Source organism: Mesorhizobium sp. M0189, from assembly GCF_040322135.1.
Classification (GTDB): domain Bacteria; phylum Pseudomonadota; class Alphaproteobacteria; order Rhizobiales; family Rhizobiaceae; genus Mesorhizobium.
This window is the reverse complement of sequence record NZ_JAMYSW010000001.1, coordinates 56,322-282,004: the sequence shown is the minus strand read 5'-3', so window position 1 is coordinate 282,004 and position 225,683 is coordinate 56,322. Positions and strand designations below refer to the sequence as shown.

The 225,683-nt window shown below is 62.7% G+C and carries 207 protein-coding genes, 4 tRNA genes, 2 pseudogenes and 1 riboswitch (1 of these 214 only partly in view); of the genes and pseudogenes, 104 read left to right on the top strand and 109 right to left on the bottom strand.

Annotated features, from left to right (window positions below; translation table 11 throughout):
• Window positions 1-252: 252 nt before the first annotated feature.
• Together NKJ09_RS01325 and NKJ09_RS01320 are read right to left on the bottom strand one after the other, a co-directional pair.
• A complete protein-coding gene (locus tag NKJ09_RS01325) occupies window positions 253-1,626 on the bottom strand; it encodes a PleD family two-component system response regulator (RefSeq protein WP_023720114.1) in 1,374 nt (457 codons plus the stop codon).
• Between the two features lie 33 nt (window positions 1,627-1,659).
• Window positions 1,660-2,076 (bottom strand): response regulator, encoded by a 417-nt coding sequence (locus NKJ09_RS01320; RefSeq protein WP_348625950.1) that lies wholly within the window; start codon window positions 2,074-2,076, stop codon window positions 1,660-1,662.
• A 172-nt stretch (window positions 2,077-2,248) separates the two neighbouring features.
• Here NKJ09_RS01320 and NKJ09_RS01315 point away from each other — a divergent pair, with 172 nt between their 5' ends.
• Entirely contained in the window at window positions 2,249-2,548 is a 300-nt protein-coding gene (locus tag NKJ09_RS01315) for a DUF3572 domain-containing protein (protein ID WP_023720115.1), read from the top strand.
• A gap of 66 nt (window positions 2,549-2,614) precedes the next feature.
• Here the strand turns inward: NKJ09_RS01315 and NKJ09_RS01310 are convergent, their stop codons facing one another.
• Both NKJ09_RS01310 and NKJ09_RS01305 read right to left on the bottom strand, forming a co-directional pair.
• On the bottom strand, window positions 2,615-4,099 hold the full coding sequence (locus NKJ09_RS01310; protein WP_352495355.1) for a hypothetical protein: 1,485 nt from the start codon (window positions 4,097-4,099) through the stop codon (window positions 2,615-2,617).
• 108 nt (window positions 4,100-4,207) lie between these two features.
• The gene (locus NKJ09_RS01305; protein ID WP_352495356.1) at window positions 4,208-4,783 is read right to left on the bottom strand and encodes a GNAT family N-acetyltransferase; all 576 of its coding nucleotides are present in this window, start codon (window positions 4,781-4,783) and stop codon (window positions 4,208-4,210) included.
• Between the two features lie 68 nt (window positions 4,784-4,851).
• On the opposite strand from NKJ09_RS01305, the gene NKJ09_RS01300 reads away from it, so the two are divergent.
• Complete coding sequence (locus NKJ09_RS01300) at window positions 4,852-6,180, top strand: DNA polymerase IV (protein WP_023720118.1); 1,329 nt, start codon at window positions 4,852-4,854, stop codon at window positions 6,178-6,180.
• Window positions 6,181-6,185: 5 nt separating this feature from the next.
• Here NKJ09_RS01300 and NKJ09_RS01295 read toward each other — a convergent pair whose 3' ends face one another.
• Window positions 6,186-6,692 carry a hypothetical protein gene (locus NKJ09_RS01295; RefSeq protein ID WP_352495357.1) on the bottom strand — a complete coding sequence of 169 codons (507 nt, stop codon included), beginning with the start codon at window positions 6,690-6,692 and terminating at the stop codon, window positions 6,186-6,188.
• 174 nt (window positions 6,693-6,866) lie between these two features.
• On the opposite strand from NKJ09_RS01295, the gene NKJ09_RS01290 reads away from it, so the two are divergent.
• Window positions 6,867-7,748 carry a DMT family transporter gene (locus NKJ09_RS01290; RefSeq protein WP_352495358.1) on the top strand — a complete coding sequence of 294 codons (882 nt, stop codon included), beginning with the start codon at window positions 6,867-6,869 and terminating at the stop codon, window positions 7,746-7,748.
• 9 nt (window positions 7,749-7,757) lie between these two features.
• On the opposite strand, the gene NKJ09_RS01285 is transcribed toward NKJ09_RS01290, so the two are convergent.
• From NKJ09_RS01285 to NKJ09_RS01275, 3 genes are all read right to left on the bottom strand, one after another.
• Window positions 7,758-8,561 carry an ion channel gene (locus NKJ09_RS01285; RefSeq protein WP_352482189.1) on the bottom strand — a complete coding sequence of 268 codons (804 nt, stop codon included), beginning with the start codon at window positions 8,559-8,561 and terminating at the stop codon, window positions 7,758-7,760.
• Window positions 8,562-8,619: 58 nt separating this feature from the next.
• Window positions 8,620-12,147, bottom strand: a complete 3,528-nt coding sequence (dnaE, locus tag NKJ09_RS01280; protein WP_352495359.1) for a DNA polymerase III subunit alpha — start codon at window positions 12,145-12,147, stop codon at window positions 8,620-8,622.
• Window positions 12,148-12,636: 489 nt separating this feature from the next.
• Window positions 12,637-14,649, bottom strand: a complete 2,013-nt coding sequence (locus tag NKJ09_RS01275) for an acetyl-CoA carboxylase biotin carboxylase subunit (RefSeq protein WP_352495360.1) — start codon at window positions 14,647-14,649, stop codon at window positions 12,637-12,639.
• Window positions 14,650-14,862: 213 nt separating this feature from the next.
• Here NKJ09_RS01275 and NKJ09_RS01270 point away from each other — a divergent pair, with 213 nt between their 5' ends.
• The 6 genes from NKJ09_RS01270 (at window position 14,863) to NKJ09_RS01245 (ending at window position 19,640) form a co-directional block, all read left to right on the top strand.
• Window positions 14,863-15,990 (top strand): S-(hydroxymethyl)glutathione dehydrogenase/class III alcohol dehydrogenase, encoded by a 1,128-nt coding sequence (locus NKJ09_RS01270; RefSeq protein ID WP_352495361.1) that lies wholly within the window; start codon window positions 14,863-14,865, stop codon window positions 15,988-15,990.
• Window positions 15,991-16,063: 73 nt separating this feature from the next.
• A complete protein-coding gene (gfa, locus tag NKJ09_RS01265) occupies window positions 16,064-16,633 on the top strand; it encodes an S-(hydroxymethyl)glutathione synthase (protein WP_352482184.1) in 570 nt (189 codons plus the stop codon).
• A gap of 66 nt (window positions 16,634-16,699) precedes the next feature.
• Window positions 16,700-17,167 carry a YaiI/YqxD family protein gene (locus tag NKJ09_RS01260; protein ID WP_352482183.1) on the top strand — a complete coding sequence of 156 codons (468 nt, stop codon included), beginning with the start codon at window positions 16,700-16,702 and terminating at the stop codon, window positions 17,165-17,167.
• Between the two features lie 4 nt (window positions 17,168-17,171).
• The gene (locus NKJ09_RS01255) at window positions 17,172-17,849 is read left to right on the top strand and encodes a DUF1345 domain-containing protein (RefSeq protein ID WP_352482182.1); all 678 of its coding nucleotides are present in this window, start codon (window positions 17,172-17,174) and stop codon (window positions 17,847-17,849) included.
• 101 nt (window positions 17,850-17,950) lie between these two features.
• Window positions 17,951-18,829, top strand: a complete 879-nt coding sequence (locus NKJ09_RS01250; protein WP_352495362.1) for a cytochrome b/b6 domain-containing protein — start codon at window positions 17,951-17,953, stop codon at window positions 18,827-18,829.
• Window position 18,830: 1 nt separating this feature from the next.
• On the top strand, window positions 18,831-19,640 hold the full coding sequence (locus tag NKJ09_RS01245) for a molybdopterin-binding protein (RefSeq protein WP_352495363.1): 810 nt from the start codon (window positions 18,831-18,833) through the stop codon (window positions 19,638-19,640).
• Between the two features lie 23 nt (window positions 19,641-19,663).
• On the opposite strand, the gene NKJ09_RS01240 is transcribed toward NKJ09_RS01245, so the two are convergent.
• Entirely contained in the window at window positions 19,664-20,266 is a 603-nt protein-coding gene (locus NKJ09_RS01240; protein WP_352495364.1) for a DUF3011 domain-containing protein, read from the bottom strand.
• An 86-nt stretch (window positions 20,267-20,352) separates the two neighbouring features.
• Between NKJ09_RS01240 and NKJ09_RS01235 the strand changes: the two genes are divergently transcribed.
• Window positions 20,353-21,183 carry a transporter substrate-binding domain-containing protein gene (locus NKJ09_RS01235; protein ID WP_352495365.1) on the top strand — a complete coding sequence of 277 codons (831 nt, stop codon included), beginning with the start codon at window positions 20,353-20,355 and terminating at the stop codon, window positions 21,181-21,183.
• A 12-nt stretch (window positions 21,184-21,195) separates the two neighbouring features.
• Here NKJ09_RS01235 and NKJ09_RS01230 read toward each other — a convergent pair whose 3' ends face one another.
• Window positions 21,196-22,194 (bottom strand): hypothetical protein, encoded by a 999-nt coding sequence (locus NKJ09_RS01230; protein WP_352495366.1) that lies wholly within the window; start codon window positions 22,192-22,194, stop codon window positions 21,196-21,198.
• Window positions 22,195-22,397: 203 nt separating this feature from the next.
• A riboswitch (glycine riboswitch) is annotated at window positions 22,398-22,484 on the top strand.
• A gap of 148 nt (window positions 22,485-22,632) precedes the next feature.
• Between NKJ09_RS01230 and gcvT the strand changes: the two genes are divergently transcribed.
• From gcvT to gcvP, 3 genes are read left to right on the top strand one after another with little or no spacing between them, the layout of a single operon-like run.
• Window positions 22,633-23,733 (top strand): glycine cleavage system aminomethyltransferase GcvT, encoded by a 1,101-nt coding sequence (gene gcvT / locus NKJ09_RS01225; protein WP_352495367.1) that lies wholly within the window; start codon window positions 22,633-22,635, stop codon window positions 23,731-23,733.
• Window positions 23,734-23,738: 5 nt separating this feature from the next.
• Window positions 23,739-24,107, top strand: a complete 369-nt coding sequence (gene gcvH / locus NKJ09_RS01220) for a glycine cleavage system protein GcvH (RefSeq protein WP_352482176.1) — start codon at window positions 23,739-23,741, stop codon at window positions 24,105-24,107.
• Between the two features lie 16 nt (window positions 24,108-24,123).
• On the top strand, window positions 24,124-26,934 hold the full coding sequence (gene gcvP / locus NKJ09_RS01215; protein WP_352495368.1) for an aminomethyl-transferring glycine dehydrogenase: 2,811 nt from the start codon (window positions 24,124-24,126) through the stop codon (window positions 26,932-26,934).
• Between the two features lie 71 nt (window positions 26,935-27,005).
• Here gcvP and NKJ09_RS01210 read toward each other — a convergent pair whose 3' ends face one another.
• Entirely contained in the window at window positions 27,006-28,175 is a 1,170-nt protein-coding gene (locus NKJ09_RS01210; protein ID WP_023720133.1) for a GGDEF domain-containing protein, read from the bottom strand.
• Window positions 28,176-28,448: 273 nt separating this feature from the next.
• Here NKJ09_RS01210 and parE point away from each other — a divergent pair, with 273 nt between their 5' ends.
• Window positions 28,449-30,497 carry a DNA topoisomerase IV subunit B gene (gene parE / locus NKJ09_RS01205; protein WP_352495369.1) on the top strand — a complete coding sequence of 683 codons (2,049 nt, stop codon included), beginning with the start codon at window positions 28,449-28,451 and terminating at the stop codon, window positions 30,495-30,497.
• Between the two features lie 176 nt (window positions 30,498-30,673).
• On the opposite strand, the gene NKJ09_RS01200 is transcribed toward parE, so the two are convergent.
• On the bottom strand, window positions 30,674-31,795 hold the full coding sequence (locus NKJ09_RS01200; protein ID WP_352515728.1) for a DUF2336 domain-containing protein: 1,122 nt from the start codon (window positions 31,793-31,795) through the stop codon (window positions 30,674-30,676).
• 152 nt (window positions 31,796-31,947) lie between these two features.
• On the opposite strand from NKJ09_RS01200, the gene NKJ09_RS01195 reads away from it, so the two are divergent.
• Together NKJ09_RS01195 and NKJ09_RS01190 are read left to right on the top strand one after the other, a co-directional pair.
• A complete protein-coding gene (locus NKJ09_RS01195) occupies window positions 31,948-32,397 on the top strand; it encodes a MaoC family dehydratase (RefSeq protein ID WP_352482171.1) in 450 nt (149 codons plus the stop codon).
• Window positions 32,398-32,400: 3 nt separating this feature from the next.
• Entirely contained in the window at window positions 32,401-33,282 is an 882-nt protein-coding gene (locus tag NKJ09_RS01190; protein WP_352495371.1) for an HpcH/HpaI aldolase/citrate lyase family protein, read from the top strand.
• Between the two features lie 21 nt (window positions 33,283-33,303).
• Here the strand turns inward: NKJ09_RS01190 and NKJ09_RS01185 are convergent, their stop codons facing one another.
• The gene (locus tag NKJ09_RS01185; protein ID WP_352495372.1) at window positions 33,304-33,888 is read right to left on the bottom strand and encodes a nitroreductase family protein; all 585 of its coding nucleotides are present in this window, start codon (window positions 33,886-33,888) and stop codon (window positions 33,304-33,306) included.
• Here NKJ09_RS01185 and NKJ09_RS01180 point away from each other — a divergent pair.
• Together NKJ09_RS01180 and NKJ09_RS01175 are read left to right on the top strand one after the other, a co-directional pair.
• The gene (locus tag NKJ09_RS01180; RefSeq protein ID WP_352495373.1) at window positions 33,872-34,054 is read left to right on the top strand and encodes a hypothetical protein; all 183 of its coding nucleotides are present in this window, start codon (window positions 33,872-33,874) and stop codon (window positions 34,052-34,054) included. The two genes, NKJ09_RS01185 and NKJ09_RS01180, sit on opposite strands and share 17 nt — an antisense overlap.
• The gene (locus NKJ09_RS01175; protein ID WP_023720140.1) at window positions 34,047-35,012 is read left to right on the top strand and encodes an RgsD C-terminal domain-containing protein; all 966 of its coding nucleotides are present in this window, start codon (window positions 34,047-34,049) and stop codon (window positions 35,010-35,012) included. The genes NKJ09_RS01180 and NKJ09_RS01175 overlap by 8 nt, the downstream gene beginning before the upstream one ends.
• Window positions 35,013-35,024: 12 nt before the next feature.
• Here the strand turns inward: NKJ09_RS01175 and NKJ09_RS01170 are convergent, their stop codons facing one another.
• From NKJ09_RS01170 to NKJ09_RS01150, 5 genes are all read right to left on the bottom strand, one after another.
• A complete protein-coding gene (locus tag NKJ09_RS01170) occupies window positions 35,025-35,963 on the bottom strand; it encodes a lysophospholipid acyltransferase family protein (RefSeq protein ID WP_352482168.1) in 939 nt (312 codons plus the stop codon).
• A gap of 84 nt (window positions 35,964-36,047) precedes the next feature.
• On the bottom strand, window positions 36,048-38,021 hold the full coding sequence (thrS, locus tag NKJ09_RS01165) for a threonine--tRNA ligase (protein WP_023720142.1): 1,974 nt from the start codon (window positions 38,019-38,021) through the stop codon (window positions 36,048-36,050).
• Window positions 38,022-38,189: 168 nt separating this feature from the next.
• The gene (gene blaOXA / locus NKJ09_RS01160) at window positions 38,190-39,005 is read right to left on the bottom strand and encodes a class D beta-lactamase (protein ID WP_352495374.1); all 816 of its coding nucleotides are present in this window, start codon (window positions 39,003-39,005) and stop codon (window positions 38,190-38,192) included.
• A gap of 146 nt (window positions 39,006-39,151) precedes the next feature.
• The gene (gene yidD, locus NKJ09_RS01155; protein ID WP_031194332.1) at window positions 39,152-39,526 is read right to left on the bottom strand and encodes a membrane protein insertion efficiency factor YidD; all 375 of its coding nucleotides are present in this window, start codon (window positions 39,524-39,526) and stop codon (window positions 39,152-39,154) included.
• A 79-nt stretch (window positions 39,527-39,605) separates the two neighbouring features.
• Entirely contained in the window at window positions 39,606-39,773 is a 168-nt protein-coding gene (locus NKJ09_RS01150; RefSeq protein ID WP_352482166.1) for a hypothetical protein, read from the bottom strand.
• Window positions 39,774-39,865: 92 nt separating this feature from the next.
• Here NKJ09_RS01150 and NKJ09_RS01145 point away from each other — a divergent pair, with 92 nt between their 5' ends.
• Window positions 39,866-40,780, top strand: coding sequence for a LysR substrate-binding domain-containing protein (locus NKJ09_RS01145; RefSeq protein WP_023720145.1), 915 nt, complete (start codon window positions 39,866-39,868; stop codon window positions 40,778-40,780).
• Here the strand turns inward: NKJ09_RS01145 and NKJ09_RS01140 are convergent.
• Window positions 40,777-41,223 (bottom strand): iron-sulfur cluster assembly scaffold protein, encoded by a 447-nt coding sequence (locus tag NKJ09_RS01140; RefSeq protein WP_023720146.1) that lies wholly within the window; start codon window positions 41,221-41,223, stop codon window positions 40,777-40,779. The genes NKJ09_RS01145 and NKJ09_RS01140 overlap by 4 nt on opposite strands.
• A gap of 240 nt (window positions 41,224-41,463) precedes the next feature.
• On the opposite strand from NKJ09_RS01140, the gene folE reads away from it, so the two are divergent.
• From folE to NKJ09_RS01125, 3 genes are all read left to right on the top strand, one after another.
• Window positions 41,464-42,126, top strand: a complete 663-nt coding sequence (folE, locus tag NKJ09_RS01135; RefSeq protein ID WP_352482163.1) for a GTP cyclohydrolase I FolE — start codon at window positions 41,464-41,466, stop codon at window positions 42,124-42,126.
• 10 nt (window positions 42,127-42,136) lie between these two features.
• On the top strand, window positions 42,137-42,607 hold the full coding sequence (hisI, locus tag NKJ09_RS01130; protein ID WP_352482161.1) for a phosphoribosyl-AMP cyclohydrolase: 471 nt from the start codon (window positions 42,137-42,139) through the stop codon (window positions 42,605-42,607).
• Between the two features lie 84 nt (window positions 42,608-42,691).
• Window positions 42,692-43,663 carry a patatin family protein gene (locus tag NKJ09_RS01125; RefSeq protein ID WP_352482159.1) on the top strand — a complete coding sequence of 324 codons (972 nt, stop codon included), beginning with the start codon at window positions 42,692-42,694 and terminating at the stop codon, window positions 43,661-43,663.
• 20 nt (window positions 43,664-43,683) lie between these two features.
• On the opposite strand, the gene recJ is transcribed toward NKJ09_RS01125, so the two are convergent.
• The 5 genes from recJ to NKJ09_RS01100 all read right to left on the bottom strand — a co-directional run bounded on the left by recJ (window position 43,684) and on the right by NKJ09_RS01100 (window position 49,657).
• Window positions 43,684-45,468: a single-stranded-DNA-specific exonuclease RecJ gene (recJ, locus tag NKJ09_RS01120; protein ID WP_352482157.1), complete on the bottom strand. Its 1,785-nt coding sequence runs from the start codon at window positions 45,466-45,468 to the stop codon at window positions 43,684-43,686.
• 60 nt (window positions 45,469-45,528) lie between these two features.
• The gene (glpX, locus tag NKJ09_RS01115) at window positions 45,529-46,512 is read right to left on the bottom strand and encodes a class II fructose-bisphosphatase (protein WP_023720150.1); all 984 of its coding nucleotides are present in this window, start codon (window positions 46,510-46,512) and stop codon (window positions 45,529-45,531) included.
• 199 nt (window positions 46,513-46,711) lie between these two features.
• The gene (locus NKJ09_RS01110) at window positions 46,712-48,025 is read right to left on the bottom strand and encodes a homoserine dehydrogenase (RefSeq protein ID WP_352482155.1); all 1,314 of its coding nucleotides are present in this window, start codon (window positions 48,023-48,025) and stop codon (window positions 46,712-46,714) included.
• 41 nt (window positions 48,026-48,066) lie between these two features.
• Window positions 48,067-49,284, bottom strand: coding sequence for an LL-diaminopimelate aminotransferase (locus NKJ09_RS01105; RefSeq protein WP_352466981.1), 1,218 nt, complete (start codon window positions 49,282-49,284; stop codon window positions 48,067-48,069).
• A gap of 40 nt (window positions 49,285-49,324) precedes the next feature.
• A complete protein-coding gene (locus NKJ09_RS01100; protein WP_352482154.1) occupies window positions 49,325-49,657 on the bottom strand; it encodes a hypothetical protein in 333 nt (110 codons plus the stop codon).
• A 151-nt stretch (window positions 49,658-49,808) separates the two neighbouring features.
• On the opposite strand from NKJ09_RS01100, the gene NKJ09_RS01095 reads away from it, so the two are divergent.
• The 3 genes from NKJ09_RS01095 to NKJ09_RS01085 all read left to right on the top strand — a co-directional run bounded on the left by NKJ09_RS01095 (window position 49,809) and on the right by NKJ09_RS01085 (window position 53,348).
• Window positions 49,809-51,644, top strand: coding sequence for a PHA/PHB synthase family protein (locus NKJ09_RS01095; RefSeq protein WP_352495375.1), 1,836 nt, complete (start codon window positions 49,809-49,811; stop codon window positions 51,642-51,644).
• A gap of 326 nt (window positions 51,645-51,970) precedes the next feature.
• Window positions 51,971-53,101, top strand: a complete 1,131-nt coding sequence (locus NKJ09_RS01090; RefSeq protein ID WP_352495410.1) for a YcbK family protein — start codon at window positions 51,971-51,973, stop codon at window positions 53,099-53,101.
• A gap of 172 nt (window positions 53,102-53,273) precedes the next feature.
• Window positions 53,274-53,348 (top strand) — tRNA-Glu (locus NKJ09_RS01085).
• A 121-nt stretch (window positions 53,349-53,469) separates the two neighbouring features.
• On the opposite strand, the gene NKJ09_RS01080 is transcribed toward NKJ09_RS01085, so the two are convergent.
• Window positions 53,470-53,766, bottom strand: coding sequence for a DUF982 domain-containing protein (locus tag NKJ09_RS01080; RefSeq protein WP_023678889.1), 297 nt, complete (start codon window positions 53,764-53,766; stop codon window positions 53,470-53,472).
• 299 nt (window positions 53,767-54,065) lie between these two features.
• Between NKJ09_RS01080 and map the strand changes: the two genes are divergently transcribed.
• The gene (gene map, locus NKJ09_RS01075) at window positions 54,066-54,893 is read left to right on the top strand and encodes a type I methionyl aminopeptidase (RefSeq protein WP_352495376.1); all 828 of its coding nucleotides are present in this window, start codon (window positions 54,066-54,068) and stop codon (window positions 54,891-54,893) included.
• 52 nt (window positions 54,894-54,945) lie between these two features.
• Window positions 54,946-55,692, top strand: coding sequence for a RadC family protein (radC, locus tag NKJ09_RS01070; RefSeq protein WP_023720155.1), 747 nt, complete (start codon window positions 54,946-54,948; stop codon window positions 55,690-55,692).
• An 86-nt stretch (window positions 55,693-55,778) separates the two neighbouring features.
• Here radC and NKJ09_RS01065 read toward each other — a convergent pair whose 3' ends face one another.
• Entirely contained in the window at window positions 55,779-58,358 is a 2,580-nt protein-coding gene (locus NKJ09_RS01065) for a bifunctional diguanylate cyclase/phosphodiesterase (RefSeq protein WP_036245080.1), read from the bottom strand.
• Between the two features lie 361 nt (window positions 58,359-58,719).
• Entirely contained in the window at window positions 58,720-59,586 is an 867-nt protein-coding gene (locus NKJ09_RS01060; RefSeq protein ID WP_352495377.1) for a class I SAM-dependent methyltransferase, read from the bottom strand.
• Window positions 59,587-59,610: 24 nt separating this feature from the next.
• Between NKJ09_RS01060 and NKJ09_RS01055 the strand changes: the two genes are divergently transcribed.
• From NKJ09_RS01055 to NKJ09_RS01010, 10 genes are all read left to right on the top strand, one after another.
• Window positions 59,611-59,853: a hypothetical protein gene (locus NKJ09_RS01055; protein ID WP_156948109.1), complete on the top strand. Its 243-nt coding sequence runs from the start codon at window positions 59,611-59,613 to the stop codon at window positions 59,851-59,853.
• Between the two features lie 205 nt (window positions 59,854-60,058).
• On the top strand, window positions 60,059-60,415 hold the full coding sequence (locus tag NKJ09_RS01050) for an SPW repeat protein (protein WP_051409696.1): 357 nt from the start codon (window positions 60,059-60,061) through the stop codon (window positions 60,413-60,415).
• Window positions 60,416-60,543: 128 nt separating this feature from the next.
• Complete coding sequence (locus tag NKJ09_RS01045; protein WP_023720160.1) at window positions 60,544-60,993, top strand: DUF2231 domain-containing protein; 450 nt, start codon at window positions 60,544-60,546, stop codon at window positions 60,991-60,993.
• A complete protein-coding gene (locus NKJ09_RS01040) occupies window positions 60,993-62,339 on the top strand; it encodes a PQQ-dependent sugar dehydrogenase (RefSeq protein WP_352495411.1) in 1,347 nt (448 codons plus the stop codon). Before NKJ09_RS01045 ends, NKJ09_RS01040 begins: the two co-directional genes overlap by 1 nt.
• A 308-nt stretch (window positions 62,340-62,647) precedes the next feature.
• Complete coding sequence (gene coxB, locus NKJ09_RS01035) at window positions 62,648-63,463, top strand: cytochrome c oxidase subunit II (RefSeq protein WP_023720162.1); 816 nt, start codon at window positions 62,648-62,650, stop codon at window positions 63,461-63,463.
• 91 nt (window positions 63,464-63,554) lie between these two features.
• On the top strand, window positions 63,555-65,324 hold the full coding sequence (gene ctaD, locus NKJ09_RS01030; protein ID WP_023720163.1) for a cytochrome c oxidase subunit I: 1,770 nt from the start codon (window positions 63,555-63,557) through the stop codon (window positions 65,322-65,324).
• The gene (locus tag NKJ09_RS01025; protein ID WP_352495380.1) at window positions 65,321-66,025 is read left to right on the top strand and encodes a cytochrome c oxidase subunit 3; all 705 of its coding nucleotides are present in this window, start codon (window positions 65,321-65,323) and stop codon (window positions 66,023-66,025) included. Before ctaD ends, NKJ09_RS01025 begins: the two co-directional genes overlap by 4 nt.
• 13 nt (window positions 66,026-66,038) lie before the next feature.
• Window positions 66,039-66,761 carry a heme-copper oxidase subunit III family protein gene (locus tag NKJ09_RS01020; RefSeq protein WP_352495381.1) on the top strand — a complete coding sequence of 241 codons (723 nt, stop codon included), beginning with the start codon at window positions 66,039-66,041 and terminating at the stop codon, window positions 66,759-66,761.
• 10 nt (window positions 66,762-66,771) lie between these two features.
• Window positions 66,772-67,176, top strand: coding sequence for a cytochrome C oxidase subunit IV family protein (locus tag NKJ09_RS01015; RefSeq protein ID WP_023720165.1), 405 nt, complete (start codon window positions 66,772-66,774; stop codon window positions 67,174-67,176).
• 144 nt (window positions 67,177-67,320) lie between these two features.
• Complete coding sequence (locus NKJ09_RS01010; RefSeq protein WP_023720166.1) at window positions 67,321-67,794, top strand: aminoacyl-tRNA deacylase; 474 nt, start codon at window positions 67,321-67,323, stop codon at window positions 67,792-67,794.
• Window positions 67,795-67,851: 57 nt separating this feature from the next.
• Here the strand turns inward: NKJ09_RS01010 and NKJ09_RS01005 are convergent, their stop codons facing one another.
• The 5 genes from NKJ09_RS01005 to tig form a co-directional block, all read right to left on the bottom strand.
• Window positions 67,852-68,664 carry a DUF2189 domain-containing protein gene (locus NKJ09_RS01005; RefSeq protein ID WP_352482145.1) on the bottom strand — a complete coding sequence of 271 codons (813 nt, stop codon included), beginning with the start codon at window positions 68,662-68,664 and terminating at the stop codon, window positions 67,852-67,854.
• A 317-nt stretch (window positions 68,665-68,981) separates the two neighbouring features.
• Complete coding sequence (locus tag NKJ09_RS01000) at window positions 68,982-69,914, bottom strand: heme o synthase (protein ID WP_352495382.1); 933 nt, start codon at window positions 69,912-69,914, stop codon at window positions 68,982-68,984.
• 147 nt (window positions 69,915-70,061) lie between these two features.
• On the bottom strand, window positions 70,062-70,415 hold the full coding sequence (locus NKJ09_RS00995) for a c-type cytochrome (RefSeq protein ID WP_502896297.1): 354 nt from the start codon (window positions 70,413-70,415) through the stop codon (window positions 70,062-70,064).
• Window positions 70,416-70,627: 212 nt separating this feature from the next.
• Window positions 70,628-71,152 (bottom strand): hypothetical protein, encoded by a 525-nt coding sequence (locus NKJ09_RS00990; protein ID WP_352482143.1) that lies wholly within the window; start codon window positions 71,150-71,152, stop codon window positions 70,628-70,630.
• Window positions 71,153-71,312: 160 nt separating this feature from the next.
• Window positions 71,313-72,788: a trigger factor gene (tig, locus tag NKJ09_RS00985; RefSeq protein WP_352495412.1), complete on the bottom strand. Its 1,476-nt coding sequence runs from the start codon at window positions 72,786-72,788 to the stop codon at window positions 71,313-71,315.
• A 343-nt stretch (window positions 72,789-73,131) separates the two neighbouring features.
• Between tig and NKJ09_RS00980 the strand changes: the two genes are divergently transcribed.
• A tRNA-Leu gene (locus tag NKJ09_RS00980) sits at window positions 73,132-73,216 on the top strand.
• A gap of 148 nt (window positions 73,217-73,364) precedes the next feature.
• Here NKJ09_RS00980 and NKJ09_RS00975 read toward each other — a convergent pair.
• Together NKJ09_RS00975 and NKJ09_RS00970 are read right to left on the bottom strand one after the other, a co-directional pair.
• A complete protein-coding gene (locus NKJ09_RS00975; protein WP_352495383.1) occupies window positions 73,365-73,946 on the bottom strand; it encodes a GDYXXLXY domain-containing protein in 582 nt (193 codons plus the stop codon).
• Window positions 73,943-75,055, bottom strand: a complete 1,113-nt coding sequence (locus NKJ09_RS00970) for a DUF2157 domain-containing protein (protein WP_352495384.1) — start codon at window positions 75,053-75,055, stop codon at window positions 73,943-73,945. The genes NKJ09_RS00975 and NKJ09_RS00970 overlap by 4 nt, the downstream gene beginning before the upstream one ends.
• Window positions 75,056-75,277: 222 nt before the next feature.
• On the opposite strand from NKJ09_RS00970, the gene NKJ09_RS00965 reads away from it, so the two are divergent.
• Together NKJ09_RS00965 and NKJ09_RS00960 are read left to right on the top strand one after the other, a co-directional pair.
• The gene (locus NKJ09_RS00965; RefSeq protein WP_023720174.1) at window positions 75,278-75,418 is read left to right on the top strand and encodes a DUF1127 domain-containing protein; all 141 of its coding nucleotides are present in this window, start codon (window positions 75,278-75,280) and stop codon (window positions 75,416-75,418) included.
• A 48-nt stretch (window positions 75,419-75,466) separates the two neighbouring features.
• A complete protein-coding gene (locus tag NKJ09_RS00960; RefSeq protein WP_023678914.1) occupies window positions 75,467-75,607 on the top strand; it encodes a DUF1127 domain-containing protein in 141 nt (46 codons plus the stop codon).
• A gap of 336 nt (window positions 75,608-75,943) precedes the next feature.
• On the opposite strand, the gene NKJ09_RS00955 is transcribed toward NKJ09_RS00960, so the two are convergent.
• Window positions 75,944-76,495: a hypothetical protein gene (locus NKJ09_RS00955; protein WP_245278626.1), complete on the bottom strand. Its 552-nt coding sequence runs from the start codon at window positions 76,493-76,495 to the stop codon at window positions 75,944-75,946.
• Between the two features lie 149 nt (window positions 76,496-76,644).
• Here NKJ09_RS00955 and trmFO point away from each other — a divergent pair, with 149 nt between their 5' ends.
• On the top strand, window positions 76,645-78,054 hold the full coding sequence (gene trmFO, locus NKJ09_RS00950; RefSeq protein WP_023720176.1) for a methylenetetrahydrofolate--tRNA-(uracil(54)-C(5))-methyltransferase (FADH(2)-oxidizing) TrmFO: 1,410 nt from the start codon (window positions 76,645-76,647) through the stop codon (window positions 78,052-78,054).
• Between the two features lie 26 nt (window positions 78,055-78,080).
• Here the strand turns inward: trmFO and NKJ09_RS00945 are convergent, their stop codons facing one another.
• Genes NKJ09_RS00945 through yajC form a run of 4 tightly spaced genes read right to left on the bottom strand, consistent with a single transcriptional unit; the run spans window position 78,081 to window position 82,284 of the window.
• A complete protein-coding gene (locus NKJ09_RS00945) occupies window positions 78,081-78,908 on the bottom strand; it encodes a phytoene/squalene synthase family protein (protein WP_023720177.1) in 828 nt (275 codons plus the stop codon).
• Window positions 78,909-78,933: 25 nt separating this feature from the next.
• Window positions 78,934-79,323, bottom strand: a complete 390-nt coding sequence (locus tag NKJ09_RS00940; protein ID WP_023720178.1) for an Mth938-like domain-containing protein — start codon at window positions 79,321-79,323, stop codon at window positions 78,934-78,936.
• Between the two features lie 15 nt (window positions 79,324-79,338).
• The gene (gene secDF / locus NKJ09_RS00935) at window positions 79,339-81,891 is read right to left on the bottom strand and encodes a protein translocase subunit SecDF (protein WP_352762215.1); all 2,553 of its coding nucleotides are present in this window, start codon (window positions 81,889-81,891) and stop codon (window positions 79,339-79,341) included.
• 51 nt (window positions 81,892-81,942) lie between these two features.
• The gene (gene yajC / locus NKJ09_RS00930) at window positions 81,943-82,284 is read right to left on the bottom strand and encodes a preprotein translocase subunit YajC (RefSeq protein WP_023678921.1); all 342 of its coding nucleotides are present in this window, start codon (window positions 82,282-82,284) and stop codon (window positions 81,943-81,945) included.
• Here yajC and NKJ09_RS00925 point away from each other — a divergent pair.
• Complete coding sequence (locus NKJ09_RS00925) at window positions 82,190-82,411, top strand: hypothetical protein (protein ID WP_210164500.1); 222 nt, start codon at window positions 82,190-82,192, stop codon at window positions 82,409-82,411. The two genes, yajC and NKJ09_RS00925, sit on opposite strands and share 95 nt — an antisense overlap.
• 160 nt (window positions 82,412-82,571) lie before the next feature.
• A complete protein-coding gene (locus tag NKJ09_RS00920) occupies window positions 82,572-83,447 on the top strand; it encodes an ATP-binding protein (protein ID WP_023720180.1) in 876 nt (291 codons plus the stop codon).
• A 96-nt stretch (window positions 83,448-83,543) separates the two neighbouring features.
• Here the strand turns inward: NKJ09_RS00920 and NKJ09_RS00915 are convergent, their stop codons facing one another.
• The 13 genes from NKJ09_RS00915 to NKJ09_RS00855 form a co-directional block, all read right to left on the bottom strand.
• Entirely contained in the window at window positions 83,544-85,076 is a 1,533-nt protein-coding gene (locus tag NKJ09_RS00915) for a peptidoglycan DD-metalloendopeptidase family protein (protein ID WP_352482134.1), read from the bottom strand.
• Window positions 85,077-85,428: 352 nt separating this feature from the next.
• Entirely contained in the window at window positions 85,429-86,094 is a 666-nt protein-coding gene (locus tag NKJ09_RS00910) for a protein-L-isoaspartate(D-aspartate) O-methyltransferase (protein ID WP_352762213.1), read from the bottom strand.
• Window positions 86,091-86,849 (bottom strand): 5'/3'-nucleotidase SurE, encoded by a 759-nt coding sequence (gene surE / locus NKJ09_RS00905; protein WP_023720063.1) that lies wholly within the window; start codon window positions 86,847-86,849, stop codon window positions 86,091-86,093. The genes NKJ09_RS00910 and surE overlap by 4 nt, the downstream gene beginning before the upstream one ends.
• Window positions 86,849-88,153 carry a serine--tRNA ligase gene (gene serS, locus NKJ09_RS00900; RefSeq protein WP_352495387.1) on the bottom strand — a complete coding sequence of 435 codons (1,305 nt, stop codon included), beginning with the start codon at window positions 88,151-88,153 and terminating at the stop codon, window positions 86,849-86,851. Before serS ends, surE begins: the two co-directional genes overlap by 1 nt.
• 462 nt (window positions 88,154-88,615) lie before the next feature.
• Window positions 88,616-89,479, bottom strand: coding sequence for a twin-arginine translocase subunit TatC (tatC, locus tag NKJ09_RS00895; protein ID WP_023720061.1), 864 nt, complete (start codon window positions 89,477-89,479; stop codon window positions 88,616-88,618).
• A complete protein-coding gene (gene tatB, locus NKJ09_RS00890) occupies window positions 89,476-90,180 on the bottom strand; it encodes a Sec-independent protein translocase protein TatB (RefSeq protein WP_023720060.1) in 705 nt (234 codons plus the stop codon). The genes tatC and tatB overlap by 4 nt, the downstream gene beginning before the upstream one ends.
• A gap of 62 nt (window positions 90,181-90,242) precedes the next feature.
• Window positions 90,243-90,464 carry a twin-arginine translocase TatA/TatE family subunit gene (locus tag NKJ09_RS00885; RefSeq protein ID WP_023678929.1) on the bottom strand — a complete coding sequence of 74 codons (222 nt, stop codon included), beginning with the start codon at window positions 90,462-90,464 and terminating at the stop codon, window positions 90,243-90,245.
• Between the two features lie 178 nt (window positions 90,465-90,642).
• Window positions 90,643-91,422, bottom strand: coding sequence for an SMC-Scp complex subunit ScpB (scpB, locus tag NKJ09_RS00880; RefSeq protein WP_023720059.1), 780 nt, complete (start codon window positions 91,420-91,422; stop codon window positions 90,643-90,645).
• Complete coding sequence (locus NKJ09_RS00875) at window positions 91,419-92,219, bottom strand: segregation and condensation protein A (protein ID WP_023720058.1); 801 nt, start codon at window positions 92,217-92,219, stop codon at window positions 91,419-91,421. Before NKJ09_RS00875 ends, scpB begins: the two co-directional genes overlap by 4 nt.
• A 58-nt stretch (window positions 92,220-92,277) precedes the next feature.
• The gene (nagZ, locus tag NKJ09_RS00870) at window positions 92,278-93,297 is read right to left on the bottom strand and encodes a beta-N-acetylhexosaminidase (RefSeq protein WP_352482125.1); all 1,020 of its coding nucleotides are present in this window, start codon (window positions 93,295-93,297) and stop codon (window positions 92,278-92,280) included.
• Between the two features lie 119 nt (window positions 93,298-93,416).
• The gene (locus NKJ09_RS00865) at window positions 93,417-97,076 is read right to left on the bottom strand and encodes an SPOR domain-containing protein (RefSeq protein WP_352495388.1); all 3,660 of its coding nucleotides are present in this window, start codon (window positions 97,074-97,076) and stop codon (window positions 93,417-93,419) included.
• Between the two features lie 103 nt (window positions 97,077-97,179).
• Window positions 97,180-98,937 (bottom strand): arginine--tRNA ligase, encoded by a 1,758-nt coding sequence (gene argS, locus NKJ09_RS00860; RefSeq protein ID WP_352495389.1) that lies wholly within the window; start codon window positions 98,935-98,937, stop codon window positions 97,180-97,182.
• Between the two features lie 61 nt (window positions 98,938-98,998).
• On the bottom strand, window positions 98,999-100,213 hold the full coding sequence (locus tag NKJ09_RS00855; protein ID WP_352495390.1) for a deoxyguanosinetriphosphate triphosphohydrolase: 1,215 nt from the start codon (window positions 100,211-100,213) through the stop codon (window positions 98,999-99,001).
• A gap of 73 nt (window positions 100,214-100,286) precedes the next feature.
• Between NKJ09_RS00855 and erpA the strand changes: the two genes are divergently transcribed.
• The 4 genes from erpA (at window position 100,287) to NKJ09_RS00835 (ending at window position 102,243) form a co-directional block, all read left to right on the top strand.
• On the top strand, window positions 100,287-100,634 hold the full coding sequence (gene erpA / locus NKJ09_RS00850) for an iron-sulfur cluster insertion protein ErpA (protein ID WP_352467016.1): 348 nt from the start codon (window positions 100,287-100,289) through the stop codon (window positions 100,632-100,634).
• Between the two features lie 2 nt (window positions 100,635-100,636).
• Window positions 100,637-101,026 carry a VOC family protein gene (locus NKJ09_RS00845; protein ID WP_352495391.1) on the top strand — a complete coding sequence of 130 codons (390 nt, stop codon included), beginning with the start codon at window positions 100,637-100,639 and terminating at the stop codon, window positions 101,024-101,026.
• A gap of 30 nt (window positions 101,027-101,056) precedes the next feature.
• On the top strand, window positions 101,057-101,851 hold the full coding sequence (gene xth / locus NKJ09_RS00840) for an exodeoxyribonuclease III (protein WP_023720052.1): 795 nt from the start codon (window positions 101,057-101,059) through the stop codon (window positions 101,849-101,851).
• A 77-nt stretch (window positions 101,852-101,928) separates the two neighbouring features.
• Window positions 101,929-102,243, top strand: a complete 315-nt coding sequence (locus NKJ09_RS00835) for a hypothetical protein (protein ID WP_023720051.1) — start codon at window positions 101,929-101,931, stop codon at window positions 102,241-102,243.
• Window positions 102,244-102,267: 24 nt separating this feature from the next.
• Here NKJ09_RS00835 and NKJ09_RS00830 read toward each other — a convergent pair whose 3' ends face one another.
• The 9 genes from NKJ09_RS00830 to NKJ09_RS00790 form a co-directional block, all read right to left on the bottom strand.
• A complete protein-coding gene (locus NKJ09_RS00830) occupies window positions 102,268-103,104 on the bottom strand; it encodes a tetratricopeptide repeat protein (protein WP_023678939.1) in 837 nt (278 codons plus the stop codon).
• Window positions 103,091-104,815 carry a dihydroxy-acid dehydratase gene (gene ilvD, locus NKJ09_RS00825; protein WP_352495392.1) on the bottom strand — a complete coding sequence of 575 codons (1,725 nt, stop codon included), beginning with the start codon at window positions 104,813-104,815 and terminating at the stop codon, window positions 103,091-103,093. Before ilvD ends, NKJ09_RS00830 begins: the two co-directional genes overlap by 14 nt.
• Window positions 104,816-105,092: 277 nt before the next feature.
• On the bottom strand, window positions 105,093-106,313 hold the full coding sequence (locus NKJ09_RS00820; protein ID WP_352482115.1) for an OmpP1/FadL family transporter: 1,221 nt from the start codon (window positions 106,311-106,313) through the stop codon (window positions 105,093-105,095).
• Between the two features lie 402 nt (window positions 106,314-106,715).
• The gene (locus tag NKJ09_RS00815) at window positions 106,716-109,499 is read right to left on the bottom strand and encodes a valine--tRNA ligase (protein WP_352495393.1); all 2,784 of its coding nucleotides are present in this window, start codon (window positions 109,497-109,499) and stop codon (window positions 106,716-106,718) included.
• Window positions 109,500-110,035: 536 nt separating this feature from the next.
• On the bottom strand, window positions 110,036-110,899 hold the full coding sequence (locus NKJ09_RS00810; protein WP_352495394.1) for a DUF2497 domain-containing protein: 864 nt from the start codon (window positions 110,897-110,899) through the stop codon (window positions 110,036-110,038).
• 198 nt (window positions 110,900-111,097) lie between these two features.
• A complete protein-coding gene (locus NKJ09_RS00805) occupies window positions 111,098-112,489 on the bottom strand; it encodes a TolC family outer membrane protein (RefSeq protein WP_352495395.1) in 1,392 nt (463 codons plus the stop codon).
• A 186-nt stretch (window positions 112,490-112,675) separates the two neighbouring features.
• Window positions 112,676-113,344 (bottom strand): protein-L-isoaspartate O-methyltransferase family protein, encoded by a 669-nt coding sequence (locus NKJ09_RS00800; protein WP_352762210.1) that lies wholly within the window; start codon window positions 113,342-113,344, stop codon window positions 112,676-112,678.
• Between the two features lie 89 nt (window positions 113,345-113,433).
• Window positions 113,434-113,507: transfer RNA gene (locus NKJ09_RS00795), tRNA-Cys, on the bottom strand.
• A 491-nt stretch (window positions 113,508-113,998) separates the two neighbouring features.
• On the bottom strand, window positions 113,999-114,259 hold the full coding sequence (locus NKJ09_RS00790) for a hypothetical protein (RefSeq protein WP_352495397.1): 261 nt from the start codon (window positions 114,257-114,259) through the stop codon (window positions 113,999-114,001).
• A gap of 220 nt (window positions 114,260-114,479) precedes the next feature.
• On the opposite strand from NKJ09_RS00790, the gene NKJ09_RS00785 reads away from it, so the two are divergent.
• Both NKJ09_RS00785 and NKJ09_RS00780 read left to right on the top strand, forming a co-directional pair.
• Window positions 114,480-114,554 (top strand) — tRNA-Asn (locus NKJ09_RS00785).
• A gap of 334 nt (window positions 114,555-114,888) precedes the next feature.
• A complete protein-coding gene (locus NKJ09_RS00780; protein ID WP_023720043.1) occupies window positions 114,889-115,530 on the top strand; it encodes a peroxiredoxin-like family protein in 642 nt (213 codons plus the stop codon).
• A 1,651-nt stretch (window positions 115,531-117,181) separates the two neighbouring features.
• Here the strand turns inward: NKJ09_RS00780 and NKJ09_RS00775 are convergent.
• The 5 genes and pseudogenes from NKJ09_RS00775 to NKJ09_RS00755 form a co-directional block, all read right to left on the bottom strand.
• On the bottom strand, window positions 117,182-117,472 hold the full coding sequence (locus NKJ09_RS00775; protein ID WP_023720041.1) for a DUF982 domain-containing protein: 291 nt from the start codon (window positions 117,470-117,472) through the stop codon (window positions 117,182-117,184).
• 209 nt (window positions 117,473-117,681) lie between these two features.
• Window positions 117,682-117,936, bottom strand: coding sequence for a DUF982 domain-containing protein (locus tag NKJ09_RS00770; protein WP_023720040.1), 255 nt, complete (start codon window positions 117,934-117,936; stop codon window positions 117,682-117,684).
• A 49-nt stretch (window positions 117,937-117,985) separates the two neighbouring features.
• The gene (locus tag NKJ09_RS00765; protein ID WP_280940424.1) at window positions 117,986-118,117 is read right to left on the bottom strand and encodes a hypothetical protein; all 132 of its coding nucleotides are present in this window, start codon (window positions 118,115-118,117) and stop codon (window positions 117,986-117,988) included.
• Between the two features lie 926 nt (window positions 118,118-119,043).
• Window positions 119,044-119,319: pseudogene (locus NKJ09_RS00760) on the bottom strand (AtaL-like protein); the annotation flags it as partial.
• Between the two features lie 37 nt (window positions 119,320-119,356).
• The gene (locus NKJ09_RS00755; protein ID WP_352495398.1) at window positions 119,357-120,220 is read right to left on the bottom strand and encodes an SDR family oxidoreductase; all 864 of its coding nucleotides are present in this window, start codon (window positions 120,218-120,220) and stop codon (window positions 119,357-119,359) included.
• A 103-nt stretch (window positions 120,221-120,323) separates the two neighbouring features.
• Between NKJ09_RS00755 and NKJ09_RS00750 the strand changes: the two genes are divergently transcribed.
• Window positions 120,324-121,214 (top strand): LysR family transcriptional regulator, encoded by an 891-nt coding sequence (locus tag NKJ09_RS00750; protein WP_023720038.1) that lies wholly within the window; start codon window positions 120,324-120,326, stop codon window positions 121,212-121,214.
• 597 nt (window positions 121,215-121,811) lie between these two features.
• Here the strand turns inward: NKJ09_RS00750 and NKJ09_RS00745 are convergent.
• The gene (locus NKJ09_RS00745; RefSeq protein WP_023720037.1) at window positions 121,812-122,237 is read right to left on the bottom strand and encodes a hypothetical protein; all 426 of its coding nucleotides are present in this window, start codon (window positions 122,235-122,237) and stop codon (window positions 121,812-121,814) included.
• Window positions 122,238-122,607: 370 nt separating this feature from the next.
• On the opposite strand from NKJ09_RS00745, the gene NKJ09_RS00740 reads away from it, so the two are divergent.
• The 4 genes from NKJ09_RS00740 to NKJ09_RS00725 all read left to right on the top strand — a co-directional run bounded on the left by NKJ09_RS00740 (window position 122,608) and on the right by NKJ09_RS00725 (window position 126,838).
• Entirely contained in the window at window positions 122,608-122,862 is a 255-nt protein-coding gene (locus NKJ09_RS00740) for a hypothetical protein (protein ID WP_352495399.1), read from the top strand.
• Between the two features lie 285 nt (window positions 122,863-123,147).
• The gene (locus NKJ09_RS00735; RefSeq protein WP_031194306.1) at window positions 123,148-123,633 is read left to right on the top strand and encodes a (2Fe-2S)-binding protein; all 486 of its coding nucleotides are present in this window, start codon (window positions 123,148-123,150) and stop codon (window positions 123,631-123,633) included.
• A complete protein-coding gene (locus NKJ09_RS00730) occupies window positions 123,630-124,619 on the top strand; it encodes an FAD binding domain-containing protein (protein ID WP_352495400.1) in 990 nt (329 codons plus the stop codon). The genes NKJ09_RS00735 and NKJ09_RS00730 overlap by 4 nt, the downstream gene beginning before the upstream one ends.
• A complete protein-coding gene (locus NKJ09_RS00725; RefSeq protein WP_352495401.1) occupies window positions 124,616-126,838 on the top strand; it encodes a xanthine dehydrogenase family protein molybdopterin-binding subunit in 2,223 nt (740 codons plus the stop codon). Before NKJ09_RS00730 ends, NKJ09_RS00725 begins: the two co-directional genes overlap by 4 nt.
• Before the next feature lie 113 nt (window positions 126,839-126,951).
• On the opposite strand, the gene NKJ09_RS00720 is transcribed toward NKJ09_RS00725, so the two are convergent.
• Window positions 126,952-128,139: an amidohydrolase gene (locus tag NKJ09_RS00720; protein ID WP_352495402.1), complete on the bottom strand. Its 1,188-nt coding sequence runs from the start codon at window positions 128,137-128,139 to the stop codon at window positions 126,952-126,954.
• A gap of 90 nt (window positions 128,140-128,229) precedes the next feature.
• On the opposite strand from NKJ09_RS00720, the gene NKJ09_RS00715 reads away from it, so the two are divergent.
• Entirely contained in the window at window positions 128,230-129,060 is an 831-nt protein-coding gene (locus tag NKJ09_RS00715; RefSeq protein WP_352484227.1) for an AraC family transcriptional regulator, read from the top strand.
• A gap of 70 nt (window positions 129,061-129,130) precedes the next feature.
• Complete coding sequence (locus tag NKJ09_RS00710) at window positions 129,131-129,562, top strand: cupin domain-containing protein (protein ID WP_352762207.1); 432 nt, start codon at window positions 129,131-129,133, stop codon at window positions 129,560-129,562.
• A 55-nt stretch (window positions 129,563-129,617) separates the two neighbouring features.
• Here the strand turns inward: NKJ09_RS00710 and NKJ09_RS00705 are convergent, their stop codons facing one another.
• The 4 genes from NKJ09_RS00705 to NKJ09_RS00690 form a co-directional block, all read right to left on the bottom strand.
• The gene (locus tag NKJ09_RS00705; RefSeq protein WP_352495403.1) at window positions 129,618-130,064 is read right to left on the bottom strand and encodes a nuclear transport factor 2 family protein; all 447 of its coding nucleotides are present in this window, start codon (window positions 130,062-130,064) and stop codon (window positions 129,618-129,620) included.
• Between the two features lie 129 nt (window positions 130,065-130,193).
• Window positions 130,194-130,748, bottom strand: coding sequence for a nuclear transport factor 2 family protein (locus tag NKJ09_RS00700; RefSeq protein ID WP_031194303.1), 555 nt, complete (start codon window positions 130,746-130,748; stop codon window positions 130,194-130,196).
• Complete coding sequence (locus tag NKJ09_RS00695) at window positions 130,745-131,728, bottom strand: alpha/beta hydrolase (RefSeq protein WP_023720027.1); 984 nt, start codon at window positions 131,726-131,728, stop codon at window positions 130,745-130,747. The genes NKJ09_RS00700 and NKJ09_RS00695 overlap by 4 nt, the downstream gene beginning before the upstream one ends.
• Before the next feature lie 59 nt (window positions 131,729-131,787).
• Window positions 131,788-132,291: a nuclear transport factor 2 family protein gene (locus NKJ09_RS00690; RefSeq protein WP_352495404.1), complete on the bottom strand. Its 504-nt coding sequence runs from the start codon at window positions 132,289-132,291 to the stop codon at window positions 131,788-131,790.
• Between the two features lie 128 nt (window positions 132,292-132,419).
• Between NKJ09_RS00690 and NKJ09_RS00685 the strand changes: the two genes are divergently transcribed.
• Window positions 132,420-133,328, top strand: a complete 909-nt coding sequence (locus tag NKJ09_RS00685; protein ID WP_352495405.1) for a LysR family transcriptional regulator — start codon at window positions 132,420-132,422, stop codon at window positions 133,326-133,328.
• Between the two features lie 27 nt (window positions 133,329-133,355).
• Here the strand turns inward: NKJ09_RS00685 and NKJ09_RS00680 are convergent, their stop codons facing one another.
• Window positions 133,356-133,811 carry a carboxymuconolactone decarboxylase family protein gene (locus NKJ09_RS00680; RefSeq protein WP_023720025.1) on the bottom strand — a complete coding sequence of 152 codons (456 nt, stop codon included), beginning with the start codon at window positions 133,809-133,811 and terminating at the stop codon, window positions 133,356-133,358.
• A 119-nt stretch (window positions 133,812-133,930) separates the two neighbouring features.
• Window positions 133,931-134,374 (bottom strand): SRPBCC family protein, encoded by a 444-nt coding sequence (locus NKJ09_RS00675; protein WP_023720024.1) that lies wholly within the window; start codon window positions 134,372-134,374, stop codon window positions 133,931-133,933.
• Window positions 134,375-134,600: 226 nt separating this feature from the next.
• Here NKJ09_RS00675 and NKJ09_RS00670 point away from each other — a divergent pair, with 226 nt between their 5' ends.
• Together NKJ09_RS00670 and NKJ09_RS00665 are read left to right on the top strand one after the other, a co-directional pair.
• Entirely contained in the window at window positions 134,601-135,365 is a 765-nt protein-coding gene (locus NKJ09_RS00670) for a copper homeostasis protein CutC (protein WP_352495406.1), read from the top strand.
• A gap of 23 nt (window positions 135,366-135,388) precedes the next feature.
• On the top strand, window positions 135,389-135,886 hold the full coding sequence (locus tag NKJ09_RS00665; RefSeq protein WP_023720022.1) for a GNAT family N-acetyltransferase: 498 nt from the start codon (window positions 135,389-135,391) through the stop codon (window positions 135,884-135,886).
• A 17-nt stretch (window positions 135,887-135,903) separates the two neighbouring features.
• Here the strand turns inward: NKJ09_RS00665 and NKJ09_RS00660 are convergent, their stop codons facing one another.
• Window positions 135,904-136,926: an acyltransferase family protein gene (locus NKJ09_RS00660; protein WP_023720021.1), complete on the bottom strand. Its 1,023-nt coding sequence runs from the start codon at window positions 136,924-136,926 to the stop codon at window positions 135,904-135,906.
• Between the two features lie 479 nt (window positions 136,927-137,405).
• On the opposite strand from NKJ09_RS00660, the gene NKJ09_RS00650 reads away from it, so the two are divergent.
• From NKJ09_RS00650 to NKJ09_RS00635, 4 genes are all read left to right on the top strand, one after another.
• Complete coding sequence (locus tag NKJ09_RS00650) at window positions 137,406-138,392, top strand: methyltransferase (RefSeq protein ID WP_352484221.1); 987 nt, start codon at window positions 137,406-137,408, stop codon at window positions 138,390-138,392.
• Between the two features lie 193 nt (window positions 138,393-138,585).
• Window positions 138,586-139,296 carry a fumarylacetoacetate hydrolase family protein gene (locus tag NKJ09_RS00645; RefSeq protein WP_352495986.1) on the top strand — a complete coding sequence of 237 codons (711 nt, stop codon included), beginning with the start codon at window positions 138,586-138,588 and terminating at the stop codon, window positions 139,294-139,296.
• Window positions 139,297-139,300: 4 nt separating this feature from the next.
• Entirely contained in the window at window positions 139,301-139,951 is a 651-nt protein-coding gene (gene maiA, locus NKJ09_RS00640) for a maleylacetoacetate isomerase (protein WP_352484220.1), read from the top strand.
• Between the two features lie 34 nt (window positions 139,952-139,985).
• A complete protein-coding gene (locus tag NKJ09_RS00635) occupies window positions 139,986-141,026 on the top strand; it encodes a zinc-dependent alcohol dehydrogenase family protein (protein ID WP_352495985.1) in 1,041 nt (346 codons plus the stop codon).
• Window positions 141,027-141,046: 20 nt separating this feature from the next.
• Here NKJ09_RS00635 and NKJ09_RS00630 read toward each other — a convergent pair whose 3' ends face one another.
• Window positions 141,047-141,940, bottom strand: coding sequence for a LysR family transcriptional regulator (locus tag NKJ09_RS00630; RefSeq protein WP_352495984.1), 894 nt, complete (start codon window positions 141,938-141,940; stop codon window positions 141,047-141,049).
• 208 nt (window positions 141,941-142,148) lie between these two features.
• Between NKJ09_RS00630 and NKJ09_RS00625 the strand changes: the two genes are divergently transcribed.
• Window positions 142,149-143,564, top strand: a complete 1,416-nt coding sequence (locus tag NKJ09_RS00625; RefSeq protein WP_352495990.1) for an MFS transporter — start codon at window positions 142,149-142,151, stop codon at window positions 143,562-143,564.
• Here NKJ09_RS00625 and NKJ09_RS00620 read toward each other — a convergent pair.
• On the bottom strand, window positions 143,533-144,390 hold the full coding sequence (locus tag NKJ09_RS00620; protein ID WP_023720016.1) for an alpha/beta fold hydrolase: 858 nt from the start codon (window positions 144,388-144,390) through the stop codon (window positions 143,533-143,535). The two genes, NKJ09_RS00625 and NKJ09_RS00620, sit on opposite strands and share 32 nt — an antisense overlap.
• A gap of 181 nt (window positions 144,391-144,571) precedes the next feature.
• The gene (locus NKJ09_RS00615; RefSeq protein WP_352484217.1) at window positions 144,572-145,480 is read right to left on the bottom strand and encodes a DMT family transporter; all 909 of its coding nucleotides are present in this window, start codon (window positions 145,478-145,480) and stop codon (window positions 144,572-144,574) included.
• A 104-nt stretch (window positions 145,481-145,584) separates the two neighbouring features.
• Here NKJ09_RS00615 and NKJ09_RS00610 point away from each other — a divergent pair, with 104 nt between their 5' ends.
• A complete protein-coding gene (locus NKJ09_RS00610) occupies window positions 145,585-146,988 on the top strand; it encodes an aminotransferase-like domain-containing protein (RefSeq protein ID WP_352495983.1) in 1,404 nt (467 codons plus the stop codon).
• Between the two features lie 245 nt (window positions 146,989-147,233).
• Here the strand turns inward: NKJ09_RS00610 and NKJ09_RS00605 are convergent, their stop codons facing one another.
• The 3 genes from NKJ09_RS00605 to NKJ09_RS00595 all read right to left on the bottom strand — a co-directional run bounded on the left by NKJ09_RS00605 (window position 147,234) and on the right by NKJ09_RS00595 (window position 149,687).
• Window positions 147,234-147,731, bottom strand: coding sequence for a MaoC family dehydratase (locus NKJ09_RS00605; RefSeq protein WP_023720013.1), 498 nt, complete (start codon window positions 147,729-147,731; stop codon window positions 147,234-147,236).
• Between the two features lie 138 nt (window positions 147,732-147,869).
• Window positions 147,870-148,298 carry a phasin family protein gene (locus tag NKJ09_RS00600; RefSeq protein WP_023720012.1) on the bottom strand — a complete coding sequence of 143 codons (429 nt, stop codon included), beginning with the start codon at window positions 148,296-148,298 and terminating at the stop codon, window positions 147,870-147,872.
• A gap of 84 nt (window positions 148,299-148,382) precedes the next feature.
• Window positions 148,383-149,687 (bottom strand): DUF445 domain-containing protein, encoded by a 1,305-nt coding sequence (locus tag NKJ09_RS00595; protein ID WP_023720011.1) that lies wholly within the window; start codon window positions 149,685-149,687, stop codon window positions 148,383-148,385.
• A gap of 191 nt (window positions 149,688-149,878) precedes the next feature.
• On the opposite strand from NKJ09_RS00595, the gene rirA reads away from it, so the two are divergent.
• Window positions 149,879-150,340 (top strand): iron-responsive transcriptional regulator RirA, encoded by a 462-nt coding sequence (gene rirA, locus NKJ09_RS00590; RefSeq protein ID WP_023720010.1) that lies wholly within the window; start codon window positions 149,879-149,881, stop codon window positions 150,338-150,340.
• Window positions 150,341-150,353: 13 nt separating this feature from the next.
• Here rirA and NKJ09_RS00585 read toward each other — a convergent pair whose 3' ends face one another.
• From NKJ09_RS00585 to hemP, 5 genes are read right to left on the bottom strand one after another with little or no spacing between them, the layout of a single operon-like run.
• The gene (locus tag NKJ09_RS00585) at window positions 150,354-151,142 is read right to left on the bottom strand and encodes a heme ABC transporter ATP-binding protein (RefSeq protein ID WP_352495981.1); all 789 of its coding nucleotides are present in this window, start codon (window positions 151,140-151,142) and stop codon (window positions 150,354-150,356) included.
• Between the two features lie 10 nt (window positions 151,143-151,152).
• Window positions 151,153-152,256 carry a FecCD family ABC transporter permease gene (locus NKJ09_RS00580; RefSeq protein ID WP_352495980.1) on the bottom strand — a complete coding sequence of 368 codons (1,104 nt, stop codon included), beginning with the start codon at window positions 152,254-152,256 and terminating at the stop codon, window positions 151,153-151,155.
• A 5-nt stretch (window positions 152,257-152,261) separates the two neighbouring features.
• Window positions 152,262-153,170: a heme/hemin ABC transporter substrate-binding protein gene (locus NKJ09_RS00575; protein WP_352495979.1), complete on the bottom strand. Its 909-nt coding sequence runs from the start codon at window positions 153,168-153,170 to the stop codon at window positions 152,262-152,264.
• Window positions 153,171-153,181: 11 nt separating this feature from the next.
• Complete coding sequence (locus tag NKJ09_RS00570; RefSeq protein WP_023720006.1) at window positions 153,182-154,243, bottom strand: hemin-degrading factor; 1,062 nt, start codon at window positions 154,241-154,243, stop codon at window positions 153,182-153,184.
• Window positions 154,244-154,252: 9 nt separating this feature from the next.
• The gene (gene hemP / locus NKJ09_RS00565; RefSeq protein ID WP_352495978.1) at window positions 154,253-154,459 is read right to left on the bottom strand and encodes a hemin uptake protein HemP; all 207 of its coding nucleotides are present in this window, start codon (window positions 154,457-154,459) and stop codon (window positions 154,253-154,255) included.
• Between the two features lie 288 nt (window positions 154,460-154,747).
• Between hemP and NKJ09_RS00560 the strand changes: the two genes are divergently transcribed.
• Genes NKJ09_RS00560 through NKJ09_RS00550 form a run of 3 tightly spaced genes read left to right on the top strand, consistent with a single transcriptional unit; the run spans window position 154,748 to window position 158,645 of the window.
• Window positions 154,748-156,895, top strand: a complete 2,148-nt coding sequence (locus tag NKJ09_RS00560) for a TonB-dependent hemoglobin/transferrin/lactoferrin family receptor (RefSeq protein ID WP_352495989.1) — start codon at window positions 154,748-154,750, stop codon at window positions 156,893-156,895.
• A gap of 2 nt (window positions 156,896-156,897) precedes the next feature.
• Window positions 156,898-157,311, top strand: coding sequence for a hypothetical protein (locus NKJ09_RS00555; RefSeq protein ID WP_352495977.1), 414 nt, complete (start codon window positions 156,898-156,900; stop codon window positions 157,309-157,311).
• A 47-nt stretch (window positions 157,312-157,358) separates the two neighbouring features.
• A complete protein-coding gene (locus NKJ09_RS00550) occupies window positions 157,359-158,645 on the top strand; it encodes an energy transducer TonB family protein (protein ID WP_352495976.1) in 1,287 nt (428 codons plus the stop codon).
• 61 nt (window positions 158,646-158,706) lie between these two features.
• On the opposite strand, the gene putA is transcribed toward NKJ09_RS00550, so the two are convergent.
• On the bottom strand, window positions 158,707-162,318 hold the full coding sequence (gene putA, locus NKJ09_RS00545) for a bifunctional proline dehydrogenase/L-glutamate gamma-semialdehyde dehydrogenase PutA (RefSeq protein WP_352762204.1): 3,612 nt from the start codon (window positions 162,316-162,318) through the stop codon (window positions 158,707-158,709).
• Between the two features lie 162 nt (window positions 162,319-162,480).
• Here putA and NKJ09_RS00540 point away from each other — a divergent pair, with 162 nt between their 5' ends.
• Window positions 162,481-162,933 (top strand): Lrp/AsnC family transcriptional regulator, encoded by a 453-nt coding sequence (locus NKJ09_RS00540; RefSeq protein WP_023720000.1) that lies wholly within the window; start codon window positions 162,481-162,483, stop codon window positions 162,931-162,933.
• A gap of 132 nt (window positions 162,934-163,065) precedes the next feature.
• Here the strand turns inward: NKJ09_RS00540 and NKJ09_RS00535 are convergent, their stop codons facing one another.
• From NKJ09_RS00535 to NKJ09_RS00525, 3 genes are all read right to left on the bottom strand, one after another.
• Window positions 163,066-163,266, bottom strand: a complete 201-nt coding sequence (locus tag NKJ09_RS00535; protein WP_031194293.1) for a hypothetical protein — start codon at window positions 163,264-163,266, stop codon at window positions 163,066-163,068.
• Window positions 163,267-163,394: 128 nt separating this feature from the next.
• On the bottom strand, window positions 163,395-164,594 hold the full coding sequence (locus tag NKJ09_RS00530; protein WP_352762203.1) for a cytochrome-c peroxidase: 1,200 nt from the start codon (window positions 164,592-164,594) through the stop codon (window positions 163,395-163,397).
• 7 nt (window positions 164,595-164,601) lie between these two features.
• The gene (locus NKJ09_RS00525) at window positions 164,602-165,048 is read right to left on the bottom strand and encodes a FixH family protein (RefSeq protein ID WP_023719997.1); all 447 of its coding nucleotides are present in this window, start codon (window positions 165,046-165,048) and stop codon (window positions 164,602-164,604) included.
• Between the two features lie 158 nt (window positions 165,049-165,206).
• On the opposite strand from NKJ09_RS00525, the gene NKJ09_RS00520 reads away from it, so the two are divergent.
• On the top strand, window positions 165,207-166,136 hold the full coding sequence (locus NKJ09_RS00520; protein WP_023719996.1) for a sugar kinase: 930 nt from the start codon (window positions 165,207-165,209) through the stop codon (window positions 166,134-166,136).
• Here the strand turns inward: NKJ09_RS00520 and NKJ09_RS00515 are convergent.
• From NKJ09_RS00515 to NKJ09_RS00505, 3 genes and pseudogenes are all read right to left on the bottom strand, one after another.
• A complete protein-coding gene (locus NKJ09_RS00515) occupies window positions 166,129-167,130 on the bottom strand; it encodes an NADP-dependent oxidoreductase (RefSeq protein ID WP_352495974.1) in 1,002 nt (333 codons plus the stop codon). The two genes, NKJ09_RS00520 and NKJ09_RS00515, sit on opposite strands and share 8 nt — an antisense overlap.
• Window positions 167,131-167,220: 90 nt before the next feature.
• Window positions 167,221-167,697: pseudogene (locus tag NKJ09_RS00510) on the bottom strand (alpha/beta fold hydrolase); the annotation flags it as partial.
• Window positions 167,698-167,759: 62 nt separating this feature from the next.
• Entirely contained in the window at window positions 167,760-168,575 is an 816-nt protein-coding gene (locus NKJ09_RS00505) for an oxidoreductase (RefSeq protein WP_352495973.1), read from the bottom strand.
• 105 nt (window positions 168,576-168,680) lie between these two features.
• On the opposite strand from NKJ09_RS00505, the gene NKJ09_RS00500 reads away from it, so the two are divergent.
• Window positions 168,681-169,265, top strand: a complete 585-nt coding sequence (locus tag NKJ09_RS00500) for a TetR/AcrR family transcriptional regulator (protein WP_023719992.1) — start codon at window positions 168,681-168,683, stop codon at window positions 169,263-169,265.
• A 12-nt stretch (window positions 169,266-169,277) separates the two neighbouring features.
• Here the strand turns inward: NKJ09_RS00500 and NKJ09_RS00495 are convergent, their stop codons facing one another.
• On the bottom strand, window positions 169,278-170,276 hold the full coding sequence (locus tag NKJ09_RS00495) for a LacI family DNA-binding transcriptional regulator (RefSeq protein ID WP_352762200.1): 999 nt from the start codon (window positions 170,274-170,276) through the stop codon (window positions 169,278-169,280).
• A 197-nt stretch (window positions 170,277-170,473) separates the two neighbouring features.
• On the opposite strand from NKJ09_RS00495, the gene NKJ09_RS00490 reads away from it, so the two are divergent.
• The 5 genes from NKJ09_RS00490 (at window position 170,474) to NKJ09_RS00470 (ending at window position 175,286) form a co-directional block, all read left to right on the top strand.
• Complete coding sequence (locus NKJ09_RS00490) at window positions 170,474-171,514, top strand: ABC transporter substrate-binding protein (RefSeq protein ID WP_023719990.1); 1,041 nt, start codon at window positions 170,474-170,476, stop codon at window positions 171,512-171,514.
• Between the two features lie 131 nt (window positions 171,515-171,645).
• Window positions 171,646-172,683 (top strand): ABC transporter ATP-binding protein, encoded by a 1,038-nt coding sequence (locus tag NKJ09_RS00485; protein WP_023719989.1) that lies wholly within the window; start codon window positions 171,646-171,648, stop codon window positions 172,681-172,683.
• Window positions 172,680-173,567, top strand: a complete 888-nt coding sequence (locus tag NKJ09_RS00480; RefSeq protein ID WP_023719988.1) for an ABC transporter permease — start codon at window positions 172,680-172,682, stop codon at window positions 173,565-173,567. The genes NKJ09_RS00485 and NKJ09_RS00480 overlap by 4 nt, the downstream gene beginning before the upstream one ends.
• Window positions 173,560-174,351, top strand: coding sequence for an ABC transporter permease (locus NKJ09_RS00475; protein ID WP_023719987.1), 792 nt, complete (start codon window positions 173,560-173,562; stop codon window positions 174,349-174,351). The genes NKJ09_RS00480 and NKJ09_RS00475 overlap by 8 nt, the downstream gene beginning before the upstream one ends.
• Before the next feature lie 14 nt (window positions 174,352-174,365).
• Window positions 174,366-175,286 (top strand): phosphorylase family protein, encoded by a 921-nt coding sequence (locus NKJ09_RS00470; RefSeq protein WP_023719986.1) that lies wholly within the window; start codon window positions 174,366-174,368, stop codon window positions 175,284-175,286.
• A gap of 499 nt (window positions 175,287-175,785) precedes the next feature.
• Here the strand turns inward: NKJ09_RS00470 and NKJ09_RS00465 are convergent, their stop codons facing one another.
• From NKJ09_RS00465 to NKJ09_RS00445, 5 genes are all read right to left on the bottom strand, one after another.
• A complete protein-coding gene (locus NKJ09_RS00465) occupies window positions 175,786-176,268 on the bottom strand; it encodes a GNAT family N-acetyltransferase (protein WP_245278622.1) in 483 nt (160 codons plus the stop codon).
• 187 nt (window positions 176,269-176,455) lie between these two features.
• On the bottom strand, window positions 176,456-178,192 hold the full coding sequence (locus NKJ09_RS00460; RefSeq protein ID WP_352495972.1) for an adenylate/guanylate cyclase domain-containing protein: 1,737 nt from the start codon (window positions 178,190-178,192) through the stop codon (window positions 176,456-176,458).
• A gap of 448 nt (window positions 178,193-178,640) precedes the next feature.
• Window positions 178,641-179,666 carry an aldose epimerase family protein gene (locus NKJ09_RS00455; protein WP_352495971.1) on the bottom strand — a complete coding sequence of 342 codons (1,026 nt, stop codon included), beginning with the start codon at window positions 179,664-179,666 and terminating at the stop codon, window positions 178,641-178,643.
• Window positions 179,667-179,751: 85 nt separating this feature from the next.
• Window positions 179,752-181,209, bottom strand: a complete 1,458-nt coding sequence (locus NKJ09_RS00450) for an NAD-dependent succinate-semialdehyde dehydrogenase (protein ID WP_352484202.1) — start codon at window positions 181,207-181,209, stop codon at window positions 179,752-179,754.
• 170 nt (window positions 181,210-181,379) lie between these two features.
• The gene (locus tag NKJ09_RS00445) at window positions 181,380-182,330 is read right to left on the bottom strand and encodes an AEC family transporter (protein WP_352495988.1); all 951 of its coding nucleotides are present in this window, start codon (window positions 182,328-182,330) and stop codon (window positions 181,380-181,382) included.
• Between the two features lie 149 nt (window positions 182,331-182,479).
• Between NKJ09_RS00445 and NKJ09_RS00440 the strand changes: the two genes are divergently transcribed.
• Together NKJ09_RS00440 and NKJ09_RS00435 are read left to right on the top strand one after the other, a co-directional pair.
• On the top strand, window positions 182,480-185,491 hold the full coding sequence (locus tag NKJ09_RS00440; RefSeq protein ID WP_023719980.1) for a caspase family protein: 3,012 nt from the start codon (window positions 182,480-182,482) through the stop codon (window positions 185,489-185,491).
• Window positions 185,492-185,596: 105 nt separating this feature from the next.
• A complete protein-coding gene (locus NKJ09_RS00435; protein ID WP_352495969.1) occupies window positions 185,597-186,145 on the top strand; it encodes a histidine phosphatase family protein in 549 nt (182 codons plus the stop codon).
• Between the two features lie 199 nt (window positions 186,146-186,344).
• Here the strand turns inward: NKJ09_RS00435 and NKJ09_RS00430 are convergent, their stop codons facing one another.
• Window positions 186,345-187,505, bottom strand: coding sequence for an epoxide hydrolase family protein (locus NKJ09_RS00430; RefSeq protein ID WP_352495987.1), 1,161 nt, complete (start codon window positions 187,503-187,505; stop codon window positions 186,345-186,347).
• Between the two features lie 711 nt (window positions 187,506-188,216).
• Here NKJ09_RS00430 and NKJ09_RS00425 point away from each other — a divergent pair.
• The 5 genes from NKJ09_RS00425 to NKJ09_RS00405 all read left to right on the top strand — a co-directional run bounded on the left by NKJ09_RS00425 (window position 188,217) and on the right by NKJ09_RS00405 (window position 193,181).
• Window positions 188,217-188,501, top strand: a complete 285-nt coding sequence (locus NKJ09_RS00425) for an acyl carrier protein (protein WP_023719977.1) — start codon at window positions 188,217-188,219, stop codon at window positions 188,499-188,501.
• Between the two features lie 38 nt (window positions 188,502-188,539).
• Window positions 188,540-189,727 (top strand): beta-ketoacyl-ACP synthase, encoded by a 1,188-nt coding sequence (locus NKJ09_RS00420; protein ID WP_352495968.1) that lies wholly within the window; start codon window positions 188,540-188,542, stop codon window positions 189,725-189,727.
• A gap of 74 nt (window positions 189,728-189,801) precedes the next feature.
• Window positions 189,802-191,073: a beta-ketoacyl-ACP synthase gene (locus NKJ09_RS00415; RefSeq protein ID WP_023719975.1), complete on the top strand. Its 1,272-nt coding sequence runs from the start codon at window positions 189,802-189,804 to the stop codon at window positions 191,071-191,073.
• 84 nt (window positions 191,074-191,157) lie between these two features.
• Entirely contained in the window at window positions 191,158-192,186 is a 1,029-nt protein-coding gene (locus tag NKJ09_RS00410) for a zinc-binding dehydrogenase (RefSeq protein ID WP_352484196.1), read from the top strand.
• A gap of 2 nt (window positions 192,187-192,188) precedes the next feature.
• Complete coding sequence (locus NKJ09_RS00405) at window positions 192,189-193,181, top strand: lipid A biosynthesis lauroyl acyltransferase (RefSeq protein ID WP_352484195.1); 993 nt, start codon at window positions 192,189-192,191, stop codon at window positions 193,179-193,181.
• A 150-nt stretch (window positions 193,182-193,331) separates the two neighbouring features.
• Here the strand turns inward: NKJ09_RS00405 and NKJ09_RS00400 are convergent, their stop codons facing one another.
• A complete protein-coding gene (locus NKJ09_RS00400; RefSeq protein ID WP_023719972.1) occupies window positions 193,332-193,760 on the bottom strand; it encodes a L,D-transpeptidase in 429 nt (142 codons plus the stop codon).
• A gap of 222 nt (window positions 193,761-193,982) precedes the next feature.
• Here NKJ09_RS00400 and NKJ09_RS00395 point away from each other — a divergent pair, with 222 nt between their 5' ends.
• The 6 genes from NKJ09_RS00395 to NKJ09_RS00370 all read left to right on the top strand — a co-directional run bounded on the left by NKJ09_RS00395 (window position 193,983) and on the right by NKJ09_RS00370 (window position 201,132).
• Complete coding sequence (locus NKJ09_RS00395) at window positions 193,983-195,272, top strand: acetylornithine deacetylase/succinyl-diaminopimelate desuccinylase family protein (RefSeq protein WP_352495967.1); 1,290 nt, start codon at window positions 193,983-193,985, stop codon at window positions 195,270-195,272.
• A gap of 130 nt (window positions 195,273-195,402) precedes the next feature.
• Window positions 195,403-196,881, top strand: coding sequence for an ABC transporter substrate-binding protein (locus NKJ09_RS00390; RefSeq protein ID WP_352495966.1), 1,479 nt, complete (start codon window positions 195,403-195,405; stop codon window positions 196,879-196,881).
• A gap of 255 nt (window positions 196,882-197,136) precedes the next feature.
• Window positions 197,137-198,084: an ABC transporter permease gene (locus tag NKJ09_RS00385; protein ID WP_352495965.1), complete on the top strand. Its 948-nt coding sequence runs from the start codon at window positions 197,137-197,139 to the stop codon at window positions 198,082-198,084.
• Complete coding sequence (locus NKJ09_RS00380; RefSeq protein WP_352495964.1) at window positions 198,081-198,950, top strand: ABC transporter permease; 870 nt, start codon at window positions 198,081-198,083, stop codon at window positions 198,948-198,950. Before NKJ09_RS00385 ends, NKJ09_RS00380 begins: the two co-directional genes overlap by 4 nt.
• Window positions 198,947-200,569, top strand: a complete 1,623-nt coding sequence (locus NKJ09_RS00375; RefSeq protein WP_352495963.1) for an ABC transporter ATP-binding protein — start codon at window positions 198,947-198,949, stop codon at window positions 200,567-200,569. Before NKJ09_RS00380 ends, NKJ09_RS00375 begins: the two co-directional genes overlap by 4 nt.
• 254 nt (window positions 200,570-200,823) lie before the next feature.
• Window positions 200,824-201,132, top strand: coding sequence for an immunity 53 family protein (locus NKJ09_RS00370; RefSeq protein WP_352495962.1), 309 nt, complete (start codon window positions 200,824-200,826; stop codon window positions 201,130-201,132).
• Window positions 201,133-201,309: 177 nt separating this feature from the next.
• Here NKJ09_RS00370 and NKJ09_RS00365 read toward each other — a convergent pair whose 3' ends face one another.
• The gene (locus tag NKJ09_RS00365; RefSeq protein ID WP_352495961.1) at window positions 201,310-201,741 is read right to left on the bottom strand and encodes a TerB family tellurite resistance protein; all 432 of its coding nucleotides are present in this window, start codon (window positions 201,739-201,741) and stop codon (window positions 201,310-201,312) included.
• Window positions 201,742-201,934: 193 nt separating this feature from the next.
• Here NKJ09_RS00365 and NKJ09_RS00360 point away from each other — a divergent pair, with 193 nt between their 5' ends.
• From NKJ09_RS00360 to NKJ09_RS00350, 3 genes are all read left to right on the top strand, one after another.
• Window positions 201,935-202,105, top strand: coding sequence for a hypothetical protein (locus tag NKJ09_RS00360; protein ID WP_023676480.1), 171 nt, complete (start codon window positions 201,935-201,937; stop codon window positions 202,103-202,105).
• Between the two features lie 109 nt (window positions 202,106-202,214).
• Window positions 202,215-203,042 carry a helix-turn-helix domain-containing protein gene (locus NKJ09_RS00355; RefSeq protein ID WP_031194284.1) on the top strand — a complete coding sequence of 276 codons (828 nt, stop codon included), beginning with the start codon at window positions 202,215-202,217 and terminating at the stop codon, window positions 203,040-203,042.
• Between the two features lie 73 nt (window positions 203,043-203,115).
• A complete protein-coding gene (locus NKJ09_RS00350) occupies window positions 203,116-203,538 on the top strand; it encodes a VOC family protein (protein ID WP_023719962.1) in 423 nt (140 codons plus the stop codon).
• Here NKJ09_RS00350 and NKJ09_RS00345 read toward each other — a convergent pair.
• Window positions 203,535-205,004, bottom strand: a complete 1,470-nt coding sequence (locus NKJ09_RS00345) for a cobyric acid synthase (protein WP_352495960.1) — start codon at window positions 205,002-205,004, stop codon at window positions 203,535-203,537. The genes NKJ09_RS00350 and NKJ09_RS00345 overlap by 4 nt on opposite strands.
• Before the next feature lies 1 nt (window position 205,005).
• The gene (locus tag NKJ09_RS00340; protein ID WP_352495959.1) at window positions 205,006-205,620 is read right to left on the bottom strand and encodes a dimethylsulfonioproprionate lyase family protein; all 615 of its coding nucleotides are present in this window, start codon (window positions 205,618-205,620) and stop codon (window positions 205,006-205,008) included.
• A 137-nt stretch (window positions 205,621-205,757) separates the two neighbouring features.
• Between NKJ09_RS00340 and NKJ09_RS00335 the strand changes: the two genes are divergently transcribed.
• The 4 genes from NKJ09_RS00335 (at window position 205,758) to NKJ09_RS00320 (ending at window position 209,219) form a co-directional block, all read left to right on the top strand.
• On the top strand, window positions 205,758-206,924 hold the full coding sequence (locus tag NKJ09_RS00335; protein WP_023719959.1) for an isobutyryl-CoA dehydrogenase: 1,167 nt from the start codon (window positions 205,758-205,760) through the stop codon (window positions 206,922-206,924).
• Window positions 206,925-207,003: 79 nt separating this feature from the next.
• On the top strand, window positions 207,004-207,372 hold the full coding sequence (locus NKJ09_RS00330; protein WP_023719958.1) for a four helix bundle protein: 369 nt from the start codon (window positions 207,004-207,006) through the stop codon (window positions 207,370-207,372).
• Between the two features lie 62 nt (window positions 207,373-207,434).
• Window positions 207,435-208,319, top strand: coding sequence for a 3-hydroxyisobutyrate dehydrogenase (gene mmsB, locus NKJ09_RS00325; protein ID WP_352484536.1), 885 nt, complete (start codon window positions 207,435-207,437; stop codon window positions 208,317-208,319).
• Between the two features lie 486 nt (window positions 208,320-208,805).
• Entirely contained in the window at window positions 208,806-209,219 is a 414-nt protein-coding gene (locus NKJ09_RS00320; RefSeq protein ID WP_352495958.1) for a VOC family protein, read from the top strand.
• Window positions 209,220-209,330: 111 nt separating this feature from the next.
• Here NKJ09_RS00320 and NKJ09_RS00315 read toward each other — a convergent pair whose 3' ends face one another.
• From NKJ09_RS00315 to NKJ09_RS00305, 3 genes are all read right to left on the bottom strand, one after another.
• Window positions 209,331-210,710 (bottom strand): aspartate aminotransferase family protein, encoded by a 1,380-nt coding sequence (locus NKJ09_RS00315; RefSeq protein ID WP_352484535.1) that lies wholly within the window; start codon window positions 210,708-210,710, stop codon window positions 209,331-209,333.
• A 240-nt stretch (window positions 210,711-210,950) separates the two neighbouring features.
• Window positions 210,951-213,020 carry a prolyl oligopeptidase family serine peptidase gene (locus NKJ09_RS00310; protein WP_352484534.1) on the bottom strand — a complete coding sequence of 690 codons (2,070 nt, stop codon included), beginning with the start codon at window positions 213,018-213,020 and terminating at the stop codon, window positions 210,951-210,953.
• A 94-nt stretch (window positions 213,021-213,114) separates the two neighbouring features.
• Window positions 213,115-214,275: an MFS transporter gene (locus tag NKJ09_RS00305; protein ID WP_352484533.1), complete on the bottom strand. Its 1,161-nt coding sequence runs from the start codon at window positions 214,273-214,275 to the stop codon at window positions 213,115-213,117.
• Window positions 214,276-214,485: 210 nt separating this feature from the next.
• Here NKJ09_RS00305 and NKJ09_RS00300 point away from each other — a divergent pair, with 210 nt between their 5' ends.
• The 5 genes from NKJ09_RS00300 (at window position 214,486) to NKJ09_RS00280 (ending at window position 222,243) form a co-directional block, all read left to right on the top strand.
• Entirely contained in the window at window positions 214,486-216,063 is a 1,578-nt protein-coding gene (locus NKJ09_RS00300; RefSeq protein WP_352484532.1) for a trimethylamine methyltransferase family protein, read from the top strand.
• A 130-nt stretch (window positions 216,064-216,193) separates the two neighbouring features.
• Complete coding sequence (locus NKJ09_RS00295) at window positions 216,194-216,664, top strand: endonuclease domain-containing protein (RefSeq protein WP_352495953.1); 471 nt, start codon at window positions 216,194-216,196, stop codon at window positions 216,662-216,664.
• Window positions 216,661-219,246 (top strand): GcvT family protein, encoded by a 2,586-nt coding sequence (locus NKJ09_RS00290; RefSeq protein WP_352495952.1) that lies wholly within the window; start codon window positions 216,661-216,663, stop codon window positions 219,244-219,246. Before NKJ09_RS00295 ends, NKJ09_RS00290 begins: the two co-directional genes overlap by 4 nt.
• Before the next feature lie 86 nt (window positions 219,247-219,332).
• Window positions 219,333-220,904, top strand: coding sequence for a glycosyltransferase family 39 protein (locus NKJ09_RS00285; protein WP_352495951.1), 1,572 nt, complete (start codon window positions 219,333-219,335; stop codon window positions 220,902-220,904).
• A 25-nt stretch (window positions 220,905-220,929) separates the two neighbouring features.
• A complete protein-coding gene (locus tag NKJ09_RS00280; protein WP_352495956.1) occupies window positions 220,930-222,243 on the top strand; it encodes a M24 family metallopeptidase in 1,314 nt (437 codons plus the stop codon).
• 109 nt (window positions 222,244-222,352) lie between these two features.
• On the opposite strand, the gene NKJ09_RS00275 is transcribed toward NKJ09_RS00280, so the two are convergent.
• The gene (locus NKJ09_RS00275) at window positions 222,353-223,153 is read right to left on the bottom strand and encodes a phosphate/phosphite/phosphonate ABC transporter substrate-binding protein (protein ID WP_023719947.1); all 801 of its coding nucleotides are present in this window, start codon (window positions 223,151-223,153) and stop codon (window positions 222,353-222,355) included.
• 83 nt (window positions 223,154-223,236) lie between these two features.
• Window positions 223,237-224,247: a fatty acid desaturase gene (locus tag NKJ09_RS00270; RefSeq protein ID WP_031194273.1), complete on the bottom strand. Its 1,011-nt coding sequence runs from the start codon at window positions 224,245-224,247 to the stop codon at window positions 223,237-223,239.
• A 228-nt stretch (window positions 224,248-224,475) separates the two neighbouring features.
• On the opposite strand from NKJ09_RS00270, the gene NKJ09_RS00265 reads away from it, so the two are divergent.
• Both NKJ09_RS00265 and bmt read left to right on the top strand, forming a co-directional pair.
• Entirely contained in the window at window positions 224,476-225,318 is an 843-nt protein-coding gene (locus NKJ09_RS00265) for a helix-turn-helix domain-containing protein (protein WP_023719945.1), read from the top strand.
• 88 nt (window positions 225,319-225,406) lie between these two features.
• Window positions 225,407-225,683: the start of a betaine--homocysteine S-methyltransferase gene (gene bmt, locus NKJ09_RS00260; RefSeq protein ID WP_023719944.1), read on the top strand. 740 nt of this gene lie beyond the right edge of the window; only the first 277 of its 1,017 coding nucleotides appear in the window; the start codon lies at window positions 225,407-225,409; its stop codon lies off the right edge, out of view.

Genomic DNA, 225,683 nt, shown 5'->3' with positions numbered 1-225,683 from the left:
GTACGAGGAGGCCACTATGTGCCAGCGCCGGCCGGCCGACCCCACGGACCCAGGAGATGCGGCGGACCTGAGCATCATGGGGTATTCTTCGGGTCGAACCGGCGATCTAGCCTCGTGCCGGTTACGTCTAAGGGCTGCACATTTGCGCACCAACTTATGAAAATCAACAGTTTCTTAACCAAGCCTCGCAAATCGCTTGGATTAAGGTAAATTCGTAACCTTGTCGCGTTGACTGGCTAATTGGTGTCCGGGCTATGCCGCCTTGGCGACGACGCGATTGCGGCCGCCGCTCTTGGCCTCGTAGAGCGCGAGGTCGGCGCGTTTCATCAGCGCAGCGACCGTATCCACCCCTTTCAGCACCGACGACACGCCGACGCTGACGGTGACTTCGATCGCTTTGCCCTCGCTGCCAACGGCAAACGGCAGTTGGGCGATTTCGGCGCGAATGCGCTCGGCTACCTTTTCGGCTACCGCGCCGTCCGTGTCCGGCATCACCACCACGAACTCCTCGCCACCGAAGCGGCAGGCCAGGTCGATGCCGCGCACATTCTTGCGCAGCCGCCGCGCGAATTCGCGCAGCACGTCGTCGCCGCCGTCATGGCCATGCGTATCGTTGATGGTCTTGAAGCGGTCCAGATCGGTGATCATCACCGACAGCGGCCGGCGCCGTGCCACGGCGCGGTCGAACAGCGTCTGCAGATGGCTGTCGAGATAGCGGCGGTTGTGCAGGCCGGTCAGGGCATCGGTCACCGCCATCTCGATGGTCTGGGTGACGCTGGCGCGAAGCTGGTCGTTGTAGCGCTTGCGGCGCACCTGCGTGCGCAGCCGCGCGGTCAGCTCCTGCTGGTCGATCGGCCGCATCAGATAGTCGTTGATGCCGAGTTCGAGGCCGCGGATGATGCGCCCCTCCTCGCCCTCGTCCGCCAGAAGGATGATTGGCAGGAAACGGGTGCGATCGAGCGAGCGCAATTGCGAGCAGAGCCTCAGCGGGTCGAAATCGGCGAAGGCCGTCGAAATCATCACGCATTCGTAGGGCAACTCGGCAGCCTGAAAGAAACCGGCATGCGGATCGGTGGCGACGTCGAGATCGGCACTGCCGCGCAGCATCTTCTGGATGCGCTCGAAGGAGGATTTGCGCTCGTCGACCAGCAGCACCTTTGGCACCGCATCGTCGGCCGCGAAGTTGCGGCTCAAAAGCTCCTCGATGCCGATATTGCGCGTCGTCGAGGCACGCAGCCGCAGCTCGTCGGTCAGCGACTTCAGCCTGACCAGGCTCTTGACGCGCGTCATCAGCTGCAGATCGTTGACCGGCTTGGTCAAAAAATCGTCGGCGCCGGCCTCGAGGCCTCGCACCCGGTCCGAAACCTGATCGAGCGCGGTGATCATCACGACCGGGATGTGCGATGTCGCCGGGTCACCCTTCAGCCGCCGGCAAACCTCGAACCCGTCCATATCGGGCATCATCACGTCGAGCAGCACGACGTCGACCTTGCCGTTCTCGCAGATCTCGATCGCATCCGGCCCGTTGGTGGCGGTCAGAACCTCGAAATATTCGGCGAGCAGCCGAACCTCCAGCAGCCTGACATTTGCTGGGATGTCGTCGACGACGAGGATCCGCGCGGTCATTTCACAAAGCTCCGGCTCGACTGGAAAGATACATCAGGCATCGCCCAGGTAGGATTTGATAGTTTCGATGAAACGCGGCACCGAGATCGGCTTGGAAATATATGCCTCGCAGCCGCCCTGGCGAATGCGCTCCTCGTCGCCCTTCATCGCGAAGGCGGTGACGGCGATGACCGGGATGACGTGGAGATCATCGTCCTCCTTCAACCATTTGGTCACCTCGAGGCCGGACACTTCGGGCAGCTGGATGTCCATCAGGATGAGGTCCGGCCTGTGCTGCCGCGCCAGATCCAGCGCTTCCAGGCCGTTGCGTGTACGCACCGTCTCGTAGCCGCTCGCTTCGATCAGGTCGCGAAAGAGCTTCATGTTGAGCTCGTTGTCCTCGACGATCATAACCTTTTTAGGCATCGATTTCCCGTCCCGGCTGGCCTTCCACTCGAAGGGTGCCGTCATGCGCCCCTTGTCGGCACGCACCAAACCTGTTCCCACTATACGGCAATATGATTGACGAAACGGAAACCGGCCGCCGGAAAAGCGTTCGGATTCCAGGTCGGCGAGCTTGCTGCCGGCAACACTTGCCACTACTGCGAAAACAGAACGATTCCCCCACGAAGGAAAAGTAGCGATGGCAAACGCAGCGTCAATGCGCGAGGAAGCCGAAACCATTGCCGTAAAGGCGTTGGGCTTCGTCGCCGCCGATCCGGAACTTCTGCCCCGCTTCCTGGCGATCACCGGCATCGAGGCCCATTCCATCCGCCGGGCGGCCGGCGAGCCGGGTTTCCTGGCCGGCGTGCTGCAGTTCATCCTCGCCCACGAGCCGACGCTGATGCGTTTTTCGGAGGAAACCGGCACGCCGCCGGCCGCAGTGGGCAAGGCGTTGCGGGCACTGCCGCTCGGCGACGACAATCATGAGCATTCGACATAAGCCACGATGCCGAGACTGCGGGCAGATCGAAGAGCCTTCCGCAGACGATGGGCCACTGCTGGTGCTTTATGGCGTTGCCTCTTCCCCACTGTTGTCCGTCCCAACGGGGTCGGCCGGCTTCAGCATGGCGCCGTTGACCGTCACCGAACCGTCGGCTTTGGTGTTGATCACCCATTCAAGCCGGCCGTCCGGCAGCGTCTTGCCAAACCCTTTGATCGCCAGCGCGCCGGTAAAATACTGCGCGGCCTGCGGGTCCGTCTTCGCCGCCGTCTGCAAGGTCTCCACGATCTTGTCGTAGCCGGTGATGTCGATTGTCACGTCCGCACGCGGCTTCTTGCCGGGGAAGGTCATCTCGCCTTCCATCGCAATCTCGATGTTGCCGTTCTTGATCGTGCTGTGTCCGAGAATGGCCTTTGGCGTCTTGGCCAGGAAATCGGCGGAGATCTGGTTGCCGAAATCTGCCGGCAGCGGTGGATCCTTGCTGAAATCAAGGGTTTCGATGGTTTTCTTCGCCATGCTGTCCAGATCGATGTTGGCGCCGCCGAAGTTGAGGTCGATATCCGTCGGCAGCAACGCAACGCTCCAGCTGGGCAGCACCTGCTGCGGTATTGTCAGGCCGGAAACCTTGAACGCGTAGTTGATCTTGCCTTCCTTGGCGATGCCGTCCATGCCGACAGCGGTATTCAGTTGCGTCGCACCGAACTTGCCGACCGGACTCTCCACCACAAGGTCCTTGAAGCCGTAGGTGCCGTCGATCCGCTCCCACAACGGCAGTGCTGCCGTCAGAAGCGATTTGAACTCCGCCCCATCCGCCTTGAATTTGGCTGCATCATCAGTCGCCACGATGAAAGCAAGCAGGTCGAGCAGCGGCTTTGTCCGCAAACCCTTGCCGGCCGCATCCACAGAAAGTTCAGGCGCTTTTACAGCAGCCGGAAAACTCAACCCACTTTTGGGATCGTTGACTTTGATCGTTTCGGCGAAGTTCGTTATTTTTTCCGTCACCGTGAAATCGACGCCGCCGTTTGCGGATTTGGTCGAAACTATTACGGCAGTGCCAGGACCGACCGTGACATCCGCCTGCTGCTTGGGCTCTCGGGTGGTCATCGTCATGCCAGCCATCGAACCGGTTGCGCTCGCGAAAGCGGCCAGGTCGGGGTCATAAACTCCGGTGAACTTGTTGTCCGACACGGAGAAGTCGATGTGCTGCGCCCCCTCAGGGCCAACGAAATCGATAGACCCCTTCGCGGACACGTCCGCCGAAACGTCCCAGTGTCCATCTTTGCGCGGCTTGACCAAGATGAAGTAAGGCGTGATGTCGAACTTGAAGGCTTGCTGCTTTGCCATCAAATCCGTGACTGGCTTGAAGTCGAATGCGAGCTTGTAGGCATCGCCGTCGACTGAAATTTTCACGAACCCGATATCGAACAGCTTCTTTCCGATATAGCGCGCCAGATCGTCGGAAAGCTGCTTCGCCCCTTGCCTGTCGACCGCTTGGCCGAAGGCCGGTCCGCTGCAGGCAAGCAGTAAAACAAGTGGCAAAACGCGCTTCATGTCGATCCTCACTTATTCGCGGCCGTCAAACCGTTTCTATCACTGGTAGGGAATTACCATCACAACCGCAAGGCGAGCCGGACGGATCGATGTCGCCCGCGGCATTGCCTAAAGCACCAGCCGCACCAGCGGCCGGCCCGGCTTGCGCTCGACCAATCGCTGGAACCCGGCCTTTTCGAAGACCCGCGACGAGCCGATGAACAGCCCGATCGAGCGCGAATCCTTCGATAGATCGATCGGGCAGGCCTCGATCAGCCGGGCACCATTTTCCCGTGCGAAGTCGATGCCGCCTGTGACCAGGCGGTGCGACAGGCCCCTGCCGCGTGCCTTGGCGCGGATGAAAAAGCAGGAGATCGCCCAGACGCCGGGATCGGTGGCATCGGCGGGGTCGAGCGGCGCCGACCCCCTGCCCTGGTTGTTCCATTCGGGCACGTCGGCGCGCGGGCCGATCTGCATCCAGCCGACTGCCCGGCCGTCCTCGAAGGCCAGCAGGCCGGGCGGCGGCCCGGCCTCGATCCGCGCCTTGATATGATCCTTGTTGCGCTCCCGGTCGCTCGCGCGGCGCGCTGCCGGCGACAGCCGGAAATGTGTGCACCAGCAGCCGTAGCAGGCGCCTTGCTTACCGAAAAGATCTTCGAAATCCGCCCAAAGCTCGGGCACTAGCGGCGCTATGGTCGTATTCATGAGTTCTCTCCCGGCCCACCGCCTTGTCGTGGCGTCCGTCCTGACGTACCATTGCATTTGTTCTCTTTATGTTCGCAGCGATGGCGGCCCCTGTCAACAATCCCGAACACGGTTTTTGCCGCGACTGCCTGAATTTTCAGCGCAGCGAGGCACGCCGTTGCGAGCGCTGCGGCAGTCCGCGGCTTGCGCGCCATCCCGAGCTTTACCGGCTGCGCCTTGCCCATATCGATTGCGACGCGTTCTACGCGGCGGTCGAAAAGCGCGACAACCCGGCATTGAAGGACCGGCCGTTGATCATCGGCGGCGGCAAGCGCGGCGTCGTCTCCACCGCCTGCTATATCGCCCGCATCCATGGCGTGCGCTCGGCAATGCCGATGTTCAAGGCGCTCGAAGCCTGCCCGGACGCGGTGGTCCTCCCGCCGGACATGGAAAAATACGTCCGCGTCGGCCGCGAGGTGCGCGCCATGATGCAGGCGCTGACGCCGCTGGTCGAGCCGCTCTCGATCGATGAGGCCTTCCTCGACCTCGCCGGCACCGAGCGCCTGCATGGCCTGCCGCCTGCGGTGGTGCTGGCGCGCTTCGCTCTCAGCGTCGAAAAGGAGATCGGCATCACCGTTTCGGCAGGCCTGTCCTATTGCAAGTTCCTGGCCAAGGTGGCCTCGGACTTCCGCAAGCCGCGCGGCTTTTCGGTGATCGGCGAGGCCGAGGCTATCGGCTTCCTGGCCGAGCAGCCGGTGACGCTGATCTGGGGCGTCGGCAAGGCCTTTGCCGCCACGCTCGAGCGCGACGGCATCCGCACCATCGGCCAGCTGCAGCGCATGGAACGCGGCGACCTGATGCGCCGCTATGGCGTCATGGGCGACCGGCTCTACCGGCTTTCGCGCGGCGAGGACGACCGCCGCGTCGTTCCCGACCAGGACGCGAAAAGCGTCTCGGCGGAAACCACTTTCGACACCGACATCGCCTCCGTCGAGGAACTGGTTTCGGTGCTGAGGGCGCTGGCGGAGAAAGTCTCGGCCCGGCTGAAAAAATCCGGCATTGCCGGACGCACCGTCGTCCTCAAGCTGAAGACCCAGGATTTCAAGATCCGCACGCGCAATCGCCAGCTCGGCGATCCGACCCGGCTGGCCGACCGCATCTTTCAGACCGGGCTCGAGCTGCTACGCAAGGAAGCGGATGGCACGAAATACCGGCTGCTCGGCATTGGCGTCAGCGATCTCTCCGACGATGACCGGGCGGACCCGCCCGACCTGGTCGACGTCAAGTCACGCAAGCGCGCCATGGCCGAAGGCGCCATCGACACGCTGCGCGGCAAGTTCGGCCGCAGGGCGGTGGAAACCGGCTATACCTTCGGCAAGGGCCGTGATGCGCACCCGCCCGAACCGATCGAGGAGTGACAGTGCTAAGTGCGCCGCAGATCGATCCGGCTGGTAATCACGCGCTCGCCGGTTTTCGGGTCGACGTCGATAACGGTCAGCCGCATGCCGTCCTCGCCATTCTTCTCGACCGTCATTTGCGCCTTGCGATCGCCATTGACCTCCTTGGCCCAGCGGATGCCGAGATTGATTGCGTTGCCTTTTCGGCTGCCGCTCAATTGCGCCGGCCCGGTGCGCGATCCGACATAGGTGCCGCTGTATTTCGTCCCGCTGGACCTGAGGTCCGCGCTGATGTCGCGCGTCACCAAGATAAGACCGCGGCAGCTGCCGTCGAGCGACAATGAGTTCGACGTCGCGTCGGAATTGAAGTGACAGGAGACATTCACCGTCGGCGCATCGGTGGTGACCTTGACGATGCCCTTGCCGGCGAAATTCCCCTGGAATGAGCGAAGAAAATCCGGATCGTCGGCATGCGCTGCGCCGGCCCCGGCCGTCAGGCAGCCGGCAAGTACAAATCGTGCGAGTGATTTCATCGGACCGCTCCTCGTTGGTATCCAAAACACGGCACGCAAACACTGAGGGACCAACGCTTCCCTCAGCGGCGGGTTCCGGCTTCAACATCACTGTTTGCAACGCTTCACGGCTGGCCCAGTCGAATGCGTCGGCTAGCGGTTGCGATGAAAGCCCCGGCTTGCGACATAGCGCGCATGGCACCCGCACCCTCGATCCCCAAGGCCGCGTTCTGGATGGCGCTGTCGATCGCCTCGTTCCTGGCGATGTCGGTCGCCGGCCGGGCCACGACGGCAGAGCTCAACGTCTTCCAGGTGCTCGAGCTGCGCTCGGTGATCGGCTTTTTCATCCTGCTGCCGCTGGTCATGATGTCAGGCGGTTTTGCGGCGATGCGCACCGGGCGTCCGCTGGCCCATATCGCCCGCAACGTCGTCCACTATACCGGCCAGGCTGCCTGGCTTTACGCCCTGACGCTGATCCCGCTTGCGGTGCTGATCTCGATCGAATTCACCACGCCGATCTGGACCGCCCTGCTGGCGGTCGCTTTCCTCGGCGAAAGGCTCTCCCGGCCACGGCTTGCGGCAATCGTGCTGGGGCTGATCGGCGTGATGATCATCGTGCGCCCGGGCGTCGGTGCGGTCAATCCGGGGCATGTTATCGTGCTGGGAGCCGCAGTCTGCTTCGGCGTCTCGGTGGTTCTCGTCAAGTCGCTGACGCGGACGGACAGCGTCGTGCGCATCATCTTCTGGATGCTGATCATCCAGTCGGTGCTTGGCCTCGTCCCGGCGCTATACGAATGGCGCAACCCGCCGCTCGAGCTCTGGCCGTGGATCCTGCTGATCGCGTTTACCGGCATGTCGTCGCATTTCTGCATGGCCCGCGCACTTGTCTATGCCGATGCGACGGTCATCTCGCCAATGGACTTTTTGCGCGTACCGCTGTCGGCGGTGATCGGATGGCTGCTTTATCACGAGCAGATCGACGCCTTCACCGCTGGCGGTGGCGCGCTGATCCTGCTCGGCAATCTGCTCAATCTGCAGAAAAAAGCCGCCAAACCGGCTGAGGTCGCAGCATCGTAGCCCTGCAATTCAATCGCCATCGTCGGGTATGTTCAGAACGTGCCCACAGGCCTTGCAATGGACGGCGTCGGGCTCGTGCCGCTGCAGCCCGCATTGCGGGCAAGGAAAGAACACCTTGGTGGGACGGAAGAGCGCCTGCGCAAGCCTGACGAACAGCGATATGCCGATGATCATGGTGGCGATCGCGGTGAGCTTGCCGGCCACGCCGGGCAGGACGATGTCACCGAAGCCGGTCGTGGTAACTGTGGCGACGGTGAAATACAGCGCATCGACATAGCCCTCGAGACCGCCCACGGTGCGGAAGAAGAAGGTGTAGACGAAGCCGGTGATGACAAAGAGGAACGTCAGGAAATTGATGACCGCGCGGCTCGCCTCGCGCCATCGCCTGAAGCCGCGCATCTCGAGAAATCGCCACAGCGCGCCGCTACGCGACAGCGACCACAGCCGCAGGATGCGCAAAAAACCGAGATTGGCCAGCGCCGTAGGCATCAGCAGAGTCAGCAGGATGAAGGCATCGATCCACGACGCCGGCTGTCTCATCAGGCGCAGCATGTCGTTGGAGGCAAGCAGCCGGGCAATCATGTCGGCGGCGACGAGTGCTGCCACGGAGTAGTCCAGCCAGAGGAACGAGGACGACTTCTGTATCACCGGCGTGGCAATAAAAAAGGCAATGATGGCGAGGTCGATGACAACAGCCGCAAGCTGAAACCGGAACGCCGCCGCTGTGCGCCCGTGATATAGCTTGCGCAGCATGTCGCGGAGCCGCGCCAAGGCTGAAGAATCCTGCGCTCCACTCTTGTCTATTGCATTCATGGCGACTGCGATAACGTTTGGGCCACCAGCCGTCCAGTGTTGCCAGCCGGGCAGCCGGCTACACCAGCTCCACTTCCACCACGCCTGGCACAGCGCGCATCGCCGACGCGATCTGCGGCGAGACGCGGTAGCGGTTGGGCAACTCAATCTCGACCTCGCCCTCGCCGCCTTCCTTGATGACGATGATGCTCACCTGACTGTCGCCACGCTGCCCAAGTTGCGATTGGATTGTCGATGCCGGTGCGTCATTTCTGACGAAGATGCGCAGCGCTTTCTGGATGCGGCTTGCCTCGTCCTCCAGCGACTGCACGGTCTGGATGCGCAGATTGACGCCTTCCGGCCTGTCCTCGGCCGAAACGGTGATCACCACCGAGCGGCCGGGTTCGAGCAGGTCGCGGTATTGTGCCAGCCCCTCCGAAAACAGCACCGCTTCATACTGGCCCGACGTGTCGGAAAACTGCACGACGCCCATCTTGTTGCCGGTGCGCGTCTTGCGTTCCTGCTTGGTGGTGACGGTACCGGCGAGCCGGCCGGCGGCAGCACCGCGTTTGACGGCGGCCGAAAACTCGCCCCAGGTCTGCACCCGCATTTTCTGCAGCGCCGCCTTGTATTCGTCGAGCGGATGCGCCGAGAGATAGAATCCAACCACCTGGAATTCGCGATGCAGGCGATCGGCGGCGAGCCAGGGGTCGGTCGCCGGCAGGTTGAGTGCCCGCGACTGTGCGCCAAGCGAAGCGCCAAAAATGTCATGCTGGCCGGTGACGGCATTCTGCTGCGCCAGCGATGCCAGCCCCATCATCCGCTCGACGCCGGCCATCATCGCCGCGCGGTCGTGGCCGAAGCAGTCGAGCGCGCCAGCCATGATCAGGCTTTCGAAGACGCGCTTGCCGACGATCTTCGGATCTACCCTTTCGCAGAAATCGGCGAGGCTCTTGAACGGCTTTTCGCCGCGCGTGGCGACGATGTGCTCGACCGCCGCGTCGCCGACGCCCTTGAGCGCGGCCAGCGAATAGAAGATGCGGTTCTCGCCGACCTCGAAATCCCGGAACGACGTCATCACCGATGGCGCCACCACTTCGATGCCGAGACGCAGCGCATCCTGGCGGAAATCGGCGAGCTTGTCCGTATTGCCCATGTCGAGCGTCATCGATGCGGCCAGGAATTCGACCGGGTAATGCGCCTTCAGATAGGCGGTCTGGTACGACACGACGGCATAGGCGGCAGCATGCGATTTGTTGAAACCATAGTCGGCGAACTTTGCCAGCAGGTCGAAAATGAAGTCGGCTTGCGGCTTGCCGACGCCACGCTCGACCGCACCGGAAACAAAGCGCTCGCGCTGCTTGTCCATCTCGGCGCGGATCTTCTTGCCCATGGCGCGGCGCAGCAGATCGGCTTCGCCCAGCGAATAGCCGGAAAGCTCCTGCGCGATCTGCATCACCTGTTCCTGGTAGACGATGACGCCTTGCGTCTCCTTGACGAGATGGTCGATCTTCGGGTGGATCGACGCCATCTCCTCCTCGCCATGCTTTCTGGCGTTGTAGGTCGGGATGTTCTCCATCGGCCCCGGCCGGTAGAGCGCGACCAGCGCGATGATGTCCTCGATACAGTCGGGCCGCATGCCGATCAGCGCCTTGCGCATGCCGGCACTTTCCACTTGGAACACGCCGACCACCTCGCCGCGCGACAGCATGGCGTAGGTTTCCGGGTCGTCGAGCGGAATGTGGGCGAGATCGATCTCGATGCCGCGGCGGCGGATCAGCTTGACCGCCCTGTCCAGCACGGTCAGCGTCTTCAGCCCAAGGAAGTCGAATTTCACCAGCCCGGCCTGCTCGACATACTTCATGTTGAACTGTGTGACCGGCATGTCCGAGCGCGGATCGCGGTACATCGGCACCAGTTCCCACAGCGGCCGGTCGCCGATAACGATACCGGCGGCGTGCGTCGAGGCGTGGCGGTAGAGACCTTCCAGCTTCTGCGCCGTGTCGAGCAGCGTTTGCACGATCGGCTCCCGCTCGGCCTCTTCGGCAAAGCGCGGCTCGTTGGCGATGGCGTCGGCGAGCTTGACCGGATTGGCCGGGTTCGACGGCACCATCTTGCTCAGCTTGTCGACCTGGCCGTAAGGCATCTGCAGCACGCGGCCGACGTCGCGCAGCACCGCGCGCGCCTGTAGTGTGCCGAAGGTGATGATCTGGCCGACCTGGTCGCGGCCGTATTTCTGCTGGACGTAACGGATGACCTCCTCGCGCCGGTCCTGGCAGAAGTCGATGTCGAAGTCGGGCATCGACACGCGATCGGGATTGAGGAAGCGCTCGAACAGCAGCGAAAAGCGCAGCGGATCGATGTCGGTGATGGTCGTCGAATACGCAACCAGCGAGCCGGCGCCCGAACCGCGGCCCGGGCCGACCGGAATGCCTTGTGCCTTGGCCCATTTGATGAAGTCGGCAACGATCAGGAAATAGCCCGGATATTTCATCTTCTCGATGACCCCGAGCTCGAAATCCAGTCTTTCGCGATACTGGTCGGCCGTGTAGCCGGGTGTGAGCCCATGCGCCGCCAGCCGCGCGTCCAGCCCTTCATGCGCCTGCCGGGCAAGCTCCTGCGCCTCCGCTTTAACCGCCGCTTCGGCGTCGGCGACATCGCGGCCGGCAAAGCGCGGCAGGATCGGGTTGCGGGTCTTCGGATAGTAGGAGCAGCGCAGCGCGATCTCGACGGTGTTGTCGATTGCTTCCGGCAGGTCGGCGAACAGCCTCGCCATATCGGCCTGGCTTCTCAGGAAGTGGTCGGGCGAAAGGCGGCGGCGATTGTCGGCCGCAACCACGGAGCCTTCGGCGATGGCGATCAGCGCGTCATGCGCCTCATAGTCTTCACGAGAAAAGAAAAACGCCTCGTTGGTGGCAACCAGCGGCAGATCGTGGCGGTAGGCGAGGTCGACCGACGACTGCTCGATCGTGCGGTCGTAGCCGGACACGCGCTCCAGCTCGACATAGAGCCGGTCGCCGAACAGGCCCTTGAGCGCCAGGAGCCGGGTCTCGGCGAGTTCGCGGCGGTCCTCTTTCAAGGCATTGCCGATCGGGCCTCGCGGCCCGCCCGTAAGGCAGATCAGACCGTCGGAGTGGCCCTGCAGCATCTCGGTCGTCAGATGCACCGCTTCGCCGGGCGGTGTCTCGAGGTAGACGCGGCTGACCAGCCTGACCAGATTGCTGTAACCGGCCTCGGTTGCGGCGATCAGTACGACGGGCCGCATCTCCGGTCCTTGCCGCCTGCGGTCGCGCTGGCTGTCGCTCGCCTCGCCGGAAAAGGCGAGGTCGATCTGGCAGCCGATGATCGGCTGGATGCCGTCCTTCCCGGCTTTCTGGGCGAATTCCAGCGCGCCGAACAGATTGTTGGTATCGGTGACGGCTATTGCCGGGCATTCATCCTGCACCGCATGGCCGACGATCTTGCCGAGTTGCAAGGCACCTTCGAGCAGCGAATAGGCCGAATGCACGCGCAGATGAATGAACCGACGCGCCGCCTGCTCCGCCCGCGACGCCTTTGCATAGGCCTCGCGCAGCAAGGGATCGCGTGGAAGTCTCTCATTCGCCATGGTTTTTTCGCGCCGCCTCACAAGGACTCAGTCGATGAAGATGTATTGTCCGGCACCGGGTAACACGAGTCCAGCGGAAGCGATTGGAGCTTTGGAAGTTTAGAGCAACCGCTGAAGCTGCCAATCTCCCCCCTCGTGGGGGAGATGTCCGGCAGGACAGAGAGGGGCGCTGTCCCGCCGACCTCAGGCCGGAAACAAAAAACCCGCCACAGCGGGCGGGTCGTTGGAGCCAATTAGCACCATACCGAGATTAGTAGCATAGCTGCCGGCACAAAGCAAGAACAAAATACGCCACGACGGCAAAAAGCGAATTCCTCACGGCCTCGCCTGTCCCTCCTCCACTGAGCGTGCCAACCCATTGCAAGGTCGCGTTTCTTCGCGCCCCTCTCTGTCCTGCCGGACATCTCCCCCACGAGGGGGAGATTGGCCGTCACCTCGGCTTTCGCTAATCTCCAACGTCCCAGGCCGGCGCCGAGGCGGATTTCAGCCTCACGCGAATTGCATGATCACCGCATCGACCGCAAGGCTGTCGCCGGGCTTGGCGTTGAGCTTCGATACGATGAGATCGCGCTCGGCGCGCAGCACGTTTTCCATCTTCATCGCCTCGACCACAGCCAGCGTCTCGCCGGCCTTGACCTCCTGCCCCTCGGCAACCGCGATCGACACGACGAGGCCAGGCATCGGGCAGAGCAGCATCTTCGACGTGTCCGGCGCCACTTTTTCCGGCATCAGCCTTTCGAGTTCGGCGGTGCGCGGCAGCATGGCGCGGGCTGTCACAGACATGCCTTTCCAGGCAAGGCGGAACCCGTTCAGCACCGGCCTGACCTGCGCCGCGACTTTGCGGCCGCCGACCTTGCCGCGCCAGATGAGATCGCCCGGCCGCCAGTCGGAGGTCACCCTCAGTGCCTTGTCGCCGTCGATTGTGAGGTCGAGCTCCATCGGAATGGAAATCATGCCTTCGACGATGGCGACCGAAAGATAATCCCGGCCGATCTTCACCGCCCAATCGCGTTTCAAGGCGCCGGAATGCGGCGCCAGCCGCCCGCCCAGCCGGTCGAGCCGGTCGCGGCGCAGCAGTTCGACCGCGGTGGCGATCGCGGCCAGCACCGCTTTCTCCTCGGCGTCTGGCACGATCGGCGCGAAGCCGTCTGGGTATTCCTCGGCGATGAAAGCGGTCGATATCAGCCCTTCCCGCCAGCGCGGATGCTGCATCAGCGCCGCCAGGAACGGTATGTTGTGCTCGATGCCGTCGACAACGAACCTGTCCAGCGCTTCCGACATCGCATCTATTGCCGCAAGCCGTGTCGGCGCCCAGGTGCACAGCTTGGCGACCATCGGATCATAGAACATCGAGATTTCCGAGCCTTCGGTGACGCCAGTATCGTTGCGGATGACTATTTCGCCAAATTGCCCCTCTTCCGGCGGCCGGTATCTCGTCAACCGGCCAATCGACGGCAGAAAGTTGCGATACGGGTCTTCGGCATAGAGGCGGCTTTCCACCGCCCAGCCGTTCAGCTTGATGTCGCCCTGTTTGATGGCGAGCTTTTCGCCGGCCGCCACGCGGATCATCTGCTCGACCAGGTCGATGCCGGTGACCAGTTCCGTCACCGGATGCTCGACCTGCAAGCGCGTATTCATTTCCAGGAAATAGAAGTTCTTGTCGCTATCGACGATGAATTCGACCGTGCCGGCGCTCTGGTAGTCGACCGCCTTGGCCAGCGCCACAGACTGCTCGCCCATGGCTTTGCGGGTCTTGGGATCGAGGAACGGCGACGGCGCCTCCTCTACGACCTTCTGGTTGCGGCGCTGGATCGAGCATTCGCGCTCGCCGAGATAGAGCGTGTTGCCATGCGCGTCGGCAAGCACCTGGATTTCGATATGGCGCGGATCGACGATGAACTTCTCGATGAAGACGCGGTCATCGCCGAACGAGCTTTTGGCTTCCGAGCGCGCCCGGTCGAAGCCGTCGCGCACCTCGGCCTTGCTCCAGGCGATGCGCATGCCCTTGCCGCCGCCGCCGGCCGAGGCCTTGATCATCACGGGATAGCCGATTTCGCCGGCGATCTTTTCGGCATGGGCGACGTTTTCGATGACGCCAAGCCAGCCGGGCACCGTCGAAACCTTGGCCGCGTTGGCGAACTTCTTCGATTCGATCTTGTCGCCCATTGCCTTGATGGCCTTGGGCTTCGGGCCGATGAAGACGATGCCTTCCTGCTCCAGCGCCTCGCAGAAGGATGCCCGCTCGGACAGGAAACCGTAGCCGGGATGCACGGCCTCGGCCCCTGTCGCCTTGCAGGCGGCGATGATCTTTTCCGGGGCCAGATAGCTTTGCGCGGCGGGAGAAGGGCCGATATGCACCGCCTCGTCAGCCATTTCGGCATGCACGGCATCGCGGTCGGCGTCGGAATAGACCGCGACGGTGGCGATGCCCATCTTGCGCGCCGTCTTGATCACACGGCAGGCGATCTCGCCACGGTTGGCGATCAGGATCTTTGTGAACATGCAGGCCTCGTCCCTCGGCTGCCCTTCTTTTCCGGGCTTCCCGTTTTATGGGCTTCAGGGGGCCGGTCAAGGCAAAGTCGGAGCCTATCCCGGACGCAAATCGGCGAGCTCTGACGAAAATCCGGGATCAGAACGTCGCTTCGTGCATAGCGCAGAGCTGAGTGGTAAGTTAAATCTAACCTGGATTGCAGACTGCCATGGGAGGATTGCCTGATGAAAACGCGCGCCGCTGTCGCCGTCGCCGCCGGAAAGCCGCTGGAGATCATGGAGGTCGACCTCGAAGGTCCCCGTGATGGCGAGGTGCTGGTCGAGATCAAGGCAACCGGCATCTGCCACACCGACGAGTTCACACTGTCGGGCGCCGACCCGGAAGGCCTGTTTCCGGCGATCCTCGGCCATGAGGGCGCCGGCATCGTCGTCGACGTCGGCAAGGGCGTCACCTCGGTCAAGAAGGGCGACCATGTCATCCCGCTTTATACGCCGGAATGCCGGCAGTGCCCGTCCTGCCTGTCGCGCAAGACCAACCTCTGCACCGCCATCCGTGCCACGCAGGGTCAAGGCTTGATGCCTGACGGCACGTCGCGCTTCTCGATCGGCAAGGACAAGCTGTTCCACTACATGGGCTGCTCGACCTTCTCCAACTTCACCGTGCTGCCCGAGATCGCGGTGGCCAAGGTCAATGCCGACGCCCCCTTCGACAAGATCTGCTACATCGGCTGCGGCGTCACCACCGGCATCGGCGCGGTGATCAACACGGCCAAGGTCGAGCAAGGCGCGACCGCTGTCGTCTTCGGCCTTGGCGGCATCGGCCTCAACGTCATCCAGGGCCTGCGCCTTGCCGGCGCCGACCTGATCATCGGCGTCGACCTGAACAACGACAAGAAGGCCTGGGGCGAGAAATTCGGCATGACGCATTTCGTCAATCCGAAGGAGATCGACGGCGACATCGTCCCGCATCTCGTCAACATGACCAAGCGCGGTGCCGACCAGATCGGCGGCGCCGACTACACATTCGACTGCACCGGCAACACCAAGGTGATGCGCCAGGCGCTGGAAGCCTCGCATCGCGGCTGGGGCAAGTCGGTCATCATCGGCGTCGCCGGCGCCGGCCAGGAGATTTCGACCAGACCCTTCCAATTGGTCACCGGCCGCACCTGGATGGGCACCGCCTTCGGCGGCGCGCGCGGCCGCACCGATGTGCCAAAAATCGTCGACTGGTACATGGACGGCAAGATCCAGATCGATCCGATGATCACCCATACGCTGAAGCTCGAGGACATCAACAAGGGGTTCGACCTCATGCACGAAGGCAAGTCGATCAGGAGCGTGGTAGTTTACTGAGGAGGAGGAGAAAGCCGCCGGCCAATCAGCCAGCGGCCGAAAATGCACATGTTCAACAAGGGAGGAGACAAAAATGCCGGAAAAACTGCATCCGAAAATCGACAATGGACTGCCCAGGGAAAAGGCCGACTTTGCCGGCGGGACGCTGGTCTGCGCCTGCACCAGCAATCCGGTCAAGGTGAAGGTCAAGGGCCAGATCGCCCACAACCATGCCTGCGGCTGCACCAAATGCTGGAAGCCGGAAGGCGCACTGTTCTCGGTGGTGGCGGTGGCCGGTACAACCGACGTGACGGTCACCGAAAACGGCGACAAGCTGAGGATCGTCGATCCGGGCGCGCTGATCCTGCGCCATGCCTGCACCGGCTGCGGCGTCCACATGCACGGCCCGGTCGAGCGCGACCACGCTTTCAAGGGGCTGTCCTTCATCCATCCGGAGCGCTTCCAGGAGGACGGCTGGTCGCCTCCGGGCTTCACCGCCTTCGTCTCGTCGATCATCGAATCCGGTGTCGATCCGAGCCGTATGGACGGCATAAGGTCACAGCTGAAGTCGATCGGGCTCGAGCCTTATGACTGCCTCAATCCTGGCTTGATGGACTATATCGCCACCTGGACGGCAAAGAGATCCGGCGCGTTGCCGGCCTAGTAGCCGCTCGACTATCATCGATCGAGCCGGGCGACGTCGCCCGGCTCTTTCACATTTGGAACAACGATGCCCGCACCCGCTATTCTCGTCGATGCCGATGCCTGCCCAGTGAAGGCCGAGGTCGAAAAGGTCGCCGAGCGGCACGGCATCGTCGTCACCTTCGTCTCCAATGGCGGCTTGCGTCCATCGCGCGATCCGATGATCCGCAATGTCGTCGTCTCCAAGGGTGCGGACGCCGCCGACGACTGGATTGTCGAAAATGCCCGGCCCAACGACATCGTGGTGACCGCCGACATCCCGCTTGCTGCCCGCGCGGTGGCGCTTGGCGCCCATGTACTCGGCCCGACGGGACGCCCGTTTACGCCTGAGACGATCGGCATGGCGGTGGCGATGCGCGACCTCAAGCAGCACCTGCGCGAGACCGGCGAAAGCAAGGGCTACAATTCGAGCTTCGCGCCGCAGGATCGCTCGCGGTTTCTCGGCGAGCTTGACCGCATCTTGCGGCGGGCGCTGAAATCCGCCTCAGCGGACTGAAACCATGACGACCGGTACCCCCACCAGGATGCCCATGCAACGCCACACGCCGTTCGCGCTGTCGGCCTGCATCGGCGTGGCAGCCTTCGCCGCAGCGCTGATCTGGCGTGCGCCGCTTGCCTATTCGATCGGCGCCAATGTGTTCTTTGCCGCCTATCTCTGTCTTGTCGTCGCTCACATGCCGCGGCTTACTGGCAGCTATCTGCGCAAGAATGCAGGCGACACGGACCTGCCGGTGCTGGCCATCTTCGCGGTCACGCTGGTTGTGGTCGCAATTGCCATCATCTCGTTGTTTCAATTGATCAACAGGGAGAAGAGCGCGGATCCCGTCGAGCTTACGGTGGCGTTGTTGTCTATCCCGCTTGGCTGGTTGACCATCCATGCGATGGCGGCACTTCACTACGCACATCTCTATTGGTTGGACGGCGACGCGATGGATGGCGACACCAAAAAGAAAATTCCGGTCGGCGGCCTCGACTTCCCGGGCGGCAAACGGCCGGAAGGCTCGGATTTCCTCTATTTTGCGACAGTGATCGGCATGACGGCGCAAACTGCCGACACCAACATCACAACCTCGCAAATGCGCCGTGTCGTGCTTGTGCATTCGATCCTGTCGTTCTTCTTCAACACGGTGATCGTGGCAGCCGCGGTCAACCTCGCAGTCAGCCTCGGCAGTCCGTAATAAATCCGGGATCGGGTGAAACATCGCTTAAGCTGGCGACGTATTGGGAGGAGAAGAGATCTGACAGGCCGCGGCGAACGTGCGGCCGGAGGGAACAACAGATGGAATCGCTTGCCAGAAACCAAGCCGCCGAAGCAGATACCGCCGCGCCGAGCGATGCGACGCTGATCTATCGGCAGTCGCGCTGGACGCGGCTGACGCATTGGCTGTGGGCGATCGCGCTGTTCTTCATGCTGCTTTCCGGTCTGCAAATATTTAACGCCCGCCCACAGCTCTACATCGGCAAGGAGTCGGGCTTTGGCTACAACAACACCATCTTCGCCATTGGCGCCGAAAACACGGTGACTGGCCCGCGCGGCTACACCGACATCTTCGGCAAGCGCTTCGATACCACCGGCGTGCTCGGCTGGTCGGGTCCGGCCGGCCAGGAGACCTCCCGCGCCTTCCCGTCCTGGGCGACGATCCCTTCCTACTACGATCTCGGCACCGCGCGCGTCGTTCATTTCTTTTTCGCCTGGGTGCTGACCACCACGCTGCTGGTCTGGCTGGTCGCCAGTCTGATCAACGGCCATTTGCGGCGCGATCTTGCCCCGCGCCTCGATGATATCAGGCGGCTGCCGCGAGACATTGTCGACCACGCCAGGTTCCGGTTCCACCACAGGCGCGAATACAACACGCTGCAGAAGATGGCTTATGGCGGCGTGCTGTTCGTGCTGCTGCCGCTGATGATCGTCACCGGCCTGGCCATGTCGCCGAGCATGAACTCGGTACTGCCATTCCTGAACGACCTGCTCGGCGGCCGGCAGACGGCGCGCACCATTCATTTCACGGTGATGCTGCTGCTCGTCGCCTTCTTCATCATCCACATCCTGATGATCCTCGCCGCCGGCCCGATCAACGAGCTGCGTTCGATCATCACCGGCTGGTACCGAACCGACCCGCCGGCGCATGGCGACAAAGCACCCGAGAGGAGCGCCTGACATGGCGAAATTCGAGATCAGCCCCAAGCTACAGATAAGCCGAAGAAAGTTCCTGACCTCGGCCAGCTTGGGCCTTTCCGGCATCATGCTTTCGGGCTGCGATGCCTTCGACAGCCAGCTTGGCGTCGGCGACGGCCTGCGCAGTTTCCTCGAAAGCGCCAATGGCCTGACCTGGCGGGCGCAGCGGCTGCTTGCCGGCCGTGACGCGCTGGCGCCGGAGTTCACCGAGGCCGACATTCGCCAGCCGCAGCGGCCGAACGGCGTCACAGCGCCCGACGACGATTTCTACAACGGCCTGCTCGCCAACGATTTCGCCGACTGGCGGCTGGAGGTTTCCGGCCTCGTCGAAAAACCGCTGTCGCTGAGCCGCGACCAACTGATGAACATGCCGAGCCGCACCCAGATCACCCGCCACGACTGCGTCGAGGGCTGGAGCTGCATTGCCAAATGGACCGGCACGCCGCTGTCGCTGGTGCTCGACCAGGCGGTGGTCAAGCCGCAGGCGCGCTACGTCATCTTCCACTGCCTCGATACGATCGACCGCAGCCTTGCCGGCGATATCAAATATTACGGCTCGATCGACCTGATCGATGCCCGTCATCCGCAGACGATCCTTGCCTATGGCCTCAACGGCAAGCCGTTGCCGGTCGAAAACGGCGCGCCGCTGCGCGTCCGCGTCGAGCGCCAGCTCGGCTACAAAATGCCGAAATACCTCACCAAGATCGAGCTGGTCGACGGCTTCGCCAATGTCGGCGGCGGCAGAGGCGGCTATTGGGAGGACAATGGCTACGACTGGTACGGCGGCATCTGACCGAAACCTGACTTAAGCCTCATCTAACTGTCGTCGTCGCTGTCGTCGCCGTCGCTGCGCAGGGCCGGATTCAGATCAGGATTGTCGTCAGGGGTAACAAGCTTCCCCAGCCCGTGCGGTCCTTGGTAGTTGCCGTGGGTATCGAAGTTGGGATTGCCCTGATTGTCGAATTGCGGCGTCGGATCGATCGATTGGTCGTAACGGCGCGGGCGCGGCTTCGGATAGTAATTGTCGGAATGATGGCGGTGCGAATTGCCGTTGTCGAGAATGGCGCCTACCACGCCGCCGACGATAATGGCTGCAGCGACGTCGCCAGCAGAGGGATTGCGGTTGGGGCCGGCGACTGCGAATTCGGCCGAGCAACCATTGTCGACCCAGATGCCGCCGCCGTCATAGCCCCAGCTTCTACCATATACGCAACGCGCCTTCGAAAGCCTGGAGGTCAACTGCACGCCACGTCGCGTATCGATCCCGCAATAGGAATAGCGGTAATCGGCGCTGGAGCAGACCATGCGTTTTGCCCCCGCAGCCTGCGCTGCCGCCGGCAGCAACGAAAGCTTCGCCGGGTTGCCCAGGATGCAAACCAGGAACATCATCGAACTGCTAACCGCCATCCGTGCCGACATCGCAACTCTCCATCAGGGTCCGCTATCGACAGAATGGCACCTCTGTGTAAATCTGACAACCGGACGGGCTCAGCGAGGTTATATTAATGCGCGCTAAGCTGATCGCCACAACTATACTTGCCCTTTCTGCCTGGTTGGCTTTGTCGCTGCTGCCAGCCCGGGCGGATGACAGCCTCAAGCGCATCATCGACCAGAAGACACTGACGGTCGGCGTGGCGCTCAACCCGCCATGGATCCTCAAGAAGGCCGACGGGAAGTTCGCCGGCTATGATGTCGACCTGACCAATGCGCTGGCGTCTGATCTCGGCGTCGACCTGAAGCTGGTCGAGGTGCATTGGAACGACCTCAAGACACGACTGCTCAAGGGTGATTTCGACATGATCGCGGCGGGCTACGCCAGCACGCCGGAACGCGCACGCGAGGTGGTGTTCTCCAACCAGACCGGTACCGCCGATATCCGCATGGTTGCGACGATCGCCAGCCTTGGGAAAAGGCCGGGAAAGGCAGTAGCGGCGCCGGGATACAAGATCGCCGTGTTGTCCAATTCCACCGATGAAGCCGCCGCGAAGGAAGCTTTTCCTAAGGCGACCATCCTGTCTTTCGACAATACCTCAGATGTTTTCGCCGCGATCATCGGCGGCGACGCACAGGCGATGGTCGCCACATCGCCAACGCCGCAAATGGCCGCCAGGCTCTATGACGCGAAATTGAAAATGGTGGGCGGTCCGCTGTTGCGGACGCCGGAGGCGTTTGCCATGCGGCCGGACGATGTCCGCCTCATCCAATACGTCAACAACTGGATCGGCGCGCGTACCGCTGACGGCACCATAGGCGGCGTGCGCCGCTACTGGTTCGGCAGCTTCAAATGGATGTCGCGGTTCGACACCGGCGCCAAGCCGGAACCTGCCAAGCAATAGGTTGGCGACCTGTTATGCGACCTTGTCGATCAGCGGCTTGAGCGCCGGGTGGATTTCCGGCGAGGCGTGCTTGATCAGCGTCAGCAACGCACGCTCGTTCTCCTGCAGCGGCCGGTCGCCGATGTGTTCAGCTAGCCATTTCGCCTCGCCGGCATCGACCGTCTCGGCGCGGCGGGCCAGAGCCTCGGCTGCGTTGTTCCTCGATTCCCATTCGGCCTCGACGTCGCCCGGTGAACGATAGGCCTCCATAATGCCGGACAGGCCACCCGACACCATGCGGCTGAAGAAACCGCCGATCTCCGGATCGGCCTGCTCGAAAAAAGCATCCCGGCGCAGCGCCACATCGCGCACCGGCGCTTCGTAGCCGGCCGAACACATGACGAAATTGGCGATCGCCTTGACGAACAGATCGTTCCACGACGGATCATTGTCGCCCGCCACTGTCCGCTCGTTGATCTTGAACAGCACCTCGGCCTCGGCGCGGCTGATGGCGATGTTGCCATCGCCGCCATAGGCGTAAAGGATGCGGCGCAACAGCTCGACCTCAGCCTTGGCTATCGACCCAGGGATAAGCCTGCCGCCGGTCGTCAGCGGCCCCTTGCCATCCACGACCGCATGAGCGACCTGCTCCAGCGCATAGCCGGAAAGCGTGCTCGGCGATGATTTGGCAACTTCCAGCACGTGCACTAGCAGCTCGAGTTCGGTTCGGCTGTCATCCATGCCGTCGCGCGAAATCGCCCGGATCAGCCAGTCGGCATTGTCCTGGGAAACATAGCCGGCCGGCTGTTCCTGGTGGACGATGAAGTCGGTGACGGCCTCGACGAAAAACTCGAGCCATTCCGCGCATTTGTCCCTCGCCGTCGCGTCGAGCGCAAACAGCGCCTCGGCCTCGCCGCGCGTTACCACGCCGTCGCCGAACACTTCGCCGCGCAGCATGACCACGTCTTCCGCCGTGATCCGATTTTTCGAGGTCAGCCCGGCCACTGGCGCGCTCATGATCAATTCGCCCATTTTGTTCCCCGCCCGCCGCCGGCAATTGCCGGCCCTTATCCGGCATATCAGCAAGGTCTTGAGAAACCGGCAAGCGGCGTGGTTAGCGAAGGCTTGCCTGTAAAGAAGGCCCGCAGAAGACTGCCAGTAAAAATGTCGCTGGCAGGTGACAAGGTGTCGTCCACGGGCTATGGATGACGAGTCGAGGGCTCTTAACCGAGTCCTACCTGTTTGCGGGAGAGAGCAGCGAGAGCTGCCGCCGAAGGGGAAATCGCCCGAAATCTCTCAGGCAAAAGAACCGTAGACGGGAAAGACACTCTGGAAAGTCGGGGCTTGCCCCCGCGCCGAAGGTGTAAGCGCTGCCGACAGAGTTACGGGGCGCGAGTCTCTCAGGCTTCAGACAGAGGGGCACGGACTGGTCGCCATTCGCGACCGCTTGCGTGCGACTCTGGAGATGACATGACGGGCGACGACACCAAACACCTTCCCCTCGAAGATCTGCACATGGCAGCCGGTGCGCGCTTCGGCGCCTTCGCCGGCTGGTCGATGCCGCTGACCTATCCGGCCGGCGTGATGAAGGAGCATCTTCACAGCCGCGAGCATGCCGGCCTGTTCGACATCTCGCACATGAAGCTGTTCGAAATCAGCGGCCCGGGCGCAGCAGCGCTTCTGAACCGCGCCTGCCCGTTCGATGCCGGCGCGCTTCAGGTTTCCCAGTCCAAATACACGTTCTTCCTCAATGAGGCCGCCGGAATACTCGACGATCTGATCGTCACCAGGCTCGGCGTCGAGCGCTTCATGATGGTCGCCAATGCCGGCAACGCCGCCGCCGACGAAAAGCATCTGCGTGAACTTGCCGAGGATTTCGACGTGAAGGTGGACGCGCTCGACCGCGTCTTCCTGGCCATCCAGGGCCCCGAGGCATGGGCTGCCCTTTCCCGCGCCGGCATCGAGACCGGTTCGCTGGTGTTCATGCACGGCATCGAGCCGCGCGAAAACTGGTTCATGAGCCGGTCGGGCTATACCGGCGAAGACGGTTTCGAGATCGGCCTGCCGGAAGCGGACGCGCGAACCCTCGTCACCAGGTTGCTCGAGGACGAGCGAGTGATGTGGATCGGCCTTGCCGCCCGCGACAGCCTGCGGCTCGAAGCAGGACTGTGCCTGCACGGGCTGGACATCACGCCGGAGATCGATCCGGCCAGCGCCGGGCTGATGTGGGCCATCCCCAAGGAGGTTCGCGCCTCTGGCGCGTTCATCGGCGCCGATGCATTGCGCGCCATCCTGGAGCGCGGCCCGGCGCAAAAACGCGTCGGCCTGAAGCCGGACGGCCGCCAGCCGGTGCGCGCCGGTGCTGCCCTTTTCGACGCCGACGGCAACCCTGCCGGCCATGTCACCTCAGGCGGCTTCGGCCCCTCGGCCGGTCATCCGGTGGCAATGGGCTACGTCCGGACGCCGCTTGCCAAGCCCGGCACAAGACTGTTCGCCGATGTCCGCGGGACGAAAATCCCGGTCGACATCCACCCCTTGCCCTTCACGCCCCATCGCTACCGCAAAGGATGATTTCAATGGCAAAGACCTATTTCACCGAAGATCACGAATGGCTTCGCGTCGAGGGCGGCATCGCCACCGTCGGCATCACCGATTACGCGCAGCAGCAGCTCGGTGACCTCGTCTTCGTCGAACTGCCTGAGCCAGGGAAAAAGCTGGCCAAGGGCGATACGGCCGTGGTGGTCGAATCGGTCAAGGCGGCATCGGACGTCTACGCACCAGTCGACGGCGAGATCACCGAAGCCAACACCGCGCTGTCGGCCGATCCTTCGCTCGTCAATTCGGCGGCAACCGGCGACGGCTGGCTGTGGAAGATGAAGCTGGCCAATGAGAGCCAGCTCGACGGCCTCCTCGATGAAGCCGCTTACAAAGCCCATATTGGTTGATAGCAGGACCAGCAAGATGACCGCAGCACCCTACCCCTTCTCGGCTCGCCATATCGGCCCGGGCCTCCAAGACGTCAGAGCCATGCTGGCCACGATCGGCGTTCCCTCGGTCGAGACGCTGATCAGCCAGGCAGTGCCGAAGTCGATCCGGCTCGACCGTCCATTGGCCTTGCCCGCCGCTGCAAGCGAAGCGGAAGCGCTGACCGAGCTCGCGGCGACGATGGCAAAGAACACGGTGCTGAAGAGCTTCATCGGTAGCGGCTATCATGGCGTCCACGTGCCGCCGGTGATCCAGCGCAACCTGTTCGAGAACCCGGCCTGGTATACGGCTTACACGCCTTACCAAGCCGAGATCAGCCAGGGCCGGCTGGAAATGCTGTTCAACTTCCAGACGCTGGTCACCGAGCTGACCGGCTTGCCGGTGGCGTCGGCCTCGCTGCTCGACGAGGCGACGGCGGTGGCCGAAGCGGTCGGCATTGCGCTGCGCCATCATCGCGACAAGCGCACCAAGGTGGCACTGGCCGGCACGCCGCACCCGCAGACGCTGGACGTCGTTCGCACCCGCGCCGAACCGCTCGGCATCGAGGTCGACGGCGAGGTGATCGACGACAACACCGCCGCCCTGCTGGTCTCCTGGCCCGATACATTCGGCGTCTATGGCAATCACAAGGCAGCGATCGACAAGGCCCGCGCTGCCGGCGCGCTGGTCGTCTTCATTGCCGATCCGTTGGGCCTGACGCTGACCGACGCGCCAGCCAGGCTTGGCGCCGACATCGCCGTCGGCCCGATGCAGCGTTTTGGCGTGCCGATGGGCTTTGGCGGGCCGCACGCCGCCTATTGCGCCGTGTCCGACAGGCTGACGCGGCTGATGCCCGGCCGGCTCGTTGGCCAGTCGACGGACAGCAAGGGCCGTCCCGGATATCGCCTGGCCTTGCAGACACGCGAGCAGCATATCCGCCGCGACAAGGCGACCTCCAACATCTGCACCGCACAGGCGCTGCTCGCCAACATAGCGACGGCCTATGCGATCTGGCATGGCCCTGCCGGGCTGCAGGCGATTGCCGGCCGCGTCCACACGCTGGCCAACCGCCTGGCTGCCGGCCTCAAGGCAGCAGGCGTTTCGGTGCTCGGCGGAAGCCGCTTCGACACGGTGACCGTGGAACTGAAGGGCAGAGCCGCCGCACTTGCCGCCGCCGCCGAGAAGACCGGCCGGCTGCTGCGTGTCATCGACGCCGACCATGTCGGCATCAGCTTTGACGAGACCTCCACCGAGGCCGATCTGGAGGCGATCGCAGCACTTTTCGGCGCCAAGGCCGGCGTTGCCGCCGGCAGTTCCATGCCAGGAAAACCGCGCGGCAAGGAGTTCCTCACCCAGCCCGTCTTCCGCGAAAACCACTCGGAAACCGACATGATGCGCTTCTTGCGCCGGCTGTCCGACAAGGACCTGGCGCTCGACCGCGCCATGATCCCGCTCGGCTCCTGCACCATGAAGCTCAACGCCGCCGCCGAAATGATGCCGGTAAGCTGGCCCGATGTCGCCAACCTGCATCCCTTTGCCCCGGCGAGCCATTCGGTAGGCTATCGCGCCATGATCGACGAGCTGGAAGGCTGGCTGGCGGAGATCACCGGCTTCGACGCGGTGACCCTGCAGCCCAATGCCGGCAGCCAGGGCGAATATGCAGGGCTGCTCGCCATTCGCGGCTATCATTTGTCGCGTGGCGAAGGCCATCGCACCGTCTGCCTGATCCCGTCCTCGGCGCATGGCACCAATCCGGCAAGTGCGGCCATGGCCGGCATGAGTGTCGTCGTCGTGCGCTGCACCGAGGACGGCAATATCGACATGGAAGACTTGCAGGCCAAGGCGGCCGAGCATGCAAAAGACCTCGCGGCGCTGATGTTCACCTATCCTTCGACGCATGGTGTTTTCGAGGAAGGCGCCCGCGACCTCTGTGCGCTCGTCCACAGCCATGGCGGCCAGGTCTATTTCGACGGCGCCAATCTCAACGCTCTGGTCGGCCTCGCCCGTCCCGGCGATATCGGTGCCGATGTCTGCCACATGAACCTGCACAAGACCTTCTGCATTCCACATGGCGGCGGCGGCCCCGGCGTCGGCCCGATCGGCGTCAAGGCGCATCTGAAGCCATATCTGCCCGGACACGTCACCGAAGGCTCGGCCCATGCCGTGGCGGCGGCACCGTTCGGCAGCGCCTCGATCCTGCCGATCACCTGGATGTATATCCGCATGATGGGCGCTTCCGGCCTGAAGCAGGCGACCGAGACGGCGATCATCTCCGCCAACTACGTGGCGACGCGGCTTGGCGAGCATTTCCCCCTGCTTTACAAGGGGCGCAACGGACGCGTTGCGCATGAATGCATCCTCGACACCCGCGTGCTCAAGGACAGCGCCGGCATCAGCGTCGACGATATCGCCAAGCGGCTGATCGACTATGGCTTCCACGCGCCGACCATGTCGTTCCCGGTGGCCGGCACGCTGATGGTCGAGCCGACCGAATCCGAGCCCAAGCGCGAGCTGGATCGTTTCTGCGAAGCCATGATCGCCATAGCCGGCGAGGCAGCCAAGGTGGCGAAGGGCGAATGGCCCTTGGCCGACAATCCTCTGGTCAATGCGCCACATACCGCCGCCGAGGCGTTGGCCGGCCAGTGGACCCATCCCTATTCGCGCCTGGAAGCGGCCTACCCCGCCGGCGATGCCGATACGGCGGCAAAATACTGGCCACCGGTGTCACGCATCGACAACGTCGCTGGCGACCGCAACCTGGTCTGCTCCTGCCCGCCGCTGTCGGAATATCTGGGTGCGGCGGAGTAGACCATGATCCCGAAGAGTGGAATCCGGTTTTCGGACAAGATCATGGTCTAACAAGAAGATAGAAGCCTCAATCAGGCAGAACGCAAGGCCGGCCCGTCGGCCTTGCTCGCCCTGTCCCGGGCGATGACGCGATTTCGCCCGGCGCGCTTTGCCGCATAGAGCGCGGCGTCGGCTTCGGCCAGCACATCATCGAGACCGGTGCCGCTCGTCCCACCAAAGCCGATGCCGCCGCTGACTGTGCTTCGCAACGGACCAAGCTGGGTGGCCACGACTTCCGTACCGAAGGCGACGCTGATCTTGCTCGCAATGTCATAGGCCTTTTCTTCCGTCATCCGCGACATGACGAGCACGAATTCCTCGCCGCCCAGCCGGAAGGCGTCGACGCCGGTTCTGGCGTATTTCCTGATGACGGCGGCAAAGCGGCGCAGGACCTGGTCGCCGACCGGATGACCGAATACGTCGTTCGTCCTTTTGAAATGGTCGAGGTCGAACATGGCGACGGACATAAACGGACCGAAGACCCGCTCGCCGTAGAGTGCCGTTAACGCCCGCCGGTTCATCAGCCCGGTCAATGGATCGGTCATCGTCTCGGCCTTCAATTCGATCTGCGCCTGCAAATGGTGCAGGGAGAGCGTTAATGCGCCAAGCCCGGTCATGCAGGCGACGGCTACGACGGAATTCACCCGCTCGGCCCAATTGTCCGGTGCTACGCCGAGCACCCACTGGCCCTTGACCAGCAGGACCGCGCCGCAAAGTCCGAACGACAGCGCACAGACGCCGCTCAGGAACGATACGACCAGCAATATCCGGCGATCATGACCACCCTCAATCCAGAACATCGCCCCGATAAGCGAGAGTAGCGCCGTTACCGTCGCGTAGGTGACAATGAAGCCGACACCATCAAACCCGAGATACGTCGCGCCCGCGCAAACAGCCATCGCAGCCAAGGTCGGCAAGATGGCGCGCCTATAGTCGCGCATGCTGAGATATTGCATGGCCGACAGGCAGATAATCAGGAAGCCGAGGCTGAGAAGAGCAAGCACGATCTGGCAAAGCCAGGGGCTTGGATCTCTTGTGTAATGCCAAAACAAGACCACATGGGCGACGAGCACGAGAATGCCGCACGCCACCGTCAGCACAAAGCGTGCCTGTGGCGCGGTGAACCAGATCGCAAACATGGTGATGCTGAGGCACGTGCCCGACAGCGCCGCTGCGAGCAGGAGCGAACTGTAATCCAACATGCTTAAGCGACAGCCTCTTGAGGGTTTCGCTGCATTCTAGGTCAGCGACAGTCCGCGGATATCGTTTTTCAGCCAATCTTGCGGCGTAACCTTCGGACAAGGTTTACAAAGCGTCGATGCTCCAAGCTTCGACCCCATTTCCGCCGCTTGGTTGTCGAATGGTTTTGCAGTAAGAGGCTCTATCCTCGAACGTAACAGGAACCTCCGTCGCCTGCCCGCAAAAAGCGTGGCAGTATCGGGTGGTGATTCGCAGCATCGGAATCCAGGACCGGCATGGACGACAATAACGATCTTTTCGGCAATTTGGGCAAGCAGCCGCAACCGGCTCGCGCCGCGCGCCCGGCCGACCCGCTGGTGCAGGCGGCGAAGCGGCCGGCGCCCCGCGATGCCAGCGAGAGCTATAGTGCCGCCGATATCGAGGTGCTGGAGGGGCTGGAGCCGGTGCGCCGCCGCCCGGGCATGTACATTGGCGGCACCGACGACAAGGCGATGCACCATCTGTTCGCCGAGGTCATCGACAATTCGATGGACGAGGCGGTCGCCGGCCATGCTACCTTCATCGATGTCGAGCTTTCCGCCGACGGATACCTGTCTGTAACCGACAACGGCCGCGGCATTCCGGTCGATCCGCACCCGAAATTCAAGAAGCCGGCGCTCGAACTCATCATGACCACGCTGCATTCAGGCGGCAAGTTCGACAGCAAGGTCTACGAGACCTCGGGAGGCCTGCACGGTGTCGGCGTTTCCGTGGTCAACGCGCTGTCCGACCATCTCGAGGTCGAGGTTGCGATTGGGCGCAAGCTCTATCGCCAGCGCTTCTCGCGAGGCGTTCCGGTGACCGGCCTGGAGCAGCTCGGCGAGGTGCACAACCGGCGCGGCACGAAGATCCGCTTCCATCCAGACGAGCAGATTTTCGGCAAGGGTGCTGCGTTCGAGCCGGCGCGGCTCTACCGCATGGCGCGGTCAAAAGCCTATCTGTTCGGCGGTGTCGAAATCCGCTGGACCTGCGATCCCTCGCTGATCAAGGAAAAGGACACGACGCCGGCCAAGGCAGAATTCCATTTTCCGGGCGGCCTCAAGGACTATCTGAAAGCCTCGCTCGGCGACGAATTCCAGGTGACCCGTGAAATGTTCGCCGGCAAGAGCGAGAAGCAGGGCGGCCACGGTTCGCTCGAATGGGCGGTGACCTGGTTCGGCGGCGACGGCTTTATAAATTCCTATTGCAACACCATTCCGACCGCGGAAGGCGGCACGCATGAGGCCGGCTTCCGCAACGTTCTGACGCGCGGCTTGCGCGCCTATGCCGACCTGGTCGGCAACAAGCGCGCTTCGATCGTCACATCCGAGGATGTGATGATCTCGGCGGCGGGCATGCTGTCGGTGTTCATCCGCGAACCGGAATTCGTCGGCCAGACCAAGGACAGGCTGGCGACGATCGAGGCGATCCGCATCGTCGAAAGCGCCATCCGCGACCCGTTCGACCATTGGCTGGCCGACAATCCGCAGGAAGCTTCGAAACTGCTCGAATGGGTGATCGCGCGTGCCGACGAGCGGGTGCGCCGCCGCCAGGAAAAGGAAGTGTCGCGCAAGAGCGCCGTGCGCAAGCTGCGCCTGCCCGGCAAGCTCGCCGATTGCACGCAGAATGCAGCGGCCGGCGCCGAGCTGTTCATCGTCGAGGGCGATTCGGCTGGCGGTTCGGCAAAGCAGGCGCGCGACCGCGCCAGCCAGGCGGTGCTGCCGCTCCGCGGCAAGATCCTCAACGTCGCCAGCGCCGGTAACGACAAGCTGGCCGGCAACCAGCAGATATCCGACCTGATCCAGGCCTTGGGCTGCGGTACGCGCTCGAGATACCGCGACGAGGACCTGCGTTACGACCGGGTCATCATCATGACCGACGCCGACGTCGATGGCGCCCATATCGCTTCGCTGCTGATCACCTTCTTCTACCAGGAGATGCCGAGCCTGGTCCGCGGCGGCCATCTCTATCTGGCGGTGCCGCCGCTCTACTCGATCCGGCAAGGCGGCAAGGTCGCCTATGCCCGCGACGATGCGCACAAAGACGAACTTCTGCGCACCGAATTCACCGGGCGCGGCAAAGTCGAAATCGGCCGCTTCAAGGGGCTGGGCGAAATGATGGCTGCCCAGCTCAAAGAAACCACCATGGACCCGAGAAAGCGCACGCTGCTCAGGGTGGACGTCATCGACGCCGAGGCGGCGACCAAGGATGCGGTCGACGCATTGATGGGCACCAAGCCCGAGGCCCGCTTCCGCTTCATCCAGGAACGCGCGGAATTCGCCGCGACGGAAGTGCTGGATATCTGAGCGTCTTCTGCTAGGCGAGCCGCGGACGGCGGCTGTCACTGTGCGCAAGACTTTTCCGGATTTTTCGCGAAGGATGAGGCCTGGAACGGTTCAGCGTTTCACGGAAACGCCGAACCGCTCAGTTTTTTATTTTGACGCAAGTCGGAAAACCGTTTCACGCTTTTCCTGGAATTGCTTTAAGCAGCCGCGATCGCCAGCGCGTGCCCGCGTGCGTTCGCGCGCAGCGCATCGAGATGGATCGATTTGACCAGCCTGGCGAGATCGCCTTCGGCGGACTGTCCGCCCAATTCCTTCAGCATCAGCCAGCTGACTTCCTGGACGCCGGCGAGGCGTTTGCCATTGGCGACCTCACGCCAGACCTTCAGCGCGCGCAGGATGATGGCGTGGGTGGCGGCGGCAAGCCCGGCGCTGCGGAACAGTGCCTGCAACGCTATGTCATGCCCGCCGGCCAGCAGTGCCCTCACCCGTTGCTCGGGCTGCTGGCTGAGCGCGACCAGCGCCGAACCAAAGAAGTCGACCTTGCCGTGCGCGATGGTGCGGATGACGAAGCTTGCGGTCAGGTCGCCGCGCAGGCGCAGATGTTCGACAAGTGCGGTATGTTCCTCCGCCCGCGTGCCTTCGATCAGTGTCACCGAAGCCTTGACGCAAGCATCGCGCGTGATGCGCTCGGCCCTGGCGGCGCCCATCAGCGCCAGCACCAATGGCGACCCCTTGAGCATCTCCCCTAGCTTGACCAGCAGCATATGCCGGCAGTCGGCGGGCAGCCGGATGTCGGCGATCAGCGCCTCGCGCACCAGAGGCAGATGGCCGTGACGCTCGGCCATGCGGCGAAAGCTGACGGATGCGATGTCGGCGCCGCTATTGGCGAGCAGCGTGGTGCAGGCTTCCGGCTCACCGACCTCGGCGATCGCTGCCGCAACCGACATCGAGACGCGCGGCCGGTCGGCGATCACCTTCTGCGTCGCTTTCTGGCCGCCGGCAACCCGATCAATCAGGTCGGAATCGGTAAGCAGCGGCGAGCGCGCCAGTACCAAAGCGGCCACCTCGGGCTGGTCCGAAGCCAGCGCGCTGACGATCTGCGGCGGCGCATGATGGCTCATGGAAAGCGCGTCGGCGATCGCCAGCCGCACCTTCGACGATGCGTCATCGAGCAGCAACGTCAGCGCCGCCTCGGCAGCGCAGCGGTCCTCGAAAGGCAGGTCCGAGTCGACATAGGCGCGAGCCAGCGCGCTTGCCGCCGCAGCACGCTCCGACACCTTTGCCGTGTGGATCCATTTCAGGAAATGCGAAACGACCATGTCGCCTGCTTACGCCCTTTGCCAGAACGCTTCTGGCGCCTGTCGAGACCGTAGGCACAAATGGTTTACGAACGGTTCACCATGTTCGTTAACTGGCTTGCGAGCCCGGTATGCAACGCCTATCAACCCTTAAGCAGTGGAGGAGACAGACCATGGCCGGCCTTTACCTTGAGGAGTTCGTTGTCGGCCATGTGTTCAAGCACACGCTGCGCAAGACCGTGACCGAAAGCGACAACATGCTGTTTTCGGTGATGACGCTGAACCCGCAACCGCTGCACATCGATTTCGACTTCGCCGCCAAGAGCGAATGGGGCAAGCCCCTGGTCAATTCGCTGTTCACGCTTGGCCTGATGATCGGCATCTCGGTCAACGACATCACCGTCGGCACCACCATCGCTAATCTCGGCATGAAGGAGACGGTGTTTCCGCACCCCGTCTTCCATGGCGACACGATTCGCGTCGAGACCACGGTGGTTTCGGTGCGCGATTCCAGGTCGAAACAGGACCGCGGTATCGTCGAGTTCGAGCACCGCGCTTATAACCAGAACGACGTGCTGGTTGCCAGATGCACGAGGCAAGCCATGATGATGAAAAAGGCATAGCCGATGCGTTCCCTGCTCTTCGTTCCCGGCGATTCGGAAAAGAAGCTGGAGAAGGGCTTTGGCGCGGGCGCCGACATGGTCATCGTCGATCTCGAGGACTCGATTGCCTCGCAAAACAAGGGGCTGGCGCGCGACACAGCGGCGCGTTTCCTCGCCGGGCACAGGCACCGAACCAACTCCGCGATCTATGTGCGCGTCAATGACCTTTCGACCGGACTGACCGACGACGATCTGGCGGCGCTCGTGCCAGTGAAGCCCGACGGCATCATGCTGCCTAAGTCGAACAGCGGACTGGATGTCCAGCATCTCTCGGCCAAGCTCAGGGTGCACGAAGCTGAAAGCGGCCTGCCGGACGGCGCGATAAAGATCCTGCCGATCATCACAGAAACGGCCGCCGGCGTTCTGGCCGCCGTGACCTACGCCAAGGCAAGCGCGCGGCTTGTCGGCGTCACCTGGGGCGCGGAAGATCTGTCGGCGGCAATCGGCGCGCGCTCGACGCGCGACGCGAATGGCCGCTACACGGATGTATTCCGCTTCGCCCGCACCATGACCCTGCTTGCGGCGAATGCCGCGGAAGTCGCGGCGATCGACACCGTCTTTCCGGATTTTCGCGACATGGCCGGCTTCGAGGCCGAATGCGCCGAGGCCGAGAGCGACGGCTTCACCGGCAAGATGGCGATCCATCCGGCGCAGGTGCCGGTCATCAACGCCGCCTTCACGCCTTCGGCGCAAGCGGTGAAAAATTCGCTGGCGATGGTCGAGGCATTCAAGGCGGCGGGAAACCCCGGCGTCGTCGGCATCGACGGCAAGATGTACGACCGGCCGCATCTCAAGCTCGCCGAGCGGCTCCTGGCGCGAGCCAGGGCAGCGGGGCTTGACGCTTAGGGTCTGGTTCCGGGTCGAAAATTATCCCACCCACGGCCCCGAATAGTCGGCGTAGAGCTTTGCCGGATCGGGCCGTGGCCGCTCCGGCGCTGGCCCCTGATAGGAGCCGATATGGACAAAACCGACGACCCGCTCATGCGGCGCCAGACCGAGGATCGCCCTGCCCTCTGGCACGTCGGAATACCAGTTGCTGATCATGTTGGTACCGTAGCCCAGCGCATTGGCGGCAAGCAGCAGGTTCATCGCAGCCATGCCGCCGGACAAGAACATCTCCCATTGCGGGATCTTTGGATTTTCCCTGGGGATCGAGATCACGCCGATGACCAGAGGCGCCCGCGAAAAGCGTGCCAATTCCTGGTTGCGGCGGCCTTCCGGCAACGGCCCTTCGCGCTGTTCGGCAAGTGCTGCCAACTCCTTGCCGATCTCGACGCGAGCCTCGCCGCGATAGAGGATGAAACGCCAGGGCTCCAGCCGGCCATGATCCGGCACCCGCGAGGCGGCGGCGATCATGGTCGCGATCTCCGCATCGCCCGGTGCCGGCTCTTTCAAATCCGGGATCGGCGCGGAATTTCGGGTCAGCAGAAAATCGATGATCGGCGACGCCATGGGCGCAAGTCTCCTGGAATTTGAGCTGAAGCGCGCCATCGGGATATCGGGCGGCTCGGGGCATTGGCGCGACGCGCCGGACAAAGAGCCCTCTAGCAGGAAGCCGACCGGACTCTTAAGCCTTGAAATTGCCACCGCATTGGGCTTCAACGCAAGGCATGTTTGAGGGGACATTGCGTCTTTTCCTGATATGGCTCGCTGCCGCACTGTTGATGGTGCCGGTTTCGCTTGCCGCCGCCCAGAATGTAGACGGCCTCAGTGATCTGAAACTTCCCGGAATTTCGGGCTATGCGCCTCCGAAAAGCGAGACATCGCTGGCATTGGGCAGCAGCGGGGCGATCACGCTGTCGGCGCAATTGACCGACAAGGGTGCCGACATCACGCGCGGCATCGTCTGGCGCGTCTTCAAGCCCGAATCGGCCAGCGACGGCAAGCTGCCGATGGTCGCCTCCGCTCATGGCGGCACCGCCGTATTCCAGCTCGAGCCGGGTTCCTATCTGGTCCATGCCTCCTACGGGCGGGCCGGCGCCACCAAGCGCATCACCGTCGGCAAGGAAGCCAAGCGTGAGAGCCTCGTGCTCGATGCCGGCGGCCTCAAGCTTGATGCCGTGCTGTCGGGAGGGGTGCGCATACCGCCGAAGAAGCTGCGCTTCTCGATTTATGAGAGCCACGCCGCGGCCGATGGCGATCGCGCGCTGATCATACCCGATGTCGAGCCGAACAGCGTCGTGCGGCTCAATGCCGGCACCTACCACGTTGTTTCGACCTATGGCGCTGTGAACGCGGTCATCCGCTCCGACATCCGCGTCGAGGCCGGCAAGCTGACCGAAGCGACGGTCGAGCATCGTGCCGCCGAGATGACCATGAAGCTGGTGCGCGAGCCGGGCGGCGAGGCGATCGCCGACACCTCCTGGTCGCTGCTGAACGAGTCCGGCGACCCGATCAAGGAGACCGTCGGCGCCTTTGCCTCGATGGTGCTGGCCGAGGGCGACTACACCATCATCGCCAAAAACCGCGACCGCATCTACCAGAAGGATTTTACGGTGGTGGCCGGACACAATCAGGACATCGAAGTCCTGGCAACCGAAGCTTCGGCCATCGATTCCGAGGAAGGCGCCGACTAAGCCGCGCCCCCTCTAGGCTGCTTTGCGCATGCGTCGCGCCAGCAACGGCACGCGGCCAGTCGTCTCGGCCGGCGCCAGATCGAAGACGCCGCGCTGAAGGCGGTCGAGCAAGGCCTTGCGGTCTCGCAGCGGCTCCAGTTCGTCCCACCCCAGCACGTCGCCGACGCGCACGTCGATCGATTTGCCGGAGAGCCGCGCAAATTCACGGATGAGCAGCGATGTGCGCAGTGTCAGCGAGGCCTTGCCGACGAATTTCGCCACACGCCCGTCGCGTTCGGCCATGTTCATCGGTCCGCTGACCAGATGGAACAGCCGGCCGTTCTGGCCCGAAAAATGCAATGGGATGACCGACGCCTTTGCGTCCTGAACGAGACGGGCCGGAAACACCTTCCACGGCAGATCGCGTGCCCGGCCAAACCCCTTCGGCGCGGTGGCGACACCTCCCGCCGGAAAGACGACGATGGTGACGCCCTCCTTGAGCAGCCGCACCGCTTCATGGCGGACCGCCATGTTGTTCTTCAGCGCGTCCTTGGTCTCGGAAAAGTCGATCGGCAGCGAATAGGGCTCCATCTCGCGGATCTTGAGCAGATCCCTGTGGATCATGACGCGGAACGGTCGGCCGAGCTGCTCCGCCAGCGACAGCACGGCAATACCGTCGCCGATGCCGAACGGATGGTTGGCAACAATCACCAGCGGCGTGTCGGGCAGGTTTGCCGGCGGCCATTGACCGGCGGTCCGCACCCGGACGTCGATCAGCTCCAGCATGCGGCTGAACACGCGCTCTCCGTTCGGCACCACTTGCCGGCGCCAGAAATCATAGAGTGCGGCGAAGCGATCACGTCCCGACAGGCCTTCGACCGAGTGGATGAACCAGCGCGTCAGCGCCGGCTGATGCGGACCGGCATAGGAGAGCTCGGGAAACGGTCTTTCGCGCATCTTCAGCTTGAGCATGGGGCTCGCTACACAATTGGCGTGACAAGCATATGAAAATGGCGGTGGAGCGATCCACCGCCATTTCGTTGCTGATTGGCCGGCTCAGGCCGCGCGGCGCTTGCGGTCGGGTGTCACCGCCTCGTCGGAAAGCAGTTTCACGGCGGCCGCGAGGCCAAGCGATTCCTGGTCGCGCGACCCGAGACGGCGGACATTGACCGTTTCTTCCTCAGCCTCGCGCTTGCCGCAAACGACGATGACCGGCACCTTGGCAAGGCTGTGCTCGCGGACCTTGTAGTTGATCTTCTCGTTGCGCAGGTCGGTTTCGGCGATCAGCCCGGCCGCCTTCAGCTGCGCAACGACTTTTCGCGCGTAATCGTCGGCATCGGAAGTGATCGTCGCCACCACCACCTGCAGCGGCGCGAACCAGAGCGGGAAATGGCCGGAATAATTCTCGATCAGGATGCCGAGAAAACGCTCCATCGAACCGCAGATGGCGCGATGCACCATCACCGGCTGCTTCTTTTCCGAATCGGAGCCGATGTAGAAGGCGCCGAACCGTTCCGGCAGGTTGAAGTCGACCTGCGTGGTGCCGCATTGCCAGTCGCGGCCGATGGCGTCCTTCAGCACATATTCGAACTTCGGCCCGTAGAACGTGCCCTCGCCCGGATTTACGCCCGTCTTGATCCGGTTGCCCGACCGCGCCGCGATCTTGTCGAGCACGTCCTGCAGCACGCCCTCGGCGTGATCCCACATCGCGTCGGTGCCGACCCGTTTTTCGGGGCGGGTCGCCAGCTTGACCGTGATTTCGTCGAAGCCGAAATCGGCATAGGTCGACAGGATCAGGTCGTTGATCTTGATGCACTCGTCGGCGAGCTGTTCCTCGGTGCAGAAGATGTGGGCATCGTCCTGGGTAAAGCCGCGCACCCGCATCAGCCCGTGCAGTGCGCCGGACGGCTCATAGCGATGCACATTGCCGAATTCCGCAAGTTTTACCGGCAGATCGCGGTAGGACTTCAGCCCGTGTTTGAAGATTTGGACGTGGCCGGGGCAGTTCATCGGCTTCAGCGCAAACACCCGGTCGTCGTCGGTGTCGTCGCCGGCGACCGTCACCTTGAACATGTTGTCCCGGTACCAGCCCCAGTGGCCTGAGGTCTCCCACAGGCTCTTGTCGAGCACCTGCGGCGCGTTGACCTCCTGGTAGCCCTGCTCGTCCAGGCGGCGGCGCATGTAATTGACCAGGTTCTGGAACATCCTCCAGCCCTTGGCGTGCCAGAACACGACCCCGGGGCCCTCCTCCTGGAAATGGAACAGGTCCATCTCACGGCCGAGCTTCCTGTGGTCGCGCTTCTCGGCTTCCTCCAGCATCGTCTGATAGGCTTCGAGCTGCGCCTGGTCGGCCCAGGCCGTGCCGTAGATGCGCGTCAGCATCGGGTTGTTGCTATCGCCGCGCCAATAGGCGCCGGCGACCTTCATCAGCTTGAAGGCGTTGCCGATCTGGCCGGTCGAGGCCATGTGCGGACCGCGGCAAAGGTCGAACCAGTCGCCCTGCGCATAGATCTTGAGATCCTGATCCTCGGCGATGGCGTCGATCAGCTCGAGCTTGTAGCGCTCGCCCTTGTCGGCAAAGATCCTTTTCGCCTTTTCACGCGACCACACCTCTTTGGTGAACGGCTTGTTGCGCGCAATGATCTCGCGCATCTTCTTCTCGATCACCGGGAAATCGTCGGGCGTGAACGGCTCGTTGCGGGCGAAGTCGTAGTAGAATCCGTTCTCGATCACCGGCCCGATGGTCACCTGCGTTCCCGGCCAAAGTTCCTGCACGGCTTCGGCCAGCACGTGCGCGGCATCATGGCGGATGAGCTCCAGCGCACGCGGATCCTCGCGGGTGATGATTTCGAGCTTGCCTGATTTGCCGATCGGGTCGGAAAGGTCGCGCAACGTGCCGTCGATGCTGTAGGCAACGGCCTTCTTGGCCAGCGACTTCGAGATCGATTCCGCCAGGCCGGCGCCGGTCATCGCCGCGTCGTAGTCGCGGACGGAGCCATCGGGAAATGTCAGGGAAACGGAATTCAGCATTAAATTCTCCTATCCAGTCCCGCAAACGAGCGCGGGTGGTAAAATGCACGTCGCCCAAAACTGCGTAGCGATTTTGGGGTTGCGACTTACATCAAGTAAGAGCCGGATGCGTCCGGCGGCGAGCGGTCTTTTATGGGCAGTTTTCGGCGCCGTAAAGCCGGATTTAGGTCACCCGAGGAGATTCGACAGCTCTTTCAGGAACATCGCCCGCGTCTTGAGCCCCTTCGGCGTGTCGGAACGTTTCGTATCGACTACGAGGCAGGCAAAGACGATCTTGCGAGCATGCTTCTGCGCCCAGCCAACAAACCAGCCAAGCGAGCGCTTGTCGGCATCGTCGCCAAGCCTGGTCGTCCCGGTCTTGCCCTGCACCGTCCAGCCGCCCGCCCGGAAGGTCGGGACAATCGCATTGATCATCGCATGGGCCTTGTCCGAGACCGGCAGATTCCGCGCCAGCAGCTTGCGCAGGAAATCGACCTGCTCGACCGGCGATATCTCGAGCGAAGAATTCACCCAGGAATGGGTGAGGCCGTCATTCTTGCCGGAATTGCCGGAGACGTCGGTGTTGCCATAGTCCAATCTGGACACATAGCCGGCAAACTGTTTGCTGCCGAGCCGGCGCGTGATCTCGCGTGAGAACCAAAGGACCGAATCCCTTTCCCAGATCGTCGGGTCGACGGTCTTGCGGTCCCGTTTCGGCGCGTTGAACTCCGCTTTGTACTCCCAATTCGGTGTATGCTCGTCGCCCAGGATTCCGGCGTCATAGCCGATCAGCGCCAGCGGAATCTTGAATGTCGAGGCGGGGCTGACGCGCTGATCGCAAACCCCTTGCCGGTACAGCGTCTCGCCGCTCGCGGCGTCGACGATCAGCGTGCATTCGACGTCCCCGAGAGGCGCCGATTGCGCACGGATCGGAAAGCCCAACAGCCACGCCAGGACATAGAGAACCACGGCGAAAACGAAGGGAAGACGATCTATCCGGCGCATTTGGCAATCTCTCCTGAAGGGTATCAGGAGCGGCTTAGCGAGGCGTCTTGTCTCGATTTTGTCTTAAATGCGCTATGTCCGCGCAAGCTGCGGTTAACCCTACCAGATCGTAAACAGCGGTGCGGTTGTGTAACGAACAGTTGCGGTCAACTGTCTAGGTCGCCACGTTTTTTCCCGATCCGCCAGTACCGCCACGGCGCAAACCAGACATAGCGCTCAGCCAGGGTTTCGGGCACGCGGTCGATGCCATGCGTCCCTAACGGCCCGCAGCGCAGCACGCGAAAGAATCCCATCCAGCCGCCGGCCCATAGTCCATGCCGGGCGATCGCTTCGTGCGCGTATTCGGAACAGGTCGGCAGATGCCGGCAGGAATTGCCCACAAAGCCGGACAGCGTCAGCTGGTAGAGCCGGACGAGCGACGTGCCGAAGACGCGGCCCGGCGTCTTGCGCCACGGGCCGGGCCAGTTGCGTCCTTGTCGAATCGGCCTGGCGCCGTGCGCATGCCGATGTTGGCCGACCACCACAGTCTCCGCGTCGCGTTTCCCTTCAGGATAGATGTGCGCATCGGGCCGGGAACGCAATGCCGTTCCGGCAATCCCGTCACTGCCTCGAACGGCGAACCGGGTACCGGTCGGGCGTCGGCTTCCGACATGCGGCGACGCTGGTCGGCGGCCTCCCCTCGCACCAGTCGCCATGCGGTTTCTCGTCATGCCATTGAAATGTCGCGATCCGCACGACATCGCTCAGGATGTTGAGAAACTGGATCATGGCAGCACTCCTTTGAGCACCGATTAGAGCGCCGCTGGCCTTGCTCTTCAAACGAGTATAACGTCGACGTCAGATAACTCTGAATTATGCGAATGAAGCGCGGACGCCTCCCCCTGACGGCTCTTAGAAGCTTCGAAGCAGCCGGTCGTCACCTGAGCTTCAGCCGTGCGGCCGAGGAGCTTTATGTTTCGCAGGCGGCGATCAGCCGCCAGATCCGCGAGCTCGAAACATTCCTGCGCCAACCTTTGTTCTTCCGCCATCATCGCCGCGTCGAATTGACCGACACCGGCCGGCGGCTGCTCGACCAGTTGGTCAGAAGTTTCGGGGGCATCGACAGGCTGCTTTCGGAATTGACGGCGGCCCCGACGCAGTCCGTGGTCCGTGTCAGCGTCGAGCCGTCGCTTGCATCCGTATGGCTGGTGCCGCGGCTCAACCGATTTCGCCAGTTGCGACCCGATATCGACGTTTCCCTTGAGGTCGATCCGAGGTTGATAGAGTTCCGCAGCGATCAGCCTGAACTTGCTCTACGCTTCAGTGCACACGCCACTTCATGGCCACGCAGCGAAGCCGAACAGCTTGCCTCGGTCGTCGATTCACCGGTTCTGTCGCCGGCGCTTCTTGCGTCCGGGCCAGCTCTGGAAAAACCGATCGACCTTGGTCGCTATACATTGCTGCACGAAGAAAACCGTCAGGCTTGGACGCGCTGGTTCGAAGCGGCCGGCGTGACCCCTGAAGCCGTGCCTGCGCGTGGACCGATGCTGGCGGATGCCTCGCTTTCGAAACAGGCAGCCTTGCTTGGACATGGTGTCGCACTGGGCGATCTTTTGCAGATCGGCGAAGAACTTGCGTCCGGCGCGCTGGTCAAGCCTTTCGACATCGACGTTGCGTCCGGCGCCTATTGGCTGGTGGCCAGAAGACTGAATGACCTTTCCGAGCCTGCCAGGGCTTTTGCCGACTGGGTCCGGGCGGAATTCGCCGAAAGCCGGCGTTTTCTTGCCGAGGTTTAGGCCGCCTGTTCCGCCCGCTTCTTCTCGATCTGGCCGATCGCATCGACCACCGCGTCGAAGGTCAGCATGGTCGAGGCGTGGCGCGCCTTGTAGTCGCGCACCGGTTCCAGGTATTTCAGGTCGGCGAAGCGGCCTTCGGGCGGCGGGCCATTTTCCTTCAGCATTTTTAGCATCGTCTCGCGCACGCTGCGCAGTTCTTCCGCGCTGGCGCCGACGACATGCTGCGCCATGATCGAAGACGACGCCTGGCCAAGCGCACAGGCCTTCACGTCATGCGCGAAATCGCTGACGACGCCGTCATCCATCTTCAGATCGACGGTCACTGTCGAGCCGCACAGCTTGGAATGTGCTCGTGCGGTTGCGTCGGGCCGGTCGAGCCGACCGATCCGTGCGATATTTCCGGCAAAACCCAGAATTTTCGCATTGTAGACATCGTCGATCATATTTTTCCAATCCGTCGCCGCCCAGCGAACAGCGATTGCCGCTCTGGCGTCTTCCTTTCGCTCGGCACGAACATATATAATGGTCGTAGTCGGGTATCGACAAGGCGACCGCAAGTCTCGTCCTGCCCAAATCTGTTCACGCCACTTACGGGCTGGAAACCGGGCGAGTTTCTAACACCCGAAAGGTCGTGGTCCGTTCAACTCGTTCCTCCTGAGAGAGGAACTACGGGAGACGCCTTTATGGACGCCGTTATCAAGAAACTCATGCCGCAGTCGGCCTATATGGAAAAGCCGGTCACCGACCGGCCGAGTGAGGCCGAAGTCGAAGCCGCGGTGCGCACCTTGTTGCGCTGGACCGGCGACAATCCTGAGCGCGAGGGCCTGATCGACACGCCGAAGCGCGTCACCAAGGCGTTCCGCGAAATGTTCAACGGCTACGATATGTGCCCGGCCGAGGAGCTTGGCCGCACCTTCGAGGAAGTCGCCGGCTATGACGACCTCGTCATAGTCAAGGACATCACGTTCCACTCGCATTGCGAGCATCACATGGTGCCGATCATCGGCAAGGCGCATGTCGGCTATCTGCCTGACGGCAAGGTTGTCGGCCTGTCCAAGATCGCGCGCGTCGTCGACATCTTTGCCCACCGCCTGCAGACCCAGGAAGCGATGACTGCGCAGATTGCCGGCGTCATCCAGGACGTGCTCAATCCGCGCGGCGTCGCCGTCATGCTCGAGGCCGAGCATATGTGCATGGCCATGCGCGGCATCCGCAAACAGGGCTCCACCACGCTGACCTCGACCTTCACCGGCGTCTTCAAGGATACACCTGAAGAGCAGGTCCGCTTCGTCACCATGGTGCGCGGCGGCGGAACTGATCAGACCCGCGCCGCCCTCGCTAAATAGGGACCGGCGAATGTCGGCATTGGAATTCCCGAAAGCTCCATCTGACAAGAAGGCACTCGAGGAAGGCACCGTCCTTTCACCGCGCTTCGATGCCGGCGGCCTCGTCACTGTCGTCGTCACCGATGCCGAAAACGGCATGCTGCTGATGGTCGCGCATATGAATGCCGAGGCGCTGGCGCTGACACTCGAGACCGGCATCGCGCACTACTGGTCGCGTTCGCGCAACGCGCTGTGGAAGAAGGGCGAAACCTCGGGCAATGTCCAGCAGGTCGTCGAGATGCTCACAGATTGTGACCAGGACGCGATATGGTTGCGCGTCAAAGTGCTGGGTCACGAAGCAACTTGTCACACCGGCCGACGTTCATGCTTTTATCGGACGGTGGGGCTGAGCGATGGCAAAGGGACGCTTGCCAACGACGGCAGCAAGCCGCTGTTCGATGCGGAAAAAACGTATCGAAAGCCCAAAACACCATCAGTATGAACCATTCGCAGCACTTCAGCCACGTATATTCATGATTTCGATACGGCCCGCCTGTAGGATGACCGTGGGACAAGGGAGATTGTGATGCTCGACTGGGCGTCATTGCGCAACAGACCTGACGTTCGGGAGGCCAATGGCCTCTCCTCGGCCGCAGGCGCATCCGAAACCAAATCTCCAGGTAAAACAGGGATCTCGCTGGCATTGGGCGGCGGCTGTGCGCGCGGCTGGGCGCATATCGGCGTGCTGCGCGCGCTTGACGAAGCCGGCATCGAAGTGTCGATGATCGCCGGCACCTCGATCGGCGCGCTGGTCGGCGGCTGCTATGTTGCCGGCAAACTTGACGAGCTGGAAGAATTCGCGCGCAGCCTGACCAGGCGGCGCATTTTTGGCCTTCTCGACCTCAATCTACGCGGCAGCGGCCTGTTCGGTGGCATGAAGCTCGATGCACGGCTGCGCGAGCACATAGCCGGCATCCGCTTCGAGGACCTGCCAAAACCGTTCGTCTGCGTCGCTGCCGAAATCCGCACCGGCCATGAAATCTGGCTGTCGAGCGGCTCGTTGAGTACCGCCATGCGCGCCTCCTACGCGCTGCCCGGCGTGTTCGAGCCGGTCGCCTGCAACGGGCGCGTGCTGGTCGACGGCGCACTGGTCAATCCGGTGCCGGTCTCGGTCTGCCGTGCCTACGAGCAGCCGCTCGTGGTTGCAGTGAACCTTCACTACGATCTGTTCGGCCGCGCCGCAGTGATCAAGCACAGCGCAGGCGAGCTGATCGTCGAGAGAGACGCGCCAAGGGGTGGCCACGCCGATCCCGAACGTCAGTCGCGCGAGACGCGGCTCGGCATCACCGGCGTCATGGTCGAAGCCTTCAACATCATCCAGGACCGCATTTCGCGCGCCAGGCTGGCCGGCGACCCGCCGGACATGTCGCTGCAGCCGAAGCTCAGCCATATCGGCCTGACCGAATTCCACCGCGCCGACGAAGCGATCCGTATCGGCTACCAGGCAACGATGGCGCAAATCGGCGAACTGACCCGGCTGCAGACCGTCCTCGCTTAGGCCGAGCGGTCAGCGAACTCTCAGGCAAGCGCCGCGTCGACGATACGAAACTGCACCGTGCGGTTGCCGTTCCAGTGATTGCCCGACAATGAGCCGGCGACGTGCACCGGTTTGCCCCTGTTCTTGAACAGGAATTCGCCAAGCGCAGTATCGACGGCGCGAAAGGCGATCGCCTGGATGCGGCCGCCGCTTTCCGACTGCAGGTCGGCGCGGATATGGTTGGTGCCGACCGCCCGCGCATCAACCAGCCGGTGACGCGGCAGCGCGAACACCGGCGCGACATGCCCGGCGCCGAACGGCCCTGCCCGCTCAAGCGCATCGAGCAGCGCAAGCGTCGCGCCCTCGGCGGCAAGCGCGCCGTCGATCGCCAGGCTCTCCTCGCCTTGCAGCCGGAACACATCCACCGCAGCGCGCTCTTCGAAAAAAGCCCGGAGCGCGCCGAGCTTCGCCCGCTCGACGGTGATGCCTGCCGCCATTCCGTGGCCGCCGCCCTTGACGATCAGCCCGGCATCGGCAGCCTCGCGCACCAGCCGGCCGAGGTCGAAGCCCGACACCGAACGGCCTGACCCCGTACCGACGCCATTGGCGTTGAAGGCGATGGCAAAAGCCGGCCGTCTTGCATGGTCCTTGAGCCGCGAGGCAAGCAGGCCGACAATGCCCGGATGCCAGTTGCTGCTGGCTGTGACCACGATGGCCGGACCATTGCCGCCGGCAAGCTCGGCGTCGGCCTCTGAGCGCGCCGCGGCCAGCATCTCCTGCTCCATCGACTGCCGCTCCTGGTTGAGCCGGTCGAGCGTCTCGGCGATGGTGCGGGCCTCGACCGGGTCGTCGGTTGCAAGCAGGCGGCTGCCAAGTGCTGCGTCGCCGATGCGCCCGCCGGCGTTGATGCGCGGACCGATCAGAAAGGCCAGATGGAAAGTGCTGATCGGCTCGCCGATACGCGAGACCCGCGCCAGTGCCGCCAGCCCTTCGTTCCTCTGCTGCCGCGCCACCTGTAGCCCCTTGACCACGAAGGCCCGGTTGATGCCGGTGAGCGGCACCACGTCGCAGACGGTGCCCAGCGCCACCAGGTCGAGCAGGCCAAGCAGGTCGGGCGCTGCGGCATCCGGCAGCCGGCTGCGCAGGATCTTCGCCGTCTGTACCAGGCATAGGAAGACGACGCCGGCGGCGCAAAGATGGCCTTGCCCGGAAAGATCGTCCTCGCGATTAGGATTGACGACCGCAGCCGCCGCCGGCAACGGCCCGCCGACCTGATGGTGATCGAGCACCACGACGTCGGCGCCGGCGGCCTTCGCCGCGTCGATGGAAGCAGCACTGTTGGTGCCGCAATCGACGGTGACGATCAGCGTCGCGCCGCGCGAGACGAGTTCGCGCATCGCTTCCGGATTGGGGCCGTAACCCTCGAAGATGCGGTCCGGTATGTAGATCTCCGACGGCACCGAGAAATGTGCGAAAAAGCGCTTGAGCAGCGCCGATGAGGCGGCGCCGTCGACATCGTAGTCGCCAAAGATCGCCACCTTTTCCCTTGCCGTCACCGCCTGGGCGATGCGAGAGGCCGCCTTGTCCATGTCGGTCAGCGATGCCGGGTCGGGCAGCAGGTTGCGGATGGTCGGATCCAGGAACCGCTCGGTCTGCTCGGCAGTGACGCCGCGCCCGGCCAGCACGCGTGCCACGATGTCGGGCACGCCATAACCTTGCGCGATGGCGAGCGCAGCCATGTCCTGACGCTCGGTCAGTCGGTGTTCCCAGGAAACGCCGGTGGCCGACTGCCTGACATCTAGGAAAAAGCGTCTTTCCCCCGTCACGTGACGCGCCGTCTGCAATTTGTCATTGCGCACAATATGCAACGGCTAACTGAGTCGAAATCAAAACTTTTCCAGATCCTGGTGCCTGGCCTTGATTTCGCGCACGGTTCGCGACGACGAGCGCAGCACGATCGTGTGCGTGGTGATGAAATTGCGGCCGAACTTGACGCCGGCCAGCATATTGCCGTCGGTGACGCCGGTCGCGGCAAACAGCACGTCGCCGCGTGCCATGTCTTGCGTGTGGTAGATCCGTTTCGGGTTGGAGATCCCCATCTTCGCCGCGCGCGCCAGCTTTTCCGGCGTGTCAAGGATCAGCCTGCCCTGCATCTGGCCGCCGGTGCAGCGCAAGGCCGCCGCCGCCAGCACGCCCTCCGGCGCACCGCCGGTGCCGAGATAGATGTCGATGCCGGTTTCGTCCGGGTCGGTGGTGTGGATGACGCCGGCGACATCACCGTCGCCGATCAGCCGGATCGCGGCGCCTGTCGCCCGCACGGCTTCGATCAAGGCGCCATGGCGCGGCCGGTCGAGGATACAGGCGGTGATCTCTGCCACCGGAACGCCCTTGGCCCTGGCCAGGCTGGCAATATTTTCGGCCGGCGAGGCATCGATGTCGATGATGCCATCGGCATAGCCCGGGCCGATGGCGATCTTGTCCATATAGACGTCCGGCGCGAACAGAAGGCTGCCTTTTTCGGCAATGGCGATGACGGCCAACGCATTGGGCAGGTTCTTGGCGCAGATCGTCGTGCCTTCGAGCGGATCGAGCGCGATGTCGACAGCCGGGCCTTTGCCTGTACCGACCTCCTCGCCGATATAGAGCATCGGCGCCTCGTCGCGCTCGCCCTCGCCGATCACCACCGTGCCGTTGATGGCGAGACGATTAAGCTCCTGGCGCATGGCGTCGACCGCGACCTGATCGGCGGCTTTCTCGTCGCCGCGTCCGCGCAATCTGGCGGCCGCGACCGCGGCGCGTTCGGTGACGCGCACCAATTCCATGGTCAGTATCCGGTCGAGGCCGGCGACAATGTTCTGGGCCACATTCATCGATGGATAATCCTCGTTGGCACTTTGTTTCTATGCATGTCGTTGTCCCAAAACCGCCGCACACTTTTGGGCGACATGCATTAGCCTCCCGCCAGAGACGCGCTTCTTGTGTCAAAGCCTCGTGACAACAGCAAGACCTGCGCTGGACCTTTTTGAAAGCGCAGCAATATCAATCGATTAAAGGCAAAACTTGAGACTGCTATCCGGCCCGCTCGATGCGGATGACTTGCGGCTTGTCGGTCAGAAGGCTGTCCCTGGTGATGCCGTCGACGGCCTTGCGCACCGCCGCCTCGGTCGTCTCGTGGGTGACCAGGATGACTGTCTTCTGTGCCTCGGTTTCCGGCCCTGCGGCATGTTGCACGATCGATTCCAGCGAAATGTCGTTGTCGGCCATGCGTTTGGCGATCGCGGCGAAAACGCCGAGGCGGTCGTGCACGGTCAGCCGGATGAAATAACCGCCGGCATGGCTGCGCATCTGCGCCTTTTTGTAGGGCTTCAATTCCTTCGCCGGCCGGCCGAAGACCGGGCCATGCTGGAAGCCAGGCCGGCTCTTGGCAATGTCGGCAATGTCGCCGATCACCGCCGAAGCGGTGGCGTTGCCGCCGGCACCGGGGCCGGAAAGCAGCAATTCGCCGAGGATGTCGGTTTCGATCGCGACCGCATTGGTGACACCGTGCACCTGCGCGATGACCGAGGCCGTCGGCACCATGGTCGGGTGAACGCGCTGCTCGATACCGCTTTCGGTGCGTTGGGCGACGCCAAGCAGCTTGATCCGGTAGCCGAGATCGCCGGCCGCGCGGATATCGGCCTGGCTGATGTTGGAGATGCCCTCCATGTAGATGTCATTGGCCGCAATCCTCGTGCCGAAGGCAAGGCTGGTCAGGATCGACAGCTTGTGCGCGGTGTCGTGGCCCTCGATGTCGAAGGTCGGGTCGGCTTCGGCATAGCCCAGCCGCTGGGCGTCCTTCAGGCAGGCATCAAAGGACAGGCCCTCGGCTTCCATGCGCGTCAAAATATAATTGCAGGTGCCGTTGAGGATGCCGAAGACGCGGGTCACCGAATTGCCGGCCATCGCCTCGCGCATCGTCTTGATGACCGGAATGCCGCCGGCCACCGCCGCTTCGTAGTTGAGCAGCACGCCCCTCTTTTCCGCGATCTCGGCCAGTGACACGCCGTGCTTGGCAAGCAGTGCCTTGTTGGCGGTGACGACATGGCGGCCGGCCTCGAGCGCCGCCTTCACCGAGGATCGTGCCGCGCCCTCGTCGCCGCCGATCAGTTCGACGAATACATCGATCTCGGCGGTCTGGGCCATCTTGACGGCGTCGTCGAACCACAGTGCTGTGCCAAAATCAACGCCGCGGTCGCGTTTGGGATCGCGGGCCGAGACCGCTGACACGACGATCTCGCGGCCGCACTGCCGCGTCAGTTCCGCCGCCTTGTCGCGCAGCACGCGAGCCACCGACGCACCGACGGTGCCGAGGCCGGCAATTCCAACACGCAACGCTTCAGCCATGTCCGGCGACGCCCCATTCGGTCGATTGATGTGTAGAAAACTCAGCGATGCGCGGCGAGCGGTACGACGTTATTCGGCTGCTTGGCGCTGGATGCGAGGAAGCGCTTGATGTTGCGCGCTGCCTGACGGATCCGGTGCTCGTTTTCGACCAGCGCGATGCGCACGTGATCGTCGCCATGCTCGCCGAAGCCGACGCCCGGCGCCACCGCGACGTCGGCGTGCTCGATCAGGAGCTTGGAGAATTCGAGCGAGCCGAGGTGCTTGAACGGCTCCGGGATCGGCGCCCAGGCGAACATCGACGCCGCCGGTGCGGGAATGGTCCAGCCGGCACGGCTGAAGGCGTCGACCATGACATCGCGGCGTTTGCGGTAGACGTCGCGCACTTCGGCGATATCGGCTCCGTCGCCGTTGAGTGCATGCGCGGCCGCCACCTGGATCGGCGTGAAGGCGCCGTAGTCGAGATAGGATTTCACCCGCGTCAGCGCCGAGATCAGCCTTTCATTGCCGACGGCAAAACCCATGCGCCAGCCCGGCATCGAAAAGGTCTTCGACATCGAGGTGAACTCGACTGCGACGTCGATGGCGCCCGGCACCTGCAGCACCGAAGGCGGCGGATTGCCGTCGAAATAGATCTCGGAATAGGCAAGGTCCGACAGGATGATGATGTCGTTCTTCCGGGCGAAAGCCACCACCTCCTTGTAGAAATCGAGCGAGGCGACCAGTGCCGTCGGGTTGGACGGATAATTGAGAATCAGCGCCAGCGGCTTCGGGATCGAATGGCGGATGCCGCGCTCCAGTGCCGGGATGAAACCGTCGTCCGGTTCGGCCTGCAGCGAGCGGATGACGCCGCCCGACATGATGAAGCCGAAGGCGTGGATCGGATAGGTCGGATTGGGGCACAGGATCACATCGCCGGGGGCGGTGATCGCCTGCGCCATATTGGCAAAACCCTCCTTCGAGCCGAGCGTCGCCACCACCTGGCTGTCCGGGTCGAGCTTCACGCCGAAACGGCGGGCATAATAATTGGCTTGGGCACGGCGCAGGCCCGGAATGCCGCGCGACGACGAATAGCGGTGCGTGCGCGGATCACGCACTACCTCGCAGAGTTTGTCGACGATGGCCTTGGGCGTCGGCAGGTCCGGATTGCCCATGCCAAGGTCGATGATGTCGGCGCCACGCGAGCGGGCACTGGCCTTCAGCCGGTTGACCTGTTCGAAGACATAGGGCGGAAGCCGGCGGACCTTGTGAAATTCTTCCATGGCAGTTCCAGACAGTGAGGTTGCGGTCGCGCGTATAAGCTTATTTGCAATTAGGGTCGAGAGCGGGGTCGCATTTGCCTTCGATCTGCTTCAGCGCCTCGGCGCCGTGTTTTTTTGCCAGCTGGTCCAGCGCAGCCTGGTCCGCGACCTTGACGCCGCCGCCCTTCGCGGCCTGGCCCTGCTCCTCGGCCTTCAGCTGGGCGAGCTTGGCGTTCTTTTCCTCGTCGGTGAATTGCTCGGCCGCCACCTGCGGCGGGATGTTCAGGTTCGGGTAGGAACCGGTGTCCTTCGCCCCGACAAGGCCGGTGGCGGGCGCTGCACCTTCTATGTTGCTGCTCGTGCAACCGGCCATCGCCAGCAGGACGAGCGCCATGCGGCAAAAACGACCAGTGCCGGAAAAAACGTTCGTGCCAATATTAATCGTCATATTGTTTTCCTGGCGGCCGGGTTAGAGCACGTTGGACCCTGTCCGATATCCCATGGTAATATGTCAACAAAACGCTTCGGGAGGAACCCCGCGAACCATGTCCAAAACACCCGATTCGGGCAAAGCGGAAGATGACCAACCTTCGACCGTCGAGCAATATCTGGTTAAGGACCCGGAACGCTTCGCTCTGAACATGGCCCGCATGATCGAGCAGGCCGGCAAGGCCGCCTCGGCATGGGCCGAGCCGCGGGAAAAGGGCGAGGTGCGCGATCATGTCGCCGAGCCGGTCGTCGACATGGTGAAGACGTTCTCCAAACTCACCGAATACTGGCTCTCCGACCCGCAGCGCGCGCTGGAGGCACAGACACGATTGTTTTCCGGCTATATGGCCGTCTGGGCCAATGCCGTTCAGCGCATCGGCGCCGGTGCCGAGGAGACCGAGGATGCGGTCAAGCCCGAGCGCGGCGACAAGCGTTTCCAGGACCCGGAATGGGGCCGCAACGCCTTTTTCGATTTCCTCAAACAAGCCTATCTCGTCACCTCGCGCTGGGCGGCCGAACTGGTCGAGCACGCCGACGGTCTGGACGAGCACACCCGCCACAAGGCCAGCTTTTATGTCAGGCAGGTGTCCAACGCCATCTCGCCGTCGAATTTCATCCTGACCAATCCGGAATTGTTTCGCGAGACCGTCGCCTCGAACGGCGAAAATCTGGTGCGCGGCATGAAGATGCTGGCCGAGGACATTGCCGCAGGCAAGGGCGACCTGAAGCTGCGGCAGGCCGATTACTCACCCTTCGAGATCGGCAAGAATCTCGCCACCACCCCCGGCAAGGTGGTCGGCCGCAGCGACGTCGCTGAAATCCTGCAATACGAGCCGGCGACCGACACCGTGCTCAAGCGGCCGCTGCTGATCTGCCCGCCATGGATCAACAAATACTACATCCTCGACCTCAACCCGCAAAAATCCTTCATCCGCTGGGCGGTCGAGCAAGGCCACACGGTCTTCGTCATCTCCTGGATCAATCCGGACGAGCGGCACGGCACCAAGAGCTGGGAGGCCTATATCAGGGAGGGCCTGCAATACGGCCTCGACACGATTGAAAAGGCCACCGGCGAAAAGGACGTCAATGCCATCGGCTATTGCGTCGGCGGCACGCTGTTGGCGGCAGCGCTGGCCTTGATGGCGCAGGAAGGCGACCACCGCATCAAATCGGCGACCTTCTTCACCACGCAGGTCGATTTCACCTATGCCGGCGACTTGAAAGTGTTCGTCGATGAGGAGCAAGTCGCGGCCGTTGAAAAGGCAATGAGCGAAAAAGGCTATCTCGACGGCACGAGGATGGCGACCGCCTTCAACATGCTGCGCTCGGGCGACCTGATCTGGCCCTATGTCGTCAACAATTACATGCGCGGCAAGGATCCCCTGCCCTTCGACCTGCTCTACTGGAACGCCGATTCGACCCGCATGGGCGCTGCCAACCATTCCTTCTATTTGCGCAATTGCTATCTTGAGAACAGGCTTTCGCAAGGCATGATGGAGTTGGCGGGCCGCACGGTTTCGCTGAAGGACGTCACCATCCCGGTCTACAACCTCGCCTCGAAGGAGGATCACATCGCGCCGGCGCTGTCGGTGTTCCTCGGCTCGAAATATTTCGGCGGCAAGGTCGACTACGTCGTGGCCGGCTCCGGCCACATCGCCGGCGTCGTCAATCCGCCGGCGGCGCAGAAATACCACTACTGGACCGGCGGCAAGCCGGCTGGCGACTTCGACCAGTGGTTCGCCGGGGCCACTGACCATCCCGGCTCCTGGTGGCCGCACTGGCAGCGCTGGATCGAAGCCAGGGACAATACCCGCGTACTGGCCCGCAAACCGGGCGAGCATATGCAAGTTCTAGGCGAAGCCCCCGGCACCTATGTCAAGGTGCGTGTGTAACCATCTGTAATGTGTGGTGAGTTGACGCGCCGCCAAAAGCGGGCGAAATGGTGTCGTCAACCCTGAGCAGCCTTGATTCATCCTCTAGCCGCCAAATTACTTTGAGGCTTGCAGATTTGACACAGGTCTCGTTTCCGGTTCGGGGAACAAGGGTCATTCGACGAGACGTTTCGACGCCGCGCCAATGACGAACCGGTCGGATATCGAGGGGGAATTTTGTTTTGAGATCAGCAGGATCGCGCCTCGCGAAGGGAGAAAGCCGCGCCATTGTGGGGGCGCTTTTCTCGGTGCTTCTGGCGTCCTGCACCTCTGCCGGCGACCCGACCATGTCGGTCGGCATGCCAGGCTATAATGCCTCGGCCACCGAAATCAGCACGGCCGCCGGTGCGCCCCAGGCCAGCACGGCCGCCTCATCGTCGCAGATGACAACCGCACAAATGACGATGAATGCAGAGGGCGACGCCAACCTTCCCGAGCAGGTCGCCTATGTGCCAATGGCTAAGCCAGGGGCCAAGTCCGATGCCGGCTTCCCGATCGCCGTTCCCACGTCGGCCGAGACGATCGCGGGACATTCGCCGCAAGCGCTGCAACCAAACGCCGAGGCGGCTGAACAGGCCAACGCTGTTGCGCAGAACAGTGCCGCCGCCGATGCCGGCGCATCGAAGCCCGATGCCAAGGCCGCCGCGCCGGCGATGAACAACCCGGTCTATGTGACCGCCGGCGAGATGCCGCAGCCACAGGCCTATGCACCGAAGAAAAACTTCCTGGCCTCGCTGTTCAGCGCTACGCCTGCTTCGGCGGCATCGCCGGCCAACAGCAGATCGGGCGGGCAGCCAGCGGTCTTGCAGGCCAAGGCGACGCCCGCGGCAAAGCCCACCGTCACCCTGGCCTCGGCCAACCCGGCTGAAAAGCCGGTGCAGTTGGCATCGGCCGGCGATACTAGCCACTTCACGGCCGATGCGCTGCCCGGCGTGCGCCAGACGGCACTGTTCGAGATCAAGCGCAAATCCGGCCTCGACGATGAGAGCGACGTCGACCTCAACGAGGACGAAGGTTCGGGTGGCGCCTACCAGGTCGCCTCCGCCGCCGGCCTCGCCCGGCTGGCACCCAACGGTCTCCTGAAACAGAACGAAAGCGTCGATGTCGCCTGCTTGAAGCCGTCGCTGGTTCGCGTGCTGAAGACGATCGAAGGCCACTACGGCCGCAAGATGACGGTTACCTCCGGCTATCGCGATCCGGCCCGCAATCGTCGCGCCAACGGTGCCAAGAACTCGCTGCACATGTACTGCGCCGCCGCCGACATCCAGGTTCCCGGCGTCTCAAAATGGGAACTGGCGAGCTATATCCGCACCATGCCGGGCCGCGGCGGCGTCGGCACCTACTGCCACACCGAATCCGTCCACGTCGATGTCGGACCGGAGCGCGACTGGAACTGGCGCTGCCGCAGGCGCGGCTAGGGCGAGGTTCTTCCGCCACTGAAGGCCCTTCGGCGGCGTTGCATCATGCCGCAAAAACCAGCTTGGCTGTCGGAAAGACGCGGTTTGGAGCCAAAGGAAAAAAGTTGTCGCAGCCGGCAGCAGACGGGTTGCCGGTTTGTCGCGACGCAACTATAAGCGCTCACATCTGAGCGCGCCCATCGTCTAGCGGTCAGGACACCGCCCTTTCACGGCGGTAACAGGGGTTCGATTCCCCTTGGGCGTACCAGAGACCTCAAGTACTTAGCACATGCCATCGCTAACGCGCTGCGTAACCTTGCCGGACCACCACTCTGATGAGGATGTCGGCAAAGGCTGCCAGACAAATTGAAGATTATGTCGACGGCTCCCTACGCCCGCAGTCCCCTCGCCTCGCCGCCGCGCTTGCGCGGAACCATCATGTCCCTGGCCAGCAGGCCGCTCACCCGGCAAAAGGCCATGAAGGCCCGCCATGCGTCTTCGGTCTCGACGATGTCCACCGTGGCGCCGAAACAGGCGTTGAACGCGGCCTGGTAGGTTGGCCCCTTCCGGCGGACCGGCCACGTTTGCAGGAAATCGAGCGCCTGCTCGACACTGTAGATTTCCTCGACCGGCTGGCCGGGCACAGGCGCGATCCGCACCGGCACCTCGAATTGCAGTCTGTCCATTCGATCTCTCCCGAACCGACGCCCCCGCCGCAACGCCGTTCGTCGCAAAAAGTTGCCGTGACGGCTAATGCTTGGGCCGACTTCTCGCCTGGAAATGTGTCGTCACTGCGGTAGCCAAATGAACCCGGCGGAAGCACGGGCCGCTGCAGGCAAGGAGAATGCCCCTGGGCGTGAATATCGCCGGTCTTCGGCCTCCGTAGGCAGTTCGTCCTTGAACCTTGCGCTTTCCAGTGCCAAATCTGGGGGAATTTCTCTCGCGGGGCTCAGCCAGGCCTCGCATCCCTGCAAGACGGATAAAAATGGTCACCTATCTCGACGCCGCCACGGCACCGCTCAGAAACACCGGCCAGATCCGTCTTTACGACGAGGAAGGCTTTATCGGCATGCGCAAGGCTTGCGATCTCACCGCGCGTTGCCTCGACGAACTGGTGCCGATGGTGGCGCCCGGCGTCACCACTGAGGCGATCGATCGTTTCGTTTTCGAATTTGGCATGGACCATGGCGCGCTTCCGGCGACGCTCAACTACCGCGGCTACACGAAATCATCCTGCACCTCGATCAACCACGTCGTCTGTCACGGCATACCCGATAACAAGCCGTTGAAGGACGGCGACATCGTCAACATCGACGTCACCTATATCCTCGACGGCTGGCATGGCGACTCCTCGCGCATGTATCCAGTGGGCACGATCAAGCGTGCCGCGGAGCGGCTGCTCGAAGTCACGTATGAGTGCCTGATGCGCGGCATCGCGGCAATCAAGCCGGGCGCCCGCACCGGCGCCATCGGCGCCGCCATCCAGACCTACGCCGAAGCCGAGCGTTGCTCGGTGGTGCGCGATTTCTGCGGCCATGGGGTCGGCCGGCTGTTTCACGACGCGCCGAATATCCTGCATTACGGCAGCGCCAGCGAAGGCGTCGAGATGCGGCCGGGCATGATCTTCACCGTCGAGCCGATGATCAATCTCGGCCGGCCGCATGTGAAAGTGCTGTCGGACGGCTGGACCGCGGTGACGCGCGATCGTTCGCTGTCGGCGCAGTACGAGCACACGATCGGCGTCACCGAAACCGGCTGCGAGATCTTCACGCTATCGCCAAAAAACCTCGACCGCCCCGGCCTGCGGGCCTAGTGTCTGGCAGATCGGGCGTTACCTTGCCCGGCAAATGCTGGGTGGGGCAGCCATGAACGGTGACGACGACGAGCGGGCCTTCTTTCCCGAAAGGCCGGTGCGATCGCCCGCGAAGGCGGTGGCCGCCGACAAGCCGCATTATCTCGGCCATCGCGACCGCCTGCGCGAACGCTTTGCTGCCGGCCCCAACACCCTCCCCGACTACGAACTGCTCGAGCTTCTATTGTTTCGGCTGATCCCGCGCGCCGACACCAAGCCGGTCGCCAAGGCATTGCTGGCACGCTTCGGTACATTGGCCGAGGTCCTCGGCGCGCCCGTCGAGCGCCTGCAGGAGGTGAAGGGCATCGGCCCGGCGGTGGCGCTCGACCTGAAGGTGGTTGCTGCAACGGCGCAGCGCATGGCGCGCGGCGAGATCGCCGGCCGCGAGCTTTTGTCAACCTGGACGCAGGTTCTCGAATACTGCCGGTCGGTCATGGCCTTCGAGGAGCGGGAGCAGTTCCGCATCCTGTTCCTCGACAAGAAGAACGCACTGATCGCCGACGAGGTGCAGCAGGTCGGCACCGTTGACCACACGCCGGTCTATCCGCGCGAGGTGGTCAGGCGCGCCTTGGAGCTCTCGGCGACGGCGATTATTCTGGCTCACAATCATCCATCGGGCGATCCGACGCCGTCGCGCGCCGACATCGAGATGACCAAGCTGATCATCGAGACGGCCAAACCGCTTGGCATTGCCGTTCACGATCACATCATCATCGGCAGGAAAGGCCACTCCAGCATGAAGGGCCTGCTGCTTATTTGAGGCTTATTGTTACCGGCCTGGCCTGCCACGCGCATATTGATGCGACGCTCAACGCCGATCGCGCCGGTAAATGCGGGGACTGGCGCTCAGCTGGCTGTGCGCAGCCGCCGGGATCGAACAAAGGCCTTTAGTCCGTCGGAATCGAGCGCGTAGCCGAAGGCATAACCCTGCAACATGTCGCAGCCCAGGCCTTTGAGTATCCGTGCGTGCTGCATCGTCTCGACACCTTCCGCCACGACCTCGATACCCAAGGACTTGCCGATGTCAATGATTGACGAGACAACCTGCCTTCTTTGCGGCGATTTGGCGATTGGGGTGACCAGCTGCCGATCTATCTTTAGCCGGCGAGGCTGCAACTTGAGCAAACTGACTATCGAAGCGTAACCAGTACCAAAATCGTCTATTTCGATGTCAATCCCGAGTTCTTTTATCTGCTCGATATTCCAGGTGACAAGGTCGTCGTTCTCGTCCAGGAAAATTGACTCAACAAGCTCGAATGAAACTGTCCCTTTTTCGATATTTTGTTCTCGCAAGCTCTTGATGAGCTCCTCATCTTGAAGGCGTCGCGCCGAAACATTGACCGATACCCGCGGAATGTGGAGTCCCGCAGCGGACCATTCTTTGAAGTCCAAAAGCGACTGCTTCAATATGGCTTGGTCGATGATCGAGACCACATTCAGTTCTTCCGCAATTCTCAGGAAGACATCGGGCGCCAAAATACCCTTTTCTGGATGTCTCCACCTCGCCAGCGCCTCAACCCCCACGATTTCGAGCGTCTTTGCGTCAAATTGGGGCTGGTAGAAGGGGATGAACTCGTTGCGCTCAAGGCCGCCGAGAATTTCGTCGGCAATCCGCTTTGTATCGACGATTTCGCTTTGCATCGCGTCGGTGAAGAATTCGTATCGATTGCGCCCACGCCTCTTTGCTCGGTAAAGCGCGATATCGGCGTTTACCAGCAGGTGTTTGGCTTCGATATTTTTTCCGTTGTCGACTGCGATTCCCACGCTGACACCAAAACGGCATCGATGGCCCTGGTAGTAGACCGGTTCGCGCATCTGGCTGATGACGCGGTCAGCGAGCAGCGCCAGTTGCTTGGTATCGTCGCGCACCACGCACAGAACGATGAATTCGTCTCCCCCGATGCGGGCGACGAATCCCTCGTCGCCGACCTTCGATCTGAGGACTGTTGACGCGTGAACCAACATTGCGTCACCGGCGGCGTGGCCCAGCGTATCATTGATGTGCTTGAACCGATCCAGATCGATGTGAAGCAGTGCCGCATGCCCGCCTGAGCGCCTGGCGTTTGCCGCGTAATCTTCCAGTACCTGGTCGAGGTAACGCCGGTTGGGCAAGCCGGTCAACGAGTCATGAAGCGCGATGTGCTCTATGCGCGCTTTGGCCGACTCGAGTTCTGCATTTTTCGACTCGGACAGCTGTTTTGCTCGAACCAGATCCTGGTTCAGCAGGACATCGGCTGTAACGTCCCATTCCGCGCCTATCATTTTTGGAGTGTTGTTTGCGACCCGGTAAACGATCGCCTTGGACCGGACATGACGGACCTCGCCATCCGGACGCACAATCCGGTACTCCGACAAATAGGGTCGTCCGCTGGCCACCGCGCTGTCGAAATCTGCGTTGGCGGTAGCCAAATCATCTGGGTGGATTGCACCCGCCCAGTCTATGTAGCCCCGGTGCTCCCCGGTTGATTTGCCATATATTTCATTTACGCGATCATCCCACGTAAGCTCGTTGGTCGCGAGATCGTGTTCCCAAACCCCAATAGCCGAGGCTTCCAGAGCGAGTTCCAGGCGTCGTGACAATCGACGCAATTCCGCATAATTGCGCTGTCTTTCGCCGATCAGGCGACCTGTGACCAGGAAGGGGAACACAACCAAGGCCCCGGCCGTCGCCATGATCGCGCGCAACAACCATGCGTTACTTGGCGTCGAAGGCCAGCCATTTTTGGGAATGGCCGCGATCTGCCACGAACCGGACGGGAGCAAAACGTCGGCCGTCACCGGATCGCTTTTGCCGATCCGCTCATTGCCGTAGAATTGGTCTCCATTTTGGCCGAGAGCGTCCCTGCCGATCAGCGCTATGTCAATCCCGAGATCGTCGTCAAGCAGCCCGCTCGCCCGATAGAGACGCTGCACGTCGACAACGGCGGAAATGATGCCCCAGAACCTTTCCGTATTGCCCGCGCTCCGCACGAAAACCGGAAAGCGACCGATAAAGCCTTGTCCTCCCTGCTTCAGATCGACGGGACCGGCAAGCACCAGCTTGCGTTCGTCTCGCGCCCTTAGCGCAGCCGCACGCTGCCGCTCGTTCTTGCGGTAATCGAGGCCCATCGCCTGCTCGTTACCCTCCATCGGGTACATCAGGGAAACGACCAGATCGGGCGCCCCGGCAATATTGTTCAATTGCGAGTTCGCGCCAAACAGATTACTCGCCAGCGAAGCGAAGCGTTGCTGTCCCATATAGGGCTCGGTTACGACCGCAGCGACCAGTCCATGCACGAGTTGAAGGTTTCCGTTGATATTGCCTTCGAGCTTGGCGCGGATGAGGTTGACCTTGGTCAGCACGTCCGCACGGACGGCCTGGTCCGAGACGATCTTGTTCTGGTGCTCCGCGAACGCTGCGCTGATAAGGATGACGACAAACGCGATCGCCGCCGGAATATTTGCCGACGAAAAGACGGCCTCCTTGATGCCGCCGAACCTAGCGCGGAAAAAAGCCAATAGGCGATTCCTCAATTGCCATTTCAGGTTCTCGGGTCGACCCGATGAGGAATATTAGCGTTCAATGTTTAATTTGACCTTCACACTCCTGAAAAATTTCGGATTTTCCGATGGCTGACGCCGGCTGTTATGTCGACATCGACACCACCGCCCGCGCGATGTTGAAGGCAGGCTGCATGAAGCGGACCAACATGAAACGAGATCAGCCTTGCTCGGAAGACCGCAGACACGAGCGCCATTGCACACCTCGATGCTCCGACCCGAGTACGTCAAGAGCGTTGACCTTGGGCTAGTGGCCCTCGATCGACTTGTGAGACACAAGATATGGTATCTTGCCGACGCTCCGCTTCGTCGCGCCAATGGAATAGGCCATCGGTATCTTGGGAGAGTTCTCTGGCAGGCCGTACATATCCTTGCCGGCCCGCACTGCAAATGAAAAGTGCTGCCACGAAACCGTGTCATGCTCATTGAGAAAATCGAGCGTCAGACCAGCTGAAATCAGCGCGTTCACCACGTCACTGATCGGGTGGATCCACTCATAATAGCGAGGATGCTTCAAGATGCGGTCATCGCCGGTGTAGGTCAGTTCCTCGTTCCAGGCGAGCGGCCGAGCTATCGGCGTTCGCCAGTCGTGCTTCAACTCCAGAGCCGCGGCCTTTCGATTGCACTGAAACATCAATGGATGGCCCTCTGCCATGTAGAGCCGGCCGCCGGGTCGCAGGAGATCGGCAACCACCCGCGCCCAACGGAACACGTCGTCCAGCCAGTTTACCGAACCCCAGGTAACGTAAGCGATGTCAAAGGTCCGGCCCAGGGCTTCGACCGCCTCGAACAGTGGCGCTTCCACGAAACGCACGTCGGTGCCTGCCTTCGCAGCGAAATCCCGCGCCGCCGCGATCGCCGCGGGTGAAAAGTCGAGGCCGGTCACGCTGCCCGCACCAAGATTCTTCAAGCTGATTGTGTCAAGGCCGATGTGACACTGCAGGTGGACGATATCCTTGCCGGCAATATCGCCGACCTCGCGCGTTTCCAGCTCATAGAGATTGGATCCGCCTGCCAGCACATTCTCGATGTGGTAGCTGCCCGTTGTGTCGGTCGAGTGCAGTTCGGCCCGATCATCCCAATTAAGGCGGTTCGCACCCAGAAACGGTTCCAAATTCCCCCCAACCCTGACTGACGCATGGTAAACAAGTCGTTAAGATACCTTTGCAGCGAAAGTATCGCGCGTCAATCCGGACCGGTCGCCTCTCAAACAAGCTTCGGCGGCAATCAAGACGAGCAAGAGCGTCTCGTCTTCAAGAACTGCGATCCACGACCAATGTTTTCACCGGATCGAGAAAAGAATGAGCCTGTCCGCGCCGCTGGCACGTCGCCGCTGACCATGTCCACTGCGGCTTTGGATCGCTCGATCACCATCAAGTGATCCAGGCGTGCCGGTGCCGAATGGAACATAAAGCCCGGAATTCAGTTAGATAGCCGGATTTGGCTGGAGTACCGCCAGATGCGGAACTCCGGCCGGGCAAGGGCACTGCCGTAACACGGAGTGAGCGGCTTCGGGCGCATCTCGCCGGACTCAGGCACCACCTTGCCGAACTCGGGAGCCATAAACGCTCCCTATGGAGGATGCCATGAACCAGTGGACAAACGCCAGGCTCTGTGACGTAGCCAACCTGATCCTTGGGGCAATTCTGTTCTTCTCTCCCTGGATCTTCGCCTTTGCGGCAGGCCCGCAGACGCAGAACGCCCTCGGCAGCGGAATCTTGATTGTCGTGCTTTCGATTGCCGCTCTCGCGGCATTTGCCGTCTGGGAAGAGTGGGTGAACCTGGTCGTCGGACTGTGGGTTCTCGTATCGCCCTGGGTGCTTGGATTCCAGGCGACCACGGCGATGACCGTGCATGTCGTGATCGGCATTCTGGTTGCCGTCCTGGCCGCGATCGAGCTCTGGATGATGTACCAGAACCCGCCGACCCAGTCCGCCGCCTAACAGGCGCAGCCAGCCAGCGCCCTTTTGGGCCTGACGGATCGATGGTTCGTCTGCCGGCCTCTCGGCAACAGCCGCCCAGAGGCCGGATGCCAGTTTGTTTGGACGAGATCTGAGAAGGATTGCGCATTATGGTCGGTGACAATCCGCGTTCGACGGCCAGGATTGCGGGACATCCCATTCATCCGATGCTCGTGCCGTTTCCGATCGCCTGCTTCGTCGGCACCTTGCTGACGGATCTGGCCTATTGGCGAACAGCGGAAATGATGTGGGCGGACTTCTCTGCTTGGCTGGTTACCGTCGGCGTGATCATGGGCTGCCTTGCAGCGATCGTGGGGTTGATCGATTTTCTGGCTAATCCGCTGATAAGGGCACAGCCCCCTGCCTGGCCGCACGTGCTCGGTAATCTGCTGGCGCTGGTGTTGTCCGTGATCAACATGCTCGTGCACACCCGCGATGCATGGACCTCCATCGTTCCCACCGGCTTGATCCTCTCGGCGGTTGTCGTGCTCATCCTCATCTTCACTGGTTGGCTGGGCTGGTCCATGGTGTACCGGCATCACGTCGGAGTGGCGGATTGATGCGCGTAGCAAGCTCCATCAGACAGGCCGGGCGCATCGCGGCGTCCATCCTTACTTGCACTGCGGCGATCACTCTTGCAGCGTGCAGCGGCAACGACCCGGATCCCAGCAGTCAGATAGGGCCGAATCCAAACCTGCCGGAGCCGATCCAATATTTCTTCCCGCCCATGCATCTCGCTTCCGTGGTAGGATGGAAGAACGACGAAAAGCCGACAGTCGCGCAGGGGCTGCAGATCCAGGCTTTTGCCAACGGCTTGCAGCATCCGCGCTCACTTTATGTGCTGCCCAATGGCGACGTCCTGGTGGTCGAGTCCAAGGCGCCGGGCGGCGAACCGATCAAACGGCCCAAGGATTTGGTGATGGGCTGGATCGAATCGTGGGTCACTTCGGGCGGCGACAGCGGCCCAAGCAACCGCATCACCTTGCTGCGCGACGCCGATGGCGATGGCAAGCCCGAGCTGACCAGCGTCTTCCTCGACCACCTGAGCTCGCCCTTCGGCGTGGCGCTGGTGGGAAGCGATCTCTACGTTGCCAACACTGATTCCATTGTTCGCTATCCCTACACCACCGGCGACACCAAGATCACCGCGCCCGGAACGCCGCTCACCGCCCTGCCCGGCGGCCCGATCGACCACCATTGGACGAAGAGCCTGGTGGCAAGCCCGGACGGCTCGCTGCTCTATGTCGGCATCGGCTCGAACAGCAACGTGGCCGAGAACGGCATCGAGGCGGAGAAGGACCGCGCCGCGATCTGGCAGGTGGACAGGGCTACCGGCAGGTCGCGCATTTTCGCCAGCGGTTTGCGCAATCCGAATGGCCTGAGCTGGGAGCCGCAGACCGGGGCGCTCTGGGCCGTGATCAATGAGCGCGACGAGCTCGGCCCCAATCTCGTGCCGGATTATCTGACGTCGGTAAAGGACGGCGGCTTCTACGGGTGGCCATACAGCTATTACGGCCAGCATCTCGATCCCCGAGTCATGCCCCAGCGTCCGGACCTGGTCGCGAAAGCGATCGTTCCGGATTATGCGCTGAGCTCCCACGTCGCCCCTCTGGGATTGGCCTTCTACACGGCAACCAGCCTCCCCCAGGCGTATCGCGCCGGCGCCTTCGTTGGCGAGCACGGGAGCTGGAACCGCACGCGCTTCAATGGCTACAAGGTGGTGTTCGTACCATTCAGCCGCGGCCATCCGAGTGGCGCCGCACAGGACGTGGTGACTGACTTCTTGGACAAGGACAACAAGGCGCGCGGCCGGCCTGTCGGCCTGGCCGTCGACAAAACCGGGGCCCTGCTCATCGCCGACGACGTCGGCAACACAGTTTGGCGGGTGACATCTGCCGGCCAATAAAGGGGCTCCACTCCCTTCGTCGAGCTGTCGGTCGAGCAGGGGATCGAACCCTGCGCGCGACGATCCCCGACGATCGCCGTTCCGGGCACATTCGGCATGCTCGCCATTGCCGTTTACTCGACGCTGACGATGTTTGCCGCGCGCTACCGCTGATCACCGCCGAACCGAAGGACCGCCAGCACCGAGAAATGGTATTTTTGCCCTTCCCACCGCCGGCTCTAGAATTTTCATCGCAAATCAAGTTATGATGCACTTGGTATTTCCCGAGACGGCTTTGCGCCGCTTGGAATACCGGGAGGAAACGGGACATGGCCGTTGCGCTTGTACTCGTTCTGATCGTCGTGGGCTCGGTGTTGTTCCACTTCCTGAGCCCGTGGTGGTGGACGCCGATTGCCTCGAACTGGGACTATATCGACAACACCATCATCATAACTTTCTGGATCACCGGCGTCGTCTTCGCCGCCGTGGTTCTTTTCATGGCCTATTGCGTCTTCCGCTTCCGTCATCGGGAAGGCAATCAGGCGGCATATGAACCTGAGAACAGGCGGCTCGAATCCTGGCTGACGGTCGTCACTGCCGTCGGTGTCACGGCTTTGCTGGTTCCCGGCCTGTTCGTCTGGAGCCGCTTCGTCAACGTTCCGAGCGATGCAACCGAGGTCGAAGTCGTCGGCCAGCAATGGCAATGGAGTTTCCGTCTGCCCGGCAAGGACGGCAAGCTCGGCACATCCGACACTCGCGACGTCAACGCTGAAAATCCGCTCGGTGTCATCGCCGCTGATGCCAACGGCCAGGACGACGTCGTGGTCGAAGCGGCCGACCTGCATCTGCCGGTTGGCAAACCGGTCAAGATGCTGCTCCGCTCGATCGATGTGCTGCACGATTTCTACGTGCCGGAATTCCGCGCCAAGATGGACATGATCCCGGGCTCAGTCACCTATTTCTGGTTCACTCCGACCAAGACCGGAACCTTCCAGGTCCTGTGTGCCGAACTCTGCGGCCAAGGGCATCCGATGATGCATGGCGTGGTCATGGTCGATACGCAGGAAGATTATCTGGCGTGGCTTGGCCAGCAGCAGACTTTTGCGCAGCTGTCCGCGCCCCAACAGATGGGCTCGGCAGAGTAGACGCCGGAACGACGGCGCGCCGTCGGCATTGAAAAGATTGCGGCAGGCCCGAACTGTCGGGCATGGCCGAAAAGGGCACGGAGGTGTTCCTATGGTCGATATCACACCTGCAGATGCGGTACCGCCGGCCGAAGTCGCGGAAATGGAACTTTACCATCCGCACAGCTGGTGGACGAAATACGTTTTCTCGCAGGATGCCAAGGTCATCGCCATCCAGTATTCGGCGACCGCGACGGCGATCGGCATGGTGGCGCTGGTGTTGTCCTGGCTGATGCGGCTGCAGCTCGGCTTCCCCGGCACGTTCGACTTCATCACCCCGGAAGCCTACTACCAGTTCATCACCATGCACGGCATGATCATGGTGATCTACCTGCTCACCGCACTCTTCCTGGGCGGCTTCGGCAACTATCTGATCCCGCTGATGGTTGGCGCTCGCGACATGGTCTTTCCCTATGTCAACATGCTGAGCTACTGGATCTATCTCCTGGCCGTGCTGGTCCTCGTGTCGAGCTTCTTTGCCCCCGGCGGACCGACAGGTGCCGGCTGGACGCTCTATCCGCCGCAGGCGATCATGACCGGTACGCCAGGCGGCCAGGACTGGGGCATCATCCTGATGCTCGTCTCGCTGATCCTGTTCATCATCGGCTTCACCATGGGCGGCTTGAACTATGTCGTGACGGTGCTACAGGGCCGCACGCGCGGCATGACACTGATGCGCCTTCCGCTCACCGTCTGGGGTATTTTCACCGCCACCGTCATGGCGCTGCTCGCCTTCCCGGCACTGTTCGTCGCCTGCGTGATGATGCTGCTCGACCGGGCGCTCGGCACCAGCTTCTTCATGCCGGCGATCGTCGAGATGGGCGAACAATTGCAGCATGGCGGCGGCAGCCCGATCCTGTTCCAGCATCTGTTCTGGTTCTTCGGCCACCCTGAGGTCTACATCGTGGCGCTTCCGGCCTTCGGCATCGTCTCCGACCTGATCAGCACCCATGCGCGCAAGAACATCTTCGGCTACCGCATGATGGTCTGGGCCATCGTCGGCATTGGCGCACTGAGCTTCGTGGTCTGGGCGCACCACATGTATGTCAGCGGCATGCATCCCTATTTCGGCTTTTTCTTCGCCACCACGACATTGATCATCGCGGTTCCGACAGCCATCAAGGTCTACAACTGGGTGCTGACGCTGTGGCGTGGCGACATCCACCTCACCATACCGATGCTTTTTGCCCTGGCCTTCATCGTCACCTTCGTCAATGGCGGGTTGACTGGGCTATTCCTCGGCAATGTCGTCGTCGACGTTCCGCTGTCGGACACGATGTTCGTCGTCGCCCATTTCCATATGGTCATGGGGGTCGCCCCGATCATCGTAATCTTCGGCGCGATCTATCACTGGTATCCGAAGGTCACCGGTCGGATGCTGAACGAGACGCTGGGCCGGTTCCATTTCTGGGTCACCTTCCTTGGCGCCTATCTGATCTTCTTTCCCATGCACTATCTCGGCTTGATGGGCGTGCCGCGGCGCTACAACGAATTGACCGATATGACGGTGATGACGGAATCGGCCCACCACCTCAACTCGTTTATCAGCATCATGGCTTTTATCGTCGGTTTTGCCCAGATCGTGTTTCTGTTCAATCTCATCTGGAGCATCCGCCATGGCCGTGAGGCTGGTGGCAATCCGTGGCGGGCAACGACGCTCGAGTGGCAGACGGCCGAAACACCGCCGGGCCATGGCAATTTCGGCAAGGATCTGCCGATCGTCTATCGCTGGGCCTATGACTACAGCGTACCGGGCGCCAAGGAGGACTTCATACCGCAAAACGTTCCGGGCTCCTTCGGACCTTCCAGGGAGCCGGCATGAGCGTCATTCTGGTTTTCCTGCTCGTGATCGCCGGCATTGCTGGGTGGTGGCTCTCGCATCAGCGGCTAATGACGAGGCCGTGGCTCGAGCAAGGTTTGGTCGGGGATTTTGTCGCCCTGGACCGATCGGCGCTTCCGACCGCAAAGATCGGTCTCGGCGTCTTCCTTGCCGTCGTCGGCTGTCTGTTCGCGCTGTTCACCAGTGCTTACTTCATGCGCATGGCGCTGTCGGATTGGCAGCCGCTGCCCATCCCGCCTCTGCTCTGGCTTAATACCGGCGTACTGGTCTTGAGCAGCATTGCCATGCGGTGCGCTTCGCTCGCGGCGCGCAAGGGTCAAGTGGACATGGTCAGGCTCGGCCTCGCCACCGCTGGACTCACGGCGCTCGCCTTCCTGGTTGGACAGCTTATGGCATGGCGGGAACTGAGCGCGGATGGCTATTTTCTGGCGTCCAATCCGGCCAACAGCTTCTTCTACCTGCTAACGGGAATGCATGGGCTGCATATACTGGGAGGGCTGGTCGGCCTGGGCAGAACGACCGTCGGTGCCTGGAACGGTGCGCGGCCGCAGCGGCTTCGGCTGAGCGTCGAGCTGTGCGCCATGTACTGGCATTTCCTGCTTTTCGTCTGGCTCGCCATCTTCGCTCTTCTGGCCGGCTGGGCTTCGACTTTAATCGACATTTGCCGAGGGTTGCTGACCTAGGAGGAACGGGCGGATGGCTGAGACGACACTGACCCACATCAGCCGAACGGGGCCGCGGCCCGCAGGCTGGCAAGGCATCGCCGCCGACTGGTCCTCGGATCAGCGGGCGTTCAAAAACGTGTCTTGGGGCAAGGCCATGATGTGGATCTTCCTGCTCAGCGACACGTTCATCTTCGGCTGCTTCCTGCTCTCCTACATGACCGACCGTATCTCCACACGCGTGCCGTGGCCCAATCCGAGCGAGGTCTTTGCCCTGCGCATCGGCGGCTCCGACATTCCATTGATCCTTATCGCCATCATGACCTTCGTCCTGATCTCGAGCAGCGGAACGATGGCCATGGCGGTGAATTTCGGCTACCGCCGCGACCGCCGCAAGACGGCAGTCCTGATGCTTTTGACCGCGGCACTCGGCGCGACCTTCGTCGGCATGCAAGCCTTCGAATGGACCAAGCTGATCACCGAGGGCGTGCGGCCTTGGGGCAATCCGTGGGGCGCTGCACAGTTCGGCGCATCCTTTTTCATGATCACCGGCTTCCACGGCACACATGTGTCGATCGGGGTGATTTTCCTGATCATCGTGGCGCGAAAGGTCTGGCGCGGGGACTACGACGTCGGACGGCCCGGCTTCTTCACCAGCCGGAGGGGCCGCTACGAAAACGTCGAAATCATGGGGCTCTACTGGCATTTCGTCGACCTGGTCTGGGTGTTCATTTTCGCATTTTTCTATCTTTGGTGAGAGGCAGGACATGGCTGAAGCAACCGCAAATGGCCTTGGACAACACACGCTCGACAGCGCCCGTACGCATGATGCGACGGCGACCAGCGTTACCCCTACGGAGGTTCATCAGGAGCACCCGATCAAGCTCTACCTGGTGGTCTGGGCGTGGCTGTTCATCCTCAGCACCTGCTCCTATCTGGTCGACTATTTCGGGCTCCACGGCTATCTCAGATGGTCGCTGATCCTGATCTTCATGATCCTCAAGGCAGGGCTGATCGTCGCCATCTTCATGCACATGGCCTGGGAACGGCTGGCGCTGACATATGCAATCATCCTGCCGCCGGTGCTGGTGCTGGTATTCGTGACGCTGATGGTCTTCGAAGCGGACTACACCCTTCTCACCCGAATGGCGTTTTTCGGGGCCGGGCCCTGACATGCAATCCGGATCCAGGCCGTCCTGTTCTGGAGCCTTCGCCTTGAAACAATCTACGGCTGGACCATTTCTGTTGGTATCGGAAACGACAGGCGATGCCGGCGTTTCCACATGCGTCGCGAACACCAGCAAGGGGCGCCCAAGATGACCATCGCAAACAGACTGAAGGACTTCATCGATAAGAAAGGCATTTCCTACGACACCGTCGAGCATCACCGCACGGCGACAAGCAGACAATCCGCCATTGCGGCACATGTGCCTGGCAGCATAATGGCCAAATCGGTGGTCGTTCACCACGACCGTGGCTACGCGCTGGCCGTGGTTCCAAGCACGCACAGGATAGAACTCGCGACATTGCAGGATGTTATGGACAAGCCTCTTGGACTTGCCTCCGAAGACGAGGTGGTCTCGTTGTTCGGCGATTGCGATGTCGGCGCTGTGCCGCCGATCGGCGCTGCCTATGATGTGCCGGTGGTCCTCGATGAAAGCCTCGGCGACGCTCCCGAAATCTATTTCGAGGGCGGTGACCATAGGACGCTGGTGCATGTGAGCGGCAAGGATTTCCGCGACCTGACAAAAGACGCGCGCCAGGCCCGTTTCAGCCACCCCGCCTATTGAAAGCTCTGCCCCACCCTCCCCGCACCGGCGCTCGGTGCGGAGGACAGGTTTTTCAGCTCACGGTCTGGTAGCCGGCGGCGATTCGACAACTTTCCGATAGACATGCCAGGTGGCATGACCAAGGATCGGCAGCACGACCGCCAACCCGGCGAACACTGGCAGCGAGCCGATGATCAAGGCGACGGCGACAATAAGGCCCCACACTGCCATCACGATCGGGTTGGCCAGGACAACGCGCACCGAGGTGTGGATGGCTTCGTAGGCGCCGACATCGCGGTCGAGCAACAACGGGAATGCGACGACCGTGGTGCACAACACAACCGCGGCGAACACAAAGCCGATGGCGTGACCCAGGATGATGAGTGTCCAGCCGCGTCCCGTGGCGAATATATCACTGATGAAGCTGGACAGCGATTGCGGCGGCGCCGGGCCGAACACGGTCTGGTAAAATATCTGGGCCGTCAAAAGCCAGGCGATGAATATCGCAAGCAGCATGATGCCGACCGCCGCAATAGCCGGCAGCGCCGGAGAACTTCTGACCTCAAAGGCGTGCCTCCACGAGGCATCGAGCCCGGCTTCCCGTCGCCGGCTGATCTCATAGAGGCCGATCGCCGCGAACGGACCAATTAGCGCAAAGCCGGACACAAGCGGAAACAACAATGGCAGCGTGTTGTTGCCTGATGTCCAGACGGCAAGCACGACCCCCGCAAGCGGGTAGATCAGGCAGAGAAAAACGATGTGCGACGGCTTGACCATGAAATCATCGACGCCACGCCTGAGCGCATCAAAAAGATCGGAGACACCGATTTTTCGAATTCTGGTGTGTTCCAGCGTCTCGTTGGCGCCTGCTATCACGTGAAAACTTGCCATGACCATTCCTCCAGACCGGGTCCGGTAAGGTCGCGTTTTACGGTGCTGCCGTTCTGCGTGATTGGCCACGCAAACCGCGACCTGCACCATGATCAATATACTCTCATGCGGGGGACTTGTCGCGCTTTGTACGAAGGCCCCCGGGGGTAAGAGGTCCCGGGTAGCCCGACTAGCTCTGGACACCTTTCTTCGATATGCTCTTCTAGACGAAGGTGAAGGTCATGGATGGAAGGACAGTTCTCATACTCGGCCTTGGCATCGTTATTCTGCTGTTGCTGGGATTTTGTGCTCTGCCAACGTGATGTTTTTAGCCGGGCTCAATAGCCGGCTGACGCGACCACTCGCATTACAATGGTGTCGGCAAGCAGCGCCGCGAAGATCGCGAAAAGATAGACAATCGAATACGCAAACAACGCCTTTGCCGGCTTCATCTCCTTGTCGGCGACGAGGACCTTCCAGGCGTGCCAAATGAACCCTGCGCCCAACGCTGCTGAAGCAGTGCCGTAGTATCCGCTGGCGAAGCCGAAGGCCCAAGGAAGCACGCCGATTGGCGCCAAGACCAGCGAATAGGCGAAGATTTGTTTTCTGGTCGAGTGCTGGCCGGCCACATTCGGCATCATCGGGATGCCCGCCGCGGCATAGTCGCCGACCTTGAAAAGGGCCAGCGCCCAGAAATGAGGCGGCGTCCAGAGGAAAATGATCAGAAACAGAATGACACTTTCGATGCCGATTGCGCCGGTTGCAGCCGCCCACCCGATCACCGGAGGAAGGGCGCCTGCCGCGCCGCCTATGACGATATTCTGTGGCGTCGAGCGTTTCAGCCACATCGTGTAGATAACGACATAGAAAAAGATGGTGAACGCCAACAGCGATGCGGCAAGCCATCCCACCAGCACGCCGAGCGTCATGACCGACAGTGCGGAAAGCACCAAGCCGAAGCCGAGAGCTTCGCCAGGCGTGACGCGGCCTGACGGAATTGGTCGCTTGGACGTGCGAGACATCAAGGCGTCTATGTCTGCGTCGTACCACATATTGAGCGCGCCGGCCGCCCCTGCTCCAACCGCAATTGCGCCGATGGCGATTACGGCGATAACTGGATTCATTACGCCGGGCGCCATCATCAGGCCGACGAACGCAGTAAACACGGCAAGCGCCATGACCCGTGGTTTCAAAAGCGCAAGGAAATCACCCGCCGTCGCCTCCGAGAGGCGGATGCCGGTATCCTTGAGACGGCTTTCTTCAGTCGACATTCAGACGACCACCGATGGGAACGGCAGCCTAGCCGGCCAATGTCTTTTTTGCAACAAGCCGCCCTCCCCACCGACACTGCCGGCAGATTGCGGCCGAGGCTATGCCTCGACCTGTTTGCGATACCAAGATCCGGCGGAAGAGCCGCGTTATTTGGAGAATTGCTTCAGATAGGCAATGACATTGACGATGTCCTCGTCTTTCTTGAGGCCGGGAAACGCCATCTTCGTTCCTTTGACCATCGCCTTGGGATCGCGAAGGTAGCTCGTCAGCGTGGCCTCATCCCATTTGACGCCGGACTTGCCGGCCTCGGTCATCGCCTTGGAATAGCTGAACCCCGGATGCGTGCCGGCCGTTCGGCCGATGACGCCGTTCAACGACGGACCGACCTTGTTCTGATCCTTGTCCGCGACGTGGCAGACCTTGCATTTGGCGAAGACCTTCTCACCCGCCGCGGCATCCTGAGCCCACGAGGGGCCGGCGATGACGGTCGCGACCGACATAATGATAAAAAACACAATGGCACGCATGGCATTTCCTCCCTGATCGCCAATTTGCCCTGGCTGACCTGCACAGGCCGACATCTAGTCCGCTGGCATGCGCTCTTGAATGGCAGAACGGATATCCACTGCCTGGAGTTGCGGCACCTACATACCACGGAACCCGGCCGGCAGGTAGAGTTCGGCCATGCAAAGGTTTCATGCGGACAATCTGCTCAAGGCAATTTGGTGTTGCAGGTGGTGGCGATCCGGCCGACCGCCTCTTCAACTCCGGCGAGGTCAAACTCGGCTTTGCCGCGCCCCGACAGCAGCCCGAACCGCCAGGACAGCAGCAGCCGGTCCGCGGAAATCAGTCGCCTGATGCCGTCGGCACCGTCGCGCACCAGCATCCTGCTGCGCGGGCCGACCGACCAGCTTTCGTTGAGCTTGCCGGATTGGTCGACAGTCACCGACATGGCGATGGTTCGGCTGGCGGAAACAGTATCGCTCAGCTGCAGCCATTCGCTCCAACGCGGTTCGCCGGCGGTCCGGCAGGCAATCGTCAATACCGGGCTGTAGCTCAATGCGCCGCCGCCGGTGATGAGCTTGTTGGTAGCGTAAAGCGAGGCGGTGACAAGACCGTCGCTGGTCTTGTCGAACCGCCAGTTGTCGAGAACCGTGTCAGCCTGGGCGATGCCGTAGACCGACGCAAGCAGGAACGCCGCCGCGACCACGCTTCCGATACCGAAGAACTGTCTCAACGATGCCTCCAACAACCGCTGCGATCCGCAACCCAGCGCAGATAATCATCAAAGCTTCGTATCGCCACCTCGACCGCCAGATGCGTGAAATCCGTTGCGCCCGCGCCACAACGAAAAAGGCCGCCTCGAGAAGGCGGCCTTTTGGAATTCAGCAGGGACGTTATTCAGCCTCCTTGGCGGCCTTCTTCTTCGGCGCAGCCTTCTTCTTGGGCTCTTCAGCGTCGTCGTCGGCCTTCTTGGTGTCGGCTTTTTTCGCAGCCGCCTTCTTCGCCGGCTTGGCCTTGGTCGTCTCCGTATCCTCGTCGTCGGCCAGCAGCTCTTCCTTGCTGACCTTGACGTCGGTGACCGAGATCTGGCCAAGCAGATGGTCGACCACCTTCTCTTCGAACATCGGCGCGCGCAACGTATTCAGCGCCTCGGGATTGTTGCGATAGAATTCGAAGGCTTCCTGCTGCTGGTTGGCCGGATAGCGACGCACCTGCTCGAACAGGCCGCGCTGCAATTCCTCGTCCGTCACCGTGACGCCGGCCTTCTCGCCGATTTCGGCGAGAACCAGGCCGAGACGCACGCGGCGCTCGGCAAGCCGCATATATTCGGCACGCGCTTCCTCTTCCGTCGTCTCTTCGTCCGCAAAGGTGCGCCCGGCGGCTTCGAGATCGCGGTTGACCTGGTTCCAGATGTTGTTGAATTCGGCCTCGACGAGCTTGGACGGCGCCTCGAACGAGTAGGCGGCGTCGAGTTGGTCGAGCAACTGGCGCTTGACCTTCTGGCGCGTCATCGAGCCGAACTGATTTTCGATCTGACCGCGCACCACCTCGCGCAGGCGCTCCAGCGACTCCAGGCCGAGGTTTTTGGCCATCTCGTCGTTGATCTCAAGTTCGCCGGGCTTCGACACTTCCTTGACGGTCACGTCGAAAGTGGCTTCCTTGCCGGCCAGATGCGCCGCCTGGTAGTTTTCCGGGAAGGTAACCGTGACCTGCTTCTCGTCGCCGGCCTTGCTGCCGACCAGCTGGTCCTCGAAGCCAGGGATGAATTCCTTCGAGCCGAGCACCAGCGGCTGATCGGTGCCGGCGCCGCCGCCGAAGGCTTCGCCGTCGATCTTGCCGACATAATCGAGGGTCACGCGGTCGCCCTCGGCGGCCTTGCCGGTCTTCGGCTCATAAGTGCGCGCCGACTCGGCGACACGCTTGACCTGTTCATCGATCTCCTCATCAGGCACTTCGAATACATGACGCGTCACCTTGATGTCGGAGAAATCCTTGATCTCGATCGGCGGAATGACCTCATAGTTCAGGCGGAACTCGAAATCTGCGCCGCCGGCCAGGATCTTCTCGGCTTCCTTCTCGTCCTCGGTCATGATCACTTCGGGCTGCATGGCAGCCTTTTCGCCGCGCCCGGTGATGATCGAACGGGTCGAGTCGTTGAGGATCTCGTTGACCACTTCGGCCATGAACGATTTGCCATAGACTTTGCGCAGATGCTGCACCGGCACCTTGCCGGGGCGGAAGCCGTTGATGCGGACCTTGTTCCTGGCGTCGGAAAGCCGCGCCATCAGCTTGGCTTCCATGTCACCGGCCGGCACGGTGATCTTGATCTCGCGCTTGAGACCGGAGTTGAGCGTTTCGGTGACCTGCATCATAAAACCTTTGTTTCCACCAATGAGGCCGTCAAACGGCCCCTGCCGTTCACAGCCTGCCGGTATGATCTTGCCGGGAATGGCTTTTGGTGCGGGACTTGGCGATTTGTCCGCCCAACGCGGCACAAATCCTCCAGAAATACGCTCCAAAATGTGAATAAGTCTTTGTTTTTCCTACTTCTTATCACATTCTGCAGAAGCGGATCGTCGCGTCCCGTCACATTCGACACGCCTTTTGTCACAGGCGACGCTGATTTTCAACCATCTTTGCATTCCGGCCAATGATGCCGATGTGGGCTCTGACATTGACAGAATGATGGCTACATGGGATTGGCCGGGCAATGCGGATGTGGCGGAATTGGTAGACGCCCTGGATTTAGGTTCCAGTGCCGAAAGGCGTGGGGGTTCGAGTCCCTTCATCCGCACCACCCTTCGCTCTTCGAGCTTCGGGTGGCAGGCCGCTCGAAGCTCGTTAGACGAAGGAGTGCCCTCCGAAGCCTTGGCGGAGGAGGACAGGCGCCACTATGGCGCACCATTTCGATCCCCCGAGCGCCGACACCTAGATTCTTCCACGCTTCAATAGAGCGGCTCCTCGAACAGCGTCTTGTCGCCGTCCACCAGCGCCTTGATCTGCGCCGTGCCGTTGGCCGCGATCGCGACGCGGATGCCGAACGGCCGCACCCGCATGTCGTTCTGGATCGCCATCCCCTCGCCTTCCGGCAAATAGAAGCGCTCGATGCCGTAATCCGGCGCGATCGTCGTGGCTGCGCTGAGATCCGAGCCCTCGGAGACGTGTCCGACGATATCGGCTTCACCGGATGCTGCCGGCACCGGCGCTTGCCCGAACCAAGCCGCGGTCGGACCCCAATAGCCGTAGGCGCCCGGCTTCAGCCTGACCACGATCGGCGTGTCGTCACTCGCCAGCTTGCCGGGTGGAATGTTGCCGATCAGCTTCACCGGTATGCGCGAAATGTCGTAGCCGAGCAGAATGTAGTCACCACGCAAGAGATCGCGCGGATCGATCGGCTCAACCCTGAGCAGGACTTGCTTGCCGTCGCGCAGGATCGCCGCGCGTCCGGCGATGATCCAACTCAGAAAGCCGATCTGGACGAGCGCCAGGACCAGCGCCGAGATGATCAGTCTTTTGCCGGTCATCATGCTGCTGCACCTGTCATATCCGGAGCGTTCATGCGCTTTTCTATGCGGATGATAATGAAAGCAAGAACGGCGAGAAGCACCGCCGCCGCAAGGAAGAAGCCTGCCGTGTCGAGCATTGATTGCAGCATCACCACATAGATGATGGCGAGTTCGAAGGCGAAGCCCGCATAGGCAACCCAGCGCAGTCCCCGGCTCTCCCGGCCGCCCAGCACGATCGCCGCGACGATGCCGGCCAGCGCAACAGCCGAGGCAATGGCGAAGCCGCTGCTGTAGCTGCTTTCATCCGCCAGTTCGAACTGGATCATCGCCAGGCCGGTGAGAAAGCCGATCAGCGCGTGCAGGGGCAGCCTGCCACCCAGTTGCAAGATCCTGTCGACCGGCCGGGCAGCAAAGATCGCAGCGATAAAAAGCAGCACCGACGCGACAACGAGCGGGATAGCGACTTGCAGCGTGTCGTACCGCGTCACCAGGAGCACGAGATAGAACAGCACCGACAGGATGATCAGGTGGCGCGCCGCCTGGCTGCGCGTCCAGAACGAAACGGCAAACAGCACCAGCGCCATGACGACGAAGAGATGCGGGAATTCCGCGCGATACTCGAAGCCTTTCAGGAACAGCCAGGCATCGGCGATGCCGACGGCAGCGACGGTCAGCGGGTTCGAGCGCAGCGCCACCGCCGCCAGCGCCGTGCCGGCGCCCCAGGTGACCACGGCGGAGGCCTCGTCGCCAGACAAATGGTACATCTGGCCGATCAGCGCGATCGATCCGCCGAACGCTGCTGCCGCGACGATCCACAGCGCTTCGCCGATCGCCGCATGGTCACGCATTTTCAGCACCGCGCCGCCGACATAGCCGGCAAGGATAACGGCAAAGAGTGCTGCGACCCGTACCAGCCGCGGGATGACTTCCCAGTTGGCGGCGATGAAGATCAGGATGGCCGCGCCGAACAACAGTGCCGCCATCATCGCCAGGATCGAGCCGAAGCTCAGCGATTTGCGTTCGTTGGCCTCGACGTCGCGCGTCAGCACGTCGGCTGTCGGCGCGTCGATCAGGCCGGCCTGCTGCCATCGTGCGATATCCAACCTGACCCGTGACGAATAGCTCGCCATGCCCCTCCCCCTTTGTTTAGCCCTTTTAGCTCGTCCGCCCAAGCGTTTGACCTAACGGCATTTTCCGATCTGGGCAGAAAACTGGACGCGCGTTAATGCTGCAATGCACAATTTGCATTGCTGCCATGCACCAATAGCGCTTTTAAATCGATATGACCCCTCTTATCTTCACGGTGCACACAAAGACGGAATGATCCGAAAGAAAGACGAAACGAGAATACCATGAACCTGATCCGCAACTATCGCAACTGGCGCCGCTACCGGGACACCGTTTCTGAGCTGAGCCGCCTGAGCACCCGTGAACTGACCGACCTAGGCATCAGCCGCGGCGACATCCACTACGTCGCCCGCAAGGCGGTCTAATCCTTTCGGACCGCAAATGGCCCGAACCAGTTTTGAAAGAGAACGACAATGAACCTGATCCGCAACTATCGTAACTGGCGCGTCTACCGCGAGACGGTTACCGAGCTGGGTCGCCTGTCAAACCGCCAGCTCAATGATCTCGGCATCGTCCGCGACGAGATCAAGATGGTCGCTCGCAGGGCGATCTAACCAGCAGAATTTCGCCAGGGTCGACCTCCTCCCCGACCCTGACGGATACGGTCAGCCTTCACCTCCTCCCGAGGGTTGACCACAAAAACGGCGCCCGCCGGACCTCCTCCCCCGGCGGGCGTTGTTTCTAAGAAGGGTTTCGCGCCCTTTCAAATGGCGAAAGGAATTTCGTCAAAGCCGACCTCCTCCCCGGCGATGACGAATACGGTCGATCTTCACCTCCTCCCGAGGATCGGCCAACAAAACGACACCCGCAGGACCTCCTCCCCCGGCGGGTGTTGTTGTTTTCAGGCTCGAAACGCCCTGGGAGCCGTTTTTGGCGGGACGTCCCCGTCGTCAGTCCAGCGCGCCGCTCTTCAGCACGCCTCGCTTCTTCCACTGGCTCAGCGGAAAAATATCCGGCGCGCCGCCCATCGGCGCATACCAGGAATCCACCACCCATTCTGTACCGCCGCGGTCGCTGATCACCGCCGTCCAATGCGGATAGCGCCCGTCGACAAACAGGCCTCGCGAGGCCTTGTCCTCGACCTTATGAAACCTGAGCAGTTTTCGCTCGGCAAGATAGACCAGCAACGCATGCGTATTGGTCGATTCGTCGACACAATCCATCTGGCCCCTGACGCGCGATGCACCGAATTTCGACTGCGGCTGGTCGCGGACGCCGATGGCCTGGAAAATGCGCTGTTCGAAATAGCGGACGGCCTTCGAAATAGCGGAGCGCTCGGCCTGGGGCGAACCCGCGCCCGCACGCAGGATAGAGCGGAAACGCGCACCGTCACTGGGGCCAAGCGCCAGCGTCGTGCGATAGTTGCAACCGTAACCATGGCATATGGGGATCCGCTTGGAAGCCGTCGCGGCCGGTTCGCCGGCCGCTGCTGATCCGCCCACGGCGATCACGACTGTCAGAAATGTCGCTCTGGCAAAGACCCCGAGACTCCCACCCATTCGCAATAGTAGACGATTGCAGCGCGTGGCGGCAACAGCGCGGCTGATTCGTGTAATTGCAATCGCCGCGCCAAGGGATTATTTCGGCGCTCATGAACACAAATCCCATTCACGTCATCGGTGGCGGTCTCGCCGGCTCCGAAGCTGCTTGGCAGGCGGCCGAAGCCGGCATTCCGGTTATCCTGCATGAAATGCGTCCCGTCCGCGGCACCGATGCGCACAAGACCGACGGGCTGGCCGAGCTCGTCTGTTCCAATTCCTTCCGCTCCGACGATGCGCAAGCCAATGCCGTCGGCCTGCTGCATGCCGAAATGCGGCTCGCCGGTTCGCTGATCATGAGCGCCGGCGACGCGCACCAGGTGCCGGCCGGCGGTGCGCTGGCCGTCGACCGCGACGGATTTTCCGAAGCGGTCACCAGAAAGCTCGAAGCGCACCCACTCATCACCATCCGGCGCGAGGAAGTGCCTGGCCTGCCGCCGGCGGACTGGGACCAGGCGATCGTCGCCACCGGCCCGCTGACCGCCCCTTCGCTCGCCCAGTCGATCGCGGAAGCAACCGGCGCCGACGCGCTCGCCTTCTTCGACGCCATCGCGCCGATCGTCCATTTCGACACGATCGACATGGATATCTGCTGGTTCCAGTCGCGCTACGACAAGGTCGGCCCCGGCGGCACCGGCAAGGATTACATCAACTGCCCGATGGACAAGGAGCAGTACCTTGCCTTCGTGCAGGCGCTGGTCGACGGCCAGAAAACCGAATTCAAGCAATGGGAAGGCACGCCCTATTTCGACGGCTGCCTGCCGATCGAGGTGATGGCCGAGCGTGGCATCGAGACATTGCGTTACGGGCCGATGAAGCCGATGGGGCTGACCAATGCACACAATCCGTCTGTAAAGGCCTATGCCGTCGTCCAGCTTCGCCAGGACAACGCACTGGGCACGCTCTACAACATGGTCGGCTTCCAGACCAAGCTGAAGCACGCCGAGCAGGTGCGCATTTTCCGCACCATTCCTGGGCTGGAAAACGCCGAATTCGCCCGCCTCGGCGGCCTGCACCGCAACACCTACATCAATTCGCCGACGCTGCTCGACGCTTCGCTGCAGTTGAAGTCGCGGCCCGGCCTGCGTTTTGCCGGCCAGATCACCGGCTGCGAGGGCTATGTCGAGAGTGCCGCCATCGGCCTGCTCGCCGGGCGTTTCGCCGCCGCCGAAAGGCTTGGCCATGCGCCGTCGCTGCCGCCGTTGACCACCGCTTTCGGCGCGCTGCTCAACCACATCACCGGCGGCCATATTGTCTCCGACGACGAGCCGGGAAAGCGCTCTTTCCAGCCGATGAACGTCAATTTCGGCCTGTTCCCGCCCGTGGACGCGCCAAAGATCGAAGGCAAGCGACTGCGCGGCAAGGACAAGACGGTCGCCAAGCGGCACGCGGTGACATCGCGCGCGCTCGCCGACTGCCGCGAATGGCTCGGGCTGCCGGCGCAGGCGGAAGCTGCGGAATGACGGTCGGGTTGGCTACGCGGCAGCCTTTATGCGACCGGCCAGCCCCGCGTTGCGCGCCGGAACAAGAGCCAATGCCGGTGCAAGGCCGAAAGCCGCACCGCGCCATCAAGCGGTGAATGGCGGGAGCCGTCCATCTTGCCGAGATAGGCGCCCGTCAGCGCCAGCGGCAGAAACGCCGGACGCAGTGAAATCGGCAGGGCGGACGCCCCCTGCTCGAAAGCTGAGAGATGCTCGCGTGCCAGCGCGATCATCGCGGCAACGGCGCGTTCCGCGCCCGGCCCGCCGTCACCTGTAGCGAACTCTTGCGGCGACGATCCCGCCGCAGCCAGAATGTCGGCCGGAACGAAGCACTGTCCCCGCTTACGATGCAGCGGCAGCAGAAGCAGGAGACCGGTCATCGCCTGCGCACAACCTGCCCTGCCGGCAAGTTCGGCAAAGCGCGGTGCTTCGACCGGATCGAGCACCATCGCCGCAAGCTGGATGAGCGCGGCGGCAGTCTCGCCGCAATAGCCTTCGAGATCGGTGCGCGACGGCATCGGGTCGTCATAGAGATCGAAGACGCGCGCTTCGAGCATATTGTCGAAAGCGGCCTTGGGCAGGCGGTGAGCGGAAATAGTCGCCCTCAGCGCGTCCGCCACGGGATGGCCGACCTTAGCGCGATCCTCTTCGGCGGCGATGACGTCTCGCCACCATTGCAGCCGGACTTCACCCGGCAGCGCTTCGCGGATGCGATCGCGTATGCCGGCAATTTCGGCGTTGAAGGCATAGAGCGAAAACACCGCGTCCCGCTTGTCTTCGGGCGCGTAGAGCGCGGCGAGATAGCGGTCATGATCGGCGGCGCGCACCGTCTCCATGACGGCTTTGGTGTTTTCGGCCACGTCAGTCGACGGCGATGAGTGCTGCGGCCACGGCGCGGTCTTCAGCCAGCAGCACATTATAGGTCCGCACTGCCGCCCCGGTCGACATCGGATCGGCGGAAATGCCGGCATCCTTCAGCGCAGCACGCAACGCCGCCGGCAATGGCCTCAGATCCTTGCCGCTGCCGACCAGCAGGATCTCGACCTTGTCGGCCTCGTTGAACAGCTTGGTGAAATCCGCTGCCGTCAGCGCCAGCGGATCGGCCGGCTCCCAGCCATAGATGCCAGAAGGCAGGCACAGCAGCGAGCCGCGGTGCGACATGTCGGCAAAGCGGAAACCGCCATTGCCGTAAGCCTCGATCGGTGCGCGGCCGGGGAAATGCGCCTCGCGGATGACGATGCCCTTGGCCACTTTTGCGGCAAGCCGTCAGGTGGCTATGGCTTTGCCGCCGCCCACCGGCTTTTCCTCATCGGATGCTGTGGCCTGCGGCCGCAGCTTGAACAAGATAAGCAGTGGCGCGGCGATAAAGATCGACGAATAGGTGCCGAACACGACGCCGAACAGCATGGCCATGGTGAACGAGCGGATCACCTCGCCGCCGAACAGCACCAGCGCCAGCAGCGCCAGGATCGTCGTCACCGAGGTCAGCGTCGTCCTCGACAGCGTCTCGTTGATGGCGTTGTTCAGCAATTGCGGCAGCGGCATTCGCTTGTATTTTCGCAGATCCTCGCGAACACGGTCATAGACGACGATCGTATCGTTGAGCGAATAACCGATGATGGTGAGGATCGCCGCCAGCGACGACTGGTTGAATTCCAGGCCGGTAATGACGAAGAAGCCGATCGTCATGACCACGTCATGCACGGTCGCAACGATGGCGCCGACCGCGAACTGCCATTCGAAGCGGAACCAGACATAGATCAGGATGCCGAGCAGCGCGACAAGCATGGCGATGGTGCCTTGCTTGGCAAGCTCGCCCGAGACCGTCGGCCCGACCACTTCGACGCGGCGGAAATCGTACTGGTCTTGCAGTTCGCCGCGCACCTTGTCGATGACGGTCTGCTCGGCATTCTCGCCGCCCTCCTGCGTACCGACGCGGATCAGCACGTCGTTCGGCTCGCCGAACTGCTGAACCTGCACCTCACCGATATTGAGTTCCGTCAGCCTGCCGCGGATGTCGGCCAGATCGGCATTGCCGGTCTTGGACTGCACCTCGATCAGCGAGCCGCCCTTGAAATCGATGCCGTAATTGATGTCGATGGTCATGAACCCGACGACCGACAGGACTGAAAGCACGCTGGACAGCGTGAACGTCCAGCGGCGGATGCCCATAAACGGAATTTTCGTTCCGGGCGGAACGAAAGTCACAGGCGCCCGCGGCAACTCCTTCGGACGGGCCCGGCGAAGCCAGATCGACACCAGCAGGCGGGTGAAGGTGAAGGCGGTGAAGACCGTGGTCAGGATGCCGATGGCATAGGTGACGGCAAAGCCCTTCACCGGCCCGGTGCCGAGATAGAACAGCACCACGGTCGCGATCAGCGAGGTGACGTTGGAATCGACGATTGTGGCCAGCGCCTTGCTGAAACCGGTATCGATCGCCTGGATGACCGAGCGGCCGGCACGTCGCTCCTCGCGGATGCGTTCATAGATCAGCACGTTGGAATCGACCGCCATGCCGATGGTCAGCACGATACCGGCGATACCGGGCAAGGTCAGCGTCGCTCCAAGCAGCGACAGCAGCCCGACGATCATCGCCACATGCACCGCCAGCGCGATGTTGGCGAGGAAGCCGAAGAAGCCGTAGGCGACGAACATGAACGCCACAACCAGGATCGAACCGATGATGCCGGCGATTTTGCCGGCATGAATGGAATCCTGTCCGAGGCCAGGGCCCACCGTGCGCTCCTCGATCACCGTCAGCGTCGCCGGCAAGGCGCCGGCGCGCAGCAGCACGGCGAGGTCGTTGGCGCTCTCAGCGGTGAAATTCCCCGATATCTGGCCGGTGCCGCCGGGGATCGGTTCGCGGATCTGCGGTGCCGAAATCACCTGATTGTCGAGGATGATGGCAAACAGCTTGCCGACGTTCTGTGATGTCGCCTGGCCGAACCGCTGCGCCCCTTTCGAATCGAAGCGAAACGAAACAACCGGCTCGTTGTTCTGGGAGTTGAACGTCGCCTGGGCATCGACGAGGTTTTCACCCGAAACGATGACGCGGTTCTCGATCAGATACGGAACCGGCGGGTCGTCCTGCGAATACAGCACCGAGGATCCCGGCGGCGGACGGCCGTTCAGCGCGTCCTGCACCGGCATCGATTGGTCGACCATCTGGAAGGTCAGCTTGGCGGTCTGGCCAAGAATTTCCTTCAGCCGTTGCGGCTCTTGGAGACCCGGCACCTGCACCAGGATGCGGTCGTCACCTTGCCGCTGCACGATCGGCTCGGTCGTGCCGAGTTCATTGACGCGGCGGCCGACGACCTCGATCGACTGCGTCAGCGCTGCCGAAGTACGATATTTGATGCCCGCATCGGTGACGGTGAACTTGAGCAGGCCGGGCTCGGAATCATCCAGCGTCATCTCCTGGATCGAGCCGCCGCTGAACAAGCCGGCCGCCACCGGATCGGTCAACGTCTTCAACGCCTTCTTGGCAGCCTCAATCTGTGCGGGATCGGTGATGCGGACCTGCACCGTGCGGCCCGTTCCGGCAAGGCCGGTATAGCCGATCTTGGCATCGCGCAGCAGCGTCCTGATTTCGTCGCGCGTCGTCTCCAGCCGATCTTTGATCAGATCGTTCGGATCCATCCTGAGCAGGATATGCGAGCCGCCCTGCAGGTCGAGGCCAAGCGTCATCTGCCGCTTCGGCACCCAGTCGGGCAGCTTGGCCAGCGTGCTGGCGGAAAAAAGGTTGGGCGCAGCGAGGACCACTGTGGCGGCCACGGCCAGCCAGATCAGGATCATCTTGAAGCGCGAAAAATAAAGCATATGGCGTCGTCCGTCAGGGCGTACTGGCGGATCGTTCCGCCGACAATTCGGTTATTTCTTGGCGTTCTGGTTCGCCACCGGCTCGCCCTTGACGCGCACGTCGGCAAGCGTCGAGCGCAGCGCCGTCACCTTGGTGCCGCCGCCAAGGTCGATCTCGAGCTCGTTGTCGTCGATCACCTTGGTAACCTTGCCGACCAAGCCGCCGCCGGTGACAACGGTGTCGCCGCGGCGAACCGCCGCCAGCATCTCGCCGCGCTTCTTCAGCTGCGTGCGCTGCGGCCGGATGATCAGAAAATACATGATCACGAAAATCAGAGCAAACGGCACGATCTGGATAAACATTGCGGACGAGTCCCCGCCGATGCCTTGGGCGTATGCCGGTGTCACGAACATCGAGGTACTCCTGAACTTTGAAAAACAGCCGCAAGGCGGCCCCGCCAAATTTGGCCGGAATATAGTCGGTAACGTTGCCAATGCAACTGCGCTGCCGGGCAAATCGGCTGCTTTTCCGGCCTGGTGAGCCGTGTTAGAGGGTGATCACGAAAAGCGATGCTCGGTTTTCGCAAAAGATCATGCCCGAACAAATGCTTGGGACGAGTTTCGAAACCGCTGAAATCAGGTAGGTTGCCCTACCGCACCGTCCTGAACGCGAAACAAAACGCGAAACAAAAAGACAAGAGATGACCGACAGCCCTATCGATATCCTGCACCAGAAGCTCGACCGCCTGATCGAGGCGGTCGCCCGCCTCGCCCCGCCGCCGGTGCCTCAAACCGACCTCCGCGAGGCCGATTGCTTCGTCTGGCAGGCCGATCCCGGCTATCTGGAACCGGTGCGCAAGGTCAACCGCGTCGATATCGGCCTGATCCGCGGCGTCGACCGCGTCCGCGACATATTGGTCGACAACACCGAGCGCTTCGCCTCCGGCTACGCTGCCAACAACGTGCTGTTATGGGGCGCGCGCGGCATGGGCAAATCGTCGCTGGTCAAGGCGGTACACGCCTCGGTCAACGCTTCGGCGAAGCCCGACGTGCCGCTCAAGCTTATCGAGATCCACCGCGAAGACATCGACACGCTGCCGAAGCTGATGGGCCTGCTGAAGGCAGCGCCGTTTCGCTTCATCTTGTTTTGCGACGACCTGTCATTCGACCATGACGACACATCCTACAAATCGCTGAAGGCAGCACTTGAAGGCGGCGTCGAAGGCCGCCCGGCCAACGTCATCTTCTATGCCACCTCGAACCGGCGGCATCTGTTGCCGCGCGACATGATCGACAATGAGCGCTCGACCGCGATCAACCCGTCGGAAGCGGTCGAGGAGAAGGTTTCGCTGTCGGACCGCTTCGGCCTGTGGCTTGGCTTCCACAAATGTTCGCAGGACGAATATCTCGACATGATCGATGGCTATGTCCGCCATCATGATCTGGCCATCGATCCCGAGACGCTGCGCGCCGAGGCGCTGGAATGGGCGACGACCCGCGGCAGCCGTTCGGGCCGCGTCGCCTGGCAGTTCACCCAGGATCTGGCAGGCCGGCTCGGAAAATCGCTCAAGGACTAGCCGCTCAAGGACTGGCAACAGAAGAAGCCCGCACCTTGCGGAGCGGACTTCCTCGGCGGGCTGAAGGTCAGGCGGCCCGCAAAATCGGATTTTTCTCTATTCGAGATAACCCGACGGATCGACCGGCGCCGAGTTCTTGCGCACTTCGAAATGCAGTTTCGGCGAGTCGGTGGTGCCGCTCATGCCGGACAGGGCGATTTCCTGGCCGCGCTTGACCTTCTGGCCGCGCTGCACCTCGATCGAGCTGGCATGGCCGTAGACGGTGACCAGACCGTTTTCGTGACGCACCAGCACTGTGTTGCCGAATTCCTTGAGGCCGTCTCCGGCATAGATGACGACACCGTTTTCGGCTGCCTTGACCGGCGTCCCCTCAGGCACGGCGATGTCGACGCCGTCCTTGCCGCCGCCGAAGCTGGAAATCACGCGGCCGCGCACCGGCCAGCGCATCTTGCCGATGCCGGTTGCATCCGGCGCCACCGCATCGTCGTCCTCGGCCTGCTGGATGACTTTCGCGTCCTTCTTCGGCGGCGTGTAGGAGGCGAGCGTCTGCGTCGGCGTGCCCTTGGCCGGCGGCTGGGTGGTGGCCGTCGTCACCGGATCGACCTTTGCCGGCTTCGCACTGGCGACGACAGCGGTTCCGCCTGCCGGCACTTTCAGGGTCTGGCCGATCTTGAGCAGTCCATCCTGCATGCCGTTCGCCTGCTTCAGCGCAACGACGCCGACGCCGGTCTTCCTGGCGATGGCGGACAGCGTATCGCCTTGCTGAACCGTGTAGGTGCCGCCGGCTCCGGCCGGCTTGGCCGTCGCCGAAGCAGTTTTTGGCGCGGCCTTTCCATCCTTCGGCTGGCTTGCGGCAGCCGAGGCATCCACCTGCGCGGCGGACTTGCCTTCCCTGACCTTCGGCTGCTGCGGCAGCACGGCCACCTTCTCCGGCGCATCGGCCGGCTGGTCGTGCCTGGTGCCGTTCGCGGGCTTGGCGTCGGCGACTTTCGGCGCGGCGCCGTTGCTCGAATACGCATAGGCCGGGATGACGAGCTTCTGGCCGGTCTTCAGCCCTTTGGTCGCGCTCAGCCCGTTCACTTTCATGATGGCGTCGGCCGGCACGCCGTAGCGCCGCGACAGGCCGGAAATGGTCTCACCGTCCTTGACGACGATCTCGGTTGCATGCGGTGCGCCGGCGGCCGTCGCCACGCGCGGCGCGTCGGGCTCGGCGTTCTTGAACGGCCTTGCCGCAGGAGCGACGGTGCCGGTTGCCGTCCTGTCGACACGAGGAGCGGCAGGCGCCAGGGCCGGCGCGGCAGCGGTACGCACCGGGCGAGCGGCGGGTGCCAGGGCGGGAGCCGGCGGCGGCAATTGCTGCGCCGTAACCGGTTCGAGGCTTGAGCGGCTGACCGACTGGGTGTGGCTGCCGTCGATCGGCGCGGCCGCAACATCGCCCGGATAGGGCTGGGCAGCATCCTGCTTGTCGATGATGGCGCGCTGGTTGTTGGTCGAGGCGGTGAACACGTCGTCGACGCTGTTGAACCGCGCCACCTGGGAACTACACCCCGTCGCAGCGCCTGCAATCATGAGGACGGCGCAGCCACGCGCCAGATTGCGTCCGTTTGCCTTCAAAACACTGAATTGCATCGCACTAACCCGCACAGACCCGGTACAACTGAACCTGATTAAAGCGCGTTAATGTTACCGGTCGGTTAAACCTGTAGAATCAGACGCAAATTTTCTTAAAATGTTTCGAGGAAGGCTCTCAGCTTCGTCATCCTAGGGCGGAGCAGGAGCGGAGCTCCGTCGCGGAGACCCTGGGATCCATTCCGTGACATTGGCCGAAGAATGCGGCGGAGCAGAATTCTGCACCCTTGCAACGCCTCAAGGGCGTGGCATGGATCCTAGGGTCTGCGCTGTGTCGCTCCGCTCCTCGCTGCGCCCCAGGATGACGAAGCACCAGGCTTCGGCTGCCGCCAAGCGGCCGATGGTTAGGATATCAAATCACCGCCGCGACACTGCGCAGGATCGGCTGCAGACGCACCAGGCCGATATCCTCGCGTTCGAAGCGGCTGCCGACCTTGGTCAGCTTGGCCAGCACCTGCTTGCCCTCGTCGGGTCCGATGGGCGCAATGACGATGCCGCCGCTCGACAATTGGTCGAGCAGGAAACGCGGCAGGCTGTCGAAGGCCGCCCAGGCGACGATGCGGTCGAACGGCGCTTCGTTGGCCAGCCCGTTGGAACCGTCCGCCTGGCGCACGATGACGTTGCCGATGGCGAGTGCCTCGAGACGCTGCCGGGCCTGTTCGGCCAGCGTCTTGTAACGGTCGATGGTGACGATCCGCGCGGCAAGCCGCGACATCACCGCCGCCGTGTAGCCGGACCCGGTGCCGATCTCGAGCACGCGGTTGCGCGGTTCGATGGCAAGTGCCGCGATCACCGCCGCCTGCAGGTCGGCGCCTTCGATGGCCTCGCCGCATTCGATTGGCAGCATACGGTCGGACCAGGCAATCGAGTGGAAATGCGGAGACAGGAAGCCGCGCCGCGGCGTCGCCTCGAAGGCGGCGATCAGCGCCTTCGGCACCGTGCCCCTGCCGCGCAGGCGAAGCAGGAAGGCAGCGAAACCTTCGCGTTCGTCGAACGTTGCAGCGTGATTCAAGTTCATGCGAGCGCCTTGGCCAGTTGATCGCGGATTTCATGCGCGGTGAGATCGAGCTGCAGCGGCGTCACCGACACCAGCCGATTGCGCAAGGCATGGAGGTCGCTGCCTTGCTTGCCCTCGACCGGCTCGCGGCCGAAGCGCAGCCAGTAGTAAGGCAGGCCGCGCCCGTCGCGCCGCTCGTCGACCCACAGGCTGTGGACCAGCTTGCCCTGCGAAGTGACCACAGTTCCGGCGATCTCTTCCGGCGCACAATTCGGAAAATTGACGTTGAGCAGCACGCCGTCCGGCAACGGCATGGCGACGAGCTTTTGGAGCAGCGCCGGCGCCAGCGCCTCGGTTGTCTCATAGGGAACGACGCGATCCTCGCCGACATAGGAATAGGCCTGGCTGATGGCGATCGATCGCACGCCGAGCAGCGCGCCTTCCATGGCACCGGCGACCGTGCCCGAATAGGTGACGTCGTCGGCGATGTTGGCGCCGGAATTGACGCCGGACAGGATCAGGTCAGGCGCTTCGGGCAGGATCTTTTTCACGCCCATGATGACGCAGTCGGTCGGCGTGCCGCGCACCGCAAAGTGCTTTTCGCCGATTTTCCTGAGGCGAAGCGGCTCCGAGATCGACAGCGAATGCGCATAGCCGGACTGGTCCTGTTCCGGCGCCACCACCCAGACGTCGTCCGAGAGCGTGCGGGCGATGCGTTCGAGCGATGCAAGGCCCTCGGCATGGATGCCGTCGTCGTTGGTCAGAAGGACGCGCATTATTTCGATTCGATCTTTTCCAGACCGCCCATGTAAGGCCGAAGCGCTTCAGGAATGGTTACGCTGCCGTCTTCATTCTGGTAATTTTCGATGAGGGCAATGAGAGCGCGGCCGACGGCGGTGCCCGAACCGTTCAGCGTGTGGACGAAGCGATTGCCCTTGCCGTCCTTGTCCTTGTAGCGGGCGTCCATGCGCCGCGCCTGGAAATCGCCGCATACCGAGCACGACGAGATCTCGCGATAGGCATTCTGGCCGGGCAGCCAGACCTCGATATCGTAGGTCTTGCGCGCGCCAAAGCCCATGTCGCCGGTGCACAGCGTCATGGTGCGGAACGGCAGGCCGAGCCGCTTCAGCACCTCCTCGGCGCATTGCGTCATGCGCTCGTGCTCGGCGACTGACGAGTCCTGATCGGTTATCGACACCAGCTCGACCTTGTAGAACTGGTGCTGCCGCAGCATGCCGCGCGTGTCGCGCCCGGCCGAGCCCGCCTCCGAGCGGAAGCAAGGCGTCAGCGCGGTATAGCGCAGCGGAAGTTTTTCGTGCGGCGTGATCTCATCGCGAACGAGATTGGTGAGCGGCACTTCGGCGGTTGGGATTAGGCCAAGCCTGCCGTCCCCAGGCCGAACGAAGAATAAATCCTCCTCGAATTTCGGCAGCTGCCCAGTCCCGAAAAGCGCCTCGTCGCGCACCATCAGCGGCGGCTGGATCTCCGCATAGCCGTGCTCGGTCGTATGCAGGTCGAGCATGAACTGGCCGAGTGCGCGCTCCATCCGCGCCAGTCCGCCTTTCAGCACCGTGAAGCGCGAGCCGGAAAGCTTGGCCGCACGCTCGAAATCCATCATGCCGAGCGCTTCGCCGATCTCGAAATGCTCCTTCACCCAGTTCGGCCGCGTCGGCACCTCACCGACGACGCGCTTGACGACATTGTCGCGCTCGTCCTTGCCGACCGGCACATCGTCGAACGGCACGTTGGGCAGCACCGCCAATGCGTCGTTCAGCGCCTTGTCGAGCTCGCGTTCGCGCGCCTCGCCGTTCTGGATGAAGGCCTTGATCTCGCCGACCTCAGCCTTCAGCCGTTCGGCAAGGGCGGCATCGCCCGAGCGCATGGCATTGCCGATCTCCTTCGATGCGGCGTTGCGGCGTTCCTGCCTGGTCTGCAGCTCGGTCAGATGCTCGCGCCGCGCCTCATCCGCGGCGATCAGATCGTCGACCGTGGACTGCGCCTCCCCGGCCGACCACGAGCGCTTCTGAAGCGCCTCGACAAGGGTCTTCGGGTTGTCGCGAATCCATTTGATGTCAAGCATGGTCTGTTCGTCCTCGGCGCAGCGGTTTCGGGACAACGAAATGCCCAAAACAAAGACCAGAGGGCGTAAACCGCATCCCTGATCGATGCAAGATGTGAAGCCTGGCGTTTCCTCACGCCCCCCTCTGTCCTGCCGGACATCTCCCCCACGAGTGGGGAGATTGGCCGCCATAGCGGCTTTCGCCAATCTCCGGCGCTGAAAAAGCAAGCCGTCGCCCAAGCTGCCGATCTCCCCCCAAGTGGGGGAGATCGGCAGGACAGAGGGGGGGGCGCTGTCCCGCCGACCTCAGGTAGGCAGCACTCGCAACATTTGGTCGAAAGGAACCTGAAACAAAAACCCGCCTCAGAGGGCGGGTCGTCGGCGCCGAATCAGCACTATACCCAGATTAGTAGCATAGCTGCCGGCACAAAGCAAGAACAAAGTTGCTGCGGCCGGAAGAAAGATGCCAGCCGGTAACCCCACCTACGTCGACGACGCGTCCGCCGGCTTTTCGGCCACCTCTTCCGTGGCGTCCTGCTTTTCGCGGGCGACACGGTCGCGCTCCTTGCTGCGCTCGATCAAGCGAGCCGACCAGATCGAGACCTCGTAGAGCAGGATCGTCGGAATTGCGAGGCCGATCTGGCTCATCGGGTCGGGCGGCGTCAGCACCGCCGCCACGACGAAGGCGATGACGATCGCCCATTTGCGCTTCTCGGCCAACCCTTGCGACGACAGCATGCCGACCCGCGTCATCAGGCTTGTCACCACCGGCAACTGGAACACCAGGCCGAAGGAGAAGATCAGCGTCATGATCAGGCTGAGATATTCGGACACTTTCGGCAGCAGCGAAATCTGCACCTGGTCGTTGGTGCCGGTCTGCTGCATGGCGAGGAAGAACCACATCACCATCGGCGTAAAGAAGAAATAGACCAGCGACGCGCCCATCAGAAACAGGATCGGCGAGGCGATCAGGAACGGCAGGAAGGCATTGCGCTCGTTCTTGTAGAGGCCGGGCGCGATGAATTTGTAGATCTGCGTGGCGATCAACGGAAAAGCGATGACCATACCGCCGAACATGGCGAGCTTGACCTGGGTAAAGAAGAACTCCTGCGGCGCCGTATAGATCAGCTCGACCTTGTGCGGATCGAGCCCGGCCCATTGGGTCGCCCATCTGAACGGGATCACCAACAGGTTGAACAGCTTCTTGGCGAAGAAGAAGCACACAAGAAAAGCAACGAAAAAACCGCCGATCGACCACATCAGCCGCCGGCGCAACTCGATCAGGTGCTCCATCAGCGGAGCCGACGATTTTTCGATCTCGTCCTTTTCCGTGTCCGAAGTGCTCACTTGGCGGCTCCCGCCGTTTTCGTGGCGGCCGGCTTCTTCGTTGCTGCCGCAGGCTTCTTCGCTGCTGCCGCCGGCTTCTTCGCTGCTGATGACTGCGCTTTCGGCTCAGCTTTTGTGGCGACCTTTGGCGCAGCGGCCTTTGCCGGCTTGGCCGGCACGGCAGCCGCGGCTTTCGCGGGCGCCGGCTTCTTCTTTGCCGCCGGCGCTTTTTGCGGCACGGCCGCTGCAGTCGTTTGCGCCTCTACTGCCGGCGCCACGACGGACTCGTCCGTCATCGCCGGAAAGATCGGCGTGGCCGGCGTCGGCTCCGGCGGGCTGACGCCCGGCATCGTCGTCGCGCCGTTCTTCAGCGGCTCGGCTGCCTGCTCTGTCGAGGCGGCCTCGACCGCCGGCTTGGGTTTCATCACGGCATCGACGCCGGAACGGACGTCGGCGGCGGCCTGCTCGAATGGATTGAGCTGCTTCCTGATCTCGGCTGCCGGATTGAGGCTTCTCAGCGAATCGACCGACTTCTTGACGTCGTCGAGTTCGGCTTCCTTCAGTGCGTCGTTGAACTGCCGCTGGAAATCCGACGCCATGGCGCGCAGCTTCGCCGTTGTGCGGCCGAAGGTGCGCAGCATGTTGGGCAAATCCTTGGGCCCGACGACCACGATCATGACGATCGCGATCACCAGCATCTCGGTCCAGCCGACTTCGAACATGGCTATACGTTCCGACTCAAGTTTCAGGCCGACTCAAGTTTTGGCCAACCAAAGTTTTGGGCTCAGCTTTTGCTGGCCTTTTCCTTCGGTACCGACACGGTCTCGTCGGAACGGTGTTCGACGGTGCGCTTGTCCTCGGCAGTCTCGTCGTCGGCCATGCCCTTCTTGAAGCTCTTGATGCCCTTGGCCATGTCGCCCATCAGCTCGGGGATCTTGCCGCGGCCGAAGACCAGCAGCACGATCACCAGAACGATCATCCAGTGCCAAATCGAAAATGAACCCATAGCAAATCTCTCTCGAACGGTTTCCCAGACGCTGATCTATGCGCTTTCGGGTTCGGATTCAAACAGAACTGCGACAGAGTTCATGAATGAGTGGCCGAAGTCACGCACTTTCGGCACGGCGGCCCGCTACCAATCGGCGCAGTTCCATCCTGGCTGTGGCTTAAAGATGGCGCTCGGCTCAATCGTCCGTGACGCGCGGCGTCAAAAGGCCGAGTTCCTCGAGGTCGATGTCGGTCAGCGGATCCTCGTCGTCGGTGAGCGCATCGGGGTCGGCCGGCGGCAGCGGCACCGAGAAATTCGACGGCATGCGGCCGGACAGCAATCCTGCACCCTTCAATTCCTCCATGCCGGGGAGATCGCGGATCTCCTCCAGTGCGAAATGGTCGAGAAAAATGTCCGTCGTGCCGTAGGTGACGGGACGGCCGGGCGTGCGGCGCCGGCCGCGCATTCTCACCCATTCCGTCTCCATCAGCGTGTCGAGCGTCCCCTTTGACGTCTCGACGCCGCGGATGTCCTCGATCTCGGCGCGCGTCACCGGCTGGTGGTAGGCGATGATCGCCAGCACTTCGAGGGCAGCGCGGGACAGCTTGCGCTGCTGCACCGTGTCGCGGCTCATCAGGAAGGCGAGGTCGCCGGCGGTGCGGAAGGCCCAGGCATCGCCGACGCGCACCAGATTGACGCCGCGCCGCGCATAGATCTGCTGCAGTTCGGCCATCGCCGCGGCAATGTTGATGCCGTCGGGCAGCCGCGAAGTGAGCTGTTTTTCGCTGACCGGCTCGGCGCTGGCGAATACGATCGCCTCGGCCATCCGTACGGCCTCCGCCATATGCAGCCGCTCGCCGGGATTCTGCGACAAATTCTGCCCCTGGTTTTGTGCCGGGTTCTCGGCAACCGCGCCTTGCTCGGCGTCGTCCTCGACCTTGAACGGAATGACCGAAGCGTTGGCGCGTTCGCTCATGGTGTCACCTCGACTATCTTGATGGCTTGAGCGCGGCCGCGCAGATAAAGCGGCGCGAACACCTGGTCCTGCCGCATCTCCATCTTGCCTTCGCGCACCAGTTCCAGCGTTGCGGCAAACGAGCTGGCGACAGCGGTGCGCCGCTCTTCCGGGCCGGCCAGATATTCGACCAGGAAACTGTCGAGCGCCGTCCAGTCGCGCAGCGACCCGATCAGCCTGATCAGCACGTCGCGCGCATCCTTGAGCGACCACACGCCGCGCCTGGCGATCGTCACATTGGTGATCGCCTGCTTTTGGCGCTGCTGGGCATAGGCGGTCAACAAATCGTAGAGCGAGGCCGAATAGGCATTTCGCTTCTCGATGATGACCATTTCCGGCATGCCGCGCGCAAACACGTCGCGTCCGAGCCGGTTGCGGTTGACCAGCCGTGCCGCCGCGTCGCGCATCGCCTCCAGCCGCTTCAGCCGGAACTGCAGCACTGCCGCCAGTTCCTCGCCGCTTTCGCCTTCGTCGCCGGGCTGCTTGGGGATCAGGAGCTTCGACTTGAGGAAGGCCAGCCATGCCGCCATCACCAGATAGTCGGCGGCAAGCTCCAGCCGCAGCGCCCTCACCTTCTCGACGAAGGCCAGATATTGTTCGGCCAGCGCCAGGATCGAGATGCGCGACAGGTCGACCTTCTGGTTGCGGGCAAGATGCAGCAGAAGATCGAGCGGACCTTCGAAACCGGCCACATCGACGACCAAAGCGGGATCGCCGGTCAACCGGGAATCGTCGTTCTCGGCCCACAGACGGTCCATCGGTGCGGCCTTGCCGGCCTTCAGGTCCAATGTTTCCGCCACTTCGCTTCCTTTGATGCTAGGCCACCGCGTCGAAATAACTGGCAAATTCGGCCCGAATCTCGGTCTCGTCCGCTACGTCACAGTTCCTGATATAGGTCAGCGCCCGCTCCGCGCGCTCAAACGACTTGCCTTCAAGTCCGGTCGTTCGCGATGCAATGCCGGCCATCTCCTCAAACACGCCGTTGCAGTGAAGGACCAGATCGCAGCCCGCCGCAAGGATAGCGGCCGCCTTTGACGGGAAATCCCCAGAAAGTGCCTTCATCGAGGTGTCGTCGCTCATCAACAGGCCGTCGAAGCCGATTTCGCCGCGGATGATCTTTTCGATGACCTTGCCGGATGTCGTGGCCGGGTTCTTCGGGTCGATCGCGCTATAGACGACATGCGCCGTCATCGCCATCGGCAAATGGTTGAGCTCCCTGAACGGGGCAAAATCATGCCGCTGCAGGTCGCCGATCGAGGCGTCGACGGTCGGCAGTTCGAAATGCGTGTCGGCGAAGGCCCTTCCATGGCCGGGAATATGCTTCATCACCGGCAGCACGCCGCCCGCCATCAGGCCTTCCGCCGCGGCGCGACCCAATTCGATGACGGCGCGCGGCTCCTTGCCATAGGCGCGTGCGCCGATGACGTCGCTGGCGCCCTCGATCGGCACGTCGAGCACCGGCAGGCAATCCGCCGTGATGCCGTAGCGCAGCAGATCGAAGGCATGCAGCCGCGCCATCAGCCAGGCGGCACGGGTGCCGGCGTCATGGTCGTCGCGCCACAAGGCGCCGAGTGCGCCGGCAGCCGGATAGTTCGGCGCCAGCGGCGGCCGCAGGCGCTGCACCCGGCCGCCCTCCTGGTCAATGAATACCGGCGCATCCGCGCGCCCGACGCAGTCGCGCATGGCGGCGACCAGATCGCGGATCTGCTCGGTCTCGCCGATATTGCGCGCAAACAGGATGAAACCCCACGGGCATTCGTTGCGGTAGAAACGGATCTCGTCGCGGGTCAGTGATTTCCCGGCGCAGCCGAGGATCATGGATTTTGATTCGGTCATGCGGAACAGTTTAGAGCTTCGCGCCGACAAAGGGAATCGCCCGCAATTGCCTCCAGGGATTTCCGTTCACGCAAAAAAGCCGGCGCGAGCGCCGGCTTTTCGAGAGGTTTTTGGTGCCGCTAGTGGGACACGAAGCAATTGCCGCCGGCAGCCTTGTAGCTGGTGCACAGTTTGATCGCCTCGTTGCGCGACTGCGCTGGAACGCGGACGCGGTAGAAGGTGCCCTTGCCGGCAATTTCGGCCTTGACGATGTTGGCGGTGCGGCCGGAAAGCACGCTGCCGTAGCGGCGCTGCAGATCCTGATAAGTCGACTGGGCGCTTTCGACTGTCGGCTGCGAAGCGATCTGTATCGACCACGAACCAGCGCCGGCCGCGGCCGGATCGATGGAAGCAACCTGATCGGGCTTGACTTCGCCGACTACGTCGACCGGCTGGTCGGACGGACGCTGCGGCGCCACTGGGACCGTGGCCGGGGTGTTGGCGGACTGCTTGCTGGCTGAGGGCTGGGCCTTGGCTTCGGCCTTGGTGTCGGGCTTGGGCGCCGGCTGCAGCTTGGTGGTTTCGGCCTGATCGCCACTCGCCTGATCGCCACTCGGCTGGTCACCAATCTTCTGATCGCCAATCTTCGGATCACTTGTCATCTGCTCGATCAGGGGCACGGTGCCAGTCTGCGCGGCGGCGTCGGCCTGGGCCGACGGAGCCACGTGCTGCGGCGCCGGATCTGCCGGCTCGGCAGCAGCCATCTGCGGGGCGGCAGGCGCCGGATCCTCGCGCGCCACCAGCGAGCCGTCAGGTTTCACGACCATGGTCCGTACCTTGCGCGGCGCAACGGCGACGATCTCGGGGTTGGCACCCTTCTCGGCCTCCTGCAGAACCTGCGCGATGCGATCCTCGGACTTGGGCGCCGGTGCGGCGGCAGTTTCGGTACCGCCAGCGGCATTGGCGCCAAGCGCATCGGTGTCAGGCGCGTTGGTATCAGGCGCGTTGATACCAGAGGCGTTGGTGTCGGACGCCACTGTGCCGGGCGCGTCGAGATCGTCCGCGGCGTCGGGGTCATTGGGCGAAAGATCGACGACGCGGCTCTCCGGTTCGTTGGCTTTCAGGTCCACAGGCTCTTCGGTGTTGGTGACCAGCTTCTGCTGAACGGGCTCGGCGGGCTTGGCGCCCTTGACCACAGCGTCATAGACCTTGTTGTCCTGGTTCGGCACGACGGTGCCGCCTGGATTTTCCGGCTTGATCTTGATCGGCCTGTTGTCGGCCTTGACGATAACCGGCGCATCGCCGTCGCTCTTGCCGCCGAGGGTCAACGCAAAGGCGCCAAGGCCTCCGGCGATCGCCACCGCGCCGACTATCGCTCCTATCAGCAGCCCGCGCCTGCGCGGCCGCCTTTCGGCCTCGCGTTCGGCGAGGCCCGGGACCGACATCTCGTCGTCCAGTTCGGGATCGTAGTCGAGCTCATCGAAGGTGAAATCGTCGGCTTGCGAAACCGGCTGGCCACCGGGCAATGGGCCCAGATCGAAACCGTCCGCTGCATCGGCATAGGAAGCGGCCGCCGCGCTGACGGGGGCTTCCGCAGGCTTGGCGCCATAGGCGCGCGTCTCGCCACGATCTTGCTTATAACCAGACGCAAAGCCCGCATCGTATTCATCGTCATAGCCAGCACTGCGCACCGGGGCAGGCGCTATATCCGTGGCATTCATTTCGGTGAGAAGGCTGGCAAAATCGGCATCAAGATCGTCGTAGGCGGGCGCCACCGGCTCGTCATCGTCGAAGTTGAGCTCCGGAATGTCGAGATCGTCCGCCAGCGCCACGACGCGCTCGGGCACGTCGACCGTCTCGACATCGGGCATCTCGTCATACGCGGAAGGCTGTTGATGCGAGGTTGGTGCAGCTTCCGTGTAGGCGGGCCGATCTTCATAGGACGGCCTCTCTTCACGGGATGCCTGGCCTTCATAGGACGGCGCCTCTTCGACCGGTGCGGCCCGATAGGACGGCGCCGCAGCCGGCTGCGGCGGTGGTGCCGGACGCGCCGAAGCCACCGGCTGGCCTGCAAAAGCGGGCTGAGGCTGTGCGACCGGCGTCACGCGGCTCCACGAGCGGGCCGGCTCGGGCGGCGTGGCGCGTGTCGTCAGCCAGTTCAGCGCATCGAGCGGATCTTCTTCGGAAGCAGCTGCGGCACTCTTGTCGGCCGAGTCATGATCCAGGCCGATATTCCTGGCGAAATCGGCATCGAGCGCATCATTGTCCAAATCATCCGCAGGTCCGGCAGCGGCTTCAACACCGAAATCCTCGCCTTCAAGCTCATCGAAGAGGACACTGCCAAGATCGGCATCATCGGCGGCACTGGACTGCTGCGGCTCAGCGGGCTCGTGCTCGTCGAGTTCCCAATCCAGCTCGTCGACAGGATGCACCGGTTCGTTGGTGACGTCTTCAGCCGCCACCATGGGCTGTTCAGCAGCCACTGCTGGCTCCTGAATTGCGGGCGCCACGGGCTGCTGAGCAGCAGCCATCACAGGCTTCTGGGCAGGCTGCTGGCTTGTCTGAGGTTCGTTGGCCGCTTGTGCCGGCCGTGTGCTCATTGCACCCAGCAGCGCGTTCAGCTCGTCTTCCAGGCTGCGTTCCTCAGCCACTGGGGCTGTCGGGACGACAGCGGCCGGCGCCACTGGTTCGGCCGCAACCTGCGCCACGGGCTCTTCGACGTCCTCCGCAAGCGCATCGTCGAGGCTCAGATCGAAATGGTCGTCGAACGCCGCTTCAGCAGCCGTGCCGGAAAGCTCGACGGCCTCTGGTTCTTCGATTTCGGCAGGCTCGTTCGGGCGAACGTCTAAGTCCATGTCGACGTCGGCCATGGCATCATCGAAATGGCCGGCAAAATTCTCATCGTCCGAAACCGCCTCAACCGGCGATGCCGGGGCGACCGCCGGCTCCTGCTCGTCGAACATCAGCTCGTCTTCGAGCGAGCTCGCAACGGCATCGTCGAACTCGTCATCGAACGCAGGCGCGGCGGCTTGCGCGGCGGTTTCAACGGCGACGGCCTGCTCCATCGGCTCATGCTCTTCGAGCATCAGCTCGTCTTCGAGCGAGTTGGCCACGGCGTTGTCGAACTCATTGTCGAAGGCAGGCTCGTCGTCGAAGGCGGGCTCGTCGACCGGCGCGTATGCATCGGCTGCGGCCCTAGGTCCGTCCTCGCCCGTCGCCCCGATCTTGCCCGTCACATCGTCGTCGAGCCGAAAATCCTGGTCGACAGGGCCGGCAAGTTCGTCGTCACTCGACAAGTCGTCCTCGAACGGCGACACGTCTTCGAGCGAGCCGGCGACGGCGTTATCGAACTCGTCGTCGAACTCCGACTCGACAGCGGGAGCGAACGACCTTTCGGGGCCGGAGGCAATTTCGTCGGCGGCAACAGGAGCGGCCGCAACAGGAGCAGCATCATCCACCGCACTGTCGTCGAACGCGAAATCCTGTTCGAACGAGGCGGCAAGCGCGTCCTCCATCCCATCCGTGGTAGCCGGTTCGGATGCCGGCTCGCGAAGCTCGACAGGGGAAGCATTGTCATTGGCGTCGGCGCCGAACTCGCCCATCAACTCCTTCTCGAGATCGATGTCGAAATCGGCCTCGCCCTCCGGCGGCCCGGCGGCAGCGGCTTTCGGCTGGGCCGGCGTTTGCGGTTTGACCGGTTGGCGCGGGTCGAACCCCATGATCCTGGTCAGTTCCGCGAACGGATCATCGTTGGCGATGTCGTTGTGGTCGGCTGCTCTCAGCTGGGTTCTGTCTGCCATTATTGTTCCCGAACTCGCACTCATTCGGACGCCATGGACGTCGCGTAGGGTTGGCCCTTACCAGCGCAATGTGGGCAAAAGGTGACAGGTTTTTTACTCAAACCTAACGCATTTCGGTGGGCGCATTGGCTCCGATCAGCGTCAGGCCGGACGTCAAAACGTCCGAAACAGCCTGCACCAGCCCTAGTCTGGCATGCGTCAATTGTCGGTCGTTAACCTTAACAAAACGTAAGTCAGGATTATCGGTGCCGCGGTTCCAGTGTCCGTGGAAGCTGGAAGCGAGTTCGTAGAGGTAGAATGCCAGCCGGTGGGGCTCAAGCGCGAGCGCCGCGGCTTCGATCAGCCGCGGATATTCGGCAAGCTTTCTGATCAGGCCGATCTCACCCTCGTCGGTCAGCAAAGCCACTTCGGCGGCCAGCTGGTTGCGGTCGAACATGGCCTCGCCCAATTGCTCGCTTGCCTGCCGGAACACCGAATGGCAGCGCGCCGAGGCATACTGCACGTAGAACACGGGATTGTCCTTCGACTGCTCGGTCACCTTGGCGAAGTCGAAATCGAGCGGCGCGTCGTTCTTGCGGTAGAGCATCATGAAGCGGATCGGGTCGCGGCCGACCTCCTCGACCACTTCACGCAAGGTCACGAACTCGCCCGACCGCTTCGACATGCGCACCGGCTCACCGGCGCGAAACAGCCTCACCAGCTGGCAAAGCAGCACGGTAAGCTTGACCTCGTCGCCGGCAATCGCCCGGGCAAGCGCTTCCAGCCGTTTCACATAGCCGCCATGATCGGCGCCAAGCACATAGATCAGGTCAACGAAGCCGCGATCGACCTTGTCCTTGAGGTAAGCGACATCGGCAGCGAAATAGGTGAAGGTACCGTCCGACTTGACCAGCGCCCGGTCCATGTCGTCGCCGACCGCGGTCGAGCGGAACAGCGTCTGCTCGCGGTCCTCCCACTCGTCCGGCTTCTCGCCCTTGGGCGGCGGCAGCTTGCCCTTGTAGATGTGGCCCTTCAGCGTCAGGTCGCTGATCGCCGAGCGGATCTTCTTCGCATTGTTGGCATGCAGCGTCCGCTCGGAAAAGAAGACGTCGTGATGCACGTTGAGCAGCGCCAGATCCTCGCGGATCATCGCCATCATCGCGTCGATCGTCCTGTCCTTGACGATGGCAAGTGCCTCCTCGTCCGGCATCTGCAGTAGGGAGCGGCCGAATTCGCTGGCCAACGCCTGACCAACGGGGATCAGATAGTCGCCTGGATAAAGCCCGGCCGGAATCTCGCCGATCTCATCGCCAAGCGCCTCGCGGTAGCGCAGGATGACCGAGCGTCCGAGCACGTCGATCTGCGAACCGGCATCGTTGATGACATATTCCTTGGTCACGTCGTAACCGGCGAAGGCCATCAGGTTGGCGAGCGCGTCGCCGACCACGGCACCCCGGCAATGGCCGACATGCATCGGCCCGGTCGGGTTGGCCGAGACATACTCGACATTGGTTTTCTTGCCGCCGCCGACTGTCGAGCGGCCGTAATTGCGGCCCTCGCCGAGCAGCGCCGTCAGATGTGCCTGCCAGAAGTCGTCCTTGAGCTTGAGATTGACGAAGCCCGGGCCGGCGATCTCGGCGGCCGCGATATCCTCGTCGGCGCGCAGCGCCTCGGCCAGCCTTTCGGCCAGCGCGCGCGGGTTCTGGCCGGTCGGCTTGGCCAACACCATGGCAGCGTTGGTGGCGAGATCGCCATGGCTGGCATCGCGCGGCGGCTCGACGGCGATGCGCGACAGATCCGGCGGCACGCCATCCTTGTCTTTCAAATCAAGCGCTTCGACGGCCTTTATGATTCGCGCGTTGAAATCGGCGAAGATGTTCATTGCTATGGCTCTGACGGTTTTGCAGGGATCCGGCTCGTTGGCCGGCAAAATCGCGCCCGCCCTAGCTCAAATCCGGCGTATGGTCAAACAAACGCCTGTGTTCCTTGAGTGCATAAGTGTCCGTCATGCCAGCCAGGAAATCGGCAACACTGCGCGCCTTGACGCGATCCTCCGCCCGATCGAGCCCTTCGCGCCAGCCATCCGGCATGGCGCGCGGATCGGCGAAATAGACGTCGAACAGGTCCCTGACGATCTGGTCGGCGTCGGCGCGCACCCGCATGACCTCCGCGTGCCGATAGAGATGCTTGTAGAGAAAGGCCTTCAACTCCTTTTCCGATACGGCCGTCTCGGCGGAGAAGCTCACCATCGTCTCGCCGGCCGCCCTTACCGCCTCGGCGCTGTCGGGCTTGATGCGCGCCAGATTGGCCGTCGTCGAGACGATCACGTCCTCGACCATGATAGTGATCTGCCGGCGCATCAGCTCGTGGCCGGTGCGTACGTCATCGAGCGCCGGATAGCGCTCACGCACCCCCTTGAGGATCGACCCCGGCAGCGAGAGGTCCTCCAGCATGTCCAGCGTCAGCAGCCCTGCCCTCAGCCCGTCGTCGATGTCATGGGTGTTGTAGGCGATGTCGTCGGCAATCGCCGCGCACTGCGCCTCGATACCGGCGAAGCGGTCGAGCTCGAGGTCGTGCAGTTCGGAATAGTCGCGGATCGCCTGCGGCACCGGCCCCTTCAGCCCTTTGCCCTTGGCATCGGTCAGTGGGCCATTGTGCTTGACCAGCCCCTCCAGCGTTTCCCAGGTGAGGTTCAGCCCATCGAACTCGGCATAGCGCCGCTCCAGCCGCGTCACCACGCGCAGCGATTGCGCATTGTGGTCGAAGCCGCCCCAGGCGGCCATCTTCTCGTTCAGCGCGTCCTCGCCGGTATGGCCGAAGGGTGTGTGGCCGAAGTCGTGCACCAGGGCCACCGCCTCGGCCAGGTCCTCGTCGCCGCGCAGTGCCCGCGCCAGAGCGCGTGCAATTTGCGCCACCTCGATCGAATGCGTCAGCCTTGTGCGGTAATGGTCGCCTTCGTGTGCGACGAACACTTGCGTCTTGTGCTTCAGCCGGCGGAACGCCGTCGAATGGATGATGCGGTCGCGGTCGCGCTGGAACGGCGTGCGCGTCGGGCTTTCCACCTCGTCGAACAGCCGGCCGCGCGACTTCGCCGGGTCGCTGGCATAGGCCGCGCGCGGCCGATAGCCGAATCCGATGTCGCCCAACTCGTTGGTCATAGCGTATGCCGCAGTTGACTTGCCCCGTCGCGCTTCATACCTATCATACGAAACCGAAAGCAAGGTGACGCCCATGGGCGCTGATGCCAAGACCGCCATGAAAGTCGAGATGACCGACGCCGCCGCCAAGCGGATCGCCAAGATCGTGGCGAGCGAAGCCGGCAAGACGGCCCTGCGCGTCTCGGTCGAGGGCGGCGGCTGTTCCGGCTTCTCCTACAAGTTCGATCTGGTCGATAGGCGCAATGATGACGACGTCGCCATCGAGAAGGACGGCGCAACCGTGCTGATCGACGACCTGTCGCTGGTCTATATGGGCGGCTCGGTGATCGATTTTGTCGACGATCTGATGGGCCAGTCGTTCCAGATCAGGAACCCCAATGCGGTCGCCTCCTGCGGCTGCGGCACCAGCTTCTCGATCTAGAAATGCCCGACATCGGCGCGGTCCGTCAGATCGCGCTTTCCGCCGGACGCGATCTCGACGCAACGCTGGCCTTCTGGCGCGAGGTGCTCGGCATGAGTCTGCATGCGCGTTTCGATCCTCCAGGCATCGCCTTCATCATGGCAGGTGACGTGCGCCTGCTTTTCACCGACGGCCTGCCGGCCGGCACCGTCTATCTCGACATATCGGACCTCGAAGAGTTCCACGCTTCGGCAAGGGCCGCCGGTGTTCCCTTCACCGCGCCGCCGGCGCTCGTCCATCGCGACACCGAAGGCCTGTTCGGCCAGGCGGGGGAAAGCGAGTGGATGGCCTTCCTAAAGGACCCGGCAGGCAATACGATCGGCCTTGTCGAACGTCACCCGCCGGATCGCTAGTCTCCGGACCACCAGCCTATCGAGGACGTCATGAAAATCGTCACCTGGAACATCAACGGCGTCCGCGCCCGCATCGGCAATTTGACCCATTGGCTGACGGAAAGCGCGCCCGACATCGCCTGCCTGCAGGAGATCAAGACGGTCGACGAGCAATTTCCTCGCGCCGAGATCGAGGCGCTCGGCTACAATGTCGAGACCTACGGCCAAAAAGGCTTCAACGGCGTCGCCATCCTGTCGAAGCTGCGTTTCGACGAGGTCAATCGCGGCTTGCCGGGCGACGATGCCGACGAGCAGGCGCGTTTCATCGAAGGCGTGTTCTCGACCGACAAGGGCGCCTTGCGGGTTGCCTCTATCTATCTGCCGAACGGCAACCCAATCGACGACGAGAAGAAGTTCTCCTACAAGCTTTCCTGGATGACGCGGCTGGAGCGCTGGGCCGAGGAGCGGCTTGCACTGGAAGAGCCGCTGGTCCTGGCCGGCGACTACAATGTCATTCCTGAGCCGGCCGATGCGAAATATCCGGAAAACTGGCTAAGCGACGCGCTGTTCCAGCCCGCAACGCGGCAGGCGTTCCGGCGGCTGAAGAATCTCGGCTTCACCGAAGCCGTGCGTGCCGTCACCGACGCCCCCGACGTCTTTACGTTCTGGGACTATCAGGCCGGCGCCTGGCAGAAGAACAACGGCATCCGCATCGACCACCTGCTTCTGTCGCCCGAAGCCGCCAATTGGTTTTCCTCGGCTTCGATCGAAAAACAGGTGCGCGCCTGGGAAAAACCCTCCGACCATGTGCCGGTGGCGATCGATCTGGCGCTGCGGCCGGCCTGATCGAAGCTGCTGTCCGGCGGCACATTGAGAAGTTGACCTCTTATCGCCACAAATCGCGCGCTTGATGAGAAATCATCATGGTGGCTGGGGTTCCCATGACTATCCGACTTGCACTTTGCACGTGTGCCGCGGCGCTCGCTTTTGGCGCGATGCCGGCCGTTGCCGCTCCGCTATGCCTTGCCAATGGCAAATCGTTCCAGATCGGTCAAATGGCCTGCCTGACACTTGCCGGACAAAGCCACCTCGCCCGCTGCGAGATGGTGCTCAACAACACGTCCTGGACAAAGCAGCGGGACGGCTGCCCGGAGAACACACTGGCCCCGCATCTGCAAGGCACGCCGATATCAACACCGGCGCCCGGCGGCGTGCCGGCGAAACCGACCGAGAACTGATTTAAATCGACCAATCCCGCCGGCCTACTGGTCGCCGCCACCCTTGGTCAGGATGTCGTCGGCCAGCGAAATCGCGGTGCGACGGTCGGCTTCGCCGGCGGCGGCAAACGCTTCTTCCTGCATGCCGCGGATCCATGGCTGGTCGGCGGGTGAGGCTCGTTCGAGTGCCGCGGTCATCATCGCCAGCCCGCGGACGATCTTGCCGCTTTGGAAAAGCAGGTTGCCGAGCGTCGCCTGCGCGCCCGCATGGCCCTTTTCGGCCGCCAGCTGGAACCAGCGTCCGGCCTGCTTGACGCTGGCCTTGACGCCGCCCTCGCCCTTGAGGAACATCTGGCCCATCTCGAACTGGGCGTTCGGATTGCGGTAGTTGGCGGCGGCACGCATGTAATATTCCTGGGCCGCCACCTCGTTCTCCTCGACGGGGCTGCCGGGAATGCCTTTCCTCAGATAGTCGCCAAGCGCCACCAGCGCGTCCGAAACATAGCTTTCCTCGGGCGAACCGGGCTCGACGTCCTGGTCGACGATCTCGCTGAAGAACTTGAATGCCGCGTAGTCGTCTCGCGCCACGCCATCGCCTTCGGCATACATGCGCGCAAGCTTCCAGGTGGCGCCGATCTGGCCGTTCTCGGCGGCATATTTGTAGGCTTCCGCGGCCTGCTCCTTATGGCCGTTCTTGTAAGCGGAAAAGCCGAACTGGAACACCGCCCACGGGCTCGACTGCGGCTTCACGCCGGTCTTGTCGTCGAACACCTTGTCGTCGAAGGCCATGGCCTGGCCGACGGCGCCTAAGGTCGCGCCAAACGTGGCGAGCGCAACCAGTGCCGAAAGGACAGACGACCTCAACAACTCAGATGTCCGCATAGCAGTGTGTTTCTTTGGCACCGCCCGGATGGGTGACCGCGCCGTCGCGGGCAGATCCGACCGTCTGGGCGTATTTCCAGATCGCGCCCGACTGATAGTCGGTCGTGCGCGCCTTCCATGCTTTTGCCCTCGCCGCCAGTTCGGCTTTGGACAATGCAACCTCGATCGTGCCGTTCACCGCATCGATCGAGATCAAGTCGCCGTCTTTCAGAAGCCCGATCGGGCCACCGACGGCCGCTTCCGGCCCGACATGGCCGATGCAGAAACCGCGCGTCGCGCCAGAAAAACGCCCGTCGGTGATGAGCGCCACCTTGCCGCCCATGCCCTGGCCGTAGAGAGCCGCCGTCGTCGACAGCATTTCGCGCATGCCCGGGCCGCCGCGCGGACCCTCGTAACGGATGACGAGAACCTCGCCTTCGCTATAGTTACGGCGCGTAACCGCCTCGAAACATTCCTCTTCCGAATCGAAGCAGCGCGCCGGACCCGAGAATTTGAGTTCCGCCATGCCTGCGACCTTCACGATCGCGCCTTCGGGGGCAAGGTTACCCTTCAAGCCCACGACCCCGCCGGTCTGGGTAATCGGCTTGTTGGCGGGACGGACCACATCCTGGCTGTCATTCCAGGAAACATGTTCCATATTTTCGGCCAAAGTGCGGCCGGTCACCGTCAGGCAATCGCCATGAAGATAGCCATGGTCGAGCAGCGTCTTCATCAAGAGCGGAATGCCGCCGGCCTCGAACATGTCCTTGGCGACGTATTTGCCGCCCGGCTTGAGGTCGGCGATGTAGGGTGTCTTTTCGAATATCCTGGCCACGTCGAAAAGGTCGAACTTTATCCCGGCTTCGTGCGCGATCGCCGGCAGATGCAGCGCCGCGTTGGTCGAGCCGCCGGTGGCCGAGACCACGGTCGCGGCATTTTCCAACGCTTTCATAGTAACGATGCCGCGAGGGCGGATGTTCCTTGCGATCAACTCCATGATCTTTTCGCCGGAAGCGAAATTGAAGCGGTCGCGCATCTCGTAGGGTGCCGGCGCGCCGCAGGAATAGGGCAGCGCCAGGCCGATCGCCTCAGCGACGGTGGCCATGGTGTTGGCGGTGAACTGGGCGCCGCAGGAGCCGGCCGACGGACACGCGGCTTGCTCGATTTCTAGCAGTTCGGCGTCGCCGATGGTGCCGACCGAATGCTGGCCGACCGCCTCGAATACGTCCTGCACGGTGATCTGCCGGCCACGGTAGCTGCCGGGCAGGATCGAGCCGCCATAGATGAAGATCGACGGCACGTTGAGGCGCACCATAGCCATCATCATGCCGGGCAGCGACTTGTCGCAACCGGCCAGGCCGACCAGCGCATCGTAGCAATGGCCGCGCATGGTAAGCTCGACTGAATCGGCGATGACCTCGCGTGACACCAGCGACGACTTCATGCCCTGGTGGCCCATGGCGATGCCGTCGGTGACGGTGATGGTGCAGAATTCGCGCGGCGTGCCTTTGGCGGCCGCCACGCCCTTCTTGACCACTTGCGCCTGGCGCATCAGTGAGATGTTGCAAGGTGCGGCCTCGTTCCAGCAGCTGGCGACACCAACCAGCGGCTGCGCGATCTCGGCCGCCGACAGCCCCATCGCATAGAGGTAGGAGCGATGCGGCGCCCGCTCGGGACCAACGGTCACGTGACGGCTTGGCAGCTTGGCCTTGGAGATCGCTCTGGCGTCCATACTCGTCCTTGCCGCGGGCGGTGCGGCCTGTCTCTTCGCCTAGCCTTTTGGCGCGTGTCCCGAGACAAGTTCGAGGTGCGCCGGGTTTATGGCGGGAAATGGGCAATGTTCCCAGGCGGCCGGGTGGCGCGAGGGTTGTTCAGAAACTGTTGCCGAAACGTCACAATTATCGGAGCGAACATCATGGGGGCAATTGTTGCGCTGGCCGAATGACGGATGACGCACCGACGAAACGACCGGGCAGTGCCCGGCCGTTTTGTCGTTTAAAAATTTGTAGTTAGAACTTGATCTTGACGGAAGCCGAACCGGCGAGAAGCAGGTCGTTGCCGTAGGTATAGGTGACGGCATTTGCCACGTCGCCGACACCGCTGAAAGTCGATGACCCGCTCGTCAGCACACCGATCGAGCCGCCGAGCCTGACCTCGACCTGGTCGTTCGGCGAATAGGAGACGCCGCTGGCCACGGCCCAGGTATCCGACTGATAGCCGGAGGTCGTCGAGGTGCCGCGATCCCAGGTCAGCGAAACCACGCCCGACAATTGGTCGGTGAACTTGTGACCGATACCGCCCGTGATCGTCCAGCCGTCGCGATAAAGCAGGTCGAATGAAACGGGCGAGGGAGCACCGGTTACCGGACTGCGCACGCCATTGATGGCAATGACGCCAAGCTTGCTCCACTCCTGCCAGCGGATGGAACCAAAGGCCAGCCAGCCAGGAGCTATACCGCTCTGCAGCTTGAATTCCAGAGCCTGAGGTATCTCGGCCGACGCCGAGACTGGGTACACGCCGGTAGAGCCAGGAACCAGATCCGCTGGAAAGGCGCCCCTGAAGCCGGTCGTGTCGACCGTTCCCGACAGCCCGTCATATTTATAGCTGGAAGAGTACATCAGGCTGGCGCGCAGAGCGATCTCGGGGATCTCATAGGCTGCGCCCGCACGCCAACCCCATGCCTCGTCGGACAGCTTGAAGACGCCGAGGCCGGTATTGCCGAAGGCGAGCAGTGTCTGGCGGGACAGAAACGCGTCGACCTGCTGGTAGGAGACACCGCCAATGAATCGTATGGCGCCCTTGCCGACGTTCACCTTGTAAGAGCAGGTGAGACCGAAATCGTCTGTGTCGACGGAGTATTTGACCGCTGTCGGCGAATAGGCGTTGTTCATGCCGAAATTTGCGTCCGCACCATACGGTCTGGTATAGGTGGCAAGACAGTCTACGGGCTCAAAGATGTTGGCCTTGATGCCGACATGCGGCACCGCATAGTCGCCACCAACATCCACCGCCGACGTCGACAGCCCCGAGCCGTCCAGACGCTGCACATTTTTGAGCGTGCGTTGGGGCGAAACATAGGTGACGCCTGCATCGAACGAATATGGCGCCGCGTCGAACAGCTGGTCGATGTTGACGCCGCCCCGGTCAAAGCCTCCGGAGTGCGCCGTCCCGACCAAAGCCAGCGAAAAGGCCGCTGCGCCCAGCAGCGCTTTCAGACGCGAATAACACATGAATCTCCTCCCCGAATGTCATTCCATCAAGCTAGAACCAATTCAGGTTAATGGCGCAACAACGAATTCGCCGTGCGTACATGTACACCCTGGCCGAACGCATTTCCGACAAGGTGTCGGCCTTCTCGACAAGGCGGGAAAATGGCTGGCTCGGTACAAATCAATGAGAAAAATCGGGAAAATCGCCTAAATCACGACAAAACTGGGCATTTCGCGTGCGCAGCCACCCATTGTTACATTATGGCAACAATGGGGCAAAAACATTCAGTTTGCCTCAAGATTTACGCTGCGGAATGCCTGTTTTCGTGGCAGGAAGCCCATCTGGAAAGCAGATTCGTGACCCGGCGAATCTGCTCGATCAGCCGGCCCAATTTGCTCTATCAGCCGGCCCAATTTGTTCGATCAGCCGGCATCGCGCACCCGCGTCAATGCCACCGAAAGCTTCTCTTGCGCCTCGCGATATTCGGCGAGTTTTTCGCGCTCGGCCTCCACCACCTCGTCCGGTGCGTTGGCGACGAATTTCTCGTTGGACAGCTTCTTGTAAAGCCGCGCAATTTCCTCGGTCACCTTGGCAAGTTCCTTCTGCAGGCGCGCTGCCTCGGCTGTAACGTCGATCAGGCTGCCGAGCGGCAGGCAGATGGTCGCCTCGTTGACGACGATCTGGGCGGAGCCCTTGGGCGCCGCATCGACCAGCGAGATGTCGCCGACCCGCGCCAGCCGCTTGATGGCCGATGCCTGGCGCTCAAGCCTTTGGTGGGTCGTTTCATTGGCACCGATCACCATCAGGGGCGCGATCGCTGCCGGCGGCACGTTCATTTCCGAACGCACCGAGCGGATGCCGGAGACGAGATCGACCAGCCAGTTGATATCGGCGGCGGCCTCCTCGTCCTCGAAGTCGGGCGACGGCCAAGCCGCATGACAAAGCAGCGACGGCCGTTGCCTGCCTTCGCCGGCGGTTTCGGCCCACAGTTCCTCGGTCATGAACGGCATCATCGGATGCAGCAGCTTGTAGATCTCGTCCAGCACGAAGGCGACGCATGCCCTGCTCTCGGCCTTGGCGGCCTCGTCGGTGCCCATGAACACCGGCTTCAGCAGTTCCAGGTACCAGTCGCAGAACTGGTTCCAGACGAACCGGTAGGCAGCACCCGCCGCCTCGTTGAAGTGGTACGAGGTGATGCCGTCGGTTATGTCGCGCGCGGCTCGCGTCAGCTCCGTCAGGATCCAGCGGTTGACCGCCAGCTTGGCGTCCTGCAGCCAGAAATCGTCGTCGCGCGCCACTTCGTTCATCTCGGCGAAGCGCGTCGCGTTCCACAGCTTGGTGCCGAAATTGCGATAGCCGGCAATGCGGGCCGGATCGAGCTTAACGTCGCGCCCTTGCGCTGCCATCACCGTCAAGGTGAAGCGCAGCGCATCGGCGCCATATTCGTCGATGAGGTCGAGCGGATCGATGACGTTGCCTTTCGACTTCGACATCTTCTGTCCATTCTTGTCGCGAACCAGCGCATGCACATAAACGGTATGAAACGGCTCCTGGTCCATGAAATGCAGGCCCATCATCATCATGCGGGCGACCCAGAAGAAGATGATGTCGAAACCGGTGACCAGCACGTCGGTCGGGTAATAGGTCTCCAGCTCCGGCGTCTGGTCCGGCCAGCCGAGCGTCGAGAACGGCCACAGCGCCGACGAGAACCATGTGTCGAGCACGTCCTCGTCGCGGGTCAGGATCTCGCCAGGCTGGAAATTCTCGAGTTTGTCCTCGACCCAGGCCTTCCACGGCCCTTCCAGCGCCAGATAATATTCGACGGCGGCACCGAGCGCTTCTTCCTCGGTCTTTTCGACAAAGACATGCCCGTCCGGCCCGTACCAGGCAGGGATCTGGTGGCCCCACCAGAGCTGGCGCGAAATGCACCAGGGCTGGATGTTCTCCATCCAGTCGAAATAGGTCTTTTCCCAGTTTTTGGGCACGAAATTGGTGCGGCCCTCGCGCACCGAGGCGATCGCCGGCTTGGCCAGTTCCGCCGCATTGACATACCACTGGTCGGTCAGAAACGGCTCGATCGGCACGCCGCCGCGGTCGCCGTGCGGCACCGCATGGCGATGCGGCTCGACCTTTTCGAGAAAGCCGCCCGCCTCCATCAGCTCGACGATCTTCTTGCGCGCATCGAAACGGTCCAGGCCATCGAGGCCGTCCCAGACGGCCTGGCGCTCCGGCGTCACTTCCAGTCCGGCCAGAAAGTCCTCATTGTCCTTGAGGCTCACCGCCGCATTGACGGTGAGGATGTTGACCGCCGGCAGCCGGTGGCGCTTGCCGACCTCGAAATCGTTGAAGTCATGCGCCGGTGTGATCTTGACCGCACCGCTGCCTTTTTCGGGATCGGAATACTCGTCCGCCACCACCGGGATCTTGCGGCCGACGATCGGCAGGATGAGGTTCTTGCCGACGAGATGCCGGAAACGCTCGTCGTCGGGGTGGACTGCGACAGCCGTATCGCCCAGCATCGTCTCGGGGCGGGTCGTCGCAACGGTGATGAAGGTCTTCGGATTTTCCGGATCGAAGGTCATGCCTTCGATCGGATAGCGGAAGTGCCAGAGGTTGCCGTTGACCTCCTGCTGCTCGACCTCGAGATCCGAGATGGCGGTCAACAGCTTCGGGTCCCAGTTCACAAGGCGCTTGTCCTTGTAGATCAGCCCTTCCTTGTAGAGCGTCACGAACACTTCGAGCACTGCCTTCGACAGGCCCTCGTCCATGGTGAAGCGCTCGCGGCTCCAGTCGGCCGAGGCCCCGAGCCGCTTCAGCTGGTTGAGGATGGCGCCACCGGACTCGGCCTTCCACTCCCACACCTTGTCGATGAACTCATCGCGCGTCAGGTCGCGGCGATGGATCTGCTTTTCCATCAGCTGGCGCTCGACCACCATCTGCGTGGCGATGCCGGCATGATCCATGCCCGGCTGCCACAAGACGTTCTTGCCGCGCATGCGCTCGAAGCGCACCAGAATGTCCTGCAGCGTGTTGTTGAGCGCATGGCCCATATGCAGCGAGCCGGTGACGTTCGGCGGCGGGATGACGATGGTGAAGGCTTCAGCCCCCTCCTCGGCGCCGGCACCGGCCCGAAACGCGTCGGCCTCTTCCCATATCCTGGCAATCTTCGGCTCGACGGCTTTGGCGTCGTAGGTCTTTTCGAGCATGGGAAAACGGTCCGCGCTGTCCGGAATTTGTGGTCCGGTGTAAATCGGAAGGTTGTTGCCAAGTCAACCGCAAGGGCGGCATGGCCAAATAGATAGCGCTGGGATGGTTAGGTGCAACTCGCGGAAGTGATCGTTGCAAGGCAATCGCTTCAGGTTGCACTGCCCCTCATTGCCCTGCCTTGCAGCATTGGTGGTTGGCGAAAGCCAAAGCGTCATCCGATCTCCCTTCTTGCGGGGGAGATGTCCGGCAGGACAGAGGGGGGTGGGAAGGATCGCCACCTTCGACGTCTGTCTTCCCCAATCTCGGAAATTCAATTGCCTGCAGGCGTAGCTGCGATCGTTGAGAGGCCGGAGGGACAGCACCCCCCTCTGCCCTGCCGGGCATCTCCCCCGCAACGGGGAAGATTGGATGCTTCGCCGATGGCGCCTGTCGGCAGGGCGGATGAGGGGCAGCGGCGATTTCGACACCGGAGGGGTGGCGTCCAAACTCAATAAAGACGCCGCCTGGAGACAGCCTTTGGTCCTGGTTTCTGAACTTACTGCGCGCCGCGCGCGACGCGCTCGATTTCCTCGCGCACCAGCCGCTCGACCAGCGTCGGCAGGTTGTTGTCCAGCCAGTCCTGCAGCATCGGCCGCAGCATCTCCTCGGCCATCTCGTCGAAGGTCTTCTTGCTGCGGCTGGCAAATGCGTCTGAAAGCTCGCCGAAGGCGGCGGCAACCTGCCGCCCCGTATGTTCCGAAAGGATCGCCGGCCGAGAGTACGGCGCCTCGCTGGCCGCCGAACTCGCCAATCCCATTTTCGAAGGTCCCGGGCCGATTTTCGAAGGTTCCAGGCCGCTTTCCGAAGACTGCGGCCCATTTTCAGAAGGCTCCGGCGCAGGTCCAGCAGTCGCCTCGTCTTCGAAAACCTCGGCTTTTGGCCCGGCGTCCGGCGTCCGGGGTGGCTCGGCCCGGTCCGGCTTGGCCATCGCGTCGCCGACCGCTGCGATCTCGCGCCGCCAATCGGCAATGATGGTGTCCGTCGTCTCGGCAGCCTTGGCCGTCGCAGGCCGATCCGGCTTTGCGGGCGGTTCGGGAGCGGTGTTCACCTCAGCCAGAGTGACCGGCGCTTTTGCCGGGCCGGGACGCACTTCCGTATACGCATTGACGGGCGCGGATGATGGCTGCACCTCGGCCCGCGTGGCCGGCTTGGCGATCTCCAGTCCGCCGCGCAGTTCGGAACGGAACGCATCGCCCTCCGCTGCCCGTCCGGCTGCCGGCGCCGGTTGCAGATCCTGGCGCAGCTCGTCCGCGTCGCCCGGCTGCTTGCGGCCGGTATCGCTGTCCTCGATGATCCTTCTGATGGAAGCCAGTATCTCTTCCATGGAAGGTTCGCGCTGTACGCTGCTTGCCGTCGCCATCGTCACATCCGCCGCCCTTGTGACTCGTTCTCAGATTTCCTGTCCGGCAATGCCGGATTCGAATCATGGCGACAGCGTAACCGACGGAACGCCCTGCGAGAATCCCCAATCTGGCGACATCTCGGATTTCAACAGATTAGGGTCGGGAGTGGAAGCCCGCGCGTCGTTCGAGCGCGGGCTGAAACCACGGCCTGGCGATCAGCGGCCGTCCGGCGTGCGCAGGCCGATCCACTTGTCTTTGACGGCGTTGTAATGCTCTTCCGGCCTGTACTTCGTCACATTGAGCGCAAGGCGGTCTGCCGACAAATGGCCAACCGCCGAGAGGATGGCATAGCTTGCCACCACCACGTCGCGTTCGGCACTGGCAAGATTGATCTTGGCGGTGATGACGGTCGCCTGCGCATTGAGAACGTCGAGCGTGGTACGCTGGCCGACATTGCGCTCCTCGATGACGCCGTTCAAGGCAAGCTGCGCGGCGGCGACCACCTGCCGGTTGGCCGTGACGCTTTGCTGCGCGGCGGTATATTGCGTCCATGCCGATGTCACGGCCTGGCGCACGGTGTCGCGGCTGACATCGACCTCGATACGGGCCTGGCTAAGTGATTCCTTTGATTGGCGAACCAATGCCGAGGTGCGGCCGCCGGAATAGATCGGTATCGTCAATGTCGCGCCGATGTTCGCCGAATTGGTTACGCCATCCTGTGTCGAGGCGAGCGAGCCGGGCGCGGTGCCGCGATAGGCGCTCGAAACACCCGCCGACGCCGAGAGCTGAGGCAGCAGCGCGCCTTCTGCCGACTTCACCGAAAACCCCGCCGCGTCGACCAGGTGCTCGGTGGCGAGGATGGCCGGATGTTCGGCCGATGCGATGGCAATCGCTGCATCGAGACTCGACGGCAACAGCTTCGACAGCGGCGAAGCCGGCCTGAGCCTGCCCGGCTCGTCGCCGACGATCTGGCGATAGGTCGCAGCACTTGCCAGCGCTGTCGCGCGGGCGGCGCTCAACTGCGCCACCGCGGAGGCGCGCGAAGCATCGGCTTGCGCGACGTCGGTGCGCGTGCCTTCGCCGACCTCGAAGCGCGAACGCGCCGCACGCGCCTGCTCGGTCAGGAATTGCAGATTCTGTTCGGTCAGCACCGCGATCTGGCGGTCGCGGATGACGTCCATATAGGCACTTGCCGCGTTGAAAAGGATGTTCTCTTCGGTGTTGCGCAGGCTCTCGACCGAGGCGCTGACCCGCGATTCCGCGGCCGCCACATTGTTCCTGGTCTGAAAACCGTCAAACAGCGTCTGATTGATCTCGACGCCGAAGTTGCCGGTGGTCAACGAGATGTTTTGGTGCAACCGGTTGCTGTGGCTGGCGGTATAATCGATGCTTGCGGAGCCGGTGATGGTCGGGCGCCAGCCCGACTTGGCGATGGCGACGCCCTCGTCGGTGACACGAACGCCGGCGCGTGAAGAATTGAGCGAGGAATTGTTTTGGTAGGCCTTTGAAAGGGCCCCGATGATCGTTTCGGCCGAGGCGGCCATTGGAGAAAGCGCGGTCGCCGAAACGAGGACAGCGGTAAAAAGCAACTTGCGTACAGACGGCACGTTATATTCCCTCATTCGTTTTGCACGGGAACTGCGCCACGCTGGCTTCTCCTCTGATCAGCCGGCGCCGCGTTTTTTATCGTTCCCCCGCTGAAAGCCCCCAAGAAACACCCGGTTATGCAGATCAGCAACGATTGTTCAAACGCAAGCGATCATGACAGCGCCTTCGCTGCAAGGCAAAATCACTCAGAATTCGAAGGCGGGAATGCGTTCAAATCCAGGTAGTGGCTTAATTGCCGCATTAAATGCGCGTCTTCCCGTTACAACCCCTCCAGTCTTAAAAAAAAGCCGGGCTACGCCCGAATTGCCCTGCCCCTCCACGGCGACGAGTCGGCCGCCTTCGGCAAGTTGGTCGAACAGCGCCGCCGGCACCTCCCCGACGCTGCCGCCGAACTGGATGACGTCGTAAGGCGCCTTGGCAGCATGGCCTTGCCGCAGCGGCCCCTGGACCACCGTGACATTGCCGCAACCCAGCGCGGCAAGCGTCGAAGTGGCGGTTTCCGCCAGCGCCGGATCGCTTTCCAGCGCGACCACGGACCTTGCCAGCCGCGACAGGATCGCCGCCGCATAGCCGGTGCCGCAGCCGACATCGAGTGCCGAAGCGCTTGGGCCGATATCGGCCAGCTGCATCAGCTTGGCCAATGGCGACGGTTCCATCAGATAGCGCGGGCCATCGGCCGTATCGGCAATACGGATGTCCTCATCGATATAGGCGAGATCGCGCTGGCCGGCGCCGACAAAGGCCTCGCGCGGCACGATAAGCATCGCCTCGAGCAACGGCGCGCTGGTCACGTCGGTGGTGCGGATCTGGCCGTCGACCATCTTCACCCGGCGTTCGGCAAAATCAGCGCTCATGTTCCAACCATCCGCTTGCCGCGCGAAGGCCGCGGCTGTTTCGACCGGAACTGAAGCCCCCTGGCGCTGACGCGCGGGGGCTCGGGCATTGGAGGCCTCGCCCGGAATCGAACCGGGGTGCAAGGATTTGCAGTCCTCTGCGTAACCACTCCGCCACGAGGCCTCATTGCTCCCGGCGTTCCACCCGGCTCCAATAGGTTGCGGCGAAAATGCCGTCAAGCGGCCACCATGCATTCCCAACGGTTCTTCCGACATCGAGGCGCTGCTTATCAACGCAATACCATACTAGCAACAACATATTAGCTTATCGTTAAGCACGATTCTCGGCGAGAGGAACCCGATACCGGCGGCCACGTTGGGCAGATAGGAGGGTCCGCCATGCGTCGAGCAGCTACGGAAGATGGCACTCCGCGCGGATTGTCGCAGTCTGCAGAGCTTGTGCGCTATGCCATCGACCGCCTCAGCATAGAAGGCGCAAACAGCCTGCCGCCGCGCGACCGTGCGCGGCTCGCATCGGCTACCGCCGTCCTCAAGGAGCTTTGCGAACGCCTGGAAAGCTGCTTCGACCAACCTCGGTAATGCAGAAGCTAATGCATAGGCGGAGCACGCCGTCCTCCGGCATTTTCCGGCTAGCGGCCCGTCAGCAGGGCAATCTCAGTCCGGCCGCCGCCGCCGCTCCCACCAGACGACGAAACGGCGCCGGTGACGGCGCACCAATGCGAATTCGTAGGAGAGCACCAGCAATCCGATCGGCACCATCCAGAACCCAAGGATCGGCAGGAAGCCGAGAATGCCGCCGATGATCAGCACGACGCCGATCGCAATCCTGAGGCCGCGCGAGCGCGGCATGGTGAACTGGCGGCCGAAGACCGAGATTTTCCGGGCCGGTGGGTGTTCGTCGCTCATTGCCGTCATGTGAAATGTCGATCCGTTTGCATCAGTAGCACCATCAGCCGGAGAAAGCCGCAACGGCCTTTTCCGTTCCCTGACAGGCGAGAGACAGCTCATATGAGGGCGCTCGCCGGCCATTGCCAGAAAGCCCTACGCCAAAAAGCACCGAAAAAATGCGAAATGCTTCTTTGCAAAGCCGAAACGGGTTTGCTATAGGCTGCCCCACTCACATGAGAGCCTCTGTTCCCCGGTAGCTCAGTGGTAGAGCAACCGGCTGTTAACCGGTTGGTCGCTGGTTCGAATCCGGCCCGGGGAGCCATCGCCTTTTCTACGCCAAGTCGCGATTTTGCACGCCGGCGTGCGATTTTTCCCTACGCTTCGATCTCGTGTCAGAGCATCGAGGACAGATGAAATCAAGCGCAGAATAGCGGCCTGGCCCGCCCCCGCCTATTCTTCGCAAGCCGATCGCAGGACTGGCGACGCAGATGCTTTTTCGTGTTATGATGGGCTTGCAACGCGCGTAATCTCGACCTCGGCAATATGGCAGAGGTCGAAAGCTATTGCCTTGGCACAGGAAGCTTTCGCCCCCAGCACTTGATCGCCTCCGCTGGGTGTGCTGCTTTCCCTGACTGATCGCGGCGAGGAGGTTGTCCATGTCTACGAGTAGTGTTGACCGCCCGCTGCAGCCGGGCGACAGCGCACCGAATGTTGTGCTCAATGCGATCTCACGCGAAGGCAAGATCGCGCTCGATGATTTTCGAGGCCGTAGCCCGTTGTTGATCGGTTTGTTCCGAGGCCTGCACTGTCCGTTCTGCCGGCGCCATGTCGCGGCGATGGCGCAACTTAAGCCGGCCCTGCGGGAGAAAGGCGTCGAATGCCTGGCTGTGGTCAATACGCCGGTCGAGCGGGCGCGGCTCTATTTCCGTTACCACCCGGCACCCGATCTTCTCGCCGCATCCGACCCGGAGCGAGCCTCGCACCGTGCTTTCGGCTTGCGCGAGGTCGGGATGGACACGGTCATGGCGATACCGTTCCATCTTCCGGGCGAGTTGCCCGAGCCTATGGACGTCATGGCAATGAATGAATTTCTTAACAAGAAGGAAGGTTATGAGATTACGGAAGTCGATCAGCAGGCGATGGCTTCCAGCCAGGCGCAGCTTGTCGGTCAGTTCCTAATCGACCGGGCGGGCATCGTACGCTGGAACTTCACTGAAGTTCTGGAGGATGGCCTCAACACCTTCAGAGCGCCGAATCCCGAGGAATTGATGTCGGCAGCTTCCCAAGTTGCACATTAAGAGGCTGCGGAAATGGGCTGCTAAAAACTCGCTCGACGGCCACCGTCCTGTGGTGATTCTTTGGATTTAACAATCGTCGAAATGCTCAGCGCCGGAGGCTAAGGTCTGCCCGTGGGCTTCGTAGCGATTTTTCGATTCAACGGTCTGCGGACCGCCCCGACGCTAGAGTGAGCAAGCCGCATAGGCGGGGCAACGTCCGCTCCTTGCCGCAATCACGTTGTTCCGACAGGCGCGCATAAGGTAATTATGCCGCCTCCCCGTCTGCTGCTCACTAGACTCCATAGCGAACCTTGATTAGCGGCCCCTCCCTCGCACATCCGGGTTAGATAACAGGGGGAACGCCGATGTCTGTGAGATCGTGTGTGCGCACAACGCCCTCCTTCGCGAGTGCGACTGCCCGTTGCCTCAAAGATGGTTTTGGCCCACCGGTTGATCGGAGGCGCTCGGCGCGCTCCCGGTCACGCTCGCGAGTCTTGATGGCGGGCTGCGGCGCAGTTTTGAGAGGAATCGGCAGCTCATAGTTCGCGGTTTCGTCCGGCCCGGGGAGCCAGTATTTTCAAGGCTCCGGCGTTTTCATTGTTTTGGCTGACACCACGGTTTTGACAACGCCAAGACCATGGTCACTGCGTCTGGGATTCCCTATCGTGGAAGAATGTGATTGCTGAGCGACGATTCCGCTCGCCACTCCACGAACTGTGTCAGTCGTCACCACTGCTGAGGGCCGGCTATGTAATGGGTAAGCGCCGCCGACTGCATTCCCTTCCCTCCTCGTTGACGAAAAGTGTTCGTTCGAATGATGCTTTTCCGTTGCCCTAAGCGCAAGGTTTTGACCAGCCAGCACAGGGCCTCCTCTTAAGCTCGCTGGTCGTCAAGGCCCAGCGGCCTCTAGCTGCCGTCCCCCCCGCAACCAAGCCGCTGGGCCGCCTCGCCAACGGCGAAGCTTGCAGGCCGATGTATATTAGCAACATCTTGACTAGGCGCCGTCCGCTCCAGACTCAAGCGTCTGGCGCGGGGCACTGGTTGCGATCACGGCCACGATACGTAGGCGGGTCACTGAGGACCGGGCAAGCGTCTCGATTCCGAGCTACGGCTTCCCGCATTCCATCGTGGACAGCACGTCCAAGATCAAGAGAGGTCAGCAGATCGAGCTTGCCAGCGAGATCACACGCATAGAGGAGGAAGGCGGCACTCACAATCGACATGGGACCGCTGTCAAGCCTGACGCCGAGGGGTATTAACCGACGTTCCTTTTAAATTTGAAATGCCTTACCCGAGGCCCGCCCTGGAACGGTAGGTCAGGGCGCTGATCTTCCTCGTCCGGCTCAGCCTGCATCGCGGGCCTTCATGAAAAGCTCCAGCAAGTCGGCGCCAATGCCGAGGGTTGCCATGAGGCTGAACTTAGAGCGGCTAGGGAGTTTCGTCGTCTCTGGCCTTACCAATCGCCTCAAGTAATGAAGCTAGGGTTGGGGTCAGCTCTGTTTCGACTGGCCCAAACAGCTTGTGTACATGACGACGATTGTCTTCGGTTCCGATCAACTCCCGAACGGCGTCTGCAAGGGACTTATGCCCAGCTTTGTCGCGCTTTGTCATGTCGACCGAGCTTCCCCGCCTGTCGCGCAACTCGGAGATCAGGGAATGGTTGCATTAGGGATCAGGAATGTTTGGGTACTGGGCTCGGGTAACTGGCACATTCGGCCCTAATCAGACGAGCGCAGCACCCCTCCTCCTCGGCAGCAGCCAAGAATGCCTTTCGTGCCTCCTCAGGTTCCATCTCGTCGGAAATGCAGGCGATGCAGACGCGCACCGCTTGGTTCCATTTGGGGCCACGCTTGGTCCACTTCATCAGCTCCTGTCCGGCTGCCTCGACGTTGTTCACGTTCCGGGTCATACCGGCACGGTCAGTCGTCACAGGAACCGGAGGGGAGAACCAATGGGTTGCCATAAGGGGAACTTAGAGCGGCACAAGCCTGCCGACCAACCCAGGTTGTAGGGAACGATGTAGGCCCTCGCGGGGTTAGAACTTGCAGCGGTCGAGTCTTCGTGGATGCAGCCGCTGAGGGGGGTCCGTCGCCTGTCCCTCACCGGCGGCGGGCTCCTTTCTGGAAGGCGGTGTTGGTCAGAGACACATAGAACCTTATACCGCAAAACAATTTAGCTATTTGTCGTTGGGGGAATTAACGTCCCCTCCTCCATCGCGGCAGCCAGGAATGCTTTGCGGGCCTCCTCGGGTTCCATCTCGTCGAATATCACGGCCATGCAAACGCGCACCGCGAGGTCCCAGCAAGGGCCACGCTTGGTCCACTTCATCAGCTCCTCGCCGGCTGTCTCGGCGTTGTTGACGTTGCGAATGATCCCGGTACGCTGTGTCTTGACGGGGACCGGAGGGTTGAACCAGTGGGGGGCCATACGTCACTCTTTGTCGGCCCTATCAAGTTCCTCCAGCAAATACCTTTGCTCAGCCGGCAGTTCCCCTTTCTACAGGCAGATTTAGCAGGTTGCGAAGGTAATTGCGGATTACCTCTGAAGTGATCCACCGCCGCACAACTTCGGCAATAACCTTCTGTTTGGCTTTATCGATTTCAGCCATGTTCGGGCCTGCATGCTTAAAAGGACCGAACTGCACCGCGAGCGGATTTGTTCCTGCTAGTTACGAAGATCAAGCAGGACGGCGCGCCCCCTCTCGCGGGGCCACAATGAGCAAAATTCCTGGAATGCTGGGGGGGAACGTTAGGCGGATTAGTGAGGCGCGTGGCTGAGAGCTACTCCCGGCCGTCGAAACACACGAACAGGCCAGTGGCGGAAGCTACCTCAAGGATAGCCTCAGTTAGCTCTTCGTCAGATGCCCGCAGATTAGGCGCAGTCACGCGGACTCGTTCTATTGCAGCCTTGATCGAGACAATGTCTCCGCGAGCCGCCCCGTTCAGGAGTGCAGCAATAGCCTGACGTATTGGACTGACAATTTGAACGACACTCATCCGACCATCCCCGAGGGGCACGCCGAAGAGACGACAGTACTCTCTCCCTGACCGACATCAACAGGATGTAAGAACCGTACAATGCTCGGGCCGTAACCGTCAGGAATGTTTGGTAGAAATTTCTGAGCGGGGGATCGGATAACCCGCTCGCGCGAAAGACCCCCATGCCCCCTTCCGCAGCGTCGACCTTCCGTTCCCGCAACGAACACCCTACTTTCGACTTTGGCGGGATGGACCAGGCCCATGCGAGGCTCGTCGCTACTCGGCTCGCCGTCAGACCAAACAGTGCCCCTCCATTCAATCTTGCGGTTCTTGTCAAGCACAACGAACGTTGACGTTAGACAATGCTTCGGCCACCACCTTGTCAGGCACAACGCTTGAACTGGACAAAGCCGTGAAGCAGTACGTCATCTACACCCGCGTTTTGACGGACTGGCTTTGCGTTTCGTCCGTGCTTATGAAGCAGCTCGCTCACCAGCTGGTTGCAATTGCCGTTGGCGCAACTGATGTGAATGACCCGACCACTAGCTATGAAGGCGATTTCCGCGCCTTCGCGCGCACCGGTCGCCTGGAAGAAGGTGACCTTGCTTCCTGCTCAAGCGTCACGATCTCGCGCAGATCAGTACCGGCGATCATAGCTTCGCGCACGAAGTGGGTCGCGCTCTCCTCCACGACGTCGCAACGGGTGCAGAGGCCTGCCGGCAGGAACAGGCGGGCGTCGCGCGCCTTGAGTTCCAGGCCCTGCCATATCTGCGCGGGTCAGCCTGGTCTCGCCTCCGGGATTCACCGGAACGGTAGCGGTCGAGTAAATCATGATGTGTCTCCCCGACAAAGGTCATCGGTAATGGGGCTCAGCCGGCAATTGCGGCCGCATAGTCGCGATAGGAGCGCAACGGCCGGCCCAGCAGCGCGGTCAGCCGATCGACATCGCCGGCATCGGGGACCATGCCGTCCGTGAGGAAGCGCTCCGCCATCAGGCGCATGTCGAGGGCCATCCAGCTCGGCATGAACTGCCGCAGGTTCTGCTCGAACCCGGCGGTGTCGTCGCCCGGATACGTGATCTGGCGTCCGAGGACGTCCGTCCAGATGGCCGCGACATCCGCGCCGGTCAGCGTGTCGGGGCCGACCAGGTTGATGCGGTCGAACGGGAGCGGCGCGGCGGCCTGCTCGCGGCGGATGAGTTCGATCGCGGCGATCTCGCCGATGTCCCGCGCGTCGATCATGGCGACGCCCTTGGCTCCTATCGGCATAGGATAGATGCCGTAGCCGGTCACCACGTCCTTGATTGTGATGTCGTTGTTCATGAAGTAGGCGGGCCGCAGGATGGTGGCGTTGAGCCCCATCTGCTCGATCATCCGCTCGACGCCGAACTTGCCCGCAAAATGCGGCACGTTGACGTAGAGGTCGCTGTGGATCACCGACAGGTAGACGATCCGCTCGATGCCGGCCTCGCGGGCAACGGCCAGCGCTACCAGCGCCTGGGTGTATTCGTCGGCCACCACCGCGTTCAGCAGGAAAAGGGTGGAGACGCCGGAGAAGGCCTTGCGTAGGGAATCGACATCGAGCAGGTCGCCCTGCACGACATCTACGCCAGCGGCGAAATTGGCCTTGGAGGGATCGCGAACCAAAGCGCGCACATGGGCGCCACGCTTCACGAGCTGTTCGACTACGTTGCGGCCGACATTGCCGGTCGCGCCGGTAACGAGAATGGTCATGGGGTTACTCCTGAGTTGAGCCGGATGGCTGCTCAGAAATTAGTGATCCACATTTGTGTCGGTAGGCGTTATATTTGGACACGCCGTCTCATTGGTGGAACATATGGATCTACTTGCCCTTGCCGATTTCAATCTGGTCGCCCGCCACGGGGGCTTCGGTAAGGCCGCCCGCGCTGCCGGGCGCCCGAAGGCAACCTTGTCCCGACGCGTGGCGGAGCTGGAGGCCAGTCTGGATCTACGGCTGTTCGAGCGTGGCGCCCGCGCGTTGAAGCTGACGGAAGAAGGACGTGCGCTTTTCGAGCGCACGGGCCGGTTGCTTTCCGAGCTCGAAGAGACAGCGGCCGCGATCGCCTCAGGCGGCGAAAGGCCGCGAGGCAGGTTGCGGATCAGCGCCCCAGTGCTGTTCTCACAGACCGCGATGGGGAAGATCGCTGCCGGCTTCGCCCTGAAATACCCGGAGGTAAGGCTCGAGGTCACGACCGAAGACCGCGCCGTCGACATGATCGAAGAGGGATTTGACCTGGTGATCCGGGTCAATCCGGATCCGGATGAGAGCCTCGTTGGGCGAGCCTTTCTGCGTGATCGACTGGTGGTCGTGGCAAGTCCTCACCTCGCCCGGCCGGCGGACGGTCTGGCGACCCCGGCCGTCATGCGTTCGACAGCCGATCGAGGGGCTTGGGACGTGAAGACGCCCACTGGCCGGTCAACAATCGCGATCGAGCCGGTCCTTGCGCTGTCGTCACTCATCATGGTCCGGGATGCGGTACGAGCGGGCGTCGGCGCGGCGCGCCTACCTGTGTCGCTGGTGAGCCATGATCTGGCGGACGGAACACTGGTACATTGGGGGGATCTCGATCGACCCGACATCGCCCTGTGGACGCTCTATCCCTCTCGGCGGCTGCTGAGCGCCCGCGTCTCCGCATTCCTCGACCATCTGAAACAGGCCTTTCCCATGGGGACGCCTGACGAGCTGGCCGCCTATATCGGCAAATGACGCGCAGGGAGCTGGTTAACCCAGCTGAGGCCTTATGCGAGGCACAAGGAAAGCAGTTGCCGTGCTTTCTAGGTGGGTGCGTTATCCGAAATATCTTCCGCGAACGCGACATTTTTTAACGGCAACCGGCTCCGCGAACTGTGCCATCGTCACCACTGCTGACGGCCGGCTATGTGTAGGTATTGAGAGCGCCACCGACCGCATTCCCTTCCCTCCTCGTAGACGAAAAGTGTTCGTTCGAATGATGCTTACGATATTGATAAGGTCAGGCTGGTCGAGAAGTACAGGCCGCCGAAGCGCAAGAAGCCGCTGCTTTGACATGCTGAATTAGCGGACAACAAACAGGGGAATTCAGAGATTCCCGGTGTCGATCTAGACTCCAGGAATGGAAACGACGTTTGACGATCTTGCCAGCGCGATAAGGCCCCCGTGCAGACGTTTGGGGAGCCATCCGCGTCTTGGCCATCGATCTGGCCGGGAAGCTTCTAATGGGCCTCTGCCATCGGCGTTGGCACTGGAATGGCGCTGGCCGGTTAGATCGCTAACCCGCAAGATTCCACCCGGGCGCGGATTGCGCCCACGATCGCCAACTTGGCTTTATTCAGCCTTGAGGTTAATCACCCGCATCACGGCGACCACTGTCCCGTTGTTCGTAGCAGCCTCCTTCGTGCTACCCTTACCGCAGCTCCATACATCGCCTTCCTTGGCTGTGAACTGCATATCCCCGGCCGTAACCTGCAGCTCGCCTTCAGTGACCGTGCAGACCATGTCGTCGGCCATGACATCCCCCAGCGGGCTAGATCCCTTTGGCTGATACACGACGTCTTCCATCGCGATTTTCTTGTACCCCTTGATATGGGAGTCTCGTGTTCCCAGTTCGACGAGCCGAACGCCGGGAAAAATCTCTTTGCCATCAGTCGGACCGTAGGTCTTGGCCGCTGCCGGAGTCGGCAATGCAACCAATAGCGGGGTCGACAACGAGGTGGCACCAAGGGCGAGAGCATTACGTCGATTCATCTTCATAACATTATCCTCCCTGAGTTAGTCCGCCCACAACTGGGCGAACCGGATATTTTACGCGCCCGTGCAGCCAAATAGTCAAAACACAATTGAGCAGGCCCATGCTCCGCCCAGGAAGCTGGTTAATCCAGCTGAGGCCCGCAGCGGGCCAACATAGCGAAAGTGCACTGTCACCGTAATTCTGCGTTCGAAGGGAAACCATCGCTCGATTTCACTCAAATGAAGGAAGACGCTTTACCTGAAAGAGGCTGATAACGCGCCAGAGCCAATCGGCTCGGCGATAATGCGCTTCGGCCAAGATGCCGACCTGAGCTTCGGCCCCAGTGTCGGTAGATCTACCGCGGCTTAGGCCGGCGCTTGGGGAGGAAATTCGATGAGATTGGCCATCGTGTGCGCGGCAATTGTGATTGCCGGATCCACCGCCGCCGTTGCGCACGAGAAAAAGGTGGTAGCCAGAAAAGGAATAACGCCACCTTGTGCCGATTTGTCAGGCACGATCAAGAAAAAGAGGGAGACAGAAGTGGATTACCGTTCAACCGGAACTGTCTCCGGCGCAATCCCCAAAAACAAGTCTGAGCCGCGCCTAGGCTACGAAACGGTTAACCCTGGCATCATATCTATCTTTTAGCTCGTTGATTGCGTGTTTCGCTAACTTGAATGCAGCACAGGTGGCCAGCAGGATACACAGGCGGCCACGAAGGCGAGCGCCGGTATTGAACTACGGTGACGGTGCACTTTTTGCGGCGTGGCATTCTCAGCCCATCCCGTGCGGGGTCCCAAACGTTTTTCGCCTTCCGTGACCGGCAGTGCCTTTCCCCCGAAATCGACCGCCCTATTTCGCCTCGACAGGTGGGCGGCTGATTGCTGGACGAGTCCCTGCGACTAGGACGGCATGTGCTTCGAGGTACCCCCAATGGACTTCCACGATCGGCACCTACTGCGGTTGCGGGTGAACGGCGAGGACCACAGCCTTTCCGATCTCGATCCCCGCGTCACGCTGCTCGACCTGTTGCGCGAGCGGCTTCATCTGACCGGAACGAAAAAGGGATGCAATTTCGGCGAGTGCGGCGCCTGCACCGTGCATCTCGACGGACGGCGTGTGAATGCCTGCATGATACTGGCCGTGTCCGCCGAGGGACGCGAGGTCACGACGATCGAGGGCCTGGCGGACGGCGATGCGCTTCATCCCGTGCAGCAGGCGTTCATCGATCATGATGGTTTCCAGTGCGGATTCTGCACGCCCGGGCAGGTGATGTCGGCGGCGGCGCTGATCGAGGAGGGACATACCGGCTCCGACGCCGAGATCCGCGAATGGATGAGCGGCAATCTGTGCCGCTGCTCGGCCTATCCGCAAATCGTCGAGGCGGTGCGCGCAGCGGCTGGGAGGGCGAGCCAATGACCCCATTCGTCTATGCGCGCGCCGATAGCCTGGGCGAAACGATCGCGGCCGGAGCGGCGCCGGACAGCGCTTTTCTCGCCGGCGGCACCGAATTGCTCAACTGGCTGCGCCTTGGCATTGCCGGGCCGGCGCGGATCATCGATATCTCCCGCCTCGACTGGCTGGATCAGATCGAGGCACTGCCCGGCGGCGGCTTGAGGATCGGCGCGCTGACGCATCTCAACGACGTCGCGCAGCACGAGTTGGTCATGCGCGACTATCCGGTGTTGAGCCAGGCGATCCTCAACGCGGCGTCGCCGCAACTGAGAAACCTCGCAACGATAGGCGGCAATCTGCTGCAGAAGACGCGCTGTGCCTATTTCCGTGCCGAAGAGCAGTTGCCGTGCAACAAACGTCGGCTCGGCTCCGGTTGCTCGGCATTGCATGGCATCAACGACAATCACGCGATATTCGGCTGGACCGAGGATTGCATCGCCACCCAGCCATCCGACCCGGCGGTGGCACTGGCAGCACTTGATGCAGTCATCGTCACCGCGCACCGCAGCGGCGGCCGGCGCATTCCGGCAGCCGAATTCCACCTGCTTCCCGACACGCGGCCCGAGGCAGACAATGTGTTGCAGCAAGGCGATCTGATCACGGCAATCGAGCTGCCGGCACCGGCGCCGCGATCGGCTTACCTCAAGGTGCGCGAGCGCGAATCCTACGAATATGCCATCGTCTCCGCCGCCGTAGTGCTGGAGATGGACGGCCAAACCATCCGTCGGGCTGCCGTGGCGCTGGGGTCCGTCGCGCTGCGGCCCTGGCGGCTGAGCGCCGCCGAGGACCAGCTCGCCGGTGCCGAAATCGGCGATCGCGAGGCATTGAGCACCGCTATCGAGCAATCCTTCGCCGAAGCGCGTCCCTTGTCGCAGAACGCCTACAAGATCGAACTGGCCAAGACCGCCGCTTTGCGGGCGATCGAAAGAGCAGCGAGGGTGCCGTCATGATGATCAGCCAGCCTGTTGCCCGCCCTGACGGCGGCGTCAAGGTTACCGGCCGCGCCCGCTATGCGGCCGACTATTTTGCCCCCGACCTGCTCTATGCAGTGCTGGTGACCGCGCCCGTTCCCGCCGGCCGCGTGACGTCGATCATGGTCGACGACGCGCTCGCCGAGGAAGGCGTCGTGCGCGTGCTCACGCATGAGGACATGCCCAAATTCGGCCGGTTCGCATCGCCAAGGGCCGAGCCGGATACGCAGACGCAGCACGCCGAAGGTCCGCCGGCGGCGCAGAGCTTCATGCCCATGCAGAACGACGAGATACGTCACGAGGGCCAGCCGCTTGCAATTGTGCTGGGCGAGACACTGGAGGCGGCGGAAGCCGGCGCCCGCCGCGTCTCGTTGCGCTACGAGTTCGCCGAGCCGGAATTGCCGGCACCACCCGAATGGACCGCAATCGACAAGGCTGCGGTCGTGCCGAGGGAGAGCGGCTTTCTGTTCCTGGAGCCGACGTTTACGAAGGGCGAGGTCGACCGCGGGCTTAGCAACGCAGCCGCCATGGTCGAAGCCGTCTACCTGCAGCCGTCGCGCCATCACAACGCCATGGAGCCCTCGGCGACGCTCGCCGAGTGGAACGACGGAGAGCTGACGCTGCACGACGCCACGCAGCACGTCTACGGTGTCCGCCAGGTGGTTGCGGCCCGCATGAATGTCCCGGCCGAGAAGGTCCGCGTGATTTCCCGCCATACCGGCGGCGGCTTCGGCGGCAAGGGCTGGATCTGGCCGCATCAGGTGCTGGCCGCCGCCGCGGCGCGCATCATGCAGCGCCCGGTCAGGCTGGCGCTCAGCCGCGCCAATGCCTATTCCTGTCTCGGCTATCAGCCGCGCATGGCACAGAAGATCGTGCTGGCGGCGGACAAGTCGGGCAAGCTGACCGCCGTGCAACAGGACGTGGTCAACCTGACCACCGTCACCGACGATTTCGTCGAGTTCGCCACCGAAGCCTCGAAGGGTCTCTACGCCACGCCGGCCATGCGTCTCAGCCAGCGCGTCGAGCGCGCGAACGTCGCCATGCCGACGGCGCTGCGCGCGCCGGTCGAGGGTCCCGGCACCTGGGCCCTCGAAAGCGCGATGGACGAGCTCGCCCACCGCCTCGGCATCGATCCGCTCGACCTGCGTCTGATCAACCATGCGGACACGGATCCGGCCACCGGCCAGCCCTGGTCGTCGAAGAAGCTGCGCGAGGCCTATGAGGAAGGCGCCCGCCTGTTCGGCTGGCGCGAGCGCCCGCGCAAGCCGCAACGCGATGGCGATTGGCTGATCGGCTACGGCATGGCGACCTGCAGCATGGGCTGTTTCCGCAACCCGACGCCTGCAGCCGAGGTCAGGTTGCACAGGGACGGCACGGTGCTCATCCGCACCGGCACCCAGGATATAGGGACCGGAACACTCACCATCTTTCCGCAGATCGCAGCCGATGTCCTGGGCCTGCCGATGGAGAGGATCGAGTTGGAAATGGGCGATACACAGCTGCCGGAGGCGGGTCCGACCTATGGCTCATCGTCGACCATGGGGGTGGGCGCGGCGGTGCTTGCAGCCGCCGAAGATGCACGTTCGCAGCTTGCCCGTCTTGCCAATCTGCCGCCCGACGAGGTCGAGATGCAAGACGGCCATATTCGCCGCAAAGGCGCTGCCGGCGGTCAGACGATCGCCGACGTGATGAGTCATACCGACATCGGCGAGATCATCGGCTCCGGCTCGTTCGATCCGGCGCAGCATGGCAAAGGCCTCGCCATGCGCACTTTCGGCGCGATTTTCATGGAGGTCGGCGTCGATCCGGGGCTCGGCCTGCTCAGGCTTCGTCGCGCCGTCGGCAGCTACAGCGCCGGCCGCATCGTCAATCCCCGCACCGCACGCAGCCAGATGACGGGCGGCATCATCTGGGGCTGGGGCATGGCGGCGATGGAGCAGAGCAGGCACGAACCGGTGCTCGGGCGGTTCCTGTCGAAGAACCTTTCAGGGGTTGCCATTCCGGTCAACGCCGACATTCCCGGCGACATCATTATCCACTTCGTCGACGAGGTGGACGAGCATGCCAGCCCGATTGGCGGCAAGGGCATCGGCGAGCTCGGCGCCACCGGCGTTGCCGCAGCGGTTGCCAATGCCGTCTTCGACGCTACAGGCAAGCGGATCCGGGAGCTGCCGATCACGCCGGAAAAACTGCTGTAGAAGGACTAGGCCCGCTATTGCCCTGCGATAGCGGGTCTCTGACGTAGTCGATTATCTCCTCTGCAAAGCTTGCCGAGACTTGGGAAATACCTGCGGCCCCCAGACCGACGTCTTCATTTCAGCTCAGATACTTTGCCGGCAAGCGTCTGCTCGACGAGGTTGACGTAGTAGCGCATCACCGTCGGCACGATCTCGTCGTTGAAGACGTAGCGGTCGCCGTGCAGGCCTTCGCCCGGGCCGACCTCGCCGGCACCGATCCACGCATAGCAGCCGCTCGCCTCACGGATCATGAAAGCGAAATCCTCGCAGCCGAGACTGAGACTGAACTCGGTCATGACATTCTCCCGGCCGACGACGGATGCCGCCGCCTCGACGGCGCGGGCCGTCGCGTCCGCGGTGTTGATCAGTGGCGGATAGCCCTTCCGGTAGTCGAACCTTGCCTTGAGCGAATGCGCGGCGGCGATGCCTTGTGCGATCTCGCCAATCAGCGTCTCGCAGTGGTTGGAAAGGCCGGGCTCGAAAAAGCGGCAGGTGCCTTGCAGCCAGACCTTGCCCGGCACGATGTTGCCGACATTGCCGCCATGGATCTGCGTGATGCTGACGACAAGCGCGCTCTGCGGGTCGACCGTGCGGCTGACGATGCGCTGGACGGCTTGCACGAAGGCGCCCGCTGCCAGGATCGGGTCATCGCCGAGCTGCGGCATCGCGGCATGCGCGCCAAGACCCTCGAAAGTCAGCTCGAAATTGTCGACGGCCGCCATCTGCGCACCAGCACGGGCCGCGATCGTCCCCAGCCTGACGCCCGGCCAGTTGTGGACCGCATAGACCGCCTCGACCGGAAAGCGCCTGAACAGGCCGTCCTCGATCATGCGCATGCTGCCGCCTTCGTTTTCCTCGGCCGGCTGGAAGATGAAAGTGACGGTGCCGTCGAAGGTGCGCGACTCGCTGAGCAATTTGGCAGCGCCGAGCAGCATGGCGGTGTGGCCGTCATGGCCGCAGGCATGCATCACGCCCTCTCTCCTCGAAGCATAGAGCAAGCCGGTTTTCTCCAGCACCGGAAGCGCGTCGAGCTCGGCGCGAAGGCCGATGGCGCGTGTGCCGCCACCGCTGCGCAGGACACCGACGACCCCGGTGCCGCCGATCCCTTCATGCACCTCGTCGAGGCCGAAGGAGCGCAGTTTCTCTGCAACGAAACGCGCCGTTTCGTATTCATTGAATCCGAGTTCCGGATTGGCATGGATATGGTGCCGCCAGCCTATGACCTCTGGTGTCAGCGCGGCGATGGGGTCATTATGCAACATGATACCTCCTCTCACACCGGCAATGGGCGGCGTGGCTTGATCCTGCTGCCATAGAAGGCCCGACGAAAAGCGTCTTGAACCGGATTGACTATGGCAAAGACAAACCAAGCGGCGGAGACCGGGAAATACTGGCGCCATCCGTGCTTCCCCGACCTTGGCCTGTTCGAAGCGCGCTTCACCCGGCACCGCTACGACTTGCACACACACCCGACCTATGTGATCGCCCTGATCACCTCCGGCTGCGAGCGGATTCGCATCGGCCGTCAAAGCGTTCTCGCCCCGGCAGGCGCCATTGCCGTCGTCAATCCAGAGGAGTGGCATGACGGCGAACGCGGGGCGGACGAAGGCTGGGCCTACCGGACGTTTTATCCCTCGGTGCCGCTGATGACCGCACTTGCCCGCGAACTCGGCTGGCACGGCGCTCCGGTGTTTTCGCGCGCGACTATCGAAGACAACAATCTCGCCGCAGCGTTGACGGCAGCACACCAGGGCTCGACATCCCCAGACACAATGACGGCCGAGACGTCCCTGCTCGTGGCGCTGCGACGGCTGATCGTTCGGCATGGCGACTCGAGCGGACAGGCCGAGGAGGTCGAAAGCTCCGGATCGCAGCGGAGGTTTTCGCTCTATCGCGACCTTGTCGAAAGCGAGCTCGGCTCGCAGCTCGACCTCAAGCGGCTTGCCGGTGCGGGTGGCGTGACCCGGTTCCAGGTCATCCGCGACTTCAACAAGGCGATCGGCCTGACGCCGGTGGCCTATATCCGCGACCGGCGATTGCGCCGGGCGAGCGCGCTGATCGAACAGGGATTTGGCCTCGCCGACGCCGCTATCGCGGCAGGTTTCGCCGACCAGAGCCATCTCTCCCGTACGTTCCGGGCCATGCATGGCATGACGCCGGGCATGTTTAGAAGAGCTGGATAAGGCGCTCCTCAACAGACAAGCTTGCGCGCCAATGCGTGCTGCGCAATGCTGACGCAGCTCGGGGGGAATCATGCGAATAATCTTGGCGCCGACGCTGCTGCTCGCGGCTGCACTGTTTGCAAACAACGCCCAGGCGCTGGACGCCAGCGGGACGCCGGTTGTCGTGACCCCGCTTGCCTCTCGCACCGAGACTGCGTCCGGCCAGCCGATCACGCTGCCGCAGAAGAACGTGCAGGTCCTGGTCTCGGCCTATCAGATCGCGCCGGGCGCCACTTTGCCGGTCCACAAGCATCCGTTTCCGCGCTATGCCTATGTCGAGGCCGGCACGCTTCAGGTCACCAACGTCGAAACCGGCAAGAGCAACACCTACAAATCAGGTGATTTCATCATCGAGATGATCGGGCAGTGGCATCAGGCCACCAATGTCGGCGCCGATCCGGTCAAGCTGCTGGTCATCGACCAGATCGAAGAAGGCACCAAGAACACCGTGTTGCGCCAGTAGCTGCCACGTCTGAAAACAGCGTCCGTGGCGGATCCAGCACAGCGCGTAACAGACGTCAGAACGTGAACCCCTCCGGCAAATTGTGATTCCAATAGCCTTCCTCGACAAGTTCACTTATGCGCCAGCCCTCGGACGTGCGTATGACGCGGTCGCGATACCAGAGCCCTTGGAAGAAGACCTGCCTTTTGCCTTCGCCGAGGTCGACCACCATCGGGCATGAACAATGCACGCGCGCGCTGGCCTCATCCCCTGGGAGATCAAGAAGGATTGTTGAAATGGCGTGCTGCGAGATCAATATCTTCGATAGGGCGCCTTTCATATAAGCAACATGCTCATCCACACCGCTCCTGATTCCACCTGTTACAGTGTCGTCAAGCACGGCGTCGGGCGTGAATATTTTCCGATAGGCTTCCCAGTCGCGATCGTCCACAGCGTAGCAATAGCGAGCAAGCAGCTGTTCGATCTCAAGCCGATCGGAAACCTCCTGCAGTGAAAGGGTCATGTCCTGTCTCCGCGGTTGGCGGCACTAATGCCGCATGCGCCAAGCCTGCCCCGACATTCGATCAATATTCACGTTGCCGTTGCTCCGAGCAACCTCGCCGCGCGACTGGGCATGCGCAAATCCGAACACTCATTTGGCCTCCGCCTTCACCCGGTCGGCAGCGGCGGTCAAAAGGGCGCGATCTCCCTCTTCGTACAAGCGGCGGATGGAGATTGCCTTGACGCGCCAACCTTCCGACGTCCGCACCAGCCGGTGTAGATAGCTGCCGCCGACCGTCCAGAACCGGGAACCGATCCAGTGGGTCGCGCGGACATGGCTGCGTGCAACCGCATGCTTATCCGCGCCTTCGACAATGACGTTGGTGATGAGGTGCTGGGTGGCGTCGAAGCCCGGCAGCAGCGCTTGCCATTGGGCGATCAGGGAGTCGCGGCCGCTGGTCGTGACCTCGCCGCCGAAGAGGCTGGTATAGTCGGTCGTGACACGGGCCGCGAAATAGGATTTGACCCGGTTCCATTCACGCAGATCGGCATAGAGGCCGATCCCGGCAACTGCCTCGGCGATCACGATCCTGTCTTCGACCGTCAGCGCATCTCCCGGAGCGCTCGAGGCGGGCGCCGAGACGGCGGAAATCATCGCGGCTGAAACCGCCGAGGCCAAGACATACCGGCGGGTGACGAGGCTCATTGTCCCGCCTCCCCTGCACCGCCCAGCGTTGCGCGGAAGTGCGCGGCGACGGCATCGCTCGCCGCCTTCACCGGCGCGGCACGATCGTAGAAATCGAACTGGGTGACATTGTCTAGCCACATCTCCTGCCTGGAACTGGTCAGCCGCGCGTAGAACTTGTGCGCGCCCTGCGGAATGGCAGCCGCCTCGCTATGCACCATCAGAAAAGGCTGGTGCAGGCGCGGAGCAGCCTGGATTGCATCGAACCTCAACCAGCCGCGCCAGAAGGCGGGATCGGCCTCGTTGCGCCAGGCCGGGAGCATGCCGCGATCGGGTTCGGTGTAGTAAGGCACCTTGAACATGACCGCGCGCTCGTCGGTCAAGCTAGCAGCGGGCAGGAATGCCTGTTTGCCGGTGCGGCGATATTCCGCCTCGGCCGCATCGCTCGCGGCCTCGAGCCTGGCGACACCGTCCCCGCCGCCATAGGTCTGCTCGACCCCTTCGGCATCCTGCAACCAGGGCGCAACGAGGGCGACCGACTTGATCGCGACGTTTTCGGCCGCAGCGGTGACCATGTAGCCGGAGCTGGCGCAAATGCCGAGCCCGCCGATGCGGTCCTGATCGGTCTCGGGCCGGGTCGCGAGATAGGCGACCGCCGCTTCGATGTCGGCGATCTTGGCGTTAGGATCCTCGTACTGGCGGCGCACGCCGCCGCTTTCGCCCCAGCCGCGAAAATCGAAGGTCAAGGCGATGAAACCGCGGTCGGCCATCTCGCGGGCATAGCGGGCCGGCATCTGTTCCTTTACCGTCATCCAGGCGCCGGTCACGACCAGCGCGGGCCGAAGTTTCGCCGCGTCCAGATCCTCCGGCAGATAGAGCTCGCCGACGATCTGCTCACCGTTCGAGGCGAAAGCGACGCGCTCGATGCGCGGTGCGGCGAAGGCATTGGAGGCGGCGAGCGCCACGGCGGTTGCTGCAGCAAGTGTCAGGGTTTTAAGCATCGCAAGTCTCCTTTGGCTTGGAATGAGAAGCGCGGCGCGTTGCGAGAAAGACCGCCGTCTCAGCGCTCGCCAGCCAGTCGGCCGGGCAGTGGCTTCAGCGGGTAATGCGCCCAGTAGAAAGCGTCCGACTGGTACATGTCGGTCAAAAAATTCTGTGCCTCGGCGATCTTGCCGTCCTTGATGCGGAACATCAGCGCGTAGAACTGGTCGATCTCGGGACCTGAGCCGACATTCGACCAGCCGCGATGGACGTCGACAACGACGTCGCCTTGCGCCTGGAAGAAGATCGGCTCGGCCCTGAACTTGCCATCGGCCAGGCCGCGGAAGAAGGCGACCACCTCGTCCGGCCCGCGCTTGTCGCCGGCGAGCGGATGATGACCGGGAATGCGCCACACGATGTCGGGCGCGAGGAAGGGCCGCACGGCCTCGGGATTGCCGGTCGCGTAAGCTGCGTAATAGTCTTTGATGAGCTGGATATTGCGGTCTTCCAGTGGCCCGCTGTGCGCCGGGGCGGCAGACACCGCCAGAAGAGTGCCGGCGGCGAGTAAAGCGAGCCTTGTCATCGGTCCTGTCTCCTTGCCCATTCGAGCCGTTCTCAACACCGAGGCCCGTTCGTCGGACCCAACATGACGCCTTTTGTTCGCCGAAAAAACCAGTAGAGTTCGACAGGGCTATTTGGAAAATCCTTACAATGCGCCTCGACCAATTCAGCGGCATCGTCGCCTTCGTCAAGGTTGCCGAGGCCAAAAGCTTCACCCGCGCCGCCGCCAAGCTCGGCGTCGCTCCGGCCTCGTTGAGCGAGGCGGTCAAGGGGCTCGAGGAGCGCCTGGGGGTGCGGCTGCTCAACCGGACGACCCGCAGCATTGGCTTGACCGAAGCTGGCGCCCAATACCTCGACCATGTGCGTCCGGCAGCCGAAGATATCCGGGCGGCTGGTGCGGCGCTGCGCGAGACCCGCGATCGTCCTGCCGGCACGCTGCGCCTCAGCCTGCCCTGGATCGCCGCCCCGCTGCTGATCGAGCCACTGATGCGGCCGTTCATGGATGCTTATCCAGAAGTGCGGCTCAATCTGATCTTCGACGACAGCTTCGTCGACATCGCCGCCGAGGGGTTCGATGCCGGCCTGCGCATCGGCGAGCTTCTCGAGAAAGATATGATCGGCGCGCGCCTGGGCGGGCCCCTGCAGATGGTCGTGGTGGGCAGCCCGGACTATCTGGCGCGCAACGGCACGCCGAAGCGGCCGGCCGACCTCGCCGCCCATCGCTGCATCGCATTCGCCCTCACCCGCACCCGCGCGATCTCGCCCTGGGAGTTCACCGTGGATGAACGCGAAGTCGCTTTCACACCGGACGCATGTCTGGTCGTGAACACGCTTCCGCTGTGCATTACTGCTGCCGCGCAAGGGCTTGGCCTCGCCTTCGCGGTCGAGGGGCTCGCCGCGCCGCTTCTTGCCTCAGGCGCGCTGGTCAAGGTGCTGGAGCCTTTCTGTCCCGCTTACGAGCCGCTCCACCTCTATTATCCCAGCCGCCGCCTGGTACCGCCGAAGCTGCGGGCCTTCATCGACTTCGTGCGCGCGAATTCTCACAAGCTGCGGATCTGATGTGGCTTTGCGAGAACCCGGCCCCGTTCAGCCCCAGGCGCCGACCATCTGTCTGGTGGTTGCGTTGAGACGGTTGAACGCATTGATCAGGGCAATCTGGACGACCAGTGCGGCAAGCGCCTTTTCGTCATAGTGCCGGGCGGCTTCATCCCAGACCGCATCCGGCACCGGGTCTGGCCGGTCGGCTAACCGGGTCGCCGCCTCGGTCAGCGCCAGCGCGGCGCGCTCGGCGTCGGTGAAGTAAGGTGTTTCCCGCCAGGCCGACACGGTGAAGACGCGCTCATCCTTTTCACCGGCCTTCTTCAATTCGCGTGCATGCATATCGATACAGACACTGCATCCGTTGATCTGGCTGGCGCGCAAATGGACGAGCTTGCGCGTCACATAGGACAGATCGGCCGTTTCCGTCGACTTGTCCAGCGCGAGCAGCGCCTGCAGAGCGCCAGGAATGAGCATCACCGGGTTTTTCAATCGTGCTTGCATAGTGGTCTCCTTCGGGCGTGTTTTCTCAAGCCCGGACGACGAACATCCGGGGTCTCGATATTTCTTGGTTCTGTCAGTTCGCCGGCCGCCGCGTTGCGGCAAGGCGAGCGCCGGGATATTCAGCTTTGCCAGGCAGTCACCCGCTCAAGCCGCTCGAGAATGCGCGGCCAACCGCTTCCCATGCCGATGTAGCCGCGCTCGTCCTCGGACCGGAACCCGGAATGCTCCATGCGCACCCGCGTCGCTTTACCTTCGGGCGTCAACGACCATGTCACCACGGTCTTCAGACCGCTGTCGGATTCGGTGCCGTCGCCCCAGCTGTAGGCGAGCAGGCGTGGCGGCTCGATCTTCAGCACCTCGCAGTTCGTCACGCCGGACCAGCCAGGCACCGGCGTCGCGCGAAAGGTAAAGCGATGGCCTTGCTCAGGCGCAAAGTCGTTCTCCATCAGCCATTCGGCAACCAGATGCGGCACGGTCAGTGCGCGCCATATCTTTTCAGCCGCATGCGGGATCAGACGCTCGACGACAATGGATTTGGTTTCGATTGTGGTTGCTTCAGTCATGACTTGGGACCCGTTGTTTGCGGTTTGGCTGGGCTATTCAACAACGCGCTCTCCATGAGAACCAATAACCCATCAGCTATGAGTTACGTATAACGCTTAAGTTATGAATGTGTCAAGCGGCGGAATGGCAGGCGCGCCCGCAAGCACATTGAGCCCACACTTCCGGCTTTCAAGGCACCGTGCCCGATGCTACCGCTGGCCAGCTGAAATCATCAACGGATCGCCCATGACCGAGACCGAACGCCCTCGCCTGCCGCTGATCGAGATCTGCGTCGAAGGCATAGACGGCCTGCTGGCCGCGCAAGCCGCCGGTGCCGACCGTGTCGAGCTCTGTGCCAGCCTGGTCGAGGGCGGCATCACGCCGAGCTTCGGCACCGTGCGCACGGCGCTTGAATTAGCGACGATCCCGTTCCACGTCATCGTGCGGCCGCGTGGCGGCGATTTTCTCTATAGCGAGGCCGAATATCGTTCGATGCTCGCCGATGTCCGAGCGCTTGCCGAGCTTGGCGTCGCCGGTGTCGTTATCGGCTGCCTCGCTGCCGACGGCACGATCGATGAGCAGCGCATGAGCGAACTGGCGCAGGCAGCGGGGAGCTTGAAGGTCACCTGCCACCGCGCCTTCGACATGACCCGCGACCCGACCGAGGCACTGGAATCGCTGATCCGCTGCAAGGTCGGCCGTGTGCTGACCAGCGGCCAGCGCGACACGGCGCTGGAGGGCGCGGACCTGCTCGCCGATCTGGTCAGGCAGGCTGGCGACCGCATCATCATCCTCGGCTGCGGCGGGCTTGACCCGCAGAACATTGCCGAGGTGCGGAGGAAAACCGGGGTGAGCGAAATGCACTTCGCCGCGCTCAAGGACGTGCCGAGCGCCATGCGCTATCGCAACCCGAAAGTCGGTATGGGCGGCACCGACCTCGACCGCGAATACCGCAACACCGTGACCGACGAGGTACTGGTGGCGGCGACCATCGCCGCTGCCCGGGCATGATCCTGGAAGACAGAAGAAAGAAAATGATTGAAACGCGATTGCCGATCGAGCTGGTTTTGCCGCGGGATGAGCCCGCAATCCTCGCGCTCAACAACGAGCACGCTGCGGAATTATCATGGCTCGAACCTGAGCGCCTTTCCTTCCTGCTTGGCGAAGCGTTTTACGCGCGCCGTATCGGTGCACTCGAAGCCTTCATCATGACCTTCGACCAGGACGCAAGCTACGACAGCCCGAATTTCCTGTGGTTTCGCGAGCGCTATCCGCGCTTCGTCTATGTCGATCGCGTCGTGGTCGGCGCCAATGCGCGCGGCCGGGGTCATGCCCGCCGGCTGTACGAGGATCTGTTCGAGCAGGCGTCACGCGCCGGCCAGGCGATCGTCACTTGCGAGGTCAATGCCGAGCCACCCAATCCGGCTTCGGACGCCTTCCACGCGGCACTCGGCTTCATGGAAGTGGGCGACGCGGTAATCCACGGCGGCAAGAAAGCCGTGCGGTATTATCTAAGACGGATCGCCGGCTGAACGGCAGCCGCCTCGCCCTACCAATTGCGGTTCAGCCAGGAGCGGGTCGGCTTTTCGACGATGTAGTAGCTGCACAGAGCGCAAGCGAACGCCGCCGCCAACATCAGCCACGGCGAACTGCCTTGTATGTCGACGAATTGATAAAAGGGCTGCTGCCAAAGATAGAGCGAATACGACCACAGCCCCAGCATCGTCATCGGCCGGGAGGATAGAAACCCGGTCAGGTACCAACTGCTGAAGTCGAGCGAGTTGACGGCGAGGGCCAACAGCGGCACCGCGACCAGATAGTGGATCGGGGTTGGCACGGCAGCCATGAACACTAGAACCGCCACGACAGCGGCCGCCAGGGCGACATGTGGGCCCTTGAGCAGCGCCGGCAGCCTGTCGTCGGCCTTGAGCAGGCATATCACCGCTGACAGCAGGATCGAGGCGATGTGCACGTCGGTGCGCCAATAGGTGGACTCGTAGCCTATTCCGAGCACCCAGTAGGAGATGGCGCCGTTTGCCATGGCCAGCACCGACAATGCGCCGAGCAGCACGATGACCCGGGACTGCCCCGAGACGACGACGCCGATCAGCGCCAGGATGACATAGGCGTGCTCTTCGACGCAGAGCGACCAGATATGGTCGAGCGCGCCGGCGCGGGTGACGAGAATTCCGGCGTAGTTGTAAGTGAACGTCAGCGCCGTCAGCGCCGCCTTCCACTTGAAGGCGATGAATGTGCCGGACAAGGCAACCACCGCGGCGACGACGAAAACCATCAGTGCCGGGTAGATGCGGGAGAACCGGCGCTTGAAGAATTTCTTCAGCGGATAGTGTTCGACGAACAGGATCTCGGCCATCAGCCGGCCGCTGAGCACGAAGAAGAATTCGACGCCCAGGACGCCGAGATTGATGCCGGGAACGGGGAAGAAATGGCCGATCAGCACCAGCGCGATCGACAGGCCACGCCAGCCGTCGAGATAGGCAAGCCTGGTTCTTGCCGAGCTATCGGCGACAGGCCTGGACACGACAAGACGCGCCGCGGAGATGTCCGTCATGCCGGTCCCTTCTGCGAAAGGCGGGCTGGAGGCCGCATTCCTCCAGCTATATTGCAGCGCACCAGAACTTTGTGCAAGTGCGAGATAACGACACGCCCGAAGTACGGGACGGACAGAAAAGGGCCGTTAAGGCCCCGTTCCCAAAACCGAAGGTCGGTGGTCTCAGGCGTTGGCGGCAGCCACGAGACTGGCGCGGTAGTCGGCCGACCATTCATGTCGCTCATCAAATTATCCGCCGCGACTTTAACGCCGGCCAGTGCCGAGGCCACGAAGCTTCCGGCGAGCGCCGCCTCGATCTCCTTCGAACGGAAGAGGCCATTGTCGCCGGCGCCGGTGGAAGGCCTTGTGTTTCTCCTTCGATAAAGAGAGGGTCTGTCACCAAACTGGTGGACGGACATGCCGAACGGAAGTGTCACATATGCGGTGTAACCAGCAAGTTGAGCTCAAAGTCGGTTCTGGATCGCGGAAGGGAATGTGGCATGGTGGATTCTGATCGGATCGACAACCTGATCGCAGCGGTGCCCCCCGCCTTGGCGCTTCGCGCCGGGCTGGACCTCGGCATCTTCACCCGGCTCGGCGGCAGCGCGGTGACTGCCGACAGCCTTGGGGCCGCGCTCAAAGTCGAGCCCGATCGTCTGTCGCGGCTCCTCTACGCGCTCGCCAGCATCGGTCTCCTCGAAGTCAAGGATGGTCAATTTCGCAATGGAGCCGAAGCGTCGGCCTTCCTCGACGCGTCCAAACCGACCTACCGCGGCGGCGATCATGCGCTCCTGCGCGAGCTCTGGGGAGCCGACCTGCTGACCGCAGAGTCGCTGCGACAGAACCGGCCGGCTGCGCTGCACGACTTTTCCGAAGCGGGGCCCGAGGCCGCGGCGGCCTTCAGCCGCCTGCTCGCACCGGGCGGGGTGATTTTCGGCCGACATCTGGCCCGGGAGATGGACCTCTCTGCGATCGGTTCGGTGATCGACATCGGCGGGGGCTCCGGGACCATTCTCGTCGGACTTCGCGAGCGGCGGCCGCAGATTGCGGCGACGCTGATGGAACTCCCAACGGTGGCAGCGGTCGCGCCAGATATCCTGTCAGAATACGGTGCCGACGACGTGGTTGTCGAAGAGGGGGACATAACTGTCGCACCATCGATCGGTCGGCACGACCTGGCGATCCTGAAGGCCGTCGTCCAGGTCCTTCCGCCGGACCAGGCGCGCAGTTCGATCCTGAACGCGGCGCGTTGCCTCACACCCGGAGGCGAGATCGCAATTGCGGGGTGGGGTGTCGTCGATGACGACCGCCTCGGCCCGCCTGAGGGTGTCTTTCTGAATCTCACCTTCTTGAACCTCTATCGCCACGGCGAATCGTACACTGAAGGTCAGTATCGCGCATGGATGACCGAGGCTGGATTCCGGGATATCTCCAGGTCGCGCCTGACGGACGGCTCCACGTTGTTTCGTGCGCGCCTCACGGGCTGATCGTGGCTGAGTGGTTGGTTTCGGACGCAAGGCTCTCCGAGCCCGCCCGCCAGGGCACGGACGAGGACACGAGCGACTAAATTCAGGCCGCGCCGCGCGGCGGGGCGTAGCTCTTCTGAAATGCAATGCCTTGCCCGGTGATCCAAATCGGCCGAATGTGCCGGCGACAGATTCACTGAAGCAGAGACAGTGCATGACAGACTTCGCCCTCCCCCTGCCCGCAACCCCGTCGGTGGCCGTCGCCGGCTCGCCGCGGCGTTTTGCGGTGCGTCGCATCTTCTGCGTCGGCCGCAACTACGCCGCCCATGCCCGCGAGCTCGGCAATGATGAGCGCGACCCGCCCTTCTTCTTCACCAAGCCAGGCGACGCAGTGGTCGATGCGGCGGTCGGTTCGGGCACGATCATCCCCTACCCGCCGCTGACCCAAAACCTGCATCACGAAATCGAGCTAGTCGTCGCGATCGGCGGAGCCGGCTTCCGCATCCGGCGCGAGCGGGCGCTGAACCATGTCTGGGGCTACGGCGTCGGTGTCGACCTGACCCGCCGCGACCTTCAGGACGAGGCGAAGAAGGCGGCACGACCGTGGGACTGGTCGAAAGCCTTCGACCGTTCGGCGCCCTGCGGCCCGCTGGTTCCGGCACAAACATCCGGCCATCCCGAAAAGGGCCGTATCTGGCTCGCCGTCAACGGCAAGATCAGGCAGGACGGCGACCTCGCCGAACTGATCTGGCCGGTTCCCGACATCGTCTCGATTTGCAGCGAGGCGGTAGAACTTAAGCCCGGCGACCTGATCTTCACCGGCACGCCGGCCGGCGTCGGCGCGGTCGGGCCGGGCGAAAAGATCACCGGCGGCGTCGACGGCATCGGCGAAATCGAGCTGACCATCGGCCAACCGGGCCCGTGATCCGATGAGCGACATCGTCCTTCACAATTACTACCGCTCCTCGACGTCTTACCGGGTGCGGATCGCGCTGGAGATGAAGGGCCTCGCCTACGAATACGTGCCGCATCATCTGCGCCACGGCGAGCATCTCGAACCCGCCTATCTCGCGGTCAATCCGCAAGGTCTGGTGCCGGCTCTGATCCTGGGCGACGGCACGCTGCTGACGCAATCACTGGCGATCATCGAATATCTCGACGAGACCACGCCCGAGCCGCCATTGCTGCCCAAGGATGCGCCTGGCCGCGCCCGCGTCAGGATGCTGGCGCAGATGATCGCCTGCGACATCCATCCGGTGAACAATCTGCGCGTGCTGACCTCGTTGCGCACGCTGTTCGGCGCCGGCGACCAGGACGTCGCCAACTGGTTCCGGCATTGGGTGAACGAAGGTTTCCAGCCGCTTGAAAAGATTCTGGCTTCCTCGCCCGAGACAAAGACCTTTTGCCATGGCGACACGCCGGGGCTAGCCGATATCTGCCTGGTCGCACAGGTCACCAGCAATGCCCGTTTCGGCGTCGATATGACGCCCTACCCGACGATCGCGCGCATCAACGCCGCCTGCATGGCGCTGCCGGCGTTCCAGAAGGCGGCGCCGGAGAACCAGATCGATGCCGAGTAGACCGCAAATTGCATGAAGTGATGAGGAACTGCCGATGAAAGCCGTCGTCTTCGAAAAATTCGGCGAGGCGCCGACGATCCAGACCGTGCCGGATCCGACGCCTTCGCCGGAAGGCGTCGTCATCAAGGTCGAGGCGACTGGCCTTTGCCGCAGCGATTGGCATGGCTGGATGGGCCACGACGACGGCATCCGCCTGCCGCATGTGCCGGGCCACGAGCTGGCAGGCGTCGTGGTCTCCACAGGCAGCCAGGTGACCCGCTGGAAGACCGGCGAGCGCGTCACCGTGCCGTTCGCCGTCGGCTGCGGCCGCTGCTCCGAATGCACCTCGGGCAACCACCAGGTCTGCGAGCACCAGTTCCAGCCCGGCTTCACCGCTTGGGGCTCGTTCGCCGAATATGTCGCCATCGACCACGCCGACACCAATCTCGTGCGCTTGCCCGACGAGATGGAATTCGCCACCGCCGCCAGCCTCGGCTGCCGCTTCGTCACCTCGTTCCGCGCCATCGTCGACCAGGGCCGGGTGACGCCCGGCGAATGGGTGGCCGTGCATGGCTGCGGCGGCGTCGGCCTGTCGGCGATCATGATCGCCAGCGCCATGGGCGCCAATGTCGTTGCCATCGACCTGACCGACGAGAAGCTGGACTTCGCCAAAATGATCGGCGCGGTGGCGACGATCAACGCGGCAAAGACGCCGAACGTGGTCAAGGCAGTCAAGCAGATCACCAATGGCGGCGCGCATATGTCGATGGACGCGCTCGGCCATCCGACGACGTCGTTCAACTCGATCGCGAACCTGCGCCGGCGCGGCCGCCATGTGCAGGTCGGCCTGATGCTCGGCGAGCATGCCAGGCCGCAGATACCGATGGACAAGGTGATCGCCTTCGAGCTCGAGATCCGCGGCAGCCACGGCATGCAGGCTTTCCGCTATCAGGCGATGATGAAGATGATCCGCACCGGCAAGCTTAAGCCCGAACTGCTGGTCGGCAAGAAGATCAGCCTCGAGGAAGCGCCGGCCGCATTGATGGCTATGGGCGGCTTCGAAGGCATCGGCATCGGCGTGGTGACCCGATTCTAGATCAGCGACCCGACTCTGGATTAGCGGAGAAAGGCGCAGACTTCCCGCACGCAGGCGCGTAACCAGCGTTGCGCCGGATCGGCGTCGAGCCGCGGATGCCAGAGCATCGAGATCGTGACCTCGGCAACGTCGACCGGCAACGGAAAGCTGAACATGCCCGTGCGCGCGCCTAGCGTGTGCCGCTCGGGGACGCTGGCGATCAAATCGGAGGCGCGCGCCATGGCGAGCGTGGCCGAGAAGCTGGAAACCATGCACACAATCGTCCGCTGGAGACCCAGCAGTTTCAAGGCCTCGTCGATCGGGCCTTTTTCGCGACCACGCCGCGAAACGCTGATGTGGCGGCCGGCCGCATAGCGGGCCGGCGTCACCGGACCCTCGCTCAGCTCATGGCCCATTCGCACCGCACCGATGAAGCGGTCGCGAAACAGCGCCTGAATACGCATTTCAGGGCTCGTTTCACCGGCAACCCCGATTTCGAGATCAATCCCTGCGTCGCGCAGCGACATGTCGTTCTTGTCGGATTTCGGCGCAAAACGCAGCTGCACGCCAGACGCATCCGCTTCGATACGGGCGACGAGACGCGGCGCGAACTCCTCGACGAAGCTTTCATTGGCGCGCAGCGTAAAAACGCTGTCGAGGCATGAGAGGTCGAGCAAGGTGGCCGGGCGCAGGAGCGCTTCAGCTTCCTGCACGACGCGGCCTGCCTGCTGCTGCAATTCCTGCGCGCGCGGTGTCGCAACCAGGCCACGGCCGGCCCGGACCAGCAATGGATCGCCTGTCGCTTGGCGCAGCCGCGCCAGCGTCCGGCTCATCGCCGACGGACTGAGGTGCAGCCGCGCGGCAGCACGGGCGACGCTGCCCTCGCTCAGCAGCACATCGAGGGCGACAAGCAGATTGAGATCGGGTGACGACATGGAAGGACCATAACACAGCTCAGCGGTGACGTGGCGTTTCATGCACGAATAAGATGCAAATACTGCGCCTTCCGCCACATCAAGCAGAGGAATAGCTTCCGACAGCTCCGATTTTGGGGGCTTGCCGGCAGAGGAGTTCACCGTGGCATCGACCGCTGAAAAGACTTGGTCTGAAAAGAGCTGGGCTGAAAAGGCCGGGGCTGAAAAGATCGGGAATGAAACGGCCCCGGTGAGCGTCCGCTCGGCCCGATGGGCGTTGGCCAGCCTGTCGCTTTCAACGCTGCTGTCGTCGCTCGCCACCAGCATCGCCAGCGTCGGGCTGCCATCGCTGATGCAGGCATTCGGCGCATCGTTCCAGCTCGTGCAATGGGTCGTTCTTGCCTATCTGCTCGCCATCACCACCTTGATCGTCAGCGCCGGGCGACTCGCCGATATATTCGGCCGCCGCCCGCTATTGCTCGGCGGCATTGGCCTGTTCACCTTCGCATCGGTGCTTTGCGGGCTCGCGCCGACGCTCTGGCTGCTGATTGCCGCAAGGGCGGCACAGGGGCTCGGCGCGGCCGTCATGATGGCTCTGACGCTGACCTTTATCGCCGACACGGTTCCCCGGGAAAAAACCGGCAGCGCCATGGGCCTGCTCGGCGCCATGTCCGCGATCGGCACCACGCTTGGCCCCTCGCTTGGCGGACTGCTGATCGCCGGTCTCGGCTGGCGAGCGATCTTCCTCATCAATCTGCCGTTGGGGGCGCTGGCCTTCGCGCTCGCCCGTCGCGTCCTGCCGGCTGGAAAAAAGTCAGCGGAACCGGATCGCCGCGGTTTCGACGGCATCGGCACGGCTTTGCTCGCGCTGACGCTAGCCGCCTATGCGCTCGCCATGACCCTTGGGCGCGGCAGTTTTGGTTCTCTCAATGTCGGCTTGCTGATTGCCGCTGCCGTGGGTGGCCTGCTGTTCGTCATTGCGCAGACAAGCGCCGAGAACCCTTTGATCCAGCCTGCGAGGTTCCGCGATAGCGCCTTGAACGCAAGCCTCGCCATGAGCCTGGTCGTCGCCACCGTGATGATGGCGACGCTGGTGGTCGCGCCATTCTATCTGTCGCGCGCGCTTGGGCTGGACGCAGCCATGGTCGGGCTGGTTCTGTCGGCCGGCCCTCTGGTTACGGCCTTGGCGGCGCTGCCGGCCGGACGCCTGGTCGATCGTTTCGGGGCGCACCGGATGATGATCGTCGGCCTGCTCGATCTCGCCATTGGTATCTTCATTCTGTCGCAGGCGGAATTCGGTATTGCCGGCTATGTCGTGCCAATCATCATCGTCTGCACCGGCTACAGCCTGTTTCAGACCGCCAACAATTCAGCCGTGATGACCGGCGTCGCGTCCGACCATCGCGGCGTCGTCTCCGGCCTGCTCAATCTGTCGCGCAATCTCGGCCTGATCACCGGTGCGTCGGTGATGGGCGCGGTGTTTGCCTTCGCATCGGCTGGCGGAGGCGAAGGCACCGGTCGGCAGGTATTGGCATCTGCGGCAGCCGCACGCGGCATGCAGGTCACTTTCCAGGTCGCGACGGCCCTGGTGGTGGCGGCTTTGATCATTGCGATTATTTCTGGTCGCCGCGGCCAGCGCGCTTAGCTGAGCCGCCAGCGACGAACTCCAGCATCAGTTCAGCAGCCCTGAGCGCATGCGTCTCCAGAAGGAAATGGCCTGCGTCGAAGACGTGGGCCTCCATCCGGGGAAGATCCATAAGCCACGATTGAACCTCTGCAATGTCGAAGAAGGCATCGTGGCGACCCCAAAGAAGCATCGCTCGGGGTTGACGCTTCGCCAGATAATCAGCCACCGCCGCGAACCGGTCGACATATCGGCCGTAGTCGGCAATGAGCGCCTTCTGCAGATCAAGTCGTCCCGGCAGGCACATAACCCGCCAGTCTTCAATCCAACCACCTGGATCGATCTGCGCCGCGATCTCGGCTGGCAGGCCGGCGACGTACTGGTCGCGGGTTCCCTCGAGGGTGAGATGGGCGGTGGCGGCCTGCTCATTCGCCGCATTCGGCTCAGCCCAGAAGTCCAATGTGTCTGCCCATTGCGAACCAAAGCCGGAGCGGTGGGCATTGGCATTCTGGACGACAAGGCCTTCGACGAGTTCCGGGGCGCGCATGGCGAGATGAAGCGCTACCGGGGCTCCGAAATCATGCAAATAGAGAAACCTGCGGCCAACGTTGAGACGCGAGAGCAGCTCTTCAATCGCGCTGGCCAGCATGTCGAACGACGGCTCGGGCGGCAGATCGGATGCGCCGAAGCCCGGCAGGTCCGGCGCCACGACATAGACGCTGCCGGAGAGCGGCGCGATCACGTCGCGAAACGTCCGCGACGAGCTAGGAAAGCCGTGCAGCAGCACGAGCGCGGGTTCGGAAGCATCACCAGCCGTCCGGACGGCCACCTCGCCACCCGAGGACAAGCGTATCTTCTGGATCCCAGGCACCAAAATTGCCCCTTTTTCTCCACGCCGCGCAAGGCCCACTTCGCGCCTTGCGCCACGCTGGCCGATTCGGCGCCTCGGAGACGCCGTTCCGCCAGGTCGGCAGCTCTTGGTATCAACTGGACGCGATTGTATCGAGTTCAAGACTGCGCCGGCGCACCTATCTCGCATATCTCTTGGCGCCGACGACGCAAAGCACGACGGCGGCGGTGACGGCGATCATGGCGGGACTGACCTGCTCATGCAGCAGCGCTGCCGCCAGCCCAAGGCCGAAGAAAGGCTGCAGCAGTTGCAGCTGCCCGACCGCGGCGATGCCGCCTTGCGCCAGGCCGCGATACCAGAACACGAAACCGATCAGCATGCTGAACAGCGACACATACGCCAAACCTATCCACGCGCCCCTGCCGGCACTTTCGAGCGACGGCGGCATGGTGATGAACGTCAGCGCCAGCATGACCGGCAGCGACAGCACCAGCGCCCACGAGATCACCTGCCAGCCGCCGAGCTTGCGCGACAGCGCCGCTCCTTCGGCATAGCCCAATCCGCACACGATGATGGCGGCCAGCATCAAGATGTCGCCGAGCGGCGAGACCGAGAGGCCATGCGTCACTGCAAAACCGGCAACAAGGGCGCTGCCGAGACACGAGAACAGCCAGAACGCCGGTTTCGGGCGATCACCGCCTCGAACCACGCCGAAGATCGCGGTCGCCAACGGCAACAGGCCGACGAAAATGATCGAGTGAGCCGAATTGATGTGCTTGAGCGCCAGCGCTGTCAGCAGGGGAAAGCCGACCACGACGCCAAGCGCGACGATCGCCAGCGAGAACAGATCTTGCCGCTCCGGTCGCTTCTGGCGAAAAACGAGCAGCAGCGCGAGGCCGAGAATGCCCGCCGAAGCCGCACGGGCGACCGTCACGAACACCGGATCGAAATCCATCACCGCCACGCGCGTCGCCGGAAGCGAACCGCTGAAGATCAGCACGCCTATGAACCCGTTGACCCAGCCGCTCGCCGCCCAGCTACTCGCCGCCCAACCACTCGCCGCCCAGCCACTTGCCACCTTGTCCATCGATGCCCCGCTCGTTTCGCCCTCTATCGGGCCGGGCGTATGGCTCCGCCAGAGACAATGAGGTACAGTTCGACAAAACCGTCATGGTAGGCTGAGCAGTACGGATGGACGAGCAGACGACAACAGATGAGGGCAGCCGGACGCTTGTCGAAACCGTCATGGCGACGATCAGGCACAGGATCGCCGCGCGCAGCCTGACACCGGGAATGCGGCTGCCTTCGATCCGGGCTTTCGCCAAGGCCATGCAGGTTTCCAAATCCACCGTGGTCGAAGCCTATGAGCGTCTTGCGGCGGAAGGCATGATCCGCTCGCGGCCGGGCTCGGGTTTCTATGCCGCCGGATCGCTGGCTCCGCTGTCACTGGCCGAGATCGGCCCCAGGCTTGACCGTGCTGTCGACCCGCTGTGGGTCTCGCGCCAATCGCTGGAAGCTGGCGACAATGTGCTCAAACCCGGTTGCGGCTGGTTGCCGGCCGCATGGATGCCCGAGGCCGGATTGCGCCGCGCACTGCGGACCATGGCCCGCGCCGACGATGCCGCGCTGACCGATTACGGCACGCCGCTCGGCTTGCCGGCGCTGCGCCATCTGCTGGCGCGGCGCATGGCCGAGCACGGTATCGAAGCCTCCCCGGACCAGATCATGCTGACGGAATCGGGCACCCAGGCGATCGACCTGCTGTGTAGGTTTCTGCTCGAACCGGGTGACACCGTGTTGGTCGACGATCCCTGCTATTTCAACTTCCATGCCCTGTTGCGCGCCCATCGGGCCAAGGTGATCAGCGTTCCCTACACACGCTCGGGGCCGGACATCGAGCTGTTCGCGCAAACGCTGAACGAGCACCGGCCGCGCCTCTACATCACCAATTCCGCGCTCCACAATCCGACCGGCGCGATATTGTCGCCCGTCGCCGCCCATCGGCTGCTGAAGCTCGCCGACCAGTCGGGGCTGACGATTATCGAGGACGATATCTTCGCCGATTTCGAACATACGCCCGCGCCCCGGCTGGCGGCCTTCGACGGTCTCAGCCGGGTCATCCATATCGGAAGCTTCTCCAAGACGCTTTCGGCATCGGTGCGCTGCGGCTTCATCGCCGCTCCTCGCGACTGGATGGAAGGATTGACCGATCTCAAGATCGCCACGTCCTTTGGCAGCGGGCGGCTTGCATCCGAACTGGTGCTGACGCTGCTGAAGGACGGCCTCTATCGCAAGCACGTCGATCTGCTGCGCGCGCGGCTCTCGCGCGCCGTGGAAGAAACCAGCGCCCGCCTGAAGGCCATCGGCATCGTGCCATGGATAGATCAGCCGGCCGGCATGTTTTTGTGGTGCAGGCTGCCGGAGGGGATAGATGCCGCGGATGTCGCCCGTCACGCTTTGTCGGCCAACGTCGTGCTTGCGCCCGGCAATGCGTTCAGCCTGTCTCGGTCGGCCAGCCGTTTCATGCGCTTCAACGTCGCCCAGTCCGGAGACGACCGGATTTTCAGGGCGCTTGAACAGGCGATGTCGCGCTGATTTGCACCGCCGCACGCCTGTCTGAGCCCGTGTCCTCGGAGACTGTTTCGAAATTCGCTCTGGCGAGTCATATGGTGGTGGTTTCGAGAACCGGAGCGCAGCGGACATTTAGGTCCGTGAGCACCGGCCTACGCCGGCCGTAGCCTTAACTGCCACGACCGCTGATCGGTGCTTCGGCCGGCGAAGGCCGGAAGCGCAGAAAACGCGATCAGATGGCCGCCAGAGTAGAGTTTCCAAACGGTCTCTCAGGTGCCGGCCCGCTTGCGGCGTGCGTAAAGCATGACGAGCGTCTCGGCGGTCAGCGCCGGCCTCTGCTCGCCTTCGATCTCGACCGTATTGGAAGCCTTCATCAGATATTGCCCCGGGCCTTTGTCTTCCATCGACAACAGCGTGGTGCGCAGCCTGATTCGCGAGCCGACCCTGACTGGCGCCACGAAACGCACTTTGTCGAAACCGTAGTTGAAAGCGGCCTGCGTGTTTTCGGGTACGATGCCCATCTCAAGCGCCAGCGCGCCGATGATCGACAGGGTCAGATAGCCATGCGCGATCGTGGTGCGAAACGGGCTTTGCCGCTTCGCCCGCTCGGGATCGACATGGATCCATTGATGATCGCCCGTGCATTCGGCAAACTGGTCGATGCGGTGCTGATCGACCAGCGTCCAGTCCGAGACGCCTAATTCCTGCCCGGCCATCGCCCTGAGTTGCTCGAAGGTCGGCGGCGTCGTGGGCCGTATCTGCGTCATTCCTGCTTTCCCGATCGCTTGCCTGTTCCGGACCACGACGGGCCGCCCCTGTCAATTCGCCAGTGCGATTCCAGCCCATAATCTTCGGCCGCGAACCGCCAGTCTTCGCCGCCGGCAAGCGTGCTGCTGGGGAACAGCTTATTTCTTGTCGTGGCCGGCGCGGATCTCCTCCATCGCCTCCTTGATGCGGCTGCGCAGGATTTCGATGGATTCGGTGCCGGACGCCCTCGCCAGTTCGGCCATCTCGCCGGCATTCTTCAGCGCGGTCTCGAAGGATCTCCTGGCGAACGCCGCCTGCTTCTGCATCATTTCCTGGGGATTGCCGGGCGCCCTGTAGTTTTGTGCCATGTCGGTGATTTCGCGCAGCGTGTCCTGTAGCATCTCGCGTTGCCTGGACAACAGCGCCGACGCTCCGGCGGCACTCGCCCTGGCCGACTTCTCCAGCGCTTCCAGGTTCTTGGCGTGGTGGGCGAGGATCGCCTCGACATCGACATTCGGCAGCTTCAGGTCGCGGCCGAACTTGCCGAACATGTCGATAAAGGACTCGGAATCCGGTCGTTTTGCCATGCTGGTACTCTCCCCCTGTTGCCGTGAACGCCGCCACTGCACGGAAGATAGTGCAGCGAAGCTCAGCGGTCCATTCGGACGAGGTCAGCCGACGAGAAACAGCCGTTCGGCGGTGTAGAGCACGAGCCCGGCAAGGCCACCGATGATCATGCCGTTGAAGCGGATATATTGCAGGTCCTTGCCGATGTTCATCTCGATCAGCCTTGTCAGTTGCGCGAGGTCCCAGCGCTTGACCTGGTCGGCGATGAATTTGGACACGCCGCTCTTCTGGCTTTCGACGAAGGATGCCAGCGCCACGATGAACCCCTGGTTCATGTCGGCCCTGATCTGCGCGTCGTCGGCAAGATGGCGGCCGACCTCGACGAACATGGTGGCGAGATGGTCGCGGATCATCGAATTCGGCGCCTTGGCGTCCTGCTCGATGAACAGCCGCAGGCTCTCCCACATGTCGCCGGCCAGAGCGCTGAGTTCCGGCCGGGCGAGGAAATCTCGCTTCAGCTTTTCGGCGCGCCTGGCATATTGTTTGGATGTCCTCAGCCGCTCGACGAAAGTCGCGACGAAAAGGTCGAATTCGGCGCGCATTGGATGGTGCGGATCGGCGCGCACTTCATCGAGCAGCGAGCCGGCCGACGCAACGATCTTCTTCAACAGATAGGCGTCGGCGCGAAACAGGTTGAACAGTGACGGCAGTTCCTCGCGGATCTTCTCGCGCATCGTCGCCAGCGCCTGCTCGTCGCTCAAGAAGCGGCCGACCACCTTGGTGAACTCGTCGAATAGTTTCTGGTGGCGGCGATCGTCAGTCAGCGCCGACAGCAACTCGGCGGCGAGCGGCGCCAGCGGCACCTTTTCGATCTGCTCCAGCATACGGCTGGTGACGAAGCCGCGCAGTCCGGATTGCTCGACCGCCGCCAGCGTCTGCGGCACCAGCCGGCCGACAAAACGCGACAGGTCGGCGGCGCGGTTCGGGTCGGCCAGCCAGTCCGCGACCAGCGCGGAAAAATCGACTTCGGCGAGCTTTTCGCGCACCGGCTCCGGCGCCAGGAAATTGACCTCGATGAAGCGGCCGAGATTGTCGGCGATTCGGTTCTGGTTCTCCGGGATGATAGCCGTATGCGGGATCGGCAGGCCGAGTGGCCGCCGAAACAGCGCTACCACCGCATACCAGTCGGCCAGCCCGCCGATCGTCGCCGCCTCGGCGAAAGCGGCAACAAAGCCCAACCACGCATGCCGGCTCTCGAACGATTTCGCCGCCGCAAAGATCAGCACGCAAAACGCAAGTGCTGCGGTGGCAGCGAACTTGGTGCGCCTGAGCGCCGAAAGCTTGGCATCGGCGTCGGTGTCGAACCGGGCGAACGCGACGGATGCAAGAACCGGGGCTGGTCGTGACATGGTGGGCCGCTCCTGATCGATCATGCGAACTTATCTAATGTCGCTTCCCACAGAAAGCGCGCCGCTGATCCCGGTGCGCGCAATCGCGCATGCAAACTTGACGCCTGAATTCATCTATTATGCAGCGCCAGTCTGGAATTGTTCCAAACTATAGGCCATATTGACCCCAACCACTGCTATGTGAGGACACAATGCGGCTTACCCGTCAGACCAACTACGCCATGCGCATTCTGATGTATTGCGCCGCCAATACCGAACGGCTGAGCCGCATCCCCGAGATCGCCGCCGCCTATTCGGTATCGGAACTTTTCCTGTTCAAGATCCTGCAGCCACTGGTCGAAAACGGCTTGATCGAAACGGTGCGCGGCAGGAATGGCGGCGTCAGGCTCGGCCGCGCGGCCGAAACGATCAGCCTGTTCGATGTCGTGCGGGTGACGGAGGAAAGCTTTGCCATGGCCGAGTGCTTCGAGAACGACGCCGCCGAATGCCCGCTGGTCGACAGCTGCGCCTTGAATTCGGCATTGCGCGAGGCGCTCAACGCCTTCTTCGCCGTGCTGTCGCGCTACACGATCGCCGATCTGGTGGCGGCGCGCCCGAATGTGCGACACCTGCTCGGCATCGACATGCTGGTGCAACGGGCGCCGGCCGCCTGATTTCTCTGATTGCCTAAGCTGCCGATTGCGGCAATACGAACGGCATGTTTCCTGCCGGCAACACACCGACCTTCAGCCGGCAATCGAAGACCATTTCGATCAGCTCGTCGCTGAGCACCTGTTGCGGCGAACCTGTAGCGGCGAGCCTGCCGCGATGCATGACGAAAATCCCGTCGGCATACATCGCCGTCAAATTGAGGTCGTGCAGGATGGCGACCACGCCGCCGCCGCGTCTGGCGAAATCACGCGCGATGTCCATGATGATCAGCTGGTGTTTGATGTCGAGGCTGGACACCGGCTCGTCGAGGAACAAATAGCGCGGATTGCCGTCGAGCACCGGCGCCCAGACCTGGCAGAGCACGCGGGCAAGCTGCACGCGCTGCTGCTCGCCGCCGGACAGCTCCTGGTAGAAGCGGCCGGCAAAGCCGTCGAGGTCGACGCGCGCCAGCGCGCGTTCGGGCAGGCGCTGGTCCTCGCCGGGCAGCGCGCCGGAACGCCCGCCGACCAGGCCTAGCCTGACGATCTCACGCACAGTGAACGGGAAGGACAGCGTCGTCGCCTGCGGCAGCACCGCGCGCACCGTCGCCGCCTCGACCGGCTTCATCGCCGATAGATTGCGGCCGTTGATGGTGACCTCTCCCGAATAGCCAAGATCGCCGCACAGTGCTCTGAGGAAGGTCGTCTTGCCCGAACCGTTGGGGCCGACAATGGCCGCGATTTCGCCCGGCCGCGCCTCGAAATCGACATTGGCGACAATGCGCTTGCCGCCGATCGCCACCGAGACATCGCGCGCTTCGATCATAGGCAAACTTTCACAGGTCGATGACGCCGCGCTTGCGCAGCAGGATCCACAGGAAGAACGGGGCACCGGCGACCGCGGTGACGATGCCGATCGGCAATTCCGCAGGGGCGACGATGGTACGGGCAACGGCGTCGGCCAACAGCAGCAGCGCGGCGCCGAGCAGCGCCGATGCCGGCAGCAGGTAACGGTTGTCGGGGCCGATCAGCAGGCGCAGCAAATGCGGCACGACGATGCCGACAAAACCGATGCCGCCGCTGACGGCGACCGACGCGCCGACCGCTGCCGAGACGCCGACGATCGCGGTGTATTTCAGCCGCTGCACCGGAATGCCGAGATGGCCGGCCGTGGCCTCGCCAAGCGCCAGCGCGTTGAGGCCGCGCGCCAGGAACGGCATTGCCGTCAGCGCCAGCACGATGATCGGCCCGACGGAGCCGATTTTTTGCCAGGTTGCGCCGCCCAGCGAGCCGAGCTGCCAGAAGGTCAGGTCGCGCAATTGCCGGTCGTCGGCCATGAAGATCAGGATGCCGGTCAGTGCCATGGCAAGCGCCGCCAGCGCGATGCCGGCGAGCAGCATGGTGGCGACCGAGGTCCGGCCTTGCCGTGTCGCGACCTGATAGAGCAGCAATGTCGTCGCCAGCCCGCCGCAGAACGCAGCCAGCGGCAGAGCCAGCGTGCCGAGCGCCGAGGTCAGCGGCGCCAGCATGGTTGAGCCAAGCACGATGACGGCGACCGCACCGAGGCTCGATCCCGCCGAAACGCCGATCAGGCCGGGGTCGGCCAGCGGATTGCGGAACAGCCCCTGCATGACGGCACCGGAGACGGCAAGCGATGCGCCGACCAGTACGCCCAGAATGACGCGCGGCAGACGGATGTCATGGATGATCACATGGTCGCGGGCGCTCAATGCCGCGTCGCCGGGCAACGCGCCGAACAGCCAGTCGTGCATGACGCCGATGGCCGAGGCATCGGATGCGCCGGAGGTCAGCGACAACAGCACGGCGATAGCCAGCCCGACGCAGAGCAGCACGATGACGAGGCGGGCGCGCCGCGAACGGTCACCCTCGGCTGCCGTCGCCATGATGCCCGCCGCATCAGCGATCGAATGATCCGCCATCGCGCTCAATCCGTGACCTGGCCGCCATAGAGCGAGACGGCGAGATCATGGATAGCGTCCGCCGTGCGCGGACCGAAGCCGAGCAGATAGCCGCCGTCCATGCGGATCAGCTTGCGGGCGACACCCGCCGGCGTCGGAGCCACGGCAGGGTTCGAAAACAATTCGTCATCCGCGGTGGCCGGTCCGGCATTGTTCATCATCAGGATCACGTCCGGCCTGGCGGTGATGACTGCCTCGTCCGACAATTGCTTGTAGCCGGCAAAGCCGTCGATGGCGTTGATGCCGCCCGCAAGCTTGATGATGCCGTCGGCTGCGGTGTCGCTGCCGGCGGCAAGCAGCTTGCCGCCCTGCATCGACAGCACGAACAGGATGCGCTTGCGCTCCTTGATCGAGGCGGTCTGCTTTTCGGCTGCCTTCAGCTTGGCGTCAATCTCGGCTGCCAGCGCATCGGCCTTGGCGTCGACGCCGAGCGCCTTGCCAACGATGTGGATCTTTTCGAGAATGCCTTGATTATCATAGCGCTCGGGCACCTCGATGAACGGGATTCTTGATTTCTTCAAGACGTCGACGGCTTCCTTCGGTCCGCTGCCGTGCAGGGCCAATATGCCCGACGGATTGGCCGACAGCACACCCTCCGGCGACAGCTGGCGCATGTAGCCGACATCGGGCAGTTCCGCCGCCGCTTGCGGATAGCGGCTGGTCGAATCGCGCGCGACAAGGCGATGCTGTTCGCCGAGCGCGTAGACGATCTCGGTGATCGAGCCGCCGATGGCCACGATCCTCGAGCGGTCGGCAAAAGTCGCGATGCCTTCGGCGGCCTGAGCGGGCATCAGCGCGGCGAACGCCAGGAAAACAGCGGCCGCAGGACCAAGCGCCGACCTGGAGACCGATGGCAGCCTGGAGAAAAGAACCATCGTCGTTTTCCTCAGGCTGCGGTCGGGCTTGGGATACGCGGCATGTTTTCGGCCAGAAAGCGCCAGTCTTCGCGCTCGCTTTCGCCCTCATGCCGCTTACCGAAGAACTGGATGATCATCTTGCCGTCGGTGCCATAGACTTCGAGCGACGTGACATGGCCGTCCTTGGTCGGCTTACGCACGGCCCAGACCTCATCGATGTGGTCGGTCCGCAGGTGCAGATGGAAGGTCTCGTCGAGCACATTGAGCCATGGTCCCATCGGCTTGATCGAGGCGACGGGGCCGGAATGGATCTGGATGCAGCCGCGATTGCCGACAAAGCACATGATCGGCATGGCGCCAGCGGCGGCGTGGTTGAACATGGCGCTCACCGCATCGTTATCGACCAGCCAGGCATAATCCTGGCCGACCAAGCGCACCGCCTGCCGGCGGCTGAGCTTCAGTGTCTTCAGCATGCCGAAGAACTGATGCACGTCGGTTAGTTGGCTCCAGCGGTCGCGCAGATGCTCGACGCTGGCCGAATTGTCCGCAGTCTCGATCTCGTCGTCAGCCGCGCCCGCTGAAATCGCCACCGTCGGTTCCTGGTTCGGTGATTCCAGCCCGGCCACCAGCTTCTGATAGGCATAGAGGTTGGATGCGGGTCTGAGATGCACCTTGTGCATCGCCTCGCCTGCGGCGTCGAAGAACTGCAGGCTGCGACGGATGTCGGCGCCGTCGCGCTTTTCCACCGCAAAGCCGTGCGCCCAGACTTTCGGGAAGATGCGCAGGTCGATGTTTTCGCCGAGCACCATGGCATTGTGATTGCCGGTGACGACCTTGTCGTAGACGCCGATCTTCTCGTGCACCGCGCTTTCGTTGCGGGTCAGCGCCATCACCTCACCGACAGCTTCGAGACCAGTCAAAAGGTCGTTGACACGCGGCTCGACCCGCACGACCCCGTCGCCGCAATGCGCGGCGACCAGTTCGGCCTCCGAAATACCGAGTTGGGCGGCGAGGTCGCGCTCGCGCATTTTCGGATTGTCTACCCGTGCCCGTCGGATCTCGTGCGGGGCGGGTTTTACGCGCTGGTCCATTTCCACCACCTACTTGTTGAGGATGAGCTTGCCCTGCCGGGTGATCTTCAGCCGATACAGCGCACCGTGATGTTCGATGCCGATCTCGTGCTCGCCCTGGAACAGCGTGTTGCTGGACAGCGTTCTCACGGCCGATTGGACCCGTTCGAAACGGACGGAATTTTCGTCGGAACGGCGGACGCGATGGCGAAAGTCGCTGGGATTGTGCGTGTTCATGGGTTCGCTCCCTGTTCTGTGCCGGGCATCTGGCTCGGCGCCTGCGTGAAATGCCGATTCAATTCTTGACTCGAATAGTCATGTTATCTAGCAGTGCAATACCGGAGTAAATGAGTCAACATTTAAGACGCCGGACGCGATGAAAAATGCCAGCGAGCCCCAAGCCAGCCAGCATCGAACATGGATTCTTGGAGTTGCAGCATGGGGTTGGCGAATTGGGGACGGCCGGCGGGCAGCGGACTGGCACACTGGTCGACGGTAAGGAAAGTGGGGTCGACGGCAAGCAAAATGGCCGCGTTGCTGGCCGGCGCGGCGGCGATCCCGCTGCTCGCCGCACCGGCCGGCGCCCAGCAGGCTGCCCAACCGGCAGCCGACCAGCAGCAGACTGACCCGTCTCAACCGCCAGAACAGGCAAAGCCCGCCCCGGCGGGTGCCACGCTGCTCGACAAGATCCTGATCCTCAGCCGCACCGGCGAGACGGCGATCGAGTCGCTTGCTTCAGCCAGCCATGTCGACGAGGAACAGCTAGAGCGCCGCATGGCGACGACGCCCAACGACATGCTGTTCGGTGTGCCGGGTGTCGCCGTCCAGGCCGACGCAAGGCGTGTCAGCTCCAGCATCAACATCCGCGGCCTGCAGGACTTCGGCCGCGTCTCCGTCATCGTCGACGGTGCCCGCCAGAATTTCCAGCGCTCGGATCACGGCACGCAATCGACCTTCTACATCGATCCCGAATTGATCAAATCCGTCGACGTGATCCGCGGTCCGGTCGCCAATACCTACGGCTCCGGGGCGATCGGCGGCGTCGTCTTTTTCGATACCAAGGATGCTCAGGATTTCCTCAAGCCCGACGAGACCTGGGCGGCATCCGCGACCGGGCGTTACGAAACCAACGGTGAAGGCTGGACCACCAGCGCCACCGGCGCCTACCGGATAAACGAGAACTGGGACGTGCTCGGCAACATCGTCTACCGCGACTATGACGACTACAAGCATGGCGGCGGCGACACTGTAGCGGGCACTGGCTTCGACGTCTTGAGCGGCCTCCTCAAGACGACCATCCGCCCCAGCGAAAACAGCGAGCTGAAGCTCGGCTGGATCGGCTCGAACGACGGATGGACCGAGACCAGCGGCAGCGCGCCGGTGAACGACGCCGACCTGAAGGCGAATACCTTCACGGCCCGCTACAACATCACCGACGAAGACAAGAGCTGGCTCGATCTCCACATCAACGCCTCTTACAACAAGACCAAGCTCGATCTGACGACCCTTGTGGCGCAAAACCGGTTTGATCCGGTCACCGGTCTGCCCGTGGTTTTGCCGGCGGGTTCGAAATCGATGTTCGACATCGGCACCTCCGGCATCGACATCTGGAACACGTCGAGATTCGAGACCGTTGGGATCGCGCATGAGCTGACCTATGGCGGCGACTGGGTTGGCGACGATGTCGAGACAGGCGGCACGGCGGGCGGCGACAGTTTCTACACGCCCTCGGGCGATAGAAACGTCTCCGGCGCATACGTCCAGGACAAGCTCACCTGGGACTGGCTCGAGGTCATCGCCGGGCTGCGTTACGACAGCTACAAGCTAGACAGCGATGTCGGCGAAACCTCTGGCGACCGGCTGTCGCCACGCATCACAGTGGGCATTTCGCCCTTCGCAAGCGCCAGCCTTTCCGGCCTGCAATTCTACGGCACTTACGCAGAAGGCTACCGTTCCCCTTCGCTATCGGAGACCCTGATCAGCGGCAATCATCCGGCAGGCGTCAGCTTCCCGTTCCTCCCCAATCCCAATCTCAAGCCCGAAACCGGCAAGACCGTGGAGTTTGGCGTCAACTACAGCACCAACGGCGTCATCGAGGCCGACGACGCGCTGCGGCTGAAGGCGGCCTATTTCAACAACAATGTCGACGATTACATCGACGGCGTGACGCTATCGGCGTTCGACCCGACCAGCGGCTGCCCGTTCGGTCCGGGCATCCCGATCTGCTTCCAGTATCAGAATTTCGCCAAGGCCAAGATCCACGGCTTCGAGATGGAGGGCGTCTATGACGCAGCCTGGGGCTTTGCCGGGCTTTCGGCGTCGTTCACCGATGGCCACACGATTTCCTATGAAGGCGAGCGGGCGGACCTTGTCACCGTCCCCTCCTCCCAGGTCACCGGGCAACTCGGCTTTCGCTTCCTCGAGGACAGGCTGACTGTCGGCGGCGAGGTGCAATACAACGGCAAGCCGCAGGGCAACGCGGTGGCCAAGGACTATACGCTGGTCAATGCCTTCGCCAGCTACCAGGCGACCGACAATTTCAAGGTCGATTTCCGCGCCGACAATCTGTTCGACGTCAAATACGCCAACCCACTGAACGCGTCGACCACGAGTATCGTCTACGAGCCCGGCGTCACCCTGAAGCTGGCGGCGACCATGCGGTTTGGAGGCTGACGATGAGGCAAGGCGTGACAGCATCCCTTCGTCTGTTGGCCGCGGCGGTGGCTATGTCGCTTGCGGCGGCTCCGGCATGGACACAGCAGCAAGCGCCGGCGCTGATCCTCGAGCTGAACGGCGCGCAGCCATCCGACAAGGGCTGCCGCCTAACCTTCGTGGTCACCAACAATCTCGGCGCCGGTCTTTCCAAGGCGGCGTTCGAGATCGCGTTGTTCAACGAGGCCGGCGTCGTCGACCGGCTGCTGCCTGCAGGCAAGACCAAGGTGACGCGTTTCGACCTTGCCGGCACCGATTGCGGCAAGGTCAGCCGCGTGTTGATCAACAGCGCCACGGAATGCGCCGGCGCTGAGCCGAATGCCTGCATGCGCGGGCTGAAGACGCAGACCAGGACCGGCATCGCCTTCGGGGTCTGAATTTGGGACTGGAACCGGCATTCGCGCGAAACACCCTGGCGTGGCCATTGGCCGGTTTCCTGCCGCCGGAACCGGACGATCCCGATTTCGCCATCCCTCGCGGGGTGCTGCATGTTTCGCCGCGCGACAGACCGGAAGACAGTTGCATCGCCGATGCCGACGGCGAATTGACTGCGGTGCCGGCGGAGCCATTGCGGCAGGCACGACAGATGCAGCGGCGCCACAACTGGACGGTGGCGATCGCCTGCTCTTGCGCATTTCACGCAGCGGTGGCGCTGGCCTTTCTCACCCTGCCGGACGACAGGCCAAGCATCGAAGGTGCCGACCAGCAAGGCGAAATGCTGCTCGGCGCCGATCCGCAGCAGGCGGCCGGCGATGTCGGAGACGACCCGGAAGTGACCAACGTAACGATGGTGACCATGCTCGACGCCAAGCCCGTCGAAACGGTCGAGGCGCAGGCAACCGCGGCAGAGGAGGCGCTCCAGCCGGTCACCGATGTGGCGGAAGCATCGGAAAAAGATGTGGTCGAGCCGGTTAGCGAGGCCGTCACGGAAACTGCTCCTCTTGCCGATCGCCCCGAGCCCGCGCCTGCCCAGCCTGTCGAGCCGGCGCGCCCGGATCCATCGCCCGACATTCTCGCGACCGACAGGCTGGTGCCCACTGACGACAATGCCGTGCCGCCGCCAGTCAGCACGGTCGAAAGGGCCGATCCTGCCGAGACGAGTGCTCCGGCACCAGCCGACCCGGCGCCGGCCGAAACGGTTCAGACGGTCGAGACCGTCGTCGCGGCGGAAGAACCGAAGCCGGAAAGGCCGAAGCCCAAGCAGCCGAAGAAGGCAACCGCAAAGAACAAGCCGGCCAGGAAAGCCGAACCAAACGAGCCTGAAAAGCCGGTCTCGCGCAAGAAGGCGGGCAAGGCACTTGCCAAAGCCGATTCCAAGAAGAAAAAGACCGGCTCCGGCGGCCGTGACGAAATGGATGTCGCGCGCGGCACGGCCGACGGCAAGAAGGACGGCAAGATCCTGACTGCCAGCAGGGGCGGCAAGTCCGGCATCGGCAATGCAGCCGTCACAAACTACCCCGGCAAGATCCGATCAAAGCTGGTGCGGGCCTTCAATTCGACACGCACGCGCGCCACGGGCACAGCCACGGTTGCCTTTACCGTCGGTTCGAACGGCAGCGTCCGGTCGGCCAGGCTGACGGGCAGTTCAGGCGTTGCCGCGCTGGACAAGGCCGCTCTCGACGCGGTCCGCCGGGCTTCTCCGTTTCCCCCGATTCCAGACGGAGCCGGTCGCTCGGCCTGGCAGTTCGAGGTGCCGCTCGGTATCAGGTAGCGACCCTCCCCACGCAGAGTCGGCGCCGCCCTGCCCGCGATGAGCGAGCCCTGGCGAAACCCTATGCCGCGGCCAGCAGGCTGGCATTGCCGCCCGCCGCCGTGGTGTCGACGCAGACGGCGCGCTCGTGCGCATAGGCGGCCGGATAATACACTTCGCTGACCAGCGGTACGATCGGGCCGGCGCGGTCGGCGATGACCTTGCGCACGATGCGCGCGGCCTCGGGCATACCGGAAAAGGCGACGACATCGACCGGCAGCGAGCGCGCTTCGACCGGGTCCGGACGGCCGTCGATCGCCGCCAGCGGCAGGCCCTTGCCGGTCAGCGCCGACAGTGCCGCAGGCGCGCCAGGTGCGACGGCGAGCACGGCATTGCCGGCAGCCAGCGCCTGGATCGTCTGCGCAAGCAGGGTATCCGCGTCGGGACCGAGGCACAGCACGCGCCCGCGCGGCGACAGCGACAGCGTGTTGGCCTCGCCGGTCGGCCCGGGCAGGTCGACCTGGCCGAAATCGATGCCGGCGGCGGCACCGATGGCCGCGGCACCCTTGCCGCGCAGATGTTTCCTCAGGATGGCGACGCGATCCGGCCGCGTCGACCAGCCGCCAAAGGCCGGGTCCGGCAGATTGTCGGCGAGCTCGGTCGCCGTCACCTTGCGGCCTTCGGCAAGATGGGTGCCGGCCTCCGGCCCCTTGCGGAAGCGCCGGAGATAATGTGGCCCGCCCGCCTTCGGTCCGGTGCCGGAAAGCCCCTCGCCGCCGAAGGGCTGCGCCCCGACGACGGCGCCGATCTGGTTGCGGTTGACGTAGATGTTGCCAGCATGGATGCCGTCGACGAAATGCTGCGCGCGGCCTTCGATGCGGGTGTGCAGGCCGAAGGTCAGGCCGTAGCCCTTGCGGTTGATCGCGGCGATCACCGCATCGATCTCGTCGGCATCGAAGGTGGCGACGTGCAGCACCGGGCCGAACACCTCGCGTTCCAACTCCTCGATGCTCTTGACCCGAAAGACGTGCGGCGCGACGAAGCGGCCGTCCTTCGGCGCTTCGAGCTTGGCGATCAGCCGGCCCTGCAGGCCCATTTTCGTGCAATAGTCGCGGATCGACGCTTGTGCCTCGTCGTCGATGACCGGGCCGACATCGGTCGAGATCCGCCAGGGGTCGCCGAGGCTGAGCGCTTCCATAGCGCCTTTCAGCATCTCCAGCATCTTCTTCTCGACGTCCTTCTGCACGTAGAGAATGCGCAGTGCCGAGCAGCGCTGGCCGGCGCTCTGGAAGGCGGAGGCGAGGATGTCGCGCACCGCCTGTTCGGGCAGCGCCGTGGAATCGACGATCATGGCGTTGAGGCCGCCGGTCTCGGCAATCAGCATGGCGTCGGGCGCGGCGGTCTCGGCCAGCTGCTTTTCGATCAGCTTGGCGACCTCGGTCGAGCCGGTAAAGCAGACACCGGCAATGCGCGGATCGGCGGTCAGCGGGCCGCCGACCGAGGGACCGTCGCCGGGCAGAAGCTGGATGACGTCTTCCGGCACGCCGGCCTCGCGCAGCAGCTGGACGGCGCGGAAGGCGATCAGCGGCGTCTGCTCGGCCGGCTTGGCGATAACGGAATTGCCGGTGACCAGTGCCGCTGCAATCTGGCCGGTGAAGATGGCAAGCGGAAAGTTCCACGGCGAGATGCAGGCGATGGCGCCACGCGCCTCGGTGCCCGCCTCGGCATTGGCGGCCTCGGCCGCATAGTAGCGCAGGAAATCGACCGCCTCGCGCACCTCGGCAACGCCGTCGGCCAGCGACTTGCCGGCCTCGCGGGCGGCGAGCGCAAAGAACTCGACGGCGTTCGCCTCATAGAGATCGGCCGCGCGGTTGAGGATGGCGGCGCGCTCGGCGACCGGGCGTCTTGCCCATACCGGTTGTGCCTCGACGGCGATGCGCACGGCGGTCTCGACCTGCTTGGCGCCGGCCTCGCTGACCGTGCCGACCACTTCCGAAGGTTTTGCCGGATTGACCACCGGACGCTGCTTGCCGTAGCCGGCGGCGCGGCTGACCGGCTTGGCGTGCCAGCGCTCCGGCCCGGCGAACTCGGCCCTGGCCTTGTCGATCGCCGCCAGCGTCAGCGTGTCGGTGATATCGAAACCCTTGGAGTTGCGCCGGCCGGGGCCAAAGATCGCCGACGGCGGCACGATCGCCGGATTGGCGGCGGGGCCTTGTTTCTCCACCGTTTCGAGCGGGTCGCGGGCAATGTCCTCGGGCTCGACCTCCTCGTCAGTGAGCTGGTGGACAAAGGAGGAATTGGCGCCGTTCTCCAGCAGCCGGCGGACCAGGTAGGCGAGCAGGTCGGAATGCGCGCCGACCGGCGCATAGATGCGGCAGCGCGTGCCTTCGGCCCGCCGCACCGTCTCATGCAGCGCTTCGCCCATGCCGTGCAGGCGCTGGAACTCGAATGTATCGCGCTCCGTCGTCATCGACAGGATGGCGGCGACGGTGTGGGCATTGTGAGTGGCGAATTGCGGATAGATACGGTCGGTCATCGACAACAGCTTCTTCGCGCAGGCCAAGTAGGAGACGTCGGTGTTGGCCTTGCGGGTAAAGACCGGATAGCCGTCGAGCCCGAGCGTCTGCGCCCGCTTGATCTCGGTGTCCCAATAGGCGCCCTTGACCAGCCGCACCATGATGCTGCGGTCGTATTTCCTGGCCAGAGCGTAGAGCCAGTCGATGACGAAGGCGGCGCGCGGTCCATAGGCCTGGACGACGACGCCAAAACCGTTCCAGCCGGCAAGCTCCGGCTCGGCCAACACCCGCTCGATGACGTCGAGCGACAAATCGAGGCGGTCGGCTTCCTCGGCGTCGATGTTGAGCCCCATGCGCGAATGGCGCGCCGCCAGCGCCAGCGACAACAGCCGCTCGGCCATCACCGGCAGCATCTTTTCTTTCTGGGTCACTTCATAGCGCGGATGCAGCGCCGACAGCTTGACCGAAATACCGTGGTTCTGGCGGATGTCGGGGCCGTTGGCGCCGGCATCGAGCGAAGAGATGGCTTCGGCATAGGCCTTGAGATAGCGCAGCGCGTCGGCCTCGGTGCGGGCCGCTTCGCCCAGCATGTCGAAGGAATAGAGATAGCCCTTCTGCGTCATCGGCCGGCCGCGCCTGACGGCCTCGGCGATGGTGCGGCCGAGCACGAACTGCTCGCCCATCTCGCGCATCGCGGCGGCGACTGCCTTGCGGATGACCGGCTCGCCCAGCCGGCGCACCATGGCGCGTAGCGTGCCTTCGATGCCGCCCTCGCCTTCGTCGAGCACGCGGCCGGTCAGCATCAGCGCCCAGGTCGATGCATTGATGAAGATCGAGCTCGAACCGCCCGAATGCGCCGACCAGTCGTGCGGCGCAATCTTGTCGGCGATGAGGTCGTCCATCGTCTCGGTGTCGGGCACCCGCAGCAGCGCTTCGGCCAGGCACATCAGCGCCACGCCCTCCTTGGTCGAGAGGCCGTAGGCGGACAGGAACACTTCCATCAGCCGCGGATCGGACGAGCCGCGCACCGCCCGCACCAGATCGGCGGCACGGGCCGAAATCGCCTTGCGATCGTGCACGGACAGCCCGGCCGCCTCGGCCAGCCGCTTCACCGCCTGGTCTTCGTCGGGCAAATAATTGGCACGGATTTGCTGGCGGATGGTGTCGAGCGCTGGCATGGCGGTCCTGTAGAGCGAGCATAAGGAAGCGGGCCGGCGGTCACCGGACCGAATGGCGCAAGCTAACATAAGTAGGGATTTCGTCCGGTCTAAAGAAATCGACAGGACAGGTCGATTGATCTATCATTATGGCCAATCACCTCCAATTCGACCAGGAATCCGATGGCAGAAGACCAATTGGACCGCATCGACAGAAACATCCTGTCGGCCCTGGGCAGCAACGGCCGGCTTTCCATGTCGGAACTGGCGGCAAAAGTCGGCCTGTCGAAGACGCCGGTGCAGGCGCGGGTGAAGCGGCTGGAGAAGGACGGCTTTATCAGGGGCTACCAGGCGATCGTCGACCGCGAGCGCATGGGCGAAGGCCATGTCGCCTTCGTCCAGGTGAAACTGTCCGACACCCGCTCGGCCGCGCTCGACGCCTTCAACCGCGCCGTGCAGACGGTGCCGGAGATCGAGCAGTGCCACATGATGGCATCGAGCTTCGACTATCTGCTGAAGGTCCGCACCACCGACATCGCCGCCTACCGGCGCGTGCTCGGCGAACGCATCTCGGCCTTGCCGCACGTCGCCCAGACCTCGACCTTCGTGGCGATGGAGACGGTGAAGGATCGGTAGGCGCTCACTGATATCTCGTCAGCTCATCCGGCTCGTTCAAGACGCTCCTGAAATTGCTCCTCGATCGCCCTCAGGAAATGGTCGGACGTCGATGTCCATCCAAAGAGTATCTGCACGAGCGTAATCGAGGCGTCATGATTGCTCCTGGGTGCATCCGACGCGATGGGCGGTGGGGCGGACAGCCCGCTGAATCCCGGAAATGTCGATTCCGGCTCTGTCGAACATCCCGCCTTTCGAGCCGAAGTCATTCTGCATGTCCACGACGAGAACTGCGGTCTTGGCGGGGTCAATTGAAACAGGTTGAGGCTTGGCGTCGATTTCAAGTGGCTGCATTTTATCCTCCCACAGCCTGAGGTATCGCACTTTGCGCCTTGGTTATCATGAGCAGCGACCCTGCATCGTGTCAACGTTATTTGGCGGCCCAAGACGGTGGTCCGCTCTTGTCGCACACAAACCCGGCCTCACTCCGCCAGCGTCTTCAAAAACGCCACCAGAGCCGCGCGTTCGCGGTCCGAAAGCTGCAGCGGGTGGATCTCGGATACACCTTCGACACTGGCCGGCGCCTTGGAATAATGCGCCACCACTTCGTCCAGCGAGGAAAACTGCCCGGCATGCATGTAGGGCGGCCGGGTGGCGGCACCGCGCAGCGACGGCGTCTTATACCCACGAATGAGTTCCGGCCCGGCCTTGACCATGAAGCGCAACTCGCGGCAGGCGCTGGCATCACCGTCGCGAAAGGTGCCGAAACAGTTGAACGGATCGGCCTCGACCTGCGCCACCGCGTCGACGCGGCCGCGATCCGGCGGCAGGCCCGCGACAGGCGGCACGCCGGTGTTGTGAAAACTGCCGTCGGTAAAACGCGGGCCGTTGTGGCAGGTCACGCAATTGGCCTTGCCGATGAACAGCTTCAGGCCGAGGATTTCCTCCGGCGAAAAGACGGCGTCGCCTTGCGGCTCGGCGCCCACCGCAAGATCGGTAGCAAAACGGTCGAAGCGTGTCTGCGGCGGCGCGATCGAGCGCTCGAAGGCGGCGATCGCCTTGCCGATATTGGCAAAGACGCGATTGACCTCCTCGGCTTGCGCCTCCGGCATGGCGTTCCAGGCCGCCCTCTCGGCATCGGTGCCGAGCGGGCTGGCATTGGCCGGCACACCCGAAAGGTCCGGCAGCGGCCCGAAGATGCGCTCGTAGCGCTCGCCGAAACGGGCCTTGATGTAATGCGCGAAGGCGGCGCGGTTGCCGGCCTGCTCCAGCGGATTTTCGAGCGGCGTCAGTGCTTGCGCCCACAGGCTGTCGCGCCGCCCGTCCCAGAAGAACCAGGGATCATGCGCGACGCCGGCCAGCGGCATGGTACGCCGGTTGGTGCGGCCGACGCCGACCGCTTGCGGCAGGTCGTCCTGGAACTGGCGGTCGATCTTGTGGCAGGTCGAGCAGGATACGGTGCCGCCGCCGCTCATCCCGGTGTCGAAGAACAGCGTCGAACCGAGTGCCGCGGCGGCCGGCACCTCGGCAAAGCGATTGGTCGTGTCGGGCTTCAGCGGCGGCAGCTTGGACAGCGCCAATGAGGCGACGGCTTGCTTCTCGGCGTCGGAAAACTCCGGCCTGCCGCAGCCGGCGAGCACGGCCACCATCACCAACGCGAGAAGACTGGAAAACCGGCTCATCTATGGCTCACAGCACCACGTTGAAGACGACAGTGTCCGAACCGGCCGCGGCGGAAATGGCAAAATGCAACTGCCACCACCCGCTCATCGTGAATTTCACGCCGTCGATGCGATAGCGTCCCTCGCCGAGGTAATCGGTCGCCTGCGGGCTGGTCGGCAGACCGTGCTTGTGCTGCGGCATGCCGCCGGAAATCGTTATCGCAGCACCTTCCACCGGCGCACCCTCGACGGTTTTCAATGTGAGCAGCCAGGACTCCAGTTCGCCCTGCCGGATGACGCCTTTCTCGGGCTCGAAAGTCGCCACGAACAGCTTGTTCGCCGTCGTCCTTGAACGGCCGACGTCCGAGCTTGGTTGCGGCGCATGCGGCGCCGTCAGATAGACGACGGCCAGCACACCGGCGAGCAAGGCAGCCAGGCCGAAGCCTCCAAGAAGATAACGCCATAACGATGCCAAACCCATTCCTGTTCTGCGGATAACGATTCGCTGGGCAGATCGCGTCCCACGCCCCTGTGGGAAATCGCGCCCAGCGCAAGAATCCGCCGTCGCCAAGCATGGCGCTGCCGGCCGCAAAAAGCTACAGCACCGCAATTGCACGGATGGAGGAGTACTTCATGGCAGGAAACGGCGTCGCCTCGATCGGCGAGTGCATGCTCGAGCTTTCGGGCCAGGCCGGGCCGAACTGGCGCATGGGCTTTGCCGGCGACACGTTCAACACTTTATGGGCGCTGCATGCCTTGAGCGGCGAGCGGCCGGCGACCTATGTCTCGGCCTTCGGCGACGACCCGTTCTCGGGCGACCAGATCAAATTCCTCGCCGAAAACGGCATCGGCGTCGGCGCCAGCCCGGTGATAGCGGGCGCCCGCCCCGGCCTCTATGCGATCACGCTGACCGGCGCCGAACGTTCGTTCACCTATTGGCGGGCCGATGCGGCCGCGAGGCAGTTGGCTTCGGACCCAGCCGCTTTACAGAAAAGCCTTGAAAACCAGGCGCTGGTCTATTTTTCCGGAATCACTTTGGCAATCCTCGACGAGGGTGCGCGCAAGGTACTGCTGACGGCCGTGGCCAAGGCGCGCGCGGCCGGCTCGCTGATCGCCTTCGATCCCAATTACCGGCCGCGGCTGTGGCGCCAAAGCGAGGAAGCGCAGGCCGCGATCCTCGAGGCGCTCGCCGTCGCCGACATCGCGCTACCCACCTTTCCCGACGAACAGATGCTGTTTGGTGATACGACACCGCAGGAAACAGCCGAACGGCTGCGAAAGCTGGTCGGCGAGGTCGTCGTCAAGAACGGCGAGGAACCGGCGCTGATCGCGCAAAACGGAACCTTGCAAACCGTGCCGGCGGTACACGTCGCCACCCCGGTCGACACCACCGGCGCCGGCGACTCCTTCAATGGCGCCTATCTCGCCGCCCGCCTTGCCGGCCATGCGCCGACTGAGGCGGTGCAGCGCGCCCATCGCGTCGCCGCCGCCGTCGTACAGGTGCGCGGCGCCCTGGCGCCGTTCGAGACGCTCAGGGCTGCGTTCGAGGCAACTGCTATCTGACCTTGATGACGACCTTGCCCTTGGCGCGTCCTGTTTCGACATAGGCCAGAGCCTCATTGGTCGCTTCGAATGGAAAGACCCGATCCAGAACCGGGCGGATCGCGCCGGATTCGATTAGGGAGGTGATTTTGCTCAGCTGATCGCCCTGCGCCCACATGAAAAGGAACGAAAACTGCACGGCACGGCGCTTGGCTTTGGCCCGAATTCCGCGGCTCAGGAAGCGCAGCACCAGCCTCAGCATAAAATTCAGTCCCTTTTCCCTGGCAAACTCGGAATCCGGTGGACCCGAGATGGAGATGAGCTTGCCACCCGGTTTCAGCACGCTCAGGGATTTTTCGAGCGTCTTGGCGTCCTGGCTGTTCAAGACGACATCGTAGCCCGACAGAACCTTCTCGAAGTCTTCTTGCCTGTAGTCGACGACAACATCGGCGCCGAGACTTTTCACCAGATCGGCACTCGACGCGCTCGCGGTTGTCGCAACGGTCGCGCCGAGGTGCTTGGCCAACTGAATAGCGAATGTTCCCACGCCCCCGGAACCAGCCTGGATGAAGACCTTCTGTCCCTTCTTCAGGTTTGCCCTGTCGATAAGCGTCTGCCAGGCGGTGAGACCGACCAGGGGAATCGAGGCCGCCTCTTCCATGCTGAGATTCTCAGGCTTCAAGGCCACATCGGCTTCATCCATGGCGATGAACTCGGCGAATGTCCCAATCCGGCCATCGCGCGGCCGCGCATAGACATCGTCGCCGGCCTTGAACTTGCGGACTTTCGATCCCACGCGGATAACCTTCCCAGCCACGTCATGGCCCAGGATGAAGGGCCGGCGATAGGGCAGGATGAGCTTGAATTCTCCGGTTCTGACCTTGGAATCGAGCAGGTTCACCCCTGCGGCATGAACCTCGACCAGGACATCGCTGTCCTGGAGCTGCGGCTCCGGCATTTCGGCCAGCCGCAGAAGGCCCTTTTTATTATATTTATCGACAACGAATGCCTTCATGGCAGTTACTTTCTAAGAATGTCTGTTGGTGTTCCGCGACAAAACAAGCCGAACGTTTTCAGTTGCATGGCCGCCCTGCGGCAAGACCTCAGCCTCGAGGAAGGACAGGGCTTTCGGGACGAAATCGGCGTAGTTCTGAACTACCCCGCCATGCCCGGCATCCGGATAGATAACCAGATGCGCCCCTGGGATACGCCCGGCGAGATCGTAGGTATTGCTGCTCGGCACCATCCTGTCCTGGTCGCCATTCGCAACCAAAGTGGGAATGCGGATAGCGCTCAGGTCTTGCGGCGCCTGGAGTCCGTAGGCCTTGATCGCCTTGAGTTGCGCGCCGAAGGCGCTCAGCGATACCGCCTTGTCCCGGTTGGACCGGCGCTCTTTCAGCCGTTGCAGAAATGCGTTTGCGGCGCGGCGCCCATTCGGCGTCGTTGTGAAGAAGAGATAGTATTTCGGATCCCGCAAAGTCAGCGCGCCCTTGATCATGTCCACGATCGTCAGCGGCGTCACCTTGTCGATGCCTTCGCCACCGGCCGGCCCCTTGCCAGCCAGGATGAGTTTGCGCACAAGGGCCTGACCAAATGTGTTGTGGTTGCTAGTCGCATATGCGCGAAATCCCCTGGCTCTGTTGTTCAGACCGGCAAGCGGAACTGCTTGCGCAGGCTCTTGTCGAACATCCCCGCGGGGGCAAAGCGGCGCAGCAGGCTGACCTGGCGCGCTGCCTTGCCAGCGGTGTAACGCCGTCGCGGACGGGCATCGGTCGCCGCCTTGACGACCACATTCGCCACCACTTCCGGCCGATCGGCTATCGGCATCACATCGCCCAGCAACGCCTTGAGCCCGGCTCGAGCCCGATCGTATTCCTTCAACAGCGAATCCGGCTCGATGCCGTTCTGGTCGAAGACGGTGCGGACGAATGCCGGCTCGATGACGGAAACGCGGACGTTGAAGGCGCGCACCTCGTGGTCGAGCGATTCCGAATAGCCTTCGAGCGCGTGCTTGACTGCCGAATAATGCGCTGAGTATGGCGCGGGTACCAATCCCAGAATGGAGCCGATATTGATGATGCGCCCTTGGCCGCGCCGCCGCATCGACGGCAACACTGCGTTGGTCATCCGCATGACGCCGAACAGATTGACGTCGAACAGGGCTTGTACCTGTGCGACCGAGGATTCCTCGGCACCCCCTAGCAGGCCGACACCGGCATTGTTGACCAGGAGATCGATCCGGCCGGTCTGCGCGAGCACGGTGGCAACGAGCGCAGTGACGGCCGCATCATCGGTCACGTCGCATGCCAGCATGGTCACCCCTTCCGGGCCATTACTGGTCTTGCGGCGACTTGTGCCAAAGACAGTGAACCCCGCCCGCGCCAAGGCCTCGGCGCTGGCGCGGCCAATGCCCGAGGAGGCTCCGGTCACGATTGCGGTTTTTTCAGAATTCCCATTCATTTTTGATGTTCCAGGTTCGAGAGGTCTAGCTTATTTCCACGAATTGAATTATGGTCGTAATATCAGATTATGAGCATAATGCAATAGCAGGGCAGGAAAGAAGACATGCGCTACGAAAAGGGCCGAAAAGACGCGTCACGCAGCCGGATCATGGAGGTCGCCGCCGAACGTTTTCGATCTGACGGCATCGCGGCGTCCGGGCTGGCGACCATCATGAGCGACGCCGGGCTGACGAACGGGGCCTTCTATCCGCACTTTCAGTCCAAGGCGGAGCTCGTCCGTGAAAGCGTGGCGGCGGCCCTGGACGCGCAGTCGCAGCAAGTGCAGGAAGCGTTGGCCGCCGGCGGTCCGGAAATGGCCATAGGGGCATATCTATCGGCCGAGCACCGGGACAATCCTGGAAAGGGCTGCGCTTCGGCCGCGCTACTGCCGGAAATAGCGCGGCAGCCGCCTGAAACGCGGGCCCTCTATGCCGAACGCGCCCAATCCCTGGTGCGTCAGATAGCCGACGCTCTGCCGCCGACCAATGATCCAGAGGGCGTTGCGTTGGGTGTGTTTGCAACGCTCATCGGCGCGCTTCAACTGGCCCGCGCCCTGGAAGGGACGGAATTGTCGGATCGCATCCTTGCAGCGGGAGCAGCTGCCGCAAAGGCGCTGATCCGGCCGGTTCAAGACGAGGTGGCCCCCTGACGGCAGCCCGGACTATTCGGCCGGCTCGAATCTGCCTTGCACCAAGACTGTCTCCACCGGCCCAAGCGGATTGATGATCCGGCTCTCCAGGACTTCGATAAGTTTGCGTCCAACACCCGCCATATCCACGGAATGAACTCCGATCTTTGCCGGCAGGAAACGTGCCAGCCGCGTGCTGTCACGGGTGACGATGTGGACGTCGCGGCCTGGTGTAAGACCCCGCTTGCCGAGGGCGTGCAACGCTCCCAGAAGGCCCAGTTCGTTGGCGCACGCCAAGCCCGTCGGCGGATCTGATGACGCCAGCAAGCGATCGAACCAGCCTGCGCTCGATTCCATGGTGAACATGCCATGACCGATCAGCAATTGGTCGATCGGAATACCGGCCTCGGCCATTGCCCTTCCATACCCGGAAAGACGCATGGCACTCGCTTGGTCCTCCGGAACGAGAAGTTGCAGCGCAATGCGTCGACAGCCCTTATCCATGAGCCGCCGGGTCGCCTCGTAGGCAATCTGTTCATTGTCGACATCGACATAAGGATACGCGATATCCAGGTCGGTTCTTCCAAACGCGACGAATGGCATGCGTTTATCCAGCAGCAGCTTGACGCGCGGATCAGCCGACACCAGGCGTGTGATGATCAGGCCGTCTGCGCTGCGCGCCTGGAGCTGCCGCTCCACACTCTCGACGGGATCGTCGTCGGGAGTGGTGGAATAGATGGACAGACTATAACCGGCTTGCCGCGCCGCCAACGTCATGCCTTCGATTAAAGGAAGCTTCAACAGATCGGACAGATGATCTCGTGTCTCCATCGGGAGTACTGCCGTCAGCGTCTGCGTTCGACCGGTTTTGAGCGCGCGACCATGATGATTTGGTAAATAGCCGACCCGCTTAGCCGCCTCCTTGACGCGGGCTATGGTCGAGGGCTGCACTTCCGGCCCATCCTTCAGAGCGCGGGATACCGTGGTCACCGAGAGGGAAAGTTCCGCCGCGATCTGCTTTAGATTGGCCATTGTTCGCCCGACTTCGTTTGCGAAAGCGCCGGCTGATTTTGCTGACCGCCAACGTTACCGGATTCGACATCCCGGTCAATCCAAACTCCCGCAGGAAGCAGCTTGACTCCAGCGCATTCAGATGCAATCGTAACGTTACGATTACAAAATAATGGCACTTTTGAGCGACATTTGGATAAAGTTGGGGAGGAGAACCTATGTCCTGGCTACGCATTTCCTTAACAGCATTCGCAATCTCGGCTGCCTTGCCCGTCCATGCGCAAACAGTCACCATCACGACCGCAGGTGGCGATTATGGCAACGCCATGAAGGAAGCCATGTGGGGGCCTGCTGCAAAAGAGCTCGGCTATGATGTCCGCGAGGAGACCCTAAGCGACGGCCTAGCCGCCTTGAAGATGCAGGTCACATCGGGTGCGGTCACGACCGACGTCATTCACCTGGGCTCACCGGAAGGTGCCCAGGCGGCCGCACAATCGCTGCTTGAGCCACTCGACTACAAGATCATCGATCCGAAATCCGTGCCGGAGGGTGCGAAGTCCGACTACTGCTATCCGTTCGACTCCTACGGCACCGTCATGTCGTGGAACACCAAGACCTATGGCCAGAACCCGCCGAAGACGTGGGCGGAATTCTGGGATGTTGCCAAATTTTCTGGCCGGCGCGCGTTGCGCGCCAATGCGCAAGACTCGATCGAGATCGCGCTTCTCTCCGATGGCGTGGCACCCGCGGACGTCTATTCCGTGCTCAGCACGCCGGAAGGGCTAGAGCGCGCCATCAACCGGCTTGAAGCGATCAAACCAAATGTCGCCGTGTGGTGGACCTCGGGAGCTCAGTCCGCGCAGTTGCTGAAAGATGGTGAGGCGGATTTGGTCATTACCTGGAACGGACGGGCTCAAACCGTGAAAGCAGATGGCGGCGCGGCTGACTACACGTTCAAGGGTTCGGTCATCGGCACGGACTGCCTTGGGGTGCCGAAGGGAGCGCCGAACAAGGAAGCCGCGATGAAGCTCATCGCAGCGATGACGCAGCCTGCGCGAGTTGCGAAGCTGACCGATTTCATTGCCTACGGCCCAGTCAATCCTGCGGCATATGAGGGTGGCCTTATTCCCGAGGACCGTCTGAAGACCCTTGCGACCGCGCCTGAAAATGCTGGCACGTCGGTGTTTTCGAATTCAGAATGGTGGGTCAAGAATGGCGAGGCTGCCCAAAGAGCCTTCGATGAAATGATGGCCCGCTGACTCTCAGCTCTAATGCATATCGCGCAAAAGTGTGCAGCGGTTTTGCGACAACAACATGCATGAAAACAAGAACCTAAAGCGTGTCGCGTGAGGCCGGTCGAAGGCGACGCGCCTTAAGGCTGGAGCACATGATGAAGTCGCTCGCGATCACCATCGAAAGCGTGCACAAGGCTTATGGATCCTACGTCGCACTGGATGATGTTTCGCTCGACATTCAGGCTGGCGAATTCCTCACGCTGCTAGGGCCATCGGGATCGGGCAAGACCACGTTACTCATGGCTCTGGCCGGTTTTGTCCGGCCGGATTCCGGTAAACTTCTCTTGGGCGATCGAGACATCACCCGCCTGCCGCCCAACAAACGAGACATTGGCATAGTATTCCAGAATTACGCCCTGTTTCCCCACATGAATGTCCTGGCGAACGTCGCGTATCCGCTGGTGCTGCGCAAGATACCGAGAGCGGAGGCGCGTCAGCGGGCGCTTGATACCTTGGCCCGCGTGAAGCTGGATGGCCTGGCGGAGCGCAATGTTGCCGCACTATCCGGCGGCCAACGTCAACGGGTGGCATTGGCGCGGGCTATCGTCTTCGAACCGCGCGTGATGTTGATGGACGAGCCGCTGTCGGCGCTCGACAAGAATCTGCGCGAGACCATGCAGTATGAGATCCGGCGCCTGCATGATCATCTAAGGATCACCACAATCTATGTGACCCATGACCAGCGCGAAGCGCTGATTATGTCTGACCGGATTGCGGTGATGAACTCTGGCCGCATCCAGCAGATAGATACGCCGCAGCGAATTTATGATCGTCCATCGACCCGCTTCGTCGCGGAGTTCATGGGCGAGGCTAACATTGTGGCGCCAGGCTCAGCACGCAGAATCGACGGCGCCGAACCATCACGCGAAACTCTGATGATCCGCGCCGAAAGCTTCCATCTTGATGCGAAGCTCGTCGGGGGAAACGGAGTGGCTCTCGAAGGAATACTGCGCGCCAAAGCGTTCCGCGGCGAAAACTGGCTTTTGACGCTGGCGCTTGACGGTGGGCAAGAGGTTCTTGTCTGCATTCCGGCAGCGCTGGCCGGCGGCTGCGCCGAGCTTGCCGCCGGTCAGCGGATGACCGCATATGCACCAGCAGCGAAGGTTCACGCCATACCGGGAGCGACGGCGTGACCGTCGTCCGGGATCCGGCGCTCGCTGCGGATGCACGGCGCGAGCGGCGGTTTTTTCTTTCACTTTCGCTCCCGGCGCTGTTCATCGTTGGGCTGGCGGCGATACTGCCCATCCTTTGGATCATCCGGCAGTCCTTCCTGACCACCGCGGGTGAGTACACCGTGGGCAATTACCAGAAGGTCCTTTCAAGCGGACTGACATGGTCGGCGCTCGTCACGACCCTCGAACTGTCCCTGGGTACGCTGGCGGCCTGCATTCTTCTCGGCACCCCCCTGGCGCTGGCTCTGGCCAGCGTCAGACCAAGGGTGGCCAACGTGCTGATGGCGTTCGTCATGCTGCCGCTGTGGACCTCCATTCTGGTGCGTACCTATGGTTGGCTCGTGCTCTTGCGGCGCGATGGCCTGATCAACGCGGCTTTGACCGGTTCAGGCCTGACGGCGGAGCCATTGCCGCTGGTCTACAACTTCACCGGAACGCTCATCGGCATGGTGCACTACATGCTGCCGCTCTTTCTGCTGCCGGTTTATGCTGCGATGCGCGATATCGACCCAAATCTCATTCGCGCGGCGGCGAGCATGGGAGCCACTCTCAGGCAGGTCATCCGCACGGTCATTTTGCCGCTATCGGCGGGCGGCATCTTCTCGGGTTCGATCATCGTCCTCATCTACGCCATAGGTTTTTTCATCACGCCGGCGGTGCTTGGCGGCGGCAAGGTAAATCCTCTCTCTACCCGGATCGAGCGTACACTATCGACCTTTCAGGACTGGGGGTCGGCGAGCGTCCTGGGCATTCTGCTCCTCGTTCTTATGGCGCTGATCGGTGTGATGTTGCTGGCGGCACGCCGCCTGGTGGCCCAGAACACAGTGGAAGCCCCCCATGCTTGAAGCCTATCCGCAAAACAGGCTCGCCCGCATTTTGCTCTGGAGCTTTGCCGCTCTTGTCATGGCATTTCTGATGCTGCCAACGCTCGTGGTGGTGCCGCTTTCCTTTTCGGCGTCGAATCTCCTCGAGTTTCCGCCGCACGCCTACTCGTTGCGTTGGTATGAGAACTTCTTCGGCTCGGCAACGTGGATGGCTGCGCTCAGAACGAGTTTGATCCTTGGGACATTGACGGCGTTGATCGCGGTGCCGTTTGCGCTGCTCGCCTGCATTTCAATGAATCGGCTGGGCGGAAAAACCGCTGCGATCATCCAGAGCGTCCTGCTAACCCCCTCGATCACCCCGGGTATCCTGCTTGCGATCGGTCTCTTCTTTGTCTTGGCTGCACAACATCTGATCGGAACGCTATTCGGTGTGCTGGTCGGACATGTGGTGCTGGCCGTTCCGGTCGCCTGCATTGTGTTGCTGCCGGCTCTCGCCCGCTTTGACTGGAACCAGGTCCAGGCGGCGCGCAGCCTCGGTGCAAACTGGGCCAGAGCCATTGGCGGAATAATCGTTCCGCAACTTCGGATCAGCTTGCTGTCGGCGACATTGATGGCGTTCCTGACTTCGCTCGACGAGTCTGTGATTTCGATCTTCATCGCAAGCGGTCGCAACAGCACGATGCCGAAGCTTATGTTCCTGTCGCTGCGCGATCAGATCGATCCGACCATTGCGGCGATCTCGACATTGTGGACCGTCATCGTCGTGGCCGTGGTCCTGATTGTGACCCTTCGCCAAAAATCCTGACCGAGACTGGAAACATGCCCACCAATCACCATGCAGCCGACGATCTGACGGATCATTCGACGGACATCCCTCAGGTAGGGTTGGCCATCATCACCGGGTCGGCAAACTGGGGGCTTGCCTTCCCGGAAGATGTCGAATTCGATGGTGTGCGCACGTTGCGGCGCGACATGAGTTTTGAAACGCCTTTCGGTCGTACCGACAACTGGAAGCTGCTCGAGTTCGATGCGTCCATCACAGCCGAAGGGAGAGCAAAACGTGCGTTGTGCATGTATTCGCACGGCAATCCCCGCGACCGTATCGACCATTCCTGCCATCGCCGCGCGTTCTGGGTATTGATGCGGGCGGGTGTACGGCAAGTTCTCGCCTGCTCGACTGTAGGCGCCGTCAACAAGGCGATCCAGCCGGGCGACATGGTGGTGACCGCCGACATCATTGAACTGACGCAGACCCCGTTTTCACTGCTTCCTGACCGCCAGAGCTTTGACTGTTCGGGCAAGCAAATCGTGTGTCCAAGATGTGCGGCGGTTCTGGTCGAAACGGCCCGCCGTCATTGGCCAGCCGAATGCCGCGTTTACGGCATCGAACAGCAGTTGGTGGCTGCCCATTGTTATGGGCCCCGACTGACAACGCCAGCCGAAGCCTTGGCGTATCGGGGCATGGGTGCGGATGTCCTCAACCATTCCATCGCCCCTGAGGCGACCTTGTCGCGCGAGATCGGCGCGTGTTTCGTGCCTTGCGCATTCGTGACGGCGGGCTTCAACGACTATATGGATCGCAATCGCCAGAAATTGCTGCAGGAGGACGTGCTGCCCAGTCTCTCCATGACAGCCTCGCGGGTCGCGCTGGAGACCGCCGCGCGACTTCCCGCTGATCCGGAATGCTCCTGTCACGGCTTGAAGTCGCCTCAGCCGAAAGAACGCTCCAGCCGGTTCTGAGACGACCTTGGTGCGCCGGATAGCTGAAGCTCTGCCACCGACCAAGAATCCCGAGGGCGCTGCATTGGGCGTGTTTGCGACGTTCGAAACGCTGAGGGCGGCGTTTGAGGATTAGGGTCAAAACTCAATCAGACTGGCTGCCGCCAATGGCCCAGATGGGCGGAACTTGCCGTTTGAATTAGTCGGCGGGAATGAGCACAGAGCGCCATTTGCTGACAATCATGGCGCTTCAGCATTGCGCTCGTTCTCGCTACGACCTGATGCGGACCCGAAGCGGATGGTCGTTTGATCCGGTTAAACTCAACGCGCCACCCGACCACATGCGCCATCTCGAGACGTTCCCGAAAACCCCCACGTCGGTCGCGACTCGACCATGGAGCGGAAGTACAGGCGAAGTACTGTTTCGTTCGAGATGGCCTGGTTCAATCTCCAGCATCCTCCTCCTGCCATACTGGCCGGAGCGAGTGCCGGCCGCGAGCGAGTGGCCTTTGAGCGTAGCTCAGAGCGTCTTGCTCATCATCAGGATCGGAACCGGAGCGCCGCCACGGTCATCGACGAATTTCTCGGCGGGTTGGTAGCCGCAGGCTCGATAGAGCGGCTCTCCTGCCATCGTGGCTGCCAGATCGGCACGGCGGAAGCCCTCAGCCTTAGCGGCACGTTCACACAGCGAAAGGATAAGGCGGCCGACGCCTCGCCGGACAAAGTCCGGATGCGTATACATGGCTCTGATACGCGCCGCGTCCGTGGCTGGATCAAGCAGTGCCGCGTTGCGTCCCGGTGACTGATCACCACCATACATGGTCGTGCGCCGGCTCCAGCCACCGCAGCCTGCCAGGACGCCGGCGTGCTCCACGACGAAATAGGTGCCATCATCGACAAGCTGCGTGTCCAGCCCCATGATTGCGCGGCTGGATCGGATCTGGTCATCGTCGAGAAACGGTTTCTGGAGTTCGGAGATCGCTGCATCCATGAGCGCAATCATGGAGGCGAGGTCCTCGCGTCGCGCTATCCGGTGCCGAAAGTCTTCACTGGCCATGTTCAAGCACACCATGAGGCGAAACAAACGCACGATATGGCGAATTTCGTTCCGTCAGAAGACCAAAATGTTCGCTGCTACGGCAGCCTTGGGACGCCTGTCGACAGCAGGCCGAAGGTATAACCAATGACAGTCATTCTGGCAGCCCCGCCATGCGATAACCTTCCACGATATGCCGGCGCACGTCTTCGGCTGGGAATGGCTGCGAATCCGACCAGTGCCGGATAGTGAAGTGCGGATCGCTTATCATGAACATTTTCGCCTCCCAGCGCGCTTCCTCCAAACGGCCAAGTTGCGCAAGGCTTGCTGCAAGCAGGCGTCGTGAAGTCGTGCGATAGGTTTCGGGCCTGCGCAGCGTTTGGATCGCGGATTCGTAGTCGCCCATGGCATATTGGGCCTGGCCCAACATCCAGTAATACCAACCGGGCGGGTGAGGGTTGAGTCGCAGTGCCCTGCGGACCTGCTCTATGGCTTCGGCAGGTCGCCCCTTTTCAGTCGTCAACTCGGCCCGCATCGCCCAAGCGTCGGCGTGGTTGGGGTCCAACTCGTGGGCAGCATCGAATTCGGCATCCGATTCCACCCAGCGACTCTCATGTCCCAGTATGACGCCCAATACCCATCTGTTCCCGGCGTCGTTCGGGTCGAGTTCGACCGCCAGCTGTGCTTCGGCGAGCGCTCTTGCGCGGTTGGGGTCCATCGGTTCGTCCCAGAACTCCCAGCCCAGCCAGAGGTTGAGTGCCAGCCAACGGTGCGCCTCCGCGTATTCCGGGTCGAGCGCGATTGCCCGGTTCAGCAGCAAAATGGCCTCTTTCGCGGTGAGCGCCGTTTGCAGGCCAAGGGCCCGGGCACGCACACAGAGATCATAGGCCTCCAGGTTGCTCGGTCTGTTGCGCGCCGGCGCGGTGGTCAGGCGGCCAACCAGAGCCTCGACAATCTTGCCGGTCACCTCGTCCTGAACGGCGAAGATATCTTCTAGGCTCCGGTCGAATCTTTCGGCCCAAAGGTGGTCACCCGCGATCGCGTCGATCAGTTGGGCGTTGATACGCACCCGTCCAGCGGCCCGCCGTGCACTACCTTCAAGAAGATGGCGAACTCCCAGTTCTCGCGCGATGCGACGCACATCCACGTGCCTGCCTTTGTATGCAAATGCCGAGTTGCTGGCGATGACGAACAACTCGCTTGTCCTCGACAGATCCGTGATCAAGTCTTCGGTGAGGCCATCGACAAATGCCTCCTGCTCCGGATCATTGCTCATGTTCGTAAAGGGCAGGACGGCAATGGAGGGCTTGGCGGGGAGCTGCAGAGGCGCTTTCTCCGCGAGCCCGCCATCGTCCGATGCGGTCGACAGCCGGATCCGGTAGACAGACACTGGTTCGGTGACGTTCTTGATCGCTTGCGGACCAAGTTCGTCGAAGCCGCAATCGAGCTTCCGCTTGACTTGGTCGTAGACGCTGCCGGACACACAGACATCTCCTGCCCCGGCCATTGCCTGGAGCCGCACTGCGACAATGACGCCGTCGCCGAACAGATCGCCGTCCTCGACAACGACATCGCCCAGATTGATGCCGATATGCAGGTAGATTCTCCGGTCGGCGGTCACACCCTCGTTTGCGGCCGCCATCCGCTTCTGAAGGTCCACGGCGCATGACACGGCGTTCACCGCGCTTCCGAACTCGACCAGAACGCCATCACCCATCACTTTCACAATACGGCCATGACGGTCGCGGACGAGTGGTTCGAGGATTTCCTTCCTCGTCCTCCTTAAAGCGGCCAACGTTCCTTGCTCGTCCAGGTCCAGAAGTCGACTGTAGCCCACCACGTCGGCAGCCAATATGGCGGCAAGGCGGCGTTGGGCGCGTTCTTCGGCCATTTCGCGTTGCTTTCATTGAAAGCAGAAAAGCGAATTTTATGCCGCCCATTTCAAAAGTCTATCAGGTTGACTTCGAGGCTCGATCGCCAAGCAGCTACATAGGGTGATCGCGCCTGTCGATTGTCCCCACTGGGGCCACGACTTGCGCTTGGGGCTCGTCTTGGAGAAGGTCAGCAAGGGGTCAGTGCCGAGTGCCGCGAATGTCGGCTATCGCGCAGTGAAATGGGCTGACGAAGGGCAGCTCAGGGTCAACTTGCGTCGTCAGGGCTCTCGGCGTCAAAGGTCCGAGAGGGTTCGAAGTCGGTCGTTCAGAGTGATTGCGTTTTGACTCCAGAGCGCCGCGCGTCATTGGACGCGCAAAGGACGCTATAACACTTTGAATTTGCATGATCCTTTCCGAACCGGAGGTCAGCGCAGCAAAACCATGCCGGTTTCCGGGGGTCATGCCCTAAGGCAGCCTAAACCGGCATTCCGTCACGTGATGGTAGATCTGGCCCGGCCACAGCGTGGCTTGCGGGAAATACGGCCGGTTGGGCGCATCCGGCCAGATTTGCGGTTCCAGGCAGAAGCCTGAAAACGCCTTGTACTGGCGTCCGCCCAGTCCATGCGAGGACGGCGCCAGATACTGGCCGGTATAGAGCTGGACACCTGGCTCGGTGGTCCAGAGCTCCATCTCGACGCCGGAATTCGCGCCTTGCGCCCATGATGCCTGCTTCAGCGGCCCGCGCGTCGAGGCGAGGCAGAAATTCTGGTCGTAGGGGAGTTGCTCGCCCTCGGTCTCCATGCGCAGCGGCCGCGCCTGGCGAAAGTCGAAAGGTGTGCCGTCGACCGGCTTGACCGTGCCTGTCGGAATCAAATCGGCGTCGACAGGAAGATAGGCGCCGGCATTCAGCATCAGCCGGTGGTCGAGAATGTCGCCGGCGCCGCCGTCATCCAGGTTGAAATAGGAATGCTGGGTGAGATTGCAGAGCGTCGGCTCCTCGCAGGTGGCGGTCAGTTCGACGCTGAGCGTACCGGGGATCTTGAGCCGGTAGGTGCAGGTCACGTCGAGCGCGCCGGGAAAGCCCATCATGCCGTCCGGGTCGTGCAGGGTCAGCGTGACAAAATCCCTGCCATGCAGCGAAACCGCCCAGGCCCGGCGCGAAAAACCTTGCGAACCGCCATGCAGCGTGTGCTTTTCGAGGAAATTGCGCTCGGTCTGGTAGCGTTTGCCGGCAAGCGTGAAGCGGCCGTCGCGGATACGGTTGGCATAGCGCCCGACGACAGTGCCGAAGAAGGCGGTATCCGTCTCATAGTGCTCGAAACGATCATAGCCGAGCACCAATGGCGCCTCGTGCCCGGCCAGGTGCAGATCCTGAATGATCGCACCCAGGCCGATGATGTTGGCGGTAAGGCCGCCGCCACGAATGGTGAAACGGCGGACTTCCTCGCCCGCCTGCGTCGTGCCGAAAACCTCGCCGTCCTTCATCGCCATGCTCGCAAGTTCGTTGCTCGATCGACGCCAGCCTGGCCTTTCCGAAGCGGCCCAGGATCGTTTTCGGAATTACCGTATGAGGCTTCTAGAGACCAAGTCCGCCGATGCAGACATATTTGGTGTCGAGATAATCCTCGATGCCCTGATGGCCGCCTTCCTTGCCGAGGCCCGATTCCTTGACGCCGCCGAACGGCGCCTCAGGCGTGGTGATGAGCCCTTCATTGACCCCGACCATGCCGTATTTCAACCCTTCCATGACCCGGAAGGCGCGGCCGAGATCGCCGGTGTAGAAGTAGCAGGCCAGGCCGAACTCGGTGTCGTTGGCGAGTGCCACGGCCTCTTCCTCGGTCTCGAACTTGAACACCGGCGCTACCGGGCCAAAGATTTCTTCCTTCATGAAGCGCATCTTCGGCGTGGCATTGGCGATCACCGTCGGCTGGAAGAACGAGCCGCCGAGCGCGTGGCGCTTGCCGCCGGCGACGATCTTGCCGCCTTTGGCAGTAGCGTCGGCAATCAGCTCCTCGACCTTCTCCACCGCCTTCTCATCGATCAGCGGTCCCTGCTGGACACCGTCTTCGAGGCCGGAACCGACCTTCAGCCCGTTGCTCGCAGTAGCCAGCTTTTCGACGAACCGGTCATAGATGCCGGCCTGCACCAGGAAGCGGTTGGTGCAGACGCAGGTCTGGCCGGAATTGCGGTATTTGGCGGTGATGGCGCCAGCGACGGCCCGATCGAGATCGGCGTCGTCGAAAACGATGAACGGCGCATTGCCGCCGAGCTCCATCGACACTTTCTTGACGGTCACCGACGACTTCTGGATCAGGATCTTGCCGACCTCGGTCGAGCCGGTGAAGGTGATCTTCTTGACCAGCGGATTGGCACAGATCTCGTCGCCGATCTCGCCGGCGGCGCCGGTCAGGATGTTGATCACGCCTTTGGGGAAGCCGACTTCTTCGGCAAGCGCGCCCCAGGCAAGCCCGGAATAAGGCGTCTGCGACGCCGGCTTGACCACGGCCGTGCAGCCGGCCGCAAGCGCCGGGCCGAGCTTGCGGGCCAGCATCGAGGATGGAAAATTCCATGGCGTGATGGCGGCGATGACGCCGACCGACTCCTTGGTCACCAGGATGCGGCGGTCCGCCCAGGGTGACGGAACGACGTCGCCATAGGTGCGGCGGCCCTCTTCGGCGAACCACAATATGTAGGACGCGGCCGAGCCGATCTCGCCCTTCGATTCGAACAGCGACTTGCCCTGCTCGATGGTCAGCAGTTCGGCCAGCACGTCCTGATTGTCCATCATCGCGTCGTGCAGCTTGCGCAACAGCTTCGAGCGTTCGAGCGCGGTGGTCTTGCGCCATGTCTTGAAGGCAGCGTCGGCGGCCTCGATGGCGCGGCGGGTCTCGGCCTTGCCCGACTTCGGCACGGTGCCGATCTTGAGGCCGGTGGCAGGGTTGTTGACGTCGACCGTCTGGCCTGAATCGGCCTGCACCCATTCGCCATTGATGAGATTGGCCTGCCGCATGAAATGGCTGGTTTTCTGAAGCATGATCTCGCCTCCGTTCGGCACCTGGCGGGCCGGTCGCTGATTTCGTGAATGGACGTGCGCGATAGCATCGCTAGAGCCACTGCTCTTAGCCCAGGGCAAGCCCCGCAAGCAATCACAAGATGGCATATAGGGTTTAGGCCAGCCAAAGCGAGAGCGATCCCGCCGGGCTCCTATCCAAAAATATGGACGACCACTGTCAGCCAAAACGCAGTGGTCACGACCGCACTGGCGGTGGCGATGGTCATCTGGTTCGATGCCAGCGCCTGGCCGGTGTTGAACTGCACGGCAATGAGATAGGAATTGATGCCGGACGGCAACGCCGCAACCATGACCGCCACTTTGGCGGTCAATGGCGGCAGGCCGATCAGCCAGACCAGGCAAAGAACCAGTGCTGGCATCAGGAACAGTTTCAGCGCCGACAGCGCCAGCGCCGGGCGGACATTGCCGGAAATACCGAAACGGCGCAGGCTTAGCCCCATGGCAAACAGCGCCACCGGGGCGGCCGTGCCGGCCAGCGCGTCGCTCAACCGCGTCGCAAGCGCTGGCAGCGGCGTACCGGTGAAGCGCCACGCGAGCCCGGCCAGTATGCCGATGATCAGCGGGTTGATGAATACCCTCCTGAGAAAGCTCGTGATGACGCGGAGCGGATGCACAGGCTCGCTGCCGCCGCGGCCGAACATTTCGAACAGGATGATCGAGGCCATCATCATCACCGGCAGGTGAATGGAAACCAGCAGCGACAGCACTTCGAACCCGGCCGGGCCGAACACGCCGATGATGAAGGGAGCACCGAGCAGGACGACATTGGAATAGGACGACGACACGCCGCCGACGACGCCGGCGCGTGCGTCTCGTCCGAAGATGCGCGTAATGACCAGATGGCCGGCAGCCCAGGTAAGCGCCACCGCTGCGAAATAGGCGCCCCACAGCGACCACGGCGCCACGCCGTGGAAATCCGCCTTTATCATGGTCTGGAACAGCAAAAGCGGCATTGCCACGTTGATGGCGAATTCGGATACGCCCTCGCCGCTCGCCGGCTTCAAATAGCCGGTCAACCCGGCAAGATAGCCGAGCCCGACGAGACTGAAGACGAAGAGGACGGTTTCGGTAAGCGGAGACATTTTTGCCGTGATAGGCGAGCCCTGATCGCGGCGCAATCGCCCTTCCCTCGCGAATGTACCAGCCAACAATCCGGCCGCTCGGATCTTGCCCGAATTTGCTCATGGTTGGATGGCAGCGCTATACAGGGTTGTCGGGGGACACGCGGCGAATGGGCCTTGTCGGAAATCAGCACTTCTTCAAGCAGGCGTGGCTGACGGCTTTCGTCGCCGCCCTGCTCTGTCTCGTGGTGACCTCGACTCATGCCGCGGAGCCAGCAAGCCTCAAGGGCGTGGCGCTGATCGTCGGCCAGTCGAAATACCGGCACATAACGGCTCTTCCCAACCCCGCCAACGACGCCCGCGACATCGCCAAGTTGCTGACCGATCTCGGCTTCGACGCGCGCAGCGTCACCGACCGCGACGCGGCAAAGCTGAAGCGTGATCTCGAGCGTTTCGCCGAGGATGCCGAGGACGCCGACGTCGCCTTGATCTACTATTCCGGCCACGGCATCGAGGCCGGCGGCGAAAACTATCTGGTGCCGGTCGACGCCGACGTTTCTTCATTGAAGGACGCCGATCAGGCCCTGGTGCCGATCTCCGCCGTCATGGACGAATTGAAGACGACCGTGCCGGTAACGATCATGCTGCTCGATGCCTGCCGCACCAACCCGTTTCCGGCGGACGCGGTGCTGCGCCGGACGCCCACGGCCTCGGCCTCGCCGATCGGCGCCGGCGGACTGGAGCCGGTGCGCGGCGCCAAGGCACTGGCGGACGCGACCGCGACGGAAAATCTGGGAACGGTGATCGGCTTTGCCGCCGAGCCGGGGCGGCCGGCACTCGACGGTATCGTCGGCGAAAACAGCCCCTACGCAGCGGCACTTCTGCGCCATCTCGCGGCGATGAAGGGCACGGAGTTCGGCTCGGTCATGCGCATGGTGACCGAGGAGGTCTATCTCGACACCAAGGCAAAGCAGCGGCCATGGGTCAATGAAAGCCTGCGCCGGCTGCTCTATTTCGGCGTAGCACCGCAGGAACCGACCGGCGACGACGGGCTGATCACCGGCGAGCGGCGGCAATTGCTGCTGACGATTGCCGAGTTGCCGGACCCCAAGCGGGCACAGGTGGAACTGGCCTCGCTGCAGGACGGCGTGCCGCTCGACGCGCTTTATGGCGTGCTGAAGGCGCTCGGCACCGAAAAGATGCCGGAAGACCCCACCGACCTGCAAAAGCTGCTCGACGCCCAGGCCGAGCGCCTGAAGAAGATGATTTCCGAGCGCGACGCGCTGCGCACCGACGACCCCGAGATAAGCCGCCTCGTCGCCTCGGCCGACAAGGCCATAGGCCAGGGCGCCATCGTCACCGCGCGCAACTTCCTCGACCAAGCGGTGGGCCGGGTCGAGCAGGCCAGCGGCGCCGTCGACCAGGCGGAGGAATTGGTCAGGCAAAAACGTCTTGCCGACGCGGCGATTTATACCAGGCGCGCCGACGCTTCGGCGCTGGTCTTCGACTATCTGTCGGCCGCCAACGATTACGGCAAGGCCTTCTCGCTGGTCGAGAAATGGGACGACAGACTGCGCTGGAACTACAAGAACCAGGAGGCGGAAGCGCTGAATGCCCATGGCAATGCCACCGGCGACAGGCAAGCGCTGCAGCGCGCCATCGACGCCTACCGCGTCATCCTGAATTTCATCCCCAATGGCGAGCAGAACCGCGACTGGGCGATCACCCGCAACAACATGGCGGTGGTGCTGCAGACGATCGGCGAGCGCGAGCGCGAAACCGACCGGCTGGAAGAGGCAGCGAAGATCTTTCGCGATTCGCTTGTCGTGTTCGAGCGCGAGAAGGACGACCTCAACTGGGCCGCCGCCCAGAACAACCTGGCCAATGTGCTGCTTAAGATCGGCGAGCGCGAGAGCGACCCGAAACGCCTGAACGAGGCGGTGGTGGCGATGCGCGCCACGCTGGAGAAGCGTCCGCGGGACAAAGTCCCGCTGGACTGGGCCGCCTCGCAAAACAATCTCGGCCTTGCGCTTTATGCGCTTTCGGAACGGGAACCGAATGGCGAGCGCCTGACCGAGGCCGAGACTGCCTACCGGCTGGCGCTTGAAGAGTACACGCGCGAAAAAGCACCCGTTCAGTGGGCGATGCTTCAGAACAATCTGGGCAACACGCTGGTGTCTCTCGGCACGCAACGCAACGACAAGGCGAAAATCGACGAAGCGGCCGATGCCTTTCGCGCTGCGCTCAAGATCCGCACCCGCGCCACCTTTCCGGTCTCCTGGGCGACCAGCCGCCTTAATCTCGGCAACGCGCTGAGCAGTGCTGCTCGTTTCGATCTCGGCACCGGCCTGCTCGAAGAGGCGGCTGCCGCCTACGGCGATGCGCTGACCATCTTCACCCGCCAGCGCTTTCCGATGGATTGGGCTTCCGCTGAGAACAATCTCGGCTCGATCTACCAGACGCTCGGCCAGCGCACCCGCGATGCTGCCAGGCTTGAGCAATCGGCCGCCGCATACCGGGCGGCACGGCGCGTCTATACCAAGAAGGGCTTTCCGCTCGACTGGGCGATGACCCACTATAATCTCGGCAACACGCTGCAACTGCTCGGCGGCGTGACCGACAAGCCGGTGCACTACGAAGACGCGATCGAGGCCTATCGCGATGCACTGCGCGAATACAAGCGCGAGACGACGCCGCGGCAATGGGCGCTGGCGCAGGCCGGCCTCGGCTCGGCGCTGCAATGGCTGAGCATGAGCGAGGCCGATCCCGGCAAACTGGCCGCTTCTATCGCCGCGCGCCGGGCGGCGCTACAGGTGCTGACCTTCGAGACCTCCCCCGTCGATTGGGCAAACGCGCAGAACGGCATCGGCATGAGCCTGATCAATCTCGGCAATCTCGAACGGACCGGCAGATATCTGGACGACGCCGAAGCCGCCTTCGAGGCGACGCTCAAGGTCTTCACCCGCGAAGGCCAGCCGATGCAATGGGCCTTCGAGCAGAACAATCTCGGCGACGTCCACTGGAACCGCGGCAGCTATGGCGGCGGCAATGCCGAATACCAAAAGGCGATCGAATTCTTCGAGAACGCCAAGCAAGGCTTTACCGAAGCCGGCTACACACTCCCCATCCCGCTGACCGACCGCAAGATCGATCTGGTGAAGAAGCAGATAGCGAAGAAATAGGCGTCTCGGCCGCAGGTTGCACTCGGCTTGTCTTTCAGCCGGCTTTGCCGTCCCTATATGCCGGTCACCGGGGACCTGCCTGCCGGTCACCCGAAAGGATGTCTGATGCTTCGATTTGTGCTGGCGCTGCTGTTGCTTGCCGTTTCCGCCACAGCCCATGCGACGGAAGCCGGCTGGGCGCTGCTCCGCGACGGCGGGCATGTGGTCCTGCTTCGCCATGCCATGGTCACCGGCACCACCGATGCGGCCAATTTCGACCTCGGCAAATGCGCGACCCAGGTCAATCTCTCTGAGCGCGGCAAGCAACAGGCGCGCAAGATCGGCGCGCTGTTTGGCGCCCGCGCCGCACCGGTCGAGCGCGTGCTGTCCAGCCGCTATTGCCGCTGCCTCGAGACCGCCCGCATCGCTTTCGAAAGCGAGCCGGAGCCGTTCGCACCGCTTGACCTGCTGAAGACCGACGAAAAGGAAAAGGCCGACCAGATTGCCGCGATCCTTGCCGAGATCCGCGGCTATTCCGGCTCCGACAATCTGGTCATGGTCACGCATCTCGAAAACATCCAGGAATTGACCGGGATCTCGCCGCGTGAAGGCGAGGCGGTGGTCGTCGAGCCGCAGGGCGACGGCCTGCGAGTACTCGGCCGCGTCACTTTCTGACTGCGCCGGAGCCGGTTGAAGCGTTCGCTAGTAGTACCTTAAGCGGAATACCGGTTCCGACCCGCGATGAGGTCTTGATCGAGTCCAAGGTCGACATCGACCCTTAGTCAGGACCAACGAGCGCTTTCAACGAAAGCGAATGCGATGGTACGTCTCATCAGGCCTTCCGAGCGTTGACAACGGGCGAGGTTTTCGTCCTCTACTTTGCCGGCCGGAGCCTCAGCGGCCGAAAAAAGGCCCGGATGTCCTCGACCAGGAGTTCGGGTTGCTCAATCGCCGCGAAATGTCCTCCTTTCGGCATGTCGGTCCAGCGCTCGACACGGAAGACTCGCTCGACCCAGGAGCGAGGTGGCATAGGAAGCTCTCGAGGGAAGACTGCAACGCCGAGGGGCGGTATTATTCGCTCTCTTGGCCCGAAGATCAGGGGGCAGAGCCGGTTCTCTTTGTAAATCCGGAGCGAGGCCTCGATCGTGTTACCGAACCAGTAGAGCGAGATGTCGGTAAGCAGCGTGTCTAGAGGGATGGCGCGTTCGAGTTCGCCTTCGCAGTCGCTCCAACTGCGGAACTTCTCGGCAATCCATGCGGCTAGCCCGATTGGGGAATCTGTCAGTGCAAAGGCTAGCGTCTGGGGCTTGGTCCCCTGCAGAAAAGCGTAGGCCCCCTCCGTCGCGGCGAAATTCGCCGCACTGTCGAGGAATGCCTTCTCCTCCGGCGTGACAGGTGGGTCGTCGCGACCGAGGGTCGGGCGGAAACTGCCCGGAATGTAATTCAGGTGCAATCCGATAAGGTCCTCCGGGTAAAGCTGAGCGAGCCAGGTCGAGACGCCGGCGCCGATGTCGCCACCTTGTGCGGCGAAGCGATCATATCCCAGTTCGCGCATCAGCCCCCGCCACAGCTTCGCGACATGCTTTGAGCTAACGCCGGCTTGACGCGGCGGGGACGAGAAGCCGAAACCCGGAAGCGACGGTGCGACGACATCGAAGGCGTCATCGGCATCCCCGCCGTATTTGGCAGGTTCCGTGAGCAGCGGAATGACATGCTCGAACTCGGCGAAGGAGCCGGGCCAGCCATGAGTGAGGATCAACGGCAAGGGCGATGACCCCTTTCCTTTCTGGTGAACGAAATGGATGTCGCACCCGTCTATCGTGACCCTAAACTGAGGCAACAGGTTCAGACGTTTTTCGTGATCGCGCCACCTGAAATCGTATTCCCAGTAACGTGAAAGCTTTCTGAGGAAATCAACGTCAGTACCGTCCTCCCATCCGTATGCGAAGATCGACGACGGCCATCTTGTCGCTTGGATACGACGCTGGAGGTACTCGATCTGTTCATCCGGGATGTGGATGTGGAAGGAATGCATGACCACGGGTGTTGCTCCGATCAGCGGCGAAGAATTGTCCCATCAAGGCACAGAACGAAGGAAAACTCACTGAGCGACCGCTTTGTCCGCTACTTGCTCGTTCCCATCTACGAGACGAAGGTAACATTCCACCGTTGGTGGCAATTCGTTCAAGTTACCCGGCGTCAGATTTTCACCGCTACCAGCCAAGCGTCGACATGGAGCTTCCATCCCTCGATCATGTCCGCGAACGCGTCCTCCGTCAGTTCGGACAGATACGATGGTCCTGCCGGGCTCAGGCAGTGAACGCATAGGTAATCGACGCCTCCGTGCCTCCGTTAGTGGTCGGTCGGCAGGCCACCTCGACAATCCGACACGCGAATCCGGCGTAACGCGAACATAGCGGATGCGGTGCGCCAGCCGCCCACCCATGCTCATGTCGCCATGCTTAGCCAAGGCCTTGAGCACCTTCACCAATCGTTTTTCCAGGCGCACCCGGTCTGCACGCGTTCTATGGTCATAGATCTTCGTGGTACATTGGTACACGCAATGACCAGAGATGGGACGGTTTCGGCATATCGCCGGGAGGGGTTGCCAGCGACCCCTATTGCTCTGCCAGAACAGCAATCCCAGTTGCCGCCGGCGCATCAGGCCTTTTCCTGCCCGGAAAAACCGATTAGACAGCCCAAAACACATGCGGACAGATTCCGCCCGCAATCGAAGGAAAAGCCCTTGTCCACCACGTTCGACAAAGTCGCCAAGATCATCGCCGATACCAGCGAGATCGACATCGAGACGATCACGCCCGAAAGCCACACCATCGACGATCTCGGCATCGACAGCCTCGACTTCCTCGACATCGTCTTTGCCATCGACAAGGAATTCGGCATCAAGGTGCCGCTGGAAAAGTGGACGCAGGAGGTCAATGACGGCAAGGCGTCGACCGACGACTATTTCGTCATGAAGAACCTGTGCGCCAAGATCGACGCGCTCGTCGCCGCCAAGAACGCCACGTAAGCACAGCGCTTGACGCGCCTTCACCCGAACAGCCGCCCATGAACCCCCACGACGTCGTCATATCAGGCATCGGCCTAGTCTCGTCGCTGGGCGAGGGTCCGGATGCGCATTGGCAAAAGCTCGTCCAGCCGCGCCTTGAGCCGGTTCTGGAGGCCTCGCGCTTCTCGCCCTATACAGTCCACCCGCTGCCGGAGGTCGACTGGAACCTGCAGATCTCCAAGCGTGGCGACCAGCGGCAGATGGAGACCTGGCAGAGGCTCGGCACCTATGCGGCCGGCCTTGCGCTCGATGATGCCGGCATCAAGGGCAATGACGAACTCTGCGCGACCATGGACATGGTGGTGGCCGCCGGCGGCGGCGAGCGCGACGAAGCGGTCGACGCGGCCATTCTCGCGGCATCGGAAAGCCGCAATGACCGCGACGTGCTGCTCAACGAGAAGCTGACCACGGAATTGCGCCCGACGCTGTTTCTGGCACAGCTTTCCAACCTGCTCGCCGGCAACATCTCGATTGTCCACAAGGTGACGGGGTCGTCGCGCACCTTCATGGGCGAGGAAGGTGCGGGCGTCGCCGCCGTCGAGACCGCGGCCGCGCGCATCCGTTCCGGTCAGTCGACGCATATACTGGTCGGCGGCGCTTTCCAGACCGAACATTCCGACATGCTGCTCGGCTATGAACTGGCCGGCTACCTGCATCGCGGTCCGTGGCGGCCGGTCTGGCAGAGGCAAGGTGCCGAGGGCGGCGGCGTGGTGACCGGATCCGGCGGCGCGTTTCTCGTCCTGGAGCAGCGCGAGCACGCGACAAGCCGTGGCCGGAAGATCTATGCGGAACTTGGCCCGGTCCTGTCCGGTCGCGCCAGGCGCCGGCGGGGCGAACTCGATGGAGAGATCGCCATGCTGCTGAAGCAAGCCGCATTGCCGGACGGCGAGTTGCTGGCGATCTCCGGCGCTTCGGGCGCCCATGCCGCGACCGCCGCCGAGAAATCGGCGCTCGAGGCCAATCCGGCGATCGCCGCACGCGGCTTTTCGACGCTCACCGGCCACATGAAGGAAGCGCAGTTCCCCTTCGCCGTCGCGCTGGCGGCCCTGGCTGTCGATCGCGAGGCCGCCTACCCTGTCTTCGACGCCACAGTCGAAAAACCGTTTGCCGGCGTCCCGAAGACCGTCCTTGCAACGGCGATCGGCTATCACCAATTCGAGGGCATGGCGCTGATCAAAGCCGCCTAGAGCATCGGACCGAAAACGTGACGCGGTTTTCGGGCGATCCGATGCTCCAAGAGAAACAGGTTTTTGGACAACAAATGGCCAATCTGAACGACCACATGGGCAGGCCGATCGTCGCCGTCACCGGCATCGGCGTGGTGACCTCGCTCGGTGTCGGCAAGGCCGATAATTGGGCGGCGCTGACATCCGGCAAGTCCGGCATCCATCCGATCACCCGCTTCCCGGTCGATCATCTCAACACCCGCATCTCCGGCATGGTCGATTTCCTGCCGTCGAGTTCCAAGGGCGCCAGTCTCCTCACCTATGAGCTTGCCGAAACCGCGGCCCAGGAAGCGATGTCTGAGGCAGGCCTCGATGCCGGCGATTTCGGCGGACCGCTTTTCCTCGCTTCGCCGCCGGTCGAACTCGACTGGAGCGAGCGCTTTTCGCTCTACAATTCCGACACGCACGATACCGGTGCAGAGAGGCTCCTGCGGGTGGCGCGCGGCCTGAGGGAACTCGACATTTTCGAGACCACCCAGTTCGGTTCGATCGCCGACCGGCTTGCCGATCGTTTCGGCACGCGCGGCCTGCCGATCACGCTGTCGACCGCCTGCGCCTCGGGCGCCACGGCGATCCAGCTCGGCGTCGAGGCGATCCGCCGCGGCGAATGCGACCGGGCGCTGTCGATCGGCGCCGACGGATCGGCAACCGCGGAGGCGCTGATCCGCTTCTCGCTTCTGTCGGCGCTCTCCACCCATAACGACATCCCCGAAAAGGCATCCAAGCCGTTCTCCAAGGATCGCGACGGCTTCGTGCTGGCCGAAGGCTCGGGCGCCCTTGTGCTGGAATCGCTGGAGGCAGCACTTGCCCGCGGCGCCACCATTCTCGGCATATTGCGCGGCTGCGGCGAAAAGGCCGACGACTTCCATCGCACCCGCTCCAAGCCGGACGGTTCGCCGGCGATCGCGGCGGTGCGCGCCGCCCTTGCCGATGCCGGCCTGAGCGAGGACGGGATCGATTATGTCAACGCCCATGGCACCTCGACGCCCGAAAACGACAAGATGGAGCATTTGTCGCTGTCGACGGTGTTCGGCGAGCGTATCTCGTCAATGCCGGTCTCGTCGAACAAGTCGATGATCGGCCATACCCTATCGGCAGCCGGTGCCGTCGAGGCTGCATTTTCGCTGATGACGATGCGCGAAAGCGTCATTCCGCCGACCATCAACTACGACAATCCCGACCCGGCGATCGTGCTCGACGTGGTGCCGAACACCAAGCGCAACGCCGAGGTCGGCACGGTCCTGTCGAACTCCTTCGGCTTCGGCGGCCAGAACACCTGCCTTGTCATGGCGCGGGAACCGGTCTAAGCGACCGTTCCGCTCTAGCACTGTTGTCGTGCGCATGGTCCTTTCCGAAACGGTTCTCGGGTCATGCGCAACCTGGGATCTGGCATGCGCGCATTGCAACTTATCGAGGATCGCCGGCTTGAAACGGTGGACCTGCCACCACCGCCGCCGCCTTCGCTCGGCGAGGTGACGCTGCGCATCAAGGCCGTGGCGCTGAACCACATCGACGTCTGGGGCTGGCGCGGCATGGCTTTTGCCAAGCGCAAGCTGCCGCTGGTCGTCGGCGCCGAGGCTTCCGGCGAGGTCGAGGCGGTCGGCCCCGGCGTTTCCAGCCTTGTGCCCGGGCAATTGGTGTCGATCTATGGAGCCCGCACCTGCGGTCTTTGCCGCGCCTGCCGCGAAGGCCGCGACAATCTCTGCGAGCATGTTTCGGGCGTGCACGGCTTCCATCTCGACGGCTTTGCGCAGGAAAAGATCAACCTGCCGGCGCGCCTTCTGGTCCCCGCGCCGCCCGGCGTGAGCGAGATCGGCGCGGCGGTGGCGCCGGTTACCTTCGGCACGGTCGAGCATATGCTGTTCGACAATGCCCGGCTGCAGCCCGGCGAGACGATACTCGTCCATGCCGGCGGCTCCGGCATCGGCTCAGCCGCCATTCAGCTGGCCAAGAAGATGGGCTGCACGGTCATCACCACCGTCGGCTCGAACGAAAAGATCGACAAGGCCAAGGCGCTCGGCGCCGACCACGTCATCAATTACCGCGAGGACCGCTTCGAAGGCGTCGTGCGCAAGCTGACGAAGAAGAAGGGCGTCGACGTGGTGTTCGAGCATGTCGGCGCCGACACCTTTGCCGCCTCGATGCTGTGCCTGAAACGCGGCGGACGGCTGGTCACCTGCGGCTCGACCTCCGGTGTGTCGACGCAAATCAATTTGATGCAGTTGTTCCAGCAGCAGCTGAAGCTGCTCGGCTCGTTCGGCTGCCGCATGGAAAACATGGCCGACGCCATGCAGAAGATGGCGGCGGGTCTTGTCGCGCCGGTGATCGACACCGAGGTCGGCTTCGACGGCATCGATGCCGCGCTGAAGCGCATGGAAGGCCGCGACGTGTTCGGCAAGATCATCCTGCGCGTCGGCTGAGAATGGTCGGCAAGACTTTCAGGAAGATCAGCCGGGACCTGGGATTCCGCCATGGCCGGCGGCTTCGACGGTTCAACTACTGGCTGGTCGCGCGGGTCGCGATGATCATCATCTCCGCGCTGCGCCTGCTGCCGCCCGACAGGGCGCTCAATTTCGCCGACCGCGCCGCCCGCCACATCGGCCCTTGGGTGCAGCGCCACAAGGTTGCGATCGACAATCTGCGCAAGGCCTATCCGGAAAAGAGCGATACAGAGATCGAGGCGATCGCCTCCGACATGTGGGGCAACATGGCTCGCCTCGCCGCCGAATATATCTTCCTCGATGCTTTGTTCGACTACGATCCTGCTGCGACGAAGCCGGGCCGTGTCGAGGTCAAGGGCGTGGAGCATTTCGTGCGCATCGCCGGCGAGGACAAGCCGCATATCGTCTTCACAGGGCATCTCGGCAATTTCGAGCTGCTGCCGGTGGCTGCTGCCACCTTCGGCATGAACATCACGGCGCTGTTTCGCCCGCCCAACAACCCTTACCTCGCCGACTACATCCTCTCGACCCGCCGCTCGAGCATGGGATCGCTGCTGCCGTCTTCGACCGGCGCCTCGTTCGCGCTTGCGGCTATCCTGGAGAACGGCGGCAATATCGGCGTGCTGGTCGACCAGAAATTCACGGGCGGGCTCGAGACGACATTCTTCGGCCGCCCCTGCGAGAGCAACCGCGTACTAGGCACGCTGGCCCGGCATTACGATTGCGATGTCTACCCGGCGCGCTGCGTGCGCTTGCCGAACAATCGTTTCCGGCTCGAAATCGAGGACAAGCTCACCTTGCCGCGCACCGCAGGCGGCAATGTCGACGTCCCCGCCACCACTCAGCTTCTCAACGATGTGGTCGAGCGCTGGGTGCGCGAAGACCCTGGCCAGTGGATGTGGTTCCACAAGCGCTGGGAGATCAGCAAGCGCAGAAAGCGGCGGCCGTTGAAATTGCGCGACAAAGCCGCCTGAGCGGAAATCATAGCAAACATTTTCCGCTACTGACGTATTTTGTTCTTGCTTTGTGCCGGCAGCTATGCTACTAACTTCGGTATGGTGCTACTTGGCGCCGACGAACCTGCCGCTCCGGCGGGTTTTTTATTTTCGGGCCCAGTGACAGGCCTAATTCGTCACCAGGATCCGCGTGTTGCCGAAGCCGGCTTTGCGCACCATCGAATAGAAGGCCGCGGCGTTGCTGGGGTGGAGGCGCACACAGCCATGCGATGCCGGGCGCCCCAATTGCCGGACGGCACCGGTGCCGTGGATGGCATAGCCGCCGCGGAAGAACACCGAATAGGGCATCGGCGACATATCGTATTTGCGCGAATACCACATCCTGGCCGTCCGCTGCGGACGATAGCTGCCGCGCGGCGTGATGTAGCCTTTGCGGGCGGTGGAAACGCTCCACCGGTAATACGAAAGCCCGTATCTTACCGTCATCGTCTGTGAGGAAATATCAATGTTCGCGACCAGGCTGGCCGCCCGGCCCTCGAACGACGAACCGAACAGCATCGCTACCAATGCTGCTGCCATGAGAACAGTGTTTTTCATGCGATCAAACCCCTTTGATGCCCCTTGCCTGCCTGCCCTCACGCTGTTCTCCAGCATTTTGATGGCAAGCCAGCGAGCTAACACCTACTCCCTGACGATTTCACCAATCCAAAGCAGCGAATTTGAACGATTTCCCGCAATAGTTGCCGTAACGACACGCAATCGCCTCGCAATTCGCCATCGGGCTTGCAAAACCGCCTCATCCGCTGCTCAATTCGCCGAATGAACGAACCGAACGAACGGCTCCTCAAGGCGATCGATGACCGAGCCGATGATCTGGTTGCGCTGGCCGCGGATCTGATCCGCTTTCCGACCATCAACCCGCCCGGCGAAGCCTATCAGCCGTGTGCCGAATTTATCGGCGCGCGGCTGAAGAAGCGCGGTTTTGAGATCGAATTCATCCGTGCCGAAGGCACGCCCGGCGACACTGACCGTTATCCGCGCGTCAACGTCGTCGCCCGCTTCGATGGCCGCGCGCCGGGTGCTTGCGTGCACTTCAATTCGCATATCGACGTGGTCGAGCCCGGCGACGGCTGGAGCCTCGATCCGTTCGCCGGCATCGTCAGGGACGGCAAGGTCTATGGCCGCGGTGCTTGCGACATGAAAGGTGGGCTTGCCGCCTCGATCATCGCCGCTGAAGCCTTCATGGAGGTCTTTCCCGATTTTCCCGGCGCCATCGAGATTTCGGGGACGGTCGACGAGGAGTCCGGCGGCTTTGGCGGCGTCGCGCATCTGGCGAAGCTCGGCTATTTCTCCAGGCCGAAGGTCGACCACGTCATCATTCCCGAGCCGCTCAACAAGGACCGCATCTGCCTCGGCCATCGCGGCGTCTGGTGGGCGGAGATCGAGACCAAAGGCGAGATCGCGCACGGCTCGATGCCGTTCCTCGGCGACAATGCGGTACGCCATATGGGCGCCGTGCTGCGGGCCTTCGAGGACGAATTGTTTCCGGCGCTCGACCGCAAAATGACGCGCATGCCGGTCGTGCCCGAAGGCGCAAAACGCTCGACCATGAACATCAACTCGATCCATGGCGGCCAGACGGAGGATTTCCGGCCCGGCCTGCCCTCGCCCAACGTGCCTGATTCCTGCCGGCTGACCATCGACCGCCGTTTCCTGCTCGAAGAGGATCTCGGCACGGTCAAAAGCGAAGTGATCGATATCCTCGAGCGGCTGAAGCGCGAGCGCAAGAAATTCGATTACGAAATCCGCGATCTGATGGAAGTGCTGCCGCTGATGACCGAGCGCGACGCACCGGTGGTGAAGGCGGTCGCGCAAGGCATCATGGAGATATTCGACCGCGAGCCGGATTACGTGATCTCGCCCGGCACCTACGACCAGAAACACGTCGCCCGCATCGGCCACATCTATGACTGCATCGCTTATGGGCCGGGCATTCTCGACCTTGCCCACCGACCCGACGAATGGGTCGGCATTGCCGATATGTTGGACTCGGCAAAGGTGATGGCAATCGGCCTCGGCGTTCTGCTGAGGGGGGCCGGCCCGCAATGATCCGGCCATGGGCGGAAAAACATTCCTCCCGGCGGCGGCGGACGGTACGAAACGCAATTTACTCGGCGGCGAATTCACGCTTCTATCCGCCGGGTTTCAGCACGTGTTTTAGCATATGGGGAGTTGCACGATGAAATTGTGGAAAACCATTCTGGCCGCAGCGGCGCTGGCGTTGGCCGCCGGAACCTCGGCGATGGCCGCGCGAACTGACCTGGTCATCGGCATTCCGCTCGAACCCCCGCATCTCGATCCGACCGCGGGTGCCGCGGCTGCGATCGACGAGGTGCTCTACGCCAATGTCTTCGAGGGCCTGACCCGCATCGGACCGAACGGCGAAGTGCTGCCCGATCTCGCCGAAGGCTGGAGCATTTCCGACGACGGCAAGGTCTACACTTTCAAGCTGCATACAGGCGTGAAATTCCATGACGGCAGCGACTTCAACGCCGACGACGTGAAATTCTCGCTCGATCGTGCCCGCGCCGACAATTCCGTCAACGCGCAAAAGGGCCTGTTCGCCGCCATCGGCAAGGTCGAGGTCGTCGATCCCGCGACGGTGACGGTCACGCTGAAGAACCCGCAAGGCTCGTTCCTTTACAATATGGGCTGGGGCGACGCGGTGATCGTCGCGCCTGAGACAGCCGACACCAACAAGGAAAAACCGATCGGCACCGGCCCGTTCAAGTTCCAGAACTGGGCCAAGGGCTCATCGATCATGCTGGTCAAGTCGGACAATTACTGGGGCGCCCCGGTGTTCCTCGACAAGGCCGAGTTCCGCATCGTTCCGGACGCCGCCGCCGCCGTTCCGGCGCTGCTTTCCGGCGACATCCAGGCCTTTCCGTTCTTCGATCCTGACAGTGTCGCCCAGGTCAAGGACGACCCGCGCTTCAAGGTGGTGATCGGCTCGACCGAGGGCGAAACCATCCTGTCGATCAACAACAAGAAGCCGCCCTTCGACAAGCTGCAGGTCAGGCAGGCGATTTCCTTTGCGCTCGATCGCAAGGCGATCATCGACGGCGCCTCGGCCGGCCTCGGCGTGCCGATCGGCTCGCACATGTCGCCCGCCAGCAAGGCCTATGTCGACCTCACCGGCCTCTATCCGCACAATGTGGACAAGGCCAAGGAGTTGCTGAAGGAAGCCGGCCTGGAGAATGGCTTCAAGGCGACGCTGAAGCTGCCGCCGCCCTCCTATGCGCGGCTTGGTGGCGAGATCATCGCCTCCGAGCTTCGCGAAATCGGCATCGACCTCGAGATCATCCCTGTCGAATGGGCGCAGTGGCTTGATCAGGTCTTCACCAAGAAGGATTACGACCTGACCATCGTTTCCCACACCGAGCCCAACGACATCGATATCTATTCGCGCAAGGACTATTACTTCAACTACGACAATCCGGCCTTCGACAAGATCATCGACGAGCTGAACCTTACCTCCGACGAGGCCAAGCGCATGACGCTGCTCGGCGAGGCGCAGAAGGTTCTGGCCGATGACGCCGTGGTCGGCTTCCTCTACGAATTGCCGAAGGTCGGCGTCTGGGACGCCAAACTGCAGGGCCTATGGGAAAACGCCCCCATCCAGGCCAACGACCTGACCAAGGTGAAGTGGACGGATTGAGCCGCTGACAGAAGGGCGAAAGTTGCACTCCGTCACACCCCCCTCTGTCCTGCCGGACATCTCCCCCTCAAGGGGGGAGATCGAGCCCTCATCGCCGCTTTCGCTAACCACTAGCGTTGCAAGGACAGTGTCAGCGTGGAAACTGCCAATCTCCCCCCTTGAGGGGGAGATGTCCGGCAGGACAGAGGGGGGTGGGCGGGAACGCAAGCTTCGCCCGGTTTTTGCGTCCGGCAACACAGCGGTTCCTCAACGTCCATGACCGCCTACCTCCTCAAGCGCCTCGCCATCGCCGTCGTCACGCTGGTTCTGGCCTCGATGGTGGTCTTTGCCGTGCTGGAGATCATTCCCGGCGACCCGGCACGGCTGATGCTTGGCCTGAACGCCAGCGCCGACCAGATCGAATTGCTGCGCAACCAGATGGGCCTCAACGCTCCCGTCGTGCTGCGCTATCTGCATTGGGCCGGCGGGCTGCTGAGCCTCGATTTCGGCCGTTCCTATACCTATTCGGTGCCGGTCATCGATCTGGTCCGCGAGCGCCTCGTCGTGTCGCTGCCGCTAGCGTTGATGGCGCTGGCGCTGTCCACCGTCATTGCCATCCCGGTCGGGCTGTTTTCCGCCAGCCGTAGCGGCCGGGCCGGCGACACGATCGCTATGGGCGCCGCCCAGCTTGGCGTCGCCGTGCCCAATTTCTGGTTTGCGCTGATGCTGATCTATCTTTTCGCCGTCTGGCTGCGGCTGGTGCCTGGCGGCGGCTTTCCCGGCTGGAGCGCCGGCGTCTGGCCGGCGCTGAAATCGCTGCTCCTGCCGGCAATCGCACTCGCTCTGCCGCAGGCGGCGATCCTTGCCCGGGTCACCCGTTCAGCGCTGATCGAAGTGCTGAGCGAGGACTACATCCGCACCGCCCGCGCCAAGGGCCTGCCCTATCGTATTGTCTTGTGGCGGCACGCACTGCGCAACGCCATGCTCCCGGTGGTCACCATTCTAGGCCTGCAATTCGCCTTCCTGCTCGCCGGCACCGTCATCATCGAGAACGTCTTCTACTTGCCCGGCCTCGGCCGGCTGGTGTTCCAGGCGATCAACCAGCGTGACTTGATCGTGGTCGAGAGCGTCGTCATGCTGCTGGTCGCCGCCGTCATCGTCGTCAATTTCGTTGTCGATCTCTCCTATGCGGTGGTCGATCCGCGCCTGAGAGGCCGGCAATGACGCTGCACATCGACATCCCCGACGAGAACCTTGCCGGCATCCTGGCCAAGGCGTTCAAAAACCGTTCGTTCCTCGCCGGCTTCGTCATCACCGCGCTGGTGGCTGCGGTCGCGATCCTCTCCTTCTTCTGGACGCCTTACGATGTCACCAGGCTGGTCATTTCCGACAAGACCCAGGCGCCATCGCTGGCGCACTGGTTCGGCACCGACCATTTCGGTCGCGACATCCTGTCGATGATCATGGTCGGCGCCCGCAACTCGATCGCCGTGGCGCTGGTGGCGGTCGGCATCGGCATGGGCATCGGCGTGCCGCTCGGCGCCTTTGCCGCGGCGCGCGGCGGCATCGCCGACGACGTGCTGATGCGGCTGAACGACCTGGTCTTCGCCTTTCCGGCGCTGCTTTCGGCAATCATGATCACCGTCATCTTCGGGCCGGGCGCGTTCAACGCCATCATCGCCATCGGCATCTTCAACGTCCCGGTGTTCGCGCGCGTCGCCCGGGCCGGCGCCCTGGCGATCTGGCCGCGCGAATTCATCCTCGCCGCCCGCGCCGCCGGCAAAAGCAGGACGCTGATCAGCATCGAACATGTGCTGCCCAACATCGCCACGCTGCTGCTGGTGCAAGGCACCATCCAGTTCGCGCTGGGCATATTGGCCGAAGCCGGGCTTTCCTATGTCGGGCTGGGCACCCAGCCGCCGATGCCGAGCTGGGGCCGCATGCTGTTCGACGCCCAGACCCGCATGGTGGTGGCGCCCTGGATGGCGATCTTTCCGGGCATGGCGATCGTCGTCACCGTGCTTGGCCTGAACCTGCTTGGCGACGGCATTGCCGACATTCTCGATCCGAAATCGCGGCGGCAGCGATGAGCCTGCTCGAAATCGACAAGCTGTCGCTGACCATCGGCAGCACCCGTATCCTCAGAGACATCGAACTTTCCGTCGCGCCGGGCGAAGTGATGGGGCTCGTTGGCGAATCCGGCTCCGGCAAGTCGATGACGGCGCTCACCGTCATGCAGCTTCTGCCCTGGGCGGCGCACACCAGCGGACGCATCACCTTCGACGGCATCGACATCCTTGCCGCCAGCGAGGACCAGATGTGCGCGCTGCGCGGCGACGATATCGGCATGGTGTTCCAGGAGCCGATGACGGCGCTCAATCCGGTCAAGACCATCGGCGAGCAGGTCGCCGAGGGTATTCGCTGGCACACCAGGGCAAGCCGCGCCGACGCCGAGGAACGGGCGCGAAAAATGCTCGACCGGGTCGGCCTGCCGGCAGCACAATTCCCGCTGTCGCGTTATCCGCACGAACTCTCCGGCGGCCAGCGCCAACGCGTCGTCATTGCCATTGCCTGTGCGCTGAAACCCAAGCTGCTGATTGCCGACGAGCCGACGACCGCGCTCGACGTGGTGCTGCAGGCGCAGATCCTCGACCTTCTGCGCGACCTCGTAGCGGAAAACCGCATGGGTCTTCTGCTCATCTCGCACGACCTCGCCGTGGTGACGGAGATGGCGGACCGCATCACCATCCTGCGCCATGGCGAGGTGATGGAGGCCGGCGACACGGCCCGCACGCTATCTGAACAGCGTCACCCCTACACGCGCCAACTGGCGCAGGCCTCGATGCATTTGCCGGCGCGAGCCCGCACGCATGACAGCGGATCAGCCAAACCGCTGCTTCAGGTAGCGAACGTAACGCGGGACTATCCCGGACGGCGCATATCGCTGTTGAAACCGGCAGCTCCCATCCGCGCCGTCGACGATGTCTCCTTCTCGATGGCGCCCGGCCAGTCGGTGGCGCTCGTGGGGCGCTCCGGCTGCGGCAAGTCGACGCTCGCCCGCATGGTCCTGGCGCTGGACAAGCCGACGGCCGGTGGGATCCGCTTCCGTGGCGACACCCTCACCGGCAAGAGCGAGGCGGAGCTGAAGCCGGCGCGGCGCGACATGCAGGTCGTGTTCCAGGACCCGTATGGTTCGTTCGACCCACGCCAGAAGGTCGAGAGATTGGTGGCCGAGCCGCTGCATGTGCTGGAGAAGAAGCCGGCGCCCGCCGCGCGGCGCGAAATGGTGGCGCATGCGCTGCACGAGGTCGGCCTGTCGCCTAAAGACATGGACAAATATCCGCACGAGTTTTCGGGCGGCCAGCGCCAGCGCCTGTCGATCGCCCGCGCCATCATCACCCGGCCGAAGCTGATCGTCGCCGACGAGCCGGTCTCGGCGCTCGACGTCTCGATCCGCGCGCAGATCCTCGATTTGTTCGCCGAACTCAACCAGAAACTCGGCATCGCCTATCTGTTCATCACCCATGATCTGACCGTCGCCCGCGCCATCACCGACGAAGTGATGGTCATGCATGACGGCAAGATCGTCGAGCGCGGCAGGACGAGCGAAGTGCTCGACCACCCGCAATCCGAAGCCGCCAAGGCGCTGGTCGCCGCCGCTCCCGATTTGCATCGGGCAATTGCGAAAAGGCTGCAGGAACAGGGGTGAGCAGCTTCGTGGCACGGCTTGATCCACAAAGCATACCTACCCCCTCACGTGAAAACTACACCGATCGCGGTCAATCAGGCGAGCGGAGTGTCGAGTCTAGCCACAAAGAAAGCAAGGATTCGACCGGCAACAATGGCGGACATTAGAATGGCTAAGGAGGCGGCGAAACGGGGCGTCGGGACCCTGTAAAGCCAAATCCCAACAAAGGAGGCGATAAACCTCCTTCTGTTCCAAACGACTAACAGGAGGGGCTAATGGTCGACCTATCAATGCTCGAGTGGTTAGAGGAGTGGTACCAAGGGCAGTGCAACGGCGATTGGGAACACCAATACGGCATAAAAATTGATACGATCGACAACCCTGGATGGGAAGTTTCAATAGATTTGCACGGGACGCAGCTCTATGGAAGAAAGTTTACAGACGTAAGCTTTCAGTATGGCGAGGAAATAGATTGGTTTTTTGTAACAGTCAAGGATGGTACTTTCAAGGGATTTGGAGGGGCAAGGAACTTGTCGAAGATTATCGAACAGTTTAAAAAGTTTGCGATGGAGACGCAAAGGTAAATAGAGAAATTAGATGCCTAAAGATTTTTTTCGCTAGATGTACAAAACTGGAACTACGGTGACAGTGCTGGACCTCACCACATAAATGAGACACGGCAATTTCTGTGACAGGTTATCCTGGAGGATGACCTATTACAGACAAAATGACGCTCAGAACGTCAGCAGTCAGCCGATGACTCAGTCTTGCGGCTTCACCACATCGGCCGGGCTGATGTCGAGCAGGTCGAGGGTGCGGCGCAACAGCTGCATCTCGCTTCCGGCAAGTTGCGAATCGGCCTTGGCGATCTCGGCCATGTGACGGGCGAGCAGCTTGCGCCGCTCGACGTCGAGGTCGCGAAACTGAGCGATGGCTTGCGAGCCGTTGGTCTCGTAGCCGAATTCGTTGAGATACTCGATGACGCTGTCGATGCTGGTTTCGGGAATGCCGAAGGCGTCCCGGCAGATACGCCTGAAGGCGGTCATTTCGCTCTCGCTGACCGACCCGTCGGCCAGGATCATGCGGAACAGCATCAGCAATTCCGCCGACAGCACCGGATCGTCCGCCACCTTGCGCACGCCGGGATCGCCGTCGAAGATCGAGCGTATCTGATCCAGCAATCCCATCGCCATCAGCCCCTTCCGATTCGTCGGGAAGGTAACGCGGAATCGGCTTGGCGCAAACGGGGTGCGCATAGTCGAACCGGCCATATTCTCGCCGGAAAACTGCTGGCCGATCCGGCAAGCCCCGCTGCGCGCGCATTGGTGTGTGACCGCGCGACTGATAGTATGCCGTTGTACGAATCATGTTGAGGAGGGACCGGACATGAATCTCAGTGCGCCTACCCAGCTTATTTTCATCATATCCCTTGTCATCGCCATCATCGGCGTTCTCGCCGCGCTTGGCGTTCTTGCGTTTATCCCTTTGAATGCCGCGTGGATTGTCGTCATCGCCTACATCGTGCTGGCCGCCGGCTGCCTGATGCGCGGCGCTTAAACACGTCCAGACAATTCAGAATCTCAGGCAACTCGGAGCGCCCGGCCAAACCCCGGGCGCTTTTGATTCTGCAGGATGGTCTGTTAGAATTCCTGGACGAGGGAAGCACATGCCCGCCAGCGAAGACGGCAGCCGCCACGACGGCCCAGGGCTCGATCGGTTCGAGATGGTGCGGCGCGCGCCCAGTCATCGGCTTCAAGGCGCCGTCACCGACATGTGCGGCTTTCGCGAAACCATGCCAGGCCATTTCCGCGTCATCGAATATGCCTCGCTGACCGTGCCGCTGGTCATCAGCTTTGCCGAACCCTTTGCCATCGGGCTCGGCAGGGACCCCGGCGACAATGACCGCTTCGCCAGTTTTGCCGCCGGCCTCTACGCCGGGCCGGTGGTGATCGAATCCTTCGGCGGCGCCTGTTGTGTGCAGATCAATTTCACCCCGCTCGGCGCTCGTCGCTTCTTCGGCCGGCCGATGAGCGAACTGACCGATCGCATGGTCGGCCTGGATGACGTGCTCGGCGTTGGAGGCGTCGCGCTTCGCGAAAGGCTTGGCAATGCGCCGGATTGGAGCTCACGCTTTGCCATCGCCGAGGCCTTCGTCGCCGACCGGTTGGCAACCACAGACGGCACTCAAGCCGAAATTGTCTGGGCCTATGAGACGATCGTCTCGACGAGTGGTCGGACCCGCATCTCGACGCTGGCCGAAAAGCTTGGCTGGAGCCGCAAGCATCTCGCCGGAAAATTTTCGGACGCGGTCGGCGTTGGACCCAAGACGCTCTCGCGCATCGTCCGCTTCAACCACGCGCTTTGCCTGTCGAGAAAGGCCAACAGCGATTGGGCCGACATCGCCGCCGACTGCGGCTATGCCGACCAGGCGCATCTGGTGCGCGAGTTTCGCGACCTCGCAGGCGTCACGCCGACGACTGTCGCCGTGAGGTAACATTTCTTCAAGACGCGCGACCGGCCTTCGCCCAGACTGGGTTGATCGACCAACACAGCGAAGGAGATCAGCCATGCCGAACACCACCGAAGCACCGCGGCTTTACCCGGCGCTGCGCTACAGAAATGCCGGCAAAATGATCGACTGGTTGTGCGAGGCCTTCGGCTTCAGCGTCCGCACCCGCTATGGCGAAGGCGACGTGGTGCACCATGCCGAACTCGCATTCGGCTCCTCGATCATCATGCTCGGCACGGCCCGCGACGATGCCTATGGAAAGATGGTCGGCGCGCCCGGCTCGGGCGGCGGCAAGTCGATCTATGTCGCGGTCGCTGACGCCGACGCGGCATACGCTCGGGCAAAAACCGCCGGCGCCGAGATTCTGGAAGAGCTCACCGACCGCGACTATGGCAGCCGCGAATTCATCTGCCGCGATCCGGAAGGCAATGTCTGGTCGTTCGGCACCTACTGGCCGAAGGCTGACGAAGCCGCCAGCTAACGCGCCAGCCCGAAAATCGCGTCGCAGTCGAGGTGGGTTTCCAGTTCGGCTGCGATCTCGTCCAGTGCCCGTTCGACCTCGGCGCGGTAGTCGATGCCGCCGCCCTTGACGCCGAGGCTTTCGAGGAATTTCGCCCGGAAGGCGTCGGCGGAAAACAGCCCGTGCATGTAGGTGCCTGACACCTTGCCGTCGGCGGAGATGGCGCCGTCATCGACGCCGTTGATAACGGCGGATGGCCGCAGCGTGTCGGGACCGGTGGTGCGGCCGAGATGGATTTCGTAGCCCTCGAGCGGCAGATCGAACGGCACCGAGCGCGCGCTGACATTGCGCACCGTCTTTTCCGGCTCCATAACCGTTTCGACGTCGAGCAGGCCGAGGCCTTGCGTCTCGGTAACGCTGCCCTCGATGCCGTAGGGATCGCGCACGCTATGGCCGAGCATCTGGAAGCCGCCGCAAATACCGACGATATGGCCACCGCGTTTCCTGTGCGCGGCAAGGTCGCGGTCCCAGCCATTCTCGCGGAATTTCACGAGATCGCCGATCGTCGACTTTGAGCCGGGAATGACCACCAGCCCTGCATCCTGCGGCAGGCGTTGGCCAGGCGGCACGAACACCATCTCGACCTGCGGTTCGGCCTTGAGCGGGTCGAGGTCGTCGAAATTGGCGATGCGCGAGAGCACCGGCACGGCGATCTTCAGCGCGCGCCTCTGGCCGGACGCCAGCCGTTCGAGCACGACGGAATCCTCCGACGGCAGCCGCGCCGCCGCCTTCAGCCACGGCACGATGCCAAAACAGCGCCAGCCAGTGAATTTTTCGATCGCCTCGATGCCGTCATCGAACAGCGAGACATCGCCACGGAACTTGTTGATGAGGTAGCCGACGATCATACGCCGGTCCTCCTCCGGCAGGATCAGATGGGTGCCAGCGACCGAGGCGATGACACCGCCACGATCGATATCGCCGACCAGGATCACCGGCACGCCGGCGCGCGTCGCAAAGCCCATATTGGCAATGTCTCGGCTCCTGAGATTGATCTCGGCCGGCGAGCCGGCGCCCTCGACAATGACCAGATCGGCGCCCTCGCCGACCTTCGCCCAGGAGTCCAGCACCGCATCCATCAACCGGCCCTTCAGCGCCTGGTAGTCGCGCGCCCGCGCCTCGCCGAACACCTTGCCCTGCACGACAACTTGAGCGCCGACATCGGTCTGCGGCTTGAGCAGCACCGGATTCATGTGGATGGTCGGCGGCACGCCGCAGGCGATCGCCTGCAGCCATTGCGCGCGGCCGATCTCACCGCCGCTTGAATCGCCGGGAATATCGGCGACGGCGGCATTGTTCGACATGTTCTGCGGCTTGAACGGCCGCACTTTCAAGCCGCGGTTCTTCGCCGCGCGGCAAAGACCGGCGACGAGCACCGTCTTGCCGACATCCGAACCCGTGCCCTGCAGCATGATTGCCTTGGCCATATCAGCCCCTGCCCTGCGCAACGGTTCCGGTGATCGTCGACTTGGCTGCCAGCGGGCCGCCGCGCCAGAGATAGAGCGCCAGCAGCGGCTCCTTGCCGGTGCGCATGGCATGGCTGACGTCAGAGGCATGGTGTATCAACTCGCCCGCCGCTCGAAGGCGAAAACCGCCATCGCCCATGCGCCATTCGGCGCCGCCGGTCAGCGGGATATAGATCTCCTCCGCGACATGATGGTGGTCGGGGTAGACAATGTCGGGCCCAAGGATCAGCAGGCCGGCCGCGACCTCTTCATTGACGAAATGACCGCGCGTGCCGAATACCTCCAGCCAGCCGTAATTGTCGATGAAAATCTTGCCGAAATCCGCTTCGCCATAGGTCTGGCCCCAGCGCAGATCGCCGCGACGCTGCGCAACCAGCCGCGCCAGCGGCTTGGCCGCAGCGGGAGCGAGTTCGACGATACGGTCGAGCAGGACGAGACAACGCAGTGCATGCGGTTCGAGCGGCCGGCTTGGCATGTCCCAGCCGATTCGGGCCACGGCGTCGCGCACCAGCGCATCATCGAACGTCTGGAGATAGGCATGGAAGCGTCCAAGCAGTTCGTCGAAATTTGTCGTCACACTTTGCTCCAAAGCGCATTCGCACACAGCGGCTGCGCAGACGGTCGGGTTGCGCGGCGGCATCATTGGTCTAGATTGGACGGCGCGCAAAGCCAAAAACGACAGGCCAGCAGGCCGGAAACATCAGGGAGCACGCCATGGACGCCGCTGTCGATGCGGGCACCAGCCAGTTCGAACTCAACGAGGACCAGCGCGCCATCCAAGAGATGGCCGAGGCCTTCGCCGCCGATCGTGTGGCGCCGAACGCACTCGACTGGGATCGCAACAAATATTTCCCCGCCGACGTGATCCGCGAGACCGGCCCGCTCGGCCTTGGCGGCATCTATGTCCGCGACGATGTCGGCGGCTCGGGGCTCGGCCGGCTCGACGCCGTGCTGATCTTCGAGGCGCTTTCGCGTGCCGATCCGGCGTTTTCCGCCTTCATCTCGATCCACAACATGGCAGCATCGATGATCGACCGCTTCGGCAGCGACGAGCAGCGCCGGCGCTTCCTGCCGAAGCTGACCTCGATGGAATGGCTGGCAAGCTACTGCCTGACCGAGCCGGGCTCGGGCTCGGATGCGGCGGCGCTGAAGACGCGCGCGGTCAAAAGCGGCAGTGACTATGTGCTGAACGGCGCCAAGCAGTTCATCTCCGGTGCCGGCGACAGCGACCTCTATGTCGTCATGGCGCGCACCGGCGCCGACGGGCCGAAAGGCATTTCCACCTTCGTCGTGTCGAACGATGCGCCCGGCCTTTCCTTCGGCGCCAACGAACACAAGATGGGCTGGCACATGCAGTCGACCCGCCAGGTCGTCTTCGAGGACTGCAAGGTGCCGGCGGAAAACCTTTTGTCGGCAGAAGGCGCCGGCTTCGGCATCGCCATGGCCGGGCTCGACGGCGGCCGCTTGAACATCGCCGCCTGTTCGCTCGGCGGCGCGCAATCGGCACTCGACAAGGCTCTCGCCTACACCGCCGAGCGCAAGGCCTTCGGCTCGAAGATCAACCAGTTCCAGGCGCTGCAGTTCAAGCTCGCCGACATGGAGACCGAATTGCAGGCAGCACGCATCTTCCTCTACACCGCCGCCTCGAAGCTCGACCGCAAGGCGCCGGATGCCGGAAAATGGTCGGCGATGGCCAAGCGCTTCGTCACCGACACCGGCTTCAACGTCGCCAATGACGCCCTGCAGCTGCATGGCGGCTATGGCTATCTGCACGATTACGGCATCGAGAAGCTGGTACGGGACCTGCGCGTCCACCAGATCCTCGAAGGCACCAACGAGATCATGCGCGTCATCATCGCTCGCGCGCTGATCGGACGGTAAGGCAGTAGGCAGTAGGCAGTAGGCAGTAGGCAGTAGGCAGTAGGCAGTAGGCAGTAGGCAGTAGGCAGTAGGCAGGAAGATGACCGGCAAGATCAATTCGTACAAGGATCTTATCGTATGGCAGCAGGCGATGGATCTGGCCGTCACCACCTACTCCTTGACCAAGGCATGGCCAAAAGAAGAATTGTATGGGTTGACCAGCCAAATTCGCCGCTCAGCAACCTCTATTCCTGCAAACATCGCGGAAGGTTATGGTCGAGACAACAGAGGCTCCTATCAGCAATTTCTCAGGATAGCCCAAGGATCGTTGAAGGAGTTCGAGACACACCTTCAGATCGCTGAACGCATTGGCCTTGCCACGCATGACCAAGCTTATCACGTACTGTTAGCGACCGAGGGCATCGGAAAAATGCTTCGCCAACTTATTAGCAAACTTGCGCCCGAATAGGTCGCCTACTGCCTACTGCCTACTGCCTACTGCCTGCCTTACCCAAACCGCGGAGTGCCATTATGACCACCATCGCCTTCATCGGCCTCGGCAATATGGGAAATCCGATGGCCGCCAACCTGGTCAAGGCCGGGTATGCCGTGCACGGCTTCGACCTGGTGCCGGAAAACCTCGTCATCGCCAGGGAGCACGGCGTCGTCATCATGGCCAATGCCGTTGCGGCGGTAAAGGATGCCGATGCGGTCATCACCATGCTGCCGGCCGGCAAGCATGTGCTGTCGGTTTACGCAGACATCGCGGCCAAGGCGAAAAAAGGCGCGTTGTTCATCGATTCCTCGACCATCGACGTCGAGTCGGCGCGAAAGGCCCATGCCACCGCGGCCAAGCACGGATTGCTGACGATCGACGCGCCGGTCTCCGGCGGGACGGGCGGTGCGGCGGCCGGCACGCTGACCTTCATGGCCGGCGGTTCGAAGGACGCCTTCGCCAAGGCCGAACCGATCCTCAAGCCAATGGCCGGCCGCATCGTTCATTGCGGCGACGACGGCGCCGGGCAGGCGGCGAAGATCTGCAACAACATGATTTTGGGCATTTCGATGATCGGCGTTGCCGAGGCCTTCGTGCTGGCGGAAAAGCTCGGCCTGTCGCACCAGGCGCTGTTCGACGTCGCCTCGACCTCGTCCGGCCAGTGCTGGTCGCTGACCACTTACTGCCCGGTGCCCGGCCCTGTGCCGACATCGCCCGCCAACAATGGCTATAAGCCCGGGTTTGCAGCGGCACTGATGCTGAAGGACCTGAAACTGTCGCAGGAGGCCGCACAGAGCGTCGGTGCGGCAACGCCGCTCGGCGCCGAGGCAGCCCAGCTTTATGCGCTGTTCAACGCACAAGGCAATGCCGGCGCGGATTTTTCCGGCATCATCAATTTCCTGCGCGGTGACCCTGCGTAAGGTCAAATTTCATAGTTTTCGATCTGCCCAAAGCGGAAAGTCGGCAAATTTAGGTTTGCTTAAGCTCTTGCTAACCCTGCAGTAACGATGTGCGTTTAAAACGGATTGCGAGGCGGACATCCGCCCGGCGCTCCGGATCAGGTCTCGCGTACCGGAGCCCGTAAGTTTCGCCGTAAGTTTCGCAAGTGTATTGTTGGCGAAGCACCATGCGTATCTGGCAAAGCCGCGTTCCGATGGAGCGCGGTTTTTGCGTTTTCGCCATGTCGTCGGAGCTATATTCCGATTGCCGCGTCGCTGATGCGGCCCTTCGGTGCTGTCTCAGTTTGAATTTCCGCTCACGACCCCCACATGAATTTCGGCTCGCTACCATTTCCACCGAGCGGGCTCGAAAGCTTGAAGGCAACCCAGTTGCAGACATAGTCGCGAAGACTATTTCATTAGAGGCTATACGGCCGCACGAATCTCTTCACATATTGAGGTCCCGCAATGGCGCACGAGCCTCGAAAAAGACCATTATTCCGCAAGCTCGATAATCATCTATTGCGGGTGAGCGACCTCGATGCAGCCGTATCGTTCTATGGGGATCGTCTCGGTCATGCGCTCGTTTGGCGGGACGATGAAGCCGCCGGCTTTGCGCTGCCTGAAACCGATGCGGAGCTGGTTGTCCATCTTCATATCGGTCCCGAGACCGACATCCTGGTCGATAACGTGGACGACGCGTTTGAGGAATTCTTGGCCGCCGGCGGTGAGGCTGTGCAACCGCCATTCGAGATCGCGGTCGGGCGGTGCGCCCGTGTCCGCGATCCTTTCGGCAACATTGTTGTGATCTTGGACCAATCGAAATGGATGTTGGTCACTGACGCGAAGGGGCACGTCATCGGTGTCAAGGCGGGCCAGTGATCACGCGTGGTCGTCGATACTGCCAACAGCCTCGCCTGGCGAACTCTTCGCCATAAAGCGGCATTCAAACTCCGGGCGCCCGATTACCGGACGCCCGGCGATCGTTCCATCTTACCGCTTGCGCAAATCTGCTTCGGCCAGGTCGAGCGCCCTGGCGATGCGGTCGCAGGCCATGTCGATCGTCTCGCGCGTCCAGATCAGCGGCGGCGACAGGATCATCGTGTCGCCGGTGGCGCGCAGCATCATGCCTTGGGCAAGGGCGTGGTCGCGAACCATCACCGCCGCGCTGCCGGCCGGCAGGAAGCGCTCCTTGGTCACCTTGTCCTTGACGATCTCGATCGCCCCCATCAGCCCGAACGAGCGCACCTCGCCAACCAGATCATGCCCACCGAAACGTTCCTGCAGCGCCCTGGCGAAGTAAGGCCCGGTGTCGTTCCTGACGCGCTCGACCAGGCCCTCGCGCTCGATGATCTCGAGGTTCTTCAGTGCCACCGCGCAGGCCACCGGATGCCCGGCATAGGTGTAGCCGTGATAGAATTCGCCGCCCTTTTCGACCAGCGTCGCCGCGATGCGGTCGCCGACAAGCAGCGCCGACAGCGGCTGATAGCCGGAGGTCAGCGCCTTGGCCGTGGTGATGGTGTCGGGCTCGACATCGAAGGCTTGTGCGGCGAACCACTCGCCGGTGCGGCCATAGCCGGTGATAACCTCGTCCAGCATCAGCAGGACATCGTATTTGCGGCAAATGCGCTGCACCTCCGGCCAGTAGCTCATCGGCGGGATCTTCACCCCGCCTGCCCCCATCACCGGCTCGCCGATGAAGGCGGCGACCTTATCGGCGCCAGCTTCGAGGATCGCGTCCTCGACCGCTTTTGCCGCGCGCAGGCCGAAATCATGGTCGCTTTCGCCGGGCAGTGCGAGCTCGTACGCATAGGGCATCATCACGTGGACGATGTTGGGCACGGCGCCGCCGAGCTGGTTGTGCATCAAATCCATGCCGCCGAGCGAGGCACCGGCTATGGTCGAGCCGTGGTAGCCCATCTTGCGCGAGATGATGCGGTTCTTCTCGGGGCTGCCTTCCAGCACCCAATAGTGGCGGACGAGGCGCAGCGCCGTGTCGTTGGCCTCCGAACCGGATGAGCCGTAGAACACCTGGTTGATGTGCCTTGGCGCGATCTCCGCCAGCTTTTTCGACAGCAGAACCGGCGTCGGCGTCGAGCATTTGAAGAAGGAGTTGTAGTAGGGCAATTCCTTCATCTGGGCGTAGGCGGCGTCGGCAAGCTCGTCGCGGCCGTAGCCGACATTGACGCACCATAGCCCGGCCATGCCGTCGAGGATTTCCGTCCCTTCGGCATCGTAGATGAACGGACCGTTGGCGTGAGTGATGATGCGCGAGCCGGTCTCGCGCATCTCCTTGTGGTCGGTGAACGGATGAAGGTGATGCGCGGCATCGATCTGCTGAAGCTGCTTCAGCGAATAATTCTGGTAGGTCATGTCTGGTCTTTCCTCTTGAACCAATCCGGCAGCTTTCGCGCCGGGGCGGATTCGTTAGAGGACAGCGGGCGGCGAATAGCCGATACGGGCGCACAGCCGCAACAGCTCGGCGCGAAGCGTGCGCGGCGACGGCGTCACCGCCACCCCAAATGCGCACCCCGATTTCGCCAGCCGAGCCATGCATGTACCTTAGGCTGCCTCCAGCCCTCAGTTCAAGCCGTACCGGTCAAGCGATGTCGGTCAATTGGTGCCAGTCAGGGCCCGCTGCAGGAAGACGTACTTCATCGCCGCCTGTGCGGCCTGCGGCCGCCGATCGCCGCGCCCGCCATGCCCGCCCTCGGTCTCTTCGAAGAACAGCGTCTTGCCATGGCCCGCCGCCTGCAGCCGCGCCGCCATCTTGCGGGCATGGCCGGGATGGACGCGGTCGTCGGCAGTCGAGGTCGTCAGCAGTACCGGCGGATAGGCTGCATCCGTGTCTACATGCTGGTAGGGCGAATAGGAGGCGAGCCAAGCTGCCTCTTCCGGCTTCGCCGGATCGCCATACTCGGCCATCCATGACGCGCCGGGCGGCAGCTCGGTGTAACGCAGCATGTCGAGCAGCGGCACGTCGATGATCACCGCGCCGAACAATTCCGGGCGTTGCGTCAGCGAGACGCCAGTCAGCAAGCCCCCGTTCGAACCGCCCTGGATGCCCAGCGTGGCCGGTGTGGCGATGCCGCGTTTGACCAGATCTTGCGCCACCGCTGCGAAATCGTCGAATGCATTCTGGCGATTGGCCTTGAGCGCCGCCTGGTGCCAGTTCGGGCCGAACTCGCCGCCGCCGCGGATGTTGGCCTGCACATAGGCATTGCCCTTCTCCAGCCACAGCCTGCCGCGCACGCCGGCATAGCCGGGCAGCAGCGGCACTTCGAAGCCGCCATAGCCGTAAAGCAATGTCGGCACCGGCCCGTCCTGGTCGCGCCGCCTGACGACGAAGTACGGGATCATCGTGCCGTCCTTCGAGCGCGCCTCGAACTGTTCGGAGACCAGGGACGACGCATCGAAGCGCGCCGGCTGCGACTTCACCGTTGCCAGCGCCGCGGCATTATCGTCCGACCAGATGATCGAGCTCGGCGTCAGGAAATCGGTGAAGGAGAAGGAGACGCTGGAGCCGAAATGCTCGGCATGGCTGATGCCGACATTGCCGTTTTCGGGCAATGCAACGGGCTTGAACTCCCAGCCGCTGTCGCTGCGCTCGCCGGCGATGACCTTGCCGCGCACATTGTCCATCAAATTGATGAACAGCCGGGCCTGCGTGCGGGCGATGCCGGCGATCGAGACACGGTGCGCCGGCTCGAGCACGATATCGATGGATCCGAACAGACCGGTTTCGATCCAGCGCTCGAAATCGAGTGAATAGAGCCCGTCGGGCTTGCACAGCGTGCCGTCCGGCGCCGTCCACGGGGTACGCACGCCGAAGACAAGCTGGCCCTTGAACAGCGCCGTATCGGTGACGTCGTCCGGCAACGGGATGCGCCGGTTCTCGCCAGAAGGCAGCCGCAGGAAACTGTGCGAGGCGAAGAAGTCGAGCGTCCGGGCCAGGAAGACGTGGCGCCTGTCACCGTCGAATTCGACGGATCCGCCGGCGGCGAGATCCTGCTTCAGCGCCTCGAAGATCGGCATCGCCGCTTCCAGTGGCGTGCCGCGCCGCCAGAGCTTGACCACGCGCGGATAGCCGGACTGGGTCTTGTCGTCCTCCTCGAAGGCGGCGGAAACGATGACCGTGTCCTCGTCCAGCCAGCTGAAGTTCGATTTCGAGGCGGGAGCACGAAAGCCACCCTCGACGAAGGACCTGCTTTCGATATCGAATTCGCGCATCTCGCTGGCATCGCCGCCATCCGGCGACAGGCTGAGCAGGCAGCGGCTGAAATCGGGGTAAAGCCGGCTGGCGCCGCTGAACACCCATTTCACCCCCTCTTCCGCCGCCAGACTGTCGAAGTCAATGATCGTCTGCCAATCCGGCTTGTCGGTCTTGTAGGACGCGACGGTGGTGCGCCGCCAGAGGCCGAGTACGTTCGTGCGGTCCTGCCAGAAATTATAGACATGGCCGTTGATAGCGGCCCCGACGGCGATGTTATCCTCGGCCGTCATCAGGTCGAGCGCGGTCTGGAACGTTGCCTGGTAGGACGGGTCACCCTGCAATTCGGCGACAGTGATTTCATTCTGGCGATGAACCCAGTCGAGCGCTCGCTGGTCAGTCCTGCCCTCCAGCCAGAGGAAGGGATCTTCGGCCGCCGGATCCGGTTGGGCCTGGCTGTTCAATTTGGTCATGAGGTCTCCGGTTGAGTCGGGCGTCGGCATCGCCAAGATCGACACGGGGCCGCTAATATTCAAGTCATTGCGTCAGAACGGCGACTTCAGGCATTCACACCATCCGCCTTCGAATGACCGTTACAAGCGCCAGCGCCAGGCAAATGGCGCCAAGCGTGAGCGGCAGGCCGCCTGCGCCAACAACATCCATGGCGCCGCCCGCCAGCGGCGGCACGGCGATGCCGCCGACGCCCCACATCAGCGAAAAGGCGGCGTTGCCGGCGACCAGCGCCGAGCCGGTGAACCGCTCGCCGAGCTCGATGATCGACATCGTGTAGATGCCGTAGGAAACCGCACCCCAGATGAAGACGCATGGCCATATGAGCGGCGTCTCGATGAGAACCGGCAACAGCACGCATCCGAGCACCGTCACCGCCACACAGATGAACCGCACCAGCCGCGCCGTCAGTCGTTCCGCCAACAGGCCGAGCGGCACCTGCATAGCGATGTTGCCGGCGATCATCACCGACAGCAGCGCCGACATGCGCGCTTCGGCGATGCCGTAATGCGTTCCGTAGACCGGCAGCAAGGCGAGCACTGCCTGTTCGAAACCAGCGGCCACCACGACCGCCGACAACAGCAGCCACGCCTGCGGCACGAATCCCAGCACCGAAACCCGGTGCCCGCTCTCGTCGACCCTCGGCAGCCGTGCCAGCACCGAGGCAAGGCAGGCGCCGCAAAACAGGAATGCGCCGATGCCGACCAGAAACGGCGGCCATCCCACGGTGCCGACCGCAAGCAGGCACAGCGGCCCCGCCGCAAAGCCCGCCGAAATGATCGTCGAATAGATGCCCATGACGCGGCCGCGGCGTGCTGGCGGCGCCAGTGCGATCACCCAGACTTCGCTCAGCACGTAGAGCGGGTTGGTGACCCCACCGATCAAAAAGCGCAGCGGAAACCACAGATAGACATTTTGCGTCCAGCCGATCAGCGCCAGCACCAGCGCGGAAAGTGCCGCGCAAGTAAGCGCGGTGCGCCCGGCCCCGAAACGGCGCGACAGAGCCGGGACCAGCGGCGAGGAGACGATGAAGCCGATCGGCGTCATTGCCGCCGACAGGCCTATCATGGCCGGCGAGACGCCCTGGCGCTGCAGGATGAAGCTCAACAGCGGATAGCTCAGCCCTTGCGCAATGGCGAACACCGAGACGGTTGCGATCACGCCGGTGATGGCCGCCCATTGCACTGTCTCGCCGCTGTTCTGTTCCGCCCGGTCCATGATGCAGGATTAGCGTTTCGGTTCCGTCGCAGTAAGCACCGGCAACGAAAACCGCTTGCGCCAGCCGGAACGCGATCAAGAGGCTGACGATCCCGCCGGCTGCCCCCAGGGCATGTCGCTTCCCTCGTCCTAGTGGTCGCCGCCTCCGCAATGGCCGGAGGGCCGGCAGTCCATTATGCCGCCGCATTGCCGCAGCGTACGAGGACTATCATGACCGCCGCCCTTCAGCCCGCCGAACCGGCACTGGCAAACGACCGCGCCCGTCGCGGCGGCCGCGCGGGGAAGCGTGCCGGCGGATCGGCGGCGTTCGACCAGCCGCCGTTTCGCCAGTTGAAGAACCCGCTGACGCCGACCCGGCTGGTTTCCGAGGACGAGCTGGAATCCATCCACCTCGCCTCTCTGCGCGTGCTGCGGGAAATCGGCGTCGACGTGCTGCATGACGAAGCGCGGCGCATCATGAAGGCGCATGGCGCCGATGTCCGCGAAGGCAGCGAGCGGGTGCGCTTCGACAGCGACATGATCCTGGAACTGGTTGCGCACTGCCCGCCGGAATTCACCATCCACGCCCGCAACCCGGCGCACAATGTGCGCTTCGGTGGCGATAATCTGATCATCTCGATGATGGCGTCGGCACCCAATTGCTCCGACGTCGACCGCGGCCGCCGGCCGGGCAACCAGCAGGACTATCGCAACTTTCTCAAGCTTGCGCAGATGCACAACATATTGAATTGCACGGGCGGTTATCCGGTGGAGCCGATCGACATCCATCCGTCCGTGCGCCACCTCGAATGCATCCGTGACCTCGCCACGCTGACCGACAAGATGTTCCACATCTATTCGCTCGGCAAAGAGCGCAACGTCGACGGCATCGAGATCACCAGAATCGCACGTGGCATCAGCCACGAGCAGTTGCTTGCGGAGCCGTCGGTGTTCACCATCATCAACACCAATTCGCCGCTCAAGCTCGACGTGCCGATGATGGAAGGCATCATCCAGATGTCGAGCAAGGGCCAGGTGGTCATCGTGACGCCGTTCACCCTGTCGGGCGCCATGGCGCCGGTGACGATTGCCGGCGCGCTGGTGCAACAGAATGCCGAGGCGCTGTCCGGCATCGCCTTCGCACAGATGGTGCGCAAGGGCGCGCCTGTCGGCTACGGCGGCTTCACCTCGAATGTCGACATGAAGTCCGGCGCGCCGGCCTTCGGCACGCCGGAATATATGAAGGCGCAGCTGGTCGGCGGCCAGCTCGCCCGCCGCTACAACATCCCCTACCGCACCTCCAACACCTGCGCCGCCAACACCGTCGACGCGCAAGCCGCCTATGAAAGCGTGTTCTCGCTGTGGGGTGCCATCCAGGGCGGCGGTAATCTGATGATGCATGCCGCCGGCTGGCTCGAAGGCGGCCTGCGCTGCTCCTATGAGAAGACCATCCTCGACATAGACCTGTTGCAGATGGTCGCCGAGTTCCTGACGCCGCTCGATCTTTCCGACGAGGCGCTCGGTTTCGACGCCATCCAGTCGGTCGGCCCCGGCGGCCATTTCTTCGGCACCCAGCACACGCAGGACCGCTACAAGACCGCCTTCTATGCGCCGATCATTTCGGACTGGCGCAATTTCGAGAGTTGGGCGGAGGCTGGGTCACCGACCGCGCTCGAAAAAGCCAATCGCGTCTGGAAGGAGCGGCTGGCCTCCTATGAAGAGCCTTATATGGACCCGGCGATCCGCGAGGAGCTCAATGCTTTCGTCGACAAGCGCCGGGCCGAAGGCGGCGCCCCGACCGATTTCTGATCATCTGATGAGTAGTCGACCCCCACTCCGTCGAGCTTCGCTCGACACCTCACCCCCGATCGACGGGGTAGAGGAAGGGCGCGAAACGATTCCAGTTGGCGCCCTTCCTTTCCCCCCGGAGGGGGGAGAGGTGGCGCCGCGAAGCGGCGACGGAGTGGGGGAAGCCGTTCATGAAACGCGCAGCCGCCGCAAAACAGGCACAACCCAGCGAGCGCGTAGCCTGCGGCAAGCAGGCAATCAGGCCGAAGCACTGCTTTGGCCTGAACTAAAGGCGCGCAAGCTTGGCGGCTATCGCTTTACGCGTCAGTTCTCCATCGGCGCCTTTTTTGCAGACTTTGTCTGCCGCGAAAAATGGCTTGTTGTTGAAGTCGACGGACAACAGCACGCCGGCAGTTCATATGACCGCCGCCGCGCCCAAGGCTACTCGATCCTGCGTCTTTGGAGCCATGACGTCCTGAAACATCGTACTTCCGTCTGTGAAACCATTCTTGCCGCGCTTGATGGCAGGCTGGCCGAAAACATCGCTGTATTCGATTTCCGCTTTGTTTTCGCGCCCCGCTCACTCGATTCAATCTCTTCAAAAACGGAACTATCTTCATGAAATCTCATGCAAAAGCGGTTGTTATCGGCGGCGGCGTCGTTGGCTGCTCGGTGCTCTATCATCTGGCCAAGGCCGGCTGGACCGACATCATGCTGATCGAGCGTTCGGAGCTCACCTCCGGCTCGTCCTGGCATGCGGCGGGCGGCTTTCATACGCTGAACGGCGATCCCAACGTCGCCAAGCTGCAGGCCTATACGGTGCAGCTTTACAAGGAGATCGAGGAGATTTCCGGCCAATCCTGCTCGCTGCACCTGACCGGCGGCGTCATGATGGCCGACACGCCCGAGCGCATGGACTTCCTTCGCCTCGCCCATGCCAAGGGCCGCTATCTCGGCATGGACACCGAACTGATCACGCCGTCCGAAGCCAAGGCGATGTTCCCGCTGATGGACGAGACGAATTTCGTCGGCGCTATGTGGGACCCAGTCGAGGGCCACCTCGACCCTTCCGGCACCACCCACGCCTATGCCAAAGCCGCCCGGAAGCTCGGCGCCGAGATCGTGCTGCGCAACCGCGTCGTCGAACTGACGCAGGAGGTCGACGGCACCTGGAACGTCGTCACCGAGCAAGGCACGATCAAAGCCGAGCATGTCGTCAACTGCGGCGGCCTGTGGGCGCGCGAGATCGGTCGCATGGTCGGCGTCGAGCTGCCGGTGCTGGCGATGGAGCACATGTATCTCCTGACCGAGCCGATGCCGGAAGTCGAGGAATTCAACAAGTCGACTGGGCGCGAGATGATCGGCGTGCTGGATTTCAAGGGCGAGATCTACACCCGCCAGGAACGCAACGGCATCCTGCTCGGCACCTATGAAAAAGCCTGCAAGCCGTGGTCGCCGGTCAACACGCCATGGGATTTCGGCCACGAGCTGCTGCAGCCCGACATCGACCGCATCGCGCCGTCGCTCGAGATCGGCTTCAAGCATTTTCCCGGCATCGAGAAAGCCGGCATCAAGCAGATCATCAACGGCCCCTTCACCTTCGCGCTCGACGGCAACCCGCTCGTTGGCCCTGTGCAGGGCCTGACCAATTTCTGGTGCGCCTGCGCCGTCATGGCCGGCTTCAGCCAAGGCGGCGGCGTCGGCTTGGCGCTGTCGAACTGGATGGTCCATGGCGACCCCGGCTTCGACGTCTGGGGCATGGACGTTGCGCGCTTCGGCGAATGGGCAACGCTGCGCTATACCAACGCAAAGGTGCGCGAAAATTATTCGCGCCGTTTCTCCATCCGCTTTCCCAACGAGGAATTGCCGGCGGCAAGACCGGCGCAGACGACCCCGCTTTACGACACCATGCTCGCCAACAACGCCGTCATGGGCGACAGCTGGGGTCTCGAAACCCCGCTCTGGTTCGCGCCGAAAGGCTCGGAGCCGAAGGACATCGTGTCCTTCCACCGCTCGAATGATTTCGGCGCGATCGGCGAGGAAGTGTGCGCCACCCGCGAGAGGGTCGGCGTCACCGAGATCGCCAACTTCGCCAAATACGAAGTCTCCGGACCTGGGGCCGAGGATTTCCTCAACCGGCTGATGACCAACCGCATGCCGAAGACCGGCCGCATCGTGCTGACGCCGATGCTGAACGAGTTCGGCAGACTGATCGGCGACTTCACCATCGCCAAGGCGGGCGAAGAACGCTTCATGATCTGGGGTTCTTCGGCCGCGCAAAAATATCACATGCGCTGGTTCGAGAAGCATCTGCCGAAGGACGGTCCAAGGGCGTCGGAGGTGCGCATCCACCGCTTCGACCAGACGCTGGTTGGCCTCTCCATCGCCGGGCCGAAATCGCGCGACCTGCTGCAGAAACTGGTCGACGTCGACATCTCGACCAAGGCCTTCCGCTTCATGGATTTCCGCGAGATGGCGGTCGGCGGCGCGCCCTGCATGGTCAACCGCATCACCTACACCGGCGATCTCGGCTATGAGATCTGGATGGCGCCGGCCTATCAGCGTCTGGTCTACAAGGCGATCAACGAGGCCGGCGAAGAGTTCGGACTTGTTGATTTCGGCATGCGCGCCCTGCTCTCGATGCGGCTTGAAAAGAACTTTCCGACCTGGTTCCGCGAGCTACGTCCGATCTACGGACCGTTCGAAGGTTCGATGGACCGCTTTATCAAGCTGGAGAAGAACGATTTCATCGGCCGCGAGGCAGCGGCCAAGGAACAGGCGGCAGGGCCGAAGCTGCGCCGCGTTTCCTTTATCGTCGATGCTGCGGATGCCGACGTCATGGGCGACGAGCCGATCTGGGCCAAGGTCGGCGACAAGGATTTCGGCACGGTAGAAAAGCCGCATGGCTATGGCGCGCCGCGCTTCGACGCGGGCGGCAAGGAAGTGCGCGGCTCGAACGCCGCTGAAGGCGCGTCTGCCGTGCGCGGTATTGTCGACGGCAACTGGCGCGTGGTCGGCTGGGTCACCTCCGGCGGCTATGCGCATTATGTCGAGAAGTCGATGGCGCAAGGCTACGTACCGGCAGTGCTTGCCGAAAACGAGAGCGCCGGGCTGTTCGAGATCGAGATCCTTGGACACCGGCGGTCGGCGCGCATCAACGTCGAGCCGCCCTTCGACCCGAGTGGCGAAAAGATGCGAACGTAGGTGCAGCCAGCCGGTCGCATTGTGCGGAGCACGCTCTTCATGCTAGCCCAGCCGGCAACTGTGCCGGCAGGGGCGATGAGACTTCCTTGAAGTACGACATGAAATGGGCCGAGTGGCTGGCCGAGGGACGGATCGGCCCCTTCCCGGCGGCGATCGTCATGGTCGCGGCTTATTTTGCCTTGCAGACCATCATACTGTCCCTGTTGAGCTCTTGGGCGGGAACCGGCGTCGGCATCGACGATGCGGAGCAGCTGATCTATGTACCGTATCTCTGGGCTGGATATGGCGGCTCGCAACCACCTCTCTACACCTGGATCAATTGGCTGGCCGCGCATGTTTTCGGCACCAGTATCTTCACGTTGAAGCTCGTCAAATACTCAGTGCTGTTCCTCGCCGCCTGCAGCGTGTTCGCCGCCATGCGGCGGTTCGGCTACACCAAGGCGACAGCGGCGGCGGCCATGTTCGGCCTGTTTACGATCCCGCAGGTCGTCTGGGAATCGCAGCGCGCTTTGTCGCATTCCGTCGCCGTCGTCGGCTTCTGCTCGCTGCTCCTGCTCACCATGGCCTATCTTCTCGAGCGGCGTAGCATGATTGCCTATGCGGCGTTTGGCCTGGCCACGGCGGCGGCAATTCTTGCCAAGTATAACGATGTCTTCCTCGTGGTGGCCCTTGTTGCGGCAGCGCTGTCGCTGCGCGAATTGCGCAGCGCCATCCTTGATCCAAAGTTCGCAATCAGCATAGCGGTCGCGATATTGGTGCTGGCACCAACCACCTATTGGAGCCTCATGCATCCCGCCGATTTATTGTCGAGAGGCGAGAAGTTCGGAATAGACCCGCAACAAGGGCGCATCGCGGCGGCCTTTGTCGGCGCCGGCAAGTTTGTCATGGGGACCTTCAATTTCGCGGTCTTGCCGGTGCTCGTTTCCGCGCTGGCCTTCGGGGTGGCGAAGTTCCGTTTCTCCGAGCGGCACCCGAAACGTCCGGCCAGGGAAATTCTGTTGTGGCGTAGCTTGGCGCTCGGCTTGGCTATGCTGGCAATACTTGTGCTGGCCACCGGCGTGACGGTTGTCAAGGACCGCTGGCTGCTGCCGGTCCTGTTCATGTTGCCGCTGGCCATCGTCGCCACTATGGAACGGCTGGCGCCGCGCGGCAGGAATGCGCAGCTCCTGGTGATCGCGGCTGGAGCGATCATCGCCGTGTTGCTCGCGCCCGCCACTTGGTACGTCCAGATAAACGGGACCAGTGGCCTCTCCCGCATGATCCGCTTGGATTACCCGGCCCTCTATCGCCAACTGACCGCGGACGGACCGGTGAAAACTGCAATATCCGACGGTGCATGGGTCGGCAACCTGCGGCTGGTCGACGAAAAACTGGTCGCACTTGACCAGGAAGTGCCTAATTTCGAAACGCTGATGCGGGGGCCGGCCGTACTCGTCTGGCTTGATCACGACGATCCGCGGCCGGTCATTTTGGACCAGCTCAAAGCGGCCGGCTATGAGCCGGACGGCCAACCGCGGCAAATCATGGTTCCGCTGTTGCGTGGCACCGACAAGTCCGCCCGGCCCGGCGCATTCGTCCGACTGAAGAGAATGGAAGGAGCCATGGCGCCCAAGGAAGGCGCTGGCGAAGGAGTCGAGGGTGGACAGGAATCCGACTGACCGGCCCCGTCATCATCGCAAGATCATGCCGTTCGAGCCGGAGGACTCGATCGATGCGCTGCGCAAAAAATCGCGCCTGAAGGCCGCTGAACTCAACCAGCATCTGCTGGGCTATGGTGCGCTGGCGGAAGCCGAGTGGCAGGCGGCGGGTATTGACGCTCCTGACTTGCGCGCCATGCGCCGATACCGGCTCGAGCGCATCCGCGCCGAGCTGAAGCGCCGCGACTATGCGGGAGCCCTGCTCTACGATCCGGTCAACATCCGCTACGCGACCGATGCGACCAACATGCAGCTCTGGGTCGCGCACAATCCGACCAGGCATTGTTTCGTCGCCACCGATGGGCCGGTGGTACTGTTCGACTATTTTTCCTGTGAGCACCTTTCCGACCATTCCGGCGTCGTCGACGAGGTGCGGCCGGCGGTGTCGTGGGCGTATCTCTACAGCGGCGAGTTGACCGGGCAAAAAGTCCGCCGCTGGGCAGCCGGCATCGCCGAGCTGGTACTGAAACATGGCGGCGGCAATCGCCGTATCGCGGTCGATCACATCAATCCCGAGGGCATCGAGGAACTCGCCCGTCTCGGCATTTCGACCGGCAATGGCGAGGCGGTGATGGAAAATGCGCGGCTGATCAAATCGCCCGACGAGATCCTTGCCATGCGCCGGGCGATCGTCGCTTGCGAGGCGGCGATGGGCGAGATGGAGCAGGCGCTGAGACCTGGTATTTCCGAGAACGAATTGTGGGCCGAACTCCATCGCGGCAACATCGCGCGCGGCGGCGAATGGATCGAAACCCGGCTCCTGTCGTCGGGTCCGCGCACCAATCCGTGGTTCCAGGAGTGTTCGTCGCGGACGATCGAGGCCGGCGATCTCGTTGCCTTCGACACCGACCTGATCGGTCCTTACGGCTTCTGCGCCGACCTGTCGCGCACCTGGCTTTGCGGTGACGCGCCGCCGTCGCAGGAACAGCGTGACCTGTTTCAGATCGCTGCCGACCAGATCGCCCACAACACCGAACTGATGCGGCCGGGCATATCCTTCCGCGATCTCGTCGAGGGCTCGTCGGTGCCGCCGGGAGACTGCTTCCCGGCGCGCTACGGGGTGCTCTATCACGGCGTCGGCCTGGCCGACGAATACCCGACATTGCCGCATGCCGGCGACTGGACCGACGACACGCCGGACGGCGTGCTTGTGTCAGGCATGGTGCTGTGCGTCGAGAGCTACATCGGCAGGCTTGGCGCCTACGAAGGCGTCAAGATCGAGGAACAGATCCTGATCACCGACACCGGCAACGAGAAGCTTTCGACCTATCCGCTCGACAATCGGCTGCTTGGGGGCTGAGCGAACCTAATGCATGTCGCGCAAAAGTGTGCAGCGGTTTTGCGATAACGACATGCGTAAAACAAGAATTTAAAGCGCGTCGCATGAGGCCGACCGGACGCGACGCGCTTTATGTGAGCGCCTCGATCGCCTCGCGCATCATGGCGACGATCGTTTCCGGCGTCCTGCTGGCCGTGATGAACGGCAATCCTTTGCGCCGCCTTGTCCAGCCGACGACCGTCATCTTCTGCGCTGCAGGCTCGAAACGCTGCGCCAGCGCCCAGCTCTCGCAGTCGATCGCCGCGACGTCGGCCCTGCCCTCGGCAACAGCAACAATCGAAGCGCGGTGCCCCCAGCTTTCGCTCAGCGCGGAAAAGATATCCAAACTCTCGCCCAGTGCTTGCAGGTCGCGTGTCGGCGCGATGATGCCCGACATGGAATCGAGGCTGTTGAAGGTGAAACGTTTGCCGCGAAGCTGATCGAGCGGAATGACGGCGCCGCCGTCGGCCGGCGACCTTGCCGGCGGTGCCTCGCCCGCCCTCATGACGATGGCGCTCGAATAGAGTTCGCCCTGTCCGCCCTCAAAGGCGTCGTAGCGCGGCTGGCCGACGAGGTGGACACGCTGCGACAGGCCGAGTTCCATCGGTCCCCAGCAGGTTTGCGCAAAGAGCAGCGCCGGGTGCAGCCAGAGCCGGTGAAAATCCAGTTCGTCCAGCGGCAATGTCGCCGGATCGGGCGCGATGAGTTTTCCCTTATCGTCGCGAATACCGCCAGGCACCGGGGGCAAATCGCCATTGCGGCGGATAATCGTCTCCGGCGCATCGATGCCTTTTTGTCTGAAAGCATCGCGCAGCCGCGCCCATTCTGCGTCGACCTCGTCCCGCGCTTCCGGCCAGTCGTACATCGGCAAAGCCGCAATGAATTCGCTCATGCCGGGATTTGACCGTTATGCAGGGAAATTGACAAGGTCAGGAAAGCGTTGCCCGCGCGGCAGCGCCTGCAATGCCGCGAGGATCATTCCTTCGGCGGCTCGGCGGGTACCGGTGCGCTGCCAAGCCCATTGAGGCTGCGTGCCCTGACGCGCGGCTTGAACGCGCGTCCTGGTTCCGGCATGCGCCGCAGCACGGGATGGACGATCGGTTCCTTCGCCTTGAAGGCATAGGCCTTGAGCAGCGCGAAATAGTTCGGATAGGCGTAGCCATTGTTCATCCGCAGCCACTCGTCGCGGCGGTCGCGAAACAGCTTCGGCAGCCTGTACCAGGCCACCGTCGGGCTCTTGTGATGGACGAAATGCAGATTGTTGTTGAGGAACAGGAAGGACAGCGGCGAGCGCTCGACGATGATCGTGCGGCCTTCCGGATGTTCAGACCATTGATGCTCGGCGTAGGTGCGGATCGAAATCAGCGACTGCCCAAGCCACACCGGCACCAGTATGTAGAGCCACAACGGCATGCCGAAGCCGAACTGCACGACAGGCAACACTACGGCGAGGCCGATCGCATGCAGCAGCCATGCCTTGCAGATGGAATTGTCGCCCGCGGCAACCTGCCTGGCGTCGTCGATGAAGAAGCCGATGCAGGAGAGCCACGGACCGAGCACCAAACGCCCGAGCATCGTGTTGTTGACCTTCAGCAGGAACTTCATAGCCGACGGCAGCTCTTCGTGCTGCCAGAGCGCCTTGTAATAGCTTTCGGGATCGTCGAGCGGATCGGTCAGGCGCTCGTCTGCATGGTGGCGCAGATGAATGGTCTTGAACCGGCGAAACGGCCAGACAAGGCCAATCGGCAGGAACACAACGGCTTCGTTGAGCCGCGCGTTCCGGGTTGGGTGGCCGTGCAGGGCCTCGTGCATCAGCGAGGATTGCAGCGCCGCAATCAGGGCCAGAAGGGCGAGCGCCAACAGCGGGTAGGATGGCCAGAGCAGAAAGCCGGTAGCGAGCCAGCCGCCGTAGCAGAAAAGTGCGAGAAACACCGTCGGCCATTCGATGGTCGCCGCGCCATGTCGCCTGTTGCCCATGCTCGTCATGCTATCGACCACTGCCTTCCAGTCGCCGGAACCCGTTTGATTCCTGACAGCATTGTGTCAGGAGCGTTGCATTGCTGCAACGCGATAAAGCGCACAAACTGTTGCGATTGCGCATTTTCAGCTGCATATGTTATGCATTGTAAACAACGCACCGGATTCATTTACGCCTGAAGCTCCGCGTTCGCGGCTTCAGCGCAAATTTTTCCTCCTATCGGGTGGGGTGGCGATTTGGACAAGCGCGACCTGTCGACGATCTTTCGCGAGCGCCTGAAAATGCTCTTGACAAGGTCCGATCTGAACCAGTCGGCCTTCGCCGCCGCGGTTGGCATCGACCGTTCGGCGCTGTCGCAGCTGCTCTCCGGCGCCTCGACCCGCCTTCCCCGCGCCGAAACGCTGCTCAACATCGCCGCCGAATTCAAAGTCTCGCTCGACTGGCTGCTCGGCCTCAGCCAGGACGAGGGCGTCACCGGTGAAATCCGCGAGAGCCTTGAGATCGAGGAGGCGCCGGACGGCTTCGACCGCACGCTGCTGGCTCGCTGGCATGCCGAGGCGGCGGGAACGAAAATCCGCTACGTCCCGGCCGGCATTCCCGATCTTCTGCGCACCGAGGCGCTTGTCGACTATGAAGCCGTCATCGCCAACAAGAGCCGCGAGGCACAGGCCGGCGAAACGCAGTACCGCATCGACTACAACCGACGGCCCGAAACCGACATGGAAGTCTGTATGCCGCGCCACACGCTGGAGATCTTCGCGCGCGGGCTGGGCGTGTGGGACCGCTTTCCGGAGGCCGACCGCCACCAGCAGCTCCTGCACATGGCGACGCTACTCGACGACCTCTATCCCACCTTCCGCCTGTTTCTCTATGACGGGCGGATGCGCTATTCGATCCCGTACACCATCTTCGGGCCCTATCGCGCAGCCATTTACGTCGGCGACATGTATCTGGTGCTGAACGCCACGCAGCCGATCCGCATCCTGACCAGCCATTTCGACAATCTGATCCGTGCCGCGGACGTCAACGCGCATGAAGCGGCCAGCTTCACACGAAAGCTGGCGGAGATGCGATTTTGACCGGTTGCTCTCCGTGTCGACATTGACGGCACATAAAGAATTCTTTATATCCTTATCTCAGTTATTCTTCCGGGAAGGCGTATTTCACATGACCAATCCGATCGACGCTCTGCTTGCCGAAAAGGGCGTCCTGCTCGCCGATGGCGCCACCGGCACCAATCTGTTCGCGATGGGCCTTGAGGCCGGAGAGGCTCCTGAGCTCTTGAACGAGACCGCGCCCGACACCATCACCAGCCTGCACCAGAACTTTGTCGATGCCGGCGCCGACATCATCCTGACCAACTCTTTTGGCGGGACCCGCCATCGGCTCAAGCTGCACCATGCGCAGGACCGCGTCCACGCACTGAACAAGCGCGCCGCCGAGA

Excerpts from the sequence above, each read along its gene's own strand:
- NKJ09_RS00685 (WP_352495405.1), top strand. The coding sequence starts at position 132,420 with ATGCGCCTCGACCAATTCAGCGGCATCGTCGCCTTCGTCAAGGTTGCC.
- NKJ09_RS00315 (WP_352484535.1), bottom strand. The coding sequence starts at position 210,710 with ATGACCTACCAGAATTATTCGCTGAAGCAGCTTCAGCAGATCGATGCC.
- NKJ09_RS00600 (WP_023720012.1), bottom strand. The coding sequence starts at position 148,298 with ATGGCAAAACGACCGGATTCCGAGTCCTTTATCGACATGTTCGGCAAG.
- NKJ09_RS01105 (WP_352466981.1), bottom strand. The coding sequence starts at position 49,284 with ATGGAAGAATTTCACAAGGTCCGCCGGCTTCCGCCCTATGTCTTCGAA.
- NKJ09_RS00725 (WP_352495401.1), top strand. The coding sequence starts at position 124,616 with ATGATGATCAGCCAGCCTGTTGCCCGCCCTGACGGCGGCGTCAAGGTT.
- NKJ09_RS00735 (WP_031194306.1), top strand. The coding sequence starts at position 123,148 with ATGGACTTCCACGATCGGCACCTACTGCGGTTGCGGGTGAACGGCGAG.
- NKJ09_RS00710 (WP_352762207.1), top strand. The coding sequence starts at position 129,131 with ATGCGAATAATCTTGGCGCCGACGCTGCTGCTCGCGGCTGCACTGTTT.
- blaOXA (WP_352495374.1), bottom strand. The coding sequence starts at position 39,005 with ATGCGCCGGATAGATCGTCTTCCCTTCGTTTTCGCCGTGGTTCTCTAT.
- NKJ09_RS00770 (WP_023720040.1), bottom strand. The coding sequence starts at position 117,936 with ATGGCCCCCCACTGGTTCAACCCTCCGGTCCCCGTCAAGACACAGCGT.
- NKJ09_RS00500 (WP_023719992.1), top strand. The coding sequence starts at position 168,681 with ATGCGCTACGAAAAGGGCCGAAAAGACGCGTCACGCAGCCGGATCATG.
- NKJ09_RS00790 (WP_352495397.1), bottom strand. The coding sequence starts at position 114,259 with ATGACGGCAATGAGCGACGAACACCCACCGGCCCGGAAAATCTCGGTC.
- NKJ09_RS01095 (WP_352495375.1), top strand. The coding sequence starts at position 49,809 with ATGTCCAAAACACCCGATTCGGGCAAAGCGGAAGATGACCAACCTTCG.
- NKJ09_RS00535 (WP_031194293.1), bottom strand. The coding sequence starts at position 163,266 with ATGCAGCCACTTGAAATCGACGCCAAGCCTCAACCTGTTTCAATTGAC.
- NKJ09_RS00350 (WP_023719962.1), top strand. The coding sequence starts at position 203,116 with ATGCCGAACACCACCGAAGCACCGCGGCTTTACCCGGCGCTGCGCTAC.
- NKJ09_RS00490 (WP_023719990.1), top strand. The coding sequence starts at position 170,474 with ATGTCCTGGCTACGCATTTCCTTAACAGCATTCGCAATCTCGGCTGCC.
- NKJ09_RS00360 (WP_023676480.1), top strand. The coding sequence starts at position 201,935 with ATGAATCTCAGTGCGCCTACCCAGCTTATTTTCATCATATCCCTTGTC.
- NKJ09_RS00280 (WP_352495956.1), top strand. The coding sequence starts at position 220,930 with ATGCCGTTCGAGCCGGAGGACTCGATCGATGCGCTGCGCAAAAAATCG.
- NKJ09_RS00380 (WP_352495964.1), top strand. The coding sequence starts at position 198,081 with ATGACGCTGCACATCGACATCCCCGACGAGAACCTTGCCGGCATCCTG.
- parE (WP_352495369.1), top strand. The coding sequence starts at position 28,449 with ATGGACGACAATAACGATCTTTTCGGCAATTTGGGCAAGCAGCCGCAA.
- xth (WP_023720052.1), top strand. The coding sequence starts at position 101,057 with ATGAAAATCGTCACCTGGAACATCAACGGCGTCCGCGCCCGCATCGGC.
- secDF (WP_352762215.1), bottom strand. The coding sequence starts at position 81,891 with ATGCTTTATTTTTCGCGCTTCAAGATGATCCTGATCTGGCTGGCCGTG.
- NKJ09_RS01230 (WP_352495366.1), bottom strand. The coding sequence starts at position 22,194 with ATGGGCGAATTGATCATGAGCGCGCCAGTGGCCGGGCTGACCTCGAAA.
- NKJ09_RS01260 (WP_352482183.1), top strand. The coding sequence starts at position 16,700 with ATGCCCGCACCCGCTATTCTCGTCGATGCCGATGCCTGCCCAGTGAAG.
- NKJ09_RS00690 (WP_352495404.1), bottom strand. The coding sequence starts at position 132,291 with ATGACAAGGCTCGCTTTACTCGCCGCCGGCACTCTTCTGGCGGTGTCT.
- NKJ09_RS01185 (WP_352495372.1), bottom strand. The coding sequence starts at position 33,888 with ATGGCGTCGCCGATCATCGATTTTCTGCTGACCCGAAATTCCGCGCCG.
- NKJ09_RS00810 (WP_352495394.1), bottom strand. The coding sequence starts at position 110,899 with ATGGCGACGGCAAGCAGCGTACAGCGCGAACCTTCCATGGAAGAGATA.
- NKJ09_RS00275 (WP_023719947.1), bottom strand. The coding sequence starts at position 223,153 with ATGAGCGAATTCATTGCGGCTTTGCCGATGTACGACTGGCCGGAAGCG.
- NKJ09_RS01250 (WP_352495362.1), top strand. The coding sequence starts at position 17,951 with ATGGAATCGCTTGCCAGAAACCAAGCCGCCGAAGCAGATACCGCCGCG.
- NKJ09_RS01320 (WP_348625950.1), bottom strand. The coding sequence starts at position 2,076 with ATGACGGCACCCTTCGAGTGGAAGGCCAGCCGGGACGGGAAATCGATG.
- NKJ09_RS00925 (WP_210164500.1), top strand. The coding sequence starts at position 82,190 with ATGATCACGAAAATCAGAGCAAACGGCACGATCTGGATAAACATTGCG.
- NKJ09_RS00430 (WP_352495987.1), bottom strand. The coding sequence starts at position 187,505 with ATGCATTCCTTCCACATCCACATCCCGGATGAACAGATCGAGTACCTC.
- NKJ09_RS00660 (WP_023720021.1), bottom strand. The coding sequence starts at position 136,926 with ATGACGGACATCTCCGCGGCGCGTCTTGTCGTGTCCAGGCCTGTCGCC.
- NKJ09_RS01020 (WP_352495381.1), top strand. The coding sequence starts at position 66,039 with ATGGCTGAGACGACACTGACCCACATCAGCCGAACGGGGCCGCGGCCC.
- hemP (WP_352495978.1), bottom strand. The coding sequence starts at position 154,459 with ATGAACACGCACAATCCCAGCGACTTTCGCCATCGCGTCCGCCGTTCC.
- NKJ09_RS01275 (WP_352495360.1), bottom strand. The coding sequence starts at position 14,649 with ATGTTCACAAAGATCCTGATCGCCAACCGTGGCGAGATCGCCTGCCGT.
- NKJ09_RS00345 (WP_352495960.1), bottom strand. The coding sequence starts at position 205,004 with ATGGCCAAGGCAATCATGCTGCAGGGCACGGGTTCGGATGTCGGCAAG.
- gcvP (WP_352495368.1), top strand. The coding sequence starts at position 24,124 with ATGACCGCAGCACCCTACCCCTTCTCGGCTCGCCATATCGGCCCGGGC.
- NKJ09_RS00580 (WP_352495980.1), bottom strand. The coding sequence starts at position 152,256 with ATGGCGGATCATTCGATCGCTGATGCGGCGGGCATCATGGCGACGGCA.
- glpX (WP_023720150.1), bottom strand. The coding sequence starts at position 46,512 with ATGAATGTGGCCCAGAACATTGTCGCCGGCCTCGACCGGATACTGACC.
- NKJ09_RS00520 (WP_023719996.1), top strand. The coding sequence starts at position 165,207 with ATGGCAGGAAACGGCGTCGCCTCGATCGGCGAGTGCATGCTCGAGCTT.
- NKJ09_RS01055 (WP_156948109.1), top strand. The coding sequence starts at position 59,611 with ATGGTAAACAAGTCGTTAAGATACCTTTGCAGCGAAAGTATCGCGCGT.
- NKJ09_RS00885 (WP_023678929.1), bottom strand. The coding sequence starts at position 90,464 with ATGGGTTCATTTTCGATTTGGCACTGGATGATCGTTCTGGTGATCGTG.
- NKJ09_RS00365 (WP_352495961.1), bottom strand. The coding sequence starts at position 201,741 with ATGGCGATGGGATTGCTGGATCAGATACGCTCGATCTTCGACGGCGAT.
- hisI (WP_352482161.1), top strand. The coding sequence starts at position 42,137 with ATGTCGGCATTGGAATTCCCGAAAGCTCCATCTGACAAGAAGGCACTC.
- ctaD (WP_023720163.1), top strand. The coding sequence starts at position 63,555 with ATGGTCGATATCACACCTGCAGATGCGGTACCGCCGGCCGAAGTCGCG.
- NKJ09_RS00680 (WP_023720025.1), bottom strand. The coding sequence starts at position 133,811 with ATGCAAGCACGATTGAAAAACCCGGTGATGCTCATTCCTGGCGCTCTG.
- NKJ09_RS00740 (WP_352495399.1), top strand. The coding sequence starts at position 122,608 with ATGAGATTGGCCATCGTGTGCGCGGCAATTGTGATTGCCGGATCCACC.
- erpA (WP_352467016.1), top strand. The coding sequence starts at position 100,287 with ATGGGCGCTGATGCCAAGACCGCCATGAAAGTCGAGATGACCGACGCC.
- NKJ09_RS00800 (WP_352762210.1), bottom strand. The coding sequence starts at position 113,344 with ATGAGCGCTGATTTTGCCGAACGCCGGGTGAAGATGGTCGACGGCCAG.
- NKJ09_RS01245 (WP_352495363.1), top strand. The coding sequence starts at position 18,831 with ATGGCGAAATTCGAGATCAGCCCCAAGCTACAGATAAGCCGAAGAAAG.
- NKJ09_RS01045 (WP_023720160.1), top strand. The coding sequence starts at position 60,544 with ATGGTCGGTGACAATCCGCGTTCGACGGCCAGGATTGCGGGACATCCC.
- trmFO (WP_023720176.1), top strand. The coding sequence starts at position 76,645 with ATGAACACAAATCCCATTCACGTCATCGGTGGCGGTCTCGCCGGCTCC.
- NKJ09_RS01015 (WP_023720165.1), top strand. The coding sequence starts at position 66,772 with ATGGCTGAAGCAACCGCAAATGGCCTTGGACAACACACGCTCGACAGC.
- folE (WP_352482163.1), top strand. The coding sequence starts at position 41,464 with ATGGACGCCGTTATCAAGAAACTCATGCCGCAGTCGGCCTATATGGAA.
- NKJ09_RS00855 (WP_352495390.1), bottom strand. The coding sequence starts at position 100,213 with ATGACCAACGAGTTGGGCGACATCGGATTCGGCTATCGGCCGCGCGCG.
- map (WP_352495376.1), top strand. The coding sequence starts at position 54,066 with ATGGTCACCTATCTCGACGCCGCCACGGCACCGCTCAGAAACACCGGC.
- putA (WP_352762204.1), bottom strand. The coding sequence starts at position 162,318 with ATGCCAGCGCTCGACACCATCCGCCAGCAAATCCGTGCCAATTATTTG.
- scpB (WP_023720059.1), bottom strand. The coding sequence starts at position 91,422 with ATGAGCGAACGCGCCAACGCTTCGGTCATTCCGTTCAAGGTCGAGGAC.
- NKJ09_RS00875 (WP_023720058.1), bottom strand. The coding sequence starts at position 92,219 with ATGGACCGTCTGTGGGCCGAGAACGACGATTCCCGGTTGACCGGCGAT.
- NKJ09_RS00270 (WP_031194273.1), bottom strand. The coding sequence starts at position 224,247 with ATGACGAGCATGGGCAACAGGCGACATGGCGCGGCGACCATCGAATGG.
- NKJ09_RS00440 (WP_023719980.1), top strand. The coding sequence starts at position 182,480 with ATGGGCCTTGTCGGAAATCAGCACTTCTTCAAGCAGGCGTGGCTGACG.
- NKJ09_RS00865 (WP_352495388.1), bottom strand. The coding sequence starts at position 97,076 with ATGGCAGACAGAACCCAGCTGAGAGCAGCCGACCACAACGACATCGCC.
- NKJ09_RS01270 (WP_352495361.1), top strand. The coding sequence starts at position 14,863 with ATGAAAACGCGCGCCGCTGTCGCCGTCGCCGCCGGAAAGCCGCTGGAG.
- NKJ09_RS00400 (WP_023719972.1), bottom strand. The coding sequence starts at position 193,760 with ATGAAAAACACTGTTCTCATGGCAGCAGCATTGGTAGCGATGCTGTTC.
- NKJ09_RS01145 (WP_023720145.1), top strand. The coding sequence starts at position 39,866 with ATGAAGCGCGGACGCCTCCCCCTGACGGCTCTTAGAAGCTTCGAAGCA.
- NKJ09_RS00915 (WP_352482134.1), bottom strand. The coding sequence starts at position 85,076 with ATGCAATTCAGTGTTTTGAAGGCAAACGGACGCAATCTGGCGCGTGGC.
- NKJ09_RS00435 (WP_352495969.1), top strand. The coding sequence starts at position 185,597 with ATGCTTCGATTTGTGCTGGCGCTGCTGTTGCTTGCCGTTTCCGCCACA.
- NKJ09_RS01140 (WP_023720146.1), bottom strand. The coding sequence starts at position 41,223 with ATGATCGACGATGTCTACAATGCGAAAATTCTGGGTTTTGCCGGAAAT.
- gcvT (WP_352495367.1), top strand. The coding sequence starts at position 22,633 with ATGACGGGCGACGACACCAAACACCTTCCCCTCGAAGATCTGCACATG.
- NKJ09_RS00610 (WP_352495983.1), top strand. The coding sequence starts at position 145,585 with ATGGACGAGCAGACGACAACAGATGAGGGCAGCCGGACGCTTGTCGAA.
- NKJ09_RS00995 (WP_502896297.1), bottom strand. The coding sequence starts at position 70,415 with ATGTCGGTCGCGACCGTCATCGCCGGCCCCTCGTGGGCTCAGGATGCC.
- NKJ09_RS00390 (WP_352495966.1), top strand. The coding sequence starts at position 195,403 with ATGAAATTGTGGAAAACCATTCTGGCCGCAGCGGCGCTGGCGTTGGCC.
- NKJ09_RS00720 (WP_352495402.1), bottom strand. The coding sequence starts at position 128,139 with ATGTTGCATAATGACCCCATCGCCGCGCTGACACCAGAGGTCATAGGC.
- NKJ09_RS00830 (WP_023678939.1), bottom strand. The coding sequence starts at position 103,104 with ATGCGGACATCTGAGTTGTTGAGGTCGTCTGTCCTTTCGGCACTGGTT.
- NKJ09_RS01210 (WP_023720133.1), bottom strand. The coding sequence starts at position 28,175 with ATGTTGGATTACAGTTCGCTCCTGCTCGCAGCGGCGCTGTCGGGCACG.
- NKJ09_RS00450 (WP_352484202.1), bottom strand. The coding sequence starts at position 181,209 with ATGCTTCAGAAAACCAGCCATTTCATGCGGCAGGCCAATCTCATCAAT.
- NKJ09_RS00675 (WP_023720024.1), bottom strand. The coding sequence starts at position 134,374 with ATGACTGAAGCAACCACAATCGAAACCAAATCCATTGTCGTCGAGCGT.
- NKJ09_RS00555 (WP_352495977.1), top strand. The coding sequence starts at position 156,898 with ATGAGGCAAGGCGTGACAGCATCCCTTCGTCTGTTGGCCGCGGCGGTG.
- NKJ09_RS00755 (WP_352495398.1), bottom strand. The coding sequence starts at position 120,220 with ATGACCATTCTCGTTACCGGCGCGACCGGCAATGTCGGCCGCAACGTA.
- NKJ09_RS00960 (WP_023678914.1), top strand. The coding sequence starts at position 75,467 with ATGAACCTGATCCGCAACTATCGTAACTGGCGCGTCTACCGCGAGACG.
- NKJ09_RS00815 (WP_352495393.1), bottom strand. The coding sequence starts at position 109,499 with ATGCTCGAAAAGACCTACGACGCCAAAGCCGTCGAGCCGAAGATTGCC.
- NKJ09_RS00765 (WP_280940424.1), bottom strand. The coding sequence starts at position 118,117 with ATGGCTGAAATCGATAAAGCCAAACAGAAGGTTATTGCCGAAGTTGTG.
- NKJ09_RS01240 (WP_352495364.1), bottom strand. The coding sequence starts at position 20,266 with ATGTCGGCACGGATGGCGGTTAGCAGTTCGATGATGTTCCTGGTTTGC.
- NKJ09_RS00820 (WP_352482115.1), bottom strand. The coding sequence starts at position 106,313 with ATGTGTTATTCGCGTCTGAAAGCGCTGCTGGGCGCAGCGGCCTTTTCG.
- NKJ09_RS00395 (WP_352495967.1), top strand. The coding sequence starts at position 193,983 with ATGAACGAACCGAACGAACGGCTCCTCAAGGCGATCGATGACCGAGCC.
- NKJ09_RS01090 (WP_352495410.1), top strand. The coding sequence starts at position 51,971 with ATGTCGGTCGGCATGCCAGGCTATAATGCCTCGGCCACCGAAATCAGC.
- NKJ09_RS00560 (WP_352495989.1), top strand. The coding sequence starts at position 154,748 with ATGGCCGCGTTGCTGGCCGGCGCGGCGGCGATCCCGCTGCTCGCCGCA.
- NKJ09_RS00745 (WP_023720037.1), bottom strand. The coding sequence starts at position 122,237 with ATGAAGATGAATCGACGTAATGCTCTCGCCCTTGGTGCCACCTCGTTG.
- NKJ09_RS01295 (WP_352495357.1), bottom strand. The coding sequence starts at position 6,692 with ATGAAATCACTCGCACGATTTGTACTTGCCGGCTGCCTGACGGCCGGG.
- NKJ09_RS00385 (WP_352495965.1), top strand. The coding sequence starts at position 197,137 with ATGACCGCCTACCTCCTCAAGCGCCTCGCCATCGCCGTCGTCACGCTG.
- NKJ09_RS00645 (WP_352495986.1), top strand. The coding sequence starts at position 138,586 with ATGACAGACTTCGCCCTCCCCCTGCCCGCAACCCCGTCGGTGGCCGTC.
- NKJ09_RS00700 (WP_031194303.1), bottom strand. The coding sequence starts at position 130,748 with ATGAGCCTCGTCACCCGCCGGTATGTCTTGGCCTCGGCGGTTTCAGCC.
- NKJ09_RS00505 (WP_352495973.1), bottom strand. The coding sequence starts at position 168,575 with ATGAATGGGAATTCTGAAAAAACCGCAATCGTGACCGGAGCCTCCTCG.
- gfa (WP_352482184.1), top strand. The coding sequence starts at position 16,064 with ATGCCGGAAAAACTGCATCCGAAAATCGACAATGGACTGCCCAGGGAA.
- coxB (WP_023720162.1), top strand. The coding sequence starts at position 62,648 with ATGGCCGTTGCGCTTGTACTCGTTCTGATCGTCGTGGGCTCGGTGTTG.
- NKJ09_RS00495 (WP_352762200.1), bottom strand. The coding sequence starts at position 170,276 with ATGGCCAATCTAAAGCAGATCGCGGCGGAACTTTCCCTCTCGGTGACC.
- NKJ09_RS00595 (WP_023720011.1), bottom strand. The coding sequence starts at position 149,687 with ATGTCACGACCAGCCCCGGTTCTTGCATCCGTCGCGTTCGCCCGGTTC.
- NKJ09_RS00585 (WP_352495981.1), bottom strand. The coding sequence starts at position 151,142 with ATGATCGAAGCGCGCGATGTCTCGGTGGCGATCGGCGGCAAGCGCATT.
- NKJ09_RS00845 (WP_352495391.1), top strand. The coding sequence starts at position 100,637 with ATGCCCGACATCGGCGCGGTCCGTCAGATCGCGCTTTCCGCCGGACGC.
- NKJ09_RS00670 (WP_352495406.1), top strand. The coding sequence starts at position 134,601 with ATGACCGAGACCGAACGCCCTCGCCTGCCGCTGATCGAGATCTGCGTC.
- NKJ09_RS01325 (WP_023720114.1), bottom strand. The coding sequence starts at position 1,626 with ATGACCGCGCGGATCCTCGTCGTCGACGACATCCCAGCAAATGTCAGG.
- NKJ09_RS00515 (WP_352495974.1), bottom strand. The coding sequence starts at position 167,130 with ATGAAGGCATTCGTTGTCGATAAATATAATAAAAAGGGCCTTCTGCGG.
- NKJ09_RS00920 (WP_023720180.1), top strand. The coding sequence starts at position 82,572 with ATGACCGACAGCCCTATCGATATCCTGCACCAGAAGCTCGACCGCCTG.
- NKJ09_RS00715 (WP_352484227.1), top strand. The coding sequence starts at position 128,230 with ATGGCAAAGACAAACCAAGCGGCGGAGACCGGGAAATACTGGCGCCAT.
- NKJ09_RS01255 (WP_352482182.1), top strand. The coding sequence starts at position 17,172 with ATGACGACCGGTACCCCCACCAGGATGCCCATGCAACGCCACACGCCG.
- NKJ09_RS00310 (WP_352484534.1), bottom strand. The coding sequence starts at position 213,020 with ATGACCAAATTGAACAGCCAGGCCCAACCGGATCCGGCGGCCGAAGAT.
- NKJ09_RS00530 (WP_352762203.1), bottom strand. The coding sequence starts at position 164,594 with ATGAGCCGGTTTTCCAGTCTTCTCGCGTTGGTGATGGTGGCCGTGCTC.
- rirA (WP_023720010.1), top strand. The coding sequence starts at position 149,879 with ATGCGGCTTACCCGTCAGACCAACTACGCCATGCGCATTCTGATGTAT.
- NKJ09_RS00605 (WP_023720013.1), bottom strand. The coding sequence starts at position 147,731 with ATGACGCAGATACGGCCCACGACGCCGCCGACCTTCGAGCAACTCAGG.
- NKJ09_RS01200 (WP_352515728.1), bottom strand. The coding sequence starts at position 31,795 with ATGGTCGTTTCGCATTTCCTGAAATGGATCCACACGGCAAAGGTGTCG.
- NKJ09_RS00300 (WP_352484532.1), top strand. The coding sequence starts at position 214,486 with ATGACCGCCGCCCTTCAGCCCGCCGAACCGGCACTGGCAAACGACCGC.
- dnaE (WP_352495359.1), bottom strand. The coding sequence starts at position 12,147 with ATGGCGAATGAGAGACTTCCACGCGATCCCTTGCTGCGCGAGGCCTAT.
- yajC (WP_023678921.1), bottom strand. The coding sequence starts at position 82,284 with ATGTTCGTGACACCGGCATACGCCCAAGGCATCGGCGGGGACTCGTCC.
- NKJ09_RS01180 (WP_352495373.1), top strand. The coding sequence starts at position 33,872 with ATGATCGGCGACGCCATGGGCGCAAGTCTCCTGGAATTTGAGCTGAAG.
- NKJ09_RS00465 (WP_245278622.1), bottom strand. The coding sequence starts at position 176,268 with ATGATTGCGCTCATGGATGCAGCGATCTCCGAACTCCAGAAACCGTTT.
- NKJ09_RS00355 (WP_031194284.1), top strand. The coding sequence starts at position 202,215 with ATGCCCGCCAGCGAAGACGGCAGCCGCCACGACGGCCCAGGGCTCGAT.
- gcvH (WP_352482176.1), top strand. The coding sequence starts at position 23,739 with ATGGCAAAGACCTATTTCACCGAAGATCACGAATGGCTTCGCGTCGAG.
- NKJ09_RS00750 (WP_023720038.1), top strand. The coding sequence starts at position 120,324 with ATGGATCTACTTGCCCTTGCCGATTTCAATCTGGTCGCCCGCCACGGG.
- serS (WP_352495387.1), bottom strand. The coding sequence starts at position 88,153 with ATGCTTGACATCAAATGGATTCGCGACAACCCGAAGACCCTTGTCGAG.
- tig (WP_352495412.1), bottom strand. The coding sequence starts at position 72,788 with ATGCAGGTCACCGAAACGCTCAACTCCGGTCTCAAGCGCGAGATCAAG.
- NKJ09_RS01285 (WP_352482189.1), bottom strand. The coding sequence starts at position 8,561 with ATGAATGCAATAGACAAGAGTGGAGCGCAGGATTCTTCAGCCTTGGCG.
- mmsB (WP_352484536.1), top strand. The coding sequence starts at position 207,435 with ATGACCACCATCGCCTTCATCGGCCTCGGCAATATGGGAAATCCGATG.
- NKJ09_RS01150 (WP_352482166.1), bottom strand. The coding sequence starts at position 39,773 with ATGATCCAGTTTCTCAACATCCTGAGCGATGTCGTGCGGATCGCGACA.
- NKJ09_RS01190 (WP_352495371.1), top strand. The coding sequence starts at position 32,401 with ATGCGTTCCCTGCTCTTCGTTCCCGGCGATTCGGAAAAGAAGCTGGAG.
- NKJ09_RS00420 (WP_352495968.1), top strand. The coding sequence starts at position 188,540 with ATGAACCCCCACGACGTCGTCATATCAGGCATCGGCCTAGTCTCGTCG.
- NKJ09_RS00445 (WP_352495988.1), bottom strand. The coding sequence starts at position 182,330 with ATGTCTCCGCTTACCGAAACCGTCCTCTTCGTCTTCAGTCTCGTCGGG.
- NKJ09_RS00945 (WP_023720177.1), bottom strand. The coding sequence starts at position 78,908 with ATGGAGACGGTGCGCGCCGCCGATCATGACCGCTATCTCGCCGCGCTC.
- NKJ09_RS01025 (WP_352495380.1), top strand. The coding sequence starts at position 65,321 with ATGAGCGTCATTCTGGTTTTCCTGCTCGTGATCGCCGGCATTGCTGGG.
- NKJ09_RS00635 (WP_352495985.1), top strand. The coding sequence starts at position 139,986 with ATGAAAGCCGTCGTCTTCGAAAAATTCGGCGAGGCGCCGACGATCCAG.
- NKJ09_RS00665 (WP_023720022.1), top strand. The coding sequence starts at position 135,389 with ATGATTGAAACGCGATTGCCGATCGAGCTGGTTTTGCCGCGGGATGAG.
- NKJ09_RS00475 (WP_023719987.1), top strand. The coding sequence starts at position 173,560 with ATGCTTGAAGCCTATCCGCAAAACAGGCTCGCCCGCATTTTGCTCTGG.
- NKJ09_RS00375 (WP_352495963.1), top strand. The coding sequence starts at position 198,947 with ATGAGCCTGCTCGAAATCGACAAGCTGTCGCTGACCATCGGCAGCACC.
- NKJ09_RS00305 (WP_352484533.1), bottom strand. The coding sequence starts at position 214,275 with ATGGACCGGGCGGAACAGAACAGCGGCGAGACAGTGCAATGGGCGGCC.
- NKJ09_RS00455 (WP_352495971.1), bottom strand. The coding sequence starts at position 179,666 with ATGGCGATGAAGGACGGCGAGGTTTTCGGCACGACGCAGGCGGGCGAG.
- NKJ09_RS01170 (WP_352482168.1), bottom strand. The coding sequence starts at position 35,963 with ATGCTCAAGCTGAAGATGCGCGAAAGACCGTTTCCCGAGCTCTCCTAT.
- NKJ09_RS01000 (WP_352495382.1), bottom strand. The coding sequence starts at position 69,914 with ATGTCGACTGAAGAAAGCCGTCTCAAGGATACCGGCATCCGCCTCTCG.
- NKJ09_RS00730 (WP_352495400.1), top strand. The coding sequence starts at position 123,630 with ATGACCCCATTCGTCTATGCGCGCGCCGATAGCCTGGGCGAAACGATC.
- NKJ09_RS01005 (WP_352482145.1), bottom strand. The coding sequence starts at position 68,664 with ATGGCAAGTTTTCACGTGATAGCAGGCGCCAACGAGACGCTGGAACAC.
- NKJ09_RS00415 (WP_023719975.1), top strand. The coding sequence starts at position 189,802 with ATGGCCAATCTGAACGACCACATGGGCAGGCCGATCGTCGCCGTCACC.
- NKJ09_RS01175 (WP_023720140.1), top strand. The coding sequence starts at position 34,047 with ATGTTTGAGGGGACATTGCGTCTTTTCCTGATATGGCTCGCTGCCGCA.
- NKJ09_RS01235 (WP_352495365.1), top strand. The coding sequence starts at position 20,353 with ATGCGCGCTAAGCTGATCGCCACAACTATACTTGCCCTTTCTGCCTGG.
- NKJ09_RS00410 (WP_352484196.1), top strand. The coding sequence starts at position 191,158 with ATGCGCGCATTGCAACTTATCGAGGATCGCCGGCTTGAAACGGTGGAC.
- NKJ09_RS01040 (WP_352495411.1), top strand. The coding sequence starts at position 60,993 with ATGCGCGTAGCAAGCTCCATCAGACAGGCCGGGCGCATCGCGGCGTCC.
- NKJ09_RS00965 (WP_023720174.1), top strand. The coding sequence starts at position 75,278 with ATGAACCTGATCCGCAACTATCGCAACTGGCGCCGCTACCGGGACACC.
- NKJ09_RS00705 (WP_352495403.1), bottom strand. The coding sequence starts at position 130,064 with ATGACCCTTTCACTGCAGGAGGTTTCCGATCGGCTTGAGATCGAACAG.
- NKJ09_RS00835 (WP_023720051.1), top strand. The coding sequence starts at position 101,929 with ATGGTGGCTGGGGTTCCCATGACTATCCGACTTGCACTTTGCACGTGT.
- NKJ09_RS00575 (WP_352495979.1), bottom strand. The coding sequence starts at position 153,170 with ATGGTTCTTTTCTCCAGGCTGCCATCGGTCTCCAGGTCGGCGCTTGGT.
- NKJ09_RS00320 (WP_352495958.1), top strand. The coding sequence starts at position 208,806 with ATGGCGCACGAGCCTCGAAAAAGACCATTATTCCGCAAGCTCGATAAT.
- NKJ09_RS00405 (WP_352484195.1), top strand. The coding sequence starts at position 192,189 with ATGGTCGGCAAGACTTTCAGGAAGATCAGCCGGGACCTGGGATTCCGC.
- NKJ09_RS01315 (WP_023720115.1), top strand. The coding sequence starts at position 2,249 with ATGGCAAACGCAGCGTCAATGCGCGAGGAAGCCGAAACCATTGCCGTA.
- NKJ09_RS00370 (WP_352495962.1), top strand. The coding sequence starts at position 200,824 with ATGGTCGACCTATCAATGCTCGAGTGGTTAGAGGAGTGGTACCAAGGG.
- NKJ09_RS00780 (WP_023720043.1), top strand. The coding sequence starts at position 114,889 with ATGTCTACGAGTAGTGTTGACCGCCCGCTGCAGCCGGGCGACAGCGCA.
- argS (WP_352495389.1), bottom strand. The coding sequence starts at position 98,937 with ATGAACATCTTCGCCGATTTCAACGCGCGAATCATAAAGGCCGTCGAA.
- tatB (WP_023720060.1), bottom strand. The coding sequence starts at position 90,180 with ATGTTCGAAGTCGGCTGGACCGAGATGCTGGTGATCGCGATCGTCATG.
- NKJ09_RS00775 (WP_023720041.1), bottom strand. The coding sequence starts at position 117,472 with ATGGCAACCCATTGGTTCTCCCCTCCGGTTCCTGTGACGACTGACCGT.
- NKJ09_RS00460 (WP_352495972.1), bottom strand. The coding sequence starts at position 178,192 with ATGGCCGAAGAACGCGCCCAACGCCGCCTTGCCGCCATATTGGCTGCC.
- NKJ09_RS00570 (WP_023720006.1), bottom strand. The coding sequence starts at position 154,243 with ATGGACCAGCGCGTAAAACCCGCCCCGCACGAGATCCGACGGGCACGG.
- NKJ09_RS00650 (WP_352484221.1), top strand. The coding sequence starts at position 137,406 with ATGGTGGATTCTGATCGGATCGACAACCTGATCGCAGCGGTGCCCCCC.
- NKJ09_RS01300 (WP_023720118.1), top strand. The coding sequence starts at position 4,852 with ATGTTCGCAGCGATGGCGGCCCCTGTCAACAATCCCGAACACGGTTTT.
- NKJ09_RS01110 (WP_352482155.1), bottom strand. The coding sequence starts at position 48,025 with ATGGCTGAAGCGTTGCGTGTTGGAATTGCCGGCCTCGGCACCGTCGGT.
- NKJ09_RS01125 (WP_352482159.1), top strand. The coding sequence starts at position 42,692 with ATGCTCGACTGGGCGTCATTGCGCAACAGACCTGACGTTCGGGAGGCC.
- nagZ (WP_352482125.1), bottom strand. The coding sequence starts at position 93,297 with ATGACCGAATCAAAATCCATGATCCTCGGCTGCGCCGGGAAATCACTG.
- NKJ09_RS00485 (WP_023719989.1), top strand. The coding sequence starts at position 171,646 with ATGAAGTCGCTCGCGATCACCATCGAAAGCGTGCACAAGGCTTATGGA.
- NKJ09_RS01195 (WP_352482171.1), top strand. The coding sequence starts at position 31,948 with ATGGCCGGCCTTTACCTTGAGGAGTTCGTTGTCGGCCATGTGTTCAAG.
- radC (WP_023720155.1), top strand. The coding sequence starts at position 54,946 with ATGAACGGTGACGACGACGAGCGGGCCTTCTTTCCCGAAAGGCCGGTG.
- ilvD (WP_352495392.1), bottom strand. The coding sequence starts at position 104,815 with ATGGACGCCAGAGCGATCTCCAAGGCCAAGCTGCCAAGCCGTCACGTG.
- NKJ09_RS01310 (WP_352495355.1), bottom strand. The coding sequence starts at position 4,099 with ATGAAGCGCGTTTTGCCACTTGTTTTACTGCTTGCCTGCAGCGGACCG.
- NKJ09_RS00335 (WP_023719959.1), top strand. The coding sequence starts at position 205,758 with ATGGACGCCGCTGTCGATGCGGGCACCAGCCAGTTCGAACTCAACGAG.
- maiA (WP_352484220.1), top strand. The coding sequence starts at position 139,301 with ATGAGCGACATCGTCCTTCACAATTACTACCGCTCCTCGACGTCTTAC.
- NKJ09_RS01010 (WP_023720166.1), top strand. The coding sequence starts at position 67,321 with ATGACCATCGCAAACAGACTGAAGGACTTCATCGATAAGAAAGGCATT.
- NKJ09_RS01080 (WP_023678889.1), bottom strand. The coding sequence starts at position 53,766 with ATGGACAGACTGCAATTCGAGGTGCCGGTGCGGATCGCGCCTGTGCCC.
- NKJ09_RS00970 (WP_352495384.1), bottom strand. The coding sequence starts at position 75,055 with ATGGCGAGCTATTCGTCACGGGTCAGGTTGGATATCGCACGATGGCAG.
- NKJ09_RS01305 (WP_352495356.1), bottom strand. The coding sequence starts at position 4,783 with ATGAATACGACCATAGCGCCGCTAGTGCCCGAGCTTTGGGCGGATTTC.
- NKJ09_RS00630 (WP_352495984.1), bottom strand. The coding sequence starts at position 141,940 with ATGTCGTCACCCGATCTCAATCTGCTTGTCGCCCTCGATGTGCTGCTG.
- NKJ09_RS00910 (WP_352762213.1), bottom strand. The coding sequence starts at position 86,094 with ATGAACTTGAATCACGCTGCAACGTTCGACGAACGCGAAGGTTTCGCT.
- NKJ09_RS00695 (WP_023720027.1), bottom strand. The coding sequence starts at position 131,728 with ATGCTTAAAACCCTGACACTTGCTGCAGCAACCGCCGTGGCGCTCGCC.
- NKJ09_RS00540 (WP_023720000.1), top strand. The coding sequence starts at position 162,481 with ATGGCAGAAGACCAATTGGACCGCATCGACAGAAACATCCTGTCGGCC.
- thrS (WP_023720142.1), bottom strand. The coding sequence starts at position 38,021 with ATGCTGAATTCCGTTTCCCTGACATTTCCCGATGGCTCCGTCCGCGAC.
- NKJ09_RS01100 (WP_352482154.1), bottom strand. The coding sequence starts at position 49,657 with ATGGCGCTCGTCCTGCTGGCGATGGCCGGTTGCACGAGCAGCAACATA.
- NKJ09_RS00615 (WP_352484217.1), bottom strand. The coding sequence starts at position 145,480 with ATGGACAAGGTGGCAAGTGGCTGGGCGGCGAGTGGTTGGGCGGCGAGT.
- NKJ09_RS01050 (WP_051409696.1), top strand. The coding sequence starts at position 60,059 with ATGAACCAGTGGACAAACGCCAGGCTCTGTGACGTAGCCAACCTGATC.
- surE (WP_023720063.1), bottom strand. The coding sequence starts at position 86,849 with ATGCGCGTCCTTCTGACCAACGACGACGGCATCCATGCCGAGGGCCTT.
- NKJ09_RS00290 (WP_352495952.1), top strand. The coding sequence starts at position 216,661 with ATGAAATCTCATGCAAAAGCGGTTGTTATCGGCGGCGGCGTCGTTGGC.
- NKJ09_RS00470 (WP_023719986.1), top strand. The coding sequence starts at position 174,366 with ATGCCCACCAATCACCATGCAGCCGACGATCTGACGGATCATTCGACG.
- NKJ09_RS00330 (WP_023719958.1), top strand. The coding sequence starts at position 207,004 with ATGACCGGCAAGATCAATTCGTACAAGGATCTTATCGTATGGCAGCAG.
- NKJ09_RS01290 (WP_352495358.1), top strand. The coding sequence starts at position 6,867 with ATGGCACCCGCACCCTCGATCCCCAAGGCCGCGTTCTGGATGGCGCTG.
- NKJ09_RS00975 (WP_352495383.1), bottom strand. The coding sequence starts at position 73,946 with ATGATGACCGGCAAAAGACTGATCATCTCGGCGCTGGTCCTGGCGCTC.